At 61.1% G+C, this 227941-nt stretch carries 219 protein-coding genes and 4 tRNA genes (2 of these 223 only partly in view); 104 read left to right on the forward strand and 119 right to left on the reverse strand.

What is annotated here, in order from left to right; all coding sequences use genetic code 11:
• Positions 1-729 carry the 3' portion of a serine hydrolase domain-containing protein gene (locus K3175_RS10815; protein ID WP_221543400.1) on the forward strand. 588 nt of this gene lie to the left of the window's left edge, so the window shows 729 of its 1317 coding nt (coding positions 589-1317); the start codon falls outside the window, past its left edge; its stop codon occupies positions 727-729.
• Between the two features lie 127 nt (positions 730-856).
• Here the strand turns inward: K3175_RS10815 and K3175_RS10820 are convergent, their stop codons facing one another.
• The 4 genes from K3175_RS10820 to K3175_RS10835 form a co-directional block, all read right to left on the reverse strand.
• Positions 857-1636 carry a DUF3658 domain-containing protein gene (locus tag K3175_RS10820; RefSeq protein ID WP_221543401.1) on the reverse strand — a complete coding sequence of 260 codons (780 nt, stop codon included), beginning with the start codon at positions 1634-1636 and terminating at the stop codon, positions 857-859.
• A 22-nt stretch (positions 1637-1658) separates the two neighbouring features.
• The gene (locus K3175_RS10825; protein ID WP_221543402.1) at positions 1659-2009 is read right to left on the reverse strand and encodes a hypothetical protein; all 351 of its coding nucleotides are present in this window, start codon (positions 2007-2009) and stop codon (positions 1659-1661) included.
• A 142-nt stretch (positions 2010-2151) separates the two neighbouring features.
• Positions 2152-2496, reverse strand: coding sequence for a hypothetical protein (locus K3175_RS10830; RefSeq protein WP_221543403.1), 345 nt, complete (start codon positions 2494-2496; stop codon positions 2152-2154).
• Positions 2497-2514: 18 nt separating this feature from the next.
• Positions 2515-3069 carry a winged helix-turn-helix transcriptional regulator gene (locus K3175_RS10835; RefSeq protein ID WP_221543404.1) on the reverse strand — a complete coding sequence of 185 codons (555 nt, stop codon included), beginning with the start codon at positions 3067-3069 and terminating at the stop codon, positions 2515-2517.
• A 184-nt stretch (positions 3070-3253) separates the two neighbouring features.
• Between K3175_RS10835 and K3175_RS10840 the strand changes: the two genes are divergently transcribed.
• Positions 3254-3586 (forward strand): DUF8200 family protein, encoded by a 333-nt coding sequence (locus K3175_RS10840; protein ID WP_221543405.1) that lies wholly within the window; start codon positions 3254-3256, stop codon positions 3584-3586.
• Between the two features lie 81 nt (positions 3587-3667).
• Here the strand turns inward: K3175_RS10840 and K3175_RS10845 are convergent, their stop codons facing one another.
• The 3 genes from K3175_RS10845 to galE form a co-directional block, all read right to left on the reverse strand.
• Positions 3668-4282, reverse strand: a complete 615-nt coding sequence (locus K3175_RS10845) for an HAD family hydrolase (protein WP_221543406.1) — start codon at positions 4280-4282, stop codon at positions 3668-3670.
• Between the two features lie 96 nt (positions 4283-4378).
• Positions 4379-4504 (reverse strand): type B 50S ribosomal protein L36, encoded by a 126-nt coding sequence (ykgO, locus tag K3175_RS10850; protein ID WP_006833921.1) that lies wholly within the window; start codon positions 4502-4504, stop codon positions 4379-4381.
• Positions 4505-4594: 90 nt separating this feature from the next.
• Positions 4595-5608 (reverse strand): UDP-glucose 4-epimerase GalE, encoded by a 1014-nt coding sequence (gene galE, locus K3175_RS10855; protein WP_221543407.1) that lies wholly within the window; start codon positions 5606-5608, stop codon positions 4595-4597.
• A 135-nt stretch (positions 5609-5743) separates the two neighbouring features.
• Between galE and K3175_RS10860 the strand changes: the two genes are divergently transcribed.
• On the forward strand, positions 5744-6349 hold the full coding sequence (locus tag K3175_RS10860) for a DUF4136 domain-containing protein (RefSeq protein ID WP_221543408.1): 606 nt from the start codon (positions 5744-5746) through the stop codon (positions 6347-6349).
• Positions 6346-7485: a M14 family metallopeptidase gene (locus K3175_RS10865; protein WP_221543409.1), complete on the forward strand. Its 1140-nt coding sequence runs from the start codon at positions 6346-6348 to the stop codon at positions 7483-7485. The genes K3175_RS10860 and K3175_RS10865 overlap by 4 nt, the downstream gene beginning before the upstream one ends.
• Positions 7486-7489: 4 nt before the next feature.
• Here the strand turns inward: K3175_RS10865 and K3175_RS10870 are convergent, their stop codons facing one another.
• The 5 genes from K3175_RS10870 to K3175_RS10890 form a co-directional block, all read right to left on the reverse strand.
• Positions 7490-8494 (reverse strand): S66 peptidase family protein, encoded by a 1005-nt coding sequence (locus tag K3175_RS10870; RefSeq protein WP_221543410.1) that lies wholly within the window; start codon positions 8492-8494, stop codon positions 7490-7492.
• 80 nt (positions 8495-8574) lie between these two features.
• On the reverse strand, positions 8575-8757 hold the full coding sequence (locus K3175_RS10875) for a hypothetical protein (RefSeq protein ID WP_221543411.1): 183 nt from the start codon (positions 8755-8757) through the stop codon (positions 8575-8577).
• Between the two features lie 61 nt (positions 8758-8818).
• The gene (locus tag K3175_RS10880; protein ID WP_221543412.1) at positions 8819-9235 is read right to left on the reverse strand and encodes a cytidine deaminase; all 417 of its coding nucleotides are present in this window, start codon (positions 9233-9235) and stop codon (positions 8819-8821) included.
• A 9-nt stretch (positions 9236-9244) separates the two neighbouring features.
• On the reverse strand, positions 9245-9949 hold the full coding sequence (locus K3175_RS10885; protein ID WP_221543413.1) for a glycoside hydrolase family 25 protein: 705 nt from the start codon (positions 9947-9949) through the stop codon (positions 9245-9247).
• Between the two features lie 6 nt (positions 9950-9955).
• Positions 9956-10459 carry a UPF0262 family protein gene (locus K3175_RS10890; protein ID WP_221543414.1) on the reverse strand — a complete coding sequence of 168 codons (504 nt, stop codon included), beginning with the start codon at positions 10457-10459 and terminating at the stop codon, positions 9956-9958.
• Between the two features lie 133 nt (positions 10460-10592).
• Here K3175_RS10890 and K3175_RS10895 point away from each other — a divergent pair, with 133 nt between their 5' ends.
• The gene (locus K3175_RS10895) at positions 10593-12119 is read left to right on the forward strand and encodes a replicative DNA helicase (RefSeq protein WP_221543415.1); all 1527 of its coding nucleotides are present in this window, start codon (positions 10593-10595) and stop codon (positions 12117-12119) included.
• A gap of 1 nt (position 12120) precedes the next feature.
• On the opposite strand, the gene K3175_RS10900 is transcribed toward K3175_RS10895, so the two are convergent.
• On the reverse strand, positions 12121-12654 hold the full coding sequence (locus tag K3175_RS10900; RefSeq protein WP_221543416.1) for a hypothetical protein: 534 nt from the start codon (positions 12652-12654) through the stop codon (positions 12121-12123).
• 56 nt (positions 12655-12710) lie between these two features.
• Positions 12711-13898: a phospholipase D-like domain-containing protein gene (locus tag K3175_RS10905; protein ID WP_221543417.1), complete on the reverse strand. Its 1188-nt coding sequence runs from the start codon at positions 13896-13898 to the stop codon at positions 12711-12713.
• A 113-nt stretch (positions 13899-14011) separates the two neighbouring features.
• On the opposite strand from K3175_RS10905, the gene rpoZ reads away from it, so the two are divergent.
• Positions 14012-14356, forward strand: coding sequence for a DNA-directed RNA polymerase subunit omega (gene rpoZ, locus K3175_RS10910; RefSeq protein ID WP_221543418.1), 345 nt, complete (start codon positions 14012-14014; stop codon positions 14354-14356).
• 67 nt (positions 14357-14423) lie between these two features.
• Here the strand turns inward: rpoZ and K3175_RS10915 are convergent, their stop codons facing one another.
• Both K3175_RS10915 and K3175_RS10920 read right to left on the reverse strand, forming a co-directional pair.
• The gene (locus K3175_RS10915; protein WP_221543419.1) at positions 14424-14657 is read right to left on the reverse strand and encodes a DUF3072 domain-containing protein; all 234 of its coding nucleotides are present in this window, start codon (positions 14655-14657) and stop codon (positions 14424-14426) included.
• 68 nt (positions 14658-14725) lie between these two features.
• Positions 14726-15592 carry a sterol desaturase family protein gene (locus tag K3175_RS10920; protein WP_247710867.1) on the reverse strand — a complete coding sequence of 289 codons (867 nt, stop codon included), beginning with the start codon at positions 15590-15592 and terminating at the stop codon, positions 14726-14728.
• Between the two features lie 30 nt (positions 15593-15622).
• On the opposite strand from K3175_RS10920, the gene K3175_RS10925 reads away from it, so the two are divergent.
• Positions 15623-16771: a DUF3667 domain-containing protein gene (locus tag K3175_RS10925; RefSeq protein ID WP_221543420.1), complete on the forward strand. Its 1149-nt coding sequence runs from the start codon at positions 15623-15625 to the stop codon at positions 16769-16771.
• A 1-nt stretch (position 16772) separates the two neighbouring features.
• On the opposite strand, the gene K3175_RS10930 is transcribed toward K3175_RS10925, so the two are convergent.
• The 6 genes from K3175_RS10930 to K3175_RS10955 form a co-directional block, all read right to left on the reverse strand.
• Complete coding sequence (locus K3175_RS10930) at positions 16773-17072, reverse strand: hypothetical protein (protein ID WP_221543421.1); 300 nt, start codon at positions 17070-17072, stop codon at positions 16773-16775.
• A 111-nt stretch (positions 17073-17183) separates the two neighbouring features.
• Entirely contained in the window at positions 17184-19154 is a 1971-nt protein-coding gene (gene ftsH / locus K3175_RS10935; RefSeq protein WP_221543422.1) for an ATP-dependent zinc metalloprotease FtsH, read from the reverse strand.
• A gap of 90 nt (positions 19155-19244) precedes the next feature.
• The gene (locus K3175_RS10940) at positions 19245-19928 is read right to left on the reverse strand and encodes an exopolysaccharide biosynthesis protein (RefSeq protein WP_221543423.1); all 684 of its coding nucleotides are present in this window, start codon (positions 19926-19928) and stop codon (positions 19245-19247) included.
• 51 nt (positions 19929-19979) lie between these two features.
• Entirely contained in the window at positions 19980-20432 is a 453-nt protein-coding gene (locus K3175_RS10945; RefSeq protein ID WP_221543424.1) for a MaoC family dehydratase, read from the reverse strand.
• The gene (locus tag K3175_RS10950) at positions 20432-21850 is read right to left on the reverse strand and encodes an aldehyde dehydrogenase family protein (RefSeq protein ID WP_221543425.1); all 1419 of its coding nucleotides are present in this window, start codon (positions 21848-21850) and stop codon (positions 20432-20434) included. The genes K3175_RS10945 and K3175_RS10950 overlap by 1 nt, the downstream gene beginning before the upstream one ends.
• Positions 21851-21877: 27 nt before the next feature.
• The gene (locus K3175_RS10955) at positions 21878-22954 is read right to left on the reverse strand and encodes a CaiB/BaiF CoA transferase family protein (protein WP_221543426.1); all 1077 of its coding nucleotides are present in this window, start codon (positions 22952-22954) and stop codon (positions 21878-21880) included.
• A 73-nt stretch (positions 22955-23027) separates the two neighbouring features.
• Here K3175_RS10955 and K3175_RS10960 point away from each other — a divergent pair, with 73 nt between their 5' ends.
• Together K3175_RS10960 and moaA are read left to right on the forward strand one after the other, a co-directional pair.
• Complete coding sequence (locus K3175_RS10960; protein WP_247710868.1) at positions 23028-23423, forward strand: ArsR/SmtB family transcription factor; 396 nt, start codon at positions 23028-23030, stop codon at positions 23421-23423.
• A 198-nt stretch (positions 23424-23621) separates the two neighbouring features.
• Positions 23622-24638, forward strand: coding sequence for a GTP 3',8-cyclase MoaA (gene moaA, locus K3175_RS10965; protein ID WP_221543427.1), 1017 nt, complete (start codon positions 23622-23624; stop codon positions 24636-24638).
• 24 nt (positions 24639-24662) lie between these two features.
• Here moaA and K3175_RS10970 read toward each other — a convergent pair whose 3' ends face one another.
• From K3175_RS10970 to K3175_RS10990, 5 genes are all read right to left on the reverse strand, one after another.
• A complete protein-coding gene (locus K3175_RS10970) occupies positions 24663-26147 on the reverse strand; it encodes a tryptophan halogenase family protein (RefSeq protein ID WP_221543428.1) in 1485 nt (494 codons plus the stop codon).
• Positions 26144-27190 carry a cupin-like domain-containing protein gene (locus K3175_RS10975; RefSeq protein ID WP_221543429.1) on the reverse strand — a complete coding sequence of 349 codons (1047 nt, stop codon included), beginning with the start codon at positions 27188-27190 and terminating at the stop codon, positions 26144-26146. The genes K3175_RS10970 and K3175_RS10975 overlap by 4 nt, the downstream gene beginning before the upstream one ends.
• Before the next feature lie 2 nt (positions 27191-27192).
• Positions 27193-27897, reverse strand: coding sequence for a SapC family protein (locus tag K3175_RS10980; RefSeq protein WP_221543430.1), 705 nt, complete (start codon positions 27895-27897; stop codon positions 27193-27195).
• Positions 27898-27990: 93 nt separating this feature from the next.
• Positions 27991-31086, reverse strand: coding sequence for a TonB-dependent receptor (locus K3175_RS10985; RefSeq protein WP_221543431.1), 3096 nt, complete (start codon positions 31084-31086; stop codon positions 27991-27993).
• Between the two features lie 306 nt (positions 31087-31392).
• Positions 31393-33765, reverse strand: coding sequence for a TonB-dependent receptor (locus tag K3175_RS10990; RefSeq protein ID WP_221543432.1), 2373 nt, complete (start codon positions 33763-33765; stop codon positions 31393-31395).
• A gap of 1110 nt (positions 33766-34875) precedes the next feature.
• Between K3175_RS10990 and K3175_RS10995 the strand changes: the two genes are divergently transcribed.
• The 5 genes from K3175_RS10995 to K3175_RS11015 are packed head-to-tail and all read left to right on the forward strand — an operon-like array spanning position 34876 to position 40360.
• On the forward strand, positions 34876-35877 hold the full coding sequence (locus tag K3175_RS10995; protein ID WP_221543433.1) for a glycosyltransferase family 2 protein: 1002 nt from the start codon (positions 34876-34878) through the stop codon (positions 35875-35877).
• Positions 35878-35879: 2 nt separating this feature from the next.
• Positions 35880-37583, forward strand: a complete 1704-nt coding sequence (locus tag K3175_RS11000; protein WP_221543434.1) for an ArnT family glycosyltransferase — start codon at positions 35880-35882, stop codon at positions 37581-37583.
• Between the two features lie 6 nt (positions 37584-37589).
• Positions 37590-38510: a flippase-like domain-containing protein gene (locus K3175_RS11005; protein WP_221543435.1), complete on the forward strand. Its 921-nt coding sequence runs from the start codon at positions 37590-37592 to the stop codon at positions 38508-38510.
• Positions 38503-39621: a polysaccharide pyruvyl transferase family protein gene (locus K3175_RS11010; protein WP_221543436.1), complete on the forward strand. Its 1119-nt coding sequence runs from the start codon at positions 38503-38505 to the stop codon at positions 39619-39621. Before K3175_RS11005 ends, K3175_RS11010 begins: the two co-directional genes overlap by 8 nt.
• The gene (locus K3175_RS11015; protein WP_221543437.1) at positions 39611-40360 is read left to right on the forward strand and encodes a class I SAM-dependent methyltransferase; all 750 of its coding nucleotides are present in this window, start codon (positions 39611-39613) and stop codon (positions 40358-40360) included. The genes K3175_RS11010 and K3175_RS11015 overlap by 11 nt, the downstream gene beginning before the upstream one ends.
• A 76-nt stretch (positions 40361-40436) precedes the next feature.
• Here K3175_RS11015 and K3175_RS11020 read toward each other — a convergent pair whose 3' ends face one another.
• The 4 genes from K3175_RS11020 to K3175_RS11035 form a co-directional block, all read right to left on the reverse strand.
• Entirely contained in the window at positions 40437-41090 is a 654-nt protein-coding gene (locus K3175_RS11020) for a class I SAM-dependent methyltransferase (protein ID WP_221543438.1), read from the reverse strand.
• Positions 41091-41182: 92 nt separating this feature from the next.
• The gene (locus K3175_RS11025) at positions 41183-42379 is read right to left on the reverse strand and encodes a glycosyltransferase (protein ID WP_221543439.1); all 1197 of its coding nucleotides are present in this window, start codon (positions 42377-42379) and stop codon (positions 41183-41185) included.
• Positions 42380-42623: 244 nt separating this feature from the next.
• A tRNA-Thr gene (locus K3175_RS11030) sits at positions 42624-42699 on the reverse strand.
• Between the two features lie 23 nt (positions 42700-42722).
• Positions 42723-42796, reverse strand: a tRNA-Cys gene (locus tag K3175_RS11035).
• A gap of 113 nt (positions 42797-42909) precedes the next feature.
• Here K3175_RS11035 and K3175_RS11040 point away from each other — a divergent pair.
• Entirely contained in the window at positions 42910-43689 is a 780-nt protein-coding gene (locus K3175_RS11040) for an acyl-CoA thioesterase (RefSeq protein ID WP_221543440.1), read from the forward strand.
• 27 nt (positions 43690-43716) lie between these two features.
• Positions 43717-44148 carry a hypothetical protein gene (locus K3175_RS11045; RefSeq protein WP_221543441.1) on the forward strand — a complete coding sequence of 144 codons (432 nt, stop codon included), beginning with the start codon at positions 43717-43719 and terminating at the stop codon, positions 44146-44148.
• Positions 44149-44171: 23 nt separating this feature from the next.
• Here K3175_RS11045 and K3175_RS11050 read toward each other — a convergent pair whose 3' ends face one another.
• Together K3175_RS11050 and K3175_RS11055 are read right to left on the reverse strand one after the other, a co-directional pair.
• Positions 44172-44969 carry a crotonase/enoyl-CoA hydratase family protein gene (locus K3175_RS11050; RefSeq protein WP_221543442.1) on the reverse strand — a complete coding sequence of 266 codons (798 nt, stop codon included), beginning with the start codon at positions 44967-44969 and terminating at the stop codon, positions 44172-44174.
• 11 nt (positions 44970-44980) lie between these two features.
• Positions 44981-46165, reverse strand: a complete 1185-nt coding sequence (locus K3175_RS11055; protein WP_221543443.1) for an LL-diaminopimelate aminotransferase — start codon at positions 46163-46165, stop codon at positions 44981-44983.
• Positions 46166-46301: 136 nt separating this feature from the next.
• On the opposite strand from K3175_RS11055, the gene K3175_RS11060 reads away from it, so the two are divergent.
• The 7 genes from K3175_RS11060 to K3175_RS11090 all read left to right on the forward strand — a co-directional run bounded on the left by K3175_RS11060 (position 46302) and on the right by K3175_RS11090 (position 53211).
• Positions 46302-48182, forward strand: a complete 1881-nt coding sequence (locus K3175_RS11060; protein ID WP_221543444.1) for a PHA/PHB synthase family protein — start codon at positions 46302-46304, stop codon at positions 48180-48182.
• A 233-nt stretch (positions 48183-48415) separates the two neighbouring features.
• A complete protein-coding gene (locus K3175_RS11065) occupies positions 48416-49192 on the forward strand; it encodes a phasin family protein (protein WP_221543445.1) in 777 nt (258 codons plus the stop codon).
• Positions 49193-49418: 226 nt separating this feature from the next.
• Positions 49419-49781 carry an ATP-dependent Clp protease adapter ClpS gene (clpS, locus tag K3175_RS11070; protein WP_221544117.1) on the forward strand — a complete coding sequence of 121 codons (363 nt, stop codon included), beginning with the start codon at positions 49419-49421 and terminating at the stop codon, positions 49779-49781.
• 37 nt (positions 49782-49818) lie between these two features.
• Entirely contained in the window at positions 49819-50292 is a 474-nt protein-coding gene (locus K3175_RS11075; protein ID WP_221544118.1) for a DUF427 domain-containing protein, read from the forward strand.
• 65 nt (positions 50293-50357) lie between these two features.
• Entirely contained in the window at positions 50358-51581 is a 1224-nt protein-coding gene (locus tag K3175_RS11080; RefSeq protein WP_221543446.1) for an LptF/LptG family permease, read from the forward strand.
• Positions 51582-51583: 2 nt separating this feature from the next.
• Positions 51584-52681, forward strand: coding sequence for an LPS export ABC transporter permease LptG (gene lptG / locus K3175_RS11085; RefSeq protein WP_221543447.1), 1098 nt, complete (start codon positions 51584-51586; stop codon positions 52679-52681).
• Positions 52678-53211, forward strand: coding sequence for a GNAT family N-acetyltransferase (locus K3175_RS11090; protein WP_221543448.1), 534 nt, complete (start codon positions 52678-52680; stop codon positions 53209-53211). The genes lptG and K3175_RS11090 overlap by 4 nt, the downstream gene beginning before the upstream one ends.
• Before the next feature lie 300 nt (positions 53212-53511).
• Here K3175_RS11090 and K3175_RS11095 read toward each other — a convergent pair whose 3' ends face one another.
• Positions 53512-54603, reverse strand: coding sequence for a fatty acid desaturase family protein (locus tag K3175_RS11095; RefSeq protein ID WP_221543449.1), 1092 nt, complete (start codon positions 54601-54603; stop codon positions 53512-53514).
• Between the two features lie 144 nt (positions 54604-54747).
• Between K3175_RS11095 and K3175_RS11100 the strand changes: the two genes are divergently transcribed.
• Both K3175_RS11100 and K3175_RS11105 read left to right on the forward strand, forming a co-directional pair.
• Entirely contained in the window at positions 54748-55923 is a 1176-nt protein-coding gene (locus tag K3175_RS11100; protein WP_221543450.1) for a GNAT family N-acetyltransferase, read from the forward strand.
• 129 nt (positions 55924-56052) lie between these two features.
• A complete protein-coding gene (locus K3175_RS11105; RefSeq protein WP_221543451.1) occupies positions 56053-56481 on the forward strand; it encodes a response regulator in 429 nt (142 codons plus the stop codon).
• A gap of 253 nt (positions 56482-56734) precedes the next feature.
• Here K3175_RS11105 and K3175_RS11110 read toward each other — a convergent pair whose 3' ends face one another.
• Entirely contained in the window at positions 56735-57481 is a 747-nt protein-coding gene (locus tag K3175_RS11110; RefSeq protein WP_221543452.1) for a Crp/Fnr family transcriptional regulator, read from the reverse strand.
• Positions 57482-57630: 149 nt separating this feature from the next.
• Here K3175_RS11110 and K3175_RS11115 point away from each other — a divergent pair, with 149 nt between their 5' ends.
• Positions 57631-58422, forward strand: coding sequence for a response regulator (locus K3175_RS11115; protein WP_221543453.1), 792 nt, complete (start codon positions 57631-57633; stop codon positions 58420-58422).
• A gap of 211 nt (positions 58423-58633) precedes the next feature.
• On the opposite strand, the gene K3175_RS11120 is transcribed toward K3175_RS11115, so the two are convergent.
• A complete protein-coding gene (locus tag K3175_RS11120; protein WP_345719367.1) occupies positions 58634-60247 on the reverse strand; it encodes a CHASE domain-containing protein in 1614 nt (537 codons plus the stop codon).
• Positions 60248-60530: 283 nt separating this feature from the next.
• Here K3175_RS11120 and K3175_RS11125 point away from each other — a divergent pair, with 283 nt between their 5' ends.
• From K3175_RS11125 to K3175_RS11135, 3 genes are read left to right on the forward strand one after another with little or no spacing between them, the layout of a single operon-like run.
• Positions 60531-60713, forward strand: coding sequence for a NepR family anti-sigma factor (locus K3175_RS11125; protein WP_221543455.1), 183 nt, complete (start codon positions 60531-60533; stop codon positions 60711-60713).
• Positions 60713-61321, forward strand: coding sequence for a sigma-70 family RNA polymerase sigma factor (locus tag K3175_RS11130; RefSeq protein ID WP_221543456.1), 609 nt, complete (start codon positions 60713-60715; stop codon positions 61319-61321). Before K3175_RS11125 ends, K3175_RS11130 begins: the two co-directional genes overlap by 1 nt.
• A 52-nt stretch (positions 61322-61373) precedes the next feature.
• The gene (locus K3175_RS11135) at positions 61374-62543 is read left to right on the forward strand and encodes an AI-2E family transporter (protein WP_247710871.1); all 1170 of its coding nucleotides are present in this window, start codon (positions 61374-61376) and stop codon (positions 62541-62543) included.
• A 55-nt stretch (positions 62544-62598) separates the two neighbouring features.
• On the opposite strand, the gene K3175_RS11140 is transcribed toward K3175_RS11135, so the two are convergent.
• Positions 62599-63210 carry a superoxide dismutase gene (locus tag K3175_RS11140; protein WP_221543458.1) on the reverse strand — a complete coding sequence of 204 codons (612 nt, stop codon included), beginning with the start codon at positions 63208-63210 and terminating at the stop codon, positions 62599-62601.
• Between the two features lie 178 nt (positions 63211-63388).
• Here K3175_RS11140 and glmM point away from each other — a divergent pair, with 178 nt between their 5' ends.
• The 3 genes from glmM to thiD are packed head-to-tail and all read left to right on the forward strand — an operon-like array spanning position 63389 to position 65768.
• On the forward strand, positions 63389-64726 hold the full coding sequence (gene glmM, locus K3175_RS11145) for a phosphoglucosamine mutase (RefSeq protein ID WP_221543459.1): 1338 nt from the start codon (positions 63389-63391) through the stop codon (positions 64724-64726).
• On the forward strand, positions 64726-64950 hold the full coding sequence (locus tag K3175_RS11150; protein WP_221543460.1) for a DUF1272 domain-containing protein: 225 nt from the start codon (positions 64726-64728) through the stop codon (positions 64948-64950). The genes glmM and K3175_RS11150 overlap by 1 nt, the downstream gene beginning before the upstream one ends.
• Complete coding sequence (gene thiD / locus K3175_RS11155) at positions 64947-65768, forward strand: bifunctional hydroxymethylpyrimidine kinase/phosphomethylpyrimidine kinase (RefSeq protein ID WP_221543461.1); 822 nt, start codon at positions 64947-64949, stop codon at positions 65766-65768. Before K3175_RS11150 ends, thiD begins: the two co-directional genes overlap by 4 nt.
• On the opposite strand, the gene K3175_RS11160 is transcribed toward thiD, so the two are convergent.
• Together K3175_RS11160 and K3175_RS14210 are read right to left on the reverse strand one after the other, a co-directional pair.
• Complete coding sequence (locus tag K3175_RS11160; RefSeq protein WP_221543462.1) at positions 65765-66652, reverse strand: LOG family protein; 888 nt, start codon at positions 66650-66652, stop codon at positions 65765-65767. The genes thiD and K3175_RS11160 overlap by 4 nt on opposite strands.
• A 373-nt stretch (positions 66653-67025) precedes the next feature.
• Complete coding sequence (locus tag K3175_RS14210; RefSeq protein WP_247710872.1) at positions 67026-67307, reverse strand: hypothetical protein; 282 nt, start codon at positions 67305-67307, stop codon at positions 67026-67028.
• On the opposite strand from K3175_RS14210, the gene K3175_RS14365 reads away from it, so the two are divergent.
• The gene (locus tag K3175_RS14365; RefSeq protein ID WP_345719353.1) at positions 67266-68846 is read left to right on the forward strand and encodes a site-specific integrase; all 1581 of its coding nucleotides are present in this window, start codon (positions 67266-67268) and stop codon (positions 68844-68846) included. The two genes, K3175_RS14210 and K3175_RS14365, sit on opposite strands and share 42 nt — an antisense overlap.
• A gap of 59 nt (positions 68847-68905) precedes the next feature.
• Here K3175_RS14365 and K3175_RS11170 read toward each other — a convergent pair whose 3' ends face one another.
• From K3175_RS11170 to K3175_RS11185, 4 genes are all read right to left on the reverse strand, one after another.
• Positions 68906-69694, reverse strand: coding sequence for a hypothetical protein (locus tag K3175_RS11170; RefSeq protein WP_221543464.1), 789 nt, complete (start codon positions 69692-69694; stop codon positions 68906-68908).
• 51 nt (positions 69695-69745) lie between these two features.
• Positions 69746-70330 carry a hypothetical protein gene (locus K3175_RS11175; protein ID WP_221543465.1) on the reverse strand — a complete coding sequence of 195 codons (585 nt, stop codon included), beginning with the start codon at positions 70328-70330 and terminating at the stop codon, positions 69746-69748.
• 82 nt (positions 70331-70412) lie between these two features.
• Positions 70413-70964: a hypothetical protein gene (locus K3175_RS11180; protein ID WP_221543466.1), complete on the reverse strand. Its 552-nt coding sequence runs from the start codon at positions 70962-70964 to the stop codon at positions 70413-70415.
• Positions 70965-71034: 70 nt separating this feature from the next.
• Positions 71035-72003, reverse strand: coding sequence for an exonuclease domain-containing protein (locus tag K3175_RS11185; protein ID WP_221543467.1), 969 nt, complete (start codon positions 72001-72003; stop codon positions 71035-71037).
• A 354-nt stretch (positions 72004-72357) separates the two neighbouring features.
• On the opposite strand from K3175_RS11185, the gene K3175_RS11190 reads away from it, so the two are divergent.
• The 7 genes from K3175_RS11190 to K3175_RS11220 all read left to right on the forward strand — a co-directional run bounded on the left by K3175_RS11190 (position 72358) and on the right by K3175_RS11220 (position 82962).
• On the forward strand, positions 72358-76206 hold the full coding sequence (locus K3175_RS11190) for a DNA methyltransferase (protein ID WP_221543468.1): 3849 nt from the start codon (positions 72358-72360) through the stop codon (positions 76204-76206).
• A gap of 179 nt (positions 76207-76385) precedes the next feature.
• On the forward strand, positions 76386-77192 hold the full coding sequence (locus tag K3175_RS11195) for a helix-turn-helix domain-containing protein (RefSeq protein ID WP_221543469.1): 807 nt from the start codon (positions 76386-76388) through the stop codon (positions 77190-77192).
• Between the two features lies 1 nt (position 77193).
• Entirely contained in the window at positions 77194-79374 is a 2181-nt protein-coding gene (locus K3175_RS11200) for a DEAD/DEAH box helicase family protein (protein WP_221543470.1), read from the forward strand.
• A 2-nt stretch (positions 79375-79376) separates the two neighbouring features.
• Positions 79377-79571, forward strand: a complete 195-nt coding sequence (locus K3175_RS11205) for a hypothetical protein (RefSeq protein ID WP_221543471.1) — start codon at positions 79377-79379, stop codon at positions 79569-79571.
• A 1-nt stretch (position 79572) separates the two neighbouring features.
• Complete coding sequence (locus K3175_RS11210; RefSeq protein ID WP_221543472.1) at positions 79573-81537, forward strand: AAA family ATPase; 1965 nt, start codon at positions 79573-79575, stop codon at positions 81535-81537.
• Between the two features lie 5 nt (positions 81538-81542).
• Complete coding sequence (locus K3175_RS11215; protein ID WP_221543473.1) at positions 81543-81962, forward strand: hypothetical protein; 420 nt, start codon at positions 81543-81545, stop codon at positions 81960-81962.
• Positions 81946-82962 carry a hypothetical protein gene (locus tag K3175_RS11220; RefSeq protein WP_221543474.1) on the forward strand — a complete coding sequence of 339 codons (1017 nt, stop codon included), beginning with the start codon at positions 81946-81948 and terminating at the stop codon, positions 82960-82962. The genes K3175_RS11215 and K3175_RS11220 overlap by 17 nt, the downstream gene beginning before the upstream one ends.
• A gap of 15 nt (positions 82963-82977) precedes the next feature.
• On the opposite strand, the gene K3175_RS11225 is transcribed toward K3175_RS11220, so the two are convergent.
• The 6 genes from K3175_RS11225 to K3175_RS11250 form a co-directional block, all read right to left on the reverse strand.
• Positions 82978-83517 carry a hypothetical protein gene (locus K3175_RS11225; RefSeq protein WP_221543475.1) on the reverse strand — a complete coding sequence of 180 codons (540 nt, stop codon included), beginning with the start codon at positions 83515-83517 and terminating at the stop codon, positions 82978-82980.
• A 121-nt stretch (positions 83518-83638) separates the two neighbouring features.
• Positions 83639-85369: a relaxase/mobilization nuclease domain-containing protein gene (locus K3175_RS11230; RefSeq protein WP_221543476.1), complete on the reverse strand. Its 1731-nt coding sequence runs from the start codon at positions 85367-85369 to the stop codon at positions 83639-83641.
• On the reverse strand, positions 85366-85668 hold the full coding sequence (locus K3175_RS11235) for a hypothetical protein (protein ID WP_221543477.1): 303 nt from the start codon (positions 85666-85668) through the stop codon (positions 85366-85368). Before K3175_RS11235 ends, K3175_RS11230 begins: the two co-directional genes overlap by 4 nt.
• Before the next feature lie 210 nt (positions 85669-85878).
• The gene (locus K3175_RS11240) at positions 85879-86520 is read right to left on the reverse strand and encodes a hypothetical protein (RefSeq protein WP_221543478.1); all 642 of its coding nucleotides are present in this window, start codon (positions 86518-86520) and stop codon (positions 85879-85881) included.
• Positions 86517-86933 carry a hypothetical protein gene (locus K3175_RS11245; RefSeq protein ID WP_221543479.1) on the reverse strand — a complete coding sequence of 139 codons (417 nt, stop codon included), beginning with the start codon at positions 86931-86933 and terminating at the stop codon, positions 86517-86519. Before K3175_RS11245 ends, K3175_RS11240 begins: the two co-directional genes overlap by 4 nt.
• 708 nt (positions 86934-87641) lie before the next feature.
• Positions 87642-87717 (reverse strand) — tRNA-Trp (locus K3175_RS11250).
• Between the two features lie 89 nt (positions 87718-87806).
• On the opposite strand from K3175_RS11250, the gene aat reads away from it, so the two are divergent.
• On the forward strand, positions 87807-88490 hold the full coding sequence (aat, locus tag K3175_RS11255) for a leucyl/phenylalanyl-tRNA--protein transferase (RefSeq protein ID WP_221543480.1): 684 nt from the start codon (positions 87807-87809) through the stop codon (positions 88488-88490).
• Here aat and K3175_RS11260 read toward each other — a convergent pair.
• Genes K3175_RS11260 through K3175_RS11275 form a run of 4 tightly spaced genes read right to left on the reverse strand, consistent with a single transcriptional unit; the run spans position 88439 to position 90420 of the window.
• Positions 88439-88924 (reverse strand): DUF2155 domain-containing protein, encoded by a 486-nt coding sequence (locus K3175_RS11260; RefSeq protein ID WP_221543481.1) that lies wholly within the window; start codon positions 88922-88924, stop codon positions 88439-88441. The genes aat and K3175_RS11260 overlap by 52 nt on opposite strands.
• Positions 88925-88926: 2 nt before the next feature.
• Positions 88927-89322 carry an NADH:ubiquinone oxidoreductase subunit NDUFA12 gene (locus K3175_RS11265; RefSeq protein ID WP_221543482.1) on the reverse strand — a complete coding sequence of 132 codons (396 nt, stop codon included), beginning with the start codon at positions 89320-89322 and terminating at the stop codon, positions 88927-88929.
• A gap of 52 nt (positions 89323-89374) precedes the next feature.
• Positions 89375-89866, reverse strand: coding sequence for a DUF192 domain-containing protein (locus tag K3175_RS11270; protein WP_221543483.1), 492 nt, complete (start codon positions 89864-89866; stop codon positions 89375-89377).
• Entirely contained in the window at positions 89842-90420 is a 579-nt protein-coding gene (locus tag K3175_RS11275) for a regulatory protein RecX (protein WP_221543484.1), read from the reverse strand. Before K3175_RS11275 ends, K3175_RS11270 begins: the two co-directional genes overlap by 25 nt.
• Before the next feature lie 130 nt (positions 90421-90550).
• Here K3175_RS11275 and K3175_RS11280 point away from each other — a divergent pair, with 130 nt between their 5' ends.
• Entirely contained in the window at positions 90551-92284 is a 1734-nt protein-coding gene (locus tag K3175_RS11280; RefSeq protein ID WP_221543485.1) for a fatty acyl-AMP ligase, read from the forward strand.
• A gap of 144 nt (positions 92285-92428) precedes the next feature.
• Entirely contained in the window at positions 92429-92851 is a 423-nt protein-coding gene (locus tag K3175_RS11285) for a response regulator (RefSeq protein WP_221543486.1), read from the forward strand.
• Here the strand turns inward: K3175_RS11285 and K3175_RS11290 are convergent.
• Positions 92823-93842 carry a sensor histidine kinase gene (locus K3175_RS11290; RefSeq protein ID WP_221543487.1) on the reverse strand — a complete coding sequence of 340 codons (1020 nt, stop codon included), beginning with the start codon at positions 93840-93842 and terminating at the stop codon, positions 92823-92825. The genes K3175_RS11285 and K3175_RS11290 overlap by 29 nt on opposite strands.
• A 156-nt stretch (positions 93843-93998) precedes the next feature.
• Here K3175_RS11290 and K3175_RS11295 point away from each other — a divergent pair, with 156 nt between their 5' ends.
• The 5 genes from K3175_RS11295 (at position 93999) to K3175_RS11315 (ending at position 99557) form a co-directional block, all read left to right on the forward strand.
• A complete protein-coding gene (locus K3175_RS11295; RefSeq protein ID WP_221543488.1) occupies positions 93999-95243 on the forward strand; it encodes a toxic anion resistance protein in 1245 nt (414 codons plus the stop codon).
• Between the two features lies 1 nt (position 95244).
• Positions 95245-96000 (forward strand): hypothetical protein, encoded by a 756-nt coding sequence (locus K3175_RS11300; RefSeq protein WP_221543489.1) that lies wholly within the window; start codon positions 95245-95247, stop codon positions 95998-96000.
• Positions 96000-96302: a polyhydroxyalkanoic acid system family protein gene (locus K3175_RS11305; protein WP_221543490.1), complete on the forward strand. Its 303-nt coding sequence runs from the start codon at positions 96000-96002 to the stop codon at positions 96300-96302. The genes K3175_RS11300 and K3175_RS11305 overlap by 1 nt, the downstream gene beginning before the upstream one ends.
• Positions 96303-96471: 169 nt before the next feature.
• Positions 96472-97008: a biliverdin-producing heme oxygenase gene (locus K3175_RS11310; RefSeq protein ID WP_221543491.1), complete on the forward strand. Its 537-nt coding sequence runs from the start codon at positions 96472-96474 to the stop codon at positions 97006-97008.
• Complete coding sequence (locus K3175_RS11315) at positions 97005-99557, forward strand: HWE histidine kinase domain-containing protein (protein WP_221543492.1); 2553 nt, start codon at positions 97005-97007, stop codon at positions 99555-99557. The genes K3175_RS11310 and K3175_RS11315 overlap by 4 nt, the downstream gene beginning before the upstream one ends.
• Positions 99558-99563: 6 nt before the next feature.
• On the opposite strand, the gene K3175_RS11320 is transcribed toward K3175_RS11315, so the two are convergent.
• From K3175_RS11320 to K3175_RS11345, 6 genes are all read right to left on the reverse strand, one after another.
• On the reverse strand, positions 99564-100331 hold the full coding sequence (locus tag K3175_RS11320; RefSeq protein ID WP_221543493.1) for a class I mannose-6-phosphate isomerase: 768 nt from the start codon (positions 100329-100331) through the stop codon (positions 99564-99566).
• Between the two features lie 23 nt (positions 100332-100354).
• Positions 100355-101371, reverse strand: a complete 1017-nt coding sequence (locus tag K3175_RS11325; RefSeq protein ID WP_221543494.1) for a mannose-1-phosphate guanylyltransferase — start codon at positions 101369-101371, stop codon at positions 100355-100357.
• Between the two features lie 51 nt (positions 101372-101422).
• Positions 101423-102145 carry a TonB family protein gene (locus K3175_RS11330; RefSeq protein WP_221543495.1) on the reverse strand — a complete coding sequence of 241 codons (723 nt, stop codon included), beginning with the start codon at positions 102143-102145 and terminating at the stop codon, positions 101423-101425.
• Between the two features lie 131 nt (positions 102146-102276).
• On the reverse strand, positions 102277-104850 hold the full coding sequence (locus K3175_RS11335; RefSeq protein WP_221543496.1) for a TonB-dependent receptor: 2574 nt from the start codon (positions 104848-104850) through the stop codon (positions 102277-102279).
• Between the two features lie 247 nt (positions 104851-105097).
• Positions 105098-106027, reverse strand: coding sequence for an isopenicillin N synthase family dioxygenase (locus K3175_RS11340; RefSeq protein ID WP_221543497.1), 930 nt, complete (start codon positions 106025-106027; stop codon positions 105098-105100).
• Positions 106028-106183: 156 nt separating this feature from the next.
• Positions 106184-107503 (reverse strand): NupC/NupG family nucleoside CNT transporter, encoded by a 1320-nt coding sequence (locus tag K3175_RS11345; RefSeq protein ID WP_221543498.1) that lies wholly within the window; start codon positions 107501-107503, stop codon positions 106184-106186.
• Between the two features lie 146 nt (positions 107504-107649).
• Between K3175_RS11345 and K3175_RS11350 the strand changes: the two genes are divergently transcribed.
• Entirely contained in the window at positions 107650-108339 is a 690-nt protein-coding gene (locus tag K3175_RS11350) for a queuosine precursor transporter (RefSeq protein ID WP_221543499.1), read from the forward strand.
• Between the two features lie 4 nt (positions 108340-108343).
• Here K3175_RS11350 and K3175_RS11355 read toward each other — a convergent pair whose 3' ends face one another.
• Genes K3175_RS11355 through K3175_RS11365 form a run of 3 tightly spaced genes read right to left on the reverse strand, consistent with a single transcriptional unit; the run spans position 108344 to position 111309 of the window.
• Positions 108344-108859, reverse strand: a complete 516-nt coding sequence (locus K3175_RS11355; RefSeq protein WP_221543500.1) for a DUF421 domain-containing protein — start codon at positions 108857-108859, stop codon at positions 108344-108346.
• A gap of 48 nt (positions 108860-108907) precedes the next feature.
• Positions 108908-109897, reverse strand: a complete 990-nt coding sequence (locus tag K3175_RS11360; protein ID WP_221543501.1) for a radical SAM protein — start codon at positions 109895-109897, stop codon at positions 108908-108910.
• Positions 109894-111309 (reverse strand): dihydrolipoyl dehydrogenase family protein, encoded by a 1416-nt coding sequence (locus K3175_RS11365; RefSeq protein WP_221543502.1) that lies wholly within the window; start codon positions 111307-111309, stop codon positions 109894-109896. The genes K3175_RS11360 and K3175_RS11365 overlap by 4 nt, the downstream gene beginning before the upstream one ends.
• A gap of 78 nt (positions 111310-111387) precedes the next feature.
• Here K3175_RS11365 and K3175_RS11370 point away from each other — a divergent pair, with 78 nt between their 5' ends.
• Complete coding sequence (locus tag K3175_RS11370) at positions 111388-112440, forward strand: methyltransferase domain-containing protein (RefSeq protein ID WP_221543503.1); 1053 nt, start codon at positions 111388-111390, stop codon at positions 112438-112440.
• On the forward strand, positions 112434-113486 hold the full coding sequence (locus K3175_RS11375) for an SDR family oxidoreductase (protein ID WP_221543504.1): 1053 nt from the start codon (positions 112434-112436) through the stop codon (positions 113484-113486). Before K3175_RS11370 ends, K3175_RS11375 begins: the two co-directional genes overlap by 7 nt.
• On the opposite strand, the gene K3175_RS11380 is transcribed toward K3175_RS11375, so the two are convergent.
• The 7 genes from K3175_RS11380 to K3175_RS11410 all read right to left on the reverse strand — a co-directional run bounded on the left by K3175_RS11380 (position 113483) and on the right by K3175_RS11410 (position 118126).
• On the reverse strand, positions 113483-114205 hold the full coding sequence (locus tag K3175_RS11380; RefSeq protein WP_221543505.1) for a glycosyltransferase: 723 nt from the start codon (positions 114203-114205) through the stop codon (positions 113483-113485). The genes K3175_RS11375 and K3175_RS11380 overlap by 4 nt on opposite strands.
• Complete coding sequence (locus K3175_RS11385; protein WP_221543506.1) at positions 114202-114777, reverse strand: TIGR04282 family arsenosugar biosynthesis glycosyltransferase; 576 nt, start codon at positions 114775-114777, stop codon at positions 114202-114204. The genes K3175_RS11380 and K3175_RS11385 overlap by 4 nt, the downstream gene beginning before the upstream one ends.
• Positions 114778-114831: 54 nt before the next feature.
• Positions 114832-114907, reverse strand: a tRNA-Lys gene (locus K3175_RS11390).
• A 109-nt stretch (positions 114908-115016) separates the two neighbouring features.
• Entirely contained in the window at positions 115017-115523 is a 507-nt protein-coding gene (gene folK / locus K3175_RS11395; RefSeq protein ID WP_221543507.1) for a 2-amino-4-hydroxy-6-hydroxymethyldihydropteridine diphosphokinase, read from the reverse strand.
• Between the two features lie 28 nt (positions 115524-115551).
• On the reverse strand, positions 115552-116415 hold the full coding sequence (gene aguB / locus K3175_RS11400; protein ID WP_221543508.1) for an N-carbamoylputrescine amidase: 864 nt from the start codon (positions 116413-116415) through the stop codon (positions 115552-115554).
• An 11-nt stretch (positions 116416-116426) separates the two neighbouring features.
• A complete protein-coding gene (locus K3175_RS11405; protein ID WP_221543509.1) occupies positions 116427-117209 on the reverse strand; it encodes an SIMPL domain-containing protein in 783 nt (260 codons plus the stop codon).
• 80 nt (positions 117210-117289) lie between these two features.
• Positions 117290-118126 (reverse strand): class I SAM-dependent methyltransferase, encoded by an 837-nt coding sequence (locus K3175_RS11410; RefSeq protein WP_221543510.1) that lies wholly within the window; start codon positions 118124-118126, stop codon positions 117290-117292.
• A 103-nt stretch (positions 118127-118229) separates the two neighbouring features.
• Here K3175_RS11410 and msrA point away from each other — a divergent pair, with 103 nt between their 5' ends.
• Positions 118230-118769 (forward strand): peptide-methionine (S)-S-oxide reductase MsrA, encoded by a 540-nt coding sequence (gene msrA / locus K3175_RS11415; RefSeq protein ID WP_221543511.1) that lies wholly within the window; start codon positions 118230-118232, stop codon positions 118767-118769.
• Positions 118770-118826: 57 nt separating this feature from the next.
• On the opposite strand, the gene K3175_RS11420 is transcribed toward msrA, so the two are convergent.
• The gene (locus tag K3175_RS11420) at positions 118827-119693 is read right to left on the reverse strand and encodes an OmpA family protein (protein WP_221543512.1); all 867 of its coding nucleotides are present in this window, start codon (positions 119691-119693) and stop codon (positions 118827-118829) included.
• Positions 119694-119959: 266 nt separating this feature from the next.
• The gene (locus K3175_RS11425; RefSeq protein WP_221543513.1) at positions 119960-121198 is read right to left on the reverse strand and encodes an RsmB/NOP family class I SAM-dependent RNA methyltransferase; all 1239 of its coding nucleotides are present in this window, start codon (positions 121196-121198) and stop codon (positions 119960-119962) included.
• Positions 121199-121254: 56 nt separating this feature from the next.
• Between K3175_RS11425 and K3175_RS11430 the strand changes: the two genes are divergently transcribed.
• A complete protein-coding gene (locus K3175_RS11430; protein WP_221543514.1) occupies positions 121255-121413 on the forward strand; it encodes a DUF1674 domain-containing protein in 159 nt (52 codons plus the stop codon).
• On the opposite strand, the gene K3175_RS11435 is transcribed toward K3175_RS11430, so the two are convergent.
• From K3175_RS11435 to K3175_RS11450, 4 genes are read right to left on the reverse strand one after another with little or no spacing between them, the layout of a single operon-like run.
• Positions 121410-122798, reverse strand: coding sequence for a cytochrome P450 (locus tag K3175_RS11435; RefSeq protein ID WP_221543515.1), 1389 nt, complete (start codon positions 122796-122798; stop codon positions 121410-121412). The genes K3175_RS11430 and K3175_RS11435 overlap by 4 nt on opposite strands.
• A gap of 44 nt (positions 122799-122842) precedes the next feature.
• The gene (gene hemH, locus K3175_RS11440) at positions 122843-123865 is read right to left on the reverse strand and encodes a ferrochelatase (RefSeq protein ID WP_221543516.1); all 1023 of its coding nucleotides are present in this window, start codon (positions 123863-123865) and stop codon (positions 122843-122845) included.
• The gene (locus K3175_RS11445) at positions 123862-126141 is read right to left on the reverse strand and encodes a xanthine dehydrogenase family protein molybdopterin-binding subunit (protein ID WP_221543517.1); all 2280 of its coding nucleotides are present in this window, start codon (positions 126139-126141) and stop codon (positions 123862-123864) included. The genes hemH and K3175_RS11445 overlap by 4 nt, the downstream gene beginning before the upstream one ends.
• Positions 126120-127085 carry an Mrp/NBP35 family ATP-binding protein gene (locus K3175_RS11450; RefSeq protein WP_425594843.1) on the reverse strand — a complete coding sequence of 322 codons (966 nt, stop codon included), beginning with the start codon at positions 127083-127085 and terminating at the stop codon, positions 126120-126122. The genes K3175_RS11445 and K3175_RS11450 overlap by 22 nt, the downstream gene beginning before the upstream one ends.
• Positions 127086-127202: 117 nt before the next feature.
• On the opposite strand from K3175_RS11450, the gene hflK reads away from it, so the two are divergent.
• From hflK to K3175_RS11465, 3 genes are all read left to right on the forward strand, one after another.
• A complete protein-coding gene (hflK, locus tag K3175_RS11455; protein ID WP_224813026.1) occupies positions 127203-128324 on the forward strand; it encodes a protease modulator HflK in 1122 nt (373 codons plus the stop codon).
• 1 nt (position 128325) lies between these two features.
• Positions 128326-129159 carry a protease modulator HflC gene (gene hflC / locus K3175_RS11460; protein WP_221543519.1) on the forward strand — a complete coding sequence of 278 codons (834 nt, stop codon included), beginning with the start codon at positions 128326-128328 and terminating at the stop codon, positions 129157-129159.
• A gap of 159 nt (positions 129160-129318) precedes the next feature.
• The gene (locus K3175_RS11465) at positions 129319-130845 is read left to right on the forward strand and encodes a Do family serine endopeptidase (RefSeq protein ID WP_221544120.1); all 1527 of its coding nucleotides are present in this window, start codon (positions 129319-129321) and stop codon (positions 130843-130845) included.
• Positions 130846-130956: 111 nt separating this feature from the next.
• Here the strand turns inward: K3175_RS11465 and K3175_RS11470 are convergent, their stop codons facing one another.
• Positions 130957-133119, reverse strand: coding sequence for a transglycosylase domain-containing protein (locus tag K3175_RS11470; RefSeq protein ID WP_221543520.1), 2163 nt, complete (start codon positions 133117-133119; stop codon positions 130957-130959).
• 112 nt (positions 133120-133231) lie between these two features.
• The gene (msrB, locus tag K3175_RS11475; protein WP_221543521.1) at positions 133232-133630 is read right to left on the reverse strand and encodes a peptide-methionine (R)-S-oxide reductase MsrB; all 399 of its coding nucleotides are present in this window, start codon (positions 133628-133630) and stop codon (positions 133232-133234) included.
• Between the two features lie 186 nt (positions 133631-133816).
• Between msrB and rpsT the strand changes: the two genes are divergently transcribed.
• From rpsT to K3175_RS11500, 5 genes are all read left to right on the forward strand, one after another.
• Entirely contained in the window at positions 133817-134077 is a 261-nt protein-coding gene (gene rpsT / locus K3175_RS11480) for a 30S ribosomal protein S20 (RefSeq protein ID WP_221543522.1), read from the forward strand.
• A 440-nt stretch (positions 134078-134517) separates the two neighbouring features.
• Positions 134518-135975: a chromosomal replication initiator protein DnaA gene (gene dnaA, locus K3175_RS11485; protein ID WP_221543523.1), complete on the forward strand. Its 1458-nt coding sequence runs from the start codon at positions 134518-134520 to the stop codon at positions 135973-135975.
• 85 nt (positions 135976-136060) lie between these two features.
• Positions 136061-136462 (forward strand): DUF983 domain-containing protein, encoded by a 402-nt coding sequence (locus tag K3175_RS11490; RefSeq protein WP_221543524.1) that lies wholly within the window; start codon positions 136061-136063, stop codon positions 136460-136462.
• A complete protein-coding gene (locus tag K3175_RS11495; RefSeq protein WP_221543525.1) occupies positions 136459-137226 on the forward strand; it encodes a HesA/MoeB/ThiF family protein in 768 nt (255 codons plus the stop codon). Before K3175_RS11490 ends, K3175_RS11495 begins: the two co-directional genes overlap by 4 nt.
• 109 nt (positions 137227-137335) lie before the next feature.
• Positions 137336-138259 carry an alpha/beta hydrolase gene (locus K3175_RS11500; protein WP_221543526.1) on the forward strand — a complete coding sequence of 308 codons (924 nt, stop codon included), beginning with the start codon at positions 137336-137338 and terminating at the stop codon, positions 138257-138259.
• Between the two features lie 3 nt (positions 138260-138262).
• Here K3175_RS11500 and K3175_RS11505 read toward each other — a convergent pair whose 3' ends face one another.
• Positions 138263-138964 carry an NAD-dependent deacylase gene (locus K3175_RS11505; protein ID WP_221543527.1) on the reverse strand — a complete coding sequence of 234 codons (702 nt, stop codon included), beginning with the start codon at positions 138962-138964 and terminating at the stop codon, positions 138263-138265.
• Positions 138965-139073: 109 nt separating this feature from the next.
• On the opposite strand from K3175_RS11505, the gene dapB reads away from it, so the two are divergent.
• Together dapB and nth are read left to right on the forward strand one after the other, a co-directional pair.
• Complete coding sequence (gene dapB / locus K3175_RS11510; RefSeq protein WP_221543528.1) at positions 139074-139802, forward strand: 4-hydroxy-tetrahydrodipicolinate reductase; 729 nt, start codon at positions 139074-139076, stop codon at positions 139800-139802.
• Between the two features lie 9 nt (positions 139803-139811).
• Entirely contained in the window at positions 139812-140462 is a 651-nt protein-coding gene (gene nth / locus K3175_RS11515) for an endonuclease III (RefSeq protein WP_221543529.1), read from the forward strand.
• Here nth and K3175_RS11520 read toward each other — a convergent pair.
• The 3 genes from K3175_RS11520 to dapE form a co-directional block, all read right to left on the reverse strand.
• On the reverse strand, positions 140459-140752 hold the full coding sequence (locus tag K3175_RS11520; RefSeq protein WP_221543530.1) for a hypothetical protein: 294 nt from the start codon (positions 140750-140752) through the stop codon (positions 140459-140461). The two genes, nth and K3175_RS11520, sit on opposite strands and share 4 nt — an antisense overlap.
• Positions 140745-141983, reverse strand: coding sequence for a dicarboxylate/amino acid:cation symporter (locus K3175_RS11525; protein ID WP_221543531.1), 1239 nt, complete (start codon positions 141981-141983; stop codon positions 140745-140747). The genes K3175_RS11520 and K3175_RS11525 overlap by 8 nt, the downstream gene beginning before the upstream one ends.
• A gap of 122 nt (positions 141984-142105) precedes the next feature.
• Positions 142106-143245, reverse strand: coding sequence for a succinyl-diaminopimelate desuccinylase (gene dapE, locus K3175_RS11530; protein WP_221543532.1), 1140 nt, complete (start codon positions 143243-143245; stop codon positions 142106-142108).
• Between the two features lie 29 nt (positions 143246-143274).
• Here dapE and K3175_RS11535 point away from each other — a divergent pair, with 29 nt between their 5' ends.
• On the forward strand, positions 143275-143742 hold the full coding sequence (locus K3175_RS11535; protein WP_221543533.1) for a cupin domain-containing protein: 468 nt from the start codon (positions 143275-143277) through the stop codon (positions 143740-143742).
• A gap of 22 nt (positions 143743-143764) precedes the next feature.
• On the opposite strand, the gene K3175_RS11540 is transcribed toward K3175_RS11535, so the two are convergent.
• Together K3175_RS11540 and K3175_RS11545 are read right to left on the reverse strand one after the other, a co-directional pair.
• Positions 143765-144658, reverse strand: coding sequence for a S1/P1 nuclease (locus K3175_RS11540; RefSeq protein ID WP_221543534.1), 894 nt, complete (start codon positions 144656-144658; stop codon positions 143765-143767).
• Entirely contained in the window at positions 144625-145284 is a 660-nt protein-coding gene (locus tag K3175_RS11545; protein WP_221544121.1) for a glutathione S-transferase family protein, read from the reverse strand. Before K3175_RS11545 ends, K3175_RS11540 begins: the two co-directional genes overlap by 34 nt.
• Positions 145285-145495: 211 nt before the next feature.
• Here K3175_RS11545 and K3175_RS11550 point away from each other — a divergent pair, with 211 nt between their 5' ends.
• Positions 145496-145912 carry a VOC family protein gene (locus K3175_RS11550; protein ID WP_221544122.1) on the forward strand — a complete coding sequence of 139 codons (417 nt, stop codon included), beginning with the start codon at positions 145496-145498 and terminating at the stop codon, positions 145910-145912.
• A 24-nt stretch (positions 145913-145936) separates the two neighbouring features.
• Here the strand turns inward: K3175_RS11550 and K3175_RS11555 are convergent, their stop codons facing one another.
• Positions 145937-146368 carry a DUF983 domain-containing protein gene (locus K3175_RS11555; RefSeq protein WP_224813010.1) on the reverse strand — a complete coding sequence of 144 codons (432 nt, stop codon included), beginning with the start codon at positions 146366-146368 and terminating at the stop codon, positions 145937-145939.
• Positions 146369-146674: 306 nt separating this feature from the next.
• On the opposite strand from K3175_RS11555, the gene ahpC reads away from it, so the two are divergent.
• The 4 genes from ahpC (at position 146675) to K3175_RS11575 (ending at position 153260) form a co-directional block, all read left to right on the forward strand.
• Positions 146675-147241, forward strand: a complete 567-nt coding sequence (gene ahpC, locus K3175_RS11560; RefSeq protein ID WP_221543535.1) for an alkyl hydroperoxide reductase subunit C — start codon at positions 146675-146677, stop codon at positions 147239-147241.
• Between the two features lie 292 nt (positions 147242-147533).
• Complete coding sequence (ahpF, locus tag K3175_RS11565) at positions 147534-149123, forward strand: alkyl hydroperoxide reductase subunit F (protein WP_221543536.1); 1590 nt, start codon at positions 147534-147536, stop codon at positions 149121-149123.
• Positions 149124-149325: 202 nt separating this feature from the next.
• Entirely contained in the window at positions 149326-151542 is a 2217-nt protein-coding gene (gene katG / locus K3175_RS11570; protein ID WP_221543537.1) for a catalase/peroxidase HPI, read from the forward strand.
• 167 nt (positions 151543-151709) lie between these two features.
• Positions 151710-153260, forward strand: a complete 1551-nt coding sequence (locus tag K3175_RS11575; RefSeq protein WP_221543538.1) for a catalase — start codon at positions 151710-151712, stop codon at positions 153258-153260.
• A gap of 22 nt (positions 153261-153282) precedes the next feature.
• Here the strand turns inward: K3175_RS11575 and K3175_RS11580 are convergent, their stop codons facing one another.
• A complete protein-coding gene (locus K3175_RS11580; RefSeq protein ID WP_247710874.1) occupies positions 153283-154203 on the reverse strand; it encodes a LytTR family DNA-binding domain-containing protein in 921 nt (306 codons plus the stop codon).
• Between the two features lie 56 nt (positions 154204-154259).
• Here K3175_RS11580 and K3175_RS11585 point away from each other — a divergent pair, with 56 nt between their 5' ends.
• Positions 154260-154799, forward strand: coding sequence for a DUF2306 domain-containing protein (locus tag K3175_RS11585; protein WP_221543539.1), 540 nt, complete (start codon positions 154260-154262; stop codon positions 154797-154799).
• Positions 154800-154853: 54 nt separating this feature from the next.
• Positions 154854-155468 carry a Pr6Pr family membrane protein gene (locus tag K3175_RS11590; RefSeq protein WP_221543540.1) on the forward strand — a complete coding sequence of 205 codons (615 nt, stop codon included), beginning with the start codon at positions 154854-154856 and terminating at the stop codon, positions 155466-155468.
• Here the strand turns inward: K3175_RS11590 and K3175_RS11595 are convergent.
• The 3 genes from K3175_RS11595 to K3175_RS11605 are packed head-to-tail and all read right to left on the reverse strand — an operon-like array spanning position 155449 to position 157916.
• The gene (locus K3175_RS11595; protein WP_221543541.1) at positions 155449-156018 is read right to left on the reverse strand and encodes a Smr/MutS family protein; all 570 of its coding nucleotides are present in this window, start codon (positions 156016-156018) and stop codon (positions 155449-155451) included. The two genes, K3175_RS11590 and K3175_RS11595, sit on opposite strands and share 20 nt — an antisense overlap.
• A 22-nt stretch (positions 156019-156040) precedes the next feature.
• Positions 156041-157225 (reverse strand): murein transglycosylase A, encoded by a 1185-nt coding sequence (gene mltA, locus K3175_RS11600; protein ID WP_221543542.1) that lies wholly within the window; start codon positions 157223-157225, stop codon positions 156041-156043.
• Between the two features lie 28 nt (positions 157226-157253).
• Positions 157254-157916: a Tim44/TimA family putative adaptor protein gene (locus K3175_RS11605; RefSeq protein WP_221543543.1), complete on the reverse strand. Its 663-nt coding sequence runs from the start codon at positions 157914-157916 to the stop codon at positions 157254-157256.
• A gap of 269 nt (positions 157917-158185) precedes the next feature.
• On the opposite strand from K3175_RS11605, the gene secB reads away from it, so the two are divergent.
• Genes secB through K3175_RS11625 form a run of 4 tightly spaced genes read left to right on the forward strand, consistent with a single transcriptional unit; the run spans position 158186 to position 162142 of the window.
• The gene (gene secB, locus K3175_RS11610) at positions 158186-158719 is read left to right on the forward strand and encodes a protein-export chaperone SecB (protein ID WP_221543544.1); all 534 of its coding nucleotides are present in this window, start codon (positions 158186-158188) and stop codon (positions 158717-158719) included.
• 28 nt (positions 158720-158747) lie between these two features.
• Positions 158748-160391: a murein biosynthesis integral membrane protein MurJ gene (gene murJ, locus K3175_RS11615; protein WP_221543545.1), complete on the forward strand. Its 1644-nt coding sequence runs from the start codon at positions 158748-158750 to the stop codon at positions 160389-160391.
• Positions 160392-160395: 4 nt separating this feature from the next.
• Positions 160396-161412 (forward strand): tryptophan--tRNA ligase, encoded by a 1017-nt coding sequence (trpS, locus tag K3175_RS11620; RefSeq protein ID WP_221543546.1) that lies wholly within the window; start codon positions 160396-160398, stop codon positions 161410-161412.
• Entirely contained in the window at positions 161399-162142 is a 744-nt protein-coding gene (locus K3175_RS11625; RefSeq protein ID WP_221543547.1) for a CPBP family intramembrane glutamic endopeptidase, read from the forward strand. Before trpS ends, K3175_RS11625 begins: the two co-directional genes overlap by 14 nt.
• Here K3175_RS11625 and K3175_RS11630 read toward each other — a convergent pair.
• The 4 genes from K3175_RS11630 to K3175_RS11645 form a co-directional block, all read right to left on the reverse strand.
• On the reverse strand, positions 162139-162486 hold the full coding sequence (locus tag K3175_RS11630) for a heavy metal-binding domain-containing protein (RefSeq protein WP_221543548.1): 348 nt from the start codon (positions 162484-162486) through the stop codon (positions 162139-162141). The two genes, K3175_RS11625 and K3175_RS11630, sit on opposite strands and share 4 nt — an antisense overlap.
• Before the next feature lie 53 nt (positions 162487-162539).
• On the reverse strand, positions 162540-163412 hold the full coding sequence (locus K3175_RS11635; protein WP_221543549.1) for an SDR family oxidoreductase: 873 nt from the start codon (positions 163410-163412) through the stop codon (positions 162540-162542).
• Between the two features lie 71 nt (positions 163413-163483).
• Positions 163484-163720 (reverse strand): DUF2312 domain-containing protein, encoded by a 237-nt coding sequence (locus K3175_RS11640; RefSeq protein ID WP_160608848.1) that lies wholly within the window; start codon positions 163718-163720, stop codon positions 163484-163486.
• Positions 163721-163801: 81 nt separating this feature from the next.
• Positions 163802-164113 carry a DUF1244 domain-containing protein gene (locus K3175_RS11645; protein WP_221544125.1) on the reverse strand — a complete coding sequence of 104 codons (312 nt, stop codon included), beginning with the start codon at positions 164111-164113 and terminating at the stop codon, positions 163802-163804.
• A gap of 49 nt (positions 164114-164162) precedes the next feature.
• Between K3175_RS11645 and pyk the strand changes: the two genes are divergently transcribed.
• Positions 164163-165617 carry a pyruvate kinase gene (gene pyk / locus K3175_RS11650; protein ID WP_221543550.1) on the forward strand — a complete coding sequence of 485 codons (1455 nt, stop codon included), beginning with the start codon at positions 164163-164165 and terminating at the stop codon, positions 165615-165617.
• Here the strand turns inward: pyk and K3175_RS11655 are convergent, their stop codons facing one another.
• From K3175_RS11655 to rpoB, 6 genes are all read right to left on the reverse strand, one after another.
• Complete coding sequence (locus K3175_RS11655) at positions 165618-167327, reverse strand: SulP family inorganic anion transporter (protein ID WP_221543551.1); 1710 nt, start codon at positions 167325-167327, stop codon at positions 165618-165620.
• 34 nt (positions 167328-167361) lie between these two features.
• Positions 167362-168720: a glutamate--tRNA ligase gene (gene gltX, locus K3175_RS11660; protein ID WP_221543552.1), complete on the reverse strand. Its 1359-nt coding sequence runs from the start codon at positions 168718-168720 to the stop codon at positions 167362-167364.
• Positions 168721-168793: 73 nt separating this feature from the next.
• The gene (locus tag K3175_RS11665; RefSeq protein WP_221543553.1) at positions 168794-171109 is read right to left on the reverse strand and encodes a putative bifunctional diguanylate cyclase/phosphodiesterase; all 2316 of its coding nucleotides are present in this window, start codon (positions 171107-171109) and stop codon (positions 168794-168796) included.
• A 228-nt stretch (positions 171110-171337) separates the two neighbouring features.
• Positions 171338-175666 (reverse strand): DNA-directed RNA polymerase subunit beta', encoded by a 4329-nt coding sequence (rpoC, locus tag K3175_RS11670; protein WP_221543554.1) that lies wholly within the window; start codon positions 175664-175666, stop codon positions 171338-171340.
• Positions 175667-175669: 3 nt separating this feature from the next.
• Positions 175670-176068, reverse strand: coding sequence for a DUF5076 domain-containing protein (locus tag K3175_RS14395; RefSeq protein WP_425594844.1), 399 nt, complete (start codon positions 176066-176068; stop codon positions 175670-175672).
• Positions 175968-180149, reverse strand: a complete 4182-nt coding sequence (gene rpoB / locus K3175_RS11680; RefSeq protein ID WP_221543556.1) for a DNA-directed RNA polymerase subunit beta — start codon at positions 180147-180149, stop codon at positions 175968-175970. Before rpoB ends, K3175_RS14395 begins: the two co-directional genes overlap by 101 nt.
• 372 nt (positions 180150-180521) lie before the next feature.
• On the opposite strand from rpoB, the gene K3175_RS11685 reads away from it, so the two are divergent.
• From K3175_RS11685 to K3175_RS11720, 8 genes are all read left to right on the forward strand, one after another.
• A complete protein-coding gene (locus K3175_RS11685; RefSeq protein WP_221543557.1) occupies positions 180522-181034 on the forward strand; it encodes a DUF2975 domain-containing protein in 513 nt (170 codons plus the stop codon).
• Positions 181034-181264: a helix-turn-helix domain-containing protein gene (locus tag K3175_RS11690; RefSeq protein ID WP_221543558.1), complete on the forward strand. Its 231-nt coding sequence runs from the start codon at positions 181034-181036 to the stop codon at positions 181262-181264. Before K3175_RS11685 ends, K3175_RS11690 begins: the two co-directional genes overlap by 1 nt.
• On the forward strand, positions 181261-182028 hold the full coding sequence (locus K3175_RS11695) for a hypothetical protein (RefSeq protein ID WP_221543559.1): 768 nt from the start codon (positions 181261-181263) through the stop codon (positions 182026-182028). Before K3175_RS11690 ends, K3175_RS11695 begins: the two co-directional genes overlap by 4 nt.
• 107 nt (positions 182029-182135) lie before the next feature.
• Positions 182136-182378 carry a hypothetical protein gene (locus tag K3175_RS11700; protein WP_247710876.1) on the forward strand — a complete coding sequence of 81 codons (243 nt, stop codon included), beginning with the start codon at positions 182136-182138 and terminating at the stop codon, positions 182376-182378.
• Between the two features lie 127 nt (positions 182379-182505).
• Complete coding sequence (locus K3175_RS11705; RefSeq protein WP_221543560.1) at positions 182506-182757, forward strand: hypothetical protein; 252 nt, start codon at positions 182506-182508, stop codon at positions 182755-182757.
• A 325-nt stretch (positions 182758-183082) separates the two neighbouring features.
• Positions 183083-183598 carry a 50S ribosomal protein L10 gene (rplJ, locus tag K3175_RS11710; protein ID WP_221543561.1) on the forward strand — a complete coding sequence of 172 codons (516 nt, stop codon included), beginning with the start codon at positions 183083-183085 and terminating at the stop codon, positions 183596-183598.
• Positions 183599-183682: 84 nt separating this feature from the next.
• Positions 183683-184057 (forward strand): 50S ribosomal protein L7/L12, encoded by a 375-nt coding sequence (rplL, locus tag K3175_RS11715; RefSeq protein WP_221543562.1) that lies wholly within the window; start codon positions 183683-183685, stop codon positions 184055-184057.
• A 228-nt stretch (positions 184058-184285) separates the two neighbouring features.
• Positions 184286-184600 carry a hypothetical protein gene (locus K3175_RS11720; protein WP_221543563.1) on the forward strand — a complete coding sequence of 105 codons (315 nt, stop codon included), beginning with the start codon at positions 184286-184288 and terminating at the stop codon, positions 184598-184600.
• 17 nt (positions 184601-184617) lie between these two features.
• On the opposite strand, the gene K3175_RS11725 is transcribed toward K3175_RS11720, so the two are convergent.
• The 3 genes from K3175_RS11725 to K3175_RS11735 form a co-directional block, all read right to left on the reverse strand.
• Positions 184618-185088: a c-type cytochrome gene (locus tag K3175_RS11725; RefSeq protein WP_221543564.1), complete on the reverse strand. Its 471-nt coding sequence runs from the start codon at positions 185086-185088 to the stop codon at positions 184618-184620.
• 17 nt (positions 185089-185105) lie between these two features.
• Entirely contained in the window at positions 185106-185639 is a 534-nt protein-coding gene (locus tag K3175_RS11730; RefSeq protein WP_221543565.1) for an acyloxyacyl hydrolase, read from the reverse strand.
• 104 nt (positions 185640-185743) lie between these two features.
• Positions 185744-186430, reverse strand: coding sequence for a PilZ domain-containing protein (locus tag K3175_RS11735; RefSeq protein WP_221543566.1), 687 nt, complete (start codon positions 186428-186430; stop codon positions 185744-185746).
• A 211-nt stretch (positions 186431-186641) separates the two neighbouring features.
• Here K3175_RS11735 and K3175_RS11740 point away from each other — a divergent pair, with 211 nt between their 5' ends.
• Positions 186642-188045, forward strand: coding sequence for an MATE family efflux transporter (locus tag K3175_RS11740; RefSeq protein ID WP_221543567.1), 1404 nt, complete (start codon positions 186642-186644; stop codon positions 188043-188045).
• A gap of 27 nt (positions 188046-188072) precedes the next feature.
• On the opposite strand, the gene K3175_RS11745 is transcribed toward K3175_RS11740, so the two are convergent.
• Positions 188073-188906 (reverse strand): mechanosensitive ion channel family protein, encoded by an 834-nt coding sequence (locus K3175_RS11745; protein WP_221543568.1) that lies wholly within the window; start codon positions 188904-188906, stop codon positions 188073-188075.
• A gap of 222 nt (positions 188907-189128) precedes the next feature.
• Between K3175_RS11745 and groES the strand changes: the two genes are divergently transcribed.
• Together groES and groL are read left to right on the forward strand one after the other, a co-directional pair.
• Positions 189129-189416: a co-chaperone GroES gene (gene groES / locus K3175_RS11750; RefSeq protein WP_221543569.1), complete on the forward strand. Its 288-nt coding sequence runs from the start codon at positions 189129-189131 to the stop codon at positions 189414-189416.
• A gap of 85 nt (positions 189417-189501) precedes the next feature.
• Positions 189502-191151, forward strand: a complete 1650-nt coding sequence (gene groL / locus K3175_RS11755; RefSeq protein WP_221543570.1) for a chaperonin GroEL — start codon at positions 189502-189504, stop codon at positions 191149-191151.
• Positions 191152-191236: 85 nt separating this feature from the next.
• On the opposite strand, the gene K3175_RS11760 is transcribed toward groL, so the two are convergent.
• From K3175_RS11760 to K3175_RS11770, 3 genes are all read right to left on the reverse strand, one after another.
• Entirely contained in the window at positions 191237-191746 is a 510-nt protein-coding gene (locus K3175_RS11760; protein WP_221544127.1) for a DUF305 domain-containing protein, read from the reverse strand.
• 77 nt (positions 191747-191823) lie between these two features.
• Entirely contained in the window at positions 191824-192441 is a 618-nt protein-coding gene (locus K3175_RS11765) for a DUF2231 domain-containing protein (protein WP_221543571.1), read from the reverse strand.
• A complete protein-coding gene (locus K3175_RS11770) occupies positions 192438-192707 on the reverse strand; it encodes a metal-sensitive transcriptional regulator (protein ID WP_221543572.1) in 270 nt (89 codons plus the stop codon). The genes K3175_RS11765 and K3175_RS11770 overlap by 4 nt, the downstream gene beginning before the upstream one ends.
• A 48-nt stretch (positions 192708-192755) precedes the next feature.
• Here K3175_RS11770 and K3175_RS11775 point away from each other — a divergent pair, with 48 nt between their 5' ends.
• The 3 genes from K3175_RS11775 to K3175_RS11785 all read left to right on the forward strand — a co-directional run bounded on the left by K3175_RS11775 (position 192756) and on the right by K3175_RS11785 (position 196506).
• Positions 192756-194612 (forward strand): copper resistance system multicopper oxidase, encoded by a 1857-nt coding sequence (locus tag K3175_RS11775; RefSeq protein ID WP_221543573.1) that lies wholly within the window; start codon positions 192756-192758, stop codon positions 194610-194612.
• On the forward strand, positions 194609-195655 hold the full coding sequence (locus K3175_RS11780) for a copper resistance protein B (protein WP_221543574.1): 1047 nt from the start codon (positions 194609-194611) through the stop codon (positions 195653-195655). Before K3175_RS11775 ends, K3175_RS11780 begins: the two co-directional genes overlap by 4 nt.
• Positions 195656-195954: 299 nt before the next feature.
• On the forward strand, positions 195955-196506 hold the full coding sequence (locus tag K3175_RS11785; RefSeq protein ID WP_221543575.1) for a TetR/AcrR family transcriptional regulator: 552 nt from the start codon (positions 195955-195957) through the stop codon (positions 196504-196506).
• Positions 196507-196534: 28 nt separating this feature from the next.
• Here K3175_RS11785 and K3175_RS11790 read toward each other — a convergent pair whose 3' ends face one another.
• Both K3175_RS11790 and K3175_RS14400 read right to left on the reverse strand, forming a co-directional pair.
• Positions 196535-197479, reverse strand: a complete 945-nt coding sequence (locus K3175_RS11790; protein ID WP_221543576.1) for an alpha/beta hydrolase family protein — start codon at positions 197477-197479, stop codon at positions 196535-196537.
• A 591-nt stretch (positions 197480-198070) separates the two neighbouring features.
• The gene (locus tag K3175_RS14400; protein WP_425594845.1) at positions 198071-198445 is read right to left on the reverse strand and encodes a DUF6980 family protein; all 375 of its coding nucleotides are present in this window, start codon (positions 198443-198445) and stop codon (positions 198071-198073) included.
• A 100-nt stretch (positions 198446-198545) separates the two neighbouring features.
• On the opposite strand from K3175_RS14400, the gene K3175_RS11800 reads away from it, so the two are divergent.
• On the forward strand, positions 198546-199637 hold the full coding sequence (locus tag K3175_RS11800; RefSeq protein WP_221543578.1) for a toll/interleukin-1 receptor domain-containing protein: 1092 nt from the start codon (positions 198546-198548) through the stop codon (positions 199635-199637).
• A gap of 253 nt (positions 199638-199890) precedes the next feature.
• On the opposite strand, the gene K3175_RS11805 is transcribed toward K3175_RS11800, so the two are convergent.
• Positions 199891-202110, reverse strand: coding sequence for a DUF305 domain-containing protein (locus tag K3175_RS11805; protein ID WP_221543579.1), 2220 nt, complete (start codon positions 202108-202110; stop codon positions 199891-199893).
• A 192-nt stretch (positions 202111-202302) separates the two neighbouring features.
• Between K3175_RS11805 and K3175_RS11810 the strand changes: the two genes are divergently transcribed.
• Together K3175_RS11810 and K3175_RS11815 are read left to right on the forward strand one after the other, a co-directional pair.
• Positions 202303-202710, forward strand: coding sequence for a baeRF12 domain-containing protein (locus K3175_RS11810; protein ID WP_221543580.1), 408 nt, complete (start codon positions 202303-202305; stop codon positions 202708-202710).
• A gap of 145 nt (positions 202711-202855) precedes the next feature.
• Positions 202856-203869, forward strand: coding sequence for a serine hydrolase (locus tag K3175_RS11815; RefSeq protein WP_221543581.1), 1014 nt, complete (start codon positions 202856-202858; stop codon positions 203867-203869).
• A 119-nt stretch (positions 203870-203988) separates the two neighbouring features.
• Here the strand turns inward: K3175_RS11815 and K3175_RS11820 are convergent, their stop codons facing one another.
• Positions 203989-204261 carry a hypothetical protein gene (locus K3175_RS11820; protein ID WP_221543582.1) on the reverse strand — a complete coding sequence of 91 codons (273 nt, stop codon included), beginning with the start codon at positions 204259-204261 and terminating at the stop codon, positions 203989-203991.
• Between the two features lie 241 nt (positions 204262-204502).
• On the opposite strand from K3175_RS11820, the gene polA reads away from it, so the two are divergent.
• Genes polA through K3175_RS11835 form a run of 3 tightly spaced genes read left to right on the forward strand, consistent with a single transcriptional unit; the run spans position 204503 to position 209735 of the window.
• Positions 204503-207337 (forward strand): DNA polymerase I, encoded by a 2835-nt coding sequence (polA, locus tag K3175_RS11825; RefSeq protein WP_221543583.1) that lies wholly within the window; start codon positions 204503-204505, stop codon positions 207335-207337.
• 2 nt (positions 207338-207339) lie between these two features.
• Complete coding sequence (locus tag K3175_RS11830; protein ID WP_221543584.1) at positions 207340-208644, forward strand: sensor histidine kinase; 1305 nt, start codon at positions 207340-207342, stop codon at positions 208642-208644.
• Positions 208645-208655: 11 nt separating this feature from the next.
• Positions 208656-209735 carry a mechanosensitive ion channel family protein gene (locus K3175_RS11835; protein WP_221543585.1) on the forward strand — a complete coding sequence of 360 codons (1080 nt, stop codon included), beginning with the start codon at positions 208656-208658 and terminating at the stop codon, positions 209733-209735.
• Here K3175_RS11835 and K3175_RS11840 read toward each other — a convergent pair whose 3' ends face one another.
• Positions 209736-212060, reverse strand: a complete 2325-nt coding sequence (locus K3175_RS11840) for a CDC48 family AAA ATPase (protein ID WP_221543586.1) — start codon at positions 212058-212060, stop codon at positions 209736-209738.
• 69 nt (positions 212061-212129) lie between these two features.
• Between K3175_RS11840 and K3175_RS11845 the strand changes: the two genes are divergently transcribed.
• The 5 genes from K3175_RS11845 (at position 212130) to K3175_RS11865 (ending at position 215989) form a co-directional block, all read left to right on the forward strand.
• A complete protein-coding gene (locus K3175_RS11845; protein ID WP_221543587.1) occupies positions 212130-212318 on the forward strand; it encodes a hypothetical protein in 189 nt (62 codons plus the stop codon).
• A 235-nt stretch (positions 212319-212553) separates the two neighbouring features.
• Positions 212554-213261 (forward strand): CoA transferase subunit A, encoded by a 708-nt coding sequence (locus K3175_RS11850; protein ID WP_221543588.1) that lies wholly within the window; start codon positions 212554-212556, stop codon positions 213259-213261.
• A complete protein-coding gene (locus K3175_RS11855; RefSeq protein WP_221543589.1) occupies positions 213258-214169 on the forward strand; it encodes a 5'-nucleotidase, lipoprotein e(P4) family in 912 nt (303 codons plus the stop codon). Before K3175_RS11850 ends, K3175_RS11855 begins: the two co-directional genes overlap by 4 nt.
• Before the next feature lies 1 nt (position 214170).
• Positions 214171-214836, forward strand: coding sequence for a CoA transferase subunit B (locus tag K3175_RS11860; protein ID WP_221543590.1), 666 nt, complete (start codon positions 214171-214173; stop codon positions 214834-214836).
• 7 nt (positions 214837-214843) lie between these two features.
• Positions 214844-215989 carry a CaiB/BaiF CoA transferase family protein gene (locus K3175_RS11865; protein ID WP_221543591.1) on the forward strand — a complete coding sequence of 382 codons (1146 nt, stop codon included), beginning with the start codon at positions 214844-214846 and terminating at the stop codon, positions 215987-215989.
• Between the two features lie 65 nt (positions 215990-216054).
• Here K3175_RS11865 and metK read toward each other — a convergent pair whose 3' ends face one another.
• The 6 genes from metK to hisS all read right to left on the reverse strand — a co-directional run bounded on the left by metK (position 216055) and on the right by hisS (position 223245).
• Positions 216055-217293 (reverse strand): methionine adenosyltransferase, encoded by a 1239-nt coding sequence (gene metK, locus K3175_RS11870; protein WP_221543592.1) that lies wholly within the window; start codon positions 217291-217293, stop codon positions 216055-216057.
• A 51-nt stretch (positions 217294-217344) separates the two neighbouring features.
• Positions 217345-218922, reverse strand: a complete 1578-nt coding sequence (lnt, locus tag K3175_RS11875; RefSeq protein WP_221543593.1) for an apolipoprotein N-acyltransferase — start codon at positions 218920-218922, stop codon at positions 217345-217347.
• Positions 218923-218983: 61 nt separating this feature from the next.
• Entirely contained in the window at positions 218984-219658 is a 675-nt protein-coding gene (locus K3175_RS11880; protein ID WP_221543594.1) for a DUF4167 domain-containing protein, read from the reverse strand.
• Between the two features lie 238 nt (positions 219659-219896).
• A complete protein-coding gene (prmC, locus tag K3175_RS11885) occupies positions 219897-220715 on the reverse strand; it encodes a peptide chain release factor N(5)-glutamine methyltransferase (RefSeq protein ID WP_221544128.1) in 819 nt (272 codons plus the stop codon).
• A 1-nt stretch (position 220716) separates the two neighbouring features.
• Positions 220717-221784 carry a peptide chain release factor 1 gene (gene prfA / locus K3175_RS11890; protein WP_221543595.1) on the reverse strand — a complete coding sequence of 356 codons (1068 nt, stop codon included), beginning with the start codon at positions 221782-221784 and terminating at the stop codon, positions 220717-220719.
• Between the two features lie 201 nt (positions 221785-221985).
• Positions 221986-223245, reverse strand: coding sequence for a histidine--tRNA ligase (hisS, locus tag K3175_RS11895; RefSeq protein ID WP_221543596.1), 1260 nt, complete (start codon positions 223243-223245; stop codon positions 221986-221988).
• Positions 223246-223339: 94 nt separating this feature from the next.
• On the opposite strand from hisS, the gene K3175_RS11900 reads away from it, so the two are divergent.
• The 3 genes from K3175_RS11900 (at position 223340) to K3175_RS11910 (ending at position 226406) form a co-directional block, all read left to right on the forward strand.
• Positions 223340-225286 carry a M61 family metallopeptidase gene (locus K3175_RS11900; protein WP_221543597.1) on the forward strand — a complete coding sequence of 649 codons (1947 nt, stop codon included), beginning with the start codon at positions 223340-223342 and terminating at the stop codon, positions 225284-225286.
• Between the two features lie 135 nt (positions 225287-225421).
• Complete coding sequence (gene ppa, locus K3175_RS11905; RefSeq protein WP_221543598.1) at positions 225422-225961, forward strand: inorganic diphosphatase; 540 nt, start codon at positions 225422-225424, stop codon at positions 225959-225961.
• 157 nt (positions 225962-226118) lie between these two features.
• A complete protein-coding gene (locus K3175_RS11910) occupies positions 226119-226406 on the forward strand; it encodes a hypothetical protein (RefSeq protein ID WP_221543599.1) in 288 nt (95 codons plus the stop codon).
• Positions 226407-226419: 13 nt separating this feature from the next.
• Here the strand turns inward: K3175_RS11910 and K3175_RS11915 are convergent, their stop codons facing one another.
• Both K3175_RS11915 and K3175_RS11920 read right to left on the reverse strand, forming a co-directional pair.
• Complete coding sequence (locus tag K3175_RS11915) at positions 226420-227817, reverse strand: mechanosensitive ion channel family protein (protein ID WP_221543600.1); 1398 nt, start codon at positions 227815-227817, stop codon at positions 226420-226422.
• On the reverse strand, positions 227814-227941 hold the 3' portion of the coding sequence (locus tag K3175_RS11920; RefSeq protein ID WP_221543601.1) for a TldD/PmbA family protein. The gene runs 1219 nt beyond the window's last position; only the last 128 of its 1347 coding nucleotides appear in the window; its start codon lies beyond the right edge, outside the window; its stop codon occupies positions 227814-227816. Before K3175_RS11920 ends, K3175_RS11915 begins: the two co-directional genes overlap by 4 nt.

Consider the following 227941-nt stretch of genomic DNA (forward strand, 5'->3'; position numbering starts at 1 on the left):
GAATGGATCGATTGCAGCAGCCGGCTGGAGGCTCGTGGAAGCGCGGCCGGCAGCGCTTACTCGACCGTTGGCGATCTTCATCGGTTTGCCCTCGCGCTAACACGCAATCGCTTGCTAGGCTCCGAAATGACCAAAGCGTTCCTGCAAGGTCGGTCGGACACTCCTCTTGGCAAATACGGTTATGGGATAGTCGAACAGGACCTCAACGGAACCCGTTTGCTGGGGCACTCGGGCGGCCATTACGGGGTCGCGGGCGAGCTTATGATCTTTCCCGACACCGACACCATATTCGTCGTGCTTACCAATGGCGACGTGGATGGATATTGGGCTACCGAAGCGTTGGTCCATGAAATGATAGCCGGTCCCACCGATGACACACGCAATTACCGTTTCACACAGCAGCTGATCGATGTGACTGTTTCGAAGGGCATCGAAGCCGGCATTTCCGCAAGCCGCAGAAGCGACGGTTCCCGCAAGGCACGAGAAGGCGTAGTCGATCTGGCAGGGTTCAAATATATCCACCGGAGCCGGAACTCCGCCGGGATCGACCTGCTGAAGCTCAATCGCGTGTTGCACCCGGAATCAGACTATGCCGTTTACAGGCTGGCTGATGGCTTGCGCGTTACGGGGCAAACCCGCGCGGCACTCGACATGTACCACGCTTATCTGGAGCGTGTGCCCGGAGATGCCGAGGCAGAAGCCCACATAGACATCTTATCGAGAGAATGACCGGCACTTGGCATGAAAGTCAGGCGATGGGCACCGCCCGATTGGCCTTTCGACCCAGCGATACCGGCAAGGGCGCGGGAAGCCGGCGCATGCCAAAGCTGCAGGAATTGCTTGAGCCATCAGCGCTTCAGGCGCGGCGGACAAGCAGAGGGTCTGGCCCGTATCGGGTGTCGAAACACATTTTCCGAGAGACCTCTACCTTGCCTTGCAAAGCGAGTTCGCGGAGCCGCCAGAATGGGAGGTCGACCTCGACGAAGTGCTCTTGTTGCCAAATAGCGATCATCGCATCGGCCAGAATGCGCTCGGATTTTTTCCATTCCGCTGCACATTGGGCGAGCAACTTGGCATCGAAGAACTCGGCTTCGACGCTTTTTGCTCCGCCATCGCCTACGATCCGAAGATTTTTCGAGGCGTCGCAGAGTTCTCGCCAACGATTTCTCGGAAATCGCACCGGGTCCCACGGTTCACGGCCTGCATTTGCGAGAAGGAATTCGAACGCCGTGACATCAAGCTCGCTCAAGGCTTTGGGTGGTTTTTCCTCCCACGTCCCAGGGAAGCCGTGATCGACCAAAACGAATTCTGCTCGCTCTCCGCCGAATCTGTCGAGATAGAATTGAAGCCCGCATAATTCGGCCGCGTTCTGGGGAGCGACCCACACCAGGTGACGGTCGCTTTTCTCAAGCTCTCGCTGAAAGGTGGCTATACCGGCGGCGATCCAATCCCATCCTCCTCTTTCCCACGGAAGATTTTCGTTGAACCAAGCTTCGCGAGCCGCGAAATCCTCGCGGACGATTGGCCCCCAGTCCAAATTGTCCGGCAATGCGACGACTTTTGTGTCCCTGTCGCTTTTCCCTAGCGCTCGCTGCAGCGAGTCTCCACTGGATGCAGAGAAAGTCACATGGATCATCGCCCAGTGACCTTATCCAGCCTCAGCCCTCTTCACCCAAATCTAGGTTGAGCTTCACCGTCTCGTGCTCGTGGTCGCCTTCGAACTTGGCGAGGAAATCGGCGATGGGCATCGCCTGGTTGGGCATTTCCTGGGTGGTCGGTGCCGGTGCCATGGACACTCCGCCGTCTGCAGGCGTCGTCTTCACATGGAGATAGGGGACCCAGACTTCGCCGTACTCGGCCTGCTGGTACCAGACGTCGAGCACGTCGTAGCTCGCCCAGGTGCCGTCGGGCTCCTTCAGGCGAAGACCTTCGCCGATGCGCGGCACGGTCAGCGACTTGATACGGAATTGCGTCTGGTGCGTTTCGTTCTGAACTTCGATTTCGATCACGTTTTTATCCGGCTCAAGCAGGCATGTGCCCCGATTCTCGACAGGGTATGGCAGCAAGGTGTTTCGATGTTTTTAACGATGACGTCACACCGTCAGAGCGGGATTTGACGTCACTTTTGCAAGAATGCGTTAACCATCGGCCTTAAGGACGGGAATCGCCGTCTGCCGGGGCCGCGGCCTGCGCGGCATCGGCATAGGGCGTATTCTTTAGCAGATGGCGATTGTAATCGGGCGCGCCGTCGGACCACCAGACGGGGCCCCTTTCGCCCAGTTCCACTTTGGCCGCATGCACCTTGCCGCGCGCCAGCTTCTCCGCCGCAGGGTCGTTTACGCGCCTCGCCGCCGCGACGGAGCGGCGCGCATCCATGAGCCGCTTCACGAGCGATTCGCGCTGGTCTTCGGAAAGCGCCGGATTACTGGTGCGCCACAACCGTCCGCGCACGATGATGTAACGGCCATCGGGGGTGGTTTCCGGCGTGCCGGTCACGGGCAGATCATGGCGCCCTCAGGCCGCATCACGCCTTTTGCGAAGCGTCTCGATGTCGACCACTGCGCCGCGGTCCAGCCCCGGCCCGGGCGTCGAAGTGGTGCCATCGGCGCGAAGGCCGAGGTTGGCCCGCTCCACCAGATGGAGGTCCTGCGGGCCGAGAATGCGGCCATCGTGGCTGAGGATCGAGGTAGGACCGATCGGCAGCCGGTCGCGCTCGTCGACCAGCACGGGATTTTCGACCACCTGCTCACCGTATTTCTGACCCCATTGCCGCAGCGCGATCATCGCGGGGAGGAGGTCCAGCCCCTTTTCAGTCAGCCGGTATTCGATCTTGCGGCGATCGTCGGGGCACGGATCCCGTTTGAGGATGCCATGCTCGACCAGCTTGGCGAGCCGATTGGACAGGATGTTGCGAGCGATCCCCAGCTCGCTGAGGAATTCCTCGAAATGGTGGAGACCGTTGAAGCTGGCGCGCAGGATCATGAAGCTCCAGCGTTCGCCCATGACTTCGAGCGCCTGCGGCAAACCGCATTCGGTCAGCTCGCGCAAGGGTTCGCGGATGTCGGGCATAAATTAAGTCCTTCTCGAGAAACCTATCTACCCGAAAACGGCGTGTTGCCAAATGCTTTGCGAAGTTAGTTGCGAATCACAACTGATCGCATTAGGGCGCGTTGCCACCCGTTGCGATTAGCAACCTTTATTCCAGCGTCGCTCGACGCTGCGCATATTCGACCAAGCGAAAGGCTTCTGCATCATGATTATTTCCCGCTCCATCCGCCCCGGCGCCTTCATGGCCGCTGCCCTGTGCGCAGCAGGCGCGCTGGGCGCGATCGGCACTGCGGCTCCTGCCCAGGCCCGCGACGGTGCCTATTATCAGGTGCAGCTGGCCGCGCCCGCAGAGAAGGAAACGGTCATCGCGGGCGGCGTGGCCTGGACCTGCAAGGGCACGAACTGCGTGGCAGCCAAGGGCACTTCGCGCCCCGCACGCATGTGCCGCGAGCTGAAGCGCGATCTGGGCGAAATCGTTGCCTTCACCACCGAAGGCGAGGCTCTGGATGCGGACAAGCTGACCCGCTGCAACCGCTGATTTTCCCGAAATCCCGCCTCCCACTCCATCGGGGGAGGCACCGGCCCCGGTTTCCGGACCGGGGCCTTTTTTGCGTCGGCGCTAGACCAGGCCCCGGTCGACGAGATCTGCCTCCAGTTCGTCGGCACCGGTGAAGTGGTGCACCTGCCATCCGCAATTCGCGGCCGATTCGATATTGGCCGCATTGTCGTCGATGAAGAGCATGCGCTCGGGTGCATGGCCGAAGCGTTCTGCCGATAGCGCGAATATCGCCGGGTCCGGCTTGGCGATCCGCTCGACGCCCGAGACCACGATTTCCCCGAACCGGTCGAATATCCTGTGCCGAGGGCGGAAGCCGGCCCAGAATTCCGCGGCGAAATTGGTGATCGCGAACAGCGGGACATTGCGCGCATGCAGCCGCTCCACCAATTCGTGGCTGCCTTCTACGGGCCCCGGAATGGTTTCGTTGAAGCGTGTGGCATAGGCGCGGATTTCCGCCGTGTAATCGGGGAAGAGCGCGATCCGCTCCAGCACCATTTCGGACAGGGGGCGGCCGGCATCATGGAGAAAATGCCATTCCTCGGTCACGACTTCGCCCAGAATGGTTTCAAGCCGCTCGGGATCGCTGGTCATCTTTTCGTAGAGATGGCGCATGTCCCAGTGATAGAGTACCCGCCCCACATCGAAGACCACCGCATCGACCGGCTCGTGCCGCATGCCTTTTATCCTTCCCGAATGCGTTCGGCCCGCACTCCCATCGGGAGCCGGGCCGATCGTTAGACAATTGCGGGACAGGTCCCGCGAAGCCGAAGCTTAGCCCTGGCGAGCCTTGAAGCGACGGTTGGTCTTGTTAATGACATAGGTGCGGCCGCGACGACGGATCACGCGGCAATCACGGTGACGGCTCTTAAGCGACTTGAGGCTGTTGCGGATCTTCATCGGTTCTCTCTGATCAAATAAATACGCACCGGAAGTAGGGTCCGGTGCGCCGAATTCAAGCGCGCCCGATAGCCACGTGGGTGATTCTGGTCAAGCACTTCCCCGAATTTCGGACAGCCTCCGCTCCCATTGCAGGGCATGTTCGATGATCGTGCCGAGATCGTCATGCTGCGGCCGCCACGGCAGGGTGGCGCGGATGCGGCCTGGATCGGAAACCAGTTCGGCCGGGTCGCCCGCCCGGCGCGGCTCCATCCGCCGCTCGATCGTAGCATTGGTCACGCGGTCCACGGCATTAAGCACTTCGAGGACAGAGAAGCCCCTGCCATAGCCGCAGTTCATGGTGAGCGAACGCTGCGGCTGCTCGATCAGCGCTTCGAGCGCCAGCACATGCGCATTCGCCAGATCGCTGACGTGGATATAGTCGCGCACACCGGTCCCGTCGGGCGTGTCGTAATCGGTGCCGAAGACGGCCACGCTGTCGCGCTTGCCGGTTGCCGCCTCGCAGGCGACCTTGATCAGGTGGGTTGCCCCGGCGGTCGATTGCCCGCTGCGCGCTTCGGGGTCGGCGCCGGCAACGTTGAAATAACGCAAGGCGCAGAAGTTGAAGCCGTGCGCTGCTGCGGCATCAGCCAGCATCTGCTCGGTCATCAGCTTCGACCAGCCGTAAGGATTGATCGGGCTCTTGGGCGAATCCTCGGCCACCGGCGAAGTTTCCGGCACGCCGTAGGTTGCCGCCGTGGACGAGAAGATGAAATGATCGACCCCGCCCGCGACAGCCGCCTCGATCAGCGCACGGCTCTTCACCGTATTGTTCTCGTAATATCGGAGCGGCTGCTCCACCGATTCGGGCACGATGATCGATCCGGCAAAATGCATGATCGCTTTCGTGCCCTGCTCGGCGAAAATACGCGCCAGCGATTCGGCATCGGCGATATCGCCGCGGTAAAGCGGTACGCCGTCGGGAATGGCAAATTCGAACCCGGTCGACAGATTGTCGATAACGGCCACCTCCCAGCCTGCGTCTTTCAGCGCCAGCACCGCATGGCTGCCGATATACCCTGCCCCTCCGGTGACCAGCACCGGCACTTTTCTCGCATCGCTCATGGGGCGCTGGACTAGCATACCATTTGGTAAGGGCAATCGACTAAGGGGCTGTGCGGATGCCGGCAGGAGCATCGGGGCTGCTGGGGCGTTACCTCCCTGACACCCCCAGTTCTGCCCCGCCTGAAAGGTCGTATCATGAAGAACACAGCCCTCCTGCTTGCCGGTTTCGCCGCCCTTTCGCTTTCCGCCTGCGCCACTGCGCCCGGCCCGGTCGAAGTAACCCGTTTCGTTGCGCCCGAACGCGCTGCGACGCTGGGCCAGGGCACGATCTTCATCGAAAGCGCGCCCGGCCAAGATGCCGACAGCCTTGCTCTCATGCCGTATAAGTCGGCAATCGCCGCCGAATTGCGATCGCTTGGCTATTCCGAAAGCGCGCGTACCAGCGCCGGACAGGTGGCCTCGGTTTCGGTTGATCGTTATGTGATGACCGCCGAAGGGCGCCGCTCCCCGGTCAGTGTCGGAGTTGGCGGAAGCACCGGCTCCTACGGCTCGGGCGTGGGCCTCGGCCTCGGCATCAATCTGGGTGGCGGGGCGCGCGACAAGGTCGGCACCGAACTGGCAGTCACCATCCGCGATGCGGCAAGCGGCGAGGCCCTTTGGGAAGGCCGCGCCGAATTCCGTGTGGCGGACAATTCACCCCTTGCGCAAAGCAAGGCCAACGCACAGACACTCGCCGCCGCGCTGTTCAGAGAATTTCCCGGCAATAATGGCGAGACAATTAAAGTAGAGGTTTCCGAGTGAGCGATATCCGGATCGATTCCGCGTTTGACAGTGGCAATATCGACGTCCTTTCGGTGGACGGCGCAACCGCGCGGCTGGCCATTCCGCTGGATACGAACAGCGAGTTCAAGCAGTGGTTCCACTTCCGCGTCGCCGGCGCGAAGGGGCGCGAACTGGTGCTCAAGATCACCCAGCTTTCCGACAGCGCCTATCCCGACGGCTGGCCCGATTACGATGCCTGCGTGTCGGAAGATCGCGATTACTGGGGCCGCGCCGCATCCTCCTATGACAAGGACGAAGAAGGCGGCACGCTGACCATCCGCTATACGCCCGCCAGCGACATCGCCTATTTCGCCTATTTCGCTCCCTATTCGATGGAACGGCATTTCGACCTCGTTGCCGAAGCGGCAGCCTCGGAAGGCGTGGACCATGTGCATCTCGGCACCACGCTCGACGGGCAGCCACTGGACTGCCTCGAAATGGGCGACGGCAGCTTCAACGTATGGCTCTATGCCCGCCAGCATCCCGGTGAAACGCAGGCTGAATGGTGGATGGAAGGCGCGCTCGAAGTGCTTACCGACCCCGCCGACAGCGTCGGGCGCCGCCTGCGCCAGAAGTGCCGCCTGCACATCGTGCCGAACTGCAATCCCGACGGTTCGAAGCGCGGCAACCTGCGCGTCAACGCGGCGGGTGCCAATCTCAACCGCGAATGGGAAAACCCCAGCGCCGAACGCAGCCCCGAAGTGCTGGCGATCCGCAACCACATGGACAAGACCGGCGTCGACTTCGCCATGGACGTCCATGCCGATGAGGCCATTCCCGTGAGCTTCCTGGCCGGTTTCGAAGGCATCCCGTCCTGGACCGACGAGCAGGGTGAACGCTATTACCGCTTCGAACGCATCCTCAATCGCCGGACCACCGATTTCCAGACCGAACTTGGCTATGTGAAGTCTTCCCCCGGCAAGGCCAATCTGTCGATGAGCACCAACCAGGTGGCAGAGCGTTTCGGCGCGACCTCGATGACGCTGGAAATGCCCTATAAGGACAACAAGGCCGATCCCGAGCCGGAACAGGGCTGGAGCCCCGAGCGCTGCAAGATGCTGGCGCGCGACTGTCTGGCATCGCTGGTCGAATGGCTGGACAACGAAGGGGTCTGAGCCGTCAGCCCACAATCGGTTTCAGGAGCGTGATCGTGCGCTCCTGAGCATTGATTTCCACTTCACCGCCGTGGGGCAGGCTCAACTGCCCCCGGTGGTGACCGATATTGGCCCCCGCGACTGCGGGAATGCCGAGCGGTTTCAGATGCCGGTCGAGGACCTCGTCCAAGGTCAGGCCGGCATAGTCGGGTTCAGCGGTGGCGCAGGCGCGGCACCGCCCGAAAACCACTCCTGATAGTTTTCCCAAAACTCCTGCCAGCTCCAGCTGCTGGAGCATCCGGTCGATGCGGTATTCCGCCTCGTTGACGTCTTCCAGGAAAAGGATGGCGCCGCCGAAATCCGGCACCCACGGCGTTCCCATCAGCGTGGACAGTACCGTCAGATTGCCGCCAAAGAGCCGGCCTCTCGCCCGCCCCGGTGTGATAGTGCGGCCTGATGGTCCGTCCTCACCCATACCAAGCACCGGCGTCTCACCGGTGAAGGCCAGCCGCCACAGGCTTTCCCAGCTGGCTTTCGGCCAGGAATTGCTCGCATTGGGCGCGTGGATGGTGGGGAAACCGGCGCGCGCGGCGATGGCCAGGTGAAGCGAAGTGATGTCGCTATAGCCGATGACCAGCTTCGGATTGCGGCGGATCATGTCCCAGTCGAGCATTTCCAGCAGCCGCGCCCCGCCCCAGCCCCCGCGAATGGCGAAGATGGCCGCGACCCGGTCATCGGCGAACATGGCGTTGAGATCGGCAGCGCGCTGCGCATCGGTGCCGGCGAGATAGCCGTCGGTGCGCGCCGCATTTGCGCCCAGCTTGGGAGTGAGGCCCATGCCGCGGATCATGTGCTGGCTGGCAGCAATCGCGTCCGGCGAAACCGCGCTGGCCGGGGCGACGAGACCCACCGTATCGCCCAGGCTGATCCGGCGCGCCCGTTTCCGGTCCCGCGCGGCCGCTTGCGCCGGAAGACCCAGAGCGAGCGGCACGCCTGCCAATGTCCCGAGGGCGGTTCGCCTGTCGATCATGCGCAGGTCCCTAGCGAGGCAGGTCGGCAAGGGCCAGCGCGATGAGCTGTCCTGGAGTGCTGAAAAGGAAAGGCGAAATATTAGGCGCCGGTGTCGGCCATGAGCTTGGCCGCCACGCTTTCGGGAGTTCCGGTCACCAGCAAGGGCTGGCCGCCGACGATCCCGACCAACGTCTGCCCGTTCTCCCCGATCCGGAGCCAGGCGACGTTGCTGGCGACAACCATGTAATTGCCGCCGCGCGATTCAAGATGGACGAATTTCATGGTGTATCTCCGGGCGCCCGATGCGCTGCCGCCATCCTAAACGTGGATGGTAAAGGAGCCGTTAGTCCAGGCTCGCCGGGCCGAACGCGTGGGGGAGCAATTCGCTGAGCTTCACCCTCCGCGTTTCCTCCGCACCGACGCACAGGATGAGCGGATCCGTCCCGCCAAGCTGCGCCAGTTCATTCAGCACCTGCCGGCAACGGCCACATGGCGTGATCGGAGCGCCGCCTCCTTTGTCCAGTGGACCGGTCACGGCCACCGCTTCCAATCCGCCGCGCGCACCATCGGCCATGGCTTTCGAGATCGCCACCGTTTCAGCACACAGCGCGAGGCCATAGCTCGCATTCTCGATATTGGTGCCGGTCACCACGCTGCCGTCTGCAAAGAGCAGCGCGCTGCCCACTGCGAAATCCGAATAGGGCGAATAGGAATTTTCGGCGGCCTCGCGGGCGGCGGCGATCAGATCGTCTTCAGTCATGGACCGCCTCTATGGGCGCACGACCAGCCAGCGCAAGGGCTTCTCGGCCGCAGGGCTCGCATAGACGGAATTTGCGGTCCAGACCGTCCACGGCCTGCCGGCATAGACCGGCTCTTCCCCATCCCCGTCCAGCCACAGCGACCGCTCCAGCCTCCGGGCGGGCCGATAGCGATCCTCGAAGCGCGCGCTCGGAGACAGTACGACCGGCGCTTCGGTGTGCGCTTCGATCTGGTTGACGAGAGTCAGCAATTCGCTCTGCACTGCGGCATCCGAAACCCGTTCGTGGCAATCGTCCGCCAGGCGCGACAGGCGGATGGTGGGCGGCAAAAGGTCCGCATCGCGCGGGACGATGGTCACGTAATTGGCGGATTGCCCGTCGGCGGTTTCGCACGGATCGAACAGATGCACCGCGCCCACCTGCAGCCCGGCTTCGCGCGCTGCGGCCAGATTGCGGGAGAAATTGGCATCCTTGCCGCGCGCCCCGCGACTGGCTTCGAGATAGACGAAGCTGGCGCCGAGCCCTTTCAGCACTTTGAAATCGACCGCGCCGTCATCCTCGCCGACCAAGGCGCCCTGGTCTGGATATTCCTCGTCGGTGGGGCGCCAGCCGCTGCGCTCGTGCTGCAGATACAGCCACGCGCCAGCGCCGATCAGCGCGAGGACGAGGAGCAGCTTGAACAGGAGGCCGATCCGGCCCGTCTTGCGCTTCACCATGTCCGGTCAGCCCTTGATGTGCAGAACGCAGATGAGCGTAAACAGGCGGCGGGCCGTGGCGAAATCGGTCTCGACCTTGCCTTCCAGCCGCTCCAGCAGAAGTTCGGCCGCTCGGTTGTGGACGCCGCGCCGCGCCATGTCGATCGTCTCGATCTCTCCCGCCGTGGCCTTGCGGATTGCCTGATAATAGCTGTCGCAAATGGCGAAATATTCGCGGATCGGGCGGCGGAACCGGGCGAGGCCCAGGAGCAGTTCTTCCACCAGCTGGTCGTCCGCATCGGCGATCGTCATCAGCAGACGCCCATCGCGCACCGCCAGTGTCAGGTGGTAAGGCCCGGTCGCCCCCCGCTCGGCAGCGCGCACGGGCTTGAAGCTGTTTTCCTCGATCAGATCGAAGATGGCGATGCGCCGTTCCTGCTCGATATCGGCATTGCGCCAGATGATCGTTTCCTCGTCGAGGTCGATCTTCGCGATACGCTGGTCGCCGGCAGGGGTGGTTGAATCGCTCATGATGCCAGCCTGCTTTCGCAACTGCGGTCAAGCGGGGCAAGGTCGAACTTTGGCTCATCCTTCCACAGGGCTGTCCGCATCGGGTCTTTCGGCGGCGGTTCAATCGCCAGGCAATTTGCTCCATAACCCCGCCATGGCCGACATTGACCTTCTCTTCCCAGCGACTGATTCGACTGCAGAAAACCAGAAACAGGGCCAAACCCTGCCCAGCAATGTGGAGGCCGAAGCCGCCTTTCTGGGCGCAGTGCTGATCGACAATCAGGTGGTGCAGGAGCTCAATACGCCGCTGCAGCCGCATCATTTCTACGAACCGGTCCACCAGCGCATCTACGACCGTGTCCACAAGCTGATCGACCGCAATTCGGTCGCCACGCCGGTGACGCTGAAGCCCTATTTCGAAAGCGACGAGGCACTGAAGCAACTGGGCGGCGTGACCTATCTCGCCCAGCTGACCGCCGATGGGCAGGGCTTGCTCGCGACCGGCAAGCTGGCCGAACAGATCTACGATCTCGCACTGCTGCGCGAACTGGTCACCGTGGGCCGCAATCTGGTCGAAAGCGCGCTCGACACATCGGAAGAAGTCGCGCCGATGGACCAGATCAGCAAGGCCGAAGCCGATCTCTACAAGGTCGCCGAAGGTGCCACGACTGGCAGCGAGGCGCAGGACTTCCGCACCGCCGCGCTGGGCGCATTGAAGATGGTCGAAGCGGCGATCAATTCGGGCGGCAAGTTTTCAGGCAAGACGACGGGCCTCGAAACGGTCAACGACAAGACCAGCGGCCTCCACAATTCCGACCTCATCATCCTCGCCGGGCGTCCCGGCATGGGCAAGACCTCGCTGGCTACCAACATCGCCTTCAACGCGGCGCGCCGGCTAATGGACGATCACAAGCTCGGCATCGAAACCGGCGAGAGCCCTGGCGCGGCGACTGCCTTCTTCAGCCTGGAAATGAGCGCGGACCAGCTGGCCACGCGTATCTTGGCCGAAACGGCGGAAATTTCCTCGGAAAAGCTGCGTTCGGGCCGCTTGAGCAAAGAGGAGTTCCAGCGGCTTTCTTTCGCCAGCCAGGAATTGAACGAACTACCACTCTATATCGACGACACGCCCGGCCTCACCATCGGCGCACTGCGCACCCGTGCGCGGCGGCTGAAGCGCCGCCATGACATCGGGCTGGTCATCGTCGACTATCTTCAACTGCTACAGGGCTCGGGCCGCGCAAACGACAACCGCGTCAACGAAATCTCGGAAATCAGCCGCGGTCTCAAGACCCTGGCCAAGGAACTCCATGTTCCGGTCATCGCGCTGTCACAGCTAAGCCGTGCCGTGGAACAGCGCGAGGACAAGCGCCCGCAGCTTTCCGACCTGCGCGAATCCGGCTCGATCGAGCAGGACGCCGACATGGTCTGGTTCATCTTCCGCGGCGAATATTATCACAACGCCCTGAAACCCGACACGCCGGACGAAACCAGCAGCGAGGAAGTCCGCATGAAATATGCGGATTGGGAGGCCCGCCATCTTGAACTGGTCAACCGCGCGACCCTGATCGTGGCCAAGCAACGTCATGGTTCGACGGGCAATGTCCCGCTGCTGTTCCAGAGCGAGTTCACCAAGTTCACCTCGCCGGAAATGCGCGGCGGATACGAGGATGATTACGAGTAACTCAGGCGTCCGGCTGCGGTCCGCATTCGTAGCGGCCTTCCACGGAAACCTGCTGTCCATCGCGCGATAGCGTCATGGTCGCCTCCATCGGCGCGGGCCCGGTTGCCGGGGCGGGTGTTTCGCGGATTTCGGCTTCTTCGGAAACGGCAATCTCGACTTCGATGCCATTGTCCCCGGTGAAGCTGGCGGCGGACTGGAGCGAGTTGTATCCGCCGGACCCGTCCATCTCGACTTCGATGGGCTGCCCATCAATGACGACAAGCCCTTCTGCGCTTTCGATATTTGCCGAATTGGCGACGGCCGCGAACAGGGTTTCCTGACCGCGGCGGAAGACACAGCCCAGTTCGCCCATGAGATTGCGTTCGCGTCGCAGATTATCGTCAATCACGCCGGGCACCAGCGCGACCCTTGGCGTTATCGCCGGAACATTTGTAGCCGGAGCCAACGGTTCGGTATCCGCTGGTTCGCGGTCTTCGATCGGCTCTGCACAGGCGCTCACGCCCAGGAGTGCAGCAACAAGAATGGCGGTCCTCATCGAAATCTCCTTTTCGCAGCCTACGCCTTTGATGGGGCGAATGTTCCTTGTCGGTATCAGAAGCCCAGATTGGTTCGCCGCGCGACAGTATAATCGATCACCGAGACGAGCACCCAGCCGGCCCACCAGCGGATCCTGTTCCAGATGGTTGCACGCTTCTTATGCAGTTCGGGCGTAATATGCTCCGAAGCCTCGATATGCTCGGTCACAAAGTCGCGCATCCGTTCGGCAAGTGCCTTATCCTCGATCCGCAGCATGATCTCCAGATTGAGATAGAGACTGCGCATGTCGAAATTGGCACTGCCCACGTAAACCGCGTCATCGAGGACGAGTAGCTTGGTGTGGAGCTTGCACGGAGAGAATTCCCAGATCTTCGCGCCGCGCTTGAGCAAATAAGAATAGAGCGAACGGGTCGCGCCGATCGTCGCGCCATTGTCGCTCTTGGCGGCCATCAGCAACCGCGTCTGTCCCTTCTTCGCCACGCGCGCGATCCGTTTGAGCAGCGTATAGGGGGGTGAGAAGTAGGCCATGAAGATGTCGAGCTTCTCGCCCTCCTTCAAATCCTGCGTCACGCACCGCGCCCAGGTAGAGAGGCCTCGGGTCGGCCCGCCGACCAGCCATCGGGCATGGCCATCCTGCGACGTCCACTCCCAGTCGCTGACGGTCTTCTTGATCTCCCTGAAATGGGCGTCATCATCGTCCGTCCAGTCGTGCAGACGGCCGAACCAGTCGCTCAGCCCCTGGACCGCGTCGCCTTCGATGCGGATGCCGATGTCGTTCCAGCCGTTTCTTTCCGGCGGCGCGAAATAATCGTCTTCGATGTTGAAGCCGCCGAACATGGCGCGTTTGTTGTCGGCGATGACCATCTTCTGATGATTGCGGATGAGGTAGCGCATCGACCACCGGGGGCTGAAGCACAGATATGTACCGCCGCTTTCAACGAAAGGCTGGAGGAATTCATCGCTTGCCGATGCGCCGAAGCGGTCGATGATCAGCGTGACCTTCACGCCCCGTTTCGCTGCGTCGCAAAGGGCGTCTCTCAACTCCACGGAGACACTGTCTTCGGCAAAGATGTAGAAGCAGACGTCGAGCGTGGTCTTGGCCGAGCGAACCAGATCCATAAGCGCCTGGCGGCGATCTTTTCCCGCAGGATAGAAAGTGAGGGACTGCCCCTGCGCGCGCACCGCGAACGGCGGCGGGTCGCGAAAATGCGTGGGCTGGGCTGCGGTTGCTGTATCTGCCATGTGCTGCAAGCCTTAGCGTGCCCGGCACATGGCGCAAATCCTTGACTTGATCGCCCTCGATCCGTATCTGACGCGCTTTCCGAGATTCTCGAATTAATTGCATCGGAGTGCCCATGGCGCGCGTTACCGTCGAAGATTGTGTAGACAAGGTCCCCAACCGTTTCGATCTCGTCCTGCTGGCTGCCCAGCGGGCTCGCGAGATTTCCGGCGGTGCGGAGATCACTCTCGAACGCGACCGTGACAAGAATCCGGTCGTTGCCTTGCGCGAGATCGCCGAGCAGACGGTGAAGCCGAAGGACTTGCAGGAAGCAGCCGTCACCAATCTGCAGAAAATCCTGCCGGATGACGATGACGAGATGGATGAAGTCGGCTCGCTCAGCCAGTCGGCCGAAGCTCTGCGGATCACAGCATCCGCGCCGGCCCGCTCGACCTCGATCGGGTCCGATTACGAAGGCTGATCTTTACAGCACTGCAATCAAGAAAAAGGCCGCTCCCGATGGGGCGGCCTTTTTCGTTGCGGGTGCTTCACTGGCCCCGGCCGGTCTTCGCTTGCAGCTGGTCGATACGCTGGGACGCTTCGGCCTTGGTCAGTTCGGGGTCATAGGCTTCGGGATCGCCGGCCTCTTCCGACAGGGTCTTTAGGTAGCTGGCCTGCGCGCCGGTCATACGCTCATCCCCGGTAGCCCAGTTCTCGGGATCTTTTTCGGCGTTCGGTACGGGATCGGACTTGGGGTGTTCGTTCGGCATGGTAGCAGTCATGATGCATGTCTCCTTTGCCGTACTAACGTCTGCGTTCTATTTATGTTCCGCGATCAAGCCGAGGCGTCCTAATCCCTGAACGGCAGCAGCAGGCTCCAGCCCAGCCGGTGGGGGCGTTCGTCCTGATAGGCCTGCAGCCCGATCTCGATCCCGTCCTGCCCTTTGGCAGCATCGCCGACGTAGGTGCCGAAAAGCCTGTCCCAGCCTGACAGTAGCGTCCCGTAATTGCTGTCGGTCTCGCGGCGGAAGGACGAATGGTGGATCCTGTGCATGTCGGGCGTGACGAGCACTGATCGGAAAGGTCGCTCTACGCCCCCGGGGAGCGAGAAATTGGCGTGGGTGAAGAGCGTGGCGATGTTGAACACCACTTCGAACAGGAACACCCCGAGCACCGGCAGACCCAGCATTGCGACGACCGCCATCTTGAACAGCATGCTGAGCCCGATTTCCAGCGGGTGAAAGCGTGCTGCGGTGGTGACGTCGAACGACGGGTCCGCATGATGGACCTTGTGCAAGCGCCACAGGAGCGGCACCCGGTGGGTTGCCCAGTGCTGAAGATAAAGCGCCAGATCGAGCGCGACGATCGCAGTGATGACACCGGCCCATGGCGGAAGAGGTACCCAGTTGAAAAGACCCCATCCCCTTTCTGCCGCCAGTGCGGCCGTGCCCACCATCAACAGTGGCACCGCCAGGCGGACCAACAGCGTATCGATCCCGAATAGCAGAAGATTGGTTACCCAGCGCCGTCCCCGCAACGGCGTGCGCTTTGGCGACACGAATTCGATCAGCGCGAAAAGGCCGAAGACTGCGGCAACAACGCCAAAGCCGACAAATTCTGCGGAAGGACCGATGGTATCCATCACCTTATTATTCGCAAGCCGCGAATGGAACTGCAAGAGATAAGCAGAATAATTGGTCTTGAGCGGCAGTTCCATTAAGGGCATTCAAGTCGCAAGGGGGTCTCGATGAGCGATTTTGGTGATGCGTTGGGCACGGCAGTGGAAGGCGGACTTTTCGCCAAGGCGATCGACGACCGGACACGCGACGAACATCTTGAAGACGGGCATTTCGCCGAAGGAGCGTGCCTCAATTGCGGCACCGAGCTGATCGGTTCGCACTGCCACAGCTGCGGCCAGAAAGCGCATCTCCACCGCACGATCGGCGCATTCATGCACGATCTCCTCCATGGCGCGCTGCATTTCGAAGGCAAGACCTGGAAGACGCTGCCCAAGCTCGCGCTTAAACCCGGGGAGCTTACGCGGCGCTATATCGAAGGCGAACGGGCGCGGTTCGTGTCGCCGATGGCTTTGTTCCTCTTCACGGTCTTCCTCATGTTCGCGGTGTTCCAGGTGGTCGGACTTACGGCCCCGACGAATATTCTGACCGATGCGAGCATCGCCAATACCTTTGGTGAGATCGAGGAGAGGATGGCGAGCGATCGCGACGACATGCGGATCAGGTTGTCGGAGACATCTGCGGAGCTGGCAGAACTTACCGAGGAAAGGTCGACGGCCAGCGAGGCGGAACTTGCTGGATTGGAGGAGGACATAGCTTCCGCCGAGGAAGAGCGGGCCGAACTCGAAGATGAACTCGCCACCACCGAGCGCAACCTCGCCGAATTTCACGATCTGCGTGAACGCGACATCGTGAAAGTGAACACCAGCGTCACCGACATCAAGACCGACATCGCCTTCATCGACAAGGTGATCGAGAAATGGAACAGCAATCCCGGCCTGATGCTCTACAAGCTGCAGGCGAACGGCTACAAATTCAGCTGGTTGCTGATCCCTATCTCGATACCGTTCGTATGGCTGCTGTTTCTATGGAAGCCGGGCTATCGCGCCTACGACCACGCGATCTTCGTGACCTATTCGATCGCGTTCATGTCGCTGTTCTTCATCGTGCTGTCGCTGCTGATAAAGGCAGGTGCGCCCGGATGGATCCGGGCGACCCTGTTTACCTTCGTTCCGCCTATTCACATCTACAAGCAGTTGCGCGGCGCTTATTCGCTTTCGCGTTTTTCCGCGTTCTGGCGGCTTGCCGTGTTGCTGATCTTCATCAACATCGTGGCCATCCTGTTTCTGAACTTGCTGCTGGTGATCGGCGCGTTCTGACTTAACTCTCAGCGTCTGCCTGATCACGGTTCAGTTCGTCGCCCAGAATGGGTGCCGGGCCGGGAGTTTCCTTGTCGCCTTCCTCGATATTGCGCTCGAGATTGGCGGCTCCCTCGCTGACTGCGCCGGCAGCCTTTTTCGTGCCGTCTTCGATCACTTCGCCCACTACGGCGGCATTGGCCTCGATATCGTCACCGGCAAGTTCCGCGGTCTTGGACGCATCGGCCTGGGTCTGTTCGGAACAGGCAGCAAGGCCGGTCAGCGTGGCAGCGGCAAGTGCAGTGGCAATCAGGCGTTTCATAGTCGTATCCTCATGAAGTGGCGCGTTCGGCGCCTCTGGGTATGGGTGGACAACGCAAAAAGGGCGCCGACGGTTTCCCGTGCGGCGCCCTGATTTCTTCAGCGCTGGCGTTCAGGCGCCTGCGGGAGCCCCTTCGCCTGTGCCGCCGAACTTCTTTCCGGCCTTTGGAACCGTGCTTCCGCCAGGCTGGGAGACCGATACCGGCCCCTTCGGTTCGTTCGGGCGATCGATCTTGCCATTCTTCATGAGCTGATCGATCTCGTCGCCGGTCAGCGTTTCATATTCGAGCATGGCCTGGGCCAACAGGTGTAGCTTGTCTTCCTGATCGGTCAGCACGTCCTTGGCACGGGCCAGACCTTCCTCGACCAGCCGCTTGATCTCTTCATCGATCAGCTTGTTGGTCTCGCCGCCCGACATGGTGCGCGCAGTCTGGCCCATTCCCAGATAGCCTTCCTGGCTCTGTTCGTACTGGAGCGGTCCGAGCTTGTCGCTCATGCCCCACTTGGTGACCATATTGCGGGCAAGGTCGGTCGCATACTGGATATCGCCCGACGCACCGCTCGAAACCTTGTCGTGCCCGAAGATGATTTCCTCGGCCACGCGGCCGCCCATGGCCACGGCAAGGTTCGCATGCATCTTGTCGCGGTGGTAGGAATAGCTGTCGCGTTCCGGCAGGCGCATCACCATGCCCAGCGCACGACCACGCGGGATGATGGTGGCCTTGTGGATGGGATCGGATGCCGGTTCGTTGAGGCTGACAAGGGCATGGCCCGCCTCGTGATAGGCAGTCATCTTCTTCTCGTCTTCGGTCATGACCATCGAACGGCGTTCCGCGCCCATCATGACCTTGTCCTTGGCGTCTTCGAATTCCTGCATAGCGACAAGCCGCTTGTTGCGGCGCGCAGCCAGCAAAGCTGCCTCGTTGCAGAGGTTTGCCAGATCGGCGCCCGAGAAGCCGGGAGTACCGCGCGCGATGGTGCGCGGATTGACATCGGGTGCCAGCGGCAGCTTCTTCATATGCACGGCGAGGATCTTCTCGCGGCCTTCGATATCCGGCACGGGCACGACGACCTGACGGTCGAAGCGGCCCGGACGAAGCAATGCGGGGTCGAGCACATCGGGGCGGTTCGTCGCCGCGATGATGATGATGCCTTCATTGGCTTCGAAGCCGTCCATTTCGACCAAAAGCTGGTTCAGCGTCTGCTCGCGCTCGTCATTCGAATTGCCCAGACCGTGGCCGCGGCTGCGGCCAACCGCATCGATTTCGTCGATGAAGAGAATGCAGGGTGCGTTCTTCTTGGCCTGTTCGAACATGTCGCGCACGCGGCTGGCGCCGACGCCGACGAACATTTCAACGAAGTCAGAGCCTGAGATCGTGAAGAAGGGCACGCCCGCCTCACCCGCGATGGCGCGTGCGAGCAGCGTCTTACCGGTACCCGGCGACCCGACCAGCAGAGCGCCCTTGGGAATCTGGCCACCCAGCTTCGAAAAGCGGCTGGGATCTTTCAGGAATTCAACGATCTCTTCCAGCTCTTCGCGCGCTTCGTCGATCCCGGCGACATCGGCGAAGGTCACCCGTCCCTGTTTCTCGGTCAGCAGCTTGGCCTTGGATTTGCCGAAGCCCATCGCCCCGCCAGCGCCGCCGCCCTTCTGCACCTGGCGCAAGGCGAAGAACGCAATACCGAGGATCAGCAGGAACGGCAGAATGTTGATGAGCGCATAGATCAGCAGGTTGCCGCTATCCGCTTCCTTGCCAGAGAACTCGACGCCGTTCTCTTCAAGGAGCGGGGTCAGCGTGGTGTCGTCCGGCACGGGAACGGTGTTGAAAGCTTCGCCGCTGGTGGTCAGGCCCGTGATGCGATCATTGGCGATCTCCACCGACTTGATCGATCCTTCGGCGACCTTCTCCTTGAAGTCCGAATAGAGCAATTGCGTGCCGGAGGCAGAGCTGCCCCCGCCATACATGGAAACGACCAGCAGCAGGCCGAGGAAAATTCCGCCCCATACCAGCAAGCTCTTGATCCATGGGTTGGGACCATTGCCTTCCGGTTCCGGGTTCGAATTGTCGTTGTCGTCGCGCATTGCAGGGCAATCCTTTCCTATGGGATGGAATGTAGGCGCGCGGGGCTGAATGGCAAGTTTAGCAGGTCTGCGATTTGCGCTTATTTCCGATTACGCTGATCGCCTGGCAAGCGGGGAGTAATCGTATGGCTCCTTCAACGCCATGCCGCCGCCACTCTCGCCATCGTCATCCGACGTATAATAATAGTAGGTGCCGCCGCCCACCGCGGCCACAGCCAGCAGCAGTGCAGCCAGCATGACCAGCCCGTCGCGCACGATCAGTGCAAGCCCGATCGTGGCGATGGCAAGCATGGGCGCCGAACTGGCAAAGGGCAGGACTTCAAGCGGCGGAACGGTGATGCACAGGATAATGACGGCGAGTGCGGCCAGCCTGATCCAGATACCTTTGGTGAGCGGTTCGAGCCGGTCGCGGCTATGATCATCCAGCCAGCGTGCGGTCCCACGCAGCTTCGTGATGGCCTTGTGAAGCTTCTTCGATTCCACGGCCCGGTTCTGGATGAAGCGCGGCATCCAGACGTGATCCTTGCCCAGCAGCAACTGCACCGCAACAAGCGCAATGACGCTGGCGAGGAAGGTGGGAACGCCGGGGATCGCCCCAACGGGCGTGAGTTCGAGCAATGCCGGAAGCATGATGAATGGGCCGAAGCTGCGCTTGCCGAAATCATCGAGGACATCGGCCACGCGGACGCTGTCGCCCTTGGCCGCCAGATCGTCGAGTTCGCCGATCACATCCTCGACGCTTTCGGGCTCCTTGCCCGATCTATCGTGGCTCATGCACTCTCCCCTTCGCCCCGCAACGCACGAGCAGGGCGCAGGGGTGCAGGATCAGGCCGCGCTTTTCTTCAGCAAAGCCGAGCGTTCGCAGCGGCATACGACTTCGCCGCGCTGGTTCACCGCCTCGTGCAGGAACGTGACGATACCGGTTTCGGGGCGCGACTTGCTTTCGCGCAGGCCGATGACCTCGCTCGTCGCATGCAGCGTATCGCCGATGAAGACGGGCTTGGGCATGACCAGCTTGTCATAACCGAGATTGGCCACCAGCGTGCCGAGCGTGGTGTCACCCACGCTCAGTCCGACCATCAGCGAGAAGGTGAAAGTCCCGTTGACGAGGATCTGACCGAACTCGCTTTCCTTTGCCGCTTCCGCATCGAGGTGGAGCGGCTGCGGATTGTGGGTCATCACGGTGAAGAAGAGGTTGTCCGCCTCGGTCACCGTCCGCCGGATTTCGTGGGTCAGCTTGTCGCCGACCTGCCACTCGTCGAAGAACTTGCCCGCCATCAGCCGTGGCCCATCACGGCCTTGACCTCGAGGAAGTCGTGGAAGCCCCACTCGCCCCATTCGCGGCCATTGCCCGACTTCTTGTAACCACCGAAGGCGGCGTTCATGTCGTGGGCGCCGTTGATCGTCACCCGGCCGGCGCGAATACGCTTGGCGAGGCTGCGGGCGGTGTCGATATCCTCGCCCATGATCGTGCTGGCCAGGCCATATTCGGTGTCGTTCGCGATGCGCACGGCATCGTCGTAATCGTCGTAGCCGAGAATGCAGAGCACCGGGCCGAAGATTTCCTCGCGCGCGATGGTCATATCATTCTGGACGTCGGCGAAGACGGTCGGCTTGACATAGTGACCCGTTTCGAGGCCCTCAGGCTTGCCGGGACCACCGGCAACGAGCGTGGCGCCTTCCTCAATGCCCTTATTGATCAGGCCTTGGATCTTGTCCCATTGCGCCTTCGAGACAACCGGGCCGATGGCCGCATTACCCTTGGGATCACCGGGCATGACGCCTTCCGCCGCTTCCTTGGCCACGGTCTTGGCTTCCTCCATGCGTGCGTGCGGCACGAGCATGCGACTGGGCGCAGTACAGGTCTGACCCGAATTGCCCATCATGGAAACCGTGCCCCTCGCCACCGATTTCGCAAAGGCGCCATCGTCGAGCACGATATTGGGGCTCTTTCCACCCAGTTCCTGGGCCACGCGCTTGACCGTATCTGCCGCATTCTTGGCAATGAGAACGCCTGCGCGGGTCGAACCGGTAAAGCTGACCATGTCGATATCCGGATGCCCGCTGATGGCTTCGCCCACGCCCGGCCCGTCGCCATTCACAAGGTTGAACACACCCGCCGGCACGCCAGCCGCATGCATGATCTCAGCGAAGATATAGCCGTTGAACGGGGCGATCTCGGTCGGCTTGAGCACCATGGTGTTGCCTGTCGCCAGCGCCGGGAACACCTTGCAGGCGATCTGGTTGAGCGGCCAGTTCCATGGGGTGATCATTCCGACCACACCGATCGGCTCCCACACGTGCAGCGTTTGCCCATCCTGTCGTTCGAAGGCGAAATCCTCGAGCACCTCGATCGTCTTCTGGCAATGTCCTGCCAGCATGCCGACGTGGGGGCCGCTGGCGAGGCTCATCGGGGCGCCCATCTCATCACTGACCGCGAGAGCGAGTTCTTCCGTGCGATTCTCGATCTCGGCCTGAATTGCGCGCAGCAGGGTCAGACGTTCTTCTCGCGTCGTCTGGCTGAAGCTTTCGAAGGCCCTGCGTGCCGCGGCGACAGCCTTGTCGACATCCGCCTTGGTCCCGAAACTGATGTGGCCGATTGTCTCTTCAGTTGCAGGATTTTCTACCGGCTGCGTGTTTTCGGTGACCGGATCGACCCATTGGCCATCGATGTAGAATTTGGTGCATTCGCGCATGGAACGTCTCTCCTTTGGACCGCGTCATTAGCCATTTGACGCCCAGCGCGCCACCACCTCCTCGCCATCTTGCGCACTGTCGCGGATTGCGCCGGGTGTGCGCCCAAACCGCGGGGCAGGCGCCGCCTGAGGACGCCCTCCGTGTTCCAAATAGGATCCCCGCGCTTTCATGTGGGGGTGATCCTTCGCCTCGTCCAGCGGAACGACCGGGGCGAAACAGGCGTCGGTTCCTTCGAGCAGAGCGATCCACTGCGCCTGCGTCTTGGTCTCGAACAGCGCCGCCAGCTTTTCGGTGTAGGCGTCCCAGTTCGCGGGATTGAGTTGCCCGTCGGCCAATTCCTTTGGTGCATCGGACCGCGCGAGCAATTCTGCGTAGAACTGCGGCTCAATGGCGCCGACAGTGATTTCCTTTCCATCGAGGCAAGCATAGCAGCGATAAAAATGGGCCGCCCCTCCCAGCAGGCCGGCGCCGCGCTCGGTGGTGCGAAGCGCGCTGTGCGGTTGGCCATGAAAAAAGGTCATGAGGTTGGTCACGCCATCGACAATGGCCGCATCAATCACCTGGCCTCGGCCGCTTCGTTCGCGTTCATACAGCGCGGCCATAATGCCGAACGCGCAATACATCGATCCTCCACCGAAATCGCCCACGAGATTTTGCGGCGGGATCGGCAGTTCTCCCTTCGCGCCGATGCTGTCGAGCGCGCCGGTAATCGCGATGTAATTGAGATCATGCCCTGCCGCCAGCGCCAATGGGCCTTCCTGTCCCCAGCCGGTCATGCGGGCATATATGAGGCGTGGATTGGCAGACAGCATCTCGTCAGGTCCAAGCCCCAGACGCTCCATCACCCCGGGCCGGTAGCCTTCAAGAAGCACATCGGCGTGAGCGAGAGCTTTTCCGACGAATGCCTTACCCGCATCGCTCTTGAGATCCACCTCGGCTCGGTGACGCCCCCGCTCCACGACGGGATTCATCGGCCTGTTGCCTGGCCGTTCGATCCGCACGACGTCGGCACCGAGATCGGCCAGCATCATTGCCACATGCGGCGCGGGGCCGATTCCCTGAAATTCGACGACTCTCAAGCCGGTTAACGGGCCATTATTCATTCTTCATCTCCCTTTTTATTATATTTTCTGATAACTTTAGACCGGTGAAAAAAAGCGTTCGTCGAAAAAGTTAATGCAAAGACTTGCATATGACCCCACTTTTGGTTCAAAGAACAAGTATTACCCCCTATCCGTAAGTCCCCGTGGAGAATTCACTGTGCCCCTGAACATTGCGATAGCTGAGATGGAGGAAAACGCGGGAAACGCGGTGACCTTGCTCAAATCTATGGCGAATGTGTCGCGCTTACTCATCCTTTGTCATTTGGCAAAAGGAGAGATAACGGTGGGAGAATTGGTCAACCTGGTCGATCTTTCACAATCCGCTTTGTCGCAGCATCTTTCGGTTTTGCGCCGTGAAGGTCTCGTCACTACGCGGCGGAGTTCACAGTTCATTTACTATTCCCTCGCGAGCGAGGATGTCAAAGCAGTCATTCGCACTCTTTACGATCGTTTCTGTGTACCCGCCTGACACGTCAGCCTACTGTTAAATTGCCAGCGCAATAAATACGGGCGCGTTCTTCACCAATTGGTAGGGCGCGCCACTGGGTGCACCTTAATGCCGAGCCACCGCCCAGCCTCTTGGGCTTAATTCAGCATATCATTTGTCCGACTTCTAGATCCTAGCAGACGCTGGCCAAGGTGAGGTTGAGCGGGTACTTGTGCGGCAATGGCACTGTTCGATCCACCTGGAAGCTTACAAGGCGAGCGCCTCGAGGATGGGTTTGGAAGGCGTTTTTCTTACCTGCGCTTATCTCTCACCGATCGGTGCAATTTCCGATGCACCTATTGCTTGCCTAACGGCTTCGTAAAGCAACAAGGCTTGCCTTCAGAGCTTTCCAGCGAAGAAATCTACAGGGCCGTTGCCGCGTTCGCACGCCTCGGTTTGTGGAAGCTGCGACTCACGGGTGGCGAACCGACGGTGCGCCATGATTTCACCGAAATCACACGCAAATTGAGCGAGATCGAAGGCATCCGCCGGATCGCGATGACAACCAATGGCTATCGCCTGGTACAACGGGCCAGCGAATGGCGGGAGGCGGGTGTCGATGCCGTCAACGTCAGTATAGACACGCTTGACCCGAAAGCCTTTGCCAGCCTGACTGGACACGATCGCCTAGCCGATGTCGTGGCTGGCGTGGACGCAGCGCTCGAAGCGGGGTTCGACACCGTAAAAGTGAATTCCGTCCTGCTTCGCGATCTCGAACGCAGCGGCTGGGATGACATCCTGCGCTTCGTCGAAACGCGAAACTTATCGTGGCGCTTCATCGAATTCATGCGCACTAACGACAATACGGCTTTTCACGAACAGCAGGCGACGCCAGGAGAAATCGTCCGCGACAGACTCCTGGCGGCAGGGTGGGAACCTCAATCGCGCGAGATCGGCGCTGGACCTGCAGTCGATTATGCGCATCCGGCCTATCGCGGCAGGATTGGCCTGATTGCCCCCTATTCTCCGGGCTTTTGCGAAAGTTGCAATCGCCTCAGGCTATCCAGCCGCGGCCGTCTCCACCTCTGCCTTTTCGGCACCGAGGGATTGGATCTGCGTGAACTCCTGCAGCGGGATGACCAGCAGGAAGAGCTTATCGCTCGCATCGTGGCGGCCATGCCGGGCAAAAGTCGCGGTCACCGCCTCAATGAGGGCGACAGCGGTGCCACGCCGCATCTGGCCTCCATCGGCGGTTGAACAAAGGATCATACCAAAGAGCGCTCAGCGCTCGGCAGCGTATGAGGCGATGAACTGACCGTGCGCGGGCATTTCAGCGACCCGAGACGAAATCGCATCTCTTTGCTGAACGAGTATCTCGATCAGCCTTTTATCGTCCATCAGCCCGGCCAGGCGGTGCCAGTGGCGCGGCATAAGCCCCTGCCCCAGCATGACATAGAGCCAGCTTTCGGTCCGGAAAAGCTCGTGGGCATCCTGCCACGCCTGCGCGTGTTCGGTGAAATTCTCGAGCCGGGCTTTCAAAGTAGCCGGTATGTCCATCGCCGCTCTGCTGCGCCAGAATTCCGAGTCGGCGCGCTTGGTCAGATGATAGTGAAGGATTACGAAATCACGGACATGCTCGAGCTCATAATCAGCGAGGGCATTCCACCGCCGGCGTAGGGATTGCATTTCACCGCCGAACGGAAACAATTGGATGAGCCGGGTAACTCCGCTCATGATCAGATGGATACTGGTGGATTCCAGCGGTTCGATAAATCCTGAAGACAGGCCGAGAGAGACGCAATTCTTCGACCACATGGTCTCCCGTCTGCCAGTTTCGAACCGGATGAGCCTCGGATCGCTTACTGCTTCACCGGCAATGTTTTCGAGAAGCTTCTCCCGCGCCTCTTCTATCTCAAGATAGTCGCTTGCGAAGACCAGCCCGTTTCCCGTTCGGTGTTGAAGTGGGATGCGCCACTGCCACCCTGCTTCATGAGCCGCAGCAATAGTATAGGGCGGCGGCTGCTCTGTCGCTTCTGTCTGGACCGCCCAAGCCCCGTCAGTGGGCAACCAGTGGCTCCAGTCTTCATATCCGACGCCCAGGGTCTTGCCGATCAGCAAGGCTCTGAATCCGGTACAATCGATGAAGAGATCGCCTTCGATGCGGTCGCCACTCTCAAGCAGGAGGGCAGCGATCTCGCCGGTCTCGGGATGCTGCTCCACGGTCGCGATACGGCCCTCGACACGGCGCGCGCCATCCCTTTCGGCGATAGCACGCAGAAAAGCCGCGTAACGGCCCGCGTCCAGATGATAAGCATAATTGAGATTAGGCTTACCCGCGGTGGTGAATTTCCCTGCGAGCGCAGCTTCGTGTTCGAGGCAGTAGGCACCGATCGGGTGAACCGCGCCGCGATCACGGCCTTCGAGCCAGAAATGCTGGAATTCCGCCACCCAGTTACGCATCTCGAAGGTGCCGAAGCTATGCATGTAGCTGTCGCCCAGCGCACCCCAGTCATCGAAGCGGATTCCGAGTTTGAACGTCGCACCGGTCGCCGACATGAAAAGGCGCTCGTCGATGCGCAAGTATTCGTGAAAGCTGCGCGCTGTCGGAATCGTTGCTTCCCCGACGCCAATAGTGGGAATGGCGTCGCTTTCCACCAATGTAACCTCGACGAGACGCCCGAGCTGCCGCGAAAGCGCGCAAGCTGATATCCACCCGGCGGTGCCGCCGCCCGCAATGACCACTCTAACCGGTTGGCCCCCAGTCATCGCTGTATCTTTCGCGTGAGCACAGCGCGTAGCCGCCGCGCAGATGATGCGTGCATCTCGCCAAGCGGCCCTTGGATATGCGTCGGCAAATGGGCATCCGCGGTCGTACGATCACCGAACACATAGTGATCGAAGATCGCTTTCCACGCCTCCCTTTCATGGGCGGGTCGCTGTCTTATCGATAGCAAAGCATGCATCAGCGTTATCTGAGGCGTGTCGACGAAATCGGGAACAGGGTTCCACCACCAATTCAGCAAAATGTTGAAAGCGTCGAGCCCTTCGACCTGATGCCACCACATGGCTGGATAAACGAGTATATCGCCAGCTTCGAGGATTACCGACTGAGCCGCCTCAGCAGCATCGGCAAAACGCGGAAACCGATCCAGATCCGGGGCAGCGAAATCGACCATACTGACGACCTGCCCCCCCGGCGTGGGCTCCAACGGCCCAGGATAGAGATTACTTATCTGATCCGGCGGGAACAGTGTGAAGCGGCGGCGACCTGCGGCGCAAAGCGCGCAATTGTTGGACAAATCATAATGCGCGGGCGTGACGGTCCGGTTGCCCATCCAAAGGCTTCCCACGACGGGTGCGCTGCTTTCATCCACGATCCCGTCCAGGCCCGGATCGTTTTCTTCCCACAACCCAGGGAAGAAAAGCCTGAGGTCGGTCGAGCCGACATAAATGGCCTCGGATGGGTCGGAGAGCATTTCCTCTAGCAATGGCGCGAGATCGTCTTTGGACGCTGAAAAGTTGAAGCCGTCGACCGCATCATTGTAGTGGAAACGCCCGCCGGTTTTTTCGCCCGCCCTGTAGACGGTCAAAGGTCTTTCTGCGGATTTGTGCAGTAGATAGCTTGCAACCGATGCGCTGGAATTTCGCGCCTCCCGGACGATCGGCAGTTCGTAGCCTGCCCTTCTGAAAACCGCGGGACCGCCGATGGATGTAAGAAAGCGGTCGAGCTCGGCCCCGCGCGGCATGGGAGTGTCATATTCCTCGACGGGATTGGCGCTCTCCACCGAGTGGCCTTCGTGATCACCCATGATCAGCCTTCACGCATCCTCTTCCGGCGCACCAGATCGTTCATATTGCCGAGGGAGTGAGCAATCAAAATTGCTGACTGAAGAAAGCCTGATCGGTTGAGTTCGAGCACTTTCTCCTCTGCCAAGTCTCTCAATGTCTCGGGTAGGATCGCATGGAAATTGTCGAACTTAACGGTTTTTGCGTCGGACACCTGCACGTTGAGCGTCAAAGGACGGATCAGTCCGGCCTCATCCAATGCCTTGCTCATTTGGCGAGTGCTTTCCAGTCCGGTGTGCACCATGCGTAAGGCGTCGAGCGCGTTCTCCAGCGCCGGAGCGTGGCCGCCGTGGGGCAGGAACAGAGGATCCGAACCCCGCTCATCGTCGGTGATCTTCGGATGGTCGAGAATGACGTGCACGACCGGATCGTCACTATCGGAAGTGCCAAGGAGAAATGGTCCCTTCCGGATTAGCGCGGGCACATACCTTGCGTCCCACTGGCTGTCCCGTTCGAACAGCAATTCTTGCGGCTCGAGGCCGAGGATCGCAAGCGGCCTGAAGGCCCCCTCGCTGTTTCTGCTGAACAGGATCGGAAATTCCCGCTGTATCTGGGGAATCTCCGGCAATAGGATTTCGACTTGTCCGCATGGATCGCCATGGGTCGCCCCAGAGGCGCGACGCAGCCTCAGATCCGCATGGACTACATTGTCGAATAAGGCGGTCTGCATAGCGGAAAGACTACAAGCTTGTGTGCGGAAGAAAAAGGGCCGCTGCCAGTTGGGATCGGCAACGGCCCCTCTTTGCGGTTCCGTGTGCTGGAGTTAGAAGCGGAACCGAGCTCCAAGATAGTAGCGAGGACGTCCCTCGACGATGAACCAAGGCTGGTTCTCCGTGCGAGCGTAGGTTTTCGTGTTGGATCCAGTCAGATTGATACCTTCGAACGACACTGAGACATTCTCGGTTATGTCATAGCTGACGTTCAGGTCGAGCTGGTCGTACGAGTCCACAAAAACCGGGTTCCGCGAAGATCCACGGCTGTTGTTCGACAGAAACGCATCCCGCCAGTTGTAGGTCAGGCGAGCCGAGAGGCCGAAATTCTCGTAGATCAGCGAAGCGTTGAACGTATCCGACAGTCCGAGCAGCGCAAACTGATCGGCATCGGTCGGTGCGGTAATGTCGTAGCCCACGTCGCCGCGCACCAGCGTATAAGCTGCGGCAACCCCGACACCGGTGTCTCCGATGAAGTATTGGCCAGCGACTTCCATACCGTAGATGTGGGCTTCTTCACTATTGACCGGCCGCTGGGTCTGGAACTGGTACAACGGATCGTCGGCATTGGCGACGACGTCGTAATCACCCAGAACTTGATCGACAAATCCCTGGTCTAGACCACCAGCACCCAGATTCGCGTTGAATTGCGTCACGGCATCGTCGAAGCCGAACTGGTCAATCAGCGCAGTTAGAGTGAAGAGGTTGACGTCCGAAAGATCCAGACCGTTGTCCTGAAGGTAGGTCAGTGCCTGCCCCGACCGCGTGCCAGGCGCGCCGGAACTTGGATCGCGCAGACCGAAGAGATCCTGCGTGACCTGGCCCGTACCGACGAAATTCTTGACCCGCTTGTCGAAGAAACCGATCGAAGCGTAGCTCGACGGGGCAAAATACCATTCGAGGCTCGCATCGAAGTTATCCGAAATGAGTGGGATCAGCTGCGGATTCCCCGCATTGCCCCCCGGGACGCCGCCCAATGCAGTAGGCCGGTTCGGATTACCCGTGCTGGTGGAAGCAAATAGCGAGCCGAAGTCAGGGCGCGCAATCGAACGACCGAAAGAAATGCGGCCCTTCAAATCATCGGTGAGATCGATGGAGAAGTCGAGGGCTGGCAGGATGTGATCGTAGCTGTTGTCGCCGGAAACGGGTTGCTCGTCATCAGAGAGTTCCGCACGGAAGTCATTATCCGCTGTCCAGACGATATTCTGGGGGATGCCCTGGAGCGTAACCGATTCTGAATCCGTGCGCTCGTAGCGGACCCCGGCCACGATATTAACGGGCCTGCTCATCAACTCTGTGTTGATTTCCACCTGTCCGTAGACAGCCCAGATATCTTCATCGACACTGTTATCGCTTTGGGACTCCAGCGTTCCCGGAACGCCGAATGCGTTGAACAGGGCTGTTGCGTCGCCGCGGAAAGCTGTCCGCAGAGGGCTTCCTGCGGGAATTCCCGTGTCGAAATCGCGCCACTGACACACGAGACAGAAGGGTTCCAGCACGCCAGGAGCGGTTTCCGCGATATCGCCGATATCGCTAACGCCCCAGTCACCTAATGTATCGTTGGTGCTAGTTGTCCGACTGGACATCGAGGCAGAGCGATAATTCGCACCAAACTGAACACGGTCGTCGTCGCCCATCTCCCAAATACCATCGAGCCGAATTTCATCGACCGTCTGTTCCTGGAACGCCGTCTGACTTCTCGCGACCTGGGAACCGAGATCGGGAATATCGAGGATACCGTTGCCATTGCCGTTGACGGAGTCGTCGAAGCTTATGAATTGCTGCGGAAAGCCGTCAACAATGCGGACACCCTGGTCGACGATACCTTTTTGAGCGATCGCCACGAGCGTCGAGGTGTGACCGAGCGGGTTGTTCGGCTGAGCCTCTGCCTTGGAATGGTGTCCGTCGAGGATAAATGTCAGATTGTCAGTAGCCTCGTAGGCGACATTCAGGCCAAGGGAATAGAGTTCGTCCTTGGTTGCGCGATATTGTTGCTCGAAGCCGCCGTCCTTCGGGGCGGTAATGACATCGTCGATGAAGATTGCCGTAGCAACCTCGTCGTTGCCGTCGAATTCGATCGCGTCGAACGGACGGTTATACCACGTCGTCTGGTCAACGCGCTGCTCTTCGGCCTCGTTGCGATAGTAGGTCGCATCGGCAGTCACCGACAAGCGATCCGTCGGAGCGAATTGAAGTGTCAGCTGGCCATTCAGGCGCTCCCGCTGGAATTCCGAATAGTGATAACGCGTATCATTCGGGATCCCGATCAAGGTTTGCGGATCTTCAGGCGCGTTGGTGATCACCGTGGAGCCGTCAGCACGCCGGAATGTGGTCGATGACGCGAACTCTTCGTAGGTCAGAATATTCCAGTCGTTTGCCGATTCCGAGACGGCCGAGTTGTTGCGCTTCTGATAGCTGCCAAACAGGCCGACGCCGAAGGTCGCATCCCTGTTTGTCCAGTTTACCAATCCGGACACTTCAGGCGTAACTCTGGCGTGATCAAATGTGTCGGAGCCGTCGTATACGGCCTTTGCACCGATCGAACCGCTAATCCCCTCTGGTGCATCCAGCGGCCGGCGCGTGACGATATTGATCGCCGCGCCAATGCCGCCACCCGGAATGGCCGCCCTCGAAGTCTTGTAAACTTCCAACCTGCCCACACCTTCGGATGCGAGGTTGGCGAAATCGAAGGAACGGGTGGTGCCGGAGACGAAGTCGCCGTTCTGATCCTGACCCACGGAAGCAATGCTGGCCGTAGGCAGCGTCCGCCCGTTGAGAGTGACGAGATTGAAACCCGGGCCGAAGCCACGAACGGTAACCCGCGAACCTTCGCCATTAACGCGATCGATCGAAACACCCGTGATGCGCTGGAGCGACTCGGCGAGGTTCGTATCGGGGAACTTGCCGATCTCCTCTGCCGAAATCCCATCGACCACGCCCGAAGAGTTGCGCTTCAGGTCGACGGACCGATCCAGAGATGCGCGAATACCAGTAACGACGATTACCTCGTCGTTTGCCTGCGGGTCAGTACTGTCCTCAACTATCTCTGCTTCCTGCGCGAAAGCAGTGTTAGCGCTAACAAATGTAGTCGCAAGAGCGAGCGCTGAAGCGGTACGAACCGCACGTGAGCGCGTTGAAAAGCCAATCATGTCATCCTCCCACCATATCAGCCGGTTCGCTGATTATTGGTAGCGCTACCTTCTGTGCGCTAGAGGGAGAATAAGGCTCGTTATGCCGAAATGTCAATCACCCTTTAATGAGAGCGTGAATTTCGGCGTTGCTACTTGAGAATAGAGATAATTTCGTAGTGACCAGGAAGGCGATCGGGATTGCCCGAGAGAATTGGCAATTGTAACTGTCTCAGATACTTGCGGCGTCGTCACCACTGGCCCGGCAAAAAAGGAAGAGGCCCACCGAACCGAGGCCCCGGCGGGTCTCTTCCCTAAGAACGGCTCTCAATCGCCAATGCGTGCAGTCACCTCGATACCGAACAGGCGCGGTTCTGCCGGAATGAAGGTCGGGATCCGGAAGGACCCGCCGGTATTGCCGGCGTCGAGCAGGTAGTCTTCGTCGAAGGCGTTGCGGATGAAGCCCGCGATCTCGAACCGATCCTCATCGATCGAAATGCCTGCACGCGCGTTGACCAGGGTGACCGGGCCCTGCGAGATCAGCGGATCGTTCGGCACTTCGAAGAATATCCGGCTGCGATGCGTCACGCTGGGCGTAGCGAACAGGCGCGCTCCGTTGCCGATCGGCGCATCCACCGTAAAGCCGGCCGCGGCCTGCCATTCGGGCTGCAGGCGGAAGCGCGCGCCCGAATATTCAGGAGAGAACGCGCCGTCCTCGTCGATCCCGCCGTCGATGTAGCCGACATTGCCGAACACGCTCAGCCAGTCGGTCGCCTGCACTGCGATTTCGGCCTCGACGCCGAGGTTGCTCGCGCTGCCCGCACTCGCGGTGATGAACGAACCCAGATTATCGGGGTCTTCGACCGACACCTGGAAGTTCTCGTACTTCTGGTAGTAGACGCCGAGCGAGCCGGACACGATGCCGCTCGCCAGCTTCACCCCGCCTTCGTAGTTCCACACGGTCTCCTCGGCGATCCGGTTCGCACCGCCCGCGTTGACCTGGACGACCGGCGAACGGCGCCCCTTGGAGATTGTGGCGAACACGTTCACGTCGGGGCTGATGCGATAGAGCGCGTTGAAGCGCGGCAGCCATGCATCGAAGCTGTCTTCGCCCGTGACGACCTCACCGCCCGTGTCGGTCTGGCCGGGGACCAGCGAGACCTGCAGGCTGGGCAGCGCTGCGAAAAGCTGGTTCCTTAGTTCTTCCGGCAGCAGTCCGGGCAGGACCGGAACGGGGACGTCGGCGCGGAAGCCCGACCAGCGGTCCTCCCACAGGTACCGCACGCCTGCGGTCAGCTCCAACGCATCGGTCGGGATGAAGGTGACGTCCGCGAAGACCGAATAGCTGTCGTTCTGGCCCTGGTTCTCGAACACGGAGCTGTAGGGAAGCGCGTCGATCGCGCCGCCGCTGATGGCTGAGGTCAGCTGGGTCGCCGGCGACGAGCCATCGGGCGCGACGCAGGGCACGCCGGGCACTGCGGGGGCGCCGAACACCGTTGTCAGACACTGGATGAAGGCCCCTTCCTCGGTCGAGAAGGGCACGTTCTGGATGCCGTCTTCGGTAAAGACGTTCCAGCCGAAGGAGCCGCGCAGGCGATCGCTCGCATAGGTGAAACGGCCTTCGTGGCTGAACTGGTCGCCCTGCGAGATTTCGGCGAATTCGAGGAACGGCGCACCCGAGCCGTCGGCGTCGAAAATCTCGTCGCTGTCGAACTTGCGATAGCCGTTGACGGTCGTGAAGCTCCAGCCGGGCGCGAAGGCCCAGTCGGCAGTCAGGTTTACGTCGTAAACTTCACGCTCCAGACCCAGCTGATCGCCGCCCAGTGCTTCGGCGGAGAACGGCGAGCCGCCCAGGTTCGCATCACCAAACGCGTTCTCGGCACCACCCGGCGCACCGGCGGAGGCCGGGAACGTACCCGAGACGAAGGGCGTGCCGCCGTGGCGCTGCTGGTCGTAGGTGCCGATCAGGTCGACGGTGATATCGGGCGTTGGCGTGAAGCGCAGCGAACCCCGCACGCCGAACTGGTTCTTCGCGTAGAGCTCTTCTTCCTGGCTCGCAGCGAGGTTTTCGACATAGCCGTCGCGCGTGCGCCACTCGGCCGCGATGCGTCCGGCGATCACGTCGTTGCCCAGATTGACGAAGCCCGAGAGCAACGTCGCGTCGTAATTTCCGTAACCGCCGGTCAGCGCGGCGGACGCGCCCGGCTTCGGCTTGGCCGAGACGAGGCTGATCGCGCCCACGGCCGATGCGGTGCCGAACAGCGTGGCCTGCGGACCCTTGATGACCTCGACCCGCTCCAGATCGTAAATCGCCTGGTACGACCCGCGCGAGCGCGAGATGTCGACGCCATTGTAATAGAGCGTGACGCGCGGGCCCTGCTGTGCCGAGCCACTGTCGGACGTGATCCCGCGGATGACGATGCCGGGGTTGTTGGCGCTCTGCTCCTGAATGTTGAGACCCGGCACGTAATTGGATAGCTCGTCCAGATCGGTCACGCCAAGTTCCGCAATCGCGTCCCCGCTCAGCGCGCTGATCGTGATTGGCACGTCTTCAATGGGTTGCTCGACCTTCTGTGCCGTCACAATGATGGTGTCACCCGGCTCATCCGCGTCTTCGGCAATTGCCTCCTGCGCCAGTAGGGGAGCCGGCAGCAAAGCCACTGAAGCCAGCAGAGAGAGGCGATGTACTTTCAAGGGCATCTGTATTCCTTCGGATATCCAACGAGGCTCGCTGCGCGTTAGAAGCCGAAGGTGTCACTTTGCGTGCTGTTTGGTTGCATATTAGGGGCAATGTTGCGGCCTTGGGACGCTCTCGTGACACAGCCGCCATCACCTTGTGGCCGAGTCTGCACACACGTGAGAAGCGACAGCAATATACGGTTGGGAGCGTGCCAGCGAATTGACCGATAAGGGTGCGGCACGCGCAAACGGAAGAGCCCGATCGGTAGCTAAAGGTGGTGCCCTATAAATGATAAAGATGGGTATTCATATCATTGGGAAATTTCTCTACCTCGGCGCTAATTTCCGCCGAAATGTCGACTTCCCGGCCTTGGCCACTTCAACTTATTGGCGAGGATCAGTCCCCGAGAAGTCCCGAAAGGGGTTGGGTGTCGAACCGATTAGCAACGAGCTGTTCTCAAGGACGCCGTGACGCGATCATCGACAAACATCTATCACTTTCACTTCGGCGATGATGACCGCTAGCCATACGTCCTAATTAAACGTCGATTGACGATAAGAGGTGAACGGAAGAGTCCATTCGCGCGCCAGTTCTTCGCGTGATTTTACCTCGCGCACAGCTTTCGCATCGGCGTCCGTTGCCCCTGCTTTTCTAATCGGCTTTCTATAGGATCAAAGGTCCGCTCATCGTCCATGGCCAAATACTGACGCAGTTCAAGATGAGACGCAAATCGACTAATTGAAGCTCGAACTGTCAGCTTTTGAGCCGGAAGCGGACTTTCTGGTTTTGTAGTCATGCGACGCCGAAGTAGATGTTCGGCTTCCGGCCTCAATGTTGTTCGTTACTGCAAGTAAATTTCGCATCGCCGATTGGGGGCCGATAGCGGACACAGTTGTCTCGCCCTCGGCGCTTTCGTGCAATGCTATTTGACGTGCGTTTTCACCGACCGCTCCTCCGCGGAGAATGCGGCGGCAACCCACAGCGCAAAGCGTGCAATGCGGTAAGGTGCAGACCAGCAGAAGTATTGGTGATGCCAAGCTACGGCTCTCGTCAGCTCCACACTACGGTTGCATTTTGTTAACCAAGAAGGGTTACCGCCTTACATATGCATTGAATGGAGACGAAGGCGCGTGAAACTCATCATCCAGATACCTTGTCTCAATGAGAGCGAGACACTTGCCCAAACCATTTCTAATCTGCCTCGCAATATTGACGGCGTGGACACGATCGAGCTGTTGATCATCGACGATGGTAGCATTGACGACACCTCTGGCGTTGCGAAGCGTATGGGCGTTCATCACATCGTGCGCCACCGTCGCAATCGTGGGCTCGCAGCCGCGTTCAGTTCCGGTGTGCAGAAAGCACTTGCGGAGGGCGCGGACATAATCGTTAACACCGATGCCGACGGACAATATGTGGGCGAAGACATAGCAAAAATCGTCGCCCCGGTCGTCGCTGGAGAGGCCGACATCGTCGTTGGTGATCGTGGCGTAGCTGACAACCCTCATTTCGGATTTTTGAAGCGGCGCCTGCAACGCCTTGGCAGCTTCATCGTCAAGCGGTTGTCGCAACTCGAAATCACCGATGCCGTCAGCGGCTTTCGCGCGATCAGTCGCGAAGCTGCACAACGCATAAATATTGCTACCGATTTTAGCTACACGACCGACATGCTGATCCAGGCAGGGCGGAAGCGCCTTGCAGTCGTCAGTGTTCCCGTACGGACCAACGCCGCCGCACGCCCCTCGCGCCTGTTCAAATCGATCCCCGATTTCATCAGCAACACAGGATTAACGATGGTCCGGGTTTACCTGACTTACAATCCTCTACGTTTTTTCTTGAACATTGGAATCGTGATGACGCTAGCGGGTTTCGTGCCCATCTTGCGCTTCCTCTGGTATTTCGTCGAGGGCAATGGATCGGGGCATCTCCAATCGCTGATACTGGGATCGGCAGTGGTCATCCTTGGTCTTCTGGTCGCTATCCTCGGCTTTCTTGCCGATCTTATCGGAACCAATCGTCGCCTCATCGAAAGTACTCTATCTAAAATCACGCAGGTAGAGGAAGAACTGCGCAAGTCAGGCGGTGATTCCACGGTCGACAAGCGGGTTGCAACGAACGCGCGAGCAGCCTGACCATGTTAGGCTATCAGTCGGCCAGCCGGATGGAACTTCAGTCCACCGGGCACCGAATTGTTCGAAGCGACCAAAGCCGCGCCATGACAACTGGGATCGCATTGCTTTGTGGGCTTCTGCTGCTTCAGCTCTATCTGGTATGGTTCAAGTCTTTCAACTGGGACGAGTTTCTTCATTACGGACATGTTTTCGCCGCCCGCAATGGCACGCTCGATGCTCCATTTCAGGTCTTGCATGCGCGGATCCTCTTCTGGGTCCCGGACGCCGCCGCATCAATAGTCAACCAGATGCGCATTGCGCGACTCTTCATGTTCGCATGCACACTAGTAACGCTTGCCGCGATCTACGGTCTCGTGCAGCGTTTTACCAACCGCGAGAACGCGCTGCTCGCCGCGATCGCCTATCTCGGCGCCGGCTATGTATTTACCCAGAGCTTCTCCATACGCGCCGATCCGATGGCCGCCGCGAGCCTCATGAGCGCGCTCTATCTAATGACCAGCAAGGTGAAGCCTCTCGCAAGCTATTTCGCTGCTGGCGCGCTTGTCGGCCTCGCCAGCATGATCACGATGAAGTCAATCTTTTATGCGCCCTGCTTTGCGGGTCTAGCCTGGCTTGTCTGGTGCGAAAATGAGGATAAGCGTAATATTCTAACCTGCTTCGCCGCTGCAGCGCTGGCCGCTGGTCTATCGTTCGGCACAATCTACCTTTGGCATACAAGCAACCTCGCTCCGTTGCCCGAACAATTTTCGGACACAGCGAGGTTCATCGCCGGCGGAAGGCGCTGGATACTTCCAGAGAAATTTACCGCGCTCGGTTATGTGATGGTACAAACGGCCCGGGGCCTGGTGTTCTTCGTGGGGATGCTCTGCGCTGTATATGCGTGGAGAAACCAAGAGCTGTCCAGTGCGCAAAAAATCGCCTTAGCAGGGCTCGCTGCACCGCTGTTGACCTTGCTATTTTACCGCAACACCTTCCCCTATTTTTTCGTCTACCTCCTTGCACCTGTGGCTGTCGCAATCTCGGCATCTTGGGGACTGCTTGTCCGGCGCTACGGATTTTACGTGGTCCTTGTCTCTTTCGCCGCTGCACCCGTCATTCTGGCTGTGACGACACCTCGCGACGTGTTGGTCAGGCAGGCAGCTCTGATCGAGTATGTGCACTCCGAATACCCGCAAAAAACCGGATATCTCGCCCGATCAAGCATACTTCCCGACTACCCCAGGGTTATCTCCCATCTGGCGACAGGCCCTGGAATGGCCGGCTACAACCTGCGTAAGCGCCCGCTGATTGCCGAGGCTTTTGCGCGGGGTGAATTGCCCTTCATTCTTGCTACGGGCCACCTTGTACTGTTTGGCCTTCAAGGAGTCCAAGATGGTGAGGGCTTCCTGCCTGAAGACGTCGCCATCATGCGTGACCATTATGTCCAGCAGTGGGGACCGCTCTATCGCGAAGGCGAGCAGATCGAGCCCACTGTGGGAAAACAAGACGTCACTATTCCGCGCCCCGGTAGCTATATACTGGAGGGAAATTCAGTAATCGTGAATGGCTCTCTGATCGAGCATGGCGAAACCGCGGTGCTCGATGCCGGAAGCTATTCGATCGAGTGCATACAGGACTGCGATCGCAACACAGTCTTGTGGAGAGGCGATAGACTTCCCGGTCCGCCTCCCGTCGTGCCACTCGGAACCTTCTATACAAGTTTCTAGAACCACATGTCCGGAACCCGCGCCCTGCAAAACCACGCAGACCTTCTTGCAGCGAAACTGCAGCCAGTGCTCGCCAGTCTGAAGCGCTATCGCGCGCAGCTACGTGTTGCGATGCTCGTCCTCGCATTTGCGATCTTCGTCAGTGGCGCAGCGCTCTCGATTGATCGACTTGCGCTGAAACCGTCCGACCTCGTTTTGGCGCCGCTGATGCTTCTGTCGCTTGGCATCGTCCCGGTCGCGATCGCCTATTCGTCGATCAACATGATGCTGATGGGCAAGGCCGTTGGCGCCCCTATCGGCTTCGTCGAGGGTATGAGGATCAGTGTCTTCGCACAGGTAGCGGAGCTTCTGCCTATACCAGGCGGCGCCATCGTACGCACCGCCGCCCTGATGAACCGCGGCGCAGGCACCTTGCGCAGCACCGGCGTGGTTCTCGCCTTCGCACTATTATGGGTCTCGGTCGCAGCGGTCGGTGGCGGGCTGGCGCTGCTGAACACCGGAATAGCGGGTCAAACATTGCTGGTTGCAGGTTTGGTCGGATCGATAGGGATTTGTGCGTGGCTGGCCAATCGATTCGGCTGGCGAATTGCTCTTCCCGCGCTGGGATTGCGCCTCTTCGGAATTGCGCTGGTCTCGGTGCGGACGGTTCTTGCCTTTGCCGCTATCGGACTGGCGTTAGGCTGGAGCGACTCGCTCGCGTTTGTCTTCGGTATCATTTTAGGCAGCGCCGCTTCCATTGTTCCCGCTGGCCTCGGCATCGGCGAAGGGATTTCCGCGCTATTGGCAGTCCCGCTGGCAGTCGCCCCCGAGGCGGCTTTCCTAGCGGTGGGGCTGGCGAGATTGGTGGGGTTTGCGGGCAATGTGATCGGTGTGGCGATATTTGCGTGGCTGATTCCGGCGCAAGAGGGAGAGGCTGATCATGGATGACGCAACGCGCCCCATCTCGATCGTCCATGCGTTCAGCCGACGCAACGCCGGCGATGGTCTGCTGGTTGATCTGACGCTTGAATTACTCACCGACGCCGGTGTCCGGCCAGAGCAATGCCGGGTCTATGCTCTCGATCCGGAGAGTTTCCCCGATCTTGCGCAAGTAGAGCGGGCGCCCGGTGAGCCGGCCGCCAAACCGAGTTTCAAGCTAATGCATGCTGCTGCGGAGGCAGCGAAGGCAGGTCTTGGATTGGGCAGTCTGCGGCGAAAGCTCCACGCCTCACGCGCTATCGTGGCAGTCGGCGGGGGCTATCTGGTCGGCGACGAGCCCATTCGGCAGGCGGGGATCATGCTCAATCACTTTGCGCAGCTTGCCGCTGCGGCAGATGCGCCATGTCCAACCGTCTACCTTCCGCAGAGCATCGGCCCACTCGACCCGCCTACTGCGTCGCTGATCGAGGGGAAACTTCGCAAGATAGATCGGCTCTGGGTGCGCGATGACGAGACGGCCTCCGAGTTGCCCTTCGACTGCGTAGAGCGCGCACCGGATCTGGCGGTAATGAAGCTCGGTCGTTCGTTTGCGAACCTGGAAATCCCCCCGTCGCAAGGACCGGTCGTACTTGTCGGACGCGACTTGCCACGTGCCCCGACTCTTACGCGGGATCTTCGCGCGCTTGCCGACTCCCTTCCCAATCACGTCTGGGCCGTTCAGGCGGAAACTGAAGGCAAGCGCGACGATCGCGAATTCTACCGTCGCTCGGGTTTCGAGTGGTCCGGTCGAATGTCAGAAATTATGCGAGCGCCAAGCGGGCCTGTGGTCTCGATACGACTGCACGGCGCTATCGCCGCGCTGCTTGCAGGCCGCCCTGTCGTGCATCTCGCATACGAACGGAAGGGATGGGGCGCGTTCGAAGACCTCGGGATTGCCGATTACGTGCACGATGTTCGCCATTTCGACCCTAAGATAGTGGCCGACCAGATAGTGGCACTACAAAACGACGCTAGTGCCTATTGGGATGCGATAAAGGGTGCGGCCAACCGGCTTTCGGACAATTGGGACGGCATTGCCCAGGACCTGTCCGCTCGCCTCGAAAACCGGGGTGACCTCTAGAATGCGCGCGATCGACCAATGGAAACCAACCAAATTCGAAGAGCGAGCAGGTCATTGGCGACCGAGCCGCGATCCGCTTGAACTGGCGCGCACCAGCAGGGTTTCCTCCACGCTCGCGCTCGAAATTCTCGAAGGCGCGCTCAAGCGTCATTCGCGCGGCCATCTCGCGGACTTCGGTTGCGGCAAAGTGCCGTTCTACGGAATTTACGCCGATCTGGTCGATCAGGTAACCTGCATCGATTGGCCTAACTCGGCGCACGAATCGAACCACATCGATATCGAAGCCGACCTAAACTGCCCAATTTGTGTAGACGACGCGATATTCGACACGATCTTCTGCTCTAGCGTGCTCGAACACATCTGGGACCACCGGATGATGTGGCGCGAAATGACGCGTTCGCTGAAACCCGGCGGCACGATGATCATGGGCGTGCCCTTTATCTACGGGCTGCATGAGGTGCCGCACGACTACTTTCGCTGGACCCGCTACGCATTCGAAAAGGCTTGCGAGGAAAACGGTCTCGAAATCGTCGAACTCGAGCCTTATGGCGGCGGGATCGACGTTGTCGCCGACCTCCTCGTGCGGTCCCTAGGAATTATCAGCGATCGGCTGGCGGGCGTAGCAGGACGAATTGCTGCAAATCTCTTGCGTGGTGGGCGTGCCAGGCGGATCGCTCCCGCGGCATTCGAAGCCTTGCCTATGGGATACCTGCTGGTGGCTCGCAAACCAGAAAATTAGGAAGTGATCTGTCTCACTTGATTGGCTTTTGAGCCCCCTCCCGCAGCGGCTAGAGCTTCGCGAGTAGAATGAAGGATCACACGATCGGACGCGGCATTGGCAGGAGCCTGAAGATCGCCTGCTTGGCACCCGAAAGCTCGTTTTTAACGACCCAGTCATAGGCTTCACTGGTCTTGTCTACGACGCTACCGAATCTTTCGCGGACCATGGAGTACAATTCTCGGCCGGACAGCGGGTAGCAATCATATTCCGGTTGTTTACGGACGGTGCGGACCATAAAATCCGCCAGTCCTTTGGGCAAGGCCCCGAGGAAAGGCATTTTGTAGTGCGCTTCGATCGGCTCCCATTTGTTCGGAACGCCTAGATAGAGAGTGCCGCCGGGCCGTAATATACGGCTGATTTCCGCCAAGATTTGCTTTTGCGCGGGTCTGTCGCCCACATGCTCGAGAACGTGATTGAGAATCACGATGTCGAAGGACCTGTCGGCAAACGGAAGTTCGCTACCCTTGATTTCGTGAAACGGGGCCGATGACGCGTAGCGATAGCCATCCGCATCTGCGGCAACGACCTTTGCTCCTTGCTCCATGAAGTAGGAAGCAAGATGACCGCTTCCTGCCCCCAAATCCAAGAGATCGGCGCCAGCAACTGGGCGGTCGAGCAGAGCCTCGATTTTCTTGGCCCTTATCCGGCGAAGTTCCGAAGTGTTGAGATCAGCTTTGTGAACGACCATATTGAACCTGTGACACCCTCTTCGCAATTTGGCGGAATAGCCTTGCCATATCCGATAATAGTCCGTCCGCAAGCGTAAGAGCAATTGACAGGCTAACCGCCATCAGCCCGCTCTATCGGTTCGAGATAATCCTCGATCAGCCTATCCCAACGATAGCGAGCCATGATCTCGACAAGTTCGCCATTGGGTATGCCAGGCAGCGCCAGCAGGCGTTCGAGCGCGACGTCCATTGCGGCCTCGTCCGCGGGGTTCTCCACAAAGACCACGTGCTCGCGCAGGCGATCCCATTCGGGCAGCAGCTCGATATTGGTATCCCGGGAAGCGAGCGCGGGCATCCCGCGGCACAAGGCCTCGAGCAGCGAGACGGGTAAACCCTCGACATCGCCATCGGCCTCTTTCGCCGGGAACGCGAAGCGTGCCGTGCGATCGAAGAACGCATCTTTGTCCTTTGCAGAGACGAACCCCAGAAACCGGATATCGGCGCGATGCGCCAGCGCCTCGAGGCTGGCCATCTCTTCGCCGTCCCCGGCGATGGCAATCGCTGGTCGAACGCCTTTTGCGGCCAGCCGTTCGCCCGATCCGATCAAGTAGTGGATGCCTTTCTTTTCAGAGAGACGACCGATCGTCGCGACGTCGAACTCCCTCTGAGCGTCCGATTTTGGTTCGGGTAGCTCGACCCCCATCGGCAAGACAGTGCACTTGGCAAGAAATTGGGCACGCTCGCTTGCTGAAAAGAGACGTGCCGCGGCATCGCGTTGCAGCGAGTTCACGCAAAAAAAATGGTTCGCTTCGCGAATGATTTGCCGCGCCAACTTCTTGCCAGGCTCCCCAAACTTCTCAAAAACGGCAAGGTCGGAAGAATGGTTTTGAAGGATATAGGGTATCCCGGTCGCGTGTTTCAAACGCCACGCTACGAGCCCTTGCGGCATGACCCAATGCGCGTAGATGAGGTCGACGTTATCTTGCTTCACAAGTTTGTTCGCCGCACGATACTGGGACCAAAGGAAAGACGGTATCAGAAGCGCCAGCGCCGGATTACGCCGGACATTTGGCAGGATCGCAGGATAAGCGAGTCTCTGGAGCCTTTCCGGCCGCATGTATCGGAAACGCTCCACTCTGATCGCACCCCGTTCTTCCCGCCGTCGAGCGGCGCGGTCGCCCGGAGCAAGAATGGTGATGCGCACATGCGAGCGCACATTGGCCCAGGCCTCGGCCTGCTCGCCAACGAAATTCGCCTGCATATCGCCGGGAAAGCGCGGCAATGTCGAGGTCAGCATGAGAATGCGCATGGCCGACCCGTAAGCGAAGGATTTGCAAAGTCCAGCTCGCGGAAGACCAAGGTCGTACCTCAGAGCGTTAGGCTGCCTTCGATGTTATCAAGCGAAGGGCGGGTTCCAGACATCTATTTGAAAACGCGAATTTGCCGAAATTGGGGCGCGAAGCGGCCATTTCCCCGCCCATTCAGCCCAAAAGTTTTCAGCGGGCATAGACGGAAGTGCGCAAGATGGGCGGTTTTCCGCCATTCCTGAAATGTGGTGCCGCTTAGGTGACTCGAACACCTGACCCCATCATTACGAATGATGTGCTCTACCAACTGAGCTAAAGCGGCACATTCTCTACGCAAAAGAGAAGTGGAGGCCCGAGCCGGAATCGAACCGGCGTGCAAGGATTTGCAGTCCTCTGCGTAACCACTCCGCCATCGGGCCTCGCCCGGCCTCTCGGCACGGGAAGCGGCCCACTAGCGATTCTGGGTCAGCTTTGCAATCGCCTTACGTAACGTCGCACTGGACGCGGACGAAAACATTGGCAAATACGGTGCATGAGTATTGCCAGACTGACCGATCCGGTGTCCGCCAATGGCGGCAGGACCCGCTTTGAAAATCTCGATCACTGGATGCAGGGGCGTACGCTGTACGGCGGTGCTTCTGCCGTGATCGCTTATACGGCCGTCATTCGCGCATTCGCCGATCTGCCACCGCTGAGATCCGCTCAGATCGCCTTCGTGGCACCGACCCGGCCCGAAGTAGAGCTCAAGCGCGAAATCGTAAGGCAGGGTCGCAATGTCGCGCAGGTACGCAGCGAAATCTGGTGCGAGGGCCAATGTACCTTAACTGCGTTCTGGCTGTTCGGCACGGAGCGCGAGTCGAATGCCGATCATGCTGCCGCGCAGCTTGCGGACTGGCCGGGGCCGCCAGAAGACGCCGAGATCACGATGACAGACAAAGGTCCCGCATTTATCCAGAACAACTTCGAGTTACGGCGCGGCCAGGAATTGACCGGTCCTGGGGAGCCGGTTGTTCGCCGATGGACCCGGCTCGCTGAGAAAGAAAACCTCGATCCGATTAGTGAATTGATCCTGCTCGGAGATGTACTGCCCCCTGGTGCGATGCGGGCGATGCAGCGGCAGGGCCCGCTCAGTTCGATTAACTGGTCTTTCAATCTGCTTACCACCAGCCCCGAGACGCGGGATGGGTGGTGGCTATCCGAAAACGCCAGCCAGCACGCAGCCGACGGATATTCGTCGGAACGTCTGCGTTTATGGAATACCGATGGTAAGCAAGTTCTCGACGGCATGCAGTGTGTCGCCATTTTCGGATAAGTTAACGTGCTCAGGAAGGACCCTAGATTGAGCCTCGCCCCAGATCAGCGGACATTGGTTCTAGCAGGAGCCATTCTTTTCCTGCTCGGCCTCCTCGAGGGAGCGATCGTGCAAAGCTTCACCAATCCGAGGATGGCGCTTTCCGCCCATCTCACCGCTGTGCAGAGCGCCTTGGCCATGATGCTCGCGGGTTTGCTCTGGGCGTCGATACGTCTTCCCGGAAGTGCCTCAACATTGGGCAAATGGGCCATTGTTATCGGAATGTTTGCGCTTTGGGTTGGGCTTACCGGCGCAGCGATAACTGGCGCCAGCAGCGTCCTTCCCATTGCGGGTGCTGGTTATCGTGCTAGCCCGTTTGCAGAGATGCTGGTCGCTTTTGCCGTGCTCGGCGGAAGCTTTCTGCTGACCATCGGATGGTCGATCTTTGTCTGGGGTTTGCTCCGCGCAAACCGCGCTTAACTGCTGGCGCGAGGAATAAGTGCTCAAGAGTCGGTGAATTTGGGCGCACGCTTCTGCATGCCCGCCATCACCGCCTCTACCTGGTTGGGGGTTCGCATCACGGCGGCCTGCTCTTGGCTCTCGGCCAGCAGGATTTCGTCGCCGGACTTCTCCAGCATCGCTTCCGATAGACGTTTCGCTCCACGAATGGCCTCGGGGTTACGACTTGCGATTTCGTTCGCGATATCATTCGCCTTGCCCAGCGGATCCTCGGTCACGTGGGTTGCCAGGCCAAGGGCCTGGGCCTCGGCGCCAGAAAACTCACGATTGGTGTAAACCAACTCGCGAAGGACATCATCTCGCACCAGACCGCGCCACAAGCGATACCCGCCCATGTCGGGCACGAGACCCCACTTCAATTCCATGATCGCCAGGCGTGTAGCTGGATGCACGACCCGGATGTCAGCACCGCTCGCGATCTGCAGACCGCCGCCGAAACACACGCCGTGTATTGCTGCCACGACCGGGACAGGGCACTTCCGCCAAGTCATGGCAACTTCCTGAAAGATATTGGCATTGTCGTGCGTGCGCGCTGTCAGAGGAGCGCGATCACCGTCATGCGTAGCTGTGAAACTCGACACATCGAGCCCGGCGCAAAAGGCCCTGCCCTCCCCTGCGAGGACGACAGCGCGTAGACCTTTCATAGACCGCAACCGATTACCCGTCTCGATAATCGCCTCGAATTGTGCGGGATCGAGTGCATTCATCTTGTCGGGCCGATTGAAACGCACCTGGGCAACGCCATTTTCGGCCAGATCGATAGTCACCCGCTCAGTGGTCATGCCTGTGTCCTTCAACGTGCGTGTTCCGCCAGAAATTTTTTGATGTTGCGCGCTGCCTGCCGGATCCGCTGTTCGTTTTCGACCATCGCGATCCGGACGAAACCCTCGCCCTCTTCGCCATAACCGACCCCGGCAGCGACTGCGACGCCCGCATGCTCCAGCAATTGTTTGGAAAATTCGAGGCTGCCCATGTGCTTGAAGCCCGGCGGAAGAGGCGCCCAGGCAAACATGCTCGCAGCCGGGATGGGAATGTCCCAACCAGCGCGCCCGAAGCTTTCCACCATGACATCACGGCGGTGCTGATAGCGCTGCCGATTTTGTTCCACTATGTCCTGCGGGCCATTAAGTGCAGCGCAAGCCGCGGCCTGGATGGGCGTGAATGCGCCATAATCGAGGTAGCTCTTCACGCGGGTCAGCGCGGCAATCAGTTTTGCATTGCCGACTGCAAATCCCATGCGCCATCCGGCCATAGAATAGGTCTTGGACATCGACGTGAACTCGACCGCCACATCCTTGGCGCCTTTTGCCTGCAGGATCGAGGGTGTGGGCTTGCCGTCGTAGTAAAGCTCTGAATAGGCGAGGTCGGAAAGCACCCAGACATTGTTTTCCTTGGCCCAGTCCACGACACGCTGGTAAAATGCAGCATCGACAACTTCCGCAGTGGGATTGCTGGGATAGTTTACCACCAGAACGGTAGGCCGTGGGACGGTATAAGCCATCGCGCTGTCGAGCGCCTGCCAGTAGCGTTCGTCGGGCGTGGTCGGGACGGAACGAATGGTGGCGCCAGCGATGATGAAGCCAAAGGTGTGGATGGGATAGCTGGGACTGGGCGCGAGGATCACGTCACCCGGCGCCGTGATCGCGGTGGCCATCGAAGAGAGTCCTTCCTTCGAACCCATCGTGACCACGACTTCGCTGTCTGGGTCCAGCTCCACCCCAAAGCGGGACTGATAATAATTCGCCTGGGCTTTCCTGAGCCCAGGGATGCCCTTTGACTGCGAATATCCGTGGGCGCTCGGCTTCTGGGCGACTTCGCACAGCTTGTCGACGATGTGCTGCGGCGGGGGATGATCGGGGTTGCCCATCCCCAGGTCGATTATGTCACGCCCAGCTTGCCGCGCCGCGTGCCGCATCGCGTTCACCTCTGCAATCACATAAGGAGGCAGGCGCTTGATGCGGTAAAATTCGTCGGACATTTAGGCTCCGTTGCGCGTAGTTAGAGTCACACTGATTACCTATTCGGGCCTCACACGCAAAGGTGCTCGCTCTTGCGAGCCAGAGAATTATCGTAGAGGCCTATCAAGTGCTGCTTCGCGCCTGAAGGGGAGAGACATGGCCGAGACACCCGATCCGTTCACCAACCTCTATGAACAGCCCGCAAAATTGATGCGCGCACTCTTCGCCCCGATGACAGGCGCAATGGATCCGGCGGCCATGACGGGAGACCAGTCGATGGGGCCGGAAGATATGCAGGCCTGGGCCGAATCAAGTGCGCAATTGCAGGCATTATGGGCGCAATTCCAGACTGAGCAGATGAGCAATCCGCAAGCCTTGGTGCCCTATTTCGATCCCTCACGCTGGATCGCTCTGGCGAGCGACTGGTACAAGCAGATGCCGATCGCGCAGGCGGAACAGCAGCAGGCCCTGTGGGACGAGGGAATGAAACTTTGGTCTGATGTGCTGGGCCAATATGGGTTGGGGCCAAAAGCAACGGATAGTGCCACCGACGATATAGAACTTCCCCGGAAGGATCGGCGGTTCGCGGATGAGAAGTGGCGCGCGCATCCCGCTTATGCGCTCATCCATCAAACCTATCTTTTTCTAGCTGAGCGGGTGGAGCAGATGGCGGACGACATCACTGGCCTCAGCCCCCAGCAACGCGAGCAGTTGCGCTTCACCACGAGGGCACTCACGGAGGCGGCGAGTCCCGCCAATTTCCCCCTCCTCAACCCCGTAGTGATGGAGCGCACGCTCGAAACCCACGGTCAGAACCTGGTAAAAGGCATGGAGCACCTTCTGGCCGACATGCGACGCGGCCAGCTTAGCCATTCCGACGCGGATGCATTCACTCTGGGCGAAAATATCGCCACGACACCCGGCAAGGTGGTTTATGAGACACCGCTCTATCAGCTTATCCAATACAACCCCAGCACAGACGAAGTGCTGTCCACGCCGCTGGTAATCTTTCCACCGTGGATCAACCGCTTCTACATACTCGACCTCAATGAGAAGAAGAGCTTCGTCAAATGGGCGGTCGAACAGGGTGTGACCGTCTTCATGGTCAGTTGGAAATCAGCTGACGCAAGCATGAAAGACGTGGTCTGGGACGATTATGTCAAAGCGCAGATCGATGCGATCGATCAAATTCGCGAGCGTCTCGATGTGCCGAGTGTGCATACAATCGGTTACTGCGTCGCTGGCACTACCCTCGCCGCGACGCTCGCACTTCTTCACCGTCGCGGCGAAGAACATCGCGTGAAAAGCGCGACTTTCTTCACAGCGCAAGTCGATTTCGAGAAGGCTGGCGAACTGCTGAACTTTGTGGATGACCAGCAACTGGGTACGGTCAAGGCGCTTTCTCCAGATGGTTATCTGGATGGTCGCTACATGGCGGCGACATTCAATCTCCTTCGCGGCACCGATTTGATCTGGAATTATGTTGTCAACAACTATCTGCTCGGTGAGGAGTATCCTGCATTCGATTTGCTCCATTGGAACGGGGACGTCACCAACCTGCCCGCCAAGTGGCATCAACAATATCTACGTGACCTCTACCGGGATAATTTGCTGGTGAAGGCCGATGCGCTCAGCATCGACGGCACCTCAATAGATCTCGGTTTGGTCGAGACACCCACTTACGTTCAGGCAGGGAAAGAGGACCATATCGCACCGGCCGAGAGTGTCTGGCGGATGACAGAGCAATTCTCCGGGCCGGTCAAATTTATCCTCGCAGGGTCGGGCCATATTGCCGGTGTGGTTAATCCCCCGTCATCTGGAAAATACCAGTATTGGACTAACGACGCAGAGCCCCGCACGCTCGCCGACTTTCGCGAGACGGCCGAGGAGCACCCCGGCAGTTGGTGGCCCGACTGGATTGAATGGCTGCGCAGTCAGGACGCGACAACCGTACCCGCTACCGGGAAACGCAAGCCGGGCAGCAAAGGTGATAAAACCATCGAAGATGCGCCGGGGCGGTATGTCATGACCCGGTAGACCGCTGTTCTCCAGGCGGGGAACGTCGGAAGATCAGCTTGGAGCGAATAACGTCAGGTCCGGCTTTCAGACACATACAGCTTGTTGAAGCACGAACCCGTTGCCGGGTTCAGGCGACTCGAGCTTTATCGACTGGAATGAAACGAACCCGCCCATTGTGCACTGCACAATTTTCTTGACTTTGCTGCCGCCATGCCTATTTTGTGCAGTGCAACAAAGACGAGGTTATTCCGATGGCCGAAGATCAGGACAAGAGCGCCGCTGCGACTGAAAAAGCTTACAACGACGCCGTCGACAAAGCTGTTACGGCGAATGCCAAAACCGTTGGCAAGACGATGGAAGCGAAAAGCTCCGGTCCGGTGGAAGTCGATGCAGTAGCGAAAGCAGTTGCCGCTCCTGCGAGTTCCACTTCGGGTCAGACTAAAACCAGACCTGCGGACGCTCCCAAGACGCTTTCCAAAAAGAAAGCTTCTTCCCGGAAGAGCGGTTCAAAGAAGGCGGTCAAGCCTTCTGCTCCAGAAACCTCCCCCCCCTCGATTACCAAGTTAAAGGAAACCATCATGGCCAATGCCAAACCAGAAAAAACCGCTGATTACGCAGCCACCGCAAAGGATATGGCTGATGAAATGCAAAGCCGCGCCAAGGCCGCCTATGAAAAAAGCACCGAGATGACCAAAGAAGCTGTCGAGTTCCAGAAAGGCAATCTCGAAGCCCTCGTCGAAAGCGGCAAGATCTTGGCTTCGGGCATGCAGGACATGGGACGTGCTTATGTCGAAGAGGCGAAGTCTGCCGCCGACACCGTACAGGGCGACGTAAAGAGCATGGCTGCCGTGAAGTCGCCGACGGATCTGTTCCAGCTTCAAGGTGAGATCGCGCGTCGCAATTTCGACGCCATGGTTTCGACCGCATCGAAGAACACCGAAACCATGCTGAAGCTGGTAAACGATGCCTTCGCGCCGCTCTCGAACCGTATGAGCCTCGCTGCAGAAAAGGTCCGCACAGCGGCCTGATCAAACAAGCTTCAATACACCAGGCGCTTCTCTCCTCTCCCTTGCCCGGTGGTTGGAAAACGCGGGTCGAATGGCATTAATTGCCGTTCGGCCCGTTTCGTTTTCGACAGTCGTCCCGGTTCCTTCCCACATCAAGATGGGATCGTGCTGGACTGCAATCCATCAATCGAACCAAGCTAGTTTCCGTGCTTGCGATTTCGCCAGCCGATACGATATTGGCCCTGTGATGATCCACCCTTACCACCATTTTACGATAGCGGCTTCGACCGGCGACGACGATCCAGCCGAGGGTGACGGTCAGGCGAATGTCGCCACAAAAACCCGCGCCAAGCCAAAGAAGCCCAGCCAATACAAGGTTTTGCTTCTGAATGACGACTATACACCCATGGAATTCGTCGTCATCGTGCTGAAGCGCTTCTTCAGAATGGACATGGAAGAGGCCACTCGAGTCATGCTTCACGTCCATCAAAAGGGTGTCGGGGTGTGCGGGATTTTCCCATACGAAGTCGCCGAAACGAAGGTGAACCAGGTGATGGATTTCGCTCGGCAAAACCAGCATCCTCTCCAATGTACATTGGAAAAGGCCTGAGCCGATAGCATTCTTCGGTCACCCAGCACCCGATCCGATCGCTGAAGGGCAGGAAAGTGTCTGGGACTACCCGCGTCCGGCAATCGCCGAACCTTCAGATCGGCATATCGTGATCCGTAACAATGGTGAGACGCTGGCAGAAACCCGCAAGGCATGGCGCACCTTGGAAACGAGCCATCCGCCGACGTATTATTTGCCGCCCGAGGATGTAGCTACCGAATTTCTCGCCCCAAATCCGCATCGATCGCTCTGCGAATGGAAAGGCCAAGCAAGATATTGGGACGTTGTCTTGAATGACGAGCGCATCCAAGCTGCTTGCTGGAGCTATCCCGACCCGGCTACGGCTTTCAGACCAATCGCGCGCTATTATGCTTTCTATCCTTCACCGTTCGACGAATGCTTGGTTGATGGGGAAAGAGCGCTCCCACAGCCTGGTGGCTTTTACGGCGGATGGATTACCAGTCGTGAGGCAGGGCCGTTCAAGGGCGTACCAGGTAGCCGATACTGGTAAGACATGACGCGCGCGTATTTTCGCGCTAGGGCCTCGGCCCACACGACCCACAGGCCGGAAACCGAGTGTTCAATTTCATTCCCGCAATCGACCGCTACATCTTTCGGCTAGTTATCGTGCCGATGCTCGGCGTCTTTGCGCTCGCCGCCTCTCTTCTCGTGCTCGACAAGATGTTGCGTCTCCTCGATTTTGTCGCAGTCGAGGGCGGTCCCGTAGGGGTAGTCTTCAAGATGCTCGCCACGCTCATGCCGGAATACGCCAGCCTGGCGATCCCGCTGGGATTGCTGCTGGGTATACTGCTCGCGTTTCGTAAATTGGCGACAACCAGCGAACTCGACGTGTTTCGCGCAGTCGGCCTATCATATGGCCGACTGCTGCGGGTTCCTTACCTGATCACTGCTGCGCTGATGGCGGTCAACATCGCCTTGGTATTCTTTATCCAGCCGGTGAGCCGCTTCACCTACGAACGGTTGGAATACGATCTGCGATCGGGCGCGCTCGGCGCTTCGGTAAAGGTAGGTGAGTTCAATACCATCGCAGACCGCATGGCTCTCAGAATTGAAACGAGCGAGGATGACGGGCGTGAATTGAAGGGCATTTTCGCGCGTGTTGCCAACGACAAAGGTCAGGTCCTCTCGATCAGCGCAAAGTCTGGCTCCTTTCTAGCCACAACCGACGATCCCGATACGATCATCCTACGCCTTACAGATGGAACGATCGTGCAAGACACCGGGCAGCAGGATCCCAGGGTGCTGACCTTCACCCGCCATGATTTGCCAATCGATCTTCCGGCGATCGAAGAATTTCGGTCGCGCGGAGAGGATGAACGAGAATATATCCTGCCCGAATTGCTCCGTATGGGATGGGCAGACGACGAGCCCAGGAGCAAGCGCGCCGCTTCTCAGGCCAGTTTCAACTTCAGGCTCGTGGAAGTCGTGATGATGGCACTCATGCCCTTGCTGGCAGTCGCCCTCGGCATCCCTCCCAAGCGCAGTACCAGCGCGCTTGGCGTTTTCATCTCGATCGTGATGGTCGTCGCCTATCACAAGGTAAACCAATACGGCGAAGACGTAGGTGCCTTGGGAATGGTCGATCCCCTGTTGGCCCTTTGGGTGCCGTTCCTGCTGTTCGCCTCTCTCATCCTGTGGATGTATTATCGCGTCGCGTTCGTTCCGGGCGGACAAGCGATCGGCGCGCTGGAAAACTGGTTCTCGAAAATCGCCAAACGCATCGGCAAGCTGTTCCGCAGGCGCCGCCGCGTTGTGGTTGGCGAGGAAGGCGAGGACTGATCATGCAGCTTGATTTCTTCCCGTCGCGCACGCTCACCGTCTATCTTGCCAAATTGTTCGTGGTTCGGATCCTGGCTGTCCTGGCGATGCTGGTTCTGGTGCTGATGATGCTCGATCTGCTTTCCACCAGCGGAGAGATTCTCGCCGTGCCGGGAAATGGCCAAGGCGAATTGCTGACATATGCGGGCCTCCGAATCCCTCAATTGGTCCAGCGTTTCCTTCCCTATTCGGTGCTGCTGGCTACGCTGATCACCTTGGTGACGCTGAACCAGAATTCCGAAGTAATCGCGATGAAAGCCGCAGGGCTTTCTGCTCATCAGGTGCTCGCCCCCCTTCTGCTGACGGCGCTCGTCATGGGCGGGGTCAGCTTCATCTTCAACGAACGGGTGGTCACGCGCGCGACGGCTACGCTCAAGGCGTGGGATGCAGCCGATTTCGGTCCCATCCCCGAAGAATCGCAGGTTCGCGTGGATGTCTATCTGGCCGATGGAACCAATATTCTCACTGCTGCTCAGTTGACGGGCAGTGGGGAGAACATCCGTATGCGGGATGTTACCTGGTATCGGCGGAGTGCTGACGGGGCAATCGTCGAGCAGATCGAAGCCGCCAGCGCACGATATGCCGGGCCGGGCTGGCAACTGGAAGATGTAACCCGCTTCGACGTCGCCAGTGCTTCTCAGCGGGAAACCGAACGCATGCTCGTCGGCACGCAACTTACGCCGGCTCAGATTGATCTGGCGAAAGTGGATCCTGATGCGGTGCCGTTCTGGGAGCTTGGTGACCAAATCTCAGCATTCGAGGAGGCTGGTCGCAGAACCGGCGAAATGCGGGCCAAATGGTGGCACAAGCTTTCGGGTCCACTATCATCTTTTCTGATGCCACTTCTTGGCGCAGTGGCCGCGTTCGGGTTGGCCCGGTCGGGCGCGCTCTTCGTTCGCGCGCTGATCGGCATGGCTTTGGGTTTCGCGTATTTCGTGGTCGACAATGCCGCGCTCGCCCTCGGCAATTTCGGTGGCTATCCTCCGTTTCTTGCTGCTTGGGCTCCGTTCTTCCTGTTCGCACTTATCGGTGAGACAGTCCTCATCCGAACAGAAGAATGACTGAATGGCACATCCGCCTGGCCTGGGCCGAGGATGCGGACTACCTCCCCGCGATCGAAACCGCGGCAGGCGAATTGTTCAAAACAGTCGATGGACTGGCAGGTATTGCCGGCACTCAAGCACTTAGCGCCCCGGAACAGCGCCGGTTAATTCGCAAGGGTCATTGCCTTGTGGCGGAAAGTGCAGGCACGCTTGTGGGATTTATTTCAACCGAGCCCTTTCACCGCGAACTCGATATTCGCGAATTCTCCGTTCACCCCGACTATCAGCGTAATGGCATCGGTGCGATCCTCTTACGAGCGGCCACGATTGACGCACATAATTCCGGCTTTCGGGCGATTACGTTGACGACTTTTGCCGACGTTCCATGGAATGGGCCCTTCTATATCCGACATGGCTTCAAAACCGTCACCGATCTAAGCGCTCATCCACGACTAGCAGCAAACATCGATCAAGAGGTCGAGGATGGTCTACCCCGCGAACGCCGCGTCGCGATGATAAAGTTCCTCGGCCTCGACGAGAACGCCTGACTGTTTTCCGCCGGAAGATGTCCACCAAGGAAATCGGGCCCGATCAAACTCATGCCTACTGCCTAACTGCACATCCGGCCCAGGCCGCATCCAGTGACGCCAAGCCTTGCGTATATCAGAGACTGACAGGGACCGCGTTCATACCACACACGTCGAAACGACAGCCGACGACGATAGTGGCGAGACAAAAATCATATCGGCTGATCTGAACGAGCTAGCCCGACAGAGCCGCTCAAACGAAAGGCTGGATCCCACAATCGAAGCAGATGGCCTCTTGCTCGGCTGAAAGTCGGCGTAGCGTCAGCCGCGCGGACGCATGGTGTTTCGCGCGATCCGCGCCACCAGCACCCCCATGCCGGCGTGGTTTGCGCCGTGATAACTGGAATCCGTCTCAAGCGCTGCAACCAAGCGACGGTGCGCCTCTGGCAGCGAATGATAGGGCATGGAGGGCATCAGGTGATGCAGGGCATGATAACGCAAGCCGACTGGAGCCCACAGTTCCGCAATACTACCGGGGGGAGGCACGTTGACGCTGTCGAGGAACTGCGCGGTTACAGTCATCGGTTCGCCTTCGTTTTCCCACAAATGCGCGACCAATGTGCGCAGCTGATTTAACAGCGCCACGACCGATGCGACGGCCAGCGCAACCAGCAGTGGTTTCCAGCCGAAAGCGAAGACGCTGCCGATCAGCGCCCAAGCCCACAGCATGCCAGCTGTTTCCTGGATCAGAACGCGACGCGGCAGATCGCCCTCCGGCGGGCGGCGACGGAAGTCGGGATTGATCGCAAGTGCGCTCAACCGTTGCCATGTCAGTTGCCGAAGCGGCGGGATAATCGCTCCCAGCGGAACCAGTACGGCGAAACGAAACAGCAATGCGACCGGCGCCAATATGGCGATGATCACGAATAGCGGCAGACTCCACGGCTTCATGAGCGCGAGCGGCAGATATTCCGGATCGGCACTCGTGCCGTATTGCGTGCGCTTGTGGTGCAGAGTGTGAACCTGTTCATACATGAAGGAGGGTGTCAGCATGGGAATACCCACAAGCGCGTTCCAAGCAGAACGAAACCCCGGCATCGCTCCATTTCGGAAATGCGAGATTTCATGAATGAACAAGAGCGCCCGATACAGCGCCAGAACCGAGACCACCGCGGAAACGCTTGCCAGCAAAGAGTTATCGACCAAAACAGCGCCTGCTAGCGCGCCATAGCCGATCAGCGAAGAGCCGACCATGTCTGCCCAGTAAACACTTGCTCGGTGTTCGGCGATATCCTTCGTCAGATCGCGGGCAGCGCGCAGCATCGCCTTGTCATCGGCGATCTGTGACAACCAGCCGGGCTGGCGAGTAATAGCTGCGCTTGAGGCAGTGGCGAAATTTGGTTCTGCGTTCATAATGATCGTTCCGGAGGCCGCGCCCATAGCGCACAAAGTCGCCGAATTATAGCCCGGCCATTCGATTACAGATATCGGTGTCCGCTCAGGCTTCCTTGACTTTTGTGCGGTGCCATAGACAGGGCTAACCGCGGCTGAACAAGGATGAGACAGGTGAGCCAGAGCAATATCGTAATCGCGCCGGTAAAAGGCAAGAAAGGACGCGCCGAGTTCGTCGATCTTGGCCGCCAGTTCGCTTTACGCGAACCGCATTACGTTCCGCAGCTACGCTCTGAACAGCTCGAACTGGTCGATCCAGACAAGAACCCTTTTTTCGGTCACGCAACGGTCGAGTTGTTCATCGCTTTCCGCGATGGACACCCGGTAGGCCGCATTTCCGCACATATCGATCACCTCGCCCTTGAGCTCCCTCGTGAACAAGGAATGGGTCCAGGCGCCGGCATGTTCGGCTATTTCGACGCGGAAGACGAAGAAATCGCGCACGCGCTGCTTTCGAAGGCGAGCCAATGGCTGCGCAACGAAGGCATGAACCGCATGCTCGGCCCAATCTCGCTGTCCATCTGGGAAGAGCCCGGGCTACTCGTTCGCGGACAGGACCATTCTCCCATGATCATGATGGGTCACCACCCTGCCCATTACGGAAGCTGGATGGAAAATTTCGGGCTGGAAGAAGCCAAGCGGCTTTATACCTACGACCTTAACATCGTTCAGGAATTCCCGAAGCTGGTCCAGCGGATCGTCGCTTCCGGCGAGCGCAACGAGCGCATCTTGATCCGGCCTATCGATATGAAACGGTGGGACACGGAAATCCGCACAGTACTGCATATCCTGAACGATGCATGGTCGGATAATTGGGGTTTCATCCCGTTTACGGAAGCCGAGATCGCTCATGCTGCGAAAAAGATGAAACCGATCATCAAGCCAAATCTCAACATGATCGCCGAACTGGATGGAACGCCAGTGGCATTCATGATGGTCCTCCCGGATATGAACGAAGCCCTCAAGAGGATCGATGGAAAATTGTTCCCGTTCGGTTGGATCAAGCTTCTGCGTTGGCTGAGAAAGCCAATGGGCGCAGGGATGCGTGTCCCGCTCATGGGGGTGCTGAAAGAGTTTCAGAACTCCCGTCTTGCAAGCCAGCTCGCTTTCATGATGATCGAATTGATCCGCCGCAATGCGACCGCCGATTATGACAGCGAAAGAGCGGAGATCGGTTGGATACTCGACGACAACAAGGGAATGAAAGCTATCGCTGAGACCATCCAAAGCTCAATCAATCGCGAATACGTTATTTACGAGAAATCAATCTCTGACAGCTGAAGCAGTTGCCGGTAAGCAACACGGGCCAGCAGACCGGCGTGCTCGGGAACTCCCACGCTTCCATCGCCGTTCGAAGGAAACAGTGCCACCAAAGCTGGCGCTACCCATTGAGAGATCGACAAGGGCCGCGTGAACAAAAAATCAATCCCAGCCCAACTTCCCCGCCATGTTCTGGTCGTGGAAGACGACGCGATTATCGGGCTGACGATAGAGCAGACCCTGACCGATGCCGGCGTTCCCGAAGTGGAAATCTGCCCAACGACCGACGAGGCTCTTGCGGCACTCCGGCGCAAGCAACCCGATGTCATAATTTTAGATGTGCATCTGGCAGATCGGGACGATGGCTGGGCAATAGCGGAACTGGTCCGCACCCTGGGGCCTGACAGTCCTCGCATTATATTCTCGACAGGTATGCCGGAAGATATTCCTGAAGAGATCGCGGGATTGGGCACGGTGCTCGAGAAGCCGTATGAGCCGGAGGTTCTGGTGAAATTGCTCACCGAGCCCAAGCGCGAGGGGATCATCTCCCGTCTGCGCAGCAAACTGGCGCACGACTGACAAATCATAGCGCAATAGACTTAAATGTTGCCGTTTAATGTGCGGCCCTTGGAGCCGCGCAGCCTCAACAAAATTTGCGTTCGGAACCATCAAGAAAAAAGGCCTCCGCTCTTTTTGAGCGAAGGCCTTTCGGGATCATATCACCTGCCGCTTGGACGGGAGGGGGGTCTCGGCGGTGACATAGGGTAAATGAGCCAGCAAGAACCGGGTTCCCAGCGATCAAGATTTTTTTCAAACCACCATGGACCATGGATCAAATATAGGGGCGCTGCCCTTCCCCACTACGCGAAAAGCCGACCAAATCCGCCGCTGCATCCATATTCGGAATGCAGATCTCTTTCTGACCCCACTCCACCAAACCATCGAGATGAAGGGCGCGCATAGTCCGGTTCGTATGGACTAGCGACAAACCGAGCATGTCGGCGACCTGGGATTGCGTAAGCGACAGGGCCAGCTTGTTGCCTTCTGCCGCGACGCCCGTGGCTCGGGCCCGATCGATCAGCCAAATGGCCAGAAATATCACCCGCTCTCTTGCACTACGCTGCCCCAGCGACACGATGTGATTTTCCAGCGCAGTCTCTTCCTTCGCTGCGAGCCACGTGACGTCGTAACCTAGGAGAGGACTATCCTGGATAAGCTTCACGAAATCGGCTCGGTCGAAAAAACACACACGGGCCGGTGTTAATGCTTCGACAGAATGGTTCGCGGGATTATCGAAAGCCGCCTGCAGCCCGACCAGATCGCCAGGGAACATGAAGTTGACTATCTGTCTTCTTCCATCCTCGAGCGAGCGAAACCGGATAAAGACGCCTTCCAGAATGGTGTAAAGATGCCTGCCGTTCTCGGCTTCCGTCAGGAGGCTTTCGCCGCGAGCGACAAGGAACTCCCCCTTTTTTATCGAATTTATATAATGAGCCTGCGCTTCGTCGAGCGGACGCAGAGCCTCGCATTCTTGAAGTGGGCAATGAACGCAATTATGTGGATCGGCGACGTCGAGCAAGGCAGGCCCCCATGCCTCAGTTAGTACAAGCTGTTCTCGTTTCCGTCGTAAGAAAAAGTCCGTTTGTCAAATCATGGGATTTCCCGGTGATTGACGGAACCTAAGCTGATACGGGGCGTTCAGCACGCGCAAACCACGGAAGGGGTTATATGTCGCTTGGTGACCAGATTGCTAAAAACTTACCTTATCTCCGCCGCTACGCGCGAGCCCTGACCGGCTCGCAGGCAACTGGAGATGCCTTTGTCCGCGCCACTCTCGAGGCGGCGTTGGCTGATGAACAACTCAAATCGTCCCTCGAAGGCGGTCGAGTTCCACTATATCGCGCTTTCAACAAGGTGTGGTCCAGTGCTTACATGGATGTGCCCGACATCGACAGCGAAGCCGGGCACGAAGGCGCCGCTCAGGATCGACTGAAGTCGATCACGCCCCTGAACCGTCAGGCGTTGCTGCTTACCACTCTTGAAGATTTTTCGGTCGAGCAGGCTGGGGAGATCATGGAGTTGGAATCCGACGAGATCGAACGTCTCGTGCAGGAAGCGGTCGGAGAAATCGATCGCGAGAGCGCAACCAGTGTCCTCATCATCGAGGACGAGCCGCTTATCTCCATGCAGCTGGAAGACCTCGTGACCTCCCTTGGCCACGAAGTTTGCGGAACGGCAGCCACGCGCACGCAGGCTCAGGAAGTTGTGGCGCAAAAGACGCCGGGATTGGTGCTGGCCGACATCCAGTTGGCAGATGGCTCCTCGGGACTGGATGCGGTGGACGATATCCTCGCTATCGATAGCGTCCCGGTGATTTTCATCACTGCCTATCCTGAGCGCCTTCTCACTGGCGACCGTCCCGAACCGACATATCTCGTGACGAAGCCGTTTCAGGAACAGACGGTCCGTGCTGCGATCAGCCAGGCCCTTTTCTTCGGATCGAGCCGGCCACTGGGCTGAGTCACCCGATATTGCCAACAGGAAGGCCGCCCGGAGTTATTCGGGCGGCCTTCTTGCGTTGTGACTGAATGCTTCGCCCCACAAATCATCGAAACCTACGGAAGCTTACGGGCGATACACATAACGGGTATCTAGTCAGGGCTGAAACAGAACATCGCCCGCAGTACCACCATCTTTGCAGAGCTAGCGGATCACCTGTGTAGCCGAGGTCTCACTGGTCGAGTTTGGCTGCGGCATACTTGCTACGGAGCGCAAACTCGCTTGGCTCGCGCACGGCAGCCATCAATCGGCAGCGTACGCCGTTCGGATCGAATTCGAGCTCAACCGGATGCCGGAGCTCGTGAGCGACGATCTTTTCAATCAGATCGATACCGAAGCCACGCTTGGTGGGTGGTTCAACATTGGGTCCGTTGCTCTCAATCCACTCGATGCGTGCAAGGTGCGGGTTTACCAATTCCCACGTGACGGACACCTGTCCTCCACTGCATGACAAAGCGCCGAATTTCGCCGCATTGGTCGCCAGTTCGTGAATGGCAAGGCCCAGAGACAGCGCATCGTTGGGTGCAAGTTCGACGTCCGGGCCTTTCGCCACCACTTCGTGATCATTCGCGTTTATATAGGGAGCGAGCTCTACCGATATGACCGCTGCAATTGGCGTTGTCCCCCACTCAGACTGGGTAAGCAGGTCGTGGGTCGCGGAAAGCGCGCGGATGCGATTGTCTATGCCCTCGGCAAACTCATCCAGGCTCTCCGCCCTGCGGCGTGTAAGCGACACGATCGACAGCACATTCGCGAGAGTGTTTTTCACTCGATGATTTAACTCGCGCGTCAGTGAATTACGGATGGAGTTCTGTTGGGCGAACCATTCCAGCGACCGACTATCTTCCTCTGCTTGCTGGGTGAGAAGGCGGGCCACTACAAGCAGTAGGCTCGCGACCGCGAGGCCGAAAAGCAAGGTGATGAGAGAGAGGGGCGAAAGGGCCATGTCCCGCTTTGACTGAACCACCAGCAACATGCGCCGATTGGCCAGATCCACATCGCGTTCCACGGTATGGCCATCATCGACCCAGTTTTCCGTCTCCACCATTAAGAGAGGCTTGCCACCCGACACGTCGAAAAAACGGAATGCAGCTTCTGGTGAAGTGATCAGTTCTGAAGCGGAGGTAAGAAACTGCGAGGCGTTGAATGGGCTGTATACGAAGCCTTTCAAGCTCCGCTGGGCGCCGCGTCCATCGAAAACTGGCATGTAAATAATGAAACCGAACTCGTCGGGACCACTATCCTGAACCAGATTGACCCGCCCGCTGGCCGTGGGCCGGACCGTCCGGGTAGCCTCGTCCATCGCTGCTCTTCTGGTGGGTTCCGAATACATGTCGAAGCCGAGCGCTTTGCGGTTGCGAAGAGTGTCGGGCTGAAGGAATAGGACGGGCACGAGCTGCTTTCGCGGGTCGTCTTGCAGAGAAGGTCTCACGTTCATCTGGCCCACGCGCCCGAAACTCAGCTGCTCCTCCACTGCCACAAGCTGGTTATCGGTGATCGCTGGGGCCCATCCGATCCCTTCAGCTCCGCGATAATCCGCATCGAGCCTCAGCTCAGAGACGAATTGCCGGAAGACATCACCGGTAACGCTTTGCTGTGAACCAAATAAGGCAGCTCCCGCACGCAAAAATGAGGAGCTGGAGTAAGCTCTCCTTTCGATGGCCGACACCATGGCATCGGCCTGACGGCTGAGATCGGCATTTTCCCTGACACGCTCCCCTCGCTCTATGGCGAAGACACTAAGGACGGTGACCGCTGCGACCAAAAGAAAGATAGCCAACGGCACTGCCCGTGGATAATCCACGAGCCAACGCCGCTTCCCCCCACGTCGCATGAGTTTTTCTTGAACCAGCGGTATGCCTCACGATATTACAAGCTAAGCTTTGCCCATCTATCCGCCGAACAGAAGAAGGTTCCGTTATTTTTCTGCAGACTGATCATTAATTCGCTTTTTGCTGGAACTTGTTCCATGCAAGGGCGTTGTGCCAAAATTAGGGATCATGAGTCACGGGTGTGGGGCGGCGAAGAAAGCTCCTGCTTACGAAGACCAGGGACAAAATCTATATACGATGACCGTTGATAATTCTTCCGCAAGCAAGCTTGGTACGGGCGGTGACAAGGAAGCGAAGACCAGCGGGGGCGAACGCCCCGACTGGGCGCTTGGCCTGCGCCGACTTTACGATTCCGTTGTCGAGGAAGACCTTCCCGACACCTTCAAGGATCTCCTTTCGCAACTGGACAGTAAGGACTGATGGGGGCTGAACAGCGTACGGCCTCCGAGAAGGCCGATTTCAAACAGGAATTGACCGACGTCGTTCCTCATCTGCGCGCTTTTGCTCGTGGTCTTTGTGGCCGCGCCGACATGGCGGATGATCTTGTGCAGGAAACCTTGCTGAAAGCTTGGGCCGCACAGGAACGCTTCCAGCCCGGGACAAGTATGCGTGCGTGGACATTCGTGATCCTGCGCAACGCATATCTCACCGATATGCGACGCAATCGCTTCCGCGGCGAATATGACGAGACCGTGGCCGAGCGAATATTGACGGCTCCGGCCGGTCAGGAAGAACCGATCCATCTGTCCGATATGCATCGCGCCTTGCTGACGCTTCCGCCCGAGAGGCGCGAAGCACTACTGCTCGTGGGTGCCGGTGGATTTTCCTATGAAGAAGCCGCCAATATCTGTGGCTGTGCGGTAGGTACGATCAAGAGCCGTGTGGGCAGAGCCCGCTCTGCTCTGAACGCCATGCTGGCCGATGGCTCGATCCCCAAACGGTCCATCGACGATGACACGGCTCACCGTGCGATACTTGAGGAACTAGATGATGTCGCTGCCGGACAGGGGTCTTCCTCGCGGAACTGATGGCGAGGCCGAACTCCTTGTCCTCTCGGCGCCAACCGCCGGATAAATGCAGATGAGTGACGGCCCAGTCCGCCCAGAGGATAAAGCTTCCGCGCCGGGCGAAGGTCGCTTTTCGCTGGCGGAGCAGGAACTGCGCCTGATATCGGCACTGGTCCTGCTGATCGGCATCGGCCTGTTTCTCGCACTCCCCTTCGTGTTGTCGATCGGGTCGGTGGTCTTCCTGCCTGTTGTCACCGCGATCATACTGACTGTCATTCTCTCTCCGCTCGCCGACAAGCTGAACGGTTGGGGGGTGCCCAATGCGCTTTCTGCCCTGATTTCCTTGCTGTTCTTTTTCGCGGTCCTGATCCTTGCACTCGCATTGATCCTTCAGCCGGCTACTGTCCTGTTTGATGAACTGCCGGCAATGCTCAATCAGGTCGGCGAGCGGTTCACCCAGTTGCGCGATCAGTTCGCGTGGATCGGCCAGATCAACGAACAGCTGGCCGAACTGATGGACCGGGGGGAATCGCAAGAGGTAGTAGTAGCGACGCCAAGCCTCCTCGAAGAACTGGCATTTGCGACGCCAAGCCTTGTGATCGAAACCATCCTAACCCTCTTAATGGCTTTTTTCATGATCGAGGCCAGAGTACGGCTCAGGCAGCGGCTGCTGTTCGGTCGGTCGAGTTTTGGCACCAGCATCAAGGCAGCACGCGTTTTGCGCGAGGTACAGGACCGCGTTGCAGCTTACATCCTGACGGTGGGGTGGATCAATGCTGCCGTCGGCGTCGTCGTTGCGCTCGGCGCTTGGGCGCTCGGTGTCGATGCGCCAATCATGTGGGGCGGCCTTGCGGCCATTCTTAATTTTCTTCCCTATATCGGCCCGACCGTCATGGTCGGCCTGCTCGCCCTCTTTGGTATCGGCACGGCCGACACGGTATTTCTTGGCCTGATCCCTGCTGCGGCCTATCTCGGCCTGCACACGATCGAGGCCAATGTCGTGACGCCTTCTATTTTGGGCGCGCGGTTCACGATGAACCCTGTCATGATCCTGATCGCGCTTTCCTACTTCACATGGATCTGGGGAGTATTCGGGGCCTTGCTGTCGGTGCCCATCCTGCTGATGCTGACCGCCTTGTTCGATCACGTCGGACGGCCCAATCTGGTCGGCTTCATCTTCGGGGAACCCCTGTTCTCCAATAACCTTCTAGACCTCTCCGCCGAACCAGAAGCAGAAGTATAAAAAAGGCCGCCCTGCAATCGCACGGCGGCCTCTTTAAACTATCTGAGCGGACTGCTTAGCAGGGATATTCCCAAGTGGTCCCACGCGCCAGATTGTCGCTGGCGAAGCTCCAGTTAAGTTTGTCGCTAACTGCACCAAGGTACTCGGGACGCGCGTTCTGATGATCGAGGTAGTATGCATGCTCCCACAGGTCGATGACCAGGAGCGGGTTGATACCATCTTGATCTGCCAGCGTATCGCCATCATGCGTTTCTTCTATGGTGAGTTCGCCGTTCTTCACTGCGAGCCAGACCCAGCCGCTGGCGAAATGGCCTGCGCCGCGCTCTTTCAGTTTGTCCTTGAGCTTGTCGACCGAACCGAAAGCCTTGTCGATCATGCTCTTGAGCTCGTCCGAGGCAGCAGTTTCCTCGCTGGCCATTGAATGCCAGTAAAAGCCGTGGTTCCAGCTCTGAGCGGAGTTATTAAACAGGCCCTGATTGCTGTCACGCGCGGAGGAAATCACTTCTTCTAACTTCTTCCCATCAAGATCCCCGCCTTCGATAGCGGCGTTCGTCTTGTCGATATAAGCCTTGTGATGCTTTCCGTGATGATAGCTCAGCGTCTTGGCCGAGACGGCCGGTTCAAGTGCAGTGTCTTCATAAGGAAGGTCGATCAGCTCGAAAGCCATGAATAGGTCCCCTTTGAGAATTGGTGTTAAAAAGTTTGGAACTCGAATTCCTAACGCACATCCAAGCTTGTGGTTGCAGCGAGCTGCGACAATAGGAACAGAAGCGTGGCAAATCGACTTTCTTTAGCCGCGCATTCAAGCCAGAAGATTGGTTTACAAGGTTTTACGAGAGGCTCCCATGGCACGGAAATTTTTTGGCACAGACGGCATTCGCGGTCGCGTGAACGAAGGAGTGATGACCGCTGAAAATGCCATGAAGGTCGGTCAGGCCGCAGGCACGCACTTCCTTCGCGGGAACCATCGCCACCGTGTCGTGATCGGCAAGGACACTCGCCTCTCAGGCTATATGGTGGAAAGCGCACTGGTGGCAGGCTTCGCCAGCGTCGGGATGGATGTCATCATGACCGGCCCCCTGCCCACGCCGGCGATCGCGCTGCTGACGCGGGAAATGCGGGCAGACCTTGGGGTCATGATTTCCGCCAGTCATAATCCTTTCGAAGATAATGGCATCAAGCTGTTCGGTCCGGACGGTTTCAAACTATCCGATGCTGCTGAAATGGCCATCGAGACATTGATGGAACAAGAACCGCTGCTGGTTAGCCCGGATTTGGTAGGCCGCGCGCGCCGGATCGATGACGCGAGTGGCCGATACATCCATGCCGTCAAGCAATCGGTTGCCAGCGATATTCGCTTCGATCGGCTGAAAGTCGTGGTGGATTGCGCCAATGGAGCAGCCTATCGCGTCGCCCCCTCGGCGATATGGGAACTGGGTGCCGAAGTAATCGCCATGGGCGTCGAGCCCAACGGCACAAACATCAATCGCGACGTCGGATCAACCTCACTCGATGCAGTGAAAAAGCGCGTAGTCGAGGAACAGGCGGATATCGGCATTGCGCTCGACGGCGACGCCGACCGTCTCATCGTCATCGACGAAAAAGGGCGCGCGGTCGATGGTGACCAGATCATGGCGCTTATCGCCACGCGGCTGCACGAGCGCAACGATCTTACTGGCGGAGGTGTCGTCGCCACCGTGATGAGCAACCTCGGTCTCGAGCGCTATCTGCATGGTCTGGGCCTGACGCTCGAGCGCACCAAGGTGGGTGACCGATACGTACTGGAAAGAATGCGCGAAGGCGGCTTCAACGTGGGCGGTGAACAATCCGGCCACATGATCCTGACCGATCATGGAACCACAGGCGATGGCACGGTCGCCGCCCTGCGGATTCTGGCGAGCCTGGTTCGTTCGGGGAAGCAGGCAAGCGAATTGCTCCACGTGTTCGATCCCTTGCCCCAGCTCCTGAAAAACGTCCGCTATTCCGGCGGTGCGCCGCTGGAAAACCAAACGGTCAAAAAAGCCATTATGGACTCCGAAAAGGAACTCGAAGGCAAGGGCCGTCTGGTGATCCGCCCTTCAGGTACGGAACCTGTCATACGCGTCATGGCGGAAGGCGATGACGCCGGACAAGTCGAAAAGGTGGTCGACCGTATCTGCGACGCCGTGAAGGCTGTCGCCTGATGCTGGAGATGCGCGCCAATTGCGAACGCTGCGGCACGAATACGCCAGCCGAGGCGCCAGGGGCGTTTATCTGCAGCCTCGAGTGCACCTATTGCGCGGATTGCGCAGATAGTCTGGACGATCTGTGTCCGAACTGCGGTGGTGAATTGATGGATCGGCCCACGAGGTCGCGCCAGATACAGGAACGCTATCCACCTGGATCGGCGCAGAAAGGGCGGGCATGACAGAGACGCAATCACCCCCACGCATTCTGTCGATTGCCGGGTCCGATTCTTCAGGCGGAGCGGGCATCCAGGCCGACATCAAGACCATTACCATGCTCGGTGGGTATGCGATGACGGCAATAACGGCGGTGACCGCGCAAAACACCACGGGAGTTCAGGCAGTCGAGGTATTCGATAGCGATTTTGTAATGAAGCAAGTCGAAAGCTGCCTGGATGATCTTACGGCCGATGCGATCAAGATCGGCATGTTGGGCTCGCCGGAGATCGCCCTGCGACTGGCGGAGCGCCTCGACAGCTTTGCTGGCCCTATCGTATTCGATCCAGTGATGATCGCCACCAGCGGTGCGGTCCTGGCCGATGAAGCCACCATCGATGCGTTTGGCGCGCTGATGCAGATCGCCACGGCAGTCACGCCAAATTTACCAGAGCTTGCGGCTCTTACCGGGCGCAAGAACATTCCTGCCGAGGAAATTTTCGAGGCTGCGCGCGAATTGGCTGAAACTCAGGACACGATCGTGTTGGCGAAGGGCGGCCATAGCGATGGCGACCAGGTCATCGACTATGTGGTGTCGGCCAGCGGCAGGATCGCCAGCTTCGGGCATGAGCGGATCGAGACCCGGCACACCCATGGCACTGGCTGCACCCTCTCTTCTGCCCTCGCCACCATGCTCGCGCATGGTCAGCCGCTGACCCACGCTGTGCGCATCGCGCGGGCCTTTACCCGCGCAGCCATCGAGCAGGCACCGGGTTACGGCAGCGGGAATGGCCCGCTCGGCCACCAGTCCGTCAGGAAACTGGAGCCGGGCGAAGCACTTTAGCGATCGAGTTCGTAGAAGGCTGAGATATGGTCCCACGCATCTTCGGCGGTTTCACACCAGCGGAACAGATCGAGGTCCTTTTTCGAGATCGTGCCTTCTTCGGCGATCGCCTCGAAATTCACCACTCGCTTCCAGAAATCCTCTCCAAATAGCAATATGGGCATGGGCTTCATCTTGCCGGTCTGGATCAACGTCAGCAGTTCGAAAAACTCGTCGAACGTGCCGAAACCGCCCGGGAAGACCGCCACGGCTTTAGCCCGCAGCAGGAAGTGCATCTTGCGCAGTGCGAAATAGTGGAAATTTAGCGACAGATAAGGCGTCACATAGGTATTGGGCGCCTGCTCATGCGGCAGGATGATATTGAGCCCGATGCTTTCACCGCCGGCATCGCTTGCCCCGCGATTGGCGGCTTCCATGATCGATGGGCCGCCACCCGAGCAGACCACGAACTGCCGCTTGCCGTCCTGAATGATCGATTTTTCGGTGACCATGCGCGCCAGCTTGCGCGCCTCGCCGTAATATTTCGACTTGGCAACCAGACTCTCGACGACCTTGCGCTCTTCCTCGGGCAGATCCTTCGCGCCTTCCAGCGCCTCTTCCGCGGATTCGGGCGGTGGGATACGCGCACTGCCATACATTACCATGGTCGAGCCGACCCCGGCCTCGTCGAGGATCATCTCCGGCTTGAGAAGTTCGAGCTGGAAGCGGACCGGCCTCAGCTCTTCACGCAACAGGAATTCCTTATCCTGAAAGGCGAGCTTATACGCCGGATGGGCGGTCTGAGGCGTCTGCTTGGGCTGTGATTTTTCGAATTCGGCCTCTTCTTCGGCCGGGTAGAATTTGCGATCCTGCAGATCGCGCTTGGTCTTTTCTTCTTCTGTCATGCCCGCGCGATAGTGCGGACATGCGGCAGCGACAAGTCATGAGAAGAAAATGGCAGGGGTGACAGGAACCCCAGCCAGAAATCGCCCAAGCATCTGAAAGCTCTCGTTTCCCATTCCATCTCTGCCTTGGTTCGCCACGGCAGGGTGCCACGGAAGGGGGCCACGGCACATGTGCGGCATTCAGAACGTTTCCCGCAAGCAGGGCACGTATTACTATCGCAAACTCATACGTTTAGGGGCTGATAAGCCTTTTCGGATACGCTTCTCGCTCAAGACAACCAGCCGCAGGCGCGCGGGTCTGCTCGCGCCGGCCCTGACTTTGATTTGCGAAAGGGTCGCGATGAACATGATGAGCAAGATGGCGGGCGACGGGCTAGACGCCGCGCAGCGGGCGGAGATCTTTCGGCGCCAGATCCTCGTCGAGCGCGATCGGTTGGAAGCCATGCATGCGAGCCTTCACGTCCTTCCGCCCGAAGACCACGATGATATCGGCAAGGCCCTGACACTGCGGCTGGGTGCAAGCGAAATGGCCGCTCAAGACGGCGCGATGCAGGGCAAGATCGAGGATTTCCTCGTCGCTCGCGTCGATCCCGACAATGACGATGAGGACATCGTGGTCCTCGCCTGGTCGGATCTCGCCGCGTCGATCGAGCACGAAGGTGCCGAACAGGCGGCAGTCGCGCGGCTTGCCGAGCTTGGCCTGATGCAGTCGGCGTTGCGGGAGGCCATGGCGCGCAAGGTGGTCAACGAGGCGCGCATCGTCGCGATACGCGAATTCCGGGAGGTGCTGGCTAATCCTGGTTCAGCATACGCGCCGGTCCCGCGAAACGAATACGAGCCGACATCGAAAGATGTCATCCCTGCGCCGATCCCCTCAGCGCCTTCCCCCGCCCAGCCCGCGGTGACAGGTCCTTATGCGACCATGACCGCGACCGAAGGCCTAGAGAAATTCTTCGAGCATAACCCCCGGACCGGTGGCAAGGATGGGAAATCCAGACGGAAGAACGGGCAGGCCTGGACCGCGAAGACGCGCAAACAGGCAAGGGTCGCCGCACGTTTTCTCGATGATGTCATGCAAGGCCGGCCGCTCGCCCAGATCACGCACGATGATTTAGTGAAGCTCAACTACTGCTTCGACCGGGTTCACGGTGCGACACTCCTGCGGTCGCCCAAACAGCAGGATATGACCATCCTCGAAATCGTCGACGAATACGAGGCTCTGGTCGCTGAGAACGAAAAGCTTGCCGCGAAGCAGCGACAGAAGCGCGGGCCCGAGAATTGTGAGACCGATGCACCGGCCCAGTTGACCCGAAAGGACCTTGGCCTTTCTTTGGTGACGACCAATCGCCACTTCGGCTTCCTGCGACAGCTGACGGATTGGTTCGCGCGCCACCATCCCATTGCGGCGCTGGATTACAGCGCCTTCATCATGAAGAAGCAGGGCAATGCACGGGAGGATCGGCAGCGTTACACGGAAGAGCAGGGGCGGATGATTTTCAGCCTTCCGCCGTGGACTGGCACCTCATCGCCCAAGCGCCGAATGCAGCCCGGAACCAGCATCTACCACGATTCTTGGTATTGGGTGCCGATGATCGCCTGGTATACCGGCATGCGTCTTGACGAAATCAGCAGCCTGGAGCTCGACGAAATCGAGTTCGAAGGCGGGCACTGGCAAGTCCAAGTAAAGCCGAATTCGCTGCGCGGCCTGAAAACGGGTAGCTCAAAACGAGTTATGCCGGTCGCGAGCGAATTGCTTCGACTGGGCTTCCACAACTACGTGGAGGCCCTTCGAGATGAAGGCGAATGGCTTCTCTTCCCTGAACTGCTGCCGGAAAGCGGTATAGGGACCTTGGGCCGCGCATTCTACAAGACGCGGTGGACTCACCTGGCCAAGCAGCTTCCGTTTCTTGTAGATGGGCAGGCCAACCACTCGTTTCGCCACACTGCCATCGACGCGATGAAAGCAGCTGGCATCTCGAGCGAAATACGAGCAGATTTTGCTGGGCATAAGCTCGCCTCCGAAACTGAGGGCCGCTATTCGAATGCCCACATGAAATTGCTCCGCAATGCTGCGGAAACCATCCCCCAAGTTACCAAGGACCTCGACCCCCACCCCATCAACTTGCTTCCGAAACGCCTCCGGCAGCCTCGAAAGGCTCGTCCGAAGCGTTCGGATGCACGAGGGTCGAAATAATCAATATGTTGCCTGCCGGTCAGACTGGGCGCTTTCGACCGGCGGGCTGTCTTTAGCACTTAGGCGGCGAGATAGAATTCCGCCGCCATTTGATCAGCCATCCTCATACGCAATTCAGCGAGCGGTGCGGCCACACGGGTTTCGTCCCCGATCCGGCGCAGGAACCAGTCGGCGAGGTTGTAGATCGCGGCAGGCATATCGATGCTGATCCGGCCTTGAGTACGCAGCCAAGCCAGCGTCACCATAGCCGTCAACACGACATCGCAGCTGACATGACGACGGACATCGATCCACTCGTCCGCGGTCCGCGGAAGTTCGACCTCCGTTTTGCCCACGAACAAATCGCGCGGGATTCCCATTCGCAAGCCAATTTCGGATAGATGCGCCCACTCTCGCCCCTGGCCTTTTAGCTCGAGGGCGAGGTCCATATGCGGCCTGATCTCTCCGTAGCGCACGCGCTGGTTTGAGCGAAGCTGGTCCGGCATGAGCAGACCATGCTCCATGGCGCATAGTGTCAGCAGCGGCAGTTCCGCAGCGAGGCCACCGTAAGTCACAACTCGGTGATCCGGGCGATATCGGATATGGTCGAGCAGACCTTCGACCACAGCTTGCTCATCACCGTATTCGCGCTCTGTCCAAGCGGTCAGGCCTTCGATAGCCATCGTGCGGTCATCGTCGACGACGAGGTCAAGCGCCGCAGCAGCGAATATCCGCTTACACGCCTGCTTATGGCGTTTGCGACCTTGCCTCTCCAGCTTCGCCACCCCCGCCGCATCAATGGCGCGGTAATCCTCGTGGAGATGCTCGTCCCACGCGGACTCGGTATCGATGAACGTCAATTTCAGCATCGTAATTTTCCTTCTTCAGGTTGGACCCGCCAACCAGCCCCCTTCCAATGCTTAGAACCCGACGGGCCGCGCCCGCTCGATTGCTCTCCACGCTTGCCAAGCCGCGCTGAGGGAGTTCCGCTCGTGCCGGGAAGCGTGCGACGATATGAAGGCCGCCCACAGGCCTTGCGCTTCATCCGGTGCCCTCCGCGCCCGCGACAGAATGTTTGAACCGGGGCCCGCACGCTCGATCTGATACGCGGCGGCGATCTCTTCCAGCACGCTGTTCGCGAACTCCAGCGGCATGATCTCGAGATCCGGGCGTTCCCTTTGCAGCAGTTGCAGGTCGGCCGGTGGCAGCGGCCCACTGCTGGCGAAAGCATGGCGCAAGTAATGCTGCGGCGTGCGCGACGCGCGTGCGATCAGCGTTGCGCCGTCCGGAATGCGCTCGGCGATACCAGTAAGGATTTCCGCGCGGGTCGCCGTCCTGTCGAAGGCGCGATGATCGATAGAGAACCGCGCCACCGATTTCGGACAGCGGGTGACGGTGAAGATCGCGGTCGATCGGATCGCCGACCGGGGGGAGAATTCGTTGCGGTCGCGGATGATGGCGAGCGAGCACACGGTTTGCGGATGTCGCCTGGAAGTTTCGGCCATGGAAATGGTCCCTTGCTGTAGAACGAGAAAGGGCGGCGCTCCCCGTTGGAAGCGCCGCCCTTTGTGTCTGGTGTGGAGGCTGTCAGGCCGCGGCTTTGTCGACCTCGACTGCGGTGCCGTCTGCATGGAACGCGAAGGTAGTCGCCTCCCATGCGCCGCTCTCCAGCACATCATCCAGATTGTTGGCAGTGACCTTGATCCGGATGGCGGCTTTGGCGTGGGCCATTTGCTTCGTAGCCTTCTTCTGCACCGGCATTTCGCGCAGCACCCCGCGCTCGTCAGCCGCGAATTGGCGGGTTCCGTCGTCGGTCACCAGGACCAGCGGTTCGTTCTTGGCGACGTGCGCAGGATGGACCTTCACCATGGCGACGCTGTCCAGCATGCGATAGACAAGGAAGTACCAGGCCGGCGCGTCCGGAAAGCGTTCGTCGCTGTACACCGCGAATATGGCATCCTGCCTATCCTCCGCCGCTTTGCGGGCAATGCCCTCGAGGATCGGCCACGTAACGCTCTGAATACCGCCGAATGTGATTGCGGCGCTGGTCGTGCCGTTGACCGGCAGGCCCATTTCCAGACGAAGGGCGAGCGCGTTCGCCCGGTGGGCTTCCAGCCCACCAGTTTGGGTATTGTTCATCAATCTGTTCCTTATTTCGGTGTGACGGCGTGTTCGCCGGAGCCTTTTCCCTCAACTGGATGGCCCACCATCAGCGCCGCCAGTGCGCCACTTCCACTTTCCGGTTCACCGGTTCCCACGTCCAGTCGGCGCGATAGCGCTCGATCCAGTCGACAGGGACGATCGTAGGATCGCGGCCGACCAGTTCGTGGTACCAGGCGATCTCGGCGTCGTGCTTTGCCTCCCGCACGAGTTTGTGAAACACGCCGTGATAGGAGCGTCGGTAGCCGCGCCGATATGCGTCCTTCTGTAGGCGATGTGGAAGATCGCTTGCTTCGAAGCGCCAACTGGGCGCCTTCGCTCCTTCGAGGGCGTGGGCCATAACAGTGCGCCCGTCTTCGCATACATGTGCGAGGAGATTGACGAGGCTGGCGACATCGTCACCCGCGCGATGAGCCGTGGGATTGAACATCCCGGCCTGCGTCAGCAGGTAACCTTGCGCGCGGCCATCGAAGCCGAGGGCCCGCCAATCAACATCCTCCATGGCGCAGATCCACGGCATTGCACCGACTTCCGGCACGAGCTCCTCGAGGTGCCGCCGATCGAAATTTGCATGAAAGGCCAGGCAGGCGTCCGCTTTGGCAAGATGGTCGGCGATTTGCTGCGGAACGAACCGCTTGCCCTTCACCATCTCGTCCGTAATCCCGGTGAGCCGGCTGATTTCTGGTTCTATCGGACGGCAAGGCTGTTGCATGCCGCTCCTCGAGCTATGCACGGCAATAATGCGACCCTGATCGTCGATGACGATCATCGCGATAGCAATTTCAATCAGTTCGTCGTATTGCGGATCGAGGCCCGTAGTTTCTGTATCGATTACTGCAATTTTCGTGTGAGGCCGCCCCGCGACGGCGGGCGCCTGCCATTCGGAAAGCGGCGTGATGCGGCGCAGAATCCGCACATCCTCGTCGGCCTGCGAAGGCCGGCAGGTGCTTATCGATGTCATGATATTCTCCTCGGTGGCTGTGACACGAAGATGTCGCGGCGAAGCCTTTTCCTTCACCACTTCACCCTCGGCCGCTTCGTCAGCCTCGAGAATTCAGCCGCCTGCTTGGGAGGGCAAGATTTTCCCAATGAGGATGCATACGACGCTTGGAAAGCACACACCTAGTGTTCGTTTTCAGCCTTCTTTTCAGATATAGGACGCTACCCAGCGCGGGCAAATCCAGCCACGGCGTTGCTTGCGCTTGCCTGAAAATCAATGCACGCAAGCTAGCGAGGCACGATATTACGTTTGCAGATACGGAATCGAACAAAATCAGATACTTCCGAAAATTTCTCGATTTTACCGGTGTTTACGTATCAATTTGAGTTGACTAATTATGGCAACTCCTCAAACCCGTACAGAGGAGGCGGCATGAGAGCTACGGAACTTAATATTCGATCGCGAAGAGAAGCGCTGGGCCTGACACTGGATGACGTTGCGAAGAAGGTTCACGTAACGCGGTCCTATCTTAGCCGGATCGAGACCGGACAGCGTGCGGCAACCGAAGAGCAGGCAGCCGCTTTGGCCGAAATCCTTGCCGTACCTATCGAACTAGTTCTGATCGAGTGCGGGCGACTTCCGAGCGACGTTCAAGGGGCGATCGCAGCCAATGCGGCCGGCGTGACCGCTATTGTTCGCAGCCACGCTGAACAAGACGCAATAGTCTATTCGGGGATGCCCACATGTCCGCCTGAACCGAAAGGCGCGCCGATCAATTTCGCGCCCCAAACGGCCGCCGTCCTCCCGAAGACGCTTTGTGTCTCGAAGGCAACCACCTCCTATCGGGCGCATAGCTATCATACCAAGGTGCCGCCATCTGCGATCACGCCGTTCATCGAGGCGTTTTCAAGCGAAGGAGATTGGGTGGCTGATCCCTTCTGCGGATCGGGCATGACCGGGGTTGCTGCACTTTCGGTCAATCGCAATGCGCTCCTATCCGACCTATCGCCGGCAGCGGTCCATATCACCCGCAATTACACCACCCCGTGTGACCCGGCAGCCTTCCAACAAGCGCTCGCGGCCGTGGACGAGATGGTCCGGCCCACCATGCGCTGGCTATACGACCCCGATCCGACCACGGTCGGGACCGTTGAATATACCACCTGGAGCGATGTCTTCGCCTGCCCAGGATGTTCTGAACCGATTGTCTTTTGGGACGTCGTCAAGACGATCGAACGCGACCAGATTTCCTGTCCGGCTTGCGGCACCAAGGCGCGCAAGTCGGAGTTGACCTGGCTGACCGAGCAGCCGGTGCAGAGCCACGTCTCGAAAGGGAGCAACCGGGTCACCCACCATGCGCCGACCAAGGCGGAGTTGACGCTGATCGAACAAAGCGAGGCGAGCCCCATTCCCTATTGGCTCCCGTCGGTCGCGTTCGGCAAAGATCGCGAGATGTGGCGTGCCGGCCATCAGGCGATGGGTATCGAGGACGTGCGCGGCTTCTATTCCAGGCGGAACCTTCATGCGCTCGCCGCGCTACGCCACGTAATCGTGACCATTGCCGAAGGAAGGGTCCGCGAGGCGCTGCTGTTTGCTTTTACCGCCTGCGTCAATCGCGCGTCGAAGCGTTATCAGTGGAACGCCAAGCGCCCGACCAATGTCATGACCGGCACGCTCTATGTTTCCTCGCTGCGGTATGAGTGGAACGTGTGGAGCCTGTTCCGCCGAAAAGCGGCAGACGTGCTTCGCTACTACGCCGCATTCCCGAAATCCTCTGCGCAAGCCCAGGTCTATCAGCGTTCTGCAACCGATCTGGGCTGCCTCGACGATGGTTCTGTCGATTTCGTGTTCATGGACCCGCCCTTCGGCTCGAACATCTTCTATGCCGACAGCTCGCTATTGTGGGATGCCTGGCTCGGCGCGCTCACCGATCAAGGCGAAGAAATTGTCGTCAACAAGCAGCGTCCGCGTCATGCCGGAGGCAAGGATATCGCTGAGTATGGCGGGTTGATGACCGACGCCTTCAGCGAAGTCGCTCGGATCCTGCGGCGCGGCGGGCGTGCCACGCTCGCGTTCTCGAATTCGAACGATCGCGTGTGGTCGGCGATGCAGGATGCGATCTCCGATGCCGGTTTCGAAGTCGGGTCCGTCCATCTGCTCGACAAGGGCCAGCCCTCGATCAAGGGGGTGAAAGGCCAGCTCGGCAAAGAACAGGTCACGAGGCTTGACCTGATGCTGTGCCTGGCCCACCGCAGTCGGCCCGCCAGCAAGAACGAGCGCACGCCAGTGACGCAAAGCTTCATCGATCGCGCGATCGCCGAAGCGTTAGCCGAAGGCGTGCAGCGCACCGATCATATCTACTCTCTGGTCTTGCGGGAGGCGCTCCGCGCCGATCTTGCCTCAACAGGAATTACCATGCCGAAAGTGGCCGAACGCTGCGCGCTCGTCGCGAACCAGGATGATCAGGGAAACTGGTCGCTTTCCGAAACCGTAGACCCGAGCAAAGGACAGGATTTTGTCGCGGGCTATCTCGAAAGGCCGAACGCCCTTCCGACGACATCCCATCCGGACACGGTAGACCAGGCGCCGCGCCGACAGCGCGTTGCCGGCGGGCGCAACACGAGTCTCTATCTGGCGCATAGCTATCACACCAAGGTGCCGCCTGAAGCCATCACGCCCTTCATCGAGCATTACACCCAGCCCGGTGACGTGGTGATGGACCCGTTCAGCGGTTCCGGCATGACCGGCGTTGCCGCGGCGCTTGCCGGACGGCGAGCGATTCTCAACGATCTCTCGCCTGCTGCCGCGCACCTGGCCTGGAATCACTCGCGCCCGTGCGACGTCGACGCGCTGACGAAGGCGTTTGGCGCGCTCGAGCGCAAGGTTGGGAAGCGGTTCGCCGAGATTTACGACACGATCGACGAAAGCGGCGCTCCCGCTACGATCTGCTGGACGATTTGGAGCACCCGCCATCGGTGTCCGACCTGCGCTAAGGAATTTCTTCTGTGGGACACCTTCGATCAGGACGGTGGGCGCTTGGGACGCAAGTCCACCTGCCCGCGGTGCATGTCCGAACACGACCGGCGCCGCTTCGAAGTGATCGACAACCTGCCGGCCTACATTGCCTTTGAGCGAACGGATGGCACGCGCGGCTACAAGGCTGCGGACCGCGACGATGTCGCCAAGGCAAGGGCCTTCCGCCGGGAGGATATTGCGGAGTGGTTTCCGACGACGCCGCTCGGGCCCGATCGGGAGATGTATCAGCGCTGCGCGCTGCATCTCCATGGAGTGCGCAGCGTCGCGGACATGTACACCAATCGCAACCTGCTCGCGTTGTCGGTGCTCTGGGCAGAAATCCAGAACGTCGAGGATCGCCGGATCCAACGGGCGCTCGCCTTCGCCTTCACCAACACCGCCTGGCACGGGACGCGCATGCGGCGATACAATGCTCGCGGTGGGCATCGCCCGCTGACTGGGACGCTCTACATCCCGCAACTTTCGTCCGAGGCGAATGTGCTCAACGTGATGCGCAAGAAGGTCAGCCAGCTGGCGACGTTCTATGCCGGATATGCGCCCGTCGCCAACGACCTGCCGGCGTTGATGGTCGGTAGCGCGACCGAGCTTGACGAGGTCGCCTCGGGCAGCGTCGATTACGTCTTCACCGATCCGCCGTTCGGTTCGAACATCTTCTATGCCGATTGCAATGTGATCTGGGAATCCTGGCTTGGCCGCGTGACCGACCCGGCGCTCGAGGCCGTCGTCAACAAGTCGCTCGGCCAAGCGGCGGGCGGCAAGTCGCTCGACCGCTACGGCGCCTTGATGGCAGGGGCGATGCGCGAGATCGCGCGCATCCTCAAGCCCGGCGGATGGGCGACGGTCGTGTTTCACAATACCGACGCCGAGGTCTGGAAGGCGCTTCGCGACGCGGCGGATGCCGCTGGGTTCGAGTTTCACGAAGCCGCTTCGCTCGATCGCCAGCAGCAAAGCCACAAGGGCTACAAGGGTCGGGAGGGCAAGGAGAACGTTGCCCATTTCGACGTGGTCATGAACCTCAGGAAACCGGTTCGCGCTGACAAGAAACGCAGCAAGGTCGCCGAGGAGCCGCTGGATCTCGTCGCCCTCGTCGACAGCGTGGCTAGGGAGCCAGCGATCGCTTCGCATGGCGCGCAGGGTATCCACGCCGAAGTCATGCGTCGCCTGATGTCGCGCGGCAGCCGCGACTTTCCCGACTTTGCCGAAGTGCGAGAGATTTGGGCCGAGCGCCAGCTAGAAGCACACTAACCGCGACTCGGGCACGATCTTCCACCACAACCCGCGCAGCCGAGCCTTAAGCTGTAGATCTCAGCTTAAATAAACTCGCGATATTTCAGCTGTTTAGGTCGAGATTTGCGTTTTATCTGCGTCCAGCTTATTAAGCTGTCGAACTAGTGACACGGTGTCGCTGGAATATCGGAGGCTGCGTGGACGAGATTCTGACACTGGCCGAAGTCGCTGAGGTGCTCAAAATGCCCGAGGAAGTGATCGTCTCGATGGCAGCGGACGGCGAACTGCCCGCGTTTACCGTGCGGGACCAGTGGCGGATCCGCCGTTCCGACTTCGACTCCTGGCTCGGGGAGATGGCCAGCGAGGAAAACCGGCAGCAATCGCGCGGCAAGACGTCGTCTCGGAGTGCCGGTTCGAAAGGGGAAAAAGCAATGGCCGACGGATCATCGGAGCCCGCGGTGTCGCGCCTGACGGTCCGCGCGTCACAAGTCGAGATGCATACGCGCCTGATCGAAGTCCTCGGCAAGCGCGTCCTGCATCATGGGCCGGTCGATGCGAAGCCACTCGAAATCGATCTCGGCGGATCGCTCCCCGTGCGGATCCGCGTCTACATGTACAATGCGACGCGCCCGCCCGGGGGCCGGCCGCTCGGCGAACACAAGGTCCAGCTGATCGTGCCGGGCCAGGGGCGCGCCGAACGCGGTTCGTTCGACCATGGCGACGATCGGGTCGTGTTGCTGATCGGCTATGCCGCCGAAGAGGACGTGTTCATCCTGTGGGATGCTGGTCTCTATTCGAATTTCGCCTGGTCGCGAAACGTTCAGGTCAAGGCCGAGACGATCATCGAGGCGACCGCAGGCAAGCTCGCGACCCAGTTCCGCCAATTGCGCCCGGGCAATGGACCCGCCGTTGTCGAGACCCTGATTGCCACCCCGGCCGAGCGCCTGGCGGAAGCCGTCGACACGCGCATCCAGCTGACCCGCCAACGGTTGATCGAGGGGTGACATGGCCGCGCTGCGCGATCTCTCCCTGAAGAAGGCCTATCACAAGCCCGAGGACGATATCGCCGCGGACTTCTACTTGCCGACCGTGGCCGCGGCGACGCGCTACGATCGTGCGGTCGGCTTCTTCAGCAGCTCGATCTACCAGCTGGCCTGGCCCAGTCTGAAGCAATTCGTCGCGAATGGCGGCAAGATGCGGCTGATCTGCTCGCCGGTCCTGTCGGACGATGATCACGAGGCAATGCGCGAAGGCTATTCAGAGCGCGCCGAGCAGGACGCCGCCGAGCAGATTCGTACCGACTTCGCGCGGCTCCTTGCCGCACCCATGCTCGCGCGCCCGGCCAAAGTGCTCGCCTCGCTTATCGCGGCGGGCGTCATCGACTGCCGGTTGGCGTGGATCGGCGAGGCGGCCGGCGGCCGGCCGCGGCGGCTGTTTCACGACAAGATCGGGCTGCTTGCCGATGGCGCGAGCGAGATCGCTTTCAAGGGATCGATGAACGAGACTTGGCCCGGCCTCGCGCTGGACGGAAATCTCGAATCGGTCGACGTCTTCGTCAGCTGGGGCGGCGAACGCGAGCGCGAGCGCATCGAAGACGAACGCCAGTATTTCGAACGTCTGTGGAATAACACGTGGCCGGGCGTTACAACGGTGCCGCTCCCCGACAGCGCCCGCGCAGATATCGTTTCGGCAGCAGACGCCGCTGGCTGGCCGGAGCTCGTCGACGACATCTGCCTCGAACTTGAGGAAGCATCGAAATGGTCGCCCGAGGCCGATCGGCCCGGAGGCAGGATCCCGCGAGCGCATCAGCGCGAAGCGCTCGATGCGTGGCTCGACGCCGATCGTCGCGGCATTTTCGAGCATGCGACCGGATCGGGCAAGACTTTCACTGCGTTGTGCGCGCTCAACGACGCGTTCCGCCGAGACGAAGTGCCGCTAATCCTGGTGCCCAGCGACCTGTTGTTCCAACAATGGCGCGACGAGCTGCAAGGCTTGTTCGGCCCCAAGGGATTGCAGTTGCTGCTTTGCGGGGCGGGCAACAGCGGGTGGAAGCAGGATACGCGGCTGAGGACCTGGACCCAGTCATCGATGGCGCCGGCACCCCCTCGCGCTGTGCTGGCGACACTTCGGACCGCCGCCTCGCCAGGGTTTCTCGCACTGTGCGAAGGCGGTGAGCACCTGTTCATCGTTGCCGACGAGGTTCACCGTCTCGGCGCCGAGGGCGCCCGCAGCATCTTCGAACTCGACACCGGACCGAGGCTTGGCTTGAGCGCCACACCCCAGCGAGCCGGCGATCCCGACGGTACACAGGCGATCCTCGATTATTTCTCCGGGATTATTCCGCCGCCTTTCGGAATCACCGAAGCCGTCGCCTCGGGCGCTCTGACCCCTTACGCCTACAGCGTCCATCCGGTCGGTCTCGACGCGGACGAGCAGGAAGCCTGGCAAGAATTGACCGACGAATATCGTCGTCTCTACGCCCGGGCGGAGTCAAGCGGCCGGGTGGATGAAGCGGGCATCGCTGCGCGCCTCAAGATGCTGCTGATCCGCCGCGCGCGGATCGTCAAAGCGGCGAAGTCGAAAGTCGCGACCGCCGCCAGCATCGTCAGCACGCATTTCCAGCCCGGCCAGCGCTGGATCGTCTATTGCGACGATCAGACCCAGCTGGGCGAGGTGCTTCGCGCGCTGCGCGACGCCGGAATGGCGGATGCGCACGAATACCACTCGGCAATGGCAGGCGACCGCGCGCGCACGCTCGAGCGGTTCAACAGCCTCGGCGGGATCGTGGTTTCCATTCGCTGTCTCGACGAAGGCGTCGACATCCCTGCTGTGACGCATGCCCTGATCCTGGCGTCCTCGCGCAATCCCCGCGAATTCATCCAGCGTCGGGGCCGGGTTCTGCGCCGCGCCGAAGGCAAGACGCTCGCCTTCATCCACGACGTTATCGTCACTCCCCATGCCAATGACGATGGCGACGGCAATTCCATCCTCGCCGGTGAAATTGTCCGCGCTATCGAATTCGGTTCCCATGCGATCAACCCGGCGAGCATCACCGATCTCAAGATGCTCGCGGTCTCGATCGGGCTCGATTGGGACGCCGCGAGCGGAGGATTCGAGGTCGATGACGACGCCGATACTCACGATCAAGCCAACGCCCGGACGATCCGGCAGAGCCAGCGAGGATAGACATGGCTGATATCAACGACCGCAAGCTGCGCGACGCGAGCATCTCCGAGGTACTGGAGCGCATCCGGGCGGAGGAATTTCCGCACATCGACCGCGAAGTGGTGCGCGAACTGCTCCGCCTCCACGCCGATCCCGACGATGCCGACGATCTCGACCGGGCCGTCGACGACCTCATCTTCGCACGCACGGGAGACTGACATGCTGCGCCTGACTAGCCTGCGCCTCACCAATTTCGGCCCCTTCAAGGGAGACCAGGTCATCGATTTTCCCGAAGAGGATGGCGTGGTCATCGTCTACGGCGAAAACATGCGGGGTAAGACTTCGCTACTCAATGCCATTCGCTTCGCCTTCTTCGGTCGCATCCTCGGGCGCGGCCGGCGCGATGCAGCCTTGCACAAGGTCGGCAATTGGGAAGAGGCCGCCGACAACCAGATCTACGGGTTCGAAGTCAGCTTGGACATGACCCACGCCGGTGCCCGTTACCGCCTGGTGCGCACCTTCAAGCCGCGCCCCGGGGTGACCGAACCCGAAGACGACGGCGATTACGTCCAGGACTATTTCCTCGAACGCGACGGCATCGTCCTCGGCCGGCATCAGTCGAAGATCGAGCTCGAACGAATCCTGCCCGAGCAGATCGCGCGCTTCTTCCTCTTCGACGGCGAGCTGCTGCAGGAATACGAAGATCTGCTCATCGCCGAGAGCGACATGGGTCCCAAGATCAGCGAGGCGATCGAACGGATCCTCGGTATGCCGGTGTTGACCGAAACGCGCGACAGCCTGACCGCCGCCAAGGAGCGCGCCGAAAACCGTCACGCTCGCGCTGCGCAAGGCGATCAGAAGACGCGCGAATTTGGTAATCAGCTCGCCGCTCTGCAAAGCGAACGCGGCGTCCTTCAAACCGACCTCGAACGCCAGGAAAAGGACCTCGACGGGCTCAAGATGCGCAAGACCGCGCTCGAGGAATCGATGCGCAAGATGCAGCGCGTCACCGCGCTGTTCGACAAGCGCGACGCACTCGTTGACGACATTGACAAGCTCAAGCTCCGGGTGACGGAGAAGAAGGAACGACTTTCCGGCTCGATGAGCGCGGCGTGGTGTTCGCTTCTCAGCGAAAGGATGCGCGCGGCCCTCGTCGAGATGAAGGCGCGCGAGACCCAGCTGCAGACCGCGCTGATCCGGACGAGCGTCCTAGCCTCACTGTCGGCGGAAGGGGAGACCTCCTGTCCGGCCTGCCTGCAACCTGTCTCCGAAGACGCGCGGCACCGCGTCCAGGAATCGCTCGCCCAGCACGGTGGTTCCGCAGGCGCTGACGAGGAGCGTGAGTTGGCCGCCGTCCGGCGCCGCATTGCCGCGCTCGAGCAGTTCATCGGCGACGCCAATCCGCAGGCGCTGCGGCTCGAATGGGATAGCATCAGCCAAGACGAGCGCGAGATCTACGCCAAGGGCAACGAGATCAAGGTTATCGATACCCAGATCGAGGATGTCGACGAAGAAGCGGTCCGGCGTATCCGCATGGACCTGGAAAGCGCAATCAGGCAGATTTCGCTGCTCGAGCAGGGGCTCAACAAGACCCGCGAGTCCTTGCACCAGAACGGCGTTTATCGCGACAACCTGCAGCGCAAGCTAGACAAGTTTTCAGGCTCGAGCTTCGATGTCGAACGCAAGCGGCGCGACCTTGCCGCCGACCTCGAGACACTCTTCACCAAAGGCATCGACATCTTCCGCGAGCAACTTCGCCGGAAGGTCGAGGCTGACGCCACGACGCATTTTCTGCAGCTGACCTCCGAACCCGACTACGCTTCGCTGCAAATCAACGACAGCTATGGTCTGACGATCGTGCACAAGGACGGCAGCGAAATCCCTGTGCGTTCGGCGGGCGCGGAACACATTGTCGCGCTATCGCTAGTCGGCGCTTTGCAGAACAACGCGCCGCTGCGCGGACCGATCATTATCGATTCGCCCTTCGGGCGTCTCGATGCGACCCACACCGATAAAACCGTGGCAGCTTTACCGACGATGGCCGGCCAGGTCGTGCTGCTTGTCTACGAGGACGAACTCGCGCCAGCGCGCGCGCGGGCCGGCCTCAAGGGGCAGCTGAAAAGTGAATGGAAGCTGGAGCGCCGCTCCGCGCGCCATACCGAACTCAAGCCGCGAAAGGACTGATGACCATGGCGAAGGAAAAAACGAGTCTGAAGGCGGGGAGCGACAAGCGGACGATCGGCATCACCCGCGCTAACGAGCACAGCCTGGCCGCGCTGGTCGAGGCCGGCGGGTTCGGCTCTGAGCTCGACGCCGCTAAATTCGCGATGGCCCACGCGATCGAGCAGGGAACCGAGGTCGGTTCCGCCGATGGTGCCAATACCAAGTGGAATGTCGGCACGGTCGATTCCGATGGCGGTCTTCGCGCGCTGGTAGAGGCAGTCTACGGTGTGATTGCCGAACCTTACCGGTTGATTGAATATCTGATTAATGAAGGCTTGCGCTTGCTCGACAGCGGTGATGTTCCGCCCAATGTCCTGAAACTTATCCCGGTGCGGGGAACACGTGCCGCCTCCGAGGTCGGTGACGATAATGGCACGGCTGAGTAAGGCCAAGCTCTTCGCGCAGGTCGTTTCCGCGATCGAAGCGGATGGTTGGACGGTGAGCATGCTGTCGGGCGCGAGGGAGCACCCTTGCCGCTTTCGCATGGCGAAGGGAGCCGTGGCCAGAACGGTACGCCTCTACATTTGGAACTTAACACATGGCGGGGGGGCAAAGCGTCCAAGGAGCGAATTTCGCATCCAAATCACCAATGTTGGGCAATTCCAACCCGAGCCCGAGGGGCTGACGCTCATCATGGGATGGAGCGGCGACTTCAATGCGTTCGCGGCCTTCGACGTCGCCCATCACGCGCGAGCCTTGGGCGCCTCGCCGTCGATCCAAATCAGTGCCACCACTCTGCGCGAAGCTGAAAAGTCGGGGGCGGCCACCCAACCTAAGGGCAATCAAGAGATTGCCGTCGCGGTACGCCCGGACAGACTTATCGCCTACCTCAACAATTTCGACGCTGCGCACCGCGGAAAAATTGACGATGTCGCTGATTCTCCGATCGACCAGATCGACTTCACCGCCCTAACTGCACCCGGTCGCCAACTACAGTTCGGAACGGTTGCCGAGCTCCGGCAGCGCAAGACCGTCCTCGCCCGCCTGGCCGCACTCGAATGCGAGCTCGAGGCCATTCGGCCCCACATTTGCATGCTGGGTCATAACCAGCCGCCTGAAGCCCTTTCCCCCGATCTCGGCGTTCTGATCGGCGAAGTTCGCGAGGCCAGCGAAAGCGTGCGCGCCGAATTTGCGGAGGATATGCCCGACACGCAAGCGGTCGCACGAGGCGCTTCCAAGCTGCAGCGGGTGGCAAACCTCTTGCGCAAGGCACAGGAGGAAGCCAAGAACCTTGGCAAGGCGATCAAAGATAAGGCGAGGGAAAAGATAGCCGAGGGCGTGATGGCCGCTGCCGGCGGTGGCTTCTTGTATCGCAACGAGATCCTTGAAGGCATCGAATCAACGATTCGGACGATTGCCCACTGGTTCCACCTCATCAGCCCCTGATATCTTCGAGCCCGCCTAATAGCCTATAACGATCATGCCGTATGGCATACGCAACCGGCTATGCCCAAAAAGGGCGTCAGCCACAGCGCAGGCATTTTCATAGTCTTTGCTGACGACTGTGCGGCCCAAGCTCTTACGGCGGTAGCCGTTGGGGACGGCGAGAACCAGGTGATCGAGGTTCACCATGACTAGTGCCTGGATCATATCGCGATAGACGGCATTGCCCAACCATGCCCGACCGGCCTCCACTTCTAGTCCGCACCGCCAGATCGGATGAAAGGCATCGACTTCATATTGCAGCGCAGGCACCCCATTTTCGCCGAAAAAGACGGGTCGCTTGATCTTGTCCGCGCCCGTCTTGCCCTGCTCCACATCGAAGCCGAGTGCCTCGAGATCTTGCCGGAGGAGAACGAGAACGGAATCGCTGGTTAACCCTTTTTCCCGACCGAGCGTCGCAATCGTCGCTTCGTGCAACTCAAACACTTCGATTAACGACGAGGTGAATTCCGGCGGAGGCTCGGTACGGGGAAAGGTCGAGAACCGGATCGTAGACATCGCGGCGGTTTATACCTGTCTTCGCTTGCGTGAAAGAAAGGGTTGATGGCGCGTGATTACGGTCCTGCGCGCGCGTCAGATCATTTTAGATCATAGTCGCTTTTATGTGTATAGCAGATAATCAACGAGTTAAATCCGATCCGGACCAGATCGGATCTGCGCCGCGACCGCGCCGTATAGTTTTGTTATCGGTAACATTATTTGTTTCAACGGAGATGGGAACGGACGTCGGCATTTCGTTATTCGGCTTGAAATTCGAGTCTGCGGACCGTGCCGCGATTTGCGAAATGGCATCGTGCCGGATTACTACCACACCGAGATCCGATGCCAGTTTCTGAGCTCTTCTTATTTCTCGATCGCTAAAGCCGGATCCGCTGACAACAGTCGCCCCCCTAACGGACAGTAGGGTGAGCGCTTTGCGCATTTCTTCGTCCGATGCTCTGCCGACCAAGACCACCTTTCTGCCGAAATCGACAATCTTGCAGCCGGGTTCTGACCCGCGCCGATAGTAGATATCTCGGTTTCGTAAAGATCGCACACCGTAAAATTGATCCGGGAATGTGTTTCGTGGCGAAGAAGCGAAAGGTCGGCCTCCCTCTAGAATGCGGGCTCCCACATGGGTGAAAAGCACTTCGCCAATGTCCGGCGGTAGAGCGCCGCTCGTCCATTCGTCATACGTGGGAAACGCACATGCTGTGCGCGCCGCCAATAACCCTGCCCTGTAGTCCGGTCCGCCAGGCAACGACGAGCGCACGTTCCGCATCATGGCGTTCAAACGATCCTGGTATCGAGATTTGGCAGTGGCATACTTCGGCCTGCCGGGCTCGCCGTCAATTGGCTGAGACTGCGGCGAACGCGTAACTTGGCTGTCCTCAACGGCGAGTTTTCCGTACTTCCGTTCCAAAGCTTTCCAACCCCACCCTCGAACCACAGATGCTTTCACGCTTTCTATGCGTTTATTCCCTTGCTGATCCTCGCTGTGAACTAGGTAGGCAGCACCCCGATGCGCGCGGCGTAGCTCAATTCCATGTTTGGCAAGTGCCGCTAGAAAACTCGGCTGATCGCTATGCTGCGTGATCAGTTCGGGGACAACCTTACGTACGAGGCGCTCGGCCGATACATAGCCATGTTGGCGTTCGACCTTGCGACCAGCAGCGGAAATTTCTGGGTGATGAAAATATCCATCCGGCCATTGCCGTGGATCGTGTGCTGGACCGACATCGGTCGTGCCATCAAGTATCAGCCGGCCGTCGACCACCTGCCATCTGGCGTTCTCTTCGCGCTGCCAATCGAAACGATCTTCCATCACGGCCATCGCCTGATGACCGCGGATGATGTCGAAATGCGGCAAGCTCACAATTTCGCCAGTTTCGATATCGACTCTGACGATTATCAGGTGGAAGTGGTCATAATCGGTGTCGGAATGGACGGCGCCGATGACGGGGCACTTGCCGACGCCGAGAGCCTCCACAAGGATTTCGACTGCTTCCTCGAAATTTCCGAGAAGGTCATCGCCTTGCTGCACACTCACGATGACATGCTCGACAACACCGTCGCCAGCATCCGCCTCTTCCATAAGGGCGGCCATCTCGGCCGACATCATATCCGGGTTGTCTGTAAGGACATTGCGTACGAGCGTCGCCGCTACCTCTTCACGATGCTCGTCACGCCGGACATAGCGCATGAGGTCTTGGTGGTAGCTGTTTATAGCACTCTCCATCGACGCACGAGCCAATGCTTTGAGGTCCGCTCGCCATACGTAGTGGATCAGCGCACTTGTCTTTCCGCGCAGGCGCGAGATATCCGTCGCGCGCGAAGCTTCCGGTGACTCACATTTGTGATAGATCGTCATGACGAGACCTGCTTCGAAGACGCCGGCTGGCTCGGCTCGACAATACGAAGGGCGTCAGCAAGCAATGCTGTAGCATCGGCAGCTCGGTCATCGGGCAGTCCGCCAGCGATTGCCTTATGGATCGCCCGGATAATCTTGCCGATGGCCACGCGCTCCACGGTCCTGTCGGCGGTGTCCAGGTTCAGCGCCGATCGGCGGACGTAATCGCCAACGGAGATTGCCCCGGCCTTATCCTTGATGAACCTATATTCCTGCGCGGAAAGCCGGAAGGAAACGACGTTTGGTCTGCTGATAGCCATGCTTACACTCCTTGGGATGCGAAAAGGCGAAGCCTCCGAGCATCGGTTGTGTAAACAACCATCATCCTGCGTACTTTTTGGAGCAATCCCGTAATTTCAGGTATTTAATGCGAACGGCAGGATCCAATGGGACCCTGCCGTCAATTGATCTGGCAATGTGTTGGCAATTGCGTGGCAGCAATTAGCCGGACTATGCCGGCAACGATCTGGTCAAGGCCGATCGAGTATTGACCGGACGGTTTCGCTGCGACGACTATGGTCGATAGAGACCTGCATCCAGACGCCCAATGCTTCATCATCCAGATAGGTCAGGATGGGGCGTCCCGGCTGATCGAGGAAGTTGTCCGGCCGACGCATCACGCACGGCAGACGATGCTTGAAGCGCAGCAGCATGAGATCGAATTGAAAGGCTGGAAGGACGCTGACCTCTACGCGCCCGAGCATGAGGGCATCATCTTCGACAGCTGAGGAGTGCAGGAGCGTTCCACCCTCCATGGTGAAAATGAACAGGCGTATCCCCCGCAGCGCGGCCTCGTTGCGTATCTGATCGAGAATAGGCGAGCTTGCCGCGAGGTTATCAAGGTCGACGGGAACGTCAACGAGCAGGACATCGCCCAGCTTTGCCGCACGCTCGGCAAAGCCGTCGATACGCTGAGGAGAAATGATGCGTACGTCAGCACCTTCGACGTGCTTGAGATAACTCCCGTGCGCTTCGATGCTGGCTAGAACCGCAGGTATGCCGTCGGTGTCGGCGACAGCTTTCAGCATGCGGATCGGCATGGCCGAGTATACGTCGGCCTGAGCGCGAACGTTCAGCACGATCGTATGAAGCTGGACAGCGCCCCTGGTCATATCACGTCTCCTTCATAGACCGTGTTGTCGTACGGGACTTCGACTGCACCAGTCCTGTGCTCGGCCAATTCCCTTTCCGACGGGTTGTCCTCGGCTCTCGAAGTATCGAAAGCACCTGCGGTGTGATCGACGGGATTGCTCCACGGCCCGAGGACGGCGGCAATCGCTTTCCTCAGAGTGTCGGGCTTGTGGTTTTCACCACCGATTGCGAGCAGCAGGAGCACGGCGTCCTCCTGCTTGTAGCCCGCTTCACGCAGCTGCCGGATCACCGGCTCATTATTGAGCACGAGATCGACCGCTCGCGGCTTGGAGCGGGCCGGCTTTCCGAGGGCCTTGCGCTGACGGCGGATAATCTCTTCGGCATCTGGCATCGTAATGCGGCTGTTGGCCGACCAACTGGCGGAGACTTTCATGCCCGAGCCTCCCAACGTTGCTGCTGCGGATCCAGTTTTGATGACGAAGCGCCGCAGGACGGCACAGTCTTGGCAGTGTGCATGTACATCTTCCTAACGCCAGTATTGGGGCGCGACCATCGCAGCATGAGTGCTGGCCCAAAACTTGTAGTAAGAGGAAAGGATGATCAGTAACGGGAACTCACCGACAAGGGCCAAAGTTACATGTTTTTCGTAACTAGAAGTGAGGATCACCAACGCCGACTGCTGCTTAACTGCCTGATAATATACAGTTATCTTCGTTCATTTGCGTATGCGGAAATGTCCGAAATTTCGGCATATTTGATTACTCAGAACGTGGGGTTCCGCCTTCGTTGGCCGGTATTACTGGTGGTGATGACCTCGGGAATGCCAGCCGAGTGCCAAAGCGATATGCATCCCGAGAAGCCAGTATGAAAGGCTCGGGAGGGGTCACCATTCTCGCCTCATGAAAGAAGCGCAGGTAGCGGTAATCACTCTCCGCCCGAACATCCCCTAGTGCGAAGTCACCGCACGTGGCGCCGGTTGGAAACTATCGGGCAAAGACGAAGGACCCACTTGCATCCCGACTCAAGCCGATTCATGGTGTCCGCATCACGGCCGCGACGAGGTGCCACGACAGGGTACCACGCGGTTTTGACTCGCAGGGAAACCTGAAGCTTTTCAGGTACTTGGACCATCTCGAAGAAGTGGCAGGGGTGACAGGATTCGAACCCGTGGCCCTCGGTTTTGGAGACCGATGCTCTACCAGCTGAGCTACACCCCTGCAGCCTTAAGACGGCGCGCATTAGTATGGGTAGCGCGAGTTGGCAAGATGCGTATCGCACCTGCGTGCAAACTGTTAGAGATATTGCCATGCATGCGCCCACACCCGACCTGATTCCGGTAGAGCTGCTTTTACGCGCCTATCGCAGCGGGGTCTTCCCAATGGCGGATCACCGCAACGACCGGGAAGTCTATTGGGTCGAACCGCGGGAACGGGCCATTATCCCCCTGGATGGGTTCCATATCTCGCGCAGTCTGCGTAAGGTTATCCGGCAGGACCGCTTCCGGGTGAGCTGTGATGAGAATTTCGCCGCTGTCATCGCAGCCTGCGCCCAGCCGCGCGAGGAAATGTCCGAAAGCTGGATCAGCCACCAGATAGAGGCGAGCTATATTGCCCTGCACGAGGCTGGACATGCCCATTCGATAGAGGTCTGGGATGGTGATGCCTTGGTCGGCGGCCTGTACGGCGTCGCGTTCGACCGGGTGTTCTGCGGGGAAAGCATGTTCAGCCGCGCTACCAACGCCAGCAAGGTGGCTCTTGCCTGGTTGGTTTCGGCCATGCGCAACGCCGGTTACGCGCTTCTGGACTGCCAGTTCATGACCGGCCATCTGGGATCGATGGGAGCGGTAGCCATGCCGCAATCGGCCTATCTCGAACGGCTGCTTTCAGCGCGGGGGCGCCCGCAGACGAGTCTGCCGCAGGCCGTCGCTGAAACGCTGGCTCACTCTTCCCCGGGAAAATCCATTGCGCAGGATTTGACCCAGACGTCGTAGATTGGATGTTCGACGACATTGAGGGCCGGCTTGTTCTTGAACAGCCAGCCCGAGAAGACCTTGCGAAAACTGTCTTCGGTCCCGCGCTCGCGCACCAAGACCTGCACGAAGGCGCCCTCGTCCCTCTCGAACTCCCACGGCGCGGTCCGTTCGCAGGCACGCAAGCGAACGATCACATCGCCCACGCGGCGCTGTTCGCCGGGCTTCAGTTCGAGCTCTTCGCTCAGATTGTTGCGCTTGTTCAGCAGGCCGATGGTGGCGACACGCTCTTCCATGGGCGTGCCGATCCCGGCTTCGTCGCCCGCGATCTCGGGCAGGTCGACGCTTTCGAGTTCTTCGGGGATCTGCGTCTGCGTCGGTGTCGGCTCGGGCGGATCGTCCGAACAGGCGACCACCATCGTCACCGCCACGAGAAGCGCGACCGAGCGAAACATTTTCAAGCGTCCGGCGACCAGGCTTCGTAATCGCCCACCGCACGCGCCCGTTTGCCGCCCCGTTCCAAAGCGCCCTGCGGACGATAGGCCGTCGCCGTGCCGGTGGCGTTGGGAGTGTAATCGGTTTCCCAGATGCGCGCGGGCGGCAGGTTGCTTTGGGGAATATCGTCGAATGCGCCGTGCAGCCAGCCATGCCATTCGCTCGGCACGCGGCTCGCGTCATTGGCGCCTTCGTAGATCACCCAGCGGCGTTCGCGCTGCCCCTTCTTCGGCTTGGACCGGAAATAGGCGTTGCCCTGCGCGTCGGTGCCGACCTGTTCGCCGTTGCGCCAGCTCCATAGGTGCGTGCCGATGGTGGCACCGTTCCACCAGGTGAAGATTTTTCCGAGGAAACTCATGGTCGCGCGCCTAGCCGATTCGCGCCCCTGCGCCAAGCGTCTCGTGCGCAGCTCACCAGCTTACCCGATCGCCCGGTTCGATGCCGAGTTCGGCTGCGCGCCCGCCGGCAATTTCCAGCACCGCGCTGGCCGAGCCCACCGAATATACCTGCTTTTCCGAATAGGGTTCGGTCATCGCGGCGATATTCGAGATGCGTCCGTCAAGCCCAACGAAGATGATATCGAGCGGGATCGGGGTGTTCTTCATCCAGAAGGCTCGCGCGGTCGGCTGGTCGCTGGGAAAGATCATGGCTTCATCGGGGCCCAGCTCGGTCCGGTACATCAGGCCTTGGGCCTGACTTTGCGGGGTGTTGGCCAGTTCCGCCCTGAATTCGTGCGAGCCGTCCGGACCCGCCACGACCACCGGCACGATGGCGAGGCCCGATACCGGATGCGCGGCCACCTCACCCTGCCCGCCCTGGACCTCGGCATCGGCCGCAGGCGAGCAGCCCGCGATCAGCGCAGTCGCGACGAGAGAGATCAGTCCCGTGCTTCCTCGACCCATTCTTCCAACTCCCCGATGTCCGCAATCTCGACCACGCGCCGCGCGTGGTCGAAGGAATGACCTGCCCGCAATATCGCGGCAAGCTGCTTTTCGCGCCGCTTGTGCGATTCTTCCGTCCCCTCGCCCGCCACCAGCGCTGCGAAGGGCCCAAACCGCCGGCGCTTGGCATAGGCGAGCACAGCACTGCGGGCCGCCCATTCGCCGGGCGCATTAGCCTGCCGCAGATCTTCTTCCAGCCCGTCCGCCCGCAGCTTTTCCTCGACCCGCCGCGCGCCATAGCCGCGTGCAAGCAGCCCGCTGGCCTTCATGCGCGCATACGCCTCGTCGTCGACATAGCCCTTCTCGCCAAAGCGCTCCACCAGGCCGGCCACATCCGGCTCCCCTTCACCCTCCCAGCCGCGCTCGCGCAGCTTGCGCCGCAGATAGGTTTCGAGCTTGCCCGACGAGGTGGCGAAGCGGGCGACATAATGGAGCGCAAGGTCGTTCAGCCGCACGCGGTCGAGCGGTTTAGGTGTGCGACGAGTGCGCCTGCGTGTTGCATGACCATCAGCCATCGGCCATATTCGTGCCACAAACCTTATCGAATGGGAAAGTTTGATAAGCAGCCGCACCAGATTTCGCGGTAGCTTTTCCGACGAGGGTCGCCTTCTAGGGCATTGTTTTCAAAAGGTTACAAGAGAAAATATGACCGACGCCGTTTTGACGCCGACGCCAAATGATTGCGATCTACCCCGCCGCCGGAGCGATTTTGCGACGTTCAACGAAGCTGTCGACTATGCCGCGCGCAGCGAAAAGGGGCTTAATTTTCACGATATGCGTGGCTCTCTGGAGCGCGTTTATCCGTTTTCGGAAATGCGCGATGATGCCCGCGCATTGGCCTACAAGCTGGTCGCCGCCGGGATCGGCAAGGACGACCGCGTAGCTCTGGTCGCGGAGACCAGCCCGGAATTTGCGGCCCTGTTCTGCGCCTGCATCTATGCCGGTGCCTGGCCCGTGCCGCTGCCGCTGCCGACCACCTTCGGCGGCAAGGACAGCTATATCGACCAGCTTTCCGTTCAGCTGGAAAGCAGCGATCCCAAGATCCTTCTCTATCCGCCGGACATCGCCGAAATGGCCAAGGCGGCGGCCGACAAGCAGGGATGTGATGGCGAAAGCTGGGATGTCTTCGCACACCGCGAAGGGCCCGAAGTCGAGCTGCCCGAGGCCAAGCCCCACGATATCAGCTATCTGCAATATTCGAGCGGATCGACCCGCTTCCCCACCGGCGTCGCCGTGACGCACGAAGCGCTGCTCCACAATCTGCGCGGCCACGCCGAAGCCACAGATATCGGCGCCGGCGAGCGCGTGGTGAGCTGGCTGCCATGGTATCACGACATGGGCCTGGTGGGCTGCCTGCTGTCCCTCATCGCCAATCAGGTCAGCGGCGATTACCTCAAGACCGAACATTTTGCGCGCAGGCCGCTCGCATGGCTCGATCTCATCAGCCGCAACAAAGGCAATTCGCTCAGCTATTCACCCACTTTCGGTTACGATATCTGCGCGCGCCGCATTTCCAGCCAGAGCAATGTCGCCGAACGCTTCGACCTGTCGCGCTGGCGCACGGCCGGCAACGGGGCCGACATGATCCGCCCCGACGTGATGCAGAATTTCGTCAACGCCTTTGCCGATGCCGGTTTCAAGGCGACGGCCTTTACGCCCAGCTACGGCCTGGCCGAGGCAACTCTGGCCGTTACCGTCATGCCGCCGGGCGAAGGCATCCGCGTCGAACTGGTCGAGGAAGAACGCCTGTCCGGTCGCCCGCGCGATCTCTCGCGTCCGGCCCGCTATCGCGCCATCGTCAATTGCGGCAAGGCGCTACCCGGCATGGAAGTGGAAATCCGCGGCGAAAACGGGGATGCCCGCGGCGATCACCAGATCGGCAAGGTCTGGTGCCGCGGCAAGAGCGTGATGCATTCCTATTTCCGCAACGAGGAAGCGACCGAGGAATGCCTCGTGGATGGCTGGCTCGACACGGGCGATATGGGCTATCTTGCGGATGGCTATCTGTTCATCGTCGGCCGCGCGAAGGACATGATCATCATCAACGGCAAGAACCACTGGCCGCAGGACATCGAATGGGCGGTCGAACAGCTGCCCGGCTTCAATCATGGCGATATCGCTGCCTTTTCGATCGAAACCGAAAATGGCGAAGAAGCGCCCGCCGTGCTGGTGCATTGCCGCGTCTCCGAACCAGATGAGCGGATCAAGCTGCGCGACCAGATCGCCGACAAGGTTCGCGGCGTAACCGGAATGAGCTGCGTGGTCGAACTGGTGCCCCCGCGTACCCTGCCGCGAACCAGTTCGGGCAAGCTGAGCCGGGCGAAGGCAAAAAGGCTCTATCTCTCGGGTGAAATACAGCCCCTCGACCTGGCCGCGTAAGGTTGGGGACGCATTTCATAAGAAAAACTTCATATTGCCTGGGATTGCCGAGACGTGGGATATTTCGGGCGATCTGCGGAACAGCTCGCTGTCTTGGTTGTTTTTTGGGCAGTCTCGGGTCGCGCCGTATGATTACGTGAAGTTATGAATGAACATTTGGCTGGTAAGCGGGTCCTCATTGTCGATGACAGCCCCATGCTTGCGTTCGAGATGGTCGATCTGATTGAAGATATGGGCGGGGTACCGGTTGGCCCGGAGCATAGTCTATCTGCAGCCCTGCGAACTGCGCGCATCGAGGCCCTGGATGGGGCCTTGCTGGATATTGACCTTAATGGCGAACAAGTCTGGCCCTTGGCCAACCAACTGATGGATCACTCTGTACCGGTCGTATTTATATCGGCCGAATGCACGGACCGGAATTTTTTTCCGGAGCGATTTCAAAGTCACTTGTGCATCGAGAAACCTGCGGTGAGCTGCGATATTCTCGATGGGCTATCGAAGGCGATGCAGAGCAAGGCAGCGCCGAAGGCCCGCCCGGTCAGTTCAGTGTCGAGAGATGAAACGTAACTGACGGCCCCGTGCGGTGCCACTCGATCTTCGCTCGAGATGATCCGGCCGAACCCAGCCTTTCGATGAGCTTGCTTCCCGATCCGGTCGACTGTGGGGCTTCGACGGGCATGCCGCAGTCTTCATGCCAGTGAATGCTCAAAAGCCCGTCGAGCAGCGTTGACGACAGAGTCACCTTGCCATCGCATCCGGGTGCCAAGGCCCCGTATTTGAGCGAATTGGTCTGCAATTCACCCAGGATCAACGCCAACTGCTGGACAGCGTCGTCACCCAGACGCGCATCAGGGACAGGCAAAAGCTCGATCGCCTCGCCCGCGCCGCTCGCCTCCAACACTTGAACCATGGCCTCGGCGGCAGAGATCGGCGCATCCCGGTGCACGGTCAGCAGGTCCTGCGCGCGCGCAAGCGCAAAGATCTTGCGTTCGAATTTTTCACTCATCTCCGCCGCCGTTTCTGAGTGGCGGGCAATCAATTTGGCAACCGATCCGATCACAGCCAGCTGGTTCTTCAGCCGGTGACGCATCTCGCGGGCCACCGATTCGGCGAAATCGACTTCGCGCTCAGCCTCCTCGCGGCGCATCTGATCATTTAACCTGCGGCTGACATAACCGCTGACATCACGTGAGGTCGCCAGCACATGGGTGATCGCGCCTTTGTCATCGTAAACGGGCGCCACGCTGACATCCCACCAGCTCGGCTTGCCGGACATAGTGGGGCAGAGCGCCTCGAAGCGGGATTGCTGCCCGCGCGCCGCCTTGTCGAGCGAGCCTTCGATGAGCTTGCGCGATTCCGCAGGCCACAGATCGCTCCACTTCTTGCCGGCAATCATGCCGAAGTCGGGAATTTCCATGGCCTTCTGGCCGTTGCGGTTCATGAATTCGAGCTCGCCCGCGGGGCTGAGAAGCTTGATGCAATCCTGGCTCTGATCGAGAATGGCAGTCAGGACCTGCTGCGTTTCGGCCCCGAATTGTTCCTTGAAGGTGCTGCCCACCACCATGCTCCCCGCGTAGTCCGCTGTCCTGCGCGGCCTATATCATAGAATTCTATTTTGTCTGAGTCTTTTGAACGCTAGGCTCGCCCCGCTTGAACATCCTGTCTTACATACCTAATACAGGATCGGAACAGTTTACGGAGGTCTTCGCCAGTCATGAGTGACGCCAAAACGCAGGCAGAACAGGCCAAGGCGCCTGCCGCCCCTACCACCACGGCCGCTCCGCCGGAATTCGACCTCACGCCGCCGGACCCGGTTCCAGTGGTTTCGGCCGAAAAGGCCGCCGGTCTCGTGCCGGTTTCGGAAGATGTGAAGAGCAAGCTGGAAACCAAGGTCGACGGCTTCGTCAACGATCTGATCTCGCAGGATGCCAATTCGCCCGAATTCGGCAAGAAGGTCGATCAGCTGACCAATATGGGGCGCAAGGAAATCATGGCGGCCTCCGGCATGTCCAACCGCTTCCTCGACCGTCCGGTCCGCGCGATGGACAAGGACGAAGGCGTCGGCGCGAACCTCGCCGAACTGCGCCGCGTGGTGGAAGATCTCGATCCGGGCAAGCGGGGCAAGCTTTCGGGCACGCGCAAGATCCTCGGCATCATTCCCTTCGGCAACAAGCTGACCAATTATTTCCGCAGCTACCAGAGTGCGCAGACGCATATCCAGTCGATCCTCAACAACCTTGCCAGCGGCAAGGACGAACTGATCATGGACAATGCCGCGATCGACGTGGAACGGCAGAAGCTGTGGGAAGCGATGGGCAATCTGGAGCAGATGATCCACATCTCCAAGACGCTCGACACCAAGCTCGAAGACAAGGCCGCCGAACTCGACGCGACCGATCCTGCCAAGGCCAAGGCGGTGCGCGAAACGGCGCTGTTCTATGTCCGCCAGCGTACACAGGACCTGCTCACCCAGATGGCGGTCAGCGTGCAGGGCTATCTCGCGCTCGACCTGGTCAAGAAGAACAATGTCGAACTGGTCAAGGGTGTCGACCGGGCCAGCACCACCACGGTCGGCGCGCTGCGCACGGCGGTCACCGTGGCCGAAGCCATGACCAACCAGCGGCTCGTGCTCGGGCAGATCACGGCGCTCAACGAAACGACTGCGGGCATCATCGACAGCACCGGCACGATGCTGCGCGAACAGACCGGCAAGATCCACGAACAGGCCGCCGCAAGCACCATTCCGCTCGAAACGCTGCAGCGCGCGTTCCAGAACATCTACGACACGATGGACGAAGTAGACCAGTTCAAGGTGCGCGCTCTCGACAGCATGAAGCAGACGGTCAATACCCTCTCGAGCGAAGTAGAAAAATCAAAGGGTTACATCGCCCGCGCCGAAGGCCAGGCCCAGGCCCAGCAACAAGTAGCCGACAGCGGCCTCCTCAGCATCGAGCGCTGATATGGGTGACCTTAGCAAAGATAGCGACCGGATCCTCCATGAGGCCCGGTCGCTGCGCGACGACAATCGCACCGGCGGACGGCACCGGCGCGCCACCTCGATCGGCGCTGGCTCGGCCGAACTGAAAGCGAAGCATTACGCCAGGAAGCTGGTCCAGATCGCCATCGGGATCGTCGGCATCATGATTGCTGCTGGCGTTGTCGGCGCGATCATCGGCGGCATCGGCTTCTGGGGGGTCATGCTTTCCGTCCTCGCTATTCTGGTCGTCACCGGTGTCGTGTCGACGCAAAAGGTCAAGGTCCCCAAGCGGGCAGACATCAACAAGGGCAATGTCCAGCAGATGGTCGGCCGTACTGAATTGTGGCTCGAGAACCAGCGCCCCGCCCTGCCTCCGCCAGCGGCGAGGATCGTCAGCGATATGGGCGTGCAGCTCGACGCCCTCGGATTGCAATTGGAAGGCGTGGACCAGAATCACCCCAAGGCACGCGAAGTGCGCAGCCTGGTCGGAGAGCAGCTTCCCGAAATGATCGAGAGCTACCGCCGGGTACCTGCGCACCTGCGTAGCGAAGAGCGCGCCGGATCCACGCCCGACCGGCAACTGACCGAAAGCCTCGGCAAGATCAGCGGCGAGATCGACTCCATCACCCGTCAGCTGGCGGAAGGCTCGCTCGACGACCTCGCGATCAAACACCGCTATCTCGATTACAAATTCGGCGAAGGCGCCGAAACCAGCCCCCAATTGGAGCATAAGGACTGATGCGCGTTCCCCTGCAGCACAATCTTGGTAAGGAGGAGGTGCGCCGCCGGCTTCATGCTCGTAGTCATGAAATTGGCGACGCCATTCCCGGCGGCGTTGCGGATGTCAGCGTAGCCTGGCCCCATGAAGACTGCATGGCGCTCGACATCAAGACAATGGGGAATGTCGTGAAATCGCGGGTTCTCATCGAAGACACCCAAGTCATCTTCGAAGTCGATCTTCCGCCAGCGCTTTCCTTTGTCGAGCCGCTGATCGCCGGAGCGATCCGCAAGAAGGGCCAGAAGCTGCTTGAGCCCCAATAGGCAGGCATGCGGGGCCGACCGCGCGAGGTGAGCCAACCCTTTAAGCAGCAGGAACAAATTTGTTTGCCAACCGCTTTTACGCGGGGCAGCGGATTGGTATTGTCCGCTTACGCGTCCATCACCTTCTGCGAAGCTTGCGATGGGGATGGTCTGGATATGGGATCGCAGGTTGAGAAATGCATTACGGGAAGCGACGAGCGAAACTCACGCTCGTCTCGATGAAGCAGTTGGCCACTTGCCACTGTCGTCAGCGGACAAGTATGCCTTTTTCCTGACTGCCCAGTATCGGGCGCGCCTAGCTGTCGATGAAGCGTTCGAGAATCAGGCGCCCCATGGCATGGTCGCTCCGCCTTCACAGACTAGGCTGCTGGAACTCGACCTCAAGGATCTCGGCTCCTCGCCCACCCAGCAATGTGGCAAGCTGAGCTTTGATACAGAGTTTGAAGCGCTGGGTGCGGCTTGGGTGATCGCGGGATCCTCACTCGGCAACCGCGCTATCCTGCATCAGAGGCGCAAGAGGGAATTAGCGGGACCGCAACGTTTCCTTGAAGACGACCGCCTTACATCTTATTTTTCTGATCTCCGCACTGTTCTCACCGAAATTCACGCGGCTACCCATGTGGACGAGGCCGTGCTGGGGGCTACGAAGACATTCGAGGTGTTCGAGCGCGCCTTTGCAATTAAGCGATCGGGAGTCGCTGAATGAATACCGAAAACATGCATGTCGACCTTTCCAGCTGTGACCGTGAGCCAATTCATGAGCTTGGGCTGATCCAAGGATTCGGCGCGCTGATCGCTATCAATTTGGACTGGTTCGTGGGACAGCGATCCGCGAATCTCGAGCAAATGCTTGGGCTCCATGAACCGGTCGAGATCGGCGCTCGCCTTTCGTCCTATCTATCCAAGACGGCTTTTGAGCGCCTTCGCAGCGCGGTGGCGGGCCTTGTCGATCCTGACCAAGTCGGGCGCCTTTTCGGTCTTGATCTGATCGGCGATGGCAGGCTTTTCGACTGTGCCGTACATTCCACCGGGGCGTACATAATCATCGAAATCGAGCCGCATGCCGAGGGAGATGTCAATCGGCAGATCGGTCTGCTTCGTCCCATCATGGCTCGTCTGGAGAAATTCAGCGACGCCAACAAGCTGCTCGCAGAGGCGGCTCGTCAACTTCGCATGTCACTCGATATTGATCGGGTCATGATCTATCAGTTTCACAAGGATCTGTCGGGCGAAGTGGTAGCCGAGGCCAAGCGGGATGACCTTGGCGGTTTCCATGGCCTTCGTTATCCCAAAAGCGACATTCCCGCACAGGCGCGCGAGCTCTATAAACGCAATCGCTTTCGCATCATCAGCGATGTCAACGAAAAGCCTGTCCCGATCGAGCCCGGTTATACCGCCGAAGGCGATCCCATAGATCTGTCCTTGAGTACGTTACGCGCGGTATCGCCGATCCACATCGAATATCTGCAGAACATGGGCGTGGAAGCTTCGCTGTCGATATCCATCATTATCGAGGGCAAACTTTGGGGGCTGTTTGCCTGCCATCACTATTCCCCCAAGGTTTTGCCCTATTCGCAGCGTACATCGGCCGAACTCTTCTCCGAGCTCTTCTCGATGATGCTCGAGCGGACTCTCTTCCGCAAACGAGACGAACAACGCGACGCAAGTCGGCGGGTGCACGATCGGCTTATGCGCGACATCGCCGCCGGAACGCCTCTGGCGGAGAGCCTGCCTTTGCTGACCCCCGTAATTCAGCAGATCATTCCGCATGATGGCGCCAGCGTTTTCGTCGAGGATGTCTACGATTCCAGCGGCGCAGCTCCTAACGAAGAAGAGTTCCGCGCGATAATTTCAGGACTGAACAGCGCGGCAACCAGCCGGGTCTTGGCCATCGATTCGTTGACTGAAAGATTGCCGAAGGCTGAGAGGTTTGCAGACCGCGCTGTTGGTGCGCTTGTCATCCCGGTCTCTCGCACGCCACGTGATTATCTTGTGCTCTGGCGCCGGGGACTGGTCCAGACCGTCACTTGGGCGGGAAAGCCGGAAAAGACGGTAGAATATGGCCCTAATGGACCTCGCCTGACACCGCGGAAAAGTTTCGAGGCCTGGCAGGAGTCGGTAGAAGGCCGGAGCGCTCCATGGACCGATGGAGAACTGCAGGTCGCAGAAGGTTTGCGGGTGACCCTGCTGGAGATTATTCTCCGGCTGACCGATGATGCCGTCAAGGAACGGGCCAAGGCTCAATCTCAGCAGGAACTGCTGATTGCCGAGCTCAATCACCGAGTGCGGAACATCCTGAACCTTATTCGTGGGCTCATCAACCAGTCCAAGCACGAAGCTGGCAGCATCGAAGAATTTTCGGATATCGTCGGCGGGCGAATTTCATCTCTCGCCGCCGCTCACGATAACATTACCAAGGGTAATTGGTCTGCCGCTCCGCTCAGCGAACTGATCGAAACGGAAGCCCATGCCTATCTGAGCAAGCAGAAGGACCGGTTGCAGGTAACCGGGCCAGAAGCCATGGTGGCTCCGGAGGCTTACACCGTCCTTGCGCTCGTCATCCACGAGATGATTACGAATTCCGCCAAGTATGGTTCGTTATCCGATAGTTCGGGTCGTCTCGACATAACGATAACCCGCAATTCGGACGATTCGCTGCAGATTGACTGGAAGGAATCGGGCGGGCCACCGGTAAAGCCACCGACCCGGCGCGGCTTCGGATCGACCATCACCGAACGATCCATACCCTTCGAATTGAATGGCGAGGCTAATGTCGATTATCGGCTTTCGGGCTTGGAAGCCTCGTTTTGCGTCCCCTCACGCTGTGTCGAATGGAATGGCGCATTCATCGGCGAACCGGACGGAGCCAAGAACATGCAGACGGATGATAATGTGCCGCAGGATACACCTGAAAGCGTCCTTCTGGTCGAAGATAGCATGATCATCGCTCTCGACACCGAAGACTGCCTTCGCGAACTCGGGGTGGAGAATGTCCATGTCCAAAGCACAGTTGCAGGTGCCCTGTCGTTTCTGGAAAAAACGTCGCCGGGATTGGCGATCCTGGACTATAATCTCGGAAATGAGAGCAGCGAACGCGTAGCTGAAAAGCTGGCTGAATTGGGCGTAACCTTCTGGCTTGCGACTGGTTACGGAGAGATGGAGGACCGTCTGGGAGAACTCGGCGCCTCGGGCTTGCTCACAAAACCTTATGGCAAGGCAGAGCTGGCGACCATACTGACTAAATCCAAATCCTGATGAAATTCAGGCGGCAGCGAATAAGAGCGCCCGCTCGCAGGCGGTAAAGTCTATTAAATGCAGCGCGTCAGCCCAACCGGCGCCGCCAGGATGAATTTCGCAGTTCCCGATGCGGCAATGCCCGGATAATGGGAGGACTTGCACCGCACTGGGAAATTGTGCTGCGATAGTTCCGGTGGGGCGACCGACGCATTGTGCCACTTTGAAATGCCGAGAAGTCAGCAGCACCTGTTCTTCGGTGGGATCTACGCTGGCCCAGATGCCCTTCGCCGCCGAAGGTTCGGCAAGAGACTGAAGTGCTTCCTCGATTTGAAGGGGGCGCCCTCGGCCGTAATCGTATAGTCGAAAAGTTGTATCGACGTTTGGCTGTAGCTCAACCAGCGTAACCCCCGCACCAATGGCGTGCACAGTCCCAGCGGGCAGGAAAAGAAGATCATCTTTCTTCACCGGTCGCCAGCTCAGAAAATCTGATAGCGTACCATCGAATGCCGCCGACCTGATTTGCAGCGTTGAGAGAGGCTCACGAAAACCTACTGCGATACGGGCGGTCGGCTCTGCGTCGGTGACGACCCAACACTCGTCTTTACCTATTCTCGCTGGGCAGAACTTTTCCGTAGGATGGATCTGTATGGAGAGAATATCGCTCGTGAACAAATATTTAGAGAGGATGCGCTTGAGAGGAAGGGGCACCTCGAAGCGGATTTCCCCTATTGCTTCATCTTGCTCGCCGTAAGGACATGGCAAATTCTTAGAGCCCCACGGCTTGCGAACCAAGGACGCACGAAGCCTCCCTCCGCTCAAGGAAGATCGCTTTCGAGATAATCGTTCAACTTTTGGGCGTGATCCCGGGCCGTGATCAAAATTTCGTCTCCATCCACCACGATAACTACGTTCTCTAGCCCAATCGCGGAAACTCGTGGACCGTCGGACTGTATCAGTACGTTTTTGCAATCCGCCATTCGCGCAGATGCGTCGGCAACATTGCCTTGTCGATCTGAGGGCCGAGCATCCATGAGTGCGCGCCAATTGCCGACATCCGACCACTCCATCTCAGTGGTCACGACAGCAGCATTTGCGGTGTTCTCGAAAACGGCATAATCGACACTTTCCCCGACGATGTCATCGTAGAGTTCTGCGGAAGGATAAAACCCGCCCTCAAGTTCTTCCCCGCACTCTACCGATCGGCTAACCAATTCAGCAGAGACCGGACGCAACTGTGCGAACTCACGCAAGAAATCCCCGGCGCGGAATACGAAAATACCTGCATTCCATACCACATCGGACCGCGCGATAAGCGTCGCAGCCTGTCCAGCATCAGGCTTCTCCCAAAAACGCGAAATGCTGTAACCAGGGTCGAGAGCATCGCCCAAGTTAATATAACCAAAGCCGGGTTCCGCGCGTGTCGGTGTGATCCCAAGACACACTAGCAGCCCCCTTTTCGCAAGCTGCGCAGCTTCGGACACGGCCTTAACGAAAAGCTCGCTGTCACCTATGAGATGATCGGCAGGGCATACGAGCAGGATGTCATCGGCTTTCGCTAGAGTCGCAGCCAAAGCTATCGCAGTTGCCGTGTTGCGAGGCGCCGGCTCAACCGCGAGCAGGCAAGAACCAGCCTGTTCGCGCGCGATCTGCTGGTGGTCTTTCCCGCAAACTACCAAGGGTTTGAGAAACATAGGGTGGGCCACCCGATCGATGGCTTGCTGAAAGAGGGTGCGCTCCCCAAACAGCTTTAGAAAGGGCTTTGGCATGTGAGGTCGGCTTACGGGCCACAGGCGCTTTCCAGACCCACCGCATAAGATCACAGGCTGGATCACGTGACATGCACCTTCAACATAGAATGTGCTTAGCTTCCCGAACCAAGATTGTCAGTTAAAGAACCGTTGCTGGTAGAGGAATGTGGATGCGACTGGATTGCCTTGGGCATCCCGCGCAGGCTCGAACCTGATCTGCTGGTAGGACAACTCGCACACGCGAGCGTCCGTTTCAGGAAAAGGGCTGGCCCGATAGATAGAACACGACGTCACCCGTCCTGCGGCGGACACCGACAAGCGTACGATCACCGATTTGCCGATCCGCGCCTCGCGTCCACCGGGCGGGATAGGAAATGCACTCGAATCGGAGATGCTTTGAACCAGTTCTGGTTTGGTTGCCGCGATACCGCCCTGTCCACCGCCCCTACCGGCGCCTGTCCCTGAACCTGAGCCTGCGGCTCCCGTGCCATCACCAGCCTCCGTTGCACCCGAACTTTGGGATGTCCCGGTGGAAGACGCACGTGGAACCGGCTTGTCCTCCCTTACCCTGACCATTGGTTTGGGAGCAGTGACCGGCTCCGGAACCGCTTCTTCCCCCGGGTCGCCTTGAGCCCCCTCATCAGGTTCCGGCTCGACCACCGGCGGCTCTTCCTCAGGTGCAGTGACAGTGACGGTAAATGCAGCGACTACCGACTTCTCGACATGCGCAGTCGCATTGGGGGCGAAGCTGCGGACCAAAAAATAAACGACGGCGAGATGCAGAATGACAATTAGCGCGATAACCCATGGATTGGGCCTCGATTTTTTCGTGCTAAAGCGAGAAGCTTCATCGGTCATAGGCGCAGTAACGGGCCAACAGTGCGGAGCGTTCCGCCTGTGAGAGAGCAAACTACGGGTCACAGATCGCTCAACAAAAAAGGGCGGCCCAGAGACCGCCCTTTTCGATTCTGAAGGGTGTAAAAGCCTTATCAGAAGCCCCACACCAGCGACGCGGTGAATGCCCGCGGCGCACCGATGTTCACGAACTCTCCCGAAGTCGTAAGTCCGGTTGGTGCCGAACCGATATAAACTTCGTCGAACAGGTTCATTACATTGAGCTGGAAGTACGCCTTGTCGAGATCTTCGTCGAAGTAGCCGAGCGATAGACGAGCATCGATGTCAGCTACGGTGTAGCCGGGCAATTCGATGGTGTTGATATCGTTCAGGTAACGAGATCCCGTGCGCTTCACCTGAGCACCGAACTCGACGGGACCGAGATCGAACTGAGTGCGGGCGCCAACGGTAAACTTCGGAGCACCTGCTTCGCGCTTGCCAGCAGTAGGAGCAAAGTCATCTTCGCCGATCTGGATATCGTCGTTGATGTCGGATTCGAGGTACGAGCCAAACACGTAGAACAAGACCGGTTCGCTAGGCTTCCAAGCGATGCTGCCATCGAAGCCATATTTATCGACGCCGCCGAGGTTGCGAGTAATACTACGGTCCAAGATCGGATCATAGGCGGTGGCAAGACGGTTCTCATACCGATTGTACCAACCGGTGATCTGAGCCTGCACGGTGCTGGTCTGATAGCGAGCCCCCACATCGACCGAGTGAGACGTTTCCGGTTCTGGAGCGACGCCGGTGTAAAGCGAGCCATAAAGAACATCAGTGTTCGGAGCCGAGAGGTTCTTCGAATAGCTGGCGAATACGCTGGCGCCCGGGGTGAATTCGTAGGTCAGACCGACCACAGGAAGGATCGCATCGTAATTGTAAGTGGTAGAAACCGGTCCAACCGTACCGTCGTTTTCGGCGACGTACTCAGCAGTATCTTCTGCGCCGTTGATGCAATCGACGTTGCCAGAAGCGCTGGTCGTCACGCAGTACTGGTTGAGTTCACGCTCAAAGAACGGGACGCGAACCCCCAACTCAGCCGTAAGGCCACCAAAAACGCCACGATACTGTGCAGCTGCTTGATGCAGGATCGCGAACGACTTGCGGTTGCGCTTCTGCGGGGCCAGGCCATCAGCATCGAGCAACGGATCATTGACCGGATAGATGTCTTCTGGTTCGCCGTTTCCAAGCAGGAAGCCTGCCGTACCTGTCTGGCGATGGCGAGCGTGATCGAGCGTATAGGCCAAACGCACACGGTGGTCCGGATTGATCTCATAAATCAGGTTCGCGATTACGCCGTAACGATTGGTCCGGGTATGACTTGGCGAGAGAATGTTGACGTAATCGAGAGTGTCACCGTCGCCGTTGAGATCGACGCCACCGAAATAGTAGTATTGTGTCGAACGCGGAGAAATGGAGATCACTTCGCCGGTTTCTTCGTCACGCGTGACAGAAAGACGGTTGGCGTTACGAATATCGCCAGTGAAAATCCCACCCGTATATCCGTCGATCGAACTGCCTTCGTATCCGATAGACGTACCACCGCCGTTAGCTTTCACGTACTGGAAGCTCGGATCAACGGTGAGGGTCAGGGCATCGCTCAACGTGAACCGCGATGCGCCACGAATATTACCAGTATTTGATGGGTTATAGCGGCGTTCGAAAGGTGTACCGCAGTTGTTGTATCCATCCGCATCTTGATATGCCGCGTAAGCCTCGAGATCGGTAGGATCAGCAATATCCGCCGGTGTCTCGAAAACCGGCGCGGCTACCGCACACGGCGCGCCGTCCGACACTTCGTAGAAACGGTCTTCAGGATCCTGCAGTGGGCTCGGCTCACCGGTGTAGCGATAGGTCGAACCGTTGAAGTTGTTGCGGTTTTCGTTGTAGTGACCTGCGAGCGAGATGAAGTCGTCCGCATTGCCAAGCGGCTGGAAAATTTTCGCATTGTACTGCTGCTTGTCCACGCCGCCGTAGTTCGAGAAAACCGAGTCGTTTTCAGTACGGGAAGCGCTGACATATGCCTTCAAGCCGCCAGGTGTCAGTTCACCGGTTTCGACCTTACCGAAGAAACGGTACATCATTCGATCGCCGGGATTACCGCGTGCGAGCAGATTACCGTAGGTTAGCGTGGTGGTGACACCAAAATCATCGTCCGGTGTTTTCGACAGAATATTGATCGTACCACCGGCAGCTGCTGCGGTCGGGCTATCGACGTCTGTCGAGCCGAGGGTAACCGTTACCGATCCGATGATTTCGGGATCGATCATCTGGTTGGTGTAAAGCGCGTAGTTACCGGAGTCGTTCAGCGGAAGACCGTCGAAGGTCTGCGAAATGCGATCAGCTCCGAAACCGCGGATGGTGAAGCTGCCACCCAACGAACCAAACGGATCATTGTTGGTGAAGCTAACGCCCGGAACAAGGTTCAATGTGTCGTTAATGGTCTGACCAGGGGCCTGACGCATGATAAGCTCGGAGTCGAGCGTCACCTTAGCCTTGGGCGAGTCGGGAATTTCCACGCCGCCTACGTCTTTCGAGCGCGTACCCGAGACAACGATAACGCTGCTGTCATCAAAGTCGACCGAGCCGGTCGACTGCGCTGCTGCCGGCACGGCGAGCATGGCGGTGGCTGTGCTGACCGCGCTCGCGGCCAGGAGATACTTGAACTTCATCGGAGAAGACCCCTTCGTCTCTTCAGATTGGAATATTTCGGTTAGCACTGGAGATGCGCCGCCCCGCTAGGCTGACGATGTTTCGCCAAAGCTATCCTTTTATGACAGAGTCAAGACAACCACAGGGAGGACGGGAGCGGCGTCGCCGGCCCACCAAAAAATACGTGTGTTTTCCAAGCATTACTCCTGTTGCAAAAAGCACACAGGCGCTAAAAACTTTCCCGAGACAGTCGATTCCCCCTGAGCCTCAGGCGAGATTGATCTCGCGCAGCCGCTCCATCAGGTAGTCATGGCTCGAGATCGGTTCGGGATGGCCGGACGGATCCTCCGAGTCGATGCAGGACGGCAAAGTTTCAATGATGTAGTCGGGCCGGAAATGAAGGAAGAACGGCATTGAATAGCGCGCCCGATACGCAGCTTCCCCGCGCGGGTTGACGACACGATGGGTCGTCGAACGCAACTTGTGATTGGTCAGCCGGTCCAGCATGTCGCCGATGTTCACCACCAGCGCGCCGGGAGGCGGGGCGATGGCCAACCATTCGTCATCGGCGGTCAGCAATTCGAGACCCGCTTCTTCTGCACCGAGCAGCAGGGTGATAGTATTGATATCGCCATGTGCAGCGGCACGGATGGCGCCTTCAGCCTCGGCGCCTTCCAGTGGCGGATAGCGTAAAAGGCGCATAACCGAGTTTCCATCTTCGACCGTTGGGGCGAAAAAGTCGCGCCGCAAACCAAGGTGGATTGCGATCGCTTCAAGCACGCGCCCGCCGGCTACCTCAAAAGCGTTGTAAAGCTCGGTAAACGTCTCGCGAAAGCCCGATACCTCTTCGGGCCAGACGTTGTCGGCCATGTATTTCGAGAGCGGATGCCCTTCCGGCAGTTCGCGACCAACATGCCAGAACTCTTTGAGGTCATGGACTTGGGCGTCCTTCGCCTTCTCGGTACCGAAGGGCGTATAGCCACGCGCGCCCCCGCCTCCCGGGATCTGATAGGCTTTCTTCACATCGTCCGGCAGCGCGAAAAAGGCCTTGGAAAGTTCTTCTGCGCGATCGATAAGATCTTGCGGAATGCCGTGGTCACGAATGACCGCGAAGCCATATTCCTCGAAGCTGCGGCCGATTTCCTTGGCGACTTCTTCGAGCGGGTGAGCAATGGATACACTGGCGATATCAGACATGGCGCCGCGATAGTCCCACCCGCGAATAGGCGCAATAGTGGCTCGCCGGCTAGGCGAGCGCTAACGAGATAGATCCAAAGGCGCGACTATGCACGCCTAGCACCACCACCGGCGACACCTGCAGAAAGGATACCGGCGCTGTCAGGCAACGAGCTGCTAATAAGGTAAGAACAACCCGGCAAGCGCAGCGCTCATCAAATTGGCAAGAGAGCCTGCCGCGAGTGCACGCAGGCCGAGCCTCGCGATGACGGGCCTCTGATTGGGCGCAAGACCTCCGGTGACGGCCATCTGAATCGCGATAGAACTGAAGTTCGCAAAGCCGCACAAAGCGAAAGTTACGATCGCACGACTGCGGTCATTCAGCGCGGCACCGTCCAGAGCGCCAAGATCAATGAACGCAACGAATTCGTTCAGAACGATCTTGGTACCGAACAAGCCGCCCGCGACACCTGCCTGATCCCAGGGAATACCAAGAAGGTACATTACCGGAGCGAAGACCCAGCCCAGCACCATCTGGAAGCTTAGAGCATCGTAGCCGAAGAGGCTGCCAACCCATCCGAGCAGGCCATTGGCCAATGCGACCAGCGCCACGAAAGCAAGAACCATTGCGCCTACCGCGACAGCGAGCTTCACGCCTGTCTGCGCCCCTTGCGCCGCAGCCTCGATCACGTTGGCAGGCTTTTCCCCGTCCTCGAAAGTCTCGGCGACCATCACTTCATGGGCCTTTTCGCTTTCGGTGATGGCAGCCGGGCCTTCGCCACTGATGCGGCCGCGCGGCAGAGAGAGCTCCCCTTCCGCTTCGGGTGAGGGTTCGCCATCGTCGGGCATGATGATCTTGGCCATGAGAATACCGCCGGGCGCAGACATGAACGCCGCCGCAAGCAGGAACGGTAGATAATCGTTACCCAGCAGGCCCGCGTAAGCCGCCAGAATGGTGCCAGCTACACCGGCCATGCCCACGCTCATCAAAGTGAACAGGCGCGACGGGGCCAGTGCGGCGAGATAGGGCCTCACAACCAGCGGACTCTCGGACTGCCCGACGAAAATGTTTGCGGCCGCGCCCAAGGACTCGACCTTGGATATCCCAGTCACCCAACCGATCGCGCCGCCGACCCAGCGCACGATGCGCTGCATGACCCCGAGGTAGTAGAGGATCGAAACCAGCGCAGCGAAGAAAATGATTACCGGCAAGGCGCCCAGGGCGAAGGTGTTCGACAAGGGATTGTTTTCCGGTGCGCCAAAGAGGAACTGGGTTCCCTGATCTGCATAGGAAAGCAGGGCCGCCACGCCGTTGGACATCGCATGTATGACAGCCCTTCCGCCACTCGTGCCAAGCACCAGGAAAGCCATCAGCGCCTGTAACGCAAATGCAGCGCCAACGATGCGTAACTTGATCCGCTTTTTGCCAGTGGAGAGGAGAAAAGCGATAGCGAGGATCACCACGATCCCGAAGATATTGATCAGTACTGGCGGCACGCGGACCCCTTCGCATTGCACTACGTACAACTTGGACTAGTTGCGGATGAAATCGGCCGCTACCTTGCACGGCACTGCCTAGTCAATTTACGGGCGCAATTCCAGCTTCGGCTGTCACCAGACATGAAAGTACACCGTCTCTCATCATGACAGAACAGCATGGCGAAATTCGCATCAACGCCGCAGCGACACCGCTGGGGCTCTTCGTCTACACTCTGATCTATGGAGGCATGACGGTGCTTGCTGGGGTGCTGGCATTCAAGCAGGTCCAGCTTTACCCCACCAATCTTGCTGTCGAATCGGGCATCTTCGCCTTCCTGCTTCTCGTGGTGATTTCCAGCACGATTGCACAGCTGTACGGTGAGAAACTGGCAAATCGTATCGTGTGGTGGGGCTTCCTGCCGCTCCTGATCGCAGCACTTTTGATGCAATTAGTGCTGCATCTGCCCGCTTCCCCCGAAATGGCCGGGGGCCGCGGCGAAGATCTGGCGGCCTTCGAGCGGGTTCATGCGACAATCTGGCGGGTCTGGGCAGCCGGCCCAGCTGCGTATCTGGTTTCCCTGCTGCTCAATGTATGGATCTTCGCCCGCCTGCGCGGGAGCGACGAGAACACGGGCACAGTATCTTTGATGCTGCGAGGCGCGATCGCATCGGCGCTCAGTCAGGCGATCGATTCGGTCATCTTCATCACGCTGGCCTTCTACGGACAATTCCCCATCGGCAACCTGCTGATCGGACAGATCATCGCAAAGGTTCTGCTGAGCTTTATCCTCGTACCGTTCCTGATCACCGGCGGTGTTGCCTTCGCAAGGCGGCTGGACAGACGCAGAAGCTGACGCCTTACGGTCTGTCGATCCCCTCGATAATCCGGTCCTCCAGAGTATCGCCGTGGAGGACGCTGATGTCGCCGGTGGTTTCGAGCACCACTGCTCTCACTTGGCTCAACTCCAGCACATTCGCTTCGCGTAGCTTGGCGAAAAGATCGCTCTCGGCGACACGGGAAATATCCAGCGCTCCCTCGACGATCTGACCGTTATACATGAGCATGATCGGGCCATTCTGAATAGCTTCCTCAAACGCTTCCGAATTCCGTCTGATTCGCGCGACCAGGTACTGAACGCCAAACAGACCACCCGTCGCCAGCAAAGCCTGCGCAAAGGCAGTCCACTCGCTCGCCTGCACTGCCCCTGCGAGAAGCGAGCCTGAGGCGATCGTCACGACGAAATCGAAATTGGTCATCTTGGATAACGTGCGCAGGCCGATCAAGCGGATCAGTGCGGTCACCCAGGCGACGCCGATTAGTGAGAGGATTGCCGCGCGGGCGACGATGTCGAGCCAGGTTTCTTCGAAGAACATGCCCCGCCAACGCGCGGGCGCGCAAACCCTTCCCGCACATGATAATAATCAGGCGGAACAGCTCGCTCCGCCGAGCACGCAGAAACGGGCGCAGTGGGGATGGTTCAGAGGAACGTCGCAATCCGCCTCGGCCAGCGTCCCGCCGAGGTCGAACCCGTCGTCATGCGGGATGAGTGTGCAGGCTACCACCCGCGGTGCGGGTTCACCCTTGCGATGCACGATCATGCGGCTGGTGTTGCACATGATGTCGCTTGGCGACTTGCCGAGAATGTCCCAGCAGGCGGTCGTGATCTCGGCGATATCCTTGTCGGCGTCCATCTCGGGGAAGAGCACTAGTTTGCCAAGGTCATCCATATCGAGGGCGATGCCCTGCTCGGCGAAGAGGGCGGCGTAGTGGTGGCGGGCGGGGTGCTCGCCTTCGCCGGGGAGCAGCCGGCCGGCGACAGCGATGGAGAAGCCGCCCTGCGACAGCCAGCGCAGCCCGTCCATCGCCGCGTCCCAGCTGCGCGGCCCGCGTTCAGCCTCGTGCACGGCCTTGCTGTAGTGGTCGAGGCTGACGCGCAGGGTCAGCCGGTCGCCATGCTGCGCGCGCAAGGCGAGCAGTGCGTCCTCGTGCCGCCGCATCGGCTTCATCGCATTGGTCAGCACCAGCACCGCAAAGCCGCGGTCGAGCGCCGCCTCCAGCATTTCGATGATGCCGGGGTTCATGAAGGGCTCCCCGCCGGTGAAGCCGATCTCGCGCGTGCCCATGCCCTGCGCCTCGTCGAGGAAGCGCACAGCATCGGCGACCGAAAGATAGACCAGCGCATCATTGGTCGGGCTGCTTTCGATATAGCAGCTGGCGCAGGCCAGGTTGCACAAGGTGCCCGTGTTCAGCCACAGCGTGTCGAGGCGCGCGAGCGGGACGCTGGCGCGCGGTTCGCCTTTGGCGGTGACCTTGGGATCGCTGAACTTTTCGCGCGGAAGGCTGGCCGCATCCACGGCGAAGGGCGAGGGTCCGGCCGGCGCATTGCGCGATTTGCTGCGGGTATCGTTCATGCCAGACGCCTCCGCATCCGCGCGACGAGCCCGGCCCATTTCTTCGGAACCGTGCCGAACACCGTCGGCTCCCAGGCGCTGAAGGCACCGGCTTTCGAGATCTCGCTCCGGGTCGGATACGGAACGATGGCCGAACCGAGCGCGAAACTGCTGCTTTTGCCCGTAATCGTCTGGGCGAGCGGCAGGACCATTTCGCCGGCATGCTTGCCGACGATGCTGGCGCCGAGCACCTTCCGGCCTTTCAGCACGAGCTTGAGATGACCCGCATCGTCGCCGTCGGTCAGCGCGCGTTCGTTGTCGTGGAAGCTTTCGGTCACCACCCTGACCTTGTCCCCGTACCGGCTGCGCGCGTCCTTTTCGGTAAGGCCGACCTGCGCCACTTCGGGATCGGTATAGGTACACCAGGGCAGCGCCGACCAGTCGACCTTGGCAGGGATGCCCAGCGTGATCTCGAGCGCCACGTTCGAGCCTTCATAGCCCGACACATGCGTCAGCCGCGGCCCGTCGCGGCAATCGCCGATCGCATAGATGCCCTTCACCGAAGTGCGGCGCCGATCGTCTACCACGATGCCATTGTCGTTCATCGCGACGCCCACTTCCTCCAGCCCGAAGCCGGTGCAATTCGCGCGCCGCCCGGTGGCGATCAGCAGATGTGTGCCGTCGATCGTCTCGCCCCCCGCCGTCAGCCGGAAGCCCGCGCCCTGCGGCTCGACCCGGTCGGCAGTCGCGTGGACGAAGCGTACCCCTTCGCGTTCCAGCGCGGCGCGGACGACCGCCACGCTGTCGGGATCGTCACGCCCCATCAACTGCCCCGGTTCGACCACCGTGACCGCGCTGCCCAGCCGCCGGAAGGCCTGCGCCATTTCCATGCCGATCGCGCCGCCGCCCGCGATCACCAGATGATCGGGCAATTCCTCCAGCGCGAACAGCGTCTCGTTGGTGAGGTAAGGAACCTCGTCCAGTCCGGCGATCGGCGGGATGGCGGGTTTCGATCCAGTGGCGATCACGATGCGCGGCGCGGTGAGCGTACGCCAGGCCACTTCCACCGATTGCGGGCCGGTGACCTGCGCCCAGTCGCGAAATACCTCGCAGCCCATCTCTTCGAACCGCTCTTCGCTGTCATGCGGAGCGATGGCGGCGATGGCATCGTGGATATGCCGATGCACCCCGCCCCATTCTACCTCCGGCGGGGCGAGCGTGACGCCGTGGCGCGTGGATATCCGCGCCTCTGCCGCGCGGGCAGCGGCTGCGATCAGCGCCTTCGACGGCACGCAGCCATCGTTGAGACACTCCCCGCCCATCTTGCGCGCTTCGATCAGCGCGACATCGAGCCCGAACAGCGCGCAGCCGCCCGCAGCAGTCAGACCGGCAGCACCGCCGCCGATCACGATCACGTCATGAGTGAATTTCATCACTTGCTCCCTAGGCCATTATGCGGGACAGGCGAAGGGCGTTTCCCGCATGCAGCATTTCGAAAGGCTTCCAGCCCCATGAACTTGGCCAATTCGCAGGATTATTACGGCAAGGTACTTGCCTCTTCCGCCGATCTCAAAACCGATGCCTGCTGCACGGCAGAGGCCCCGCCTCCCGCCGTGCTCGCCGCCATGCGCAATGTGCATGAGGATGTGCGCAGCCGCTATTACGGCTGCGGCCTGGTCACCCCGCAAGCGATCGAAGGGTGCCATATCCTCGATCTTGGGTCGGGCAGCGGGCAGGATGCCTATATCCTTGCCCAGATGGTTGGCGAGACAGGGTCGGTCACCGGTGTCGACGCCACGCCCGAGCAACTGGCCGTCGCGCGCCAACACGAGGACTGGCACCGCGACCGCTTCGGCTATGCGCAATCGAACGTGCGGTTCATCGAAGGCGATATCGAAAAGCTGCTGACGCTCGATCTGCCGGAAAACCATTTCGACGTGATCGTATCCAATTGCGTCATCAACCTGGTGGCGGACAAGGGCGCGGTGTTCGAAGCGGCCCACCGATTGCTGAAGGATGGCGGCGAACTCTATTTCTCCGACGTCTATTCGGATCGCCGAGTCCCCCCTTCCCTGCAAAGCGATCCGGTGCTGCATGGCGAATGCCTTTCCGGCGCGCTATACTGGGGCGATTTCATCGCGCTGGCCAAGGCCGCCGGTTTTGCCGATCCGCGGCTGGTAACCAGCCGCCCGCTCGGCATCGACGATCCCGCCATCGCCGCCAGGCTTGACGGTATCGGCTTCCATTCCGCCACCTATCGCCTGTTCAAGCTGCCCGGCCTCGAATCGCAATGCGAAGATTACGGCCAGGCCGTGCGCTACAAGGGCACGCTGGCGGGGAGCGAGCGGGTCTTCGAACTCGACGGCCACCACCTGATCGAGGCCGGTCGGATGTTCCCGATCTGCGGCAACAGCTGGAAAATGCTGGCCGACACGCGCTTTGCCCAGCATTTCGATTTCTTCGGCGATTTCTCGACCCATTACGGCGTCTTCCCCGACTGCGGAATTGCCATGCCGTTCACCGGCGGCAGCGATGACGCGCCCCAGCCCGCCGCCTGTTGTTGAGGATCCTCGTCACTGGTGCCGCCGGCCTGCTGGGCGGCGAGCTGTGCAAGCGCCTGCTCGAAGCCGGTCACGCGGTGACCGGGCTCGTGCACCGCAATCCCACGATCTGCGGGAATGATGGGCAGGCCCTCGCCATCGATACGCTCACGGGCGACATTTCCCAGCCCCGTTTCGGCTGGGAGGCCGAGCGGTTTGCGGAAGTGGCGCAGGCGCACGATTTGCTGATCCATTGCGCCGCGACCGTGCGCTTCGATCTGGCGGAGGACGATTATCGCGCTGTCAATGTAGACGGCGTGGCGCATGCACTGGTGCTGGCCGAAGCGGGCGGGATGGATTTTCTCCATGTCTCGACCGCCTATGTCTGCGGCATCCGCAACGGCACGATCAGCGTGAACGATGCGCTGCCGGGCAGTGGGCCGGGTAGTGGGCCGGAAAACGCGCCCGAAATCGGTTTCGCCAATGGCTATGAAGCCAGTAAGGCAGCGGGTGAGCGGCTGGTGCGCGCGAGCAGCGTGCGCTGGGCCATCGCGCGCCCTTCGATCGTGGTCGGCGATTACGAAACCGGCGCAATCCGGCAATTCGACACCACCTACGCCGCGTTCAAGCTGATCGCCGAGGGCCGCGTGCGGCAGATGCCCGCGCGGGCGGACGGTACGCTGGATTTCGTGCCGCTCGACCACGTGGCGCAAGGGATCGTTCTGATCGCCGAGCGGATGGAGGATGCGGCGGGCGGCACCTATCACCTCGTTTCGGGCCAGCCATTGCCGGTGACTGCCTTTGCCGGCGCGATCGGGTCCTATCCCCAGTTCCACGAACCCCGACTGGTGACGCCCGAAGAGTTCGATCCGGCGTCGCTACAGGCGCTGGAGCGGCGGCTCTACAAGCGCGTGGCGGGCCTTTACGCCAGCTATTTCCAGCGCGATCCGCATTTTTCGGATACCGAATTCCGCAAGCTGTCGGGCCGGGGCTGCCCGCCTACGGGGCCCGCCTATATCCACCGGCTGATCGATCACTGTATTGCGGTGGGCTTCCTGCCCGCCGCCTAGCGCACGTCGGGATAGTGGCGCGCCATCCGCCCGCGCAGGCCGAAGGCCCAGAGCATGCCGACCTTGAAATAGATCCAGTTCGCTTTCAGCGGCCCCCAGGCCGCGATCCGGCGGTCCGATGTTCGGACGCGGCGGCGGACCATCTTCACGCGGCCCAGCGCGGCGAGCTTCACGCACAGATCGGCCTCTTCCATAACCGCATCGCCCGGCGTGCAGCCGCCCACGGCAAGGAATTGCTGGCGGCGGAAGAACATGGCGTGATCGCCGAAGAGCAGCCGCACCCCGCGCAGGAACAGATGCGGCCGGGTGATGAGCGGGGCGTACCAGGTCTTGGCCCAATTATGGATCGTGGTGCCCCAGCGAACACCTTGCGGCCCCGCGATCACCGGCGTGAAACTGGCAAGCGCGATGGAGGGATCGGACAGAGTGTTCTCGATCACCGCGATCATGTCGGCGGGCGGGATGGTGTCGGCATGGAGGATGCAGACAAACTCGCCCTGAGCCTGCTCCACCCCGTGATTGATCTGCTTCGCACGGCCCCTTGGCGCGCTCAGCACGCGCCATCCGGCGGCCTCGGCGATGGCTATTGTGGCATCGTTGCTGCCGCCATCGACCAGCAGGATTTCCAGCGGTGCGGGATCCAGCGCGCCGAGGCTGGCGATCAGCGCGGGCAGCGCCTTTTCCTCGTCCAGCGTAGGGACCAGCAGCGTGACGCTCATTCGAATTCGGGCCACTGGGCCAAGTCTTCGGCGGTATCGATATCGGCCAGTTCGGGCAGGATCGCCGGGCCATGGCCGCGCGCCGCCAGCCGGGCGAGCGTTTCGGGCAGCACCTTGGGCGTGCTCCATTCCATATCCTCGAACAGGAAGGCCACGGGTTCGCGAAAGCCGATCAGATAGTAGCCGCCGTCATTGGCCGGGCCGAGCACGACGCGCCGATCCTCCAGCGCACCGGCGGCAGCGCGCAGCAGCGGCGCGGTGATGCCGGGGCAATCGCTGCCGATGATGAGGGCGGGCGCCTCCACCCGCGCCATCCGCGTCCCGAGATCGCCATCGCCCTGCTCAACCACCGCTACATCTTCACCGAACAGGCCGCGAAATGCTCCGACTTCCCCGCCGGTCACGCGCAATTCGAAAGCGAGCCCGCTTTCGCGCGCAACGTCCACGGTGAGCGCAAGCAGCCGCGCATAGAGCCGCGCCGCGCCTTCCTCGCCCAGCGCGGGAATGAGGCGCGTCTTCACCTTGCCGGGGACCGGCAGGCGGGCGAATATCGAAAGACGGGGACCGGTCATCGCCGTCACCTTAGCGCCTGTGCGCCACGGGTGAAGGGGATGACGGAAGAAACGTGGTGAGCCGTGCTGGGTTCGAACCAGCGACCTACTGATTAAAAGTCAGTTGCTCTACCGACTGAGCTAACGGCCCGACCACGGGCGGCTCCCTAAGCAGGTGGCTCCGGCTGGTCAAGCATGGTTTGTCCAGCTTTTCGCAGGCCGGTCCGTTCGGGGCCTTGTTGCGGCACTTGCGATGCAGGTCAGGCGCGCAGGTCTGGGCGGGGTTTACGGATGCGCGCGGCGAGTTGCCGCAGCGTGAGCGCCGTTACCGGATCGCGCCAGTGGGGAGCGATTTCGGCGGCCGGTCCGATAACGAAATCCCGCTCGCGAAACAGCGGGTGGGGGATGGTGAGGTCTGCCGATGCCCAGACGCCGCCGCTCCACAGGACGATATCGAGATCGAGCGGGCGCGCGCGCCACCTTGCTCCGCGCCGGCGGCGTCCGAACTCGCGCTCGACCTCCTGCAGGACATCCAGCAGCGCCGCCGGGGCAAGCCCGGTCTCGATCACCGCCGCCGCATTGGCATAGCGTCTGATCGAAGGGCCGATGGGCCGGCTGGCGATGATGCCGGAGACCGCGGCGACTTTGCACTCGGGACGGGCCAGCCTGCCGATGGCGGCCCGCAGGACCTGCGCCGGCCCGCCCACGCCGGGAACGCGCATGTTCGAACCCAGCGCGACAAGATAAAAGTGGCGCGGTTCGGCCATCACGCGTCGCGGCGCGCCGGGAAAGGCATCAGATATCCTCGGCGATCCGGCCGTAGAGCTGCGGGCGGCGATCGCGGAAGAAGCCCATTCCCGCCCGGTGCTTGGCAGCGCGGTCGAGATCGAGCGTCGCGACCAGCACGCCGCTTTCGCTGGCGCCGAATTCTTCGATCAGATCGCCCCATTCGTCGGAGATGAAACTGTGGCCGTAGAAGCTCTGCAGGCGGTCGGCGGGCCCTTCGTGGCCGATGCGGTTGGCGGCGCAGACCGGCATGCAGTTCGACACCGCATGGCCGATCATCGCCCGGCGCCACATGCGGCTGGTGTCGAGTTCCGCGTCATAGGGTTCGGACCCGATGGCGGTGGGATAGAAGAGCACTTCGGCCCCTTTCAGCGCCATGACCCGGGCGCATTCGGGATACCACTGATCCCAGCATACCCCCACGCCGATCCGCGCGCCGAACAGGTCCCACACCTTGAAGCCGTCGTTGCCGGGCCGGAAATAGTATTTTTCCTCATAGCCCGGCCCGTCGGGAATGTGGCTCTTGCGGTAAGTGCCCATGATCTCGCCGTCCGGCCCCACCATCGCCAGCGTGTTGTAATAGTGGTGACCGTCGCGCTCGAAGAAGCTGGTCGGAATGGCGACGCCGAGCTTCTTCGCCAGCTCCTGCATCGCCAGCACGCTGGGATGCTCCGCCGTGGGGCGCGCGCGGGAGAACAGATCCTCCTCTTCCTCGCGGCAGAAATACTCGCCCGCGAAGAGTTCGGGCGGCAGGATGACCTGAGCGCCCTTCCCGGCGGCTTCTTCCACCAGCTGCGAAACGGCGGCGATATTATCCGCCTCGTCCGGAAGGGCGAGCGGCAGTTGCAGGACGGATATGGTCAGCTCTCTCATGCGGCAGAGCGTTATTTCTCCCGCAGCGCGAAGTCCACCTGGATATAGACCTGGCTGCGCGTGGTGCCGACCATCATGCCGGGCGATCCCTCTTCGGGGCGGGGAGCGGTGCGCACTAGCGGCGGCGGTGGCGGCGCAACAGGCGGAGGCGCAGCCGCGGCGCTTTCGACCATCGCATCATTCATCGCCTGCGCACCGCGCAGCCATTGCTGGCCCTGCTGGCCGCCTGCATCGCGGATATAAAGCACGCGGCCGATTTCCATGTCGGCAGCCTCGGCATAGGCCTGCGCCCGGCTGCGGGCGGCCTTGTAGGCATCGGCATAAGCGAGATTGGCGACCGTCTCGGGATCGCTCATGGTCAGGCTGGGGCCGGACAGGACATTGGCGCCCGCTTCGGTAACCGCGCTCACCGCGGCGCCAGCCCGATCGGGATTGTCCATCGTGACCTGGAAGACGTTCGAGGCCTGGTACTGCCCCTTGCGATCACCCCATTCGACCCGCCGGACGGAGACATTCTGCGTCTGGATGTCGTCTTCCTCGACCCCGAGTTCGCGCAGGGCAGCCACGATCTCGGCGATCTTTTCCGCATTCGCCTCGCTTGCCTCGGTGGCGCTGCGCGAGAATGTCTCGATCCCCGCGTTGAACTGCGCCCGATCGGGCTTGCTTTCAGCCTGGCCGCTGGCGCTTACGGACAACAACGTTTCCGAATGATCGACGCCGCGAACCTCGTCGGCCCGGTCGCCGCACGCCGCCAGCGCAAGCGTGGCGGCGGAGAGAAAAAAGACATGACGCATGAGAAACCCCTGATGACATAATGTTACATCAGGGGTTTCTCATTTGCAGACTGAACGGCTGCTGACAGCCGGATTATCGCTTACATGCGTTTGCGGAAGAGCAACGTCATCCGATCGCTTTCGCCCAGATCCTTCAGCTCTTCCTTCTTGCCGCCCCAGCTGGGAGGCATCTGCCAGACGCCGCCTTCGTGATTGGCCGGATCGCGCGGGTTGGCGTTGATTTCACTCATGCCGACGAGATCGAAACCGTGTGCCTCCACCAGCGCAATCACATCTTCCTGCCTCAGATAGCCGTTACCGCCCAGCGTGTAGTCGCCCGGTGCATCGGCATTGGCGCGGTGCTGGACGATGCCCAGCATGCCGTCATCCTTGAGCAGGCTGCGGAGCCGCGTGAGCTCCGTGTAAAGCGCCCCGGACCGCAGGAGATTGTGCATCTCGCGGAAAATCAGCACGCGGTCCGCGCTGCCGTTCATGGCCTCGGTCAGATCCTGCGAGCCATGAATCGCAACCGGCGCACCGGTGAGGCCCCACTGCGGATAGCTTTCGGAAAACTGCCCCGGAAGCTTGCCGAAATATTCACCGAACCTGCTCGCATCGGCAGCGGAAGGATCGGGAGTCACGCCGATATAACGGCCATCGGTGCCGAGATAAGGCACCAGCACCCGCGTGTACCAGCCGCCTGCCGGCATGTAATCGACCACGGTCATGCCCGGTTCGACGCCGAAGAATTCCAGGGTCTCGAACGGATGGCGATACTGATCGCGCGCGCGATCCTCGGCGCGGTTTTCCTGAGCCAGCGCGGCCATCAGCGCTTGGTGCCGGCTGTGGCGTTCGGCCATCGGCCCGTCGCTGTGATGATCGGCAACCGCAGGAGCGGCTAGAGCGAGGGCGGCGGCCCCGGCAAGCAGTAGGCGCATAGAAATTCTCCCCATCTGAAACGAATGCTGTCTTCCTGCCCCCTGCCGCAGTCGATGACAAGCGCGGCCAGTCTTCCTACATCTTCAGGCGAAGGAGATACGAATGGCTCAGGAACAGGTTATCGTGGCCGGCGGGTGCTTCTGGTGCACCGAGGCGGTGATGAAGGACGTGATCGGCGTAACCGAGGTCGAGAGCGGCTATATCGGCGGGGAAAAGCCCGATCCGACCTATAAGGAGGTATGCAGCGGGACGACCGGCCATGCCGAAGGCGTGCGCGTGACCTATGACAGCGATCGCATCAGCCTGGAGCAGATCCTCGATGTGTTCATGGGAACGCACGATCCGACCCAGCTGAATCGGCAGGGCAATGACGTGGGCACGCAATATCGCAGCGCCATCTTCCCGGCCGATGATCAGAAAGAGGCGGCTGATGCGGCGATCGCACGCTGGAATGACGAGCATCCCGGCCAGACAGCCGTGACGACCATCGAGAGCGGCGAATGGTATCCTGCTGAAGATTATCATCAGGAATATTGGGAAGGCGAAGGGCAGCGTAACCCTTATTGCCTGGCGGTCATTCCGCCCAAGCTGATGAAGCTGCGCAAGAGCTTCCAGCAATATCTCAAGGAAGATGCCGAATAAGAGAAAGGGGCGGACATCGCAGTCCGCCCCTTCTTTTTAAGCCGGATGTGGCTGACCTCAGCCTTCCTCGGTGGCCTTGCTGACGAGAATGTTGACCGAGACACGGCGGTTCTGCGCCTTGCCATAGGCGGTCGTATTGTCTGCTGCCGGGTCCGCTTCGGCCATGCCGGTCGGGGTGAGCATGCGCCAGGGTTTCCAGCCGCATTCCTGCTGGAGGAAATTGACGACGCGGCCGGCGCGGCGTTCACTGAGCACCTGGTTATAATCCTGGCTGCCGTCGGAATCGGTATAGCCGACGACAAGCAGCAAAGCGTTGTCCATCGCTTCGGCATCGGTGGCAATGGCGCAGATTTCCTGACGACCTTCGGGCGAAATATTCCATTTGCCGCTGTCGAAATAGACGTTGGTGACGCCCTTCACATTATACTGGTCAATATTCGCCATGCGGCCGCGCAGCGCCTCGGCAGCAGCGGCATTGGCATCGATATCGGCGCGATGTTCGGCGAACTGCTGCTGGGTGGCGCCGCGGATCATGGCAGCCGTTTCGAGATCGCTTCCCTTGAGCTTGATCTGCTTGGCAACCAGTCCACCATCGAACTGCAGGGTTTCCACCTCGACCGGAATTCCGTTCAGCAACTGGTTCGTACGCAGTGCCTTGCTGCCCAGGCCCAGAAATCCACCGGTGGCTTTTACTTCGGTCCCGTCGTCGACGATGACAGTCGCGGTCTGGCCGTCTTCGGTCGTGACCTGGATGGTTTCACCGCTCCGGGCCGTGATGATGCCTTCGATTTCCGGACCTTCGGTCAGGGCCGATCCGTACACATCGATATCGGAACCATCCTGCGCCAGCGCAGGGGCCGCCATGGGTAGCGCGGCAGCCGAAAGCAGCAGGGGAAGAGCCGCGGTTTTTGTCAGTCCAGTCATTCAAATTCCTCCGTCTAGGGCCGCCACTCGCAGACGCGGGCGACGGCTCATGAACCCGTGTCGCAGGTGCCGTTCACGGGTTAGAATACCTCTACTCATCAAGCTTAACGCCCGAGAAGCGCGGGTGCGGGTGCGCCCGAGGGAGGGTTGGGTGCTGGCGCCGGCCTTGCTCGAAAATGAACAATGGCAAGAATAAGGCAATGCTGGGGGCAGTTCGCGCCGCCCCTGCGACAAACCGATCCGCCACCATTGGCGGATCGCCTGATTCAATCGGTTTTCTGGCTGGTCGAAATGAAGAAGCCATCGAGGCCGCCTATTTCGGCGAGCATGCCCGGATCGGTCCGAAGCGTGCCATCGTCCGACGGGGCAAGATTTGCCGGAAGGTTTCCGGCATCGATGGGCAGGAGGCGAAGGCTGCCCGGCAACGCCTGATCCTCGCCTTCTTCGCGCTCGAGCGAACAGGTCGCATAGACGAAGGTGCCGCCGGGCTTGAGCCATTCGGCCGCGCGGCTGATGAGCGCGGATTGGAGCTGCGCCATCTCCTCGATCTGGCGCTGACCGATTCGGTGCAGCACGTCGGGGTGGCGCCGCGCCGTGCCTGTCGCCGTACACGGCGCGTCGAGCAGGATGGCATCGAACTGGTGCTTGGGCTCCCATTCCAGCGCATCCGCGCGAACCACGCTGGCTTTCAAACCTGTCCGCCCCAGATTTTCCTTCAGCAGGGCGAGTCGCCGTTTCGAAATATCAAGCGCGGTGACCTTCCACCCCTGCGCGGCCAGTTGCAGGGTCTTGCCCCCGGGCGCGGCGCACAGGTCGAGGACGTGCCGCCCCTCTCCTGCACCGAGCAGATGGGCCGGCAGCGACGCGGCAAGGTCCTGGACCCACCAGGCCCCTTCGGAGAAACCGGGCAATTTCTCGACATTCTCGCCACGGGCAAGGCGCAGATGCCCGGGCATCAGGCTATCCGCAGCCAGTTTCGCCTTCCATATCTCGGTCTGCTCCGGATCCTTGAGCGTGAGATCGAGCGGCGGCGGAACGGCCAGGCCGCCCGCGATGGCTGGCGCCCGTTCGCCCCAGCGCTCCGCTACCGGTTCGGGCAGAGTGGGCGCCGCAGGCAGCGCGGCCTCCTGCTTCGTCAGCGTGGAGAAAACGCCATGCGCCAGCCTCCGCGGTCCACCGGCCAGTAGCGGCAGGCAGGTCGCGATGATGGCGTGCGGCGGCGTCTCGAGGCGCAGCCACTGCGCCAGCATCATGCGCAGGACCATGCGGGCCTTCGCATCGGGCGGCAGGACCGTCTTCGTCGCACTGTCGATCAGCGCGTCGAGGTCGACCAGCCAGCGCAGAACTTCGCTGGCGATGGCCCGGGCCAGCGCCCGGTCTTCGAACTTGCGCACGTCTTTAGTCGCCGCGGCGAAGGCAAGGTCCATGGTGTCGCCCCGCCGAAGGACGGCATCGAGCAGGCGAAGCGCGGCGCGGCGCGCATGAATTCCGGAAGGCTGTGCCATTGGCCCGCGCCCTACGCCTACTTGAAACCATGCGCCAGTCCGCGCATCTTCATTATATGACCAAACGCGCAGACAAGCGGCCCGAGACCTTCAAGAAGCCCGATCACTGGACGAGCGAACCGCCGCCCAAGCCGGAGAAAGGCGAAGTCGACGAGGATCTCAGCCCGACCCGCTATGGCGACTGGGTCAAGGACGGGATCGCGATCGATTTCTAGATCCGCTCGAGCGTGATCTTGAGCCCATCCTTTGGCTTGGGAATGGGCCAGGCCTGCCAGTCGGGCTCCTGATCCAGCGCGATGCGGTAGCGCGGGAGCAGCTGGGCCATCAGGATCTTGATCTGCATATAGGCAAAGTGCAGCCCCAGGCACATGTGCGCTCCCCCGCCGAACGGCACCCAGGCATATTTGTGGCGCGCCTTCACCGCCTCGCTGGTGAAATGGTTCGGATCGAATCCATAGGGGTCGGACCAGTGCTCTTCTTCATGGTGCACGTAATTGGCATTGATGCCGACATGCGATCCGGCGGGAATGCGATAGCCGCCGAATTCGAATTCCCGCAGCGCGCGGCGCGGGGTCGAAGGAACCGGCGGCATGATCCGCAGCGCTTCCTTGAAGGCCATCTCGACCAGCTCCAGCCGGCCCATGTCTTCATAGGCGAGGTCGCGCGCCCGGCCGTCCGGGCCGATCCCGCCGGTGACGCTTTCGATTTCCTGGCGCAGCTTCTCCTGCCAGTCGGGGTTCTTGGCCAATTGCCAGATCAGCGACGTGGCCGAGCTGGTGATGGTGTCATGCGCCGCCATCATCAGGAAGTTCATGTGGTCGACCACCTCGTCGACCGGCATCAGACTGCCATCCTCATATTCGGCGGTCGCGAACTGGCTGAACATGTCCTGCCCCCCGCCCTCGGCGCGGCGACGGTGGGTTTCCTGTGTGAAGAAATCGACCAGGAATGCGCGGCCATCGGTCCCGCGCTTCATCTGGGTGAAGGGTAGCGGCCTTCTGACAGGAGCCACCGAGGCCTGGACCATGTCGATGAATGCAGTGTTGATCCTGTCGGCTTCCGGCCCCCACTCGATACCGATGAAGCTATCCGCCGCCAGATCGAGCGTGAGCGTCTTGATGGCAGGATAGAATTCCATCCGCCCGGCGCCCCATTCCTCCACCTTGCGCGCGATCCCGCGGTTGAGGCTGCCCGAATAATGGCGCATCGGGCCGGGCTTAAACGCGATCGACAACGCCCGGCGGTCGGCGCGGTGATGGTCGAAATCGAGCAGCATGAGGCCGCGCGGGAACAATTGGTCGAGAATCGGGCCCCAGCCCTGCTCCGAAGAGAAGTTCTTCTCCCGGTCGAACAGGACAAGCTCGTTGGCGTCGGCGCCGATCAGCGCGATGTTCCAACCCCCGAACGCCTTGCTCTTGTATACTCGGCCGTACGTCTCGACCATGTGCTGCGCAAAGGCGTGCGGATCTTTGAGCATCTTGAAGGTGTTGCCCACCACGGGCCAGCCCCCTTCACCGGGAATGTGGGCAAGCTCTTCTTCGGTCGGATTGCCTTCGGACCAGTGAGCCGGGATCGGATTGTGTGCTGCAAGTGTGGCCATGCGGCCGGTTATGCCTCAGCCGAGATTAAGTGGCAATTAGCAATCTATATCCACCCGGCAAGCTCGCGCCGCAGCAATGTTTCAAGCATCGCCACGCCAGCCTCCGATGTATTCAGGCAGGACAGCGCGGCAAACTGCTCGCCGCCCGCCTCGAGAAACTGGTCGCGGCCCTGCATTGCAAGCTCTTCCAGCGTTTCAAGGCAGTCGGCCGAGAAACCGGGCGCGGCGATTGCCATGCGCTTGGTTCCCATGGCCGCTTCCTCCGCAATCACCGTATCGGTTGCCGGTTCGAGCCATTTGGCGCGCCCGAAGCGCGACTGGAACGTCGTGCGAATCCGCATACCGCGTTCCGCAAGTCTGTCCTGCAGGAGCCGGGAGGTTTTCTGGCAATGACAATGATAGGGGTCGCCAAGATGCAAGGTCCGCTCGGGCATGCCGTGAAAGCTCAGCAGCAACACTTCGGGCACGAATTCCAGGCCGTCCAGCTGGCGAGTGAGGTCCGCTGCCAGCGCGTCGATATAGGCGGGATCATCATGATAGGGCGGCAGGGTCCGCAGGCTTGGTTGCCAACGCATTTCCCGCAGCTTGTCCGCAGCCTTGTCCACAACCGTCGCCGTCGTGGCTCCGGAATATTGCGGATAGAGCGGGGCGAGGAGAATGCGTTCGCAGCCGGCGTCCATCAGGGCTTGCAGCCGGTCCGGGATGGAGGGCGTGCCGTACCGCATCGCCCAGTCCACCGTGACGCCCTCGCCCAGCCGCGCCTGCATCGCTTCGGCCTGCTGCCGGGTAATGACGGCAAGCGGGGAGCCTTCCTCGGTCCACACTTGCGCATAGGCATGGGCGCTCTTTTTCGGCCGGGTATTGAGAATGATGCCGCGCAAAATCGGTTGCCAGGCGATGGGCGGAATCTCGACCACTCGCCGGTCGGACAGGAATTCCGCAAGATAGCGCTTTACCGGCCCCGCCTCGGGCGCATCCGGTGTTCCAAGATTGACGACGAGTACGCCAACGCCGCCCGAGCGAACGGAGGGATGGTTGGCCGGAAGATTCTGTTTTTGCCAGGTCATGGGACGAGGGGGAGACGGTAAGAACGCTCGCCCGTCAAGGCGAACAATGCATTGGCGATCGCAGGAGCCGCCACGACGACGCCCAGCTCACCGGGATCGAAGGGATCTGCATCGCTCTCGACGAAGTCGATCCGCATGTCGGGAGTGTCGGCCAAACCGGGCAATCCCATCCCGCCGAAAGTGCGCGGTACGGGGTGGCCGCTCTCGAATCCAAGCGGTCGGCCGAGCGCCAGTCCCATACCATAGAGCAATCCCCCTTCGATCTGCTGACGGGCGATGTCGAGATTCACGATGCGACCGATATCGACCACCGCGCTCAGCTGACGCACCTTAATCCCCCCTTCGCCCCGCATGAGATGCGCGACGCAGGCGATGTGTCCGGCTGCTTCCTCGCCGAGCCGCATGCGTGCCACGGCAACTCCCTCACCGGAACCGGGCTGCGCACCATCCCATTCGCCAAGCCTCGTCGCCCGGCGCAAGGCTTCCGCCAGCCGCGGGGCGGTCCCCAGCATGGCCATGCGGTAAAGGAAGGGATCGCGGCCAGCCGCCCTGGCAAGTTCGTCGACCAGGCACTCTGTAAAAAAGCAGGTATAGCCCTGAGCCCCGCCGCGCATGCGGCCGGTCGGCAGGGATATCTTCGCCGGGACATGCTCTACCGCGACATGTGGGATATTGTAGGGCGGAACCGCGCCTTCCACGACGAGAGGGTCTGCAAGACCCGCACTTTCCCTCTGCGCCGCTTCAGGGACATTATTTCGAAACAGACGATGTCCCGCTTCGCGCATCCATGAAGGCGAGACTATCCGCGCCCGCCATGCCACCGGCTGCCCCTCTGCACCGATTGCCGCGGCGATCTCGCCCGAAACCGGCGCTCGCGGAGGAACCGCCTGGAAATCCTGCGCGCGCGACCATGTCAGCTGGACCGGCCTCCCCACCTCGGCGGCGATCTGCGCCACTTCGATTGCGTGCTGCTTTTCCAGGCGGGCATCGAAGCTGCCGCCGGCGGGCATGGGGTAAAGTACCACATCCGAATTCGACAGCCCCACAGCCTGCGCCGCGGCATCACGAGCCGCTTCGGGTGCCTGCGCCGCGATCCACAATTCCAGCCGTCCTCCGGCCAGCCGCGCGGTTGCCGAAGCCGTTTCCAGCGGAGCTTGCGATGCAGGAGCAATGTCGAAGCGCCGCACAATCGCCGTGTCGCCCAGCAGGCCATCGGGATCGCCCATGGTCTCGATGCGCTCGGCAAGCTGAGCGGAGCTATTTGCCGCTTCTTCGAGCTGCGCTTCGAGCCGGTCCTGCTCCAGCGCCCCCGGTCCGGTGAATTGCGGCCGCATCTTCGCCAGCGCCCGATCGGCAATCCACCAGCTTTCCGCCACCGCGGCGAGCCAGCGCTTCGACCGCACCACGGCAACCAGACCGGACATCCCTGCGGCCTTTCTTTCGCTGAACCGCAGGAGTTCGGGCAAACCCGCCGGGCCGTGGCGTATGGATGCATAGACCATGCCGGGCAGCCGGATATCGCCTGCAAACAAATGGCTGCCATCGACCTTGGACGGCAGGTCGAGGCGCGGATACATCCCTTGCGCCTCTGCTTCACCGGGTATCGGCTGTTCGAATGCGGGCATGGGCCGCAGCGGAGCGGGATCGGGCGGATCGTAGCGCACCGCGTCCTCGACCAGAGCGCCGAAGGCGAAACGCTGCTCTCCATAGATGACGAAGCCTTCGGCAACCTGGCATTGCTCCGGCTCCACATCCCACCGATCTGCTGCAGCTCGCGTCAGCATATCTCGCGCGCTGGCCGCGGCCTCGCGAAGCGGCAGTTCATATGCGGCAAGACTGGTCCCGGCGGCAGTGGCGGTGAACGCATTGCTGCGCGCGAAGCGGCCAGTTGACCAGTCGTTATCGGGTAGCCAGCCGTCCAGCAGGTAAGACCATTTTCCGGCGAGCGGGAGATTGGCGAACATGCCTGATGGCGGGACCGGTTCAATTGCGACCTGACGCCAGTCCGCTCCCAGTTCGACTGCAGCAATCTGCGCCAGAACGGTGCCGATCCCCTGCCCCATCTCGAGCTGGGGCTGGGCGATGGTGACAATCCCGTCCCGGCCGATGACCAGCCAGCCGGCGAAAGTTTCGTCGCCGGGCCGGGCGACCAGCGGACTGGCATATTTGCGCGGCCAGAGATTCCACGCGATCAAAAGCCCTCCGCCAGCCGCCGCTCCGACAAGCAGTTTGCGGCGTGAAACGGAAAGGTCGCTCAGTTTCTTTCTGCGAGCCACGCTTGCAAACTCTCGGCTATCGCCAGGAAGGGTTCGGCAATGGGATGGTCGAGGGCTGCGGGCGGTTTGCCATGATCGCTTCCCTGACGGATTTCGATGTCGAGCGGAATGCGTCCGAGAAACGGCAGCTCCAGGCGCTGAGCAGCTGCTTCCACCTGCCCGGCGCCGAAGGGATTGGAGACCTCGCCGCACGAGGGGCATGCATAGCCCGACATGTTTTCGACCAGACCGATTACCGGCACCCCGGCACTGTCGAACAATTGGCCCGCCCGCGCCGCATCGATCAACGCCAGATCCTGCGGGGTCGAAACGAGCACGGCACCCGCCGGTTTGAACTTCTGCACCATAGTCAGCTGCACATCGCCGGTTCCGGGCGGCAAATCGATCAGCAGGACTTCGGTATCCTTGCTCCAATGTGCCTCGATCAGCTGGCCGAGCGCACTTCCGGCCATGGGTCCGCGCCATGCCAGCGCCTTGCCCGGCGTGACGAGATGCCCCATCGAAAGATGCGGCACGCCGAATTTGCCATCGATCGGGATCGGCTTGTTGTCCCGCGCTTCAGGCTTTTCGCCCTGCGTCCCGAAAATAACCGGCTGCGACGGGCCATAGATATCGGCATCGACCAGCCCCACCTTCACGCCCTTGCGTGCAAGCGCAATGGCAAGATTGGCTGTCAGCGTCGACTTGCCGACGCCGCCCTTGCCCGATCCCACCGCGATGATGACCGGGCCCTTGCGCTCCGCCGTCATCACGACGCGGACATCGCTGACGTCTGCGCGCCGCCCCGCGGCCTCCTTTATTGCAGCCTCCGCCTGGCCGCGCTGGGCCTCGTCCAGCCTGCCGGCATCGATGACTAGCGTCGCCCTACCCTCGTTGAGGACGGAGCCGGTGACAAGAGGGGCTAATTCGGGAGGAAGATCGGCGGAAAAATCGGTTCGGCTCATGGCTGGCGCTGCTGTAGCATCGAAAAGCGCGCTGCAACCCCTGTTTTTCCGGCAAAGGCTGCCTATAAGACAGTTATGAGAATTTTGGACGGGCTTGGACAGAGGATCCGCCTAGCAATGGCTGGCAACAATCCGTGGGGTGGGGGGAACGATGATTCCTCCGGTTCCGGTGACGGTGAAACACCCAAGGGTGACAAGGGTAAGGGCGAAGGTCCCCGTAATCCATGGTTGCCATCGGGCTCTGGTGGAAGCGGCGAGGGGCGCCGCGGTCCCAATATCGAAGATATCTTCAAGAATCGCGGGCCCGAAGGTCCGCGCCGCAAGGGCGGTGGCGGCGGGCCCGGGGGCCCCGGCTTCCGCATTCCGCAACGTCCCGGCGGCAAAAGCTGGTTCCCGGTCGCGATCGTCGCAATCGTCGGCGTCGTCCTGCTCGCTACCAGCGCGCATCTGATCGATCCTCAGGAAAAAGCAGTCGTTAAACGTCTCGGCGATTACAGCCGCACGCTCGATTCCGGGCTTCAGTTTACGCTCCCTTTTCCGCTTGAGACTGTGGATGTCGAGAATGTGGAAGGGGTCCGCCCGATCCGCATTCCGGGAAATGACAATCAGGCCAAACTGATCCTGACCGGCGACCAGAATCTCGTCGATCTGAGCTACATTGTACGCTGGAACATCCAGGATCTCCAGCAATTCAAATTCCGCGTTGTCGACCCGGAAGAGACCGTCAACGAAGTTGCCGAAGCGGCAATGCGCGCGGCAGTCGCCGAAAAGCAACTGGACGAGACCTTCTCGGGTCAAGGTCGCGCCGCGATCGAACTGGATGTGCGCGAGCGCATGCAGGCGACGCTCGACCGTTATCAGGCGGGCATAAGGGTGCTCGGTGTCGAAATCGAAAAAGCCGATCCGCCAAGCCAGGTGGTCGATGCTTTCCGCGATGTGCAGGTCGCCGAACAGAATGCGGACGCAGCGCGCAATCAGGCGCAGGGTTATGCCCAGCAGGTTCTGGCGCAGGCGCAGGGTGAGGCCGAAGCCTTCGACAAGGTCTACGAACAGTATCGCCTCGCTCCCGAAGTGACCCGTCAGCGTCTTTATTACGAGACCATGGAACGTGTGCTCAGCAAGACCGACAAGACCATCGTCGAGGCTCAGGGTGTCACACCCTACCTCCCGCTACCGGAAATCCGGCGCCGGGCTCAGCAACAGCCCGAAACCACTGTAACCGCACCGGGAGGCCAGTAAGATGCAGCGTATCTGGGAAGACCACCGCCTCACGATCATCGTGGCCGGACTTGTCCTGATCGGGCTTATGATGAGCCTCTATATCGTGCCCGAGGAAGAACAGGTCGTCATCGTACGGACCGGTGAACCGCAAGGCATTGTAAACACACCCGACGGTCAAAAAGGTCCGGGGCCCTATCTCCGCGTGCCGTTTCTCGACCGCGTGGTAAGGATCGAGAGGCGCCTGCTCGATCTCGAGATGACCAATGAGGAGGTACTGTCGAATGACCAGCAACGCCTGTTGGTCGATGCCTATGCCCGTTTCCGCATCATCGATCCCGTTCGTATGGTGGAGCGTGCAGGAACTACCGATGGCGTGCGTTCCGCGCTTGAGCCGATCCTGAATTCGGTTCTTCGTCAGGAACTCGGCCGCCGAACGTTTCAGGCCATGCTAACCGCCGAACGGGGCTCCGCGCTGCAGAATGCGCGCGCCAATCTCGACCGGCAGGCACGCCAGTACGGTGCCGAAGTCGTCGACGTTCAGATCACCCGCACCGACTTGCCCGATGCCCCCCTTCAGTCCGCTTTCAGCCGGATGGAATCGGATCGCGAACGCGAGGCAAGGACGATCCGGGCGCAAGGCTCGCGTGATGCGCGGATCATTCGCGCTGAGGCCGATGCGGAAGCCGCTCGCATCTATGCGGAAAGCTTCGGCAAGGACGCTAATTTTTATGACTTCTACCGCGCCATGCAGAGCTATGATGCGACCTTCGCTTCCGAGAACGGCGATGCGGCCAGCAGCATAATCCTGTCGCCTGATAACGAATATCTGCAGCAGTTCCGCGGACGCCGTTGAACATTCGTCGATTGAGCGAGGGGTACTGCCCTGCCGTTCAAGAGGCATTCAGCGCTAGGCCGCAGTCTATGCAGCGGAACTGCCGAAGCCGGAGCGTTTTGTGAAAGCGTGCTGGCTCCGAACGAAGTCAAAGAGGATTTGAAAGAGGACGTGAAAAAAGTGCGATACGCTTATTCCGTAACTGCCACCCTTTTGGCCGGTGGCGCTGCCCTTTCCCTCGCCGGGTTCCCGGCCGGGGCGCAGGTCGCCCAGAACGACGATTCGCAGATCGCGCGCGTCGTTCCGCGTGCCGGGGCGCCCGAAAGTTTCGCCGATCTAACCGAGCAACTGCAGCCGGCCGTGGTGAATATTTCGACGCGCCAGCGAATTGAGGTTCAGACCGGCGGCAATCCTTTCGCCGGCACCCCGTTCGAGGGCATGTTCAACCGCCGTCGCGGGCAGCAAGACAGCGAACCCCAGTATCGTGAGGGGCAGTCGCTCGGCTCGGGCTTTATCATCTCTTCCGATGGCTATGTCGTGACCAACAATCACGTCGTCAGCCCGACCGGGCGTGGCTCTGTCGAAGAAATCACCGTGACCCTGCCGGACGGCACCGAATACGAAGCCGAATTGGTCGGCACCGATGCGGCGTCCGACCTCGCCGTCCTCAAGGTTAACCGGCGCGAAGCTTTCCCCTTCGTGACCTTCGGCGATTCCAGCCAGGCCCGTGTGGGTGATTGGGTGATCGCCATCGGCAATCCCTTCGGCCTCGGCGGAACCGTGACGAGCGGGATTGTTTCCAGCGTTCTGCGAAACGCAGGCAGCGGCGCCTACGACCGCTATCTGCAGACCGATGCCAGCATCAACCGCGGCAACTCCGGTGGACCGCTGTTCGACATGCAGGGCAACGTCATCGGCATCAACAACGCCATCATTTCGCCCACCGGCGGAAGCGTGGGCATCGGCTTCGCGATTCCTGCTGAAACCGCGGCCCCTATCGTCGACAAGCTCCGCCGCGGCGTCGAGATCGAGCGCGGTTATCTGGGCATCCAGATCCAGCCGGTGACCGAGGACGTCGCCTCCTCGCTCGGCCTTGCGCGCAATCGCGGCGAGATCGTCCAGATGGTGCAGCCCGGCGAACCGGCCGATCGCGGCGGCATCGAAGCGGGCGACATCGTCCTTCGGGTCAATGGCAAGGATGTGACACCCGATCAGACACTGTCCTACCTCGTCGCCAATATCGCACCGGGCACGTCAATTCCGCTGGATGTGATCCGTGACGGTGAACGCCGCCGGGTCAATGTGACCGTGGGCAAGCGCCCGAGCGAAGAAGAGATGCGGCGCAGTCAGATGTTCGATCCCGACGCGGAGCCGGAAGACGACATGTCGCCCAGCGACAGCGAAGTCATCCAGGAAAGTGTCGGTCTGCAGGTGCTGGAACTGACGCCGCAGATTGCACGCCAGCTTGGTGCCGGATCCGACACGCGCGGACTTGTGATCGCTTCAGTCGACCAAAATTCCGACGCCGCTCGCAAGGGTCTCCAACGCGGGGACATCATCCTGACGGCAAACTACCGTCCGATGACGTCGGTTGCCGATCTCGAGACTGCGGTCCGCTCGGCCAAGGCCGAAAACCGTGATGCGGTGCTCCTGCGGATCCAGCGTCGCGGTGGTTCGCCGCAATATGTGGCTATTCGCCTTCGCTGACCCGAACCAAAGTACTGCTTGAAAATAGAGCCCTCCCGATACGCGTCGGGAGGGCGTTTTCGCACCCGCTCGGAAGTCGACTATCTTCAGGTAGGATGAGGCAGATCACCTCTAACGATCGCGTCCGATGACACCGTCGAGAAAATCGTCATCGATTGCCTGGGGTGCCCCATCTTCTCCGCGCCCGGTCGAGGGTTGCGGCCGCGGCGGAGGTACGCGCTGAACTCTTGGCGGCTGCGGTCGGATAACCTCTACGCCTGAGCCGTCCTCTGGCTCGCCACGCGGTCCGGGCAGCGCTCCGCTTGGCCCTTCGCTTCGGCCAGGCTCGATCAGATTGCCTTGTTCGTCGATGTAGTAATAGTCATCCGGGTCGCCGAAAAAGAAGTCATCCTCTTCATCCAGCTGCCATTCCGGCACCTGAACTTCGGTCTCGAATTCCTCTACTGGACGATCCTTCACCGCGTAACGCATGAAAGCAGCAAAGGCCTGAGCCGGGGCGCGGCCTCCCTGCAAACCGCCGACCCGTCGGTTATCGTCCCGGCCCATCCATACACCGGTGGTGACGCCCGATGAAAATCCGACGAAATAGCCGTCCTTGTTCGAACTCGTGGTCCCTGTCTTACCCGCGACCGGACGCCCGATTTGCGCAGCACGCCCCGTTCCGGTCTGGACCGCGGTCTGCAGAAGATCGGTGATGCCCCGCGTCACGTTATCGGGAATTATTTGTGTACTGCGGGCGCGGCGGTGCTGATAAAGCACCTCTCCATCCGTCGTCGTGACTTTGACGATCCCATAAGGCGTTACGGAATTTCCGCCGGCCGAGATCGCCGCGAATGCGCGGGTCATATCCAGCAGCCGCACCTCGTTCGAACCAAGTACCATCGCCGGATAGGTATTGATCGGGGTCGTGATACCGAAGCGGCGAGCCATAGAAGCCACCGAGCCGAATCCGACTTCATTGCCGAGCTGGGCGGCCACCGTGTTGATCGAATAGGCGAAAGCGGTCCGCAGATTCGTCTCGCCAATGTTTCGCCCATTCGAATTGTTGGGGCTCCAGCCGCCGATCGAAACCTTTGTATCCACTACGCGGTCATCAGGGGTATAACCCGCCTCCAGCGCGGCGAGATAGACGAACAGCTTCCAGCTCGAACCAGGCTGGCGAAGGGCATTTGTCGCCCGGTTATAATTGGTCTCGACATAATCGGTCCCTCCGACGAGAGCCAAGATAGCGCCGTCGCGATCGAGACTGACCAGTGCGCCTTGCGCCCCTTCGGGGGCATTGCCCGCTACCGCAGCAGTCGCGGCTTTCTGCATCCCGGGATCCAGCGTGGTCCAGACTTCGATCGGTTCGAAAGTTTCGGGCAGCAGGAGATCCAGTTGCGGAAGCGCCCAATCGGTAAAATAGCGCACCGAGTTGGTCCCCTGCTCAGGCTTTAGCTTGACCGCCGAGACATCGACTTGTGCCTCGCTCGCGCTGATACGACCCTGCTCGCGCATCAATTGCAGGACCACGCTTGCACGGCTGACCGCCGCATTGACGTCGGCGGTGGGGGAATAGCGGCTGGGTGCCTTCACCAGCCCTGCGATAATCGCCGCTTCGGCAGTCGACAGCTCGGTCGCCGGATGGCTGAAGAAGTTCCGGCTCGCGGAATCGATACCGTAAGCGCCGCCGCCGAAATAGACCTTGTTGAGATAGAGTTCGAGGATCTGTTCTTTTGAGAACTTCCATTCCATCGCCATAGCCAGGATGGCTTCGCGAAGCTTGCGATCGAGCGAACGATTGCTGTTGAGGAAAACATTGCGCGCAAGCTGCTGGGTAATGGTGGAGGTGGCGCCGAGCCGGTTCTCACCCGTCGCCCATACATATACGGCGCGCGTCAGGCCATAAGGGTCCACGCCGGGATGCGAATAGAATCGCCGGTCCTCTACAGAGATCATGGCATCTTTCATGACCTGCGGGATCTCGTTAGCGGTGATCCACTTGCCATAACTAGGGCCAAGTTCGACGAGTTCGGAGCCATCTCGCGCGCGCACGACAATGGTCTGCGCATTCTGGGTTGCCTTAAGTTGGTAATAACTCGGCAAGGACCGGGCCGCGAAGGCCACTGCGATAGCGAGAAAAATCAACCCGAGGACAGCGATGCCTGTACCCCACAGAAGCAGCCTGCGAAACCAGACCTTCACGCGGCTGGTTTCCCCCCGCCCCTCTTCTGCCGCCCGCCGCGCACGCTCCGATCGCTGGCTGCGTTTACGGCGGCTGCCTCTCTTATCCATTCCCTGCGGCTTCCCTCATGTTCCAGGCGCACGGCCCTATATCCGCCACAATCTCCCATGGCGAGACGGAACCTCGGCTTAACGAATCGTACGGAGGCCGCAAGCCGCCCCCTTAGTCGTCTGGTTCGAATTCGAGTGCTGCAGAGTTGATACAATAGCGAAGGCCATTCTCGCCGGGGCCATCCGGAAACACATGGCCAAGGTGCCCCTCGCAGTTGGAACAGGTAACCTCGGTCCTGATCATGCCATGAGTGGCATCGCGGTGCTCTTCCACTGCGGCGCTTTCGGCCGGCGCCGTAAAACTCGGCCACCCGGAGCCGCTGTCATATTTGTCCGCGCTTTCGAACAAGAGCTGACCGCAGGCAGCGCAGTGATATTCCCCATCAGCCTTGTTCTTGTCGTACTTGCCGGTGAAGGCGCGCTCCGTCCCTTTTTCCCGCAAGATGCGATATTGCTCAGGGGTTAGCTCTTCGCGCCACTCGGCTTCCGATTTTTCGACTTTATCGCTCACAGCTTGTCCTTCATCTCATCTGCTTCCATATAAGGGCAACAGGGCGCGCCAGTTGCGGTTCCGCTTTTGCTTGACGATTCGGTATCCCATCGCTAAGTGCGCCGCTTTCCGGCGGTTAATCCGCCTTTTTCGACACGCCCAATTGAATTCCAGCCGCTTTTTGTCGCGGCCTGATCGAGGACAGATATGGCCAATACGCCGCAAGCCAAGAAGCGCATCCGTCGCAACAACCGCCGCGCCGAAGTCAACGGTGCGCGCATGAGCCGCATCCGCAACTACGTTAAGAAGGTTGAGACCGCGCTCGAAGCTGGCGACAAGGATGCTGCCCAGACCGCCCTCCGCAATGCTCAGCCAGAGATGGCTCGCGGTGTTGCTCGCGGCGTGATGCACAAGAACACTGCAGCTCGTAAGATGAGCCGCCTGTCGAAGCGCGTTGCCGCGCTCTGATCTTTAAGCGGCTTCGGCCGAACACAGACACGTGAGGGGTCGTCGCGAAGTGCGGCGGCCCCTTTGTCGTATTCGGGTTGCACTTTGAAATCAAAGTGTCTCCGAGCCGTAATGAAATTGGCGGAAATACTGCGATTCGTCAGCCCCACATCAGTAAATCGAAGCTTTTTCAAAGGCATCAACGGAGGTCTGCGGGGTCACGTTGAGTCAACTAGATTATTTCAGATTTTTTGCTGTTATCCCCCTTGCGACTCATCGCTGCTGCGACCTACACAATGGATCTGCTCGGGGGGGACAGCCCGGGTATTCATATCGACGGCCAAGGGGAGGGACCACCCGAGAATCACGCGATTCCGGGTAGCGGCGAAGCTATGCGCGCACTCCTTCTGGCCCACTTAACTTTTGGACGACCGTACGGTCACTCGGGGATCTACACTCCAATGGCGAAATCAGGCGAGCTTGCTGGCAAGCGGAAGGCAAATAACGAAATGGAAGACCTGGAAGCCGTAAACCTGGCAGCCGATTGGGCAGATATCAGCCAAGGCCTGCGCAAGGATTTGGGGCACCAGCTTCACAGCCAGTGGATCAAGCCCATACAGCTTGGTCGGATCGATTCTGAGACCGGCACGCTCGATCTGTTCCTTCCGACCGAATTCAGCGCCAATTGGGTCAAGGATCGCTTTGCCGACCGGCTGAGCCTGGCGTGGAAAATCGCGCGCAGCGAAGTGCGTCAGGTCGCCATTTCGGTTCACCCTGGCCGCCGCCAGGTTGCCGATCTGCGTCTTCACAGCGACGGTCGTCGCCCTGCGAACGATGCCGACACTTCGATGATGGCAATCGGTGCCGATACTCTGGGAGATACCGGCTTCACCTCTTCGGTGGGCCTCGACGCCAGCCTGACCTTTGCCGCCTTCGTGACCGGCGAGGCGAATATTCTCGCGTTCAACGCGGCCCAGCGCATGTCTGCGACAGAAAAGCCGCAATTCAGCCCGCTTTACCTCAAGGGCGCCACCGGACAGGGCAAGACCCATCTCCTGCATGCCATCGGACACACATTCCTTCAGACACACAGCCGCAGCCGCATCTTCTACTGCAGCGCCGAGCGGTTCATGGTGGAATTCGTGCAGGCCCTGAAGGCCAACCGTATGATTGAGTTCAAGGCGCGGCTGCGCAGCTTTGACTTGCTGCTGGTCGACGACATCCAGTTCATTATCGGCAAGGCCTCGGCTCAGGAAGAACTGCTCTACACGATCGATGCGCTTCTGGCGGAAGGCAAACGCCTCGTCTTCGCAGCCGATCGCGCGCCGCAGGCTCTCGACGGTGTGGAACCGCGCCTGCTGTCGCGCCTTTCGATGGGCTTGGTGGCGGACATCCAGCCCGCCGACATCGAACTGCGCAAGAAGATCCTTCACTCCAAGCTGAGCAAGTTCGCACCGCTGGCCGTACCGGAAGACGTGCTGGAATTTCTCGCGCGTACCATCACGCGAAACGTGCGTGAGCTGGTCGGGGGACTGAACAAGCTGATCGCCTATGCGCAGCTCACGGGACAGGAAGTCTCCCTGCAGTTGGCCGAAGAGCAGCTGACGGATATCCTGTCTGCCAATCGCCGCCGGATCACGATCGACGAGATCCAGCGGACCGTCTGCCAGTTCTACCGCATCGATCGCAGCGAAATGAGTTCGAAGCGCCGTGCGCGTGCGGTGGTGCGCCCCCGCCAGGTCGCCATGTATCTGTCAAAGGTACTCACCCCGCGCAGCTATCCCGAGATTGGCCGCAAATTCGGCGGGCGCGACCATTCGACGGTCATCCACGCCGTGCGCCTGATCGAGGATTTGCGCCAGCGCGATGCTGATATGGACGGCGATGTGAGAAGCCTATTGCGCCAGCTGGAAAGCTGACCAGTCCACATCGTAGGCACCGTTGGTCGACAGGCCTTGCACAGCCTTGTCGACAGCGTGCATGGGAGCGTCCAAAGGGGCAGGCATGAGCAAGCCGATCAGTCTGCCCAAAACGCTCCCCTCCGCCTTGTGGCGGGGCACATTATGCCGCTGCCCGCGATGCGGCGACGGCAAATTGTTCCGCAAATGGCTGAAACCTGTCGATCGCTGCAGCGTGTGTGATCTCGATATCACCGGACAGCGGGCGGACGACCTTCCAGCTTATATCGGAATTTTCGTGAGCGGGCATTTGCTCGCCCCCGTCATCATCACGCTCGTGGTCAGCTATTCGCTATCCCCCATGGCGTTGCTCGCCATCATCATTCCGCTTGCACTGGTGATGCTCATCGCCCTGCTGCAACCATCCAAAGGAGCCGTGATCGCTCTGCAGTGGTGGAACGGGATGCACGGCTTCAAGCGGGAACGCGCGAACGGAGAAAACCCGTGAGTCTCACGCCCGAACGTCTCGATCGCTTTGCCCGGCACATCGTCTTGCCTGAAGTGGGCGGCGCTGGGCAAATGGCGCTGGCAGAAAAACATCTCGTGCTCATCGGCTTGGGTGGGATCGGCAGCCCCGCGTTGCAATACCTCGCTGCCGCCGGGATCGGGAAGCTGACCCTCGTCGACGACGACAAGGTCGATCTTAGCAACCTGCAGCGCCAGACACTTTATAACGAGCGTGACGTGGGCCACGGCAAAGCCATCTCTGCAAAGCGATGGGTGACGCTGTTCGACCCTGCGCTCGATGTCGAAATCAGTGATCGCCGTATCGATCCCGTCCGCGCCGCCACGCTTGTGGCCGACGCTGACCTCGTGCTCGACGGGACCGACAATTTCGCTACTCGGCTTGCTGTCTCAGACGCCTGCGTGAAAGCCGGCGTGCCATTGCTGTCGGCAGCGGTCGGGCGTTTTCAGGGGCAAGTCGCCGCTTTCGCAGGGCATTTGCCCGACGAAGCCTGTTACCGCTGTTTCGTCGGCGATGCCTTCGATGCCGACGATTGCGATACCTGCGCCGAAGACGGCATGCTGGGCGCGATGGCAGGCTGGGTGGGAAGTTTTGCCGCGCTGCAAGCGGTTCGCGTCCTCCTCGACGGAGTGAGCGCCTATGGCGATTCGCAATGGAGCCGGGTCAATCTGCTCGACGGCATTAAACCGGGCATGCGCCAATTCGTGATCACGAAAGATCCCGCCTGTTCGGGCTGCGGCCACTAGCAGCCCAGGGATCTCTCCTGCCGCGAACGAGCTGGTTGACCTGTTCGGAAGCCACAGTAACTTCGCGCAAGACCGGACAGGTAATACTGCCGCAGAGAGGATCTTGGCCATGTTCCGAAACCTTTTGACCAGCCAGCTGGCGGCATTTGCCATGATCGCGGCGACTCCATCCTCGCAACCCGACCGGATGACCGCTATAGCCACACCTGAACAAGCCAATGCGATCGCTCTCGGCACCGGTTCGATGCCGGGGGCGACCACAGCGGAAAGCTGGCATTCCCAATATGGAAGCGTGTTTGCCCGGAACGTGGTCTACTCCACGTTGACGCCCTTTCTCGCCGATCCGGCGATTGCGACAGGCAGCGCGGTAATCGTCGCCCCGGGCGGCGGTTTTCGTACGCTCTCGATTGAAAACGAAGGGTGGCAGGTCGCCCAAGCCCTAAACGAGTGGGGCGTTTCCGCCTTCGTTTTAAAATACAGACTTAATCAGACACCCGCCGACCTCCAAGAATTCGCTTCATTGCCGCCTCCGCGCCCCGCCACGGATCCGGGCGAGAAAGCAAGACCAGTGCTGGATCAGCGCATGGCCAGCATCGGCCCGATGATCGAGGACGCAGACGCTGCCTTCGCGTTGATCCGCGCCAATGCAGAAGCATGGGGCGTGGACCCGGACCGGATCGGAATGATCGGATTTTCGGCTGGCGCCGCACTGACGATGGCGACCGCGATTACCAGCGAGAGCGCCGAACCGGCGTTTTTGGCCGATATCTACGGCCCGCTCGGTGCGCTTGACGTGCCGGCCGAAAAGCCGCCCCTATTTATTGCTCTTGCCGCCGACGATCCGCTCTTCAACACGACCGACTTCGGCATCGTGACCTCATGGAAAGACGCGGGCGCGCCGGTCGAATTCCATTATTACGAGCAGGGTGGTCATGGCTTCGGCATGTATCAGAAGGAAACAACAAGTACCGGCTGGTTCGATGCCTTCGCCGACTGGCTGGTGATGCATGGCTTTGCCAGACCGCTGGACTAACCTTCACCCCAGGATTTCTGCGACCCATTCCGGCACCAAGTCGCTCGCCCTTCCCTTCCGGGTCTCGTCGAACCAGTAGGAACCCTCGCTGCGCTGGAGATTGAGCTCCAGCGTATGGGCACCGAATTCTCGTGCATCACGGACGAAGCCCGCAGCCGGATAGACCGCCCCGCTCGTGCCGATGCTGACGAACAAGTCAGCGCGCCGTAATCGGTCATAGATGCGGTCCATCTCGTAAGGCATCTCGCCGAACCAGACGACATCGGGACGCAGTGCCTCTGCGCCGCAACCGGGGCATGCAGGGTTGCCGACAAGCGGTTCGCTCCATTTATGCCGCTGCTCGCAGCTGGCGCATAAGGCGCTGAGCAGTTCGCCATGCATATGTAGTACGCGTTTGGCCCCGGCCCGTTCATGCAGGTCGTCGACGTTCTGCGTCACAATCAGCAAATCGCCTTCCCACTCGGCATCCAGCTTGGCCAGCGCCCGGTGGGCTGCGTTCGGCTCCACCTTCTGCACCGCCTCGCGCCGTGCATCGTAGAAGCGCTGCACGAGAGCGGGGTCGCGTGCGAAGCCTTCAGGCGTTGCGACATCTTCGACCCTGTGCTTTTCCCACAGCCCGCCGCCGTCGCGAAATGTATCGATACCGCTTTCGGCTGAAATCCCGGCACCGGTGAGAATGACGATGTTGCGGATAGAATCGGACAAGTTTCGGCTCCCGGTCGCCCCACGCTTGTCGAAAGGGCGTCTTATCTTCTAGCCACACGTTAACGAACCAAACGGAGCTATGACAAGCTCAGCCCGAACGGAGGTCAGCTTGGCGAATATTGGTGTCATCGGAAGCAAGGGCGCGATGGGTGAGGTGTTGCGCCGCGTCATAGAAGAGTCCGGCCACGATTTCTCGGGCGGCGCGGACAAGGGCGACGATGTCGGCAAGCTGGCCGATGTATCGGACCTGCTGGTCGATTTCTCCGCGCCGGCCGCCCTGCAATCCAATCTGCATGCAGCGGTCGGGGCCGGAATCCCGATCGTGATTGGCACCACCGGGCTCGAGCGCAAACATCACGATGCAATCGATCAGGCTGCGCACGCCATTCCGGTGCTCCAGACGGGCAACACATCTCTTGGAGTGACCCTCCTTGCTCACCTCGTTCGCGAAGCCGCTCAGCGGCTCGGCAAGGGGTGGGACATCGAAATTCTCGAAATGCATCATCGCCGCAAGGTGGACGCTCCGTCCGGGACCGCGCTGCTCTTAGGCGATGCTGCCGCCGGCGGACGTGGTATCGATCTTGCAACCAATAGCGAAAGCGGGCGCGATGGTGCCACTGGTCCGCGCGGTGAAGGTGCGATCGGCTTTGCCGCCTTGCGCGGTGGCACTGTTGCCGGGGAACACAGCGTCATCCTGGCTGGCGAAGAAGAACGTATCACACTGTCCCATAGCGCAGAGAACCGCGCCATCTTCGCTCGCGGAGCAATCCGCGCAGCCGAGTGGCTTCGCACGCGCGAGGCGGGCCGGTATTCGATGGATCAGGTTCTGGGCATCTGATTTGCACATATGACCAAGGATCAGATCTTCGAGTTCTTTCGCCGCATGGCGGAGGACAATCCCTCGCCAGAAACCGAGCTGGAATATGGGAATGCGTACCAGTTGGTGGTCGCAGTGGCACTGTCTGCCCAGGCGACCGACGTCGGGGTCAACAAGGCCACGCGTGCGCTATTCCGCGAAGTCGAAACCCCCTCCCAGATGATCGCGCTGGGCGAGGACGGGCTGAAGGAGCACATCAAGACCATCGGCCTGTTCAATTCCAAGGCCAAGAACGTCATCGCGCTCTCCGAGCTGCTGGTGGCCGAATATGGCGGCGAAGTGCCGGACACGCGCGAGGACCTCGTCCGCCTGCCGGGCGTCGGCCGCAAGACGGCCAATGTCGTCCTCAATTGCTGGTTCGGGCATGAGACCTTCGCTGTCGACACCCATATCCTGCGCGTCGGCAACCGTACGGGCCTTGCGAAGGGAAAGACGCCCGAGCAGGTCGAGGCGAAGCTCGAGAAGCGCGTGCCCCAGCCCTTCCGGTTAGGCGCGCATCACTGGCTGATCCTGCATGGCCGCTATGTTTGCAAGGCCCGCACGCCCGAATGCTGGCGCTGCCCGGTGGTTGACCTTTGCAGCTACCGCAAAAAGGTGCTGGAGAAGCCGAAGGGTCGTTAGCGGTCCGGCTTCCCGTCGAGGCAAATCCTCTCGCCCGGTTGCAGGGTTGCCTGGGGTGCGATGCCCTCGAGATAGATCAGCGTTTCCGCTTCCTGCTGGTTCATGCCCATCGCGCTGGCATGAGCCATCAGTTGTGGCACCGTAAATCCCGAGCCGTTCTCGGGCACGGTGATCAGCGTGCCCGCGCACGCGGATGCGCGGTCTCCACCCCCGCTCCCGCCCGCCTGCGGTGTGCAGGCGGTGAGCGTCGCAATCAGCACCGCTGCCGCAGGTGCTGACCGCCTAGACATCGTCCGCCGAGACCATTTCGCGCCGGTCGATCTCTCCTGTCATCACCGCCACTGTCGTCGCAACGGCGGCGTCGCCCGAAACATTGGTCGTCGTGCGCATCATGTCCATGATCCGGTCCACACCCGCGACGAAGGCGATCGTCTCCAGCGGCACGCCCACCGCGCCGAATACCAGCGCCATCATGATCAGCCCTGCGCCCGGGATGCCCGCCGCACCGACCGCGCCGAGAGTCGCGAGGATCGAGATGAGGAAGTAGTCGCCCCAGCTCAGATCCACGCCGAAGATCTGCGCGCCGAACAGCGTGGCGAGACCGAGATACATCGCCGTGCCGTTCATGTTGATCGTCGCCCCCAGCGCGATCACGAAGCTGGCGACCGAATTCGACACGCCAAGATTGCGCTCCGCACAGCGCAGCGTCACCGGCAGCGTGGCGTTGGAGCTGGCAGTGGAATAGCTGACCGCCATCGCGTCCACGATCCCGCGGAAGAAATCGCGCACCGGCAGCTTGGCGAGGAATTTGATCATCGCCGAATACATGACGAAGATGATCAGCAGGCAGCCGGCATAGTTCAGCGCGACCAGTTTCGACAGCGCGACGAGCGCATCCAAGCCCAGCGTGCCCGCGACCCAGGCCATCAGCGCGAAGACGCCCAAGGGGGTCAGCTCCATCACCACCATGGTCACCTTCTGCATGATCACGGCGCCGCTATCGAACACCTTCTGCACGGGCAGGCCGTCTTCCTTGGCCATCAGGATGCCGATGCCGATCAGCAGGCTGAAGACAATCAGCGGCAGCACCGACACGTCGGCCATGACCTGCACCGGGCTTTCGGGCACGATCGACAGGATCATGTCCACCGCCGTGGTGGGATTGGGTTCGGGCGTGGTGCCCATCTCGATCGCACTGGTATCAACGCCCGCCCCCGGAGCGATGATGGTGCCAAGCGCGAGGCCGAGCCAGACGGCAATCTGCCCGGTGACGACGAACAACAGCATCGCCCGACCGCCCACCGCGCCTAGCTTGCGCAGGTCGCCGATCGCCGCGACGCCGCTGACCAGGCTGAAGAAGATCAGCGGCACGACAAGCATCTTGATCGACTTGATGAAGAAATCGCCGATCCATTTGATGCTTTCCGCCTCGGGACCCCAGGCATAGCCAGTAAGCACGCCCAGGAGCAGCGCGGTGACGACGCGCTGCCACAGCGGAATTTCGAACCAGGTCTTCAGCAAACTCTCATCCCCTCATGTCGTCATTGTGAGCGGCGCAGCCGCGCGGCAATCCATGGCGCAGTTCGCGGCGAATGCAAAGCGGCATGGATTGCCCCAGCGCCCCGGCACCTCGCCATGACTGCCTATTCCGTGCTCAGCGCCGCGCGGGCGATGCGCGCATAGATGCGGCTGAGCGTCGCCAGATCATCGACTGCCACAGCCTCGTCGCGCTTGTGCATGGTCGCGTTGCAGAGGCCGAATTCGATCACCGGGCATACGCTGCGCAGGAAGCGCGCGTCGGAGGTGCCGCCGGTTGTGGAGGGTTCGGATTCGAGCCCCGTTTCCGCTTTCACCGCCGCGGCGATGATGTCGGAAAACGCACCCGGCGGCGTCAGGAACGGCTCGCCGCTGATGATTGGCAGCGCGGTGCCGCCGTGCCTCTGCGCCACTGCCGCGACTTTCTCCGACAGCGAAGCGCCCGAATGGCAATCGTTGAAGCGGATCGAGAGCCGTGCCTTTGCGGCCTCGGGAATGACGTTATGCGCGGGATTGCCAACTTCGAGGTCGGTCACTTCCAGATTGCTCGGCTGGAACCATTCGGTCCCTTCGTCGAGCACCAGCGCATCGAGTTCGGCCAGCATCGCGACCAGTTTGGGAATCGGATTGTCGGCCAGATGCGGATAGGCGACGTGGCCCTGCGTGCCCTGCACTTCCAGCCAGATGTTGACCGAACCGCGGCGGCCGATCTTCATCATGTCGCCCAGCCGGTTCACGCTGGTAGGCTCGCCGACGAGGCACAGGTCGGGCTGATGGCCTGCCTCGCGCATGAAATCGATCAGCGCGCGGGTGCCGTGCAGCGCGGGGCCTTCCTCGTCGCCGGTAATGATGAAACTGAGCGTGCCCGCATCGGCGGGAATCTGCGCCACGGCATCGACCATGCAGGCGATGGCGCCCTTCATGTCGACCGCGCCGCGGCCGTAGAGCAGATCGCCGCGCACGTCGGGGGCGAAGGGTTCGGACGCCCAGCCACCGCCCGGCGGGACGACGTCGAGATGACCGGCGAAGGAGAAGTGCCGCGATCCCGGCGGGCCCTTGCGAATGGCGAAGAGGTTCTCCACCGGCGCTTCTGGCGTTCCTTCCTCGCCCTCTCCGCGCGTGAACCGCGTGACTTCGAAGCCGAGCGGGGCGAGCATCGCCTCCAGCTCGTCGAAAACCGACCCGGTGGCGGGCGTAACGCTGCGGGCGGACATCAGGCGCTTGGCGAGATCGAGGACTTCGGTCATGTTGCCTCCGCTAGCAGGAGAGTGTGCCAATGCCCAAGCTCGATCTCGACGCCATTCCCCAGACCAATGCAACCGGCTATCCGCCGCCCTACGACGAGGACGTTGCAGGCCGGAAGTATCGGCGCCTTGCCCCTGCAGCCGGGTTCACCAAACTGGGTGCCAGCCATGTCGTGCTCGACCCGGGTGCCTATTCCTCGCAGCGGCACTGGCACGAGGGGCAGGACGAGCTGCTCATCTTCCTGCAGGGCGAGGCCGTGCTGATCGAGGATCAGGGCGAAGTCCCGGTTCATGCAGGCGATATCCTCGCCTGGTCGGCGGGAGACCGCAATGGCCACCGCCTTCACAACCGGTCCGACAAGCCCTGCGTCTTCATCGCCGTGAGTGCCGGAGATCGCGACGAGGACCGCGGCGAATATCCCGACATCGACATGGTCTTCACCCCGGATGGCTATTTCAAGCGGGACGGCACGCCTTATCCGACCAAGCGCGTGCCCTGATCACGTCCGTCACCAGACCTACTCATCGGGCCTCTTCGTTAGCCAAGGGCCCCGGCGCGAAGGCCTTGTCCAGATATTCCGCCATGCGGATCCCGGCCTGCGTGACCCGCCTGCGCGAGATCGGGATGGCGCGCTCGATATCCTCCTGCGTCAGCGCGGTTTCATCGGGCAGTTCCTCGCCATCGCAGGGGGCGCGGTCGAAGGCATTGGGATAGACGAAGTCACGCGCCGTTTCCCAACTCTCCCGGCCCCAGTCGGCGGAGGTTCCGCCGCCCAGTTCGGCCCGCTCTGCTGCGGAATAGCGGCGCACCAGCGGCGTGGGCGAAGACGTGATGGCGCGTTCGGCCAGCGGCCCGTCCCAGATCCAGTGCAGATTCAACCCCGGCGCAATGCCATAAGCGGTCGTATTGTCATTGCCGCCGCGATCACCGTGATCGCCCGAATGCAGCGGCATATGCACGTCGCCGATGAAGTGGACGAGGAATGTCAGCGCTTCCAGCCGCACATTGGCGGGCAGGCTTTCATCGGCAAGGATACGCTCGTTACGCTCGATCTGGGCGAGGATGCAGTTCTGCCCCGAGCAATTGGCGCGCGGATCGTAGGCCTCGCAGACCGGCGCGGTGCGGTAATGCCAGGCGAAGGTATAGCCCCAGCGCCAGTAATCGCTGCGCAGGCAATCGGGCCAGGAGGCCGCATCTTCGAGACTCGCAAGCTCGCAATCGGGCACGCCCAGCTCGGGTGCGGCCTTCAGCAGGCGCGCGATGGCGGCCCGCGTTTCCGGCTTCACATTCGCAAGCGCGATCGATGCAGTGGTGCGGTGGGCGTAATCGCCCCATGCCATGGCCTGCGCGGGCAGCAGCGCAGCCAGCGCCGCCAGCAGCGTCAGGAAACGGTTTCGTATTGTTCGATGACCCATTCTTCGTTTTCCGATGCGGTGATCCACGCCTGCATCCACTCATGTTCCCACAAGGCCTGCATGTAGGCGGCCGCGAAGCCGGGGACGGCAATCTGATAGCTGATGAAGCGGCTGACGACGGGGGCGAAGAACACGTCCGCCGCGCCGAAGGTCCCGAAGAGATAGGGCCCGCCGCTGCCGAACCGGCTGCGCGCTTCAGCCCACAGAGTGAGGATGCGCAGGATGTCCGAACGACAGGCCTCGCTCGGCGTGAAACCGTCGAAGCGCTTGCGCACGTTCATCGGGCATTCGCCGCGCAGGGCCTGGAAGGAGGAATGCATTTCGGCGACCATCGATCGCGCCATGCCGCGTGCGGTCTCGTCCTTGGGCCAGAACCGGTCGCGCCCCACCTTGTCGGACAGGTATTCGAGCATGGCGAGGCTGTCCCAGACCACGGTTTCCCCGTCCCACAGCAGCGGGACCTTGCCCGATGACGGCATGATCTCGCCGCCCTGGCGGGTCGCTTCCCAATCCTCGCCATACAAGGGGACGACGATTTCGTCGAAGGACAGGCCGGACTGCTTGGCCGCCAGCCAGCCGCGCAGGCTCCAGCTGGAGTAGTTCTTGTTACCGATGACGATCTTCATGCGGGCTCCACCATTCCCAGTTCCCTTGCGCCCTATCCGTTCATCCACGCGCTGTCGATGCTGAATGGTGGAGCGCTTGGAGCGCACCTCAGCGTAAAATTCCTCGAGCATGGCAAGGGCGGTTTCCGGTGTCAGGTCGTTTCTCATAGCCCCAGCCATGCATAGCCAGATGCGTGTAGGAAAACGGTTTCTGGCAGGCTATTGCCGCTGCATGACCCTGCGCCCGTTCCATCTCGCCTTTCCCGTCCGCGACCTTGCGGAAGCCCGCAGCTTTTACGGCGGGACACTGGGCTGCGCCGAGGGGCGTTCGTCCGATGAATGGATCGATTTCGATTTCTACGGCCATCAGATCGTGGCGCATACGGGCGGGGATGCGGGCGACCGTGCAAGCAACCCGGTCGATGGTCACGACGTGCCCGTCCCGCATTTCGGCGTGGTGCTGACGATGGAGGACTGGCAGGCGCTGGCCGACCGGCTGACGAACGCAGGCACGCAGTTCGTGATCGAGCCGACGATCCGCTTCAAGGGCCAGCCGGGCGAGCAGGCGACGATGTTTTTCCGCGATCCCAGCGGCAATGCGCTGGAAATGAAAGCCTTCGCCGACGACGCGATGTTATTCGCGACCTGATCGGCTGCGAGCGAGGCTGGGACTTCAGTCCTCGTCCCTGCCCCGTTTCTCATCCTCGCGGGCGTGCATATCACCCCACAGTTTCTCGGTCCCCGCCTCGACCGAACGGTTGACGTATTGCGATGCGACCAGCCAGCCCTTGATCGGGCGCAGCGGCAAGACACAGCCCAGACCCATCAGCGGAATGGCGATCACGAACAGCAGGACGACCGGCAGTTCCAGCGCCACCTGCATCCAAACGATCAGGAACAGCAGCGGGAAGGCAACGAAGGTCAGCGAGAAGAAGGCCGGGCCATCGTCCGGCGAAGCGAAGCGGTAATCGAGCCCGCAGACATCGCAGCGATCGACGATCTTCAGCCAGGACTTGAACATCTTACCCTTGCCGCAATGCGGGCAAAGGCCTTTCCAGCCCGATTTGAAGATCCAGGCGGTCTTTTCGCTTTCGTCCAGTTCCAAGATGCAGCTCCGAATGGTGGCCGGTGTGACACGCGCTTTTCGCCAAGATGCGCTGGCGCGCGAAATCGAGCAGTGTGGGCCCGCGCACAAGCACAAATATGTGCACCCGGCTTGCGCGCCGGTCATCTAAGCGAGACCAGTTGATTGCGAAAAACGCAACTATAATAGCCGTTCCGTTGCGCTTTTCGAAAGTTCCATTCAGTTAATCGATTATTCCGATGCTAGCAATCGCAACATATCGCTTTTGTGCATCGCACCAGACCTTATCTGGGGTGCATCAGTTTAACCCGAACAACGGAGAAACCCATGGGTATTATCGGAAGCCAGATCAAACCGTTCAACGCCACCGCATTCCAGGCAGGCAAGGACTTTTTCGAAGTCACCGACGAAGACGTTAAGGGCAAGTGGGCCGTTTTCTTCTTCTATCCGGCCGACTTCACTTTCGTCTGCCCGACCGAACTGGAAGATCTCGGCGAACAGTACGCCATGCTCCAGAAGATGGACGTCGAAGTCTATGGCGTGTCGACCGACACCCACTTCAGCCACAAGGCATGGCACGACACCTCGGAAAAGATCGGCAAGCTGCAGTTCCCGTTCCTTGGCGACCAGAACCACGTCCTCGCACGCAATTTCGACGTGCTGCGTGAAGGCGTTGGCCTTGCCGATCGCGCCACTTTCGTGGTCGATCCGGACGGCGTTATCCAGATCATGGAACAGACCTGTGAAGGCGTTGGCCGCAATGCGAACGAACTGGCCCGCAAGATCAAGGCTGCACAGTATGTCCGCGCCAATCCCGGCCAGGTCTGCCCCGCAGCATGGGAAGAAGGCAGCGACACGCTGTCGCCTTCGCTCGACCTCGTCGGCAAGATCTAAGCTGCAGGCGAATATTTTGGAGGCGGCGCTTACCCTTTAAGGCCGCCTCCCGAGACTGGAACACGCTTCCCGTCTCATGCCGAGGCCCGGGGGCTTCCCCCTCCCCCCCAACCCCCGGGCCTCTTAATTTCTCACCAGCGCCCTCTCTTCGCGCATGCGGGAGATAAAGGCGACGCGGCAATCCATCACCTCGCCCGATATCCGGCCCGATATCCGGTTGCGGCAAATGGCAGGAGATGGATTGCCACGTCGCCCCGTTCCGGGCCTCTCGCAAAGACGAAGGATACGACCGATGCTCGACGCCAATCTTACCCAGCAACTCAAGACCTATCTCGCCAATCTGCGCGAGCCGGTGGAACTTGTCGCTTCGCTCGGCGACGATGAGAAGTCGCGTCAGACGCGCGAATTGCTCGAAGAGATCTCGGCGCTGCACGATATGGTCAGCGCAAGCTTCGACGGCACTGACGAGCGCAAGCCCAGCTTCGTGATCCGCCGTGCCAGCGATGCGGAAAAGTGGGTGCGCTTTGCCGGTTTGCCGATGGGGCACGAGTTTACCTCGCTGGTTCTCGCCCTGCTGTGGGCAGGCGGCCACCCGCCCAAGGTCGATGCCGATCTGCTGGAGCAGGTCCGCGGGCTGGAGGGCGATTTCAATTTCGAGATGTATTTCTCGCTCAGCTGCCACAACTGCCCCGACGTCGTGCAGGCGCTGACGCTGATGGCGCTGGAAAATCCGCGCGTTACCGCCACGCTCATCGAAGGCGGAACGTATCAGGACGAAGTCGACGCGCGCGACGTGATGGCCGTGCCCGCGACCTTCCTGAACGGCGAGCCCTTCTACAACGGCAAGATGGAACTGGCCGAAATCCTGGCCAAGGTCGACACCGGAGCCGATGCCAAGGCGGCAGAAAAGCTGTCCGCCAAGGACGCTTTCGAAGTGCTCGTGATCGGCGGCGGCCCGGCCGGCGCGGCTTCGGCCATATATACCGCCCGCAAAGGATTCAGCACCGGCATCGCGGCAGAGCGGTTCGGCGGCCAGCTGCACGATACCCTGGGCATCGAGAACCTTCCCGGCACCGCCTATACCGAAGGCCCCAAGCTGGCGGGCGATCTGGAGCGCCATGTCGGTGAATACGAGATCGACGTGATGAATCTGGCGCGGTCGGTAAAGCTTGTTCCTGCCACGCAGGAAGGCGGGCTGCATTCGGTCGAACTGGCCAATGGTGCGACGCTCAAAGCCCGCAGCCTGATCCTTGCCACCGGCGCGCGCTGGCGCAATCTCGGCGTGCCGGGCGAAGCGGAATATCGCAACAAGGGCGTGGCCTATTGCCCGCATTGCGACGGCCCGCTGTTCAAGGGCAAGCGGATCGCGGTGATCGGCGGCGGCAATTCCGGCGTCGAGGCGGCGATCGACCTCGCCAAGATCGTCGGCCACGTCACGCTGATCGAATATGACAATCAGCTGCGCGCCGACGAGGTGCTGCAGAAGAAGCTGCGCAGCATGGATAATGTCGAGATCGTCACCAATGGCCAGACGACCGAGATTACCGGCAGCAACGGCAAGGTCGACGGGCTGATGGTGAAGAACCGCGAGAGCGGCGATACGCGCCGGATCGAACTGGAGGGCGTATTCATCCAGATCGGCCTCGTGCCCAACACCGAATGGCTGGAAGACAGCGGGCTGGAGCTTACCAAGTTCGGCGAAATCGTCACCGACGAGGAAGGCCGCACCAATCTGCCGGGCATCTTCGGCGCGGGCGACGTGACCAATGTGCCTTACAAGCAGATCGTCGTCGCCATGGGCGAAGGCTCGAAAGCCGGCTTGTCGGCCTTCGATTACCTGATCCGCACCGAACCGGTGGACGAGATCGCCCAGGCGGCCTGATTTTCCCCCTTCAAACGCCTTCGAAGCGTCGTCATCCTGAGCTGATGGCGGCGCTTTTTCTTGGCCGGACACACCTTGCCGCAAAATCGCCTCAGCCAATCAATTAGAACCGTTTAATCGATTGGACGAATGACCGGCAATTGGGCAGATTGTTTTCATCCTCGGACGGGAGACCGAGTCTAAGTTAGCAGGAGAGAAGATCATGGACGCCAAGACCGGAGATATCAGCGGTTGCCCATTCACCGGAAACAGCGGCACGCGGGACCTGTTCGGCCGCCGCAACCGCGACTGGTGGCCTGACCAGCTCGACCTTGAAATCCTTACCGAGGGCGGCCGCGCAGCCGATCCCATGGGCGAGGATTTCGATTATTGCGAAGCCTTCAATGCGCTCGATTACACCGCGCTGAAGAAGGACCTCACCGATCTCATGACCGACAGCCAGGAATGGTGGCCGGCCGACTATGGCCATTATGGCCCCTTCTTCATCCGCATGGCATGGCACGCCGCCGGGACTTATCGCACCGGTGACGGGCGCGGCGGTTCGTCCAGCGGGCAACAGCGCTTCGCCCCGCTCAACAGCTGGCCCGACAACGGCAATCTCGACAAGGCGCGCCGCCTGTTGTGGCCGATCAAGCAGAAATACGGCAAGCATATCAGCTGGGCCGATCTCTTCATCCTGACCGGCAACGTTGCCATCGAAAGCATGGGCGGCCCCGTCTTCGGCTTCGGCGGCGGGCGCAAGGACGTGTTCGATCCCGAAACCGTCTATTGGGGCACGGAAGACCAGTGGGTCGATACCGGCGCTGAAACCCGCATCCAGCCCGACGAGGGCAAGGCGCTGGAAAACCCGCTGGCAGCGATCCAGATGGGCCTCATCTACGTCAATCCCGAAGGTCCGGGCGGCAATCCGCACGATGCGGAAGGCATGGCGCGCGACATGCGTGAAACCTTCGCCCGCATGGCCATGAACGACGAGGAAACCGTCGCCCTGACCGCGGGCGGCCACGCTTTCGGCAAATGCCACGGTGCCGCCCCGGCGGATTCGTTCGGCAGCGCGCCCGAGGGCGAGACGCTGCACCGCATGGGCTTCGGCTGGCTGACCGACCCCGAAGAAATCGAGAAGGGCCATATCACGACCTCGGGCATCGAGGGCGCGTGGACGCCCAACCCGACGCAGTGGGGCAATGATTATTTCCGGCTGCTGTTCAAATATGACTACGAGCTGACGCAGTCGCCCGCAGGTGCGAACCAGTGGACCCCGGTCAATCCCGAAGAAGCCGACATGGCACCCGATGCGCGGGACCCGAACAAGAAGGTCCCCACCATCATGACCACTGCCGACATGGCGCTGAAGCGCGATCCGGAATATCGCAAGATTTCCGAGCGTTTCCTCAATGACCAGGCGGCGCTGGACGATGCCTTTGCCCGCGCGTGGTTCAAGCTGACCCACCGCGACATGGGGCCCAAGGTCCGCTATCTCGGCCCGGACGTGCCTGATGAAGACCTGATCTGGCAGGATCCAATTCCCGCCGGTTCGCAGGTTTCGGACAGCGATTTGTCGTCCTTCAAATCGAAGGTCCTCGGCAGCGGCCTGTCGGTCGCCGAACTGGTCAAGGCGGCATGGGCCTCGGCCTCCACCTATCGCAATTCGGACCACCGCGGCGGCGCCAATGGTGCGCATATCCGCTTCGACGAAATCCGGAACTGGGCCGTCAACGATCCCGAAGAACTGTCGCGCGTTCTGGACAAGCTCGACGAAATTCGTGGCGGCATCTCGATGGCCGATGCGATCGTCATTGCCGGTTCGGCTGCAGTCGAGAAAGCTGCGCAGGATGCGGGCTTCGATATTGCCGTCCCCGTCACCACGGGCCGGGGCGACGCCAAGGGGGAAGACTTCGACGCCGAGAGCTGGGAGCCGCTGGAACCCTTTGCCGACGGTTTCCGCAATTACCTGAAGACCAAGGCTTCGGTGAAGACCGAGGACATGCTGATCGACCGGGCGCATCTGCTCGGCCTGTCGATCCCCGAAATGACCGTGCTTGTCGGCGGGCTGCGTGTCCTGGGTGCGGTGAGCCACCACGCCAAGCACGGCGACAGCATCGGCGTCCTGACCGAAACCCCGGGCAAGCTCGACAACAGCTACTTCGTCAACCTGCTCCACATGGGCACGGTCTGGGAAGTGGTCGACGAGAGCGGTGACGAAGAATTCGTCGGCAAATGCCGCCTGCACGGCGACGAGAAGTGGCGCGCCACGCGCACCGACCTCGTCTTCGGCTCCAATTCGCGGCTGCGCGCCGTGGCGGAAGTCTATGCCGAAAACGGCAATGAGGAGAAGTTCGTTCGCGATTTCGTCAATGCCTGGACCAAGGTCATGGACGCGGATCGTTTCGATCTCAGCTACGCCAAATATCACTCCTAAGGCCAAGCTCCACACGAAGATGCAGGAAGCCCCCGCCCCACCGGGCCGGGGGCTTTTTGCTGTTCGCCTGACGCGATCACCACGAACGCTTTTTCGAATGCTTACCGGCAGGAACACGCCCGCATCTGACCCGTATTCAAGGCATCCCCCGAAAAAAGGCGCGCGACATGGCAAACGGCAAAATTCCCCCCACCACCACCGATGCTGGCATCCCGGCACAGAGCGACGAGCATTCCCTCACTCTCGGCCGTGACGGTCCGATCGTTCTCAACGATCACTACCTCATCGAGCAGATGGCCAATTTCAACCGCGAGCGCATTCCCGAACGGCAGCCGCATGCCAAGGGTTCGGGCGCTTTCGGCTATTTCGAGACCACGGCTGACGTGTCGAAATATACTAAGGCAAAGGTCTTCCAGAAGGGCGTGAAGACCGACACGGCCATGCGCTTTTCGACCGTGGCGGGCGAACGTGGCAGCCCTGATACCTGGCGCGATCCGCGCGGCTTCTCGGTCAAGTTCTACACCGAAGACGGCAATTTCGACATGGTCGGCAACAACACGCCGATCTTCTTCATCCGCGATCCGCTGAAATTCCAGCACTTCATCCGCAGCCAGAAGCGCCGCGCCGACAATGGCCTGCGCGATCACGACATGATGTGGGATTTCTGGACGTTGAGCCCCGAAAGCGCGCACCAGGTCACCTATCTCATGGGCGATCGCGGCGTGCCGAAGAACTGGCGCGAGATGAACGGTTACGGCAGCCATACCTACATGCTGATCAACGATGACGGCGAGAAGTTCTGGGTCAAGTTCCACTTCATGACCGATGTCGGCGAGATGAGCGGCAACGCCCACCTCACGCAGGACGAGGCCGTGAAGAAGGCGGGCGAGGATAGCGACTATCACCGGCGCGACCTGTTCGATGCGATCCACAAGGGCGATTATCCCAGCTGGACGCTGAAATGGCAGATCATGCCTTACGAGGACGCGAAGACCTATCGCATCAACCCCTTCGATCTGACGAAGACCTGGCCGCACAGCGACTATCCGCTGATCGAAGTCGGCAAGCTGGTGCTGAACGAAAACCCGGTCGACTGGGACACCGAGATCGAACAGCTCGCGTTCGAGCCAAACAACATGGTCCCCGGCATCGGCCTGTCGCCCGACAAGATGCTGCTGGCTCGCGGCTTCTCCTATGCCGATGCGCACCGCCACAGGCTGGGTGTCAATTACAAGCAGATCCCGGTGAATTCGGCGAAGAATGCCAAGGTCAATTCCTACTCCCGCGCAGGCGCAATGCGGGTAACGAATTCGGTCGATCCGGTATACGCGCCCAATTCCTACGGCGGCCCCGCTGCCCAGCCGGAAGTGGGCGGTGAGGCGACCTGGCACGCCGATGGCGACATGGTCCGCATGGCGTATACGCTGCGCGAGGACGATGACGATGTCAGTCAGCCCCGCGCCCTGATCAACGATGTGATGGACGATGCCCAGCGCGACCGCCTCGTATCGAACGTCGCAGGCCATCTGGCAGACGGGGTAAGCGAAAAGGTGCTGGTACGCGCTTTCGATTACTGGAAAGCCATCGACCAGACGATCGGCGAGCGGATCGAAAAGATGGTCCGTGACAAGATCGGCGGCAAATCCGACGCACCGGGCATGGCGAGCGCGCTCTCCATTGGCGGCGAAGGCAGCGCCATGAAAGAAGCTGCCGAATAAGTGAAAGCGGGCGCGGCTGGCGTTAAAACCAGCCGCGCTCTTTCAGCAGCGACACGTTGGCACGGCTGACCGGTGCCTCGATGCCATTGTCGAGCACCAGCCGCACATTGCGGCCTTCGCGCTTCACATCCATTACCGATCCGCGCGCGACCCACCAGCTGCGGTGGACCTGCTCGCCCTCCATCCCGCCCAATTCCGCCACGGCGTCACGCATGCGCATGAGAACAAGTTCGCTGCCCAAGGCAGTATGCGCGCGAACGTAGTGATCTTCCATTTCAAGCGCGATGAGCTGGCTGCCGAGTTCCGGAGACAGCCGGTCGGTGAAGCGCAAGCTGGCTACAGGTTCAGCCTCACGCACCTCCCCATCTGTCGGCGCTATCTGGGGCGGGACTGCGGGCTCGGCCGCATGCGGTTCAATCATCCGCGTCGCCGGGATGAGATTGAACATCAGCGTGACCACTGCGCCGACGAGGGCAACCAGGCAATAATGGACAAGGGCCGTTTCAAATGTCGGCGTGCGGACGGCTCCGCCTCCAGCATTCACGACCCAGACCAGGCAGGCCATGGGCACCGAGGCAATCAGCACGGCGGCTGCCCACAAAGGAAGCGTTGGCAGGGCGAGTAGGGGTCCGAGCCGCAGCACGATCGCTCCGATCGGCTTGTAGAATGCATAGCCTGAAACCGCCAGCACCACCCAATAGGTGATCCGGGCGGGAACCGACATGCCGACCGTGCCCAGAGGAGCCAGCAGGCCGAGCACCACGCCGATGGCGACCAATACCGACAGGTCGATCACGATCTGGCGCGCACGCATGGCGGCCGGTCCTGGCACATTCGCTGTCATCGGGACCGAGCCTAGCGCCAGTTCGCGCTTCGTAAAGTGGCATTCATCCGTAAATCCGCGCAATTGGCGAAGCAGCGGGCCAGAAGGCGTAAGCCCCATTGCCCGCGAATGGGCGTGCGTGAGAACCGTTTCCGCAACCGTCACGGAGACAGACAATGACCGCCATCGCCCTACCTTTCAGCAAAAGCGCCGCTGCTGCGAAATCCAGCTTCGATCTTGGACCGATCGCCAGATCGCTGGTCGGTGTGGCCTGCTTCACCATGAGCTTTCTGGTGCTGATCGCTCTGGGCCGGGCAGCGCTGGGACTGGTCGACAATTTGCATCACTATGCCAAGCTGCCCATACTGATCCACGTCGCCACGGTGCTCCCGGCCATCCCGCTTGGGGGCTATCTCCTGCTGGCGAAGAAGGGCACTCCGCGGCACAAGCAGCTGGGCAAGCTCTGGCTCGTCCTGATGCTGGTTACGGCGACCAGCGCCATTTTCATCCAGTCGACCGGCGGCTTCAGCTTCATCCATATCTTCGTGCCGGTGACTTTTCACGCCGCGTGGAAGACGATCGCGACTGCCCGCAAAGGCGATATTGCCGGCCACAAGAAGCATCTCGTGTTCACCTATCTCACCGCGCTGATGATCCCGGGCATCTTCGCCTTCGTCCTGCCGGGCCGCCTGATGAACGTCATGCTGCTGGGCTGATCGGAGCGGGAGCGGGATGCTGGCAATGCGGGCACGGTGCGCTAGACAGGCGGAATGTACCCCTACTATCCGTACCCCGCCCGCATCCTGGCCGGCATCATTTCGGCCATCGCGATCCTTTCGCTCGCCGCGCAGTCGATCGGCAATATCGAGCGAGACGGATCACTGATCGAAGGATGGAGCGCAATGCTGCGCTTCTTCACGATCTGGGGCAATCTTGCCTCGGCAGTGGCATTTGCCTGGATCGCATGGCGCGGCCGGATCGAGCCGCGCATTCCCTTTGCGCTTGCGGCCGCGCTGGTGATCATCGCGGCGGTCTATCACCTGCTCCTCGCCTCCATGCATCATCCCGAAGGTCTGGATTGGTGGACGAACATTGCGCACCATACGCTGGTCCCGGCAGGCGGGATATTGTGGTGGCTGCTGTTTTCGAAGGACCAATTGGCGGGCTGGCGTTCGCTTCCCATCGTCATGCTGGTGCCGCTGATCTACTGCGCGTTCGCCCTGATCAATGGCGCGGTGACCGGATTCTATCCCTATTTCTTCCTCGACCGGAGCACACTCGGTCTCAGCGCGGTCCTCGTGAACATGGCGGGGCTGGCGATCCTGTTCATGGCAGTCGCCGCAGCCTTGCTGGCGCTGCGGAAGATTATCCGCGTTCGCGCCTGAGAACGATATAAAGCGCGCCTTCGCCGCCGTGCCTGATGTGGGCGCGGCGGACCGCGGCGATGGCGGAATGGTGGCTCGACGCGGCGAGCCAGTCCAGCACCTTGGCGCGAATGGCGCCCCGTGTATGCCCACGGTCTGCCGGATCGACGGGGCGCGGCTTGCCTGTCACCAGCAGGATCGTGCGCGCGCCCATCGCGCGGGCCTGAGCGACCCCGCTCATCAACCGGTTATAGGCGGCATCGAGGCCGTGCCCGTGAAGATCCAGCGTGAAGTCCGGCTGCACCGCACCCGACCGCATCCGCTTGTCCCATCCAGCATCGAGCGTGTTGCGCGTGGCATCGATCTGCTTGGGCGCGGGTTTGGGAACGGGGACCTGGCGCACCTGCTTCATGACCGCCTTGCGCGGCTGCGGTTGCCGCTTGGGCGGAGCGGCGGCCTTGGGTAGCGGCATCGGACTGGGAGCTTTGGCCGGATGCAGCCGGTCGACCGTTGCGGCGACCTTTTCCCACGCTTCCGCCTCGTCCGCCGAAAGGCCCCGCGGCGCGCTCATGGGGCGGACCCGAAGCGCGCGGTCATTGCTGGAGGCGCGCGAGCGTCCCCTTGGGAAGCAGCAGATAGGCCATGCCGCGCCCGCTCATGCCCCCGGCGATTTCGCTCGCATCGCCGCCATTGCCCCAGAAAGTGTCGAAGCGGTTCGCGCCCTTGATCGCGCCGCCGGTATCCTGCGCGATCCACAGACCGTCGGCCACGTCGCGGTCGAGGTCGAGCCAGACCGGCGCGCCGTAAGGAACGAAGTTGGGGTCCACAGCCACGCTGTCCCCCCGCTTGACCGGCACTTCAAGCGAGCCGAGCGGACCATCGGTGTCGAGCGGGCGGAAGAAGATCCAGCTCTTGTTGAGGTTCATGATCTCCGCGCCCTTTTGGGGGTTGTCGCGGATAAACTGGACGATGCCCTGCATGGAGGTGGCGTAGGGCGTACCGTCGCCGATCAGCCCCTGCTCACGCATCACGCGGCCGATGCCGACATATTCGCGGCCATTCTGACCCGCATAGCCGATGCGCATCACGCTGCCGTCGGTCATGCGCAGCAGGCCGCTGCCCTGGATCTGCAGGAAGAAGAATTCGACCGGATCGGCTGCCCACGCAATCACCGGAACCTTGCCGTCCAATGCACCCTCGACGATCTGCGAACGCTCGTAATAGCGCACGAACTTGCCGCTTTCGTCATATCGGCCGAGGGGGGCGCGCCCGCTGCGCTCGCTTTCGGGAATGTCGTCGGGCCAGCCGCGCACCAGATCTTCCGGCATGGCATAGATCGGGACGTCGTACCCCGGCGCCGGCGTCCGGCTGCCAAGAATTTCGGGTTCGAAATAGCCAGTTGCGAACGCCTTGCCATCGCCGACGATGACGGTCTCGAACTGTGCGCTGAAAAAATCTGCCGCCGGGCCGGACCAGTTTTCCGCGGCTGCGCACGGTGCCTGCCAATCCACCCGGCGCGTCAGGCCGCTGACATCGTCGCGAAACAGAATCTTGCTGCAGGAGGCGCGAAAAGCCGTGAGCGCGGAGGACGCATCGAAGCTCTGGAACGGCATGGTCTCGATCGCCGGACCCGGAGAAAGCGTGGCGGCCAGAGCATTGTCAGCGGGGATTGCCGGAGGCGGCTCGACCGCGCCCGTATCCAGCGGCGGGCGTGCACCTGGAACTGCGGCGCATCCCGCTAGGCTGAAGGCTGCAACCAGCCCGGCGAGAAAACGCATCTAACCCTCCGAAGTCGAATAGCGGGCGTCAGCCCTGATCGGTTTCGTCCAGCACCCAGTTCGGGTCGCGCGAATCGACATTGCGGCTGAATGTCCAGATGTCGCGGCTTTCCACCGCATCATCGAGCGATCCGGCGACGACATTGCCGTCCTTGTCGCGGGTGAGCGAGGCGATGTCGGATACGAACAGAACCGAGATGCGCGCCGTGCGCCTGTCCAGCTCGGCCGAATGAATGGTCGCATCCTCGATGCGGATCAGGCGGTTCTCGAGGGTTTCGCCCGCTGCCTGCCGCGCGTCGATCGCGCCGGAGAAGCCGGCATACACATCGTCATCGGTCAATTCGCGGAGCGTTTCCTTGTCGCCCTTCCAGAAGGCTTCGAGGATCATGCCGTAAGCCGCCTTCGCCCCTTCGAGGAAAGCCAGCAGATCGAAGCGCTGGTCGGCGCTCGCAATCGCGCGGATCGCGCTTTCATTCTCGGACGAGGCATTGTCCACACCGCGCAGTGTCACCGGCTCCCTGACCGGCGCGGCGCCGCGATCGAGCGCCGATGGCGCGCCCTTGGCGTCCGGCGCGTCGAAGCGGCGGTGCACAGGCTCTTCCTCATGCTCCGACCGCTGGCCGAGCACGGAATAGAGGCGCAGCCCCAGAAAGGCTGCAATGGCGGCGAGGATGACGATCTCGGTGATCACAAAAACAAGTCCAATCAGTATTCTCTCCTGCCTACGCACCGTAGCGTCGGCAGTTCCGTCCTACCTGCCCTAGATAGGGTCGAATTACAAACGGGCAATGTCGGACGGATGCCCTGATGCACCGCGTTTGCGCCGGATCGTGCCCGCTGCGCAGGCTCATTGCTCCCCGCCCGGTCAGGTGCTAGGCGCGCGCCGAACCGGTCGGAGAGCGCATCAAGCCATTCTTCCGACTCCGATGATTCGATCTGCAGAAGAAGTGATACGCGAACATGGCCGAAGAAAACGACGTACTGACCGATCTCAACATGGATCCCGCAGCCGGCGGCAACGGTGCGGACAATCGCCCGACGGTTGGTCTCATCAACCAGTACATCAAGGATCTTTCGGTCGAGAACCCGAACGCACCCGGCAGCTACCAGTGGCAGGAACAGCCCCGTGTCGACGTTCAGGTGAACATCGGCGCCGACAAGGTGAGCGAAGAAGTCACTGAAGTCGAACTGAAGGTTACTGTCCGCGCCGATGGCGACCAAGGCAATTTCTACCTCGTCGAGCTCGCCTATTGCGGCCTCGTCGGCATGCGCAACGTACCAGACGAACACGCCCATGCCTTCCTGTTCGCAGAAGCGCCGCGCCTGCTTTTCCCTTTCGCCCGCGCGATCATTTCCGACGCGGTACGCGATGCCGGTTTCCCGCCGCTCTTGCTCGACCCGATGGATTTTGGCGCGCTATATCAGCAGCAGCTTCAGGCCCGTGCGGCACAGCAGGGTGGTGAAGACGTCCCTGCACCGACCGGCAACGCCTAATCGGCCAGATCAGGGAACAGGCTAGGCCATGAGCCTGCTCAAAAATGTCGGCACGATCGGCTCACTCACCATGGTGAGCCGCGTTGCCGGCATGGCGCGCGAGATGATCTTCAGCCGCGTATTGGGCGCCAATGGCGTGACCGACGCGTGGTTCCAAGCCTTCATCATCCCCAACGTCTTCCGCCGCCTGTTTGCGGAAGGCGCGTTTTCGGCGGCCTTCGTACCCATGTTCTCCAAGCGCCTTCACGGCGAAGGGGGCATAGAAGACGCGCGCAGTTTTTCCGACGACGTGCTGAGCATTTTCCTGCCGGTGCTGATCGTGGTCTGCGCCGTCATGATGCTGGCCATGCCGTGGGTAATCTGGGCGCTGGGCGACCAGGCCCGTGATCCGGTGAATTTCGACATGGAAGTCGATTTCGCGCAGATCATGTTCCCCTATATCTTGCTGGTGAGCCTGGTGACGCTGTTCACCGGCATGCTGAATTCGGTCAGTCGCTTCGCGCCGGGCGCCAGCTTTCCGATCCTGCTGAATGTCACGCTGATCGCGGGCTTGCTGTTCGGCGATTATGCGATGAACGAATGGGGCTGGACCACGCGCCAGGTCGGGTACAGCCAGGCCTGGGCAGTCACGATCGGCGGAATGATCCAGCTTGCCTGGCTGTATTACTGGACGCGGGTTGAAGGGTTTCGCCCCAAGCTGCTCTGGCCGCGCATCACCCCGGAGGTGAAACGCCTGTCGATCATTGCGCTGCCAGCGGCGATCGGCGGTGGCGCCTACCAGCTGAATACGCTGGTCCAGCTCTATTTCCTCAACCAGCTCGACAGCGGTTCGATCAGCTACATGAACTATGCCGATCGCCTCAACCAGCTGCCCCTGGGGATCATCGGGATCGCCCTGTCGACCGCCATCCTGCCGACGCTGTCGAAATTCGTCGGGGCCAAGAACAGGGAAGGCACCGACCGGGTGCAGTCCGACGCCATCGAACTGTCGATGCTGCTGACCCTGCCCGCCGCGGTGGCGCTTGCGGTATGCGCCGTGCCGTTCACCACCATGCTGTTCCAGGGCGGCGCATTCTCGGTCGAACAGGCGCGGCTGACCGGCAATGTGCTGGCGGCCCTCGTCCTCGGCCTGCCCGCCTATGTGCTGGTAAAGGTGCTGGTGCCCAATTTCTACGCCCGTTCTGATACGCGAACGCCGGTCTACGCAGCCTTTATCTCGCTCGTCGTTTTCCTCGCGGTCTGTATCTGGAACAACGGGATGAACCTTGGCGGCCGCAGCGAGTGGCTGGGTTACGCAATCGACCTCCCCCGCCTTCAGTTCGCAGGGCTGGGTTACGGCGTGGTCGGAATCGGTTTTGCCAGCGTGATCGGCGCATGGATCAATGTGGGCTATCTGTACTGGGTGCTGGTCAGGCGCGGATATTACACGATCCCGCTCGCCCTTGTCGGACGGCTCGCCCGGCAGCTGATCGCTGCCGCCGCGATGGGCGCCGCCTTGTGGTTTGCCCGCGATTTGCTAACCGGCTGGTACTCTGCCGGATTGTTCGCACGCGCGGGCGCTCTTATCGTCCTCGTGCTGTGTTCGGCCGCAGTCTATTTCGGCGTGGCCTTCCTGGTCGGCGCGATCGACAGGCAGCGGATCGTTGCCTTCACCAAGAAGAGAGCTCCATAATTCCATGCGCGTAGTCTCCGGCATCCAGCCCACCGGCAATCTCCACCTCGGCAATTACCTCGGGGCGATCCGCAACTGGGTGCGGATGCAGGACGAGATGGGGGATGGAGAGCAGTGCCTGTTCTTCCTGGCCGATCTGCATGCCATTTCCATGCCGCATGACCCGGCCGAATTGCGCAAGGGCACGCTGGAGATGGCGGCCGCCCTCGTCGCGTGCGGCATCGATCCGGCAAAGAGCGTATTGTTCAATCAGGCACAGGTCCCGCAGCACGCCGAATTGCAGTGGCTGCTCGGCGGGACGGCTCGCATGGGTTGGCTCAACCGCATGACGCAGTGGAAGGACAAGGCTGGCAAGAACCGCGAAGGCCAGTCGGTCGCGCTGTTTACCTATCCCGTGCTGCAGGCCGCCGACGTGCTGCTGTACCAGGCGACGCATGTTCCAGTGGGCGAGGATCAGAAGCAGCATCTCGAACTGGCGCGCGATATCGCCCAGAAGTTCAACAATGATTTCGCCTCGGAAGAGGCCCCGGTCTTCACCCTGCCCGACCCCATCGTTCCGCCGCAGGCCGCACGCATCATGTCGCTGCGCGACGGCTTGGCCAAGATGAGCAAGTCCGATCCTTCGGAAATGAGCCGGATCAACCTTGCCGATGACGCCGACACGATCATGAAAAAGGTCAAGAAGGCCAAGACCGATCCGGAAGCGCTGCCGGGCGAGGAAGCCGGGCTGGCCGGACGCCCCGAAGCGTTGAATCTGGTCACGATCTACGCTGCCTTGACCGAAGGCAGTGTGGAAACCGTCCTCAAGGATTTCGGGGGCGAAGGCTTCGGCAAGTTCAAGCCCGCCTTGGGCGAAGTGATGGTGGAAAGCCTACGCCCGATCTCCGAGCGCTTCACCGCATTGCTGGAAGACCGCGAGGCACTGGACGCCATCCTTGCCCGCGGCGCATCGCAAGCTCGCGAAATCGCAGTGCCGACGCTCGAGAAGACATACGAGTCCCTGGGCCTTGTACGCGGCTGACAATAGTCAGCTCCTGCCAGTCAAAGAGGTCGTATCGAAGACTTACAGCGAACTCCTGTCTTTCGTCCGCTCACCGGTTCCGCCTGTCGGGCGCCAACCGCTTGGGCGGACAAGAACCATCGCACTCCTTACCGTCCTCGGGATCGATATCGGAATTGTTGCGGTCTTCCTGATCGCCATGTTCAGTGCAGAAGCGGCTGGGGCAGCATTTCCGGCTACCCCAGACTTCGGGATCAGCCCGCTCTTCCTATTCCTATTCGCCACGACGGTCGCGCCGGTGCTCGAAGAAGTAATATTTCGCGGCTGGCTTAGCGGACGCAAAGCTGACCTCGAATTCGCGGGGACGATACTGGGTCTCGCCGCGATTGCGTTCGCTGGCTTTGCCTTGTTTTCCGGAGACGCAATCGCCTGGCTTTCGGTCTTCGCCATTGGCGCGGTAGCAGCTTTGTTACGATGGGGGGTTCGCCGAAAAACTCACCAGGCGATGCCGGGCTGGTTCGCTCGCCATTACGCCAAGATCGTCTATCTGAGTTCCCTAGCTTTCGGCGCCGTTCACCTGACGAATTACGACACCTTCTCCGCAATTCATTTAGTGATGGTTCTTCCGCAGACGATAGGCGGAGTACTCTTGGCATTCACGCGCACGAAGTTGGGCCTAAATGCCTCGATAGTCCAGCACGCCCTCTTCAACGCGTTGGTTTTCGGCGCAGATACTGCCTTTGCCAGTTAAACGTTAACGGCGGTCCCGCTCGCCGAAACCATCAGCATCGAGCCAGTGTCACCGATGACCTCATAGTCGAGATCGACGCCGACGACGGCATTGCCACCGCGAGTCGCCGCTTCGGCCTGCAATTCCTCGATCGCCTGTTCGCGGGCATCGCGCAGGATGCGTTCGTAGCTCCCCGAACGCCCTCCGACGATATCGCGGATATTGGCGAAAAGGTCGCGAAACAGGTTCGCGCCCACGATTACTTCACCGGTGACGATGCCGAGATAATCCTGAATGGGCCGCCCTTCGATGGTGGGCGTGGTGGTCACGATGACGCCGCGCGCGTCCTTCCAGGGTCCGGGCATTCCAATCTCCAATCATCTACTGTATTAATAGCATACCACGCCTGCTGCGTGGATCAACCGTTGATGATCATCCCGCCATTGGGATGGAGGACCTGTCCGGACATGTAGGAGCTGTCCTCGCAGGCAAGAAACAGGAAGGACGGAGCCACCTCATTGGGTTCGCCGGGCCGCCCCATCGGTGTGTCCTCGCCGAAGTCGTCCATATTCTCGGGCGGTTGCCCGCCCATGGGGTTGAGCGGCGTCCAGATCGGGCCCGGGGCCACTGCATTCACACGGATACCCTCGCCTACAAGATTTTCCGACAGCGACCGGGTGAACGCAGTGATTGCTCCCTTGGTAGAACTGTAATCGAGGAGGATGGCGGCGCCCTGATACATGGTGACGCTGGTGCAATTGATGATTGCCGCCCCTTTCTTCAGATGCGGACGGGCGGCCTGAGTCAGGTAAAACATCGAAAAGATGTTGGTCTGGAACGTGCGCTGCAGCTGTTCGACCGTGATATCGGTAATATCGTCATCGGGGTGCTGCTCGCCTGCGATATTGGCGAGGATATCGAGCTGGCCCCATTTGTCGATCACGCGGTCGATCAGCAGTTTGCAGCTGTCGGGACAGCCGAGATCGCTTTCGTGCAGCAAGGCCTCGCTGCCTTCCTGCTCGATCGCTTCCGCAGTGATCTTGGCGTCGTCGTTCTCCTCGAGATAGGCGATCGCCACCTTCGCGCCCTCGCGCGCGAACAGGACCGCGGTGGCGCGGCCGATGCCGCTGTCACCTCCGGTCACGATCGCCACCTTGCCTTTCAGCCGCCCCGATCCGGGATAGCGCGGCTGCCATTCGGGCTTGCGTTCAAGATCGGTCTCCGAACCCGGCATGCGGGGTTCTTCTGAGATTTCCTCAACAAATGCGGTTTTCACATTTTCGGTGGTCATGGGTGAAATCCTTTCACCCAACCAACCCGGTGGCCTGGCGCGGCGTTCCGTCGGTCCGCCGCAGCTTGGCCTCAACCCATGCCGAGCGCGGCCTTGTAGGTGTCGAGGATGGTTTCCTGCTCGCTGCGCTCATCGGGCTTCATCTTCCGCAGCTTGATGATCTGACGCATGATCTTCGTGTCGTATCCGACAGCCTTGGATTCGGCATAAACGTCACGGATATCGTCCGCGATGCCCTTCTTTTCCTCTTCGAGGCGCTCGATACGCTCGATCAGCAGGCGCAGGCGGTCGTCGGTGGCTTCGGCCATTTTCAGGAGTGCTCCAATGAAATGAGAATCGGTTGCCGGGTGCGATAGCCACCCACCCGGCCCGGGTGAAGGCGCTTGTGGTTACTCCACCCGATTTTTCGCGACGCTTTCCTTCATCCGCGCGAGCTGTTCGTCGGTCGCGGGGGTCTGGCGGGTCGCCTTCCATTCGTCCTGCGGCATTCCGTGAATCACTTCGCGCGCAGCGGCCTTGTCGCCGTCATAGCCTGCATCGATGATCCAGTCGGCCAGACAGTTGCGACAGAAGCCCGATAGACCCATCAGGTCGATATTCTGCGCATCGTGGCGATGCTGCAAATGGCGGACCAGGCGCCGGAAGGCGGCCGCCGCTACGTCATCGGGAAGTTGGTCGAGTGCGTTTGTATTCGTATCCATCGAAAGCTTGTCCTTGAGTTGCCACACGGCTCTGCCATAGGCGTTGTTCATGCAAAAGCTCGATCCGAGAGGCCGCAAGGTCAAAATCCTCGCCACTGTCGGCCCCGCCAGCCGGTCTCCCGAAATGCTCGCCCGCCTGTTCAAGGCCGGAGTAGACGCCTTCCGCGTCAATATGAGCCACGGCGAACATGGCGATCACGAACAGACGATCAAGGCGATCCGCCAGATGGAAAAGGATTTCCATCGTCCGATCGCCATCCTCGCCGATCTTCAGGGCCCCAAGCTGCGCGTCGGCAAGTTCAAGGATGGTCAGGCGGTGATCCGGCATTCTGGCCATTTCACGCTCGATCGCAATCCCGAGCCGGGCGATGAAACCCGAGTGCAGCTGCCGCATCCCGAACTGTTCGGCCTGCTCGAGAAGGGCCAGCGCCTACTCATCAACGATGGCAAGATCCGGCTGAAGGTCATCCGCGCCGACGAGAACGAAATCCTTTGCTCGGCCGAAGTCGGCGGCGTCATTTCCGATCGCAAGGGCGTGAACGTGCCCGATGCCGAAGTCCCGATCCCCGCACTGACCGACAAGGACCGCAAGGATCTTGCCTTCGCGATGCACCAGAATGTCGACTGGATCGGCTTGAGCTTCGTGCAGCGTCCTGAAGACCTTGCCGAAGCGCGCAAGCTGATGGGCGGCAAGGGCGCGCTATGCGCCAAGATCGAAAAGCCGATGGCGGTGCGCCGCCTCGACGAGATCATCGAGATGTCGGACGGCATCATGGTCGCCCGCGGGGATCTGGGCGTCGAGCTGGAACCGCAGGAAGTTCCGCCGCTCCAGAAGCAGATCGTCAACAAGGCGCGCACCGCCGGCAAGCCGGTCATCGTCGCCACGCAGATGCTCGAAAGCATGATCGAAAGCCCGGCCCCGACCCGGGCCGAAGTCTCCGACGTGGCGAATGCGGTCTATGACGGCGCCGACGCCGTGATGCTGAGCGCGGAAACCGCTGCGGGCGACTGGCCCGAAGAAGCGGTTACCATCATGCACCGCATCGCCAAGCAGGTTGAGCAGGACGAGGCCTATCTCGGCCGCGTGCGCTTCCTCGACACCCCGCCCGATCGCACCACCGCTGACGCGCTGGCGCACGCCTGCATGACCGTCGCCGACACAGTGGCCATCGAAGCAATCACCGTCTTCACCGGCAGCGGCTCCACTGCCCGCCGCGTGGCTCGCGAACGGCCCAGCGTGCCCATGCTGGTGCTCACGCCGAGCATGACGACGGCGCGCCGCCTAGGCCTGCTGTGGGGCGCCCATGCAGTGGCAACCAAGGACATCGGCAGCTTCGAAGAGATGATCGCCAAGGGCAAGCGCATGGCGCTTCGTCATGGGCTCGGCAGCGCCGGTTCGAAACTGATTGCGCTGGCCGGCGTCCCTTTCGGCACCCCCGGTTCGACCAATCTCATGCACGTCGTCACCGTGGCGGGTGACGAGCTGGAAAAGCACGGGGAATAATCAGGTCGGCGCGATATCCTCGTCGAGCTGAACGCCGCACCCTTCGAGGGCCTGCCCCACGGTCCGGTAAAAGCGGCAGACGTTGCTATCGAGCTTCTCCAAGATCTCAGCCACCGGTTCGTGAACGGCGGCGAAGTGCAGAGTGATGCCCATCGATTTGAGGCGCGTCACCATGCGCCTCAGCATGGAAAGACCGCTTGCGTCGATATCGTTCACCGCGCTCATGTCGAGCACCAGGCCTGTCACGCCGTCATGTTCTGCCAGCCGGTTGAAGACTTCTTCTTCGATATAGGCGGCATTGGCAAAATAGATTGACCGGTCGATCCTGACCACGAGATTCGGCAAGGTGGTCAGCTCGACCGCATCGCGCTCGATCGATCGAAAGCTCGCTCCCCCGTCGTCCGTGCCAACCCGCGTTACGCGCGGCACCGAGGAGAACCAGAGGAAATAGGCAAGCCCCAAAAGTGCCCCGATGGCGAGGCCGAACCGTACGCCGAGCAGTAATGTCGACAGGAATGACGCCCCGACGATAACCGCCTCGACCCGGTCATGGTCCCAGACCGCCCGAATTTCGCGCAGGTTGATCAGACCGAAAACCGCGCTGATCACCAAGGCGGCCAAGGCGGTCTTCGGCAGGTAGGCCAGCAGCGGAGCAAGAAGGAAAAGGACGGCCACGATGGCGAGCGACGCGATGATGGAAGTGAGCGGAGTGCGCCCGCCGCTATCGCCTGCCAGCGCCGAACGGCTGAGGCTGGCACCGACCGCATAGCCACCCGTGAGCGAGGCAGCGATATTGCCTGCCCCCAATGCCACCGCTTCCCGGCTCGTATCGAGATTGCTGCGATCTTCCCCGGCAAGCGCCTTGGCGACTGCAGTGGCAGTCACAAAAACGATGATGGCCACGGCCAGGCCGCTCGGCAACAAACCGATCCAGACGGAAGGTTCGGCAAAAGAACTGAAAAGATGCGGCAGCCCGCCGGACACAGCGTCTACCGTGGGCACTTTCGCCGGACTGGTCGCGGCGATCCAGCCTGCAATCACGATGACGAGCAGGGGGAGCGACTTTGCCAGGGCGAGCCGGAATGGCGGTTTGACTCCGATCTTCCAGAGAACGGCGGGCGCATAGCGATTGGCCAGCAACAGCGCCGTCAGCGCACCGGCGCCGATGGCCGCGGTGACTGGACGCAGCTGCTCCAAACCTTCCCCGAGTGCAGAGAGCGCTGAAGGGAGATTCCCCGCCCGCGGAACATCGATCCCGAGCAGCGTAGGCAGCTGGCTTGCCGCAATCAGGAACGCGGCTGCGGCAGTGAAGCCCAGCAGGACCGGTTCGCTGATGAAATTGACCAGCCTTCCCAGCCCGAAGCCGCCCAGAATGACCAGCAGGATACCCGCCTCGATACCGATGATTGCCGCCCCGACCTGCGGTTCGAGCGCCGCATTCCCGACAGCTTCGCTGATCACAAGCGATACCAGCGCCACCGGTCCCACCGAGACGAAGGGGCAGGTGCCGAAAAAGAAATACAGGACGGGAGGAGTCAGCGCTGCGAAGAGGCCCATCTGCGGCGGGAGCCCAGCCAGCTGAGCATAAGCCATGGCCTGCGGCACGAGCAGGATGGAAAGCACGAGGCCCGCGATGACATCCTTGCCGGCGCTCTGGGCACTGAACGCATCCAACCATCGTGTGGTAGGCACGAGTGCCTCGCCTGCCATGCGTCGCAATTCTCCTTCTGGGCGGTAACCTCGGCTATGAACGCGGCGAGGCGGCGGAGCGTTCCAACCGTTCCCGGGCCTTCTCTTCCCCGATCAGTGGTAGAAGCTCTTTCATTTCCGGCCCGTGGTCCTTGCCCGTCAGCGCCTGCCGCAGGGGCAGGAACAGGGCTTTGCCCTTGCGCCCCGTCGATTCCTTGAGCCTGGCTGTCAGGTCCTGCCAGGGAGTTTCCGACCAGGTGAGAGCTGCTGCGGCGTCACCGAGAAACGCCCTGTCTTCCGCTTCGAAATCAGGCTGATCGATCGGGCCGGTGACCAGCTGCCACCAGTCGCGCACCTCTTTCAGATGCGTGATGTTCGGACGGACGGCATGCCAGCCGGCTGCGTCCATTTCATCCGGCAGCCGGCCTTCAACCTCGGCGAAATCCATCTGGTGGAGGATCGCGGCGTTGAGTCGATCGAGCTCGCTTTCGTCGAACCGTGCAGGGGCACGCCCGAAGGTGGACAGGTCGAAACTGGCAACCAGTTCGCCGCGATCAGCGATCGCCTCGACGGGGCGGGACGTTCCGAGCCGCGCCAGCAGTGCGACAATCGCCTCGGGCTCGATGTCGCGCTCGCGAAACGCGTCGCAGCCGAGCGAGCCAAGGCGTTTCGATAGCTTGCCCTCATTTCCTACCAGCAGGGCTTCATGCGCGAACCGCGGCATTTCGCTGTTAGGATATGCTGCAGCAATAAGTGCGGTAAACATCTGAATTTGCACGGCGGTGTTGGATACATGGTCCTCCCCGCGCAGGACATCGGTGATACCCATATCGAGATCGTCAACCGCACTGGGAAGCATATAGAGCCAGCTGCCGTCGGCCCGCCGGACAACCGGATCGGACAGCTGCGACGGATCGAATTTCTGCGCGCCGCGAATGCCATCGTCCCAGCGAATGGCTTCATCGTGGTCAAGCTTGAATCGCCAATGCGGAGCGATGCCCTCCGCCTCTTTGGCTGCCCGGTCCTCTGCGCTCAAATCGAGCGCCGCACGGTCATAGATCGGCGGCAGACCACGTCCCAAACGGATCTTGCGCTTGAGTTCGAGCTCCTGTGCCGTCTCGTAAGCCGGGTAAACCCGACCGGCCTGCTTCAGGGCCTCGAATGCCGCCTCATATTTCTCGAGCCGCAGCGATTGCCGCTCCTCCGCGTCCGGTTCGATACCGAGCCAGGCGAGATCCTTGCGGATACCATCGACATATTCTTCCCGGCTGCGCTGTGCATCGGTGTCATCTATCCGGAGGATGAACTTGCCGCCTGCCTGACGCGCCAACAGCCAGTTGTGGAGCGCGGTACGGCTATTTCCGACATGAAGATGGCCGGTGGGCGACGGCGCAAAACGCGTAATGGTAGTCATGGCCGCAGCCGATAGCGCAAGGCGCAGGATATGGCGAGCGGTCCGATAGGGGTCCCGATCGTGAGCGCGGGCGTCAGCGTGTGCGCAAGGCTTCCTGCGTCCGCGCCCGCACAGAGGCCGTCACTTTCTGGCGCTTGCGGCGATACTCCAGAAATTCCGTGCCGAGATATTCGCTGGTGGATCTCTCCCCCCCGTGCGGGGCCGGTAAAGGTAGCGCCATGCAGTCGGCCGAGGACGGCTTTGCGATCAGAAACCCCTGCGCCTCGTCGGCGCCCAGCTTGCGCAACATGTCCAGCTGATCGGGCGACTCGATCCCTTCTGCTGTCACTGCCACGCCGAAAGCGTCGGCAAGGCGGGTGATGCTCGATACGATCGCCTGGCTGGCGATGTCCTGCACGACATCGGTCACGAACGTGCGATCGATCTTGAGCCGATCGAACGGAAAGCGACGCAAATAGCTGAGCGAGGAGAAGCCGGTGCCGAAGTCGTCGATCGCGATCTTCACGCCTAGATCGCGCAAGGCCATCAGGTTCGTCAGGCTCTTGTGATCCTCGTCCATCAGGACATGCTCGGTGATTTCCAGCTCCACGCGCTCAGGAGCGATATGTGTCATATCGATGGCCTGGGCGACCGTACCAACGATGCCAGGTGTTTTCACCTGAGTAGGCGAAAGGTTGATCGCTATGCGAAATTCGCCAGAGGCCCTCGAGGCATCGAAAAGTGCCTGCTGGATAACCCAGTCACCGAAAGACAGGATCTGGCCCGTTTCCTCGGCGAAGGGCAGGAATTCGTTTGGCGCGATTATCCCGCGCTGCGGATGACGCCAGCGCAGCAAGGCCTCGTAGGCCGTGATTTCTCCGGTTCTGAGATCGGCTACGGGCTGGTAGTCGAGATACATTTGCCCCCGGTTGAGCGCCTCGCCCAGATCCATTTCGATCTCGCGGCGCTCGCGGGCCGCTCGGTCGAAGCTCGGATCGAACAGCGCCAGGTCATCGCGGCCCTTCTTCTTCGCCATGTGAAGCGCCAGATCGGCACGGCGCATCAGTTCGTCGGCGTCGCAATCTCCGTCCAGAGAACGGGCGATTCCGACGCTGGCCGATATGCGATGACGCTGGCCATCTATGACGAAGGGCGCGCGCATGACGGACAGAAAACGATGCGCGCGTTCAAGCAGCAGACCGTCACCCGACCGGGTGTTGATGAGGACGGCAAATTCGTCCCCGCCAAGCCGCGCCACCAGATCCTCCTTGCGCACCTCCTGCTCCAGCCTTGCCGCCGCCTCGCGCAGCAACGCATCACCCAAGGCGTGGCCACGGGCATCGTTGACCGCCTTGAAATCGTCGAGGTCAATATAGAAAACTGCGGCATCGAAGACGGCAGAGGTGCCCTCCTTTTCCTTCCCGCGAAGCCTTTCATTGAAGAGGTGCCGATTGGCCACTCCGGTCAGGCTGTCGTAATGGGCCATGAAAGCAACCCGTTCTTCGACGAGCCGCGCGCTCGTCACGTCCCTGGCGACACCAGCCATGCCTGCGCCACCATCGCGGGGCCGCGCAGATAGTCGCCAGTACCTGAGGTTTCCGTCGATCATGAGGCCGACCAGCAGATCCCGGAAAGGCTCTTGGTTCGAAAGACGCCGCGCAAGTATGTCGCGCTCCTTGCTGGGCTTGAAGAGCTCGAGAAATGCGAGCCCTTCCAATTTCTCACGCTCGATCCCGATCAGAGCTGCAAATCGCTCGCTGACATCGCGCAGATTTCCGTTCGGTCCGACCATCCAGAGGCTATCCGACGATTGCTCCTCGTAATCGTCCAGCAGCACTCTGATCATTGCCTCGTTTTCGCGGCGCCGGAATTCGCTGCGGACGGACTGGCGAAAGCTGCGCTCCTGATTGATCAGAGTGATCATCAGCACGATCCCGAAGGATGTGAGCAACGTCAGCGACGGCCAGCCATCCAGACCCGCCACCGCCAGGGTAGTCGAGGCCAGACCGACTGACATGCCGAGGATATGGAAAATGCCGACACCCGGGCTGCTGCGATAAGCCATCAGCACGCTGCAATAGATCGCCGTTCCTGCGATCCCGAGGAAGGTGATATCGATCGGATCGGCAATGATCGCCAGATAGGGAAACAGGATCATCCAGCCGATGCTGGTGGCGAATTGTGCGGCGACAACCAGTTTCCAGCGGCGATACAGCGCCTGCCAAGGGGCGTTTGCCGGGTCGAAATTGCGGGCCAGGAACACCGACAGCGCCACCAGCGCGATCTGGATCGCGGCAAGGACCAGCAGGTAGGGCCCATTGGCCGGATCGTAGAACACCTTGGTGACGACGAGGATGGTCACTAGCGAAGGTACGAGCAGGATACCCAGGCCACGCTTCAGATCGCCCAACCGGCGACGCAAGGCGAACTGCCCTGCTGGCGTGGAAATACAATTTGGATGACCTGGCTTCAAAGCGACCCCCTGCCCGAGCTTTTCACCTCTGCCTAATAAGCCATTGACGTTACGGAAATCTACTTATTTATTAGCTCTTCTTCATAACCAACGCGGTGTGTAACAAAAAAGCCCCGCCGAATTTCTCCGGCGGGGCCCATATTTATTTGCGAATCGCGAAGTGGCTTATTCGCCGTCTTTCGCATCTTCATTGAGGTAGTCACCCGCATCGGCATCGGTGCCGTGGGTTTCCCCCTCCATGCTCGCCAGCGGATCATCGCCAATCGCAGCTTCGGGGCCCTGGGCGAGTTCCGCCTCGTGCTCTTCTGCTGCGGTGTTGGCAGCGATGATCGCGTCCTGAGCCTTCTTCCACTGTGCCCGCAGGGCAGCGTCGCGGCTGGAGGCGGTCACGCGCATCCGGTTCATGCCCGCACCGGTACCGGCGGGAATGAGACGGCCGACGATGACGTTTTCCTTGAGACCGACCAGCGTGTCCTTCTTGCCCTCGACCGAAGCCTGGGTAAGCACACGGGTGGTTTCCTGGAACGACGCCGCCGAGATGAACGAACGCGTCTGAAGCGATGCCTTGGTGATGCCGAGAAGGATCGGAGTGCCCTTGGCGTGCTCCTTGTTCTTCCCGAGCTTCGCGTTGGTTTCGTTCAGCTCTTCCAGATCGACCTGTTCGCCCGGGAGCAGCACGGTATCGCCGCTATCGGTGATCTCGACCTTCTGCAGCATCTGGCGAACGATGACCTCGATGTGCTTGTCGTTGATCTTCACGCCCTGCAGTCGGTAGACTTCCTGGATTTCCGTGCACAGATATTCCGCCAGTGCCTCGATGCCGAGGACTTCGAGAATGTCGTGCGGGTTCGGCGAACCCGAGATCAGCGTGTCGCCCTTCTTGACGAAGTCGCCTTCCTGGACGTCGATGATCTTGGTCTTGGGGATCAGGTACTCTACCGGATCACCTTCCTCCGGAACGATCGCGATCTTGCGCTTCGCCTTGTACTCGCGAACGAATTCGATCTTGCCCGAAATCTTGGCGATGATCGAATTGTCCTTCGGCACGCGGGCCTCGAACAGTTCGGCAACACGCGGCAGACCACCGGTGATGTCGCGGGTCTTGGCGGCTTCACGCGAAGCACGGGCGAGGATGTCACCTGCCTGCACTTCCTGGCCGTCCTCGACCGATAGCACCGTACCCGGCGCCAGCATGTAACGCGCAGCTTCGCTGTCGTCCCCGGCATCGTTGAACAGCGTGAGGCGCGGACGAAGATCGTCCTTCTTCGCGCGTCCGCCGCTGCGGATTTCGGTGACCACACGCTGGGCGATACCGGTGGCATCGTCGACGCGTTCTTCCATCGTCTGCGTGTCGACGAGATCCTGGAAGCGGACCACACCCGACTGCTCGGTGATGATCGGCAGGGAGAACGGATCCCATTCTGCCAGACGATCGCCTTCCTTCACCTTGCCGCCATCCTTGTGCATCAGCACGGTACCGTAAGGCACCTTGTGGATTTCGCGTTCGCGGCCTTCCTTGTCGATCACGGCCAGTTCGCCGTTACGGGCGAGTGACAGGATACGACCCTTCTTGTCGGTGATGGTCGGCATGTCGCGATATTCGACCTTACCGTCCGACACGGCTTCGAGATGCGAGGTCTCGTTGAGCTGTGCGGCACCGCCGATGTGGAAGGTACGCATGGTCAGCTGCGTGCCGGGTTCACCGATCGACTGTGCGGCGATGACGCCGACAGCTTCACCGATGTTCACCGGCGTACCGCGAGCAAGGTCACGGCCGTAGCAGGTTGCGCAAACGCCCTGCTTGGCTTCGCAGACCAGCGGCGAGCGGATCTTGGCTACCTGCGTCTCGGCGTCCTCGATGACCTTGACCATCGGTTCGTCGATCAGCGTGCCGGCCTTGACGATCACTTCGCCGGTGGCGGCATTGACGATGTCTTCTGCCGTGGTGCGGCCGAGGATACGCTCGCCGAGCGAGGCGATGACGCTACCGCCCTGCACAATGGCACGCATTTCCAGCGCATTGTCAGTCTTGCAGTCCTCTTCGACGATGACGCAGTCCTGCGACACGTCGACCAGACGGCGGGTCAGGTAACCCGAGTTCGCCGTCTTCAACGCCGTATCCGCGAGACCCTTACGGGCGCCGTGGGTGGAGTTGAAGTATTCGAGGACGTTCAGGCCTTCCTTGAAGTTCGAGATGATCGGGTTCTCGATGATCTCGCCCGACGGCTTGGCCATCAGCCCGCGCATACCGGCCAGCTGCTTCATCTGGGCCGGGCTACCACGCGCACCGGAGTGGCTCATCATGTAGATTGAGTTGATCTGCGCTTCCTTGCCGTCCTTGTCGACCGGCTGCGAGCGGATCTCTTCCATCATGGCGTCGGCCACCTTGTCGCCGCACTGGCTCCAGGCGTCGATGACCTTGTTGTACTTTTCCTGCTGGGTGATGAGACCGTCCTGGTACTGCTGCTCGTAGTCAGCAACCAGCGCCTTCGTGGACTCGACCATACCCGCCTTGCTGTCGGGGATGATCATGTCGTCCTTGCCGAAGGAGATGCCGGCCTTGAACGCGTTGCGGAAGCCCAGCACCATGATGGCATCGGCGAACAGCACCGTGTCCTTCTGGCCGGTGTGACGATAGACTTCGTCGATCACGTCGGCGATGTCCTTCTTCGTCAGCAGGCGATTGACGATGTCGAAGGGAACCTTGTGGTTCTTCGGCAGACATTCGCCGATCAGCATGCGGCCCGGGGTGGTGACGAAACGCTTCATCTCGACCTTGCCCTTTTCGTCCGCTTGCGGGACGCGGGCCATGATCTTCGAGTGCAGCGTGACATCCTTGTTTTCCAGCGCGTGATGCACTTCGGCCATGTCGCTGAACATTGGCAGGATCTCGTGCTTCTCGCCGTCGTCGCCGTCCATGTACTCGGGCGTCTTTTCCTGGCGTTCCATCGACAGGTAATAGAGACCCAGCACCATGTCCTGCGAAGGAACGATGATCGGCTTGCCGTTGGCCGGCGAGAGGATGTTGTTGGTCGACATCATCAGCACGCGCGCTTCCAGCTGCGCCTCGAGACTCAGCGGAACGTGGACGGCCATCTGGTCGCCGTCGAAGTCGGCGTTGAAGGCGGCGCAGACCAGCGGGTGAAGCTGGATCGCCTTGCCTTCGATCAGCACGGGTTCGAACGCCTGGATGCCGAGACGGTGAAGCGTCGGGGCGCGGTTCAGGAGAACCGGGTGCTCGCGAATGACTTCGTCGAGGATGTCCCAGACTTCCTTGCGTTCCTTCTCGACCCACTTCTTCGCCTGCTTCAGGGTCATGGAAAGACCCTTGGCATCGAGGCGGGCGTAGATGAACGGCTTGAACAGTTCGAGCGCCATCTTCTTCGGCAGGCCGCACTGGTGCAGCTTGAGTTCCGGACCGGTCACGATGACCGAACGACCCGAATAGTCGACGCGCTTACCCAGAAGGTTCTGACGGAAGCGGCCCTGCTTGCCCTTGAGCATGTCGGACAGCGACTTGAGCGGACGCTTGTTCGCACCGGTGATCACGCGGCCGCGGCGGCCGTTGTCGAACAATGCGTCGACAGCTTCCTGCAGCATGCGCTTTTCGTTGCGGACGATGATGTCCGGCGCGCGCAGCTCCATCAGGCGCTTCAGGCGGTTGTTACGGTTGATGACGCGGCGATAGAGGTCGTTGAGATCCGACGTCGCGAAACGGCCACCGTCCAGCGGCACCAGCGGGCGCAGTTCGGGCGGAATGACCGGCACGACTTCGAGGATCATCCATTCGGGACGGTTGCCGCTCTCGATGAAGCTTTCGACGACCTTCAGGCGCTTGATGATCTTGGCAGGCTTGAGCTTCGACTTGGTGGTCGCCAGCTCTTCCAGCAGATCTTCTTTTTCCTGCTCGAGATCGAGATCCATGAGCATGGTCTTGACCGCGGATGCACCGATGTCGGCCGAGAAGGCGTCTTCGCCGTACTCGTCCTGCGCTTCGAGCATTTCGTCTTCGGTCAGCAGCTGGTTCTTCTCGAGCGCGGTCAAGCCGGGCTCGGTCACGATGTAGCTTTCGAAGTAGAGCACGCGTTCGAGCTGCTTGAGCTGCATGTCGAGCAGCAGGCCGATGCGCGACGGCAGCGACTTCAGGAACCAGATGTGCGCGACCGGAGCAGCCAGTTCGATGTGACCCATGCGCTCACGGCGGACCTTGGTCACGGTGACTTCGACGCCGCACTTCTCGCAGACGACGCCCTTGTACTTCATGCGCTTGTACTTGCCGCACAGGCATTCGTAGTCCTTCACCGGACCGAAGATGCGCGCACAGAACAGGCCGTCACGTTCGGGCTTGAACGTCCGGTAGTTGATCGTTTCCGGCTTCTTGATTTCGCCGAAGGACCACGAGCGGATGCGCTCGGGGCTGGCGATGCCGATCTGGATCTCGTCGAAGGTTTCGGGCTTCGCGAGCTGGTTGGTGAATTTGGTCAGTTCGTTCATGACTCAGTGCCTCTCGTGCGAGGTGATGTTCGTGGTCGGATTGTTCAGTTCCGCTAGGAAACCGTCTTGAATCCGGCGGAGAGAATCAGGGATCTTCAGCCCTTCGTCCCTCTCCAAAACCTGGGCGGCGTGTCGTGCAAGGTCGGCTAGGACGACGCCCCATGATGCTGGGTCTTCCCAAAGTCCGCCCTTGATATTCACATGTTGAGCGCCATCGGCACCCCACAAGCGAAGGATCTCATATGCGTCAGGGTCGGACATGGCGGAGAAAGGGGGCTCTAAAGCTTGCTGCATCGTTTCCTTACTCCGCCGCGATCGCGAGGCCGTCGTCGTCCTCGTCGTCGGCAAGCGACTTGAGTTCGACATTGAGACCCAGACTGCGCATTTCCTTGACGAGCACATTGAAGCTCTCCGGAATGCCGGCCTCGAAGGTATCGTCACCCTTGACGATGGCTTCGTAGACCTTGGTCCGGCCGATCACGTCGTCCGACTTCACGGTGAGGATTTCCTGCAGCGTGTAGGCTGCACCGTAGGCCTGGAGTGCCCAGACCTCCATCTCACCGAAGCGCTGGCCGCCGAACTGCGCCTTACCGCCCAGCGGCTGCTGGGTGACGAGGCTGTAGGGACCGATCGAACGGGCGTGGATCTTGTCGTCGACCAGGTGGTGCAGCTTGAGCATGTAGATGATGCCCACGGTCACCTTGCGGTCGAACGCTTCACCGGTGCGGCCATCGAAGAGGACCGACTGGCCGTCTGCGTCGAGGCCGGCCTTTTCCAGTTCCACGGTCACGTCGCCTTCGCGGGCACCGTCGAACACCGGGGTGCCCATCGGGACGCCGTAGCGCAGGTTACCGGCCAGCTCGACGATTTCCTCGGTCGAACGGCTCTTCAGATCGTCGGCATAACGGTCGCCATAGACTTCGTTCAGACGTTCGATCACGGCTTCGGGCGGCTTCGCCTTGGCGTAATCTTCCGAAGCGTTCGGATTGGCCTTCTTCCAGTCCTCGAGCTGCTCGCCGATCTGCATGCCCAGGTTACGGGCAGCCATTCCGAGATGCGTTTCGAAGATCTGCCCGACGTTCATGCGGCTGGGAACGCCCAGCGGGTTCAGCACGATGTCGACCGGCGTACCGTCTTCGAGGAACGGCATGTCCTCGACCGGCAGGATGCGCGAAATCACACCCTTGTTACCGTGACGGCCGGCCATCTTGTCGCCCGGCTGCAGCTTGCGCTTCACCGCCACGAAGACCTTGACCATCTTGAGCACGCCCGGAGCGAGTTCGTCACCGCGCTCGAGCTTTTCCTTACGGTCTTCGAACTTGTCGTCGATGACCTTCACGCTCTCGTCGTACTGCGACTTGACCGCTTCGATCTGCTGCTGGCGATTGTCGTCCGCAACTGCGAACTTGAACCACTCGTGGCGATCGATGCTGTCGAGCACTTCTTCAGTGATCTCGGTGCCCTTCTTCACACCCTTGGGCGCAGCCGAAGCCGTCTGATCTTCGAGCATGTCGCGCAGGCGGTTGTAAGTGGCACGGTTCAGAATGGCGCGTTCGTCGGCAGCGTCCTTGCGGAGGCGTTCGATTTCCTCGTTCTGGATGGCACGCGTACGATCGTCGATCTCGATACCGTGACGGTTGAAGACACGAACTTCGACGACAGTCCCGGCAACGCCCGGCGGCAGGCGGAGCGAAGTGTCGCGCACGTCGCTGGCCTTTTCACCGAAGATGGCGCGCAGAAGCTTTTCTTCCGGCGTCATCGGGCTTTCGCCCTTCGGCGTGATCTTGCCGGCCAGGATATCGCCCGGGTGCACTTCGGCACCGATGTAGACGATGCCCGCCTCGTCTAGGTTGCGCAGCGCTTCCTCGCCGACGTTCGGGATGTCGCGGGTGATGTCCTCGGGCCCGAGCTTGGTGTCACGCGCCATGACTTCGAATTCCTCGATGTGGATCGAGGTGAAGACGTCGTCCTTCACGATACGCTCGGAGATGAGGATACTATCCTCGTAGTTGTAGCCGTTCCACGGCATGAAGGCGACGAGCGTGTTACGGCCCAGTGCCAGTTCGCCCAGATCGGTCGAGGGACCGTCGGCAATGATGTCGCCGGCTTCGATCGTCTCTCCTACCTTCACCAGCGGACGCTGGTTGATGCAGGTATCCTGGTTCGAACGCTGGAACTTCTGCAGCGTGTAGATGTCCACGCCCGACTGGCCGGGTTCGACATCGCCGATCGCACGGATGACGATACGGGTTGCGTCGACCTGGTCGACCACGCCGCCGCGCTTGGCGGTGATGGCCGCGCCCGAATCGCGCGCAACGGTCTCTTCCATGCCGGTGCCGACCCAGGGCGCTTCCGCCTTGACGAGCGGAACGGCCTGGCGCTGCATGTTGGCGCCCATCAGCGCGCGGTTGGCGTCATCGTTTTCCAGGAACGGAATGAGCGATGCACCGACCGAGACGAGCTGCTTCGGGCTGACGTCCATCAGCGTGATGGTTTCGCGCGGAGCCATCAGGTTGTCGCCGCTCTGACGCGCCGAAACCAGCTCTTCCACGAAGCCGCCGTTTTCGTCGAGTTCGGCCGAAGCCTGCGCGACGGTGTGCTTCTGTTCTTCCATCGCCGAGAGGTAGATGACCTCGTCGGTGACCTTGTTGTCCTTCACCTTGCGGTACGGCGTCTCGATGAAGCCATACTTGTTGACGCGGGCGAAGGTCGACAGCGAGTTGATCAGACCGATGTTCGGGCCTTCCGGCGTTTCGATCGGGCAGATACGGCCATAGTGCGTCGGGTGAACGTCGCGAACTTCGAAGCCGGCGCGTTCACGCGTAAGACCGCCCGGGCCAAGCGCCGAAACGCGGCGCTTGTGGGTGACTTCCGACAGCGGGTTGGTCTGGTCCATGAACTGCGAGAGCTGGCTGGAGCCGAAGAACTCGCGCACGGCAGCCACGGCGGGCTTGGCGTTGATGAGGTCGTTCGGCATCACGGTCGACACGTCGACCGAGCTCATGCGCTCCTTCACCGCGCGTTCCATGCGCAGCAGGCCGACGCGGTACTGGTTTTCCAGCAGTTCGCCCACCGAACGCACACGGCGGTTGCCGAGGTTGTCGATGTCGTCGACTTCGCCCTTGCCGTCCTTCAGGTCGACCAGTTCCTTCACCACGGCCAGGATGTCTTCCTTGCGCAGCGTGGTGACGGTGTCTTCGGCATCGAGCTCGAGACGCATGTTGAGCTTGACGCGGCCCACGGCCGACAGGTCATAGCGTTCGGCGTCGAAGAACAGGCCTTCGAACAGCGCTTCTGCGGTTTCCTTGGTCGGCGGTTCGCCGGGACGCATGACCTTGTAGATCGCCTCAAGGCCCTCGTCGCGGTTCTCGGCCTTGTCGACCTTCATCGTGTTGCGGATCCACGGACCCGTGTTCACGTGGTCGATGTCGAGCAGCGTCAGGCTGTCGACACCGGCAGCGTCGAGCACTTCGAGGTTCTCTGCCGAGACTTCGTCACCGGCTTCGATGTAGATGCGGCCCGTGCTTTCGTCGATCAGGTCTTCGCTGGCATAGCGGCCGAAGATTTCTTCGGTCGGCAGCAGCAGGGTTTCCAGACCATCCTTGGCCGCCTTGTTGGCAGCACGCGGGCTGATCTTCTGACCGGCGGCGAACACTTCTTCGCCCGTCTTGGCATCGACCAGCGGGAAGGCCGGCTTCTGGTTACGCCAGTTTTCGGCGACGAAGGGCAGCTCCCAGCCATCCTTGGCGCGCTTCCATTCGACCTTGTCGTAGAAGTGCGAGAGAATGTCCTCCGCATCGAGGCCGAGCGAGTAGAGCAGCGCGGTGACCGGCAGCTTGCGCTTGCGGTCGATACGCACGTTGACCACGTCCTTGGCGTCGAATTCGAAGTCGAGCCAGCTGCCGCGGTACGGAATGATGCGGGCCGCGAAGAGGAGCTTGCCCGAGGAATGGGTCTTGCCGCGGTCATGGTCGAACAGCACACCCGGCGAACGGTGCATCTGCGAAACGATGACGCGTTCGGTACCATTGATGATGAAGGTGCCGTTGTCCGTCATGAGCGGCATGTCGCCCATGTAAACGTCCTGCTCCTTGATATCGAGGACGGAGCGGGTTTCGGTTTCCTGGTCGACCTCGAAGACGATCAGGCGCAGCGTGACCTTCATCGGCGCAGCATAGGTGATCCCGCGCTGGCGGCATTCGACGATGTCGTATTTCGGCGGCTCGAGTTCGTAATGCACGAAGTCGAGTTCGGCAGTGCCGGCGAAATCGCGCAGCGGGAAGACCGAGCGCAGCGTCTTTTCAAGACCCGAGACATGGCCCTTGTCCTTGTCGGACCGCAGGAACTGTTCGTAGCTCTCGCGCTGGACCTCGATCAGGTTGGGCATGTCGACGACTTCGTGGATGTCGCCGAAGATCTTGCGGATACGCCGCTTTGCGGTACCCGAAGCCGTGCTGCGGGGGGCCTTCGCCTTGGTAGCCATAAGGGGTAATTACCTCTTCTCGTGTGCCAGCTCCGCAATGTCCATTGACTCGGACAGGAGCGAAATTTGATGTCTCATGCGCGTGAGAGCCGTATCGCGAGACGCAAAAAGGCCGCAGCGAATGCACACCCTTAGCGGCGGCAGCTGCAGCTCATGAAAAGCGTCGCGATATGGAAACGCCGCTTCCATCCTGTGTCCGATCCCCGCGCATGAATCAGACTCGCTCGAAGCGTGCGGTCGAGAGGGCATATAGGATGCGCGCCCGACAGGGTCAAGGAGCGCGATTCCGAGTCACATATCGTTTTTCGATATTATCGATTGACGATAAGGGTCGTCTGCATCATATCGAATTTCGATAAAGGAGATATGCCCGTGTTCGGAACGACAATCTGGATATTTCGCATCGCGAACTGGCTGAACTGGATTGGGGCAGTCTTGTTCACTCTACTTCTCGCTGCGCTGCTATTGGCGAGCGAGCATTTCTATCCGGCAATTACTCAAGCGTTCGAGGTCCGCGGACAAGAGGCAGTCCGGGCGGTGTGGACGTGGCTTGTCTCGGTCTGCGCTATCGTGGTGCCGGCTGCGATCTGCATCCATGTGATCTTCACCCGCCTGATCGCCCTGCTCCGTGACGCGGCCATCGGGCAGGCTTTCAGCGAGCAGAATGCACGCCGGCTCAAGGCAGTAGGCTGGGCGCTTCTGGGCGTTAATATCCTCGACCTCATATTCGGACAGATATCGGTCTGGGCGAGCGCGGCCAGCGGCGAATATTTCGGCTGGACCTTCTCGCTCACCGGCTGGTTCGCGGTTCTTCTGCTGTTCCTTCTGGCCAAGGTTTTCCGCGAAGGCGCCGCCATGCGCGAAGACCTGGAAGGCACCGTCTGATGCCTACCGAGGACACCAGCGCAATCGCTGTCCGGCTGGACGAGCTGCTGCAGGATCGCGGCATGACGCTGACCGAACTGTCCGAACGCATCGGGCTCACACTCGCCAACCTTTCGATCCTGAAAACAGGCAAGGCCAAGGCGATCCGCTTTTCGACACTCGAAGCCATCTGCCGCGAACTGGAATGCCAGCCGGGGGACTTGCTTGAATATAGGGAGGATTCACAATGATCTGGATAAAACGTTTCTTCACCGACCTCGGCGGGACCTATGTCGACAGTCTGCGCGCGATAAAGGCCCTACCCTGGCTATTTGCCGCAATCATCGGCTGGGAGTTTGCGCAGCATATCGTCGAAGTGCGTATCGGCATGTTCGAAAGCCAGGAGATGGGGCGCGCCGTCGCAGATGATGGGCTGCGAATGGCTTTCGGCTGGGTGAAGATGGCATCGATCTATGTCGGGGCCTTCTTCGTCATCCGGTATTTCATCTCCCAGCGCAGTGACCGCAAGCTTGCGCCTCTGGGCTCAGCAGGCCTCCGCTACCTCCCGTATTTCGCCTATTCATTGGTCGTTTTTGCGGCGCTATTCTATGCTCGCTTCCTCATTCCCGAAGTGCATGTCGATACTTTCCGCGCCGCCGTGGGGCTGGGCCAGCAGCTGCTGGAACCCCTGCTCATCGCCTGGGTCGTAGCCGCTGCGACCGACGGCAGGATTAGCGGACCTATCGCATCGGCGCGACGGCTCGGCTTGCTCTATTTTCTCGCACTGCCGTTGCTGTTGCTGGCACGTGTTCCCGCTAGCCTCCTGCATCAGCATCTCAACGAGACCGCCGTCGGCAGTATGGGAACGGAATTGTGGTTGACCCTGGCAATCGACGCTGTCGTGGTTGGTCTTATCGTCTCCATCGTCCCGTCAGCCATGGTGCGAGTGGCAGGGTGGATGGACAAGCGCAGCATGCAGAAGCGTCCCGCCGAGCCACGCCCTCTCACAGCGTGACTCCGCCCGGCACGCATGAAAATGCACCCAATGCAAAATGTGTCTTTTACTTGACGAGAATAAGGCTATTTTAAGGCCACGCCAATCATGGCGCAGGAATACGAATCATGAAGAAAATCGCTCTCGTTGCAGCTCTTCCCGTTGTGCTGACCCTCGCTGCTTGCGGCGAAACCGCTGAAGAAACACCGGTTGAAGAAGAAACCACGGTTGTTGAAACCGCTCCTGTCGAAGCACCGATGGCTGACGACACTATGGCGACCGACGACACCATGATGGCCGACGAAACCGCCGCTGACCCGATGACTGAAGAAGCTCCGGCCACCGACGAAGCCGCTCCGGCAGCAGAATAATCTTCTCCGGCCGCCAGCGCGGCCCGATGGATTGACGAAAGGCCCGGTGTTCGCACCGGGCCTTTTTCGTTGCGGAACGCTCGCCATTCGGGCCCGTTCTTGGAATAAGCCAATTAGGAGAATTCACATGAAGCCCGCTCTTGCCCTCGCCCTGCCTCTTGCCCTCACCCTCGGTGCTTGCGGCGAACCGATCGACGGCTCAGACACGGCCGATATGCAGGGCGATGCGGTAACCGCTCCGTCGGGCGATGACGCCATCGATGGTGAAAATCCGGCCACCGACGGCATGCTGGAAACCGAAGTCGAAACCGATACCGAGGCAACCGGCCCCGAACCGGTCGGCGACCCCATGATGGAACGCGACGAAACCGCGATGTAAGCCACTTCGTCCCATGCGCCCGCACTTGACGCGGGCGCAGGAAGCTTTAAAGGCCCGCCCCGCACAGGCGGGTCTTTTCGATTCTCGCCCGCGCATCCGTCCGAGACAGCTGGTGACCGGGATCTGCCCGGTCTTAATTTCCGGCCTAGACGGGGACAGAGATTTTCCGGCGGTGTCCTGCATCGCCGTTCGCGCCAGTCTCCATGCACTATGGTGGCGCACTCCTTCCCCCTCAACGGACTCGCCCGTGTCGCATTGCCGGCATGGACAAACGTAGCCGATCGTCCGGGAGCCATTCCGGTCGGTCATAGTGAAGGAGTATGGCATGGATCGTTCGCAGAAAACCGACGCGGTCGCCCAGCTCAGCGAAGTCTTCAACCAGGCTGGCGTGGTCGTCGTGACCCGCAACCTGGGCCTTACGGTCGCCCAGTCGACCGAATTGCGTACGAAGATGCGTGAAGCCGGTGCGTCCTACCAGGTTGCGAAGAACCGTCTCGCCAAGCTCGCCCTGAAGGACACCGACTACGAAGGAATCGATGAATTCCTGACTGGTCCGACCGCTCTCGGTTATTCCGAGGACCCGGTTGCCGCGGCCAAGGCCGTGGTGGAGTTCGCCAAGACCACCGACAAGATCGAAATCGTCGGCGGATCGATGGGCGCGCAGAAGCTCGACGAAGCAGGTGTGAGGTCGCTGGCCTCGATGCCGAGCCTCGACGAACTTCGCGGCACGATCGTGGGCCTCCTCAATGCGCCGGCAACCAAGGTTGTCCGGACCATCAAGGAACCCACTTCGATGCTCGCACGCGTGGTTGGCGCCTATGGCGCCAAGGAAGCCGCGTAAGAGCAGGTTCGAGCACAGAACACCTATTCATCGGGGCATTTTTCCAACCCACGCCCCGGCCACATATTATTGGAGTGAAACATCATGGCTGATATCGCCAAGCTTGTTGAAGAACTGTCGAAGCTGACCGTCATGGAAGCCGCCGAGCTTGCCAAGGCACTGGAAGAAGAGTGGGGCGTTAGCGCCGCTGCTGCTGTTGCCGTTGCTGGCCCCGCCGCTGGCGGCGCTGCTGAAGCTGCTGAAGAAAAGGACGAATTCGACGTCGTTCTCACCGGCGACGGTGGCAAGAAGATCCAGGTCATCAAGGAAGTCCGCGCCATCACCGGTCTCGGCCTCACCGAAGCCAAGGCTCTCGTCGAAGGCGCACCGAAGGCCCTCAAGGAAGGCGTCAACAAGGCTGAAGCCGAAGAAATCAAGGGCAAGATCGAAGCAGCCGGCGGTACCGTCGAACTCAAGTAAGCCTTATTCCCGCTCCGGTGGGATATGCTTACGCTTCGATCTCTCCTCGAGAGATCAGACGAAGGGCGGTGCCGAAAGGCGCCGCCCTTTTTCATTACGTGCTTGCATCTTTTAAGCGCTTACAACTATTGGCACCCTACCCCAAAAGTATTAATCCTTATTTGCAGAACGTTCCTCGACAGGACCGTTCTTTGCCAGAACGCGGTCGTGCCACGAGAAGGAGGCATCATGTATTTGTTCTTCCTTATCGCAGGATATCTCATCGCGACCTTCCTTGGAGCTGTTCTTTTCGTTCGTATCTTCCCGCGGTCCTTCTGCTCACAGATAATCGACCGATACGTTCTGCTTTTCCCGCTTTTTCCGTTATTTGTCTTTATTGACGTGATGAGTCTTAGCGCGCGAGCCCTTGCCATCGCAGCCAACTGGCCGGTCTACGCTTTCGACATCCTCACCGGACGGCCTCGTCGCCGGTCCAGGAAAAAAGCCTACACCTACTATTACCGGTATCGCAGAAGCTCGGACAAGCGCCGACGCGGCGATTAGTCTACCGCACGCTGCATTCAGTAACGCTGGATCAGGGCGATGACCTGCGCTCTGTCTGCAGGATCGCTCAGCCCGCGAAACCTCATCTTCGTTCCCGGCACCCGCTCGCTCGGGGAGGCGAGGAATGAATCGAGCGTCGCCGCATCCCACACCAGACCCGACCGCGACAGTTCGTCGGAATAGCGGTAACCTTTCCGGGTCGCCGCAGGACGGCCGTAAATACCGGCCAGCGACGGGCCGAGCCCGTGGACGCCAGGGGTCAGCGTGTGGCAGGCGGCGCATTTCATGAAGGTGCCCGCATCCTTGGGTAGGGGGGCATAGTCACGCGCCGCCCGGGCCTCCCCGTCAGCTCTGGTCGGAGAAACCACGACGAGCCTCGGGGGCACCGGGTTTTGATAGTATGCCGCGCTTTCATCCGGCTGCTCGCGAGCTGCACTGGTGCATCCTGCCAGAAAGAGAGTCGACAACACCCATAACGATCTGGCCATTTATCCCCCCGAAAAACCTAGAAACCGATATTTACCCGAACGCCCATCGTGTCGATGCCGGGATTCTGCTCGCTGTTGAACAGCCGCGCATTGCTGATGTGGACCCAGCTCGCCTCGATCGAAAACCGGTCGGAGATATCGTAGCCAAGGGCGATTTCAGGTTCGAACAGAACCCGGCTGCCGAGATCGGTACGGATGCCGGTGGCGGGATCGACCCGCAACTCCGGCGCATCGTGCACGACAAGCCCCACGCCGGGGCGGAGGTAGACTTTGCCCATTTCCGCCTTCCAGCTCACGCCCGCGCCGACGAAGCTGGTATCGCCCGACAGGTTTACCGAGCCGAAGACATAGGGCTGCATCCCGCCCAGCGCGCCGATCTGGTCGAAGCGAAGACCGGCCTGGACATCTGTCCCGCCCTCGTTCGTGTCGAAGGTGAACGGCGTGTCGACCGCGTGGACATAGACGCCGCCATAGACTTCCTGCGCCATTGCGGCACCGGGCACGAAGCCGGCCAGCACGAGGATTGCCGAAAACGAACGGATAAAGCGCATGGGAAATCATCCTGCAATGTCGTGGACGTTGCAAGCGATAGTAGGCCGGTTAGCTTTCGTGGGCCTGAAGCGCGCTCTTGTGACCGCGCGATCAGGCCCCGAAATTATTCGTTGCCCCAGTTGATGTGGATATCGACGCTCACTTCATCCACGCCCGCCGCTTCGGCGATGCGCTTGCGACTGGCCCGCACGATATCCGCCAGCGAGCCCTGCTCTTCGTCGCCCTCCAGGCTGGCCACTTCTTCGCCCAGCCGCGGGGCGCCGTAGACCAGTTCGAGTTCGCCGACACCGAGCTGCTGGGCGAGAATACCCATGGTTTCGTGGCGCGGGCGAACCTGGTCGCCTTCCCACTTCCACAGCGTCGGCTTGCTGACGCCCACCTTCTGCGCCAGTTCGACCATCGTGAAGCCCGAGGCGGTGCGCAGGCGCTTGATCCGCGCGCCGAGGGTTTCGTGATCGACGCCGTAAGCCTCCCGGAACGGGCTGTGGAAACGGGCGGCATCGCGCACGCTGTCCAGCTCGTCTTGCGAGATCGGCGTATCGAAAGAGCAACCGTATAGATCCTCCGCCGACCAGATAACCCGGGCACCGACCGCCCCGCTCTGCGGAAGAACGACTTGGATGGGATCGTTTTGCGAAATGTCCGAACTGGTCCTGACCAGCATCCCGCCAGTGGAAATATTCATGATTTCCGCATCGAACGCCCTGCCAGCCTGTCCAACACCTGTCCTCAACTGCAGCACGAGCCGCGGTTCACGCCGATCGAACATTCTTTTTGGCTGAGCCGTCATTAAATTGGAATTCCTTTGCTTGACCCGCCCATCGAATACTTCGTCTTTTTGAAGGAATGTGGAACGACTGTCTACGGGTAATCCCTAAGTAAGCATATTGTAATAAACTCATCTATTCCCGCTGGCAAGGCTGGCCCCCAACAAGCCATTTGAGGTTTCGGGCAAACCCTTCTATCCGGCCCTCCGCTCCGCCTGCGCGGGGCCTGCCGAAATGACAGACATCCCTGCCCCCATGCCCCTGCCCGACCGCAGCGATGGCTGGCGCGACGAACTTCGCGCGACATTCCGGCTGAGCTGGCCGCTGGCGGCTGCCAATCTGCTTCAGATGCTGACCTATGCCGTGGACGTGATCTTCATCGCCCGGCTTGGGGAAAGCCAGCTGGCCGCCTCCGCGCTGGCGATCGCGCTGTTCGGGCTGGTGATGTGGGCGCTGTCTGGCCTGACCGGGGCCGTGGCGCCGGTGGCAGCCGCCGAACTGGGCGAGCGTGCGCCTGCCCTGCGCCCGGTGCGCCGTTCGGTGCGCATGGCGCTATGGCTCGCGCTGGCATCGGGCATCGGGGGGATCGGGCTTTGCCTCCTGCTCGGCCCGCTGATGCGCGCCACAGCGCAAGAGGCGGAGATCACCGCCATGGCGCTCGAATACAACACCGTTCTTGTCCTCTCGCTGGTGCCGATGCTGTTCTGCAACGTGCTGCGGAATTTCGTCTCCACGCTGGACCGCCCGATCCTGGCCACTGCGATCACGGCGGGCGGCATCTTCGTCAATGCGGCGGCGAACTACAGCTTCATCTTCGGCAATTTCGGCGCGCCCGAACTGGGCCTGCGCGGCGCGGCAGTGGCAACGATCATCACCACGCTGACGACGCTGGCCGCCTATGTCCTCGTCATCCGGCTCGACCCGCGGCTCCACCGCTATCGCATCTTCGGCCGCTGGTGGTCGCCCGACTGGCCGCGGTTCTGGCACATCGCGCGCATCGGCACGCCCATCGCGCTGACCATCACGGCGGAGGCCGGCATCTTCGGCGCGGCGGCGTTCCTGATGGGCAATATCGGTGCCAGCCAGCTGGCCGCACACACGGTCGCACTGCAGATCGCCGCGCTCGCCTTCCAGGTCCCCTTCGGCGTGGGCCAGGCAGCCACCATCCGGGTCGGCTATTTCTACGGCTCGCGCAATCGCGACGGGATGAAGCGCGCAGGCTGGACCGCGATTGCGGTAGGCACCGGCTTCATGGCGCTGACGGCGATTGCCATGATCGCGATCCCCAAGCCGCTGCTGGCGATCTATATCGATCCTTGGGATCCCAAGAACGCCGTGCTGGTCGGCTTCGCGCTCAAATATATCGTCATCGCCGCCGCCTTCCAGCTGGTCGACGGGATGCAGGCCGTCGCGGCCGGGGCGCTGCGCGGATTGCAGGATACGCGCGTGCCGATGTGGATGGCCGCTTTCGCCTATTGGGTGCCGGGCATCGGCATGTCGCTCTGGCTTGGCTTCTACACCAGCCTCGAAGGCGTCGGCGTGTGGATCGGGCTGGCGACCGGCCTCTCGGTCGCCGCCCTGCTGCTGACGTGGCGGTGGGCGCTGCGCGACCGGCTCGGCCTCACGACGCGCCCCTGACGTATCCGGGTCTGAGCAAGCGCCGCTTCAGGCGGCGCGCTGGGTAACCTCGCGCTGCGGGAAGGGGATAGAGATGCCGACATCGTCGAAGCGCGCCTTGACCTTTTCGGTCAGGTCCCAACCCACGGCCACGTAATCGCCCGTGGTGCACCAGACGCGCAGCCCGATGCCGACCGAACTGTCGTCCAGCGAGGCGACGAAGGCCACCGGCTCGGGATCGGCCAGCACGCGCTCGTCCGCCGCGGCCATCGCCAGCAGTTCGTTGCGCGCCTGCTCCATGCTGTCGTTATAGCCGATGCCCACGATCAGCTCGAACCGGCGGATCGGATGGCGATGGAAATTGACGATCGCCTGGTTCCATAATTCGGAATTGGGGACCATCACGAACAGCCCGTCGAACTGCTTCAATTCGGTGGTGAACAGCCCGATCTGCTGGACCGTGCCGGTCACCGAACCGGCCGAAATCGCCTCGCCCACCTTGAAGGGGCGCTGGACCAGGATCATCACGCCCGATGCCACATTGCTGAGCGTGCCCTGCAGCGCCAACCCCACGGCCAGCGCCATGCCGCCCAGCGCGGCGAGGATGCTGGTGGTCTCCACCCCGAACTGGGTCAGCACGGTCACGATGACCAGCGCCCACAGCGCATATTTGACGAGGTTGGACAGGAACTGCGCCACGGTGGGATCGAAACGCGGCGAGCGGGTCAGCGCGCGTTCAACCCAGCTCGACAGGATCTTGGCCGCCAGCAGGCCGATGATCAGCACGGCGAAGGCGCCGGCAATCTCCATCATGTGCAGCTGCAGCCACACCAGCACCTGTTCGGGAATGGTCAGGGCCGAAACGGTCTTGTCGGTCTTCATCAATACGCTCCAGAAAGTCGTCGCCACTGGCGGATTTGCGCGGCCCGATAGCCAATTTGCCTCGCTCTGGCCAGCCCGCGCCACGGCCCATCCGATCGGACGAATTTTTTTCGCTTCGGCCCGTTGACTCAATCCGCGCTCGATCCCAAATGCGCCGTGCTGGCACTCCAGACCAGTGAGTGCCAACCATCATTTTCACTCTCGAATAGAAAGGTCATCACTATGGCATTTCGTCCGCTTCACGACCGCGTGCTCGTTCGCCGCATCGAAGCCGAAGAAAAGACCGCTGGCGGTATCATCATTCCCGACAGCGCCAAGGAAAAGCCCAGCGAAGGCGAAATCGTCGCTGTTGGCGCCGGCGCCAAGGCCGAAGACGGCACCGTCACCCCGCTCGATGTGAAGGCTGGCGATCGCGTATTGTTCGGCAAGTGGTCGGGCACCGAGATCAAGCTCGATGGCGAAGACCTTCTCATCATGAAGGAAAGCGACATCATGGGGATCATGGGCTGAACTGGATTTAACCCCCAGGACACTGTCAACTGTGTCAACTTCAGTCATCTGATCAACTAGAAATCTGAACGGAAAGGACAGCAACATGGCTGCCAAGGACGTAAAATTCAGCCGCGACGCGCGCGAAGGCATTCAGCGCGGTGTCGACATTCTCGCCAACGCCGTGAAGGTCACGCTGGGCCCCAAGGGCCGCAACGTCGTGATCGACAAGAGCTTCGGCGCACCGCGCATCACCAAGGACGGCGTCACCGTCGCCAAGGAAATCGAACTGAAGGACAAGTTCGAGAACATGGGCGCGCAGATGCTCAAGGAAGTCGCTTCGAAGTCGAACGACGCCGCCGGTGACGGCACCACCACTGCCACCGTGCTCGGTCAGTCGATCGTCACCGAAGGCATGAAGTCGGTTGCCGCCGGCATGAACCCGATGGACCTCAAGCGCGGCATCGACCTCGCTGTCGAAAAGGTCGTGGCAGACCTCAAGGGCCGTTCGAAGGACGTGTCGGGTTCGGGCGAAATCGCTCAGGTCGGCATCATCTCGGCCAATGGCGACCGTGAAGTCGGCGAAAAGATCGCCGAAGCCATGGAAAAGGTCGGCAAGGAAGGCGTGATCACCGTCGACGAATCGAAGGGCCTCGAATTCGAGCTCGAGACCGTCGAAGGCATGCAGTTCGACCGCGGCTACCTCAGCCCGTACTTCATCACCAACCCGGACAAGATGACGGTCGAGCTCGAAAACCCGTACATCCTGATCCACGAGAAGAAGCTCTCGAACCTGCAGGCGATGCTCCCGGTTCTCGAAGCGGCTGTCCAGTCGGGCCGTCCGCTGCTGATCATCGCGGAAGACATCGAAGGCGAAGCGCTGGCCACCCTCGTGGTCAACAAGCTGCGCGGCGGCCTCAAGGTTGCTGCGGTCAAGGCTCCGGGCTTCGGCGATCGCCGCAAGGCCATGCTGCAGGACATCGCGATCCTGACGCAGGGCGAAATGATCAGCGAAGATCTCGGCATCAAGCTGGAAAACGTCACGCTGGGCATGCTCGGTGAAGCCAAGCGCGTCACCATCGACAAGGACAACACCACCATCGTCGACGGTGCCGGTTCGGAAGACGACATCAAGGCCCGCGTTTCGGAAATCCGCACGCAGATCGACAACACCAGCAGCGATTACGACAAGGAAAAGCTGCAGGAACGTCTGGCGAAGCTCGCCGGCGGTGTTGCCGTGATCAAGGTCGGCGGTGCCACCGAAGTCGAAGTGAAGGAACGCAAGGACCGCGTCGACGATGCGCTGCACGCAACCCGCGCAGCTGTCGAAGAAGGCATCGTCCCGGGCGGCGGTACCGCGCTGCTCTACGCTTCGAAGGCTCTCCAGGGCCTGACCGGCGAAAACGACGACCAGACCCGCGGCATCGACATCGTCCGCCGTGCGCTGCAGGCTCCGGTTCGCCAGATCGCCAGCAACGCAGGCCATGACGGCGCAGTCGTCGCCGGCAAGCTGTTCGACGGCAATGACGAAAGCATGGGCTTCAACGCCGCCACCGACACCTATGAAAACCTGGTGTCGGCCGGTGTGATCGACCCGACCAAGGTCGTGCGTACTGCGCTGCAGAACGCCGCCTCGGTTGCCGGTCTGCTGATCACCACCGAAGCCGCTGTCGTCGACAAGCCGGAAGACAAGTCGGCAGCCCCTGCAATGCCCGACATGGGCGGCATGGGTGGCATGGGCGGAATGGGCTTCTAAGCCCACCGACCAGCCGACAGGCACAATAAAGAAGCCCGGCGGGAGCGATCCTGCCGGGCTTTTTATTTGTTCCGGATCCCGCCGCTCAGGGCGTGGCGCCGCCGTCCGGGTTGAGATGGCCTTCGAACTTCGGGACCGGACGGATCGCCGCCTCTTCCGCGGTTGCGGCGAGGCCGTTGCGTTCGATATCGCCGAGCAGCCATTTCATCTCGGCGATTTCCTTGCGCTGGGCGGTGATGATGCTGTTGGCCAGTTCCTGCACCCGCTTGTCGCGGATATGCGCGCGTTCGCTGGTCATGATGGCGATCGAATGATGCGGGATCATCGCCGACATCCATTCCTCGTCATACACGGTTTCCTGGCTGCGGACGAGGAACAGCGCCGCTACGAAGGTTACCACCGACACGCCGATGATGATCCAGTTCTTGGCCGTGTTGCGGTACATCCCCCACATGAACAGCAGCATGACGATGGCCATCACCGCGCCCATCACGAACATCATCCAGAACCGCGTCTCGCTCCACATCACATGATCGAGCGCATAGGTGTTGAGATACATCAGGCCGAACATGATCACGGTCGACGTGCCCACCATCGCCATGAAGCGTTTGTAATTGCCTTCGTGCGATGTGCCGCTGTCCTGCATTTTCCCTGTCCCCTTCACCGTCATTCCTAAAGATGCCCGAACCCGTGGGCCAGTTCGCCGCCAAGCCAGCCCTGCGCGACGATCGCCGCCGCAGACAGGCCGAGGAGCAGCCGCAGCATGAGGCGGCTTTCACCCTTCCGCAGGGCGAGCAGTGCGATCACGGGCCCGAGAACTCCGAGCCCGGTACCCAGCCAGCGGTGCCATTGAATGATGTCGCCCCCACCCAGCCACAGGCCCGTGTGGATCCAGCCGAACAGGGCGGCCACGCTCGCCGCGATGCCTCCGCTCGCCGCCGCGATATCGGCAGCCGCCCGGCTGCGGCCGCCGGGCCGCGCGATGGACAGCAGTTCGGCGAAAGCCGCGAACAGCAGCAACGCGATGGGGAAGTGAACTGTCGCGGGGTGCAGATTGGTCAGGAAGTGCGGGATGCGGCTCGGTTCCAACTGCTCCGCCTCCACCGCAGCGCCTGTGCCCTCGGGGGCCGGTGCCGCAGGCTTCTGCTGCTGGGCGGCCGACTGCGCGGCTTCCTCCTCCGGCGAGGCCTGCGCCGCCTCCTCTTCATGCCCCTGAGGCCCATGCGCCATCACTGTCGCGGGGGCGGCGAGGCCGAGGACGATCGCCGCCAGCAGGCCGCGCTTGATCATGCCTTGGCCTTGGCGAACAGATCCACCAGCTCGGCGAACTTCTGCCGCTGATCCTCCGCATCGCCCGAAGCGATGGCCTCGGCGACGCAGCAGGCCGCGTGGTTCTTGAGGATCTCGGTCTCGGCCTTGGCCAGCGCGGCCTTCACCGCCTGGAACTGCTGCAATATGTCGATGCAGTAGCGGTCTTCCTCCACCATCTGCGCCAGCCCCCTGACCTGTCCCTCGATCCGCGACAGACGGTTCAATACGGCCTTGTTCGGGCCCATGTGGCAACCTCCATTGAATACTCCCCGGGGGTATAATATGAGAATGCCATGATATGCAAAGAAAGTCCTTCCCCGGTCGTTTCGCGGCGTAAATTCCTGCTCGGTTCGGCCATGGCCGGTTCCGCCGGGCTTGCCGCCGGGGGCCTTGCGGTTCCGGCCTGGGCGCGGGGCGAAAGCCTGACGCACGCCCGGCAGGGCTTCGGCGAAGTGTCGGGGGACCGGATCGCGCTGACGATCGAGCGACACCACGTTACCGTAGGCGGCCACAAGGGTCATGCGGTCGCCGTCAACGGCAGTGTTCCCGGCCCGCTGCTGCGCCTGCGCGAAGGGCAGGACCTGCGCATCGACGTGACCAACCGGCTGGACGAGGACAGCTCGATCCACTGGCACGGCCTGCTGCTGCCCTTCCAGTTCGACGGCGTCCCCGGCGTGAGCTTCCCCGGCATCAAGCCGGGCGAGACTTTCACTTACGAATTCCCCATCCGGCAGAGCGGCACCTATTGGTGGCACAGCCATTCGGGGCTGCAGGAGCAGGCCGGGCATTATGGCCCGATCGTGATCGAGAGCGCCACTCCCGATCCGCGTTACGACCGCGATTACGTGGTGCTGCTGTCCGAATTCAGCGCCATGCACCCGCATGAGATCGCGCGGAAGCTCAAGGTGGGCGAACATTATTTCAACTACCAGATGCAGACCGCGACGGATGGCGACATGCCGGCGGACGAGCGGCTGATGTGGGGCGGCATGCGCATGAACCCGCGCGACATCTCGGACGTGACAGGTTCGACCTACACCTTCCTCGTCAACGGCCACGGGCCGATGGACGGGCTGGAATATCTCTTCACGCCGGGCGAGCGGGTGCGCCTGCGCGTCATCAACGGGTCGGCGATGACCTTCTTCAACGTCCGCATTCCCGGCGTGCCGATGACGGTGATCGCGGCCGACGGCATGGATGTGGCCCCGGTGGAGGTGGACGAGTTCCAGATCGGCGTGGCGGAAACCTACGATGTCATCGTGGCGCCGCCCGCGGGCAGCCATGCGCTGGTGGCCGAAGCCATGGATCGCAGCGGCATGGGCCTCGCCTCGCTCACCTCGAGCGCGGGCACGCGCGCGGCCCCGCCGCCGCTGCGCGAACCGGTCACGCTGACCATGGCCGATATGGGCATGGGCGCGATGGACGGCGGCCATGGCGGTGCGATGAAGCAGGATGCGCATGGCGGAATGAACCATGCTGGGATGGATCACGCTTCCATGGGTCACGGGGCGATGAGCCGCGGTGCCTCCGCCAGCACGCCGGCCATGAACCACGGTTCGACGGATCACGGCGGCATGGACCATTCGATGCGCGATACCTCCAGCCTGCCCAGGGATGTGAAGGTCGGCCCCGGCCTCGACATGGTCGCGCCCATGCCGATGGACCGGATGGATTACCCCGGCCTCGGCCTCGACACGGTGGATTACCGCGTGCTGCGCTATACCGATCTCAGGGCCGCGCGCGCCAATCCGCATCGCATGCCCACGCGCCAGCTGGAGATTCACCTCACCGGCAATATGGAGCGTTACATGTGGAGCTTCGACGGCCGGAAGTTCTCCGCCGTGAACGACGATCCGATCCGCTTCGCTTATGACGAGCGTGTGCGGGTCAAGCTGGTCAACGACACGATGATGGCTCACCCCATCCACCTGCACGGCCATTTCTTCGAACTGGTCAACGGCGCGGGCATGATGAACCAGCCCTTGAAGCACACGGTGGTCGTCCAGCCGGGCAGCACCGCCACTTTCGATGTCACCGCCAACGAGCCGGGCGACTGGGCCTTCCACTGCCACTTGCTCTACCACATGCACGCCGGGATGATGCAGACCGTCACCGTGCGGCCCTTCCCCGCGCCGGAGGATGAGGCATGAGCGCGCGCACGGCTATCGCCGCGCCAGTGATCCTCCCGCTGCTGCTGTCGGCCGCGCAGTTGGCCGCCCAAGGTCATGCAGCAGATCATGGGCAGGATAATTCCGGCCACACCATGCCGGACCACTCCGCGCACCAGCAGCAAGAGCAGGCGCCCGAGCCAGATCAACCCATGGCCGGCCATGACGGCCACGCCCGGATGGACCATTCCGGCCATGCCGCCGCGCCCAAGGCAGGCGCCATGCCCATGGATCATTCGGCGCACCAAACGGGCGAGCTGCCCAGTGGCTCACCCCCGCCCGCGGCCTTCGAAGGCCCGCTCTACGCTGCCGATGCCATTTTCGGCGCGGCCACCATGGCGCAGGCGCGCGAGACCAACCGCGCCACCCACGGGGACATGAAAACCGGCACGCTGATGGCCGAACGGCTCGAAGCACGTATTGCCGATGGTCATGACGCCTTCCTATGGGATGTGCAGGGCTGGTACGGCGGCGATATCGACAAATTCGTCCTCAAGTCCGAAGGCGAAGGCGCGTTCGGCGGAGGGAGGGGCGGGAGTGGCGGCGGCGTCGAGGATGCCGAAATCCAGGCGCTGTGGGGCCATGCCATCGGCCCGTGGTTCGATCTGCAGGCCGGGGCGCGGCTCGATCTGGAGCCCGAGACGCGCAGTCACCTCGTCCTCGGCGTGCAGGGCCTTGCGCCCTACATGTTCCATGTCGATGCGGCGGCCTTCCTGTCCGACCGCGGCGACCTCACCGCGCGGATCGAGGGCGAATACGATTACAAGCTCACCCAGCGCCTGATCCTCCAGCCGCGCGCCGAACTCGAACTCGCCGCGCAGGACCTTCCCGAGCGCGAGAGCGGCTCCGGCCTCACCAAGTTGGAGACCGGCCTGCGCCTGCGCTACGAACTGGCCCGCGAATTCGCGCCCTATGTGGGCGTGGGCTACGAAGCGAAGCTGGGCGAAACGGCAGACCTCGCCCGCGCGGCCGGAGAAGACCCGGACGGCCTCGCCCTGCTACTCGGCCTGCGCGCCTGGTTCTGAGCTGCGGGCATCTGAAGGCCGCTACGACCCGTGGCCTTGAAGATAACGAGCACGCACGATCTTTATGGCAAGCCGCCGGAGTGGCCGAAGGCTATTGGTGCGGATAATATGTTCGGCCTCGGAAAGGACGATCACAGGCACCGTCGCCCAACCTCAATTCATCTGTTACGCGACAGCGCCGGCTTGGATATGCGCATCGTGGCGGTAAGGCAGACTAGGTCACATTGGCATTGGGTCAGGTCCGCGATACTCGTCGGCGTGAATATCTGAGCTAGAACAGCGCAAGGACTTACAAGCAGATGGCCGAGGCGAACCGGTTACGGATTGACGCACGACGCAGCGAAGAAGCTGTGATCGACGCCGCGCGCGCGCTTTTCGCCGCCGAAGGAGTCGATGTGCCCAACCGCAGCATCGCGAATGCCGCTGGTGTGGGCGTCGGCACGCTTTACCGGCGCTTCCCGACGCGCGCCGATCTCATTGCGGCGGTGTTTCGGCAGGAAATCGACGCTTGCGCGGAAGCAGCAGAGGACCTTGCCGCAACCCGTTCTCCCTTCGAAGCGCTGGCCGAATGGCTTCGCCGCTTCGCCGCATTCATAGCTACCAAGCGCGGCTTCTCCGCCGCTCTGCATTCGGGCGATCCGGCCTATGCGGGATTGCCCGGGCATTTCGAGGACCGCTTCTACCCGGCCCTGGACGGACTGCTCGAGACCGCGCGCGAGGCGGGCGTGATCCGGGACGGATTGACCGCTGACGACTTGGTCAAGACCGTGGCGCGGCTCGTCTCTCCGCAGGATACAGGGCTTGGCGAACGCATGCTGGAAGTGCTGATCGACGGGCTGCGGGCGAGCTGATCGGCTTCCCGCCCGCAGCACGCCGGCGTCATTTCTCTTCGATTGTTCCTTGGGAGACGGCGGCACCGCGAACATCACTCACCGCAGTCTGCCAATCGGTGTCCGAGCCCGACAAAGCGCTGAGCAGGAAGGCCGTCGACAGCTGCTGGACAGCGGCGATACGCGCCGGATCCTCGTCGGTGGTCTCGCGCGCTTCGTAGTTGGGAATGCCGCCAAGCGAGTGTTCGCCTCCCTTGACCTCGAACAGCGCCTTGGCCCCGGGGCTAAGGTCGTAAGCCTCGCGCCACCATTCGGGCCCGCGCACGGTCATCGCGCCGTTGTCGTTGTCGCCCGCAACCACGAGCGTAGGGGTCTCGAGACCGGAGAAGTCCGGGTGCATGAACGGGAAATTCTGCGCGGCGAATTCGCTCAGATTGTCGCCGCCGGTGCCAGGGACCGCGAACAGCACTCCTGCCTTGACCCGCGCATCACGCAGCGAGACAGTCGAGCCGTCGTCCGGATCGGGATGCGTTGCGCCGAGGAACATGCTGGCAGTCTGCGCACCCCAGGAATGGCCTGCCACCGCAATGCGGCCGCGGTCGATCCGATCTTTGATGAACGGCGCCGCCTCCTCGATCGCATCGAGATTGTCGAGCAGTGCTAGCATGTCCTGCTCGCGATGCCGCCAGAGCTGGGAACGGCGCGGATCGTCGCCGGCGAGCGCCAGCATTCGGGAATCGAGATGGGTCGGATTGATGACCACGAAGCCGTGCGATGCCCAGTAATTGACGAGTGGACCATAGGTATAGAGCGACTGGCCATTCCCGTGCGAAAACAGGATGACGGGCAAGCTGTCGCCTTCGGCGGGCGCGGTGACGCGGTAGGTCAGAACCTCGCCGCGACCTTCGATCGGGAGCGATAGCGGACCCATGGACAGCGCGGGCGCAAGGTCCATGGCTGTCGAGCGGAGGGTGGGATTAGCGTGTGCGGGCATTGATTTCTCCATGAGCCTGGCGACGATGCCAGGACACGGAGCCGTAAATACGGAACATTGTTCCGTTTTCAATGGGTATCTTGCCTGGGCGAAACGGCAGACCTCGCCCGCGCTACCGGAGAAGACCCGGACGGCCTCGCCCTGTTACTCGGCCTGCGCGCGTGGTTCTGACCTGCCGGTATCTGAAGGCCGCTACGACCGTGGCCTTGAAGATACCGGGCGCGTACGATCTTTATGGCAAGCCGCCCGAGTGGCTGCAGGCTATCGGTGCGGATAATAAGTTCGGCCAATCGCCTGCTTCTATCCGAGCGGAATCCGTCTGGCGGGACCAAGGCAACAAGACCTGGTCGATAGGGAACCACTGAAATCCCATACCTGCGGATAAAAGGCATCAGGCCTTCCCGTTGCAGGAATTTTAGGAGGTAAATCGGCGGCGAGAACTCAGGCGAAAGCTTCCTGGTCGCCCGCCAGTTTCGGCGGGAGCCGCGCGGGCCATATGATGGTCTAGCCAAGTTGTGCTTTCCGGCAGGATTTCATTTGCCCTGGCTACTTGCGACCAGAAAGCTCCGCAACCCGATTGTCATCACCACATCAGCCCAAGCCATTCTGTAGCTTGGTCGCGCACCATGGGCAGTATGAGATCCTTATGATCGACGTCCCGCCATCATGGATGATGAGCCCATAGCGATCCTGCGCCTCAGAACAGTGAATCAAAGCGTCAGGACACTCAAATCGATCCTCATGCCGATCGCAAACGTTCTCGACATTTTCGCGCATCATTTCACAGCAGTGGCTGCTCATCCCTTTCCCCTCACGATCAAGCTGCATTCGCAACCGGGTCCTCGACCGCTCCTGACTTTTGGCCGGTCCGGCCGTAGCGTCCTGGGACAGGTGGCTTTGAGACTGTCGGCATTTGGCTTGAGTAAGCGGACGATGGTTCAGTAACTCGAAAATCTCAATACTCATGCTGCAACCGCCTCTATCCGAGAAACCACGTTCGTCGCGACCGGGTAAAGGGAGACACGGTCTCTTGCGCGGCAATCCGCAACGCCGCTAAATTGGCTCAATGTCAGTTCTCAAAGCCAAGCTGCCGAAATACCTCAGACAACTTGCGGCCGTTTATGACCGCGAGAAATCGACTTACCAGCGCGATGTAATTACTCACGGGAAATGGCATCTTCGCGAGGGAGTTGAGCACGACAACTGGAACGGCGGTATGGACGGACACGTCGTTCTACTTTTCGCTCCTTTGACGGTTGTCTCACAGGTCAGCGTTGGCGATCAAAGTAGCTATGCCTCATCGATCTTGGAGGACTTGAGTAAACTTTCATCTACGGCTGATGAGTATTTCGCGGGCGTCATTATCGAAGTCGAGGACGAGTCTGATCCTGAATGTAGAGAGGCAACACCCTTTTCAGAGCGAGTGCTAGCTGATCCAGCCAAAATAGAGATTTGGAAGCCAGGCTTGGCTCGCGTCTTCATGAGTCATCGCGACAGGACAAAAGTAGAGGTCCAGCAGATTGCTGATGCGATGGAGACCTACGGGATGTCTTGCTTCGTGGCGCATGAAACCATCCCAGACGACGAGGATTGGCAAAAGGTGATCTTAGACGGGCTCGATACCATGGAAATCATGGTTGCCATTACGACGGATGATTTCAGCCAATCACCTTATTGTATGCAAGAGGTGGGGTATGCTCTTGGTCGTGGTATTCCGGTGATTTCGCTCAAAATTGACGGTCGCGATCCTTCGGGATTTATCGCTCACAAGCAAGCCACTCGAGGGTCATTAATCGAGCCAATTACGGCTGCGCAAAAGCTCGCACCACTTTTGAGTAAACGCCTGCGAACTTTGGAGCGTTACAAATCAATACTTATTAATAGCTTTTGTCAGTCCCCATCTTTCAATGAAGCAAAGAGTCGATTTGAACGGATGAAGTCTAACGTCCCTGAGCTTACAGACGCGCAGGCCGAACAGATTTCGCTAGCGTTTGGCGACAGTGTTCAATTGAATCAGTCGATCTATCTAACGAACCAATATCAGCGCCTTACCTCATATATGAAGAACGCGACACAGAGCGATTGGAAGATTGAGCTAAACCGACTTGTTGAGGACAAAGCCGGCCCATACGACGATCTAGATGACATCCCGTTCTAATAGCGTCGTTTCGAACCCTCGTTGTCGCGACCCCGGACGCCAATCACTCAGTCATATTGTTACAGACTAACTGTTCAAATGGCAGCTTTTTGCAGCACCACTTCGACCCTGAACGTACCTAATGGCGTCGCAAGCTGCCACTGGGCGCTTCTTGGAAACAAGCGCGCCGATATCCCCACTCTCCCACAAGTCATTAGGGGGCGCCCCGGGCCCATCCGTCGAACCCGAAACTCCCCCATATTCCGCCGCGCCCTTAGCCGCCCTTGCGGCTGTCCTCGGCGGCGCGGACGACTTCGGCGGGCCAGGTGACCTGCGTCTGGGTCTGCGGGTTGAACACGCCGCCTTCATATTGCGCCGCTTCGGCTGCGGCGATTTCCTCGGGCGTGAGGAATTCGCTCGGCTCCAGCGCGAAGATGTCGAGGCCGCGGCTGATCTCGGTCGCGTAGATGCGGCCCTTGTACCAATAGGCCGACCAGTAACCGCCGGTCACCAGCTGGTCCTTGTCCACCGGCCCGCGGTCGAAATAGGCGATTTCGAACGGGTTGCTGGCATCGGTGAAGTCGATCACCGAAATGCCGCCCTGATACCATGCCTGCACGAAGATATCGCGCCCCGGCACGGGGATGATCGAGCCATTGTGCGCGACGCAGTTTTCCTTGTCGCTCTGCGGCGCGGGCAGCTTGTAGATGCCGCGATAGCTCAGCTTGCCGTCCTCGATCGCATAGAAGGCATCGGCGCCCCAATTGGTGGGATCGCCCGCCTGGCAGCGCGGCCGCCCGCCGCCGCCCCATTCATCGGTGAACAGCACCTTGGTACCATCGTTGTTGAAGGTGGCCGAATGCCAGTAGGCAAAGCCCTTGTCGGTCACATCGTCGATGCGTTTGGGCTGGAAGGGGTCCGAAATGTCGAGGATGATGCCATTGCCCGAACAGGCGCCGGCGGCCAGATTCTTGGCCGGGAACACGGTGATGTCGTGGCACTGGTTGGTGACAAAGGTTTCCTGCGTGCCTTCGCCGTGATTGCCGCCGCGCCACAGGCCCGCGATCTGGCCGCCCTTGGCAAAGACGCGCGGGCGGTCGACGATGCGCGCCGCCGCCGGATTGCTGACGGGGATTTCGACCACGTCGATGCTGAACAGCGCGGTTTCGTCACCGGCGGTGTCGAAGCAGCCTTCCAGCTCCTCATTATCGCGGACATAACTGGTGCCCGAATTGTAGACCACGATCCGGCGCTCGTCGGCGCTGACGATCGAATGGGTGTGGCTGCCGCGGCAGGTCTGCACCAGCCCGACCTGGCGCGGGCGGGTGATGTCCGAAATGTCGAAGATGCGCAGGCCGCGGAAGCGCTCCTCGCTGACCTTGCCGGCGACGCCTTCAAGGCCGCAATCGACCCGGGCGCGGCTGTCCTGCACGCTCATGATCAACAGATCGCCGACGATCGACACGTCGCCCTGCCCGCCGGGGCAGACGGTGGAGGACACCAGCTGCGGCACGCCGTCCGCGCCCAGGCGATAGGCGTTGAAACCGTGATAGCTGCCCGCCACCATCAGATCGCCCGCAAAGGCGATGTCGGTATTGGCGAAATCGAGCAGCGAGCCGCGCTTGCCGAACTGGGGCTTTTCCTCCTCGGCATCCTCTGCCGCCGCGGCTTCAGCCCTGGGGGATTTGGCCTTGCCTTCCTTCTCGTCCTCGTCCTTCTCGATCAGCGGCTGCAATTGCGCGGGGTTCTGGGGATCGAAGAACCCGGCGGGCTTGGGCTGCGCGGCCACGAGGCGCAGGTTCAGGATCGCCTCGCCCGCATCGCGGAAGCCCGCGGACAGCGTGGCTCGCGGATCGCGGGACAGTTCGGCCAGCACCGAATTCATGCGGTCGATTTCCGCCTGCTGGTCGGTCACCACATCGTTGGTGAATTCGAACAGGACGGGCTCATAGGCGCTGCCGGGGGCATCGTGCAGCTCGTCCACCATGTCGAGCGCGCCCTTGTGATGGGCGATCATCAGCTGGAGGAACAGCTCGTCGAAAGCGGTGCCGTTGGAGGCAGCGAGCCGGGTCATCTGCTCGGGCGTCGCCATGCCCTTCATCAGCCCCATGCCATGCGCCGCGGTATGCATCGAATGCGGCATGGCGATCTGTTCGCGGCGCTGCTCCAGCCATTCGCGCATGAATGTCATCTCGTCGCGCTGGCCCGCCTCGATCCGGTCGGCGGTCTTGAGGATGGCATCGTTATTGGTGCGATCGGGCGCCAGCCGCGCCATGTCGACCGCCTGCTGGTGATGCGCGATCATGCCCTGCATGAAACGCACGTCGGCCGGCGAATAGCGCGTGTCGGACAGGGCGATGGCTTCCGCCTCGCCGATCACCCGCGGCGCTTCGCCCGGCGCGCCCGGCAGCACGATCGGGGCGGATTGCGCCATCGCGACACTCGAAGTGGAAAGGAGCAGGCCGCAGGCAGCGGCGCGGAACAGATTGGTCATGAAACAGGTCCCCAAGATTGATGCGGGCGATGAAGACTCAGCTTCGCCGCCGGGTCAACCGGACAATCTGCGAACGTCATGGACGATCTGCCGGGTTCCGGGCCCGCTCCATCCGATCAAGACGGTGTTCGGGGACCATTTCGGAACACCGGCCGTTGGTTGCGCGAGACCCAATTACTGGAGGAGACATCCATGAAACTGCCGCACAAGGCCCATGTCGCAATCGTCGATGGTGAGAATTTCACCGTCATGCAGAACACCGGCCAGCCCTTCGAACCCAAGCTCGAAGGCGCCCAGAAACCCGATCTCGAAGCCACCAATTTCAGCGCCGGGATCAAGCATCAGGACGATATGGGGCAGCGTCACGGCGCCACCGACCTCAACGAACTCGCCCACGGCGCGGCGGCCGCGGAATGGCTGAATGCCAAGGCGGTCGCCGGGGAAATCAATGATTTGCTAGTGATCGCGGACCCCAAGACCCTTGGCGAAATGCGCCGCCATTATCATTCCGAACTCGAAAAACGGCTGGTCGGAGAAATCGACAAGACGATGACCGGAGAACCCACAGACCGCATCGAAAAGGCTATTGCCGCGGCCTGATTTGGTCAAGAAATCGGCTCTTAACTGCTAATAGCCGATAGTATCTCCAGCGCTGCCGCGACACAATTCGTCGCGGCAGTGCTTGCACCTTTTCGCCACATATCGTTAATGTCCTGAAAACCATCGATTTGGTAACGGGATAGCCATGCGGATCAGAAAACTCGGGAACATGCTGGCAGCCGGGGCACTTGCTCTGGGCCTGCCCGCCATCGCCAATGCGCAGGGATATACTGCGCAATTCGATCAGGTTCTGGGGACCGAAGCGCGGACCCCGCAGACATACGAAGCGGTATATGACGATCCCCTCGGCCAGCGTATTTCCCAGCTCGCGGAAGGCTCGCAAGGCCGCATCGGGGTCTATGCCATCGACCTCACCACGGGGCACGAAGTCGGCGTTCTGGCCGATCAGCGCTTCCCCATGGCCAGCACCAGCAAGGTGGCCATCGCCGCCACCTATCTCGCCGGTGTCGATGCCGGGAAATGGAGCCTGACCAGCGAATGGCGGCTGCCGCGTCCGGGCGGCGCCTTTCTGTCCGGCAAGCAGCATCTCGACCTGATGATCAGCAAGAGCTGCAATGCCTGCACCGATGCCCTGCTGAACGCGGTCGGCGGCCCGCAGGCCGTCAATGAATGGATGCGCGGCGCGGGGATCACCGAATTCCAACTGACCCGCGATATTGCGACGCTGGTGCGCGAAGACGGACGCGTCGATCCCGCTTCCGCCGTGGATTTCCGCGACAGCGCGACCCCGCGCGCCATGGGCCAGCTTCTGGCGGGCATCTATCAGGGCAAGTGGCTCAGCGCCTCTTCGCGCGGCGTCCTGATGAACGCCATGCGCGCCACCACCACCGGCAAGAAGAGGATGCGCTCTGCCCTGCCGACCAGCGCCGGCTTGGCGCACAAGACCGGCACGCTTGCCCGCACCGCGAGCGACATCGGGATCTTCCACACGCCCGACGGCCGCGCGGTTGCTGTTGCGATCTATGTCACCGGGCAGAGCCCTTCGATGGCGGTCGAGAATGGCGACCGGAGCCGCAAGCTCCAAGCGCGGCAAATGCGCGACGCCCGCATCTCGACGATCACCGGCGCGCTATACCGCGGCTTTGCCGACCGTAAGGCTGACGGCCGCGTCTGGGCGGATGCCGATTACGGCGGCTGATTTCAGCGGATTTATAAATCCCACGCACCGAAGTTCGTGGGCCATAAAGAAAGGGCGGCGCCATCTGGCACCACCCTTCTTTTTTGGAACGGTGAACCGTCCCGCAAAGCTGAACCGAATTAGTCGGCCTGAGCTTCTGCGGTGGTTTCGTCCTGAACGTCGGCTTCGACTTCAGCAGCAGCTGCGTCAGCGTCGGCAGCCATTTCGTCAGCGCCAGCTTCCATTTCAGCAGCGCCTTCTTCCATGGTGTTGCCAGCGGCTTCCATGTTGGCTTCGGTGTCGGCAGCAGCCGAATCAACGGTTTCGCCAGCGGAATCTTCGGTTGCTTCCGAGCAAGCAGCGAGCGAGAGAGCAGCGGCCGAAGCGGCAGCAACGAGTGCGATCTTACGCATAATGGTAAATCCTTAAACAGCGAGTTCTGAATGCGGAGAGGAACTCCATCCCCGCGCAAGGCCATCCAAATCCGGCCTTACGGTGTCTAAATAGTGGCGACATTGTGGCACTGCAAGCCTTTTTGCCCCAATCTGCCACGATCCTGCCGCAATCCCGCGCATTTACGCCATTTTTACTTTCATCTTTTTTCCACCCCTTGGCGCTCCCCATCCGCGCGGCTGGCTGCTAGTGCCCCATGCGATGGCAGACAAGCAGCACCTCTATCTCGTCGACGGTTCGGCCTATATCTTCAGGGCATATCACCGGCTTCCTCCGCTGACCGATCCGGAAGGCACGCCGGTCGGCGCGGTCTATGGCTACACCACCATGCTGTGGAAGCTGGCGGACGATCTCGACAAGGCAGACGGTCCGACGCATCTCGCCGTGATTCTCGACAAGTCGAGCCACAGTTTCCGCAATGAGATCTACGATCAGTACAAGGCCAATCGCCCCGATCCGCCAGAGGATCTGGTGCCGCAATTCCCGCTGATTCGCGACGCCACCCGCGCCTTCAGCCTCCCCTGTATCGAGGAGCCCGACGTCGAGGCCGACGACATGATCGCATCCTATGCCCGCGCCGCGCAGGCGAAGGGCTGGGACGTGACGATCGTCTCTTCCGACAAGGATCTGATGCAGCTGGTCGGTGAGAAAGACGGCGCCAGGATCGACATGCTCGATACGATGAAAAGCGCGCGCATCTATATCGAGGAGGTCGAGGAAAAGTTCGGTGTGCCGCCCGAAAAGGTGGGCGACGTGCTGGCGCTGATGGGCGATTCGGTCGACAACATCCCCGGCATCTTCGGCGTCGGCCCCAAGACGGCGAGCAAACTCATCGCCGAACATGGCGATCTGACCGCCGCGCTCGATGCGGCCGAGGGCATGAAGAAGAGCAAGCTCAAGGAACGCCTGATCGAGCACCGGGCCAATGCCGAGCTCAGCCGGGTGCTCGTCACCCTGCGCGAAGATTGCGGCCTGCCCATCGATCTAGAGGACATGAAGCTCGACGGTGTGCCTTCCGAACCGCTCGCGGCGTTCCTGAAAAAGCACGGCTTCACCAGCCTGCTGCGGCGCCTGGAATCGGGCACAGGCAGCCCCAACCGCGCAACCGATCTCAATCCGCCGAAGCAGGAAACAGCGGGCAGCAAGCCCAGCGACGAAGGCAACGCCCAGCCCCTGCCCGACATGCCCGCCGTCGATCGCAGCGCCTATGAATGCGTCCAGACCGCGGAGCGCCTGCAATCCTGGATCGACCGGGCCCGCGAAGCGCGGGTGGTGGCCGTGGACACGGAAACCAGCTCGCTCGACTGCATGCAATGCGATCTGGTCGGCATCAGCCTTGCGCTGGGGCCCAATGATGCCTGCTACATCCCCCTCGCCCATGGCGGGAGCGACATGTTCGCCGAACGGCCCGACCAGGTCGAGATGAAGGCGGCGCTGGAAATGCTGAAACCGCTGCTGGAAGACGATGCGGTGCTCAAGATATTCCAGAACGGCAAATATGACCTCAACGTTCTCTCGCGCAACGGGATCGAGGTGTCACCGATCGACGACACGATGATCATCAGCTTCGCGCTGGACGCGGGCCGGAGCGAAGCGGGTATCGGCGGCGGACACGGCATGGACGAGCTGGCCGAGCGCCATCTCGGCCATACCTGCCTCAGCTTCAAGGACGTCTGCGGAACGGGCAAGAAGGCGATCCCCTTCGGCGAGGTACCGCTCGATAAGGCGACCGAATATGCCGCCGAAGACGCCGACGTGACCTGGCGTCTCTATAAGCATTTGCGCCGCCGCCTCCCCCTCGAAGGAGGGACCAAGGTTTACGAACGCGTGGACCGTCCGCTGGTCCCCGTGGTGGCGGGAATGGAACGTCACGGCATCAAGGTGGATCGTGCGCAGCTCGCGCGCCTGTCGGAAGAATTCGCCACCGAAACCGCGCGGCTCGAAGGCGAAATCCACGAGCTCGCCGGGCAGGAATTCGCCGTCGGCAGCCCCAAGCAGCTGGGCGAAATCCTCTTCGACAAGCTGGGCCACAAGGGCGGCAAGAAAGGCAAGAGCGGGCAGTATTCGACCGACCAGTCAGTGCTCGAACGCCTCTCCGGCGATGGTGCGGAAATCGCCGACAAGGTGCTGGAATGGCGGCAGCTGACCAAGCTGAAATCGACCTATACCGATGCGCTGCAACAGGCCATCAATCCGCTGACCGGCAGAGTGCATACCAGCTACAGCCTGGTAGGAGCGCAGACCGGGCGCCTGTCCTCGACCGATCCGAACCTCCAGAACATCCCGATCCGCACAGAAATCGGCCGCCAGATCCGCGAAGCCTTCGTCGCGGATGAAGGCAATATCCTGCTCGCGGCCGACTATTCGCAGATCGAACTGCGCCTGGCTGCACACATGGCCGATGTCGGTCCGCTTCGCGAAGCGTTCGAGGAGGGCGAGGACATCCATTCGCGCACCGCCAGCGAGATGTTCGGCGAAGTCACCCGCGATACGCGAGCCCGCGCCAAGACGATCAACTTCGCTATTCTCTACGGTATTTCGCGCTGGGGCCTGGCGGGTCGCCTGAAGGTCGAACCCGACGAAGCGCAGGCAATGATCGATACGTATTTCAAGCGTTTCCCGGGCATCCAGAAATACATCCTCCACACGCTCGAAAGCGTGCGCGAGAAAGGGTATTCGGAGACGCTGTTCGGCCGCAAGACATGGTTCCCCCGGATCAATTCGAAGAACCCGAACGAACGCGCCGGTTCCGAACGCGCGGCGATCAATGCGCCCATCCAGGGCACCAGCGCCGACATCATCAAACGGGCCATGGTGCGCATGGGGCCGGCGCTTGAGGAGGCTGGCCTCGGCCATGTCCGAATGCTGCTGCAGGTCCACGACGAACTGGTCTTCGAATTACCCGAAGCCGATGCCGATGCGGCATCGCAGGTCATCGAGCGGGTGATGGCAGGTGCGGCACGGCCCGCTGTGGATCTGTCGGTGCCCCTTGGCATCGACATCGGTACCGGCAAGAGCTGGGGGGCGGCGCACTAGTGATGGATATCCCGAAGAGGCCACTGGGCGTGAAGCTGCCCAATGCCATCGTGCTGCTGATCATCGGCACCGCCATGATGGCGCTCATTTTCCTGGTCTATCAGACAGTCGAAGCTGAACGCTCGCAGCGCCAGCAGTCAGGGCGGACGGCAGAGCTGATCGAGGAACTGAAGCGCGTGGAAACCGCCGCGCTCAACGGCGAGACCGGGCAGCGCGGCTATCTCATCACGCTCGACCGCCGTTATCTCGAACCCTATCAGGCTGGCCGGGAACAGATCGATCCAGCCCTGCGCCGGGTGCGAGACTTGCTGGGAGACGACGTGACGGCGCGGCAGGAGGAATTGCTGGACCAGATCAGCATGCTTTCCAAAGCCAAGTTCTCCGAACTCGAAAATACGGTCGTGCTGCTGGAGGACGGGCAGCTGCTGGAAGCCCGGCGCGCGATCCTGAGCGACCAGGGGCAGGAAACCATGGAACGTTTGCGCCGTGCGCTCGACGAGATGGAGGACATCGAACGCGAGCTGCTCTCCAGTCAGGTGCAGGACACCGCCCGCCTCGAGGGGCGCGTACTGCCGCTGCTTGCCGCTTTGATCGCGCTGCTGGTGATCGCGATCTATTTCGGTTCGCGACTGGTATCGCGCGCCGCCCGCGCAGAAGCGGAAGCCGCGCAGGCCGCCGCAGTGGGCGAAGCGCGCGACCGTGCAGATCTGCTCGCCCGCGAACTCAATCACCGGGTGAAGAACCTGTTTGCGGTCGTGCTGGCAATCATCCAGATGAGCGCGCGTGACAAGCCGGAGGCCAAGCCGGTGACGGACGCCATTTCCGAACGCGTCCGGGCGCTCCTGACCGCACATGAGGTAAGCCAAGGCGCGCTCGATCGCGAGCTCGCATCGCTCGAGGCGCTGGTCGAGACCACGCTCGCGCCCTATCGTTCGCAGACCCAACCGGCGCAGATCGATGGGCCGGAAGTCCTGCTCCCGGCCAAGCGGATCACGCCGCTTGGTCTCGTGCTTCACGAATTGACGACCAATGCCGTCAAATATGGCGCATGGGCCCATGGCGGCGGGATCGATGTGAGCTGGAAATGGGTGGGCGACGCGGTCGAACTGGTCTGGAGCGAGAGCGGCGCTGAGATCGAAGGCGAGCCCGACCGAAAGGGCTTTGGCAGCCTGCTTATGGAAAGCGCGGCGCGCCAGTTCGGGGGAAGCGTCGAACGGGATTTCACTCCAACCGGCCTGACTGTCAGGATCACGCTGCCGCAGGTGGAAAGAAGCACAAGCCTTGCCACCACGGAGCAAGGTCAATAATCGCGTAGGCGATGCTCGAGCGGTACTATCCCCAGAACTGGCCGGTTTCCTACGAAGGCCTGATCCACACAGCGATTGCCTTGGGAGTAGCCACGTTCCTGGCGCTGGCCCTGCACTGGATCGTCTTCAAACTGCTCGGCCGGGTCACCCGCGCATCGGCCAGCAGGGTGGACGACACCCTCGTTGCCAAGGTCCGCAAGCCAATGCGCTGGGCGATGATTGCGTTCGGCATTTCCATCGCCGCAGAAAATGACGCGCTGATTGGCGACGGGTGGGATACGCTGATCCGGTATCTCATGCCTGCCGTCATCGGCTGGGTGGCCTTCTCCTTCGTCAAGGGGCTGGCCGCGGGTTACGAGGCGCAGCTGGCGGTCACCGGCGAAGAAGTCCTGCATCGCGGATACCGCACCCGTATCGCGATCCTGTCACGCACTGCGCGGGTGGCGATCGTCATCATCACCATTTCGCTCATCATGGTGAATATTCCCGGTGTGCGCGATGTCGGCACCACGATGCTGGCCTCTGCCGGTCTGGCGGCCCTCGCCGTCGGCGCGGCCGCCCAGCCCGCCCTGAAATCGCTTATCGCGGGCTTGCAGATGGCGCTGACGCAGCCGCTGCGGATCGGCGATCTCGTCAAGGTCGACGGGCAGGCCGGCCGGGTGGAGGAAATCCGCATGAGCTTCGTCACCGTGCGAACCTGGGACGAACGCGTGATGGTCGTACCCACCAGTCGCTTCCTCGATCAAAGTTTCGAGAATTGGTCGCGCGTCAGCGAAAAGCTCACCGGCCCGGTGATGCTGCATCTCGATCCGGCCGCCGAAGTTGACCCTATCCGCGAGGAGTTCGAACGCTTCGTGACGGCGCATCCGCTGTGGGACGGGCGCAATTTGGCGCTGCTGATGACCGAAGCCTATCCCGAAAGCATCGAACTGCGGCTATCCATGAGTGCGGATACGATCGGCGATCTCTTCACCCTGCGCTGCGAAGCACGGGAGCATATGGTTGCCTGGCTGCGCAAGAACCAGCCAGGCGCGCTGATCCGCCACCGCCTCGAAGTGGAAGCGGCAAACCAGCGCGCGATGGGCAATTAATCAACCTTCGGCATTGCCATGCTTCCGGTCGCGTGTCGGCTCGAGCATGCCTTCGTGGATGAAGCCGATCGGCTGCACTTCGGCCGCCCGCTTCTTCAACTCGCCACGCATCTTCTTGTATTCGGCTTCCATCTTGCTGGTCACCGTGGCGCGGCTGTCCTTGAGCGCTTCCTCGAAGTCAGGTCCGGTAACCTGTTGAACGTCTCCGCCGGCACGCTGCAGGGCATTGAGACCCGCCCGGCGAACCACGTCTTCCAGATCGGCACCGGTGAAGCGCTCGGTCTTGCCCGCGATATCAGCCAGGCTGACGTCCGCAGCCAGCGGCATATTCGCCGTGTGGATGCCGAGGATCTGCTCGCGGCCGGCTTTGTCGGGAGTACCGACATAGACCAGCTCGTCGAACCGACCCGGCCGGAGCAGAGCAGGGTCCACCAGGGTCGGACGGTTGGTTGCGCCGATCACGACCACCGACTGCAGCTCTTCCAGCCCGTCCATCTCGGCAAGGATGGTGTTCACCACCCGGCCGGTCACCTGAGGTTCGCCCTGCCCGGACCCGCGGGCGGGCACCAGGCTGTCGATCTCGTCGATGAAGACGACGCAAGGGGCCACTGCCCGGGCGCGCTTGAACATGCGGGCGATCTGCTGTTCGCTTTCGCCGTACCATTTTGAGAGGAGATCGCTCGACTTCATCGAGATGAAATTGGCTTCTGCTTCCTTGGCGACAGCCTTGGCCAGCAAAGTCTTGCCGGTGCCCGGTGGACCATAAAGAAGGAAACCCTTTGCCGGCCGGATCCCCAGACGCCGGAAGGCCTCGGGGTTTTTCATCGGAAGCTCGATACCTTCCTTGAGCTTCGAGATCGATTCGCCGACGCCGCCGATATCGTCCCAGCCCACATTCGGAACCTGAACCATCACCTCGCGCATGGCGCTGGGCTGGATCCGCTTGAGCGCCGAAAGGAAATCCTCGCGGCCAACGTAGAGCTCGTCGAGCACTTCGGGCGGAATGGTCCGCTCGTCGAGATCGATCTTCGGCATGATGCGGCGGACGGCGTCGATCGCGGCCTCACGCGTGAGCGCGGCAATGTCTGCCCCGACAAAGCCGTAGGTTGCCTTGGCGAGTTCGGTCAGGTCGACCCTGTCGCCCAGCGGCATTCCGCGCGTATGAATGCCGAGAATTTCCCGGCGGCCTTTCTCGTCCGGCACCCCGATGACGATCTCGCGGTCGAAGCGGCCCGGGCGGCGCAGCGCTTCGTCGATCGCATCGGGCCGGTTGGTAGCCGCGATGACCACGAGGTTGGAGCGCGACTCCAGCCCGTCCATCAGGGTGAGCAGCTGAGCGACCAGACGCTTTTCCGCTTCGCCGGGAACACGGTCCCGCTTCGGCGCGATCGAGTCGATTTCATCGATGAAGATGATCGCAGGCGCAGCCTTGGTCGCCTGCTCGAACACTTCCCGCAGTGCCTTTTCGCTGTCGCCATAGCCCGATCCCATGATCTCGGGGCCGTTGATGGTGAAAAACTCGGCATCGCTTTCATTGGCCACGGCCTGCGCCAGACGGGTCTTGCCGGTGCCTGGCGGGCCGTGCAGCAACACGCCCTTCGGCGGATCGACGCCTAGCCGGGTAAAGAGTTCGGGATAGCGTAATGGCAGCTCGACCATTTCACGCAGCGCCTGAATGGTGTCCTCTATGCCGCCGACATCGTCATAGTTGACGACGGCGCGCGCATCGCGCGGAGCCTCGAACTCGGCGCGCAATTCCACTTCGGTATTCTCGTCAATGTGAACGATGCCCTTGGGGCTGGTCGACACGACCGAGAGACGTATCTGCGTCAACGCATAGGCAGGCGCATTGAACATACGGCGCACCTCTGGAGGCATATTCTGCACCGGCTGCTGGCCGGTCGTCGCCACCAGATCGCCTGCCATGAGCGGCTTGCCTGCAAAGTTGCGCTTAAGAGCCTGCGCCGGCCCCTGCAAACGCATGTCGCGATTGGCCGGAGCGAATACTACCCGCGTGGCGGGGCGCGATTCGGCGGCCTTCACTTTAACGTGCTCGCCCGAGCCGACTTCGGCATTGCCGCGCTGAAGACCGTCGAGCCGGATGACTTCGATGGCCTGGTCTTCATCGTAAGCCGACATGGCAATCGCCACAGTCGCCCGCTTGCCGATGAGTTCGACCGGATCGCCTTCGGTAATGCCCAGGGCCTGAAAGGCGGAGCGGGGCATGCGTACGATGCCATGGCCGCTTTCTTCCTGCCGGGCGGCAGCCACCTGCAACCGGACTGTTTTTTCGTCTACCGCCGTCGCAGCGTCAGCATCGGCCATGTGGAGTTGTCTCCCTCGCAAAGTGTCATTCAATCGGCCCCGAAGATGGGGACGGGTCACACACATGCAATGAGCGAGAAAGGCTATGGTGTCCGCACAGAGCGGGAGGCAGACAAGAAAAAAGCCCGGCTGGCGAACCAACCGGGCTTAAAAAGTCTTGGGAGAGGATGCCTAAAAGGCAAGAGGAGATATGCCGCCGCACCGGTTTTTGTGCAAGTGCGAAAAGAACAAGTTTTCTTGAAAAAAACGCAAGGTTAATTCTTAAGAGCCTGATTTTAATGATGCGCCGGGAAGCGATATGCTCGCAACTGCAGCAAAGTGGTCTTAAAGCTTGCTTGAAACGCACTTCGAATTTGGCGCAGGTGCGGTAAAACATGACCATCGAAACTGCCGGAGCGGCGTTATCCAAATGTGGGGCGGCCGCCGCATTCTAATCTTGCGGGGTGACTTGCAACCCGCATCTCGCTAGCAGCGAAGCCGTAACGGAGGTTCGATGAACAAGCTTTTTCCCGACGCCGCTTCCGCCCTCGATGGGCTTCTTACCGATGACATGTTGATTGCCAGCGGAGGCTTCGGCCTGTGCGGCATTCCCCAGCGGCTGCTGGAAGCGATCAGGGAAAGCGGGGTCAAAGGGCTGACTTTCGCCAGCAACAACGCCGGGATCGACAATGAAGGCATCGGCATGCTGCTGCGGACACAGCAGGTGAAGAAGATGATTTCTTCCTATGTCGGCGAAAACAAGGAGTTCGAGCGCCAGTTCCTTTCGGGCGAGCTCGAAGTCGAATTCTGCCCTCAAGGCACGCTCGCCGAACGCATGCGCGCCGGCGGGGCAGGCATCCCCGGTTTTTACACCAAGACCGGCGTCGGCACCCAGGTGGCCGAGGGCAAGGAAGTGAAAAATTTCGACGGTCAGGATTATATCCTGGAGCACGGCATTTTCGCCGACCTTGCCATCGTCAAGGCATGGAAAGCGGACGAGACCGGCAACCTTGTGTTCCGCAAGACAGCCCGCAACTTCAACCAGCCCGCCGCTACCTGCGGGAAGGTTTGCGTGGTCGAGGTGGAAGAGATCGTCCCTGCCGGCAGCCTCGATCCGGACTGCATCCACTTGCCGGGCGTCTACGTCCAACGCATGGTCGTCGGCGCGCCATACGACAAGAAGATCGAGTTTGTGACCACGCGCGAGCGGGAAAGCGCATGATACGCGCCGCTCTTGCTTCCGCCGCGGCTCTTGCGCTGTCTGCGTGTGCGACCACACCGCTCGCCGTCGCGCCCACGCCCTCGGCAGTTGCCGACGCCCCAGACACGATGCAATGGCTCTATGGCTCGGGTGAAGCGGCCGGTGCGTCGATCCAGGCTTGGAGGTCGCTCGCCGATTATGCTGTCGCCCGGTCCCGCCAGCGCAGCGTGCCCTTTTCGGTCGCGATGGGCCTCGATGGAACCATCGCGGAACCGGCGAGCTGCATGACCGGCGATCGTGCGAAGCCGCTCGCCGTGGTGTTCGACGTCGATGAGACCGTCTTGCTCAATATGGGTTACGAATATTGGTCCGCCGCAACCGGCGCCAGCTATTCGAGCGAAACGTGGAAGCGCTGGGAAGAAAGCGGGTCAAGCTACGTCAAGCCCGTCCCCGGCGCTGTTACTGGACTTCGCAGGCTGCGCGAAGCAGGCGTCACGCCCGTTTTCAACACCAACCGCCAGTACAGTGCCGAAGGCGCAGTCCGCGCAATCGCGGCGGCCGGCCTCGGCGATGCGGTCCATGGCGAGACACTATTCCTGCGCGGCGACGACGGGACGAAGAGCGGCGGCAAGGATGCCCGCCGGGCCATCATCTCCGAGCGTTACTGCGTCATCGCGCTGGCCGGGGACAATCTTGGCGATTTCGCCGATGTGTTCAACGATGACGCGCTTCCCGCTTCCGAGCGGCGCGAACTGGCGGCGCGCGGCGACCTGGCGCAGCTCTGGGGAAATGGCTGGTTCGTTCTTCCCAACCCCGTTTACGGCGATTCGCTCAAGGGCACGGTCGACGAGGTCTTCCCCGAAGGCACGCGCTGGACACCCGAGACGGCACCTTCCGGAGCGCCCGCAATCATGAACGAAGGCAACTGACATGACCGATACCGCCACCCGCACCGGCTGGGACCGCAACCAGATGGCCGCACGCGCCGCGCGCGAGCTTGAGGACGGCTATTACGTCAATCTCGGCATCGGCATCCCGACGTTGGTCGCGAACCATATTCCAGATGGCATGCACGTCACGCTGCAGAGCGAGAACGGCATGCTCGGGATCGGCCCGTTTCCTTACGAAGGGGAAGAAGACGCCGATCTCATCAATGCTGGCAAGCAGACCATCAGCGAACTGCCGCACAGCGCCTATTTCGACAGCGCCCAGAGCTTTGCCATGATCCGCGGCGGCCATATCGACCTCACCGTGTTGGGCGCGATGGAAGTGGCCGAGAACGGCGATATCGCCAATTGGATGATTCCTGGCAAGATGATCAAGGGCATGGGCGGCGCCATGGATCTGGTCGCGGGGGTGAAGAAGATCATCGTCGTCATGGATCACACGGCCAAGGATGGCAGCGCGAAGTTCATCCCGAGCTGCACCCTGCCGCTTACCGGCCAGAACGTGGTCGACATGATAATCACCAACCTCGGCGTCTTCCGCCGGCCCGATCATGACAGCGCTTTCCAGCTGGTCGAGCTTGCTCCCGGTGTGAGCGAAGAGGATATCGCCGCCAGCACGACCGCGAAATACGAGGTCGTGCTCGGCTGACGCTGCAATGGCCACATGGCTCGACCATCCGCGTAACGAGAACAGCCCGCTCGCAGGGCTGAAGGTGCTCGAACTCGCCCGCGTCCTCGCCGGGCCTTGGGCGGGCCAGATCCTCGCCGATCTCGGCGCGGACGTGATCAAGGTGGAAAGCCCGGAAGGCGACAATACCCGAATCTGGGGACCTCCCTGGGTCGAGCATGGCGGCGAAACCACCAGCGCCTATTATCACTCCTGCAATCGCGGGAAGCGCGGGATCACCGCCGACTTTCGCGAAGAGGAAGATCTCGCCCGCGTGGCCAGGCTGGCGGCGGAGGCCGATGTCGTGCTTGAGAATTTCAAGCCCGGAGGGCTGGCAAAATTCGGGCTCGATTACGGGACGCTGTCGAAGGCGAACCCTTCCCTCGTTTACTGCTCCATCACCGGGTTCGGACAGGATGGTCCGCGGAGGGATGAACCCGGCTATGACTTTGTGGTGCAGGGCATGAGCGGCTTCATGGCGCTTACCGGCGAACCGGAGGGCGACCCGATGAAGATGGGCGTGTCGGTGAGCGATCTTTCCTGCGGGCTCTGGGCGGCGAATGCCGTGCAGGCGGCCCTGCTGATGTGCCATCGCACCGGTAAGGGGCAATGGATCGACATGAGCCTGCTCGACAGTTCGGTCGCTCTGCTGGCCAATCAGGCCATGAGCTACCTTTCCACCGGCCAGAATCCGCCGCGCATGGGCAATGCGCATGCGCAGGTCAGTGCCTATGGCGTTTTTCCCACGTCCGACGGGCAGGTCGTGCTCGCGCCTGCCAACGATGCGCTTTTTCGGCGATTGCTGACCCTGCTTGGGCGCGCGGACCTTCTCGCCGATGCGCGCTATGCCACCAACGAAGGTCGGATCGCCCGCCGCGAGGAAGTCGACGCCCTGATAGCCGACGCTACCGCGCAGTGGTCACGCAAGGACTTGCTGGTGGCCTGCGCAGAGGCGGCCATCCCCGCCGGGCCGATAAATGAATTAGATGAAGTTTTCGCCGACCCTCAAGTCAAGGCGCGCGGCATGCAGATAGAGATCGGCGGTCTGCCATCGGTGCGCAGCCCCTTTGTTTTTTCAGACGCCGATCTTGCGCTCGAAAAGGCCTCACCCAGCAAGGGTCAGGACGACCGGTAAAGAAAAGGGCGGCCCGGTGAGCCGCCCTTTCGCATTCGATTCGCTGTGCGTTAGCCCGTTGTACGTCAGCCCAGCGCGGCTTTCAGGTCGTCGACCAGATCGGTGCGCTCCCACGGGAAGGAATCGCCATCCGCCTGCCTGCCGAAGTGTCCATAGGCTGCACTCTTGCGGTAGATGGGCTTGTTGAGGCCGAGATGCATGCGGATGCCGCGCGGGGTCAGGCCGCCGAGCTTTTCGATACCCCGTATTGCAGTCTCCAGCGCTTCATCGGTCACGCCGTCGGCGCTGGTGCCATGCGTGTCGACATAGATCGACAGCGGCTTCGACACACCGATCGCATAGGAAAGCTGGATCGTGCAGCGACGCGCCAGACCGGCCGCGACGATATTCTTCGCCAGATAGCGTGTGATATAAGCAGCGGAGCGGTCGACCTTGGTCGGGTCTTTGCCACTGAAGGCGCCGCCACCGTGCGGGGCCGCCCCGCCATAGGTGTCGACGATGATCTTGCGGCCCGTAAGGCCAGCATCGCCATCGGGACCGCCGATCTCGAAAGCACCGGTCGGATTGATGTGCCATTCGGTTTCGTCCGAAACCCAGCCTTCGGGCAGGATTTCCGCCACGACCTTCTTCACATAGGACTTGAGTTCGGCTTCCTTCTCACCCTCGTGATAGCCCTTGGCGTGCTGCGTCGAGACGACGATTGCCGTGCATGCCACCGGCTTGCCATTCTCGTAACGCAGCGAAAGCTGGCTCTTGGCATCGGGTTCGAGAAATGGAGCAATGCTGCTCTTGCGATCTGCTGCAAGCCGTTCAAGAATTTTGTGCGAATAATCCAGCGTGGCGGGCATGAGATCGGGGGTCTCGTCGCAGGCGAAACCGAACATGATGCCCTGGTCCCCGGCCCCTTCGTCCTTGTTGCCGCTCGAATCGACGCCCTGCGCGATTTCGGAGGACTGGCCGTGAAGGTGATTTTCGAAGGTCAGCGTCTTCCAGTGGAAGCCATCCTGCTCATAACCGATCTCGCGAACGGTTCGGCGCACCGCTGCCTCGATCTCGTCCTTCGCGCCCGGCGCCCAGCCACCGTTGTAGGACCACTCCTCATTATTCTTGTCGTACATGGGAGCACAGCGGATTTCGCCCGAGAGGATGATCCGCTGCGTGGTCGTCATGGTTTCGCAGGCGACGCGCGATTCGGGGTCCTTGGCGAGCATCAGATCGACGATCGCGTCCGAAATCTGATCCGAGACCTTGTCCGGATGCCCTTCTGACACGCTTTCGGAAGTGAAGAGATAATTGGTGCGCATTCCGAACCCCGATGAAAGATATAAAGATAGCTTTAAGTGTTGCTTTCCCTGCTAGCGACGGATGCGCCTGACTGCAACCAGCGATCCGACGAGAAGCAGCACGCTCCAGATCAGCGTGAGCCAGTGACCCATGCCGTAGAACAGCGTGGGCTCGCCTGCCGGAGGCACGAAGGTGTCGATCCGGTCGGCTACATTGCGGCCGATATGGTGCCGCACGATCCCGCTGGCATCGATCACGGCGCTGATCCCCGTCGTCGTCGAGCGGAGGACTGGCAGGCCTTCCTCGATCGCGCGCATGCGCGCCTGCGCCAGATGCTGCGGCGGGCCCCAGTCGCCGAACCAGCCATCGTTCGACGGGTTGAAGATGTAATCGGGCCGGTTCCCACGCTCGACCACTTCGCCGGAAAAGACGATTTCGTAGCAGATCTGCATTCCCGCCCTGCCATGCGGTCCGAGATCGAACGTCTGAGGACCCGGACCGGGGATGAAATCGATTCCGCCTGCGACAAGGCGCCTCATGCCGAGCGGTTCGAGCAGCGCGCGCATCGGGAGATATTCCCCGTAAGGCACCAGATGTGCCTTGGCGTACCGCTGGCCTAGATTGCCTTCGGCATCGATCGGGGTGATGGCATTGTAGGCGCCCGTCGCCCGCGCGCGGCCATCCACGTCCTCGATCCTCAGATCGACAGCGCCGGTAAGCAGAAGCGCGCCCTCTCCCAGCGTCTGGCCGATCTGGTAGCGCGCGAAGGCGGGATCGCCGCCAGCGGTCATCTGGTTGTAGTAGCGCTGCGGATAACCGGGCCGGAGGTAATCGGGCACGCCGCTTTCAGGCCACAGCACAAGCCGCCGCGAAACCGGACGTTGCGGCACGCTCAAAGAAGCGATGCGGAGAAATTGCTCTGCATATTTGCTGGGATCGTCGAGCTCTTCCTGCTGGAGATTGGGCTGAACCAGTGTCAGCGGCAGGGTGCCTTGCGTCGGCGGCGGGCCCGGCAGGACCATGGCGGCCACCACAGCGATCACCAGACCGCCAGCGACGATCCAGCGCCGCGCGGCGATCGTCCAGGCGAAGATGCCGCACAGGGCGACCGTCAGCCCGGACAGGGCATAGCTGCCGATCCATGGCAGGACCCCGGCGAGGCCGGGGCGATCCCAGCTGCCCAGCAGCATCATGGAGAACGGGCCCCAGGCATAGCCGGTGAAGACCCAGCTGCGGAACCATTCGGCACCGATCCACAGGCCGCCCAGCGCCAGCGCGAAGGGCAGAAGCCCCCGCCCGCGCGCCACAAGCCATGCGCCGAGGCTGGCGAGCGCCGGCCAGACGGCGAGATAGAGCGAAAGGAGCGGAACGGCCGCCCAGCCCAATATGGCGGGCATTTCGGCCTGGTAGGTGAAGGCCGTGGCGATCCAGTTGTTGGTGAGCGTAAAATGCGCCACGCCGAACAGCCAGCCAGTCAGGAAGACGCTTTTCCCGCTTTCCTGGCGACAGGTCAGCCAGACGAAGCCGGCCATGGCGGCAAGGCCCAGCGGCCAGATATGAAGGGGCTGGAAGCCGGTCGCCGAGAGCAGACCGAGCAACACGGCGCACCAACGCGGGTGCCGCAGGGCGAAAGCGGGGATTCTCTCCATCGCCACGCCTGTTACGTCAGGGCGCGGCGATGGCAAGCGAAAGCAGGATGAGCGAGCGCGATCAGCCGACCGCGCTCACGTCCTCGCTTTCCTCGGTCTTGCGACGGCGGCGGCGCGGCGCAGGCTTTTCCTCGTCCGCGCCGATTGCGGGCGGGAGGGCAGCCACGTCGATTTCGCCTTCATTGCCGGGAGCACCTTCACTGGCCACCTTCGGCTTGCGAGGTGCACGGCGCTTCTTGGGCGCTTCTTCCTCGTCGCTCTTGCGAGTGAAGGGGTTTTCCTCCGGCTCGTAGTCGCTGCCATCGTCATCGTTCGACGAACGGCGCGGCCTGCGGGCCCGGGTTTCCTTCTGAGCCTGGTCCCGGCCCTGATCGTCACCCTGGCGGGCGCGCGGGCGGCGGTTCTTGCGGCGATCGTCACCATCATCGTCCGAATCGTCATCATCGGACTGGTTCGAGCCGCGATCGTCGTCGCGCTTGGCCTTGGCTTCTTCCTGGCGCGCCTTGTTGTCGGCGATCACGCGGAAATAATGGTCGGCGAACTGGAGATAGTACTCGGCCTGAACGCGGTCGCCATTGTGCTGGGCGTCCTGGGCAAGCTTCTTGTACTTGTCGAGCAGCTGCGGCGCATTGCCGCGTGCCCGGCTGTCGATCCGGTTGGCCGAATTGCCGCCGCCCTGATTGCGATTGTTGTTGCTGCGACCGCGGCGACGGTTGTTATTACGGTTGTTGTTCAAGGAATACTCGTCCTTTTATGGCGCGGCGCGAACCCTCGGTCCGCCTCTGGCCGCGTAATCCATCGTTCATGCAGCGCCCTCACGCAGCATGCGTGCCCCTGTCTGTGCATGGTATGCAACAGCTGAAAGCCGCGCACCGGAACTGCCATGTCGGAGCTTTGGACCGGTGGGTCGAACACTCTCGCGCACCACTGGCCTGTGGCCAGAGTTAGAGGGTCGAATCGGCTTTGCCAACCCCCTATCTCAGAATGAGTGCACGAGGGCGATTTGCAAGGTCCCGCCGCAGCTCGGATGAGAAGCCGTTTTCGGCGGCCAGAGCGCCAACCGCCTCGGCCTGCTCATGCCCGATTTCGAGGATCGCGATCCCTTCTGGCGCCAGCAGGCCGCGCAGGCAAGGCAGCAGAATGCGATAATCGTCCAGCCCGTCGGGCCCGGCGTACAGGGCAGTGGCCGGCTCGTGGTCGCGCACATCCGGATCCAGCGCGGCGCCGTCTTCCACATAGGGCGGATTGCACAGCACGATGTCGAACGCGCCCAAAGTCGCCGCCCAGCCTTCCTCGCGCCAGTCGAGCAGATGGAACCGCACGCGGTCCTCAAGGCCCAGCAGGTCGGCATTGTCATGCGCCACGCCGAGCGCGGCGGGCGAGAAGTCAGTCCCGATCCCGCTGGCCCCGGTCTCGGCGACCACGCTCAGCAACAGCGCCGCGGTGCCTGTACCCAGATCGAGCACGCGCTGCGCCGCCGGCTTCAGCTCCAGCGCGGCCTCCACCAGCACCTCGCTGTCGCCGCGCGGGATCAGCGTATCGGGAGTGACGCGAAATGTGCGGCCGAAGAACTCCTGATAGCCGAGGATATGCGCCACCGGTTCGTGCCCCGCGCGCCGATCGACCAGATTGCCGTAGCTCGCAGGTGCTGGATCGCGCATCGAGCGCAGCAGCATTTCCGAGCGGCCCGTGCCCAGCGCATGCGCCATCAGCAGTTCGGCATCGAGCCGGGCGGTATCGCTGGTCGCAGCGAGACGCCCGGCCGCCGCGCGGATGGCATCGCCGACATTCATGTCACTCACTGAGCGCCGCGAGCCGCTTGGCCTCGTCCTCCGCGATCAGCGCATCGACCAGTTCGCCCAGCCCCGGCCCGGCGATGATCTCGGGCAGCTTGTGCAGGGTCAGCCCGATGCGGTGATCGGTCACGCGGCCCTGCGGGAAGTTGTAGGTGCGGATGCGTTCGGAGCGGTCGCCGCTGCCCACCATCGCCCGCCGCGCCTCGGCCTCGGCCCCCTGCGTCGCTTCGCGCTGGGCGTCGTAAAGGCGCGTGCGCAGCACCTGCATCGCCTTTTCCTTGTTTTTGTGCTGGCTGCGCGCATCCTGGCAGGTCACCACCGTACCGGTCGGCAGGTGAGTGATGCGGATCGCGCTGTCTGTCGTATTGACGTGCTGCCCGCCCGCGCCGCTGGCGCGGTATGTATCGATCTTGAGATCGCCCGCATCGATCTGGACATCCACCTCGTCCGGTTCGGGCAGGACCGCCACCGTGGCGGCAGAGGTGTGAATGCGCCCCCCGCTCTCGGTTTCGGGCACGCGCTGCACGCGGTGCACGCCGCTTTCGAACTTGAGCTTGGCGAAGACCCCATTGCCCGCGACATTGGCGACGATTTCCTTGAAGCCGCCGACTTCGCTGGCATTCATGCTGACCGGCTCCACCTTCCAGCCCTGCTCTGCGGCATAGCGTTCGTACATGCGGAAGAGATCGCCCGCGAACAGCGCCGCCTCATCGCCGCCCGTACCGGCGCGGATTTCGAGCATGGCGGGCTTGTTGTCGGCGCTGTCGCGCGGGAGCATGGCGATGGCCAGCTGCCGTTCCGCCTCGGGCAGGCGCTCGCGCAGGTCGGCCAGTTCCTCTTCGGCCATGGCCTTCATTTCGGGATCGGCCAGCATTTCCTCGAGACCGGCGATCTCCTCGCGCGCCGATTTCACTTCGGCGGCCACGCGGGCGACCGGCTCCAGCTCGGCATAGTCGCGACTCGCCTGGACGAAGGCGTCGCCTTCCAGCGTGCCCGACGCCATGCGCGCCTCGAGCTCGGCGAAGCGATGGGCGATCTGGTCGAGACGTTCGGCGGGGACTTGCAAGGTTAGAACTCTGTTTCCTGAACGGTGGAGCGCCTGGAGCACGGTCCAAGGGTAAAAAACCCGCTGGCGGCAAGCGTCCCGCGACTGGGTGCGGGATCGAGAAGTCGCTTATCGGGCATGGAGGGGCATTAGCCCCGAACGGGGCGTGTAGGAAAGGGCGGGATGGCGCTTGGCCCCAACTCCCGCCCGATTTCCAGAACCTCAGCCGTTCCAGCGGCCTGCGAAAATGGCTTCCGCCTCGGCCGCCCGCGCATAGTCGCTGTCGGCGCTGGTGAGCGTCTGCGTGTGCTGCCCATCCCTTACGTCGAACGAAATCAGCACGGCAGGATCGGCCTTGCGCGCCTTGTCGAAGCGCTTGCGCGGGCTGCCCGTGGCGAACAGTTCGGCGTTGAAGCCCTGGCGCCGGAAGATGGCCACCATCTCGGCGGCATCGCCTTCACGCTCGGCATTTTCGGCGGCGATGGCGATTTCCAGCCGTTCGGTGCCCTTGCCCTCGCACAGCATCGCCAGCCGTTCGATTCCGGCAGCCCAGCCGACCGCAGGCGTGGGCGCGCCGCCCAGGCTTTCCATCAGTCCGTCATAGCGGCCGCCGCCCAGGATCGTGCTCTGGCTGCCGAGCTTGCCGGCGGCCTCGCTGCCCTCGTCGGGAATGAATTCGAAGGCGGTGTGGCGATAGTAGTCGAGGCCGCGCACCAGGCTTTCCGCGCGCGTCCACTTGACGCCTGCCGCGTCGAGGCCGCCGGTCACGGCATCGAAGAAGGCGCGGGCATCGCCCGACAGGAACTGGTCGATCTTGGGCGCCGTGCCGACGAATTGCTGGTCGCGGCGGTCCTTGGAATCGAGAATGCGCAGCGGGTTCTTTTCCAGCCGCTCCTGCGAATCCTCGCTCAATTCGTCCTTCACCGCGCGGAAATGTTCCACCAGTGCGGCGCGCCAGGCTTCGCGGCTGTCGCCATCGCCCAGCGTGTTGAGATGCAGCGTCACGCCGGTGATGCCGAGTTCCTTCAGCACCTGATCGGCCATGGTCAAAAGCTCGACATCGGCCTGCGGTTCGCCCGCGCCGATGATTTCGGCATCGATCTGGTGGAATTGGCGATAGCGCCCCTTCTGCGGGCGTTCGTAACGGAACAGCGGGCCGTGGGTCGTCAGCTTGACCGGGGCATATTGCTGCCAGCCATTGGACAGGAAGGCGCGCGAAATACCGGCGGTGAATTCGGGCCGCAGCGTCAGCGATTCGCCGCCGCGATCCTCGAAGGAATACATTTCCTTCGAGACGATATCGGTCGTCTCGCCGATTGAGCGGGCGAACACCTCGGTCTTCTCGAACACGGGCATTTCGACCCGGCGAAAGCGGTAGAGACGGCGCACGCGTTCGAAGGTTTCGACCACGAAGGCGAAGGCTTCCGCATCGGGTCCGAAAATATCCTGCGTGCCGCGAATGGCTTGGGGTGTCTTGCTCATCGGGCGCGCGTCTAGCGCGTTCGGTGGAAAGGGGGAAGCCGCTCGTCGAGAGTTCGCTTGCCATATATGGGGGGCGCCCGCATGGCGTGGCCCCATGAAAACCGTCTCCACGCCGATCGCCCTCGCCGCCGCCCTTCTCCTCGCCTCGGGTGCCAGCGCCCAGTCGCGGCCCGAAGGCAATTCCGCCCCCATCGCCCCGCAGCTGGACGATGCCACGCCGCTGCCGCAGGACACCGCCTGGCCGGGCGGCACGATCAGACTCGAAATCGACGCCACCGATACGCGCCGCGCGCTCTATTCGGTGAAGGAGACGATCCCCGTTCCCGCCGGGATGGACCAGCTGAACCTGCTGCTGCCCGAATGGCTGCCCGGCAAGCATGCCGCGCGCGGTGCCGCCAATCTGGTCTCCGACATCCGCTTCACCGCGAACGGCCAGCCGCTCGAATGGAGCCGCGACCCGCTCGACGTCTATCGCTACCGCGTCAGCCTGCCGCAGGGCACAAGCGAAGTGGTGGCCACCTTCCGGCACACCTCGCCCGTGACCGGCAGCGAGGGCCGCATCTCGATGACACAGGAAATGTTCAACCTGCAATGGGAAGCGATGAGCCTTTATCCCGAAGGCCATTACACCCGGCGGATCGAAATCCTGCCCACGGTCAAGGTGCCGCAAGGCTGGCAGGTCTTCACCGCGCTCGACGGCCAGACCCGCAGCGGCGACATGGTGAGCTGGGACGAGGTCGATTACGAAACGCTGGTCGATTCGCCGATCTTTGCGGGCAAATATGCGCGCCAGTGGGAAGTGGGCGAGGATGTCCGGCTGGATGCGCTGGCCGATGCGCCCAAATATCTGGAGCTGGCGCCAGAAAACCTCGCCCGTTTCGAACGGCTGGTGGATGAGGCCGACGCCCTGTTCGGCGCACGCCCGTTCGACCATTACGACATCCTGTTGGCCATGACGGACCGGATGGGCGGCATCGGGCTCGAACATCACCGCTCGGCGGAAAACCAGTACGAACCCACCGCGCTGATCGACTGGGACAAGATGGACTGGGACCACAATGTCGTCAGCCACGAACTGGTGCATAGCTGGAACGGCAAGTTCCGCCGCCCCGAAGGGCTGTGGACCCCCGATTACCGCACCCCGATGCAGGATACGCTCCTGTGGGTCTACGAAGGCCAGACGCAGTTCTGGGGCTGGGTGCTGGCGGCGCGCGCAGAATTCCAGAAGAAGGAAACCGTGCTGGGCATGTTCGCCAATGCGGCGGCCAATTATTCCGAAGGCCAGCCGGGCCGCGACTGGCGCAGCGTAGAGGACACGACCTACGATCCGATCGTCAATTCGCGCCGCCCGCTGCCTTACAGCTCGCTCCAGCGCAGCGAGGATTACTATGTCGAAGGCGCGCTGACCTGGCTCGAAGCGGACCAGATCATCCGCCAAGGCACAAAGGGAAAGAAGGGGCTCGATGATTTTGCCCGCGCCTTCTTCGGCAAGGAAGACGGCGACTGGGGCGTGCTGACCTATGATTTCGACGAAGTCGTGGAGACGCTGAATTCGGTCTATGCCTATGACTGGGCCGCATTCCTTGACACGCGTCTGCGCCAGCCCAATCAGCCCGCCCCGCTGCGCGGTCTGGAAATGGCGGGCTACCGGCTGGTCTGGAAAGACGAACCCAATCCCTACGCTGCGGGCCGGATTGCCAATGGCAAATATACCGACCTGTTCTATTCGCTGGGCATCAATCTCAACAGCGATGGCAAGGTGACCTCCACCCTGTGGGACGGGCCTGCCTTCAATGCGGGCATCGTCAACGGGACGCAGATCATGGCGGTCAACGGCACGGCCTATTCGAAGGATGTGATCACCGAAGCGGTGACGGCGGCCAAGACAAGCGGCGAGCCGATCGACCTGCTAGTGAAACGCGGGGAGCGCTTCGACACGGTATCGATTCGCTATGACGGCGGCCTGCGCTATCCCTGGATCGAGCCGGCCGCCGGCGGCACCACCGCATTCGACCGCCTGCTGGAAGCCCGCGCACGCTGACGATCCGGCCCGAAAGCTGCCGCCGCGTGGTTATCACTATCTTGCGGTAACCACGCGCGGCGGTTAGGGCGCGCCCCGCGAAGTCTTTCCGGGGAGAGGGGCCGACCGAATTTCTCACCTAGCTAGAGAGCTATAATGCGTATCGACATGATTCCCGTGGGCGATGATGTGCCCAACAGCCTGAACGTCATCATCGAAGTGCCCACTGGCGGCGAACCGGTGAAGTATGAATTCGACAAGGACAGCGGCGCGCTGTTCGTCGACCGCATCCTGCATACGCCGATGCGCTATCCGGCGAATTACGGCTTCATCCCGCACACGCTGAGCCCCGATGGCGACCCGCTCGACGCGCTGGTCATCGCGCGTTCGCCCTTCATCCCGGGCTGCGTCGTGCGTGCCCGCCCGATCGGCGTGCTGAACCTGGAAGACGAACACGGCGGCGACGAAAAGCTCGTCTGCGTGCCGATCGACACGACCTTCCCCTATTATTCGGACGTTGCCGAAACGAAGGATCTGCCCTCGATCATCTTCCAGCAGATCGAACACTTCTTCACCCACTACAAGGACCTGGAAAAGGAAAAGTGGGTCCGCGTCGGCGCCTGGGGCGATGCGGCGGAAGCCAAGAAGATCGTGCATGAAAGCATCGAACGCTACGAAGCGAACAAGCAGAAATAAGGATCGAGGGGCGCCGTTGAGCGCCCCTTTTTCTTGGGGCCTGCCCGTTTGGCTTGAGGGAAGGATGGTCGGCGGTTGAACAATTGCCGCAGAAGCGATAAAAGTTGTTATGTTATCTTATCACTCAATCCCATCAAAAGAGCCAAGAGGAATTTTCGTGAAGAAACTGCTTATTGCCGCCGGTCTCATCTCGCTTGGGGCGCTTTCCGCCTGCGGCGAGGCGCATACCGATGCCGACACGCCTGCCGATGCAATGGCCACCGACAATGATGCCGAAGACATCATCGTGGAAGAGATCGGTGCAGTCGAAGATCACGCCGATCTGGCCGAAGATCGCGCTGCCGAAGCCGATACGCCCGAAGAGCGCGCGCGGCTGGAAGAGCATGCCGATCAGCTTGATGCGCGCGCCGACAGGCTGGAAGAGGAAGCCGACCGGGTCGACTAGGCCCGGTCCGCAGTCACTCCACGGGGCGTGAATGGTCGAGCAGGTCCTTTTCCTGCTCGCTGCCCGTTTCGCGCCGTTCCTTGTCGACCATCTCGGCGATCTCGTTGACCGGGCGGATGTCTTCGTCGGCCTCGGTGACGGTCATCTGCCGCACCGGCTTGGGCACTTTCGTGTCCTTGCGTTCGCCGCCTTCGGCGATGTTCTCGAACGGCAGCGTCGCGGAACGCGGGTCGAAGCGCAGGCGGTAAATCGGCTCGGGCAGGCCGAAGCCGGCGTCTTCCAGTGCTTCCTTCACCGCCGGGATGGCGCGGCTCTGCGCCTTGAACCAGTCGGTTTTGTTCTGATCGACCCACCCCAGGAAGCGGATCACGACATTGGAATCGCCCACTTCGACGATGCGCGCCTCTGGCGGCGGATCGGACAGGATGAAGTCCAGCGAGCCCAATGTCTCGCGGCCCAGCTGGCGGGCAGCACGCGCATCGTCATCGGCATCCACGCCCAGATCGAATTCGAAGCGGCGCTGCGGGTTGCGGCTGAAATTGGTGATGACCGCCTTGAACACCTGGCTGTTGGGCACGCGCAGATGGTTGCCATCGAGCGTCATCATCACCGTGGCGCGGCTGGTCAGGCGGATCACCCGCCCTTCGAGATTGTCGATCAGCACATGGTCGTTGGCGCGGAATGGCTGGCGCAGGCTGAGCATGAGCGAGGCGACGTAATTCTCGATCGTGTCGCGCAGCGCAAATCCCAGTGCCAGGCCGATGACCCCCGCCCCGCCCAGCACGGCGCCGAGCAAGGCGCTCGCCCCGACAATATCGAGCGCGACCACCAGTCCGCCGACGACGAAGACGAAGCGCAGCGCGCTGGCGATGAGTTCGGCCAGAAAGCTGTTGGGCGCGATCCTGTGCCAGAGCGAGCCGAGCCCGGCGATGAGATAGCCGATCAGCGAGATACCCGCCCACACCAGCAACGCCAGGCCGATCAGCGGCAACAGCGCGATCAGCCCGTCCCATTTGTCCGCCAGGCTCGCAATGCCCGAAGCCTGCGCCGACACCGAGACGTCGCGCTCCAGCCCGTTTTCCACCGTGACCACGCCGGTAACCCGGCTGGCGATGGCTTCGGCACGGGCGACGTCTTCCTGCTTGGGCACGGTGCCCGACAGGGTGACGACGCCCTGGCTGACCGCCACGTCCACCGCCTGGAAGGCGGGCAGTTCGGCAAAGATGCCTTCTATCCGGTCAGCCATGCGCTGGTCGGCGCCGGCATCCTGAGTATCGTCGATCGCCTGCGCCGGAGCCGACGTTTCGGCGGGCGCCGGATCGCTTTCAGGCGCGCTCGGCAGGATGGCCAGTGCGGGCGCGGCAACCATCGCCGACAGCGCAAGAGCGGCTGCGGCAACCAACCGCTTCATTCGCCTGCCACCATCATGCCGTCGACGCGCAGCGTGGGCACATTGATCGACCGGTGCATTTCGAGGTCGTCGGCGGGGGTGAGCGCGCGGTACATTTCGAGGAGGTTACCCGCGATGGTGATTT

Origin of the sequence: Qipengyuania aestuarii (assembly GCF_019711535.1) — a bacterium.
GTDB lineage: Bacteria > Pseudomonadota > Alphaproteobacteria > Sphingomonadales > Sphingomonadaceae > Qipengyuania > Qipengyuania aestuarii.

What these genes read in the sequence shown, in the direction of transcription:
- K3175_RS11410 (WP_221543510.1), bottom strand. Translation starts at nt 118,126, where the DNA reads ATGCGCCTACTGCTTGCCGGGGCCGCCGCCCTCGCTCTAGCCGCTCCT.
- K3175_RS10985 (WP_221543431.1), bottom strand. Translation starts at nt 31,086, where the DNA reads ATGATTGGCTTTTCAACGCGCTCACGTGCGGTTCGTACCGCTTCAGCG.
- K3175_RS11265 (WP_221543482.1), bottom strand. Translation starts at nt 89,322, where the DNA reads ATGAGTTTCCTCGGAAAAATCTTCACCTGGTGGAACGGTGCCACCATC.
- K3175_RS11335 (WP_221543496.1), bottom strand. Translation starts at nt 104,850, where the DNA reads ATGAAGTTCAAGTATCTCCTGGCCGCGAGCGCGGTCAGCACAGCCACC.
- K3175_RS10840 (WP_221543405.1), top strand. Translation starts at nt 3,254, where the DNA reads ATGATTATTTCCCGCTCCATCCGCCCCGGCGCCTTCATGGCCGCTGCC.
- K3175_RS11000 (WP_221543434.1), top strand. Translation starts at nt 35,880, where the DNA reads ATGTTAGGCTATCAGTCGGCCAGCCGGATGGAACTTCAGTCCACCGGG.
- K3175_RS11765 (WP_221543571.1), bottom strand. Translation starts at nt 192,441, where the DNA reads ATGATCAAGCGCGGCCTGCTGGCGGCGATCGTCCTCGGCCTCGCCGCC.
- K3175_RS11130 (WP_221543456.1), top strand. Translation starts at nt 60,713, where the DNA reads ATGGGGGCTGAACAGCGTACGGCCTCCGAGAAGGCCGATTTCAAACAG.
- K3175_RS11590 (WP_221543540.1), top strand. Translation starts at nt 154,854, where the DNA reads ATGTACCCCTACTATCCGTACCCCGCCCGCATCCTGGCCGGCATCATT.
- K3175_RS11235 (WP_221543477.1), bottom strand. Translation starts at nt 85,668, where the DNA reads ATGGCTATCAGCAGACCAAACGTCGTTTCCTTCCGGCTTTCCGCGCAG.
- K3175_RS10895 (WP_221543415.1), top strand. Translation starts at nt 10,593, where the DNA reads ATGGCCGACATTGACCTTCTCTTCCCAGCGACTGATTCGACTGCAGAA.
- K3175_RS10925 (WP_221543420.1), top strand. Translation starts at nt 15,623, where the DNA reads ATGAGCGATTTTGGTGATGCGTTGGGCACGGCAGTGGAAGGCGGACTT.
- K3175_RS10950 (WP_221543425.1), bottom strand. Translation starts at nt 21,850, where the DNA reads ATGCGCGAATGCACCAAATTCTACATCGATGGCCAATGGGTCGATCCG.
- K3175_RS11220 (WP_221543474.1), top strand. Translation starts at nt 81,946, where the DNA reads ATGGCACGGCTGAGTAAGGCCAAGCTCTTCGCGCAGGTCGTTTCCGCG.
- K3175_RS11810 (WP_221543580.1), top strand. Translation starts at nt 202,303, where the DNA reads ATGAAACTGCCGCACAAGGCCCATGTCGCAATCGTCGATGGTGAGAAT.
- K3175_RS11280 (WP_221543485.1), top strand. Translation starts at nt 90,551, where the DNA reads ATGACCGACGCCGTTTTGACGCCGACGCCAAATGATTGCGATCTACCC.
- K3175_RS11180 (WP_221543466.1), bottom strand. Translation starts at nt 70,964, where the DNA reads ATGAACAATACCCAAACTGGTGGGCTGGAAGCCCACCGGGCGAACGCG.
- K3175_RS11800 (WP_221543578.1), top strand. Translation starts at nt 198,546, where the DNA reads ATGTCAGTTCTCAAAGCCAAGCTGCCGAAATACCTCAGACAACTTGCG.
- K3175_RS11240 (WP_221543478.1), bottom strand. Translation starts at nt 86,520, where the DNA reads ATGACCAGGGGCGCTGTCCAGCTTCATACGATCGTGCTGAACGTTCGC.
- K3175_RS11520 (WP_221543530.1), bottom strand. Translation starts at nt 140,752, where the DNA reads ATGTCTAGGCGGTCAGCACCTGCGGCAGCGGTGCTGATTGCGACGCTC.
- K3175_RS10885 (WP_221543413.1), bottom strand. Translation starts at nt 9,949, where the DNA reads ATGGTGAAGCGCAAGACGGGCCGGATCGGCCTCCTGTTCAAGCTGCTC.
- K3175_RS11295 (WP_221543488.1), top strand. Translation starts at nt 93,999, where the DNA reads ATGAGTGACGCCAAAACGCAGGCAGAACAGGCCAAGGCGCCTGCCGCC.
- moaA (WP_221543427.1), top strand. Translation starts at nt 23,622, where the DNA reads ATGGCACTGTTCGATCCACCTGGAAGCTTACAAGGCGAGCGCCTCGAG.
- K3175_RS11315 (WP_221543492.1), top strand. Translation starts at nt 97,005, where the DNA reads ATGAATACCGAAAACATGCATGTCGACCTTTCCAGCTGTGACCGTGAG.
- hflK (WP_224813026.1), top strand. Translation starts at nt 127,203, where the DNA reads ATGGCTGGCAACAATCCGTGGGGTGGGGGGAACGATGATTCCTCCGGT.
- K3175_RS11770 (WP_221543572.1), bottom strand. Translation starts at nt 192,707, where the DNA reads ATGGGCCCGAACAAGGCCGTATTGAACCGTCTGTCGCGGATCGAGGGA.
- K3175_RS10820 (WP_221543401.1), bottom strand. Translation starts at nt 1,636, where the DNA reads ATGATCCATGTGACTTTCTCTGCATCCAGTGGAGACTCGCTGCAGCGA.
- ppa (WP_221543598.1), top strand. Translation starts at nt 225,422, where the DNA reads ATGCGTATCGACATGATTCCCGTGGGCGATGATGTGCCCAACAGCCTG.
- K3175_RS11580 (WP_247710874.1), bottom strand. Translation starts at nt 154,203, where the DNA reads ATGGGGCTTACGCCTTCTGGCCCGCTGCTTCGCCAATTGCGCGGATTT.
- K3175_RS10915 (WP_221543419.1), bottom strand. Translation starts at nt 14,657, where the DNA reads ATGACTGCTACCATGCCGAACGAACACCCCAAGTCCGATCCCGTACCG.
- hisS (WP_221543596.1), bottom strand. Translation starts at nt 223,245, where the DNA reads ATGAGCAAGACACCCCAAGCCATTCGCGGCACGCAGGATATTTTCGGA.
- K3175_RS10960 (WP_247710868.1), top strand. Translation starts at nt 23,028, where the DNA reads ATGCAAAGACTTGCATATGACCCCACTTTTGGTTCAAAGAACAAGTAT.
- K3175_RS11815 (WP_221543581.1), top strand. Translation starts at nt 202,856, where the DNA reads ATGCGGATCAGAAAACTCGGGAACATGCTGGCAGCCGGGGCACTTGCT.
- K3175_RS11805 (WP_221543579.1), bottom strand. Translation starts at nt 202,110, where the DNA reads ATGACCAATCTGTTCCGCGCCGCTGCCTGCGGCCTGCTCCTTTCCACT.
- nth (WP_221543529.1), top strand. Translation starts at nt 139,812, where the DNA reads ATGACCAAGGATCAGATCTTCGAGTTCTTTCGCCGCATGGCGGAGGAC.
- K3175_RS11760 (WP_221544127.1), bottom strand. Translation starts at nt 191,746, where the DNA reads ATGGTGGGCACGTCGACCGTGATCATGTTCGGCCTGATGTATCTCAAC.
- rplJ (WP_221543561.1), top strand. Translation starts at nt 183,083, where the DNA reads ATGGATCGTTCGCAGAAAACCGACGCGGTCGCCCAGCTCAGCGAAGTC.
- K3175_RS11160 (WP_221543462.1), bottom strand. Translation starts at nt 66,652, where the DNA reads ATGACAGAAGAAGAAAAGACCAAGCGCGATCTGCAGGATCGCAAATTC.
- K3175_RS11790 (WP_221543576.1), bottom strand. Translation starts at nt 197,479, where the DNA reads ATGCCCGCACACGCTAATCCCACCCTCCGCTCGACAGCCATGGACCTT.
- secB (WP_221543544.1), top strand. Translation starts at nt 158,186, where the DNA reads ATGGCCGAAGAAAACGACGTACTGACCGATCTCAACATGGATCCCGCA.
- lptG (WP_221543447.1), top strand. Translation starts at nt 51,584, where the DNA reads ATGCAGCTTGATTTCTTCCCGTCGCGCACGCTCACCGTCTATCTTGCC.
- K3175_RS11020 (WP_221543438.1), bottom strand. Translation starts at nt 41,090, where the DNA reads ATGGTCGTTCACAAAGCTGATCTCAACACTTCGGAACTTCGCCGGATA.
- K3175_RS10875 (WP_221543411.1), bottom strand. Translation starts at nt 8,757, where the DNA reads ATGAAATTCGTCCATCTTGAATCGCGCGGCGGCAATTACATGGTTGTC.
- rplL (WP_221543562.1), top strand. Translation starts at nt 183,683, where the DNA reads ATGGCTGATATCGCCAAGCTTGTTGAAGAACTGTCGAAGCTGACCGTC.
- lnt (WP_221543593.1), bottom strand. Translation starts at nt 218,922, where the DNA reads ATGGAGAGAATCCCCGCTTTCGCCCTGCGGCACCCGCGTTGGTGCGCC.
- K3175_RS11005 (WP_221543435.1), top strand. Translation starts at nt 37,590, where the DNA reads ATGTCCGGAACCCGCGCCCTGCAAAACCACGCAGACCTTCTTGCAGCG.
- murJ (WP_221543545.1), top strand. Translation starts at nt 158,748, where the DNA reads ATGAGCCTGCTCAAAAATGTCGGCACGATCGGCTCACTCACCATGGTG.
- K3175_RS10835 (WP_221543404.1), bottom strand. Translation starts at nt 3,069, where the DNA reads ATGCCCGACATCCGCGAACCCTTGCGCGAGCTGACCGAATGCGGTTTG.
- K3175_RS10890 (WP_221543414.1), bottom strand. Translation starts at nt 10,459, where the DNA reads ATGAGCGATTCAACCACCCCTGCCGGCGACCAGCGTATCGCGAAGATC.
- K3175_RS11500 (WP_221543526.1), top strand. Translation starts at nt 137,336, where the DNA reads ATGTTCCGAAACCTTTTGACCAGCCAGCTGGCGGCATTTGCCATGATC.
- K3175_RS11700 (WP_247710876.1), top strand. Translation starts at nt 182,136, where the DNA reads ATGAAGAAAATCGCTCTCGTTGCAGCTCTTCCCGTTGTGCTGACCCTC.
- K3175_RS11350 (WP_221543499.1), top strand. Translation starts at nt 107,650, where the DNA reads ATGACAGAACAGCATGGCGAAATTCGCATCAACGCCGCAGCGACACCG.
- K3175_RS11855 (WP_221543589.1), top strand. Translation starts at nt 213,258, where the DNA reads ATGATACGCGCCGCTCTTGCTTCCGCCGCGGCTCTTGCGCTGTCTGCG.
- K3175_RS11175 (WP_221543465.1), bottom strand. Translation starts at nt 70,330, where the DNA reads ATGGCCGAAACTTCCAGGCGACATCCGCAAACCGTGTGCTCGCTCGCC.
- ahpC (WP_221543535.1), top strand. Translation starts at nt 146,675, where the DNA reads ATGGGTATTATCGGAAGCCAGATCAAACCGTTCAACGCCACCGCATTC.
- K3175_RS11200 (WP_221543470.1), top strand. Translation starts at nt 77,194, where the DNA reads ATGGCCGCGCTGCGCGATCTCTCCCTGAAGAAGGCCTATCACAAGCCC.
- K3175_RS11405 (WP_221543509.1), bottom strand. Translation starts at nt 117,209, where the DNA reads ATGCGTCATGTCTTTTTTCTCTCCGCCGCCACGCTTGCGCTGGCGGCG.
- clpS (WP_221544117.1), top strand. Translation starts at nt 49,419, where the DNA reads ATGATCCACCCTTACCACCATTTTACGATAGCGGCTTCGACCGGCGAC.
- folK (WP_221543507.1), bottom strand. Translation starts at nt 115,523, where the DNA reads ATGGCCGAACCGCGCCACTTTTATCTTGTCGCGCTGGGTTCGAACATG.
- K3175_RS11690 (WP_221543558.1), top strand. Translation starts at nt 181,034, where the DNA reads ATGCCTACCGAGGACACCAGCGCAATCGCTGTCCGGCTGGACGAGCTG.
- aguB (WP_221543508.1), bottom strand. Translation starts at nt 116,415, where the DNA reads ATGAGAGAGCTGACCATATCCGTCCTGCAACTGCCGCTCGCCCTTCCG.
- dnaA (WP_221543523.1), top strand. Translation starts at nt 134,518, where the DNA reads ATGGCGAAATCAGGCGAGCTTGCTGGCAAGCGGAAGGCAAATAACGAA.
- metK (WP_221543592.1), bottom strand. Translation starts at nt 217,293, where the DNA reads ATGCGCACCAATTATCTCTTCACTTCCGAAAGCGTGTCAGAAGGGCAT.
- K3175_RS11065 (WP_221543445.1), top strand. Translation starts at nt 48,416, where the DNA reads ATGGCCGAAGATCAGGACAAGAGCGCCGCTGCGACTGAAAAAGCTTAC.
- K3175_RS11720 (WP_221543563.1), top strand. Translation starts at nt 184,286, where the DNA reads ATGTATTTGTTCTTCCTTATCGCAGGATATCTCATCGCGACCTTCCTT.
- K3175_RS11355 (WP_221543500.1), bottom strand. Translation starts at nt 108,859, where the DNA reads ATGTTCTTCGAAGAAACCTGGCTCGACATCGTCGCCCGCGCGGCAATC.
- K3175_RS11550 (WP_221544122.1), top strand. Translation starts at nt 145,496, where the DNA reads ATGACCCTGCGCCCGTTCCATCTCGCCTTTCCCGTCCGCGACCTTGCG.
- K3175_RS11420 (WP_221543512.1), bottom strand. Translation starts at nt 119,693, where the DNA reads ATGACTGGACTGACAAAAACCGCGGCTCTTCCCCTGCTGCTTTCGGCT.
- K3175_RS10845 (WP_221543406.1), bottom strand. Translation starts at nt 4,282, where the DNA reads ATGCGGCACGAGCCGGTCGATGCGGTGGTCTTCGATGTGGGGCGGGTA.
- K3175_RS11285 (WP_221543486.1), top strand. Translation starts at nt 92,429, where the DNA reads ATGAATGAACATTTGGCTGGTAAGCGGGTCCTCATTGTCGATGACAGC.
- K3175_RS11645 (WP_221544125.1), bottom strand. Translation starts at nt 164,113, where the DNA reads ATGGATACGAATACAAACGCACTCGACCAACTTCCCGATGACGTAGCG.
- K3175_RS11055 (WP_221543443.1), bottom strand. Translation starts at nt 46,165, where the DNA reads ATGTCCGACGAATTTTACCGCATCAAGCGCCTGCCTCCTTATGTGATT.
- K3175_RS10930 (WP_221543421.1), bottom strand. Translation starts at nt 17,072, where the DNA reads ATGAAACGCCTGATTGCCACTGCACTTGCCGCTGCCACGCTGACCGGC.
- K3175_RS11900 (WP_221543597.1), top strand. Translation starts at nt 223,340, where the DNA reads ATGAAAACCGTCTCCACGCCGATCGCCCTCGCCGCCGCCCTTCTCCTC.
- K3175_RS11860 (WP_221543590.1), top strand. Translation starts at nt 214,171, where the DNA reads ATGACCGATACCGCCACCCGCACCGGCTGGGACCGCAACCAGATGGCC.
- K3175_RS11140 (WP_221543458.1), bottom strand. Translation starts at nt 63,210, where the DNA reads ATGGCTTTCGAGCTGATCGACCTTCCTTATGAAGACACTGCACTTGAA.
- groL (WP_221543570.1), top strand. Translation starts at nt 189,502, where the DNA reads ATGGCTGCCAAGGACGTAAAATTCAGCCGCGACGCGCGCGAAGGCATT.
- K3175_RS11430 (WP_221543514.1), top strand. Translation starts at nt 121,255, where the DNA reads ATGACCAAACGCGCAGACAAGCGGCCCGAGACCTTCAAGAAGCCCGAT.
- K3175_RS11330 (WP_221543495.1), bottom strand. Translation starts at nt 102,145, where the DNA reads ATGACCGATGAAGCTTCTCGCTTTAGCACGAAAAAATCGAGGCCCAAT.
- K3175_RS11225 (WP_221543475.1), bottom strand. Translation starts at nt 83,517, where the DNA reads ATGTCTACGATCCGGTTCTCGACCTTTCCCCGTACCGAGCCTCCGCCG.
- K3175_RS11450 (WP_425594843.1), bottom strand. Translation starts at nt 127,085, where the DNA reads ATGAGCCGAACCGATTTTTCCGCCGATCTTCCTCCCGAATTAGCCCCT.
- rpsT (WP_221543522.1), top strand. Translation starts at nt 133,817, where the DNA reads ATGGCCAATACGCCGCAAGCCAAGAAGCGCATCCGTCGCAACAACCGC.
- trpS (WP_221543546.1), top strand. Translation starts at nt 160,396, where the DNA reads ATGCGCGTAGTCTCCGGCATCCAGCCCACCGGCAATCTCCACCTCGGC.
- K3175_RS11655 (WP_221543551.1), bottom strand. Translation starts at nt 167,327, where the DNA reads ATGGCAGGCGAGGCACTCGTGCCTACCACACGATGGTTGGATGCGTTC.
- rpoZ (WP_221543418.1), top strand. Translation starts at nt 14,012, where the DNA reads ATGGCGCGCGTTACCGTCGAAGATTGTGTAGACAAGGTCCCCAACCGT.
- K3175_RS11915 (WP_221543600.1), bottom strand. Translation starts at nt 227,817, where the DNA reads ATGAAGCGGTTGGTTGCCGCAGCCGCTCTTGCGCTGTCGGCGATGGTT.
- gltX (WP_221543552.1), bottom strand. Translation starts at nt 168,720, where the DNA reads ATGACTACCATTACGCGTTTTGCGCCGTCGCCCACCGGCCATCTTCAT.
- thiD (WP_221543461.1), top strand. Translation starts at nt 64,947, where the DNA reads ATGACAGAGACGCAATCACCCCCACGCATTCTGTCGATTGCCGGGTCC.
- K3175_RS11695 (WP_221543559.1), top strand. Translation starts at nt 181,261, where the DNA reads ATGATCTGGATAAAACGTTTCTTCACCGACCTCGGCGGGACCTATGTC.
- K3175_RS10980 (WP_221543430.1), bottom strand. Translation starts at nt 27,897, where the DNA reads ATGCAGACCGCCTTATTCGACAATGTAGTCCATGCGGATCTGAGGCTG.
- K3175_RS11360 (WP_221543501.1), bottom strand. Translation starts at nt 109,897, where the DNA reads ATGAACGATACCCGCAGCAAATCGCGCAATGCGCCGGCCGGACCCTCG.
- K3175_RS11385 (WP_221543506.1), bottom strand. Translation starts at nt 114,777, where the DNA reads ATGACCGGTCCCCGTCTTTCGATATTCGCCCGCCTGCCGGTCCCCGGC.
- K3175_RS10905 (WP_221543417.1), bottom strand. Translation starts at nt 13,898, where the DNA reads ATGGCAGATACAGCAACCGCAGCCCAGCCCACGCATTTTCGCGACCCG.
- K3175_RS11010 (WP_221543436.1), top strand. Translation starts at nt 38,503, where the DNA reads ATGGATGACGCAACGCGCCCCATCTCGATCGTCCATGCGTTCAGCCGA.
- aat (WP_221543480.1), top strand. Translation starts at nt 87,807, where the DNA reads ATGCATGCGCCCACACCCGACCTGATTCCGGTAGAGCTGCTTTTACGC.
- hemH (WP_221543516.1), bottom strand. Translation starts at nt 123,865, where the DNA reads ATGACCTGGCAAAAACAGAATCTTCCGGCCAACCATCCCTCCGTTCGC.
- groES (WP_221543569.1), top strand. Translation starts at nt 189,129, where the DNA reads ATGGCATTTCGTCCGCTTCACGACCGCGTGCTCGTTCGCCGCATCGAA.
- katG (WP_221543537.1), top strand. Translation starts at nt 149,326, where the DNA reads ATGGACGCCAAGACCGGAGATATCAGCGGTTGCCCATTCACCGGAAAC.
- K3175_RS10955 (WP_221543426.1), bottom strand. Translation starts at nt 22,954, where the DNA reads ATGAATAATGGCCCGTTAACCGGCTTGAGAGTCGTCGAATTTCAGGGA.
- msrA (WP_221543511.1), top strand. Translation starts at nt 118,230, where the DNA reads ATGGCTCAGGAACAGGTTATCGTGGCCGGCGGGTGCTTCTGGTGCACC.
- K3175_RS10975 (WP_221543429.1), bottom strand. Translation starts at nt 27,190, where the DNA reads ATGGGTGATCACGAAGGCCACTCGGTGGAGAGCGCCAATCCCGTCGAG.
- K3175_RS11575 (WP_221543538.1), top strand. Translation starts at nt 151,710, where the DNA reads ATGGCAAACGGCAAAATTCCCCCCACCACCACCGATGCTGGCATCCCG.
- K3175_RS11260 (WP_221543481.1), bottom strand. Translation starts at nt 88,924, where the DNA reads ATGTTTCGCTCGGTCGCGCTTCTCGTGGCGGTGACGATGGTGGTCGCC.
- K3175_RS11735 (WP_221543566.1), bottom strand. Translation starts at nt 186,430, where the DNA reads ATGACGGCTCAGCCAAAAAGAATGTTCGATCGGCGTGAACCGCGGCTC.
- K3175_RS10920 (WP_247710867.1), bottom strand. Translation starts at nt 15,592, where the DNA reads ATGGAACTGCCGCTCAAGACCAATTATTCTGCTTATCTCTTGCAGTTC.
- rpoB (WP_221543556.1), bottom strand. Translation starts at nt 180,149, where the DNA reads ATGGCTACCAAGGCGAAGGCCCCCCGCAGCACGGCTTCGGGTACCGCA.
- K3175_RS14400 (WP_425594845.1), bottom strand. Translation starts at nt 198,445, where the DNA reads ATGAGTATTGAGATTTTCGAGTTACTGAACCATCGTCCGCTTACTCAA.
- K3175_RS11630 (WP_221543548.1), bottom strand. Translation starts at nt 162,486, where the DNA reads ATGCCCGGACCCTGGAAGGACGCGCGCGGCGTCATCGTGACCACCACG.
- galE (WP_221543407.1), bottom strand. Translation starts at nt 5,608, where the DNA reads ATGAGCGATGCGAGAAAAGTGCCGGTGCTGGTCACCGGAGGGGCAGGG.
- K3175_RS10940 (WP_221543423.1), bottom strand. Translation starts at nt 19,928, where the DNA reads ATGAGCCACGATAGATCGGGCAAGGAGCCCGAAAGCGTCGAGGATGTG.
- K3175_RS11210 (WP_221543472.1), top strand. Translation starts at nt 79,573, where the DNA reads ATGCTGCGCCTGACTAGCCTGCGCCTCACCAATTTCGGCCCCTTCAAG.
- K3175_RS11170 (WP_221543464.1), bottom strand. Translation starts at nt 69,694, where the DNA reads ATGCTGAAATTGACGTTCATCGATACCGAGTCCGCGTGGGACGAGCAT.
- K3175_RS11435 (WP_221543515.1), bottom strand. Translation starts at nt 122,798, where the DNA reads ATGGCCACACTTGCAGCACACAATCCGATCCCGGCTCACTGGTCCGAA.
- K3175_RS11535 (WP_221543533.1), top strand. Translation starts at nt 143,275, where the DNA reads ATGCCCAAGCTCGATCTCGACGCCATTCCCCAGACCAATGCAACCGGC.
- K3175_RS11245 (WP_221543479.1), bottom strand. Translation starts at nt 86,933, where the DNA reads ATGAAAGTCTCCGCCAGTTGGTCGGCCAACAGCCGCATTACGATGCCA.
- K3175_RS11050 (WP_221543442.1), bottom strand. Translation starts at nt 44,969, where the DNA reads ATGACCACTGAGCGGGTGACTATCGATCTGGCCGAAAATGGCGTTGCC.
- K3175_RS11785 (WP_221543575.1), top strand. Translation starts at nt 195,955, where the DNA reads ATGGCCGAGGCGAACCGGTTACGGATTGACGCACGACGCAGCGAAGAA.
- K3175_RS11040 (WP_221543440.1), top strand. Translation starts at nt 42,910, where the DNA reads ATGAGTATTGCCAGACTGACCGATCCGGTGTCCGCCAATGGCGGCAGG.
- hflC (WP_221543519.1), top strand. Translation starts at nt 128,326, where the DNA reads ATGCAGCGTATCTGGGAAGACCACCGCCTCACGATCATCGTGGCCGGA.
- K3175_RS10870 (WP_221543410.1), bottom strand. Translation starts at nt 8,494, where the DNA reads ATGATCGACAGGCGAACCGCCCTCGGGACATTGGCAGGCGTGCCGCTC.
- K3175_RS11745 (WP_221543568.1), bottom strand. Translation starts at nt 188,906, where the DNA reads ATGAAGACCGACAAGACCGTTTCGGCCCTGACCATTCCCGAACAGGTG.
- K3175_RS11115 (WP_221543453.1), top strand. Translation starts at nt 57,631, where the DNA reads ATGTCGCTTGGTGACCAGATTGCTAAAAACTTACCTTATCTCCGCCGC.
- K3175_RS10860 (WP_221543408.1), top strand. Translation starts at nt 5,744, where the DNA reads ATGAAGAACACAGCCCTCCTGCTTGCCGGTTTCGCCGCCCTTTCGCTT.
- K3175_RS11305 (WP_221543490.1), top strand. Translation starts at nt 96,000, where the DNA reads ATGCGCGTTCCCCTGCAGCACAATCTTGGTAAGGAGGAGGTGCGCCGC.
- K3175_RS11740 (WP_221543567.1), top strand. Translation starts at nt 186,642, where the DNA reads ATGACAGACATCCCTGCCCCCATGCCCCTGCCCGACCGCAGCGATGGC.
- K3175_RS11340 (WP_221543497.1), bottom strand. Translation starts at nt 106,027, where the DNA reads ATGTCTGATATCGCCAGTGTATCCATTGCTCACCCGCTCGAAGAAGTC.
- ykgO (WP_006833921.1), bottom strand. Translation starts at nt 4,504, where the DNA reads ATGAAGATCCGCAACAGCCTCAAGTCGCTTAAGAGCCGTCACCGTGAT.
- K3175_RS11270 (WP_221543483.1), bottom strand. Translation starts at nt 89,866, where the DNA reads ATGGGTCGAGGAAGCACGGGACTGATCTCTCTCGTCGCGACTGCGCTG.
- K3175_RS11095 (WP_221543449.1), bottom strand. Translation starts at nt 54,603, where the DNA reads ATGAACGCAGAACCAAATTTCGCCACTGCCTCAAGCGCAGCTATTACT.
- K3175_RS10990 (WP_221543432.1), bottom strand. Translation starts at nt 33,765, where the DNA reads ATGCCCTTGAAAGTACATCGCCTCTCTCTGCTGGCTTCAGTGGCTTTG.
- K3175_RS10945 (WP_221543424.1), bottom strand. Translation starts at nt 20,432, where the DNA reads ATGGCGGGCAAGTTCTTCGACGAGTGGCAGGTCGGCGACAAGCTGACC.
- mltA (WP_221543542.1), bottom strand. Translation starts at nt 157,225, where the DNA reads ATGCGTTTTCTCGCCGGGCTGGTTGCAGCCTTCAGCCTAGCGGGATGC.
- K3175_RS11025 (WP_221543439.1), bottom strand. Translation starts at nt 42,379, where the DNA reads ATGCGCATTCTCATGCTGACCTCGACATTGCCGCGCTTTCCCGGCGAT.
- polA (WP_221543583.1), top strand. Translation starts at nt 204,503, where the DNA reads ATGGCAGACAAGCAGCACCTCTATCTCGTCGACGGTTCGGCCTATATC.
- K3175_RS11150 (WP_221543460.1), top strand. Translation starts at nt 64,726, where the DNA reads ATGCTGGAGATGCGCGCCAATTGCGAACGCTGCGGCACGAATACGCCA.
- K3175_RS11730 (WP_221543565.1), bottom strand. Translation starts at nt 185,639, where the DNA reads ATGCGCTTTATCCGTTCGTTTTCGGCAATCCTCGTGCTGGCCGGCTTC.
- K3175_RS11425 (WP_221543513.1), bottom strand. Translation starts at nt 121,198, where the DNA reads ATGGCACAGCCTTCCGGAATTCATGCGCGCCGCGCCGCGCTTCGCCTG.
- K3175_RS11595 (WP_221543541.1), bottom strand. Translation starts at nt 156,018, where the DNA reads ATGAGCGCGCCGCGGGGCCTTTCGGCGGACGAGGCGGAAGCGTGGGAA.
- K3175_RS11090 (WP_221543448.1), top strand. Translation starts at nt 52,678, where the DNA reads ATGACTGAATGGCACATCCGCCTGGCCTGGGCCGAGGATGCGGACTAC.
- ftsH (WP_221543422.1), bottom strand. Translation starts at nt 19,154, where the DNA reads ATGCGCGACGACAACGACAATTCGAACCCGGAACCGGAAGGCAATGGT.
- rpoC (WP_221543554.1), bottom strand. Translation starts at nt 175,666, where the DNA reads ATGAACGAACTGACCAAATTCACCAACCAGCTCGCGAAGCCCGAAACC.
- K3175_RS11635 (WP_221543549.1), bottom strand. Translation starts at nt 163,412, where the DNA reads ATGACCACCGAAAATGTGAAAACCGCATTTGTTGAGGAAATCTCAGAA.
- K3175_RS11470 (WP_221543520.1), bottom strand. Translation starts at nt 133,119, where the DNA reads ATGGATAAGAGAGGCAGCCGCCGTAAACGCAGCCAGCGATCGGAGCGT.
- K3175_RS11820 (WP_221543582.1), bottom strand. Translation starts at nt 204,261, where the DNA reads ATGCGTAAGATCGCACTCGTTGCTGCCGCTTCGGCCGCTGCTCTCTCG.
- ahpF (WP_221543536.1), top strand. Translation starts at nt 147,534, where the DNA reads ATGCTCGACGCCAATCTTACCCAGCAACTCAAGACCTATCTCGCCAAT.
- K3175_RS11490 (WP_221543524.1), top strand. Translation starts at nt 136,061, where the DNA reads ATGAGCAAGCCGATCAGTCTGCCCAAAACGCTCCCCTCCGCCTTGTGG.
- K3175_RS14395 (WP_425594844.1), bottom strand. Translation starts at nt 176,068, where the DNA reads ATGTGCTCGTCAAGGAAATGCGCAGTCTGGGTCTCAATGTCGAACTCA.
- K3175_RS11705 (WP_221543560.1), top strand. Translation starts at nt 182,506, where the DNA reads ATGAAGCCCGCTCTTGCCCTCGCCCTGCCTCTTGCCCTCACCCTCGGT.
- K3175_RS11830 (WP_221543584.1), top strand. Translation starts at nt 207,340, where the DNA reads ATGGATATCCCGAAGAGGCCACTGGGCGTGAAGCTGCCCAATGCCATC.
- K3175_RS11850 (WP_221543588.1), top strand. Translation starts at nt 212,554, where the DNA reads ATGAACAAGCTTTTTCCCGACGCCGCTTCCGCCCTCGATGGGCTTCTT.
- K3175_RS11135 (WP_247710871.1), top strand. Translation starts at nt 61,374, where the DNA reads ATGAGTGACGGCCCAGTCCGCCCAGAGGATAAAGCTTCCGCGCCGGGC.
- K3175_RS11190 (WP_221543468.1), top strand. Translation starts at nt 72,358, where the DNA reads ATGAGAGCTACGGAACTTAATATTCGATCGCGAAGAGAAGCGCTGGGC.
- K3175_RS11060 (WP_221543444.1), top strand. Translation starts at nt 46,302, where the DNA reads ATGGCCGAGACACCCGATCCGTTCACCAACCTCTATGAACAGCCCGCA.
- K3175_RS11845 (WP_221543587.1), top strand. Translation starts at nt 212,130, where the DNA reads ATGAGCGAGAAAGGCTATGGTGTCCGCACAGAGCGGGAGGCAGACAAG.
- K3175_RS11370 (WP_221543503.1), top strand. Translation starts at nt 111,388, where the DNA reads ATGAACTTGGCCAATTCGCAGGATTATTACGGCAAGGTACTTGCCTCT.
- K3175_RS11275 (WP_221543484.1), bottom strand. Translation starts at nt 90,420, where the DNA reads ATGGCTGATGGTCATGCAACACGCAGGCGCACTCGTCGCACACCTAAA.
- K3175_RS11215 (WP_221543473.1), top strand. Translation starts at nt 81,543, where the DNA reads ATGGCGAAGGAAAAAACGAGTCTGAAGGCGGGGAGCGACAAGCGGACG.
- K3175_RS11230 (WP_221543476.1), bottom strand. Translation starts at nt 85,369, where the DNA reads ATGACGATCTATCACAAATGTGAGTCACCGGAAGCTTCGCGCGCGACG.
- K3175_RS10900 (WP_221543416.1), bottom strand. Translation starts at nt 12,654, where the DNA reads ATGAGGACCGCCATTCTTGTTGCTGCACTCCTGGGCGTGAGCGCCTGT.
- K3175_RS11585 (WP_221543539.1), top strand. Translation starts at nt 154,260, where the DNA reads ATGACCGCCATCGCCCTACCTTTCAGCAAAAGCGCCGCTGCTGCGAAA.
- K3175_RS11540 (WP_221543534.1), bottom strand. Translation starts at nt 144,658, where the DNA reads ATGGGTCATCGAACAATACGAAACCGTTTCCTGACGCTGCTGGCGGCG.
- K3175_RS11545 (WP_221544121.1), bottom strand. Translation starts at nt 145,284, where the DNA reads ATGAAGATCGTCATCGGTAACAAGAACTACTCCAGCTGGAGCCTGCGC.
- pyk (WP_221543550.1), top strand. Translation starts at nt 164,163, where the DNA reads ATGCAAAAGCTCGATCCGAGAGGCCGCAAGGTCAAAATCCTCGCCACT.
- K3175_RS10970 (WP_221543428.1), bottom strand. Translation starts at nt 26,147, where the DNA reads ATGACTGGGGGCCAACCGGTTAGAGTGGTCATTGCGGGCGGCGGCACC.
- K3175_RS11865 (WP_221543591.1), top strand. Translation starts at nt 214,844, where the DNA reads ATGGCCACATGGCTCGACCATCCGCGTAACGAGAACAGCCCGCTCGCA.
- K3175_RS11840 (WP_221543586.1), bottom strand. Translation starts at nt 212,060, where the DNA reads ATGGCCGATGCTGACGCTGCGACGGCGGTAGACGAAAAAACAGTCCGG.
- glmM (WP_221543459.1), top strand. Translation starts at nt 63,389, where the DNA reads ATGGCACGGAAATTTTTTGGCACAGACGGCATTCGCGGTCGCGTGAAC.
- K3175_RS11725 (WP_221543564.1), bottom strand. Translation starts at nt 185,088, where the DNA reads ATGGCCAGATCGTTATGGGTGTTGTCGACTCTCTTTCTGGCAGGATGC.
- K3175_RS11125 (WP_221543455.1), top strand. Translation starts at nt 60,531, where the DNA reads ATGACCGTTGATAATTCTTCCGCAAGCAAGCTTGGTACGGGCGGTGAC.
- K3175_RS11780 (WP_221543574.1), top strand. Translation starts at nt 194,609, where the DNA reads ATGAGCGCGCGCACGGCTATCGCCGCGCCAGTGATCCTCCCGCTGCTG.
- K3175_RS11365 (WP_221543502.1), bottom strand. Translation starts at nt 111,309, where the DNA reads ATGAAATTCACTCATGACGTGATCGTGATCGGCGGCGGTGCTGCCGGT.
- K3175_RS11100 (WP_221543450.1), top strand. Translation starts at nt 54,748, where the DNA reads ATGAGACAGGTGAGCCAGAGCAATATCGTAATCGCGCCGGTAAAAGGC.
- dapE (WP_221543532.1), bottom strand. Translation starts at nt 143,245, where the DNA reads ATGACCGAAGTCCTCGATCTCGCCAAGCGCCTGATGTCCGCCCGCAGC.
- K3175_RS11300 (WP_221543489.1), top strand. Translation starts at nt 95,245, where the DNA reads ATGGGTGACCTTAGCAAAGATAGCGACCGGATCCTCCATGAGGCCCGG.
- K3175_RS11640 (WP_160608848.1), bottom strand. Translation starts at nt 163,720, where the DNA reads ATGGCCGAAGCCACCGACGACCGCCTGCGCCTGCTGATCGAGCGTATC.
- K3175_RS11380 (WP_221543505.1), bottom strand. Translation starts at nt 114,205, where the DNA reads ATGAGCGTCACGCTGCTGGTCCCTACGCTGGACGAGGAAAAGGCGCTG.
- prmC (WP_221544128.1), bottom strand. Translation starts at nt 220,715, where the DNA reads ATGAATGTCGGCGATGCCATCCGCGCGGCGGCCGGGCGTCTCGCTGCG.
- K3175_RS11205 (WP_221543471.1), top strand. Translation starts at nt 79,377, where the DNA reads ATGGCTGATATCAACGACCGCAAGCTGCGCGACGCGAGCATCTCCGAG.
- K3175_RS10880 (WP_221543412.1), bottom strand. Translation starts at nt 9,235, where the DNA reads ATGACTGAAGACGATCTGATCGCCGCCGCCCGCGAGGCCGCCGAAAAT.
- K3175_RS11775 (WP_221543573.1), top strand. Translation starts at nt 192,756, where the DNA reads ATGATATGCAAAGAAAGTCCTTCCCCGGTCGTTTCGCGGCGTAAATTC.
- K3175_RS11835 (WP_221543585.1), top strand. Translation starts at nt 208,656, where the DNA reads ATGCTCGAGCGGTACTATCCCCAGAACTGGCCGGTTTCCTACGAAGGC.